Below are 230,686 nucleotides of genomic sequence, written 5' to 3'. Positions count from 1 at the left end.
TAGATGCAGCAATATGGATGAAGCCATCTTTCCCTTCACCTAGCTCATAGTGTTGGTAGGCAATAGCACGTGTTTTAATGGTCGATAATTCGAATAAACCAGAATCGAATACCGCTTGGTGGACTTTTTCAACCAGCACTTGAGGAAGAATAGGGAGATCTTCTGAATGTTCAATAACAATATGCGGCATGAGGCTCTTCCTTAAAAGCGGTAACTAAAACCGATGTTTGTTTGAAATTGGTTTAATACATCACCATCGAAGTGCCAAAGGCATTGTTCGTTTTCGGATGCAGGCAAAGTACATGAGATGTTACTTGCATTATTTACAATAGTCGCCAACCAGCGAGTTTCAACATAAATTCGCGCTTGGTCTGTAAATAGGTACTCAGCGCCACCGTATAAGCCTGAAGTAAAAAAAGTGTCGGAATCAGCAAAATCAGTACTGACGTGATTTGCGCCAATTTGGGCACCAACAAAACCAACTATATGGTCAGCTAATGGCACCTCTATGGCACTTTGAAATAGCAGGTATTGCATCTCGATTTGCTTATTGGCTTGGTCTTTCATATCAAGTTCGGTTGCTGAATAAAAGAATCCATAACGAGCATTATCAATGGTTCTGTCTAGGCTAACCGTAAAGTGACTATCATTTTCTAACTCGATTTTAAGGTTTTCTTCGGTCTGTACTGAGTTAGTAAAGTTTTTGCCGAAACCAGCGCTAATAGAGTAGCCAGCGTGAGCGGTACTACTTAAGAACATTAAACACAGTAAACTGAGCGGTTTTTTCATGGTTTAGGTGCTCGTTGTTGAAGATATTTTGAGATAGTATTGAAACATAGCAAGCAAATAGTTGTAAATGGACAACTATCGCTTTTTAATAAGGATAACGAAGATGAAGACACTAAAACTTGCTGCACTGACAGCCTCAATCATCTTGTTGAATGGTTGTTCGGATGACGCGGCTTCTGTAAGTTTAGGATTGTTTACGACTAAAGATATTAAAGTGGTGTCGCAACAAGACCCAATCATTAGTGGTGTTACCTGTCATATCAGCCATATTGAAGCAAATCTTGATTTTGCAGATCCTTCAGATATGTCAATTGCCTGTCGTCAAACTGGTCCCATTACTGCTGAACAGTTACAAAAAATAGACCGCAGTAAATCCGGTGATGTGGTATTTAAATCATCAAAGAGTATTTTATTTAAATCATTGAAGGTGCGTCGTATTTACGATGCACCAACCCGTACTCTTTTGTATTTATCATACTCGACAAAAGAATCATCAGGCAGTCATCACCATGCTTTATCAACCGTTCCGCTTTATAACACAGATGCATGGCAGTGGGCGCAAGGACAAGAGTAAAATATGTTAACCCTATTTAAATCTGCTCCCTTACTTGACGAGCAGGAGCAACAGTGGCTAATAGACACATTTATATGGGCTGTTGAGCATTTTGATAGCGATTACTTTTTACAGAAGACGCAGATTGTATTACCCAATAGCCAGTTTTTCCCAGACAGTGTCACGAGCGTTGAAGATATGGCTAAAACAGTATTTTCTCGCGTTGTTGGCTATGCGGGGATGAAGGCGTGGCCTGTAAGTTTAGTATCACCCTCACAGCTTGTTCCACAGGTATTTCCGCACTTTGAGTTTCAGGCTTCTCTAAGAGGAGAACACGCTCAGTTAATCGTGCCTGCGAATCACTTAATTAATGTGTCTTTTAACCCAAACCAAATAAATCAGCCACAAGACTTAGTTGCAAGCTTCGCTGGAACACTTGCGACAATACTTATTCATCACGTTGGTGTTTTACCACCTGGAGGTAAAGAGTTTTTACCACAGGCCAGCGACGCACTTGCTTGTTTTTTAGGATTTGGTGTGATGATGAGCAATACTGTGTATCAATTTAAAGGGGGCTGTGGATGTGGTTATAACCCCTATGCCAATCGCCAAGCCGCGTTAACCGAGCCGCAAACCTTATTTATGCATGCTTTGGTATCGCATTTTAAAGGCGATAATCAGTCTAAAAAATACCTAAAGCCTCATTTACGAGGTCAGTATAAGAAAGCGCAAAAGCAAATAAAGTTATTAGTTAATAGTAGTGCTAACCCGCTATTACTTGCGTTGGATGAACAAAAAGTAGGGTAAATAATCAGTGCCGTATTTAGATGAGTTTTTATTAATTGCTGTCGCGCATTTTTTTGCTGTTGCAAGTCCTGGCCCTGACTTTGCTGTTGTGCTTAAACAAAGTATTCAGCATGGCCGTCAAAATGCACTATGGACAAGTGCGGGGGTGGGGGCAGCCATTTTACTTCATGTTGCTTATTGTGTATTGGGTGTTGCCCTTATCCTATCGCAATCGCCGAGCTTATTTATGGCATTAAAATATCTGGCGGGTGCTTATTTAGCGTATTTAGGCGTACACGCTTTACGTAGTGCAAAACCGGCTGATAACACACAGCCAACGCTTGCTCAGGCTGAGCCTGAGTCAGTGTATAAAGCTTTTAGGCGTGGCTTTTTTACCAATGCACTGAACCCAAAAGCAACGCTGTTTTTTATGTCGCTTTTTACGTTAGTTATCAGCCCTGAGACCCCAGTATTAGTGCAAGCAAGCTATGGGGTGTATATGGCTTTGGCAACTTGGGTGTGGTTTTCATGTTTATCACTGGTGTTAACAAAAGCCGCTGTGCGAGAATTTTTCTTAAAAAGTGGTTTTTGGTTTGATAGAGGTATCGGCGTGATCTTAATTGCGTTGGCTATTCGTGTTGTTGTGTAAGGTGAATTATGACTATTTATAATTTTTCGTTTGGTTCAAACATGTCATCAAATCGGTTGTTGGCACGATTACCTCAAGCAAAACGTATCGGTACGGCCATACTCAGAGGCTATGAGCTGACATTTGATATGGTCAGTACCGATGGCTCAGCGAAATGCAGTGTTCGCCAAACTTCTCAGCCAGACGCACTGGTTTATGGGGTCGTCTATGAGCTTAATGAAGATGAAAAAGCGATTCTAGATACGATTGAAGGCCCTCGCTATGACTGCGTTGATGTGTCTGTTGAATTGTTAGATGGAGAGCAATTAACAGCACATTGTTATATCGCCAATACAGTAGACGCTGCACTTTTGCCATTCGACTGGTATCTACAGCATGTTCATCGCGGTGCGCTTGAAGCTGGCCTGCCAAATGATTACAGTGATTCAATACTCGCGCGCGAAAGTTGCGATGATCCAGATAAAACCCGAGCAGCGAGAGAGTTCGCTATTCACAACAATAAAAATGACCAAGGGACATTATGAAACTGTGTAAACTAGCCGTTGCTGCGGCCTTATTATCAAGCTGTTCATTCTTTAGTTACGCTGATATCGACAGTGAAAAAATTGAGCAAGTAATTGAAACATCAATGGCACGTTTTGATGTGCCTGGTATGGCTGTTGCCATTGTTGAAAATGACAAAGTCGTTTTGGCAAAAGGGTTTGGGGTGACCAACCTTGATACGGGGAAAAAGGTTAATAAAGACACTTTATTTGGTATCGCCTCAAATACGAAAGCATTTACTGCAGCCGCTTTAGCGAAGCTGATAGATGAGGGAAAGTTAAACTGGGACGACAAAGTAATTGATCATCTACCTGAGTTTCGCCTGTACGACCCTTATGTAACACGTGAAATGACGATTCGTGATTTATTGAGCCACCGTAGTGGCCTAGGTTTAGGGCAGGGCGACTTAATGATTTGGCCTGACACCGATAAATCGATTGATGAAATCATTGCCGGTCTTAAGTACTTAAAACCAGCCAGTAGTTTTCGTAGTAAATACGCGTATAACAACCTAATGTTTGTGACCGCTGGTGAAGTTGTGGCACGTGTGTCAGGGATGAGCTGGAATGATTACATTGAGAAAAATATTCTAGAGCCACTTGATATGAAAAACTCTCGAGCTGGTTTTTCACGCATTCCAGAAAGTAATAAAAACTGGGCCACAGGGCATATTCCTATGGATGGCCAGTTACACCCGTTTTTTGTTAATTATTTAGAAGACTTTCGTGGTGCCGGTGCTATCGCTTCAAGTGTCAATGATATGAGCCAGTGGCTACGCACGCAACTTGCCCATGGCCAAATGCCAAATGGCGAACAGTTATTTACTGAAAAGCAGCAACAGCAAATGTGGCACCCGCATATTACCTCTTTAGCATCGAAAAGTGCATACGAGGCATACCATCAACAATTTAGAGGCTATGGTTTAGGCTGGAGTATTGAAGATTTTCATGGCATTAAAAAATTAGGTCATGGTGGTGGGATTTTAGGTATGGTCTCTCAGGTGACCTTACTACCAGAAAAAAACCTAGGTATCGTTATTCTAACCAACCAGCAAGCGTTTAGTGCGTTATCTGCAGTTACTTATGAAGTGCTTGAAGATGCGCTGGATTTGGAAGATAAAGATTGGGTCGAAGAGTTAGCTAAAAAGCACTTTGAAGGTAAAGAAAAAGCCTACGCAAATGCTAAACCAGAAACACCGGCAGATTATCAACCAAAGCTACCAAATATAAATTACACAGGCACACTGCATGATAACTGGTATGGTGATGTGGTAATCGAAGAGCTTAATGGGCAGTTACGTATCGACTTTACGCATACTAAACGCTTGAAAGGCCAGCTTGAACATTACACGGGTAATACGTTTATTGTGAAGTGGGATGAAAAGCTACTTGAAGCCGATGCATTTATTGAGTTTCAAATGAGTCCCGAAAACCGCGTTGAAAGTGCCAAAATGCGAGCAGTTTCAACTGCTGTGACAGATTTTAGCTTTGATTTTAGAAACCTAGATCTACAAGCTAAAAAGTAAACCAAAGTCGCAAAGCCGCTCAAAAGCGGCTTTGTTATAATTGGCTGACAATTACTTCAAGGAGCGCGTAATGAGAACGGCCGTTATCTCTCATCCATTTTGTCGAAAACATAAAATGATTGAAGATCACCCTGAGTGTCCTGCGCGTTTAGATATGATCACTGACCGCTTATTGGCAAGCGGTGTTGATATCGCAGTCACTCATTTACAAGCTCCTAAAGCCACACGTGAAGACTTTTTACGTGCCCACGATGAGTCTTTGGTGCGTCACGTAGAGCAAACTATTCCAGAGTCAGGCCTTGCAGAACTTGATGGTGACACATGGCTGTGTCCCGACTCAATGAAAGCAATTGAACGTGCTGTTGGAGCAGGGTTATTAGCTGTTGATGAAATTCTTGCTGATAAGCTAGATGCCGCTTTTTGTTCAGTGAGGCCGCCTGGTCATCATGCAAACAGGACCACCTCTGCTGGTTTTTGTGTGTTTAATAACTTAGCAATTGCCGTGCAGTATGCAAAAAGCAAAGGAGTGAAACGCATTGCCATTGTTGATTTTGATGTTCACCACGGCAACGGCACACAAGACATCTTTTTAAACGATGACAATGTACTGTTTTGCTCTTTGTTTCAGCATCCATTCTATCCTAATACAGCGGTTGAAAATAATCCGACTTTGGTAAATTCACCTTTACCTATTGCCAGCGATGGGACTGATCTAAAAGCGGTTTATTATGAGCAGTGGTTACCTAAACTAACTGAATTTAAACCCGAGCTATTGTTTATTAGTGCGGGGTTTGATGCACACTTAGAAGATGATATGGCAAGTTTGAAGTTTGTTGAAGATGACTACGCTTGGCTTACGTCACAATTAGCGGAGCTATGCCAGCAACAAGGCTGCAAAGGCATTGTATCATTTTTAGAAGGCGGGTATGCCTTGTCAGCACTAGGGCGTAGTGCTGTTGCTCATATCAAAGCGCTGGTGGATACAGTTTAATTATCTAGCATCATAAAAGCTTGTTCCGGCGTTAATTGAGTCACTTTACTCAAGCAGCAGCTCCCCTCTTGTGCAAGTTGTTGCGTCACTCGTTTTGCCAGTTCTGTGCTTGTGATTGGTGTCACGTCGTTGTTATATAAATCAACATACCTTCCAGCTTTATTCAATAGTAAAAGCTCGTTTCGCTGCTCCTTAGTTAAACTATAGAGAAAATCATTTAAGTCGCTCTCACCTTCAAGGTACGCTACTTCTTGCTTACTAAAAATGATCAAAGGAAATGATAATTGCATTTATTGTCCTGTATCAAAGCCCGATATAATGAAATGATTATAATTGCTAATTCCTGTAAGAACTAGGTAAGTCTACTTATGAGTCAACCAAGACGGCATCAAAAGGTCGGGGATGTTATTTCGCAAAAGCTGGTATCGTGCCCTGCACATACCCCTTTGGTTGATGCTGTGCGGTTGATGCATGTTCATAGTGTGACGGCTATTTTTGTTAAACACGACCAATCCATTGTTGGTATATGGACTGAGGCGGACTGCCTAAACATTGATATTACAAGCCCTGAATTTAAAAATGTACCTATTCATGAGGTTATGTCAGCACCGGTGGTGTCCGTACCAAGTCAGTGTTTACTGAGCGATGCGACACTGCGCTTTCAACAGCATGGTATTCGACACTTATTAGTGATGAATAGCGATAAACAGCCTGTTGGTATGTTGAGCTTGTCGGACATTGTGCACAATCAAGGGCTTGATCACTACCTACAATTTCGTCCTATTCATGAACAATATCGCACTGAATTAGACATTGTTGATGCAAATTTGCCAATAGAAAGCGTGGTAGAGATTATGCGCACGAGCCGCCTAGAAAGTGTGCTTGTTTATAATTCAGCCTCAGCTATTCATGGCATTATCACACAGCGAGATATTGTTGGGCTAATTATTCAAACTGAATGGCTTAACCCTTGCTGGCAATACGCAAGTTATCCATTGATAGAGATAGACAGTGACAGCAGCTTGTTTGATGCATATCGTCTTATGTCTGAACATAATGTTCGTCATTTAGCGGTGAGAGAGACTGATATTTGTGGAGTCATTTCGTTTGCAGATTTAATCACAGAAATAGAGTCAGCGTATTGCTGCGAACTGGAACGAGCGATTGAGCAGCGCGATATTGCCTTACAAAAGTCGCAACGAAATTTATTTTTAGCTAATAAAATTATTGATGCGTCATTGGATGGCATCATGCTAACTCGTAAAGATGGCACGATTATTCAAGTTAATCCTGCATTTACTAAACTCACAGGGTTTGAAGAGCATGAAGTGATTGGCAAGCGACCGAGCATTTTAAGCTCGTCTATGCACAGCCGTTCATTTTATCAAAAAATGTGGCATGCCATAGAGTATGAAGGGGTTTGGCAAGGAGAAATTTGCAACCGTAAAAAAAGCGGTGAAGAGTTTGTTGAATGGCTGACGATTATTCAAATTAAAGATCCAAATGTTGATGAAGTACTCTATGCGGCTATTTTTAGTGATATAACAGAGCGTAAGCGAGCGGAAGAAAAAATCTCACAACTGGCGTATTACGATGAACTAACCGGTTTGCCAAATAGACGGTTATTTCACGATAGGTTGTCAATTGCGTTAAGTGCAGCAAAGCGTAATCAAGATTTATTAGCCGTTATGTTTGTTGACTTAGACCGTTTTAAAGAGGTGAATGACAGCCTAGGTCATGATGCGGGTGACAATCTTTTACAACAAATAGCAGAGCGCATTTCATCTGTACTACCTGAGGGGGATACCCTAGCTCGTTTAGGCGGGGATGAGTTTGTACTTTTATGCGAAGTTGAGAGGATTGAAGCATTACTTGGATTTGCAGAGCAGGTCTTGCAACAAGTCAGTATGCCTTTGTTAATTAATGAGCAGGTGGTGGCGATAACCGCTTCCATTGGGGCCGCAGTGTTTCCAGATGATGGTATCGATAGTGCTACCTTGCTTAAACATGCTGATATTGCAATGTATCGGGCAAAAGAGGTGGGTCGAAACTCATTTCAATTGTTTAAGCCGGCCATGAATGCACGCTCTCTTGAGCGTCTTGCAATGATGAGTCGTTTGCAAACAGCCATAGAGAACGATGAGTTTGAATTGTACTACCAGCCGAAGCAATACCTTGAAAGTGGCCGAATATCTGGCGTGGAAGCCTTACTGCGTTGGCAGGAGCCAAGCTTAGGAGTTATCTCGCCAGCTAAATTCATTCCATTGGCAGAGGAACTTGGCTTAATTGTAAAGCTGGATATGTGGGTTATAGAACAAGCCTGTAAAGAGTTAGCTATATGGCAGCGAAATGATATTGAAGCAGGGCGTTTAGCGATTAATATTTCAGCTAATCATTTACGGCAAGGGCAATTGGCTTCTAATGTTGAACGCTTATTGAGAGAGTATGAGGTGGACCCATGCAAACTTGAAGTCGAACTCACTGAGAGCTGCTTCATAAGTCATTTTAGTGAAGCTAAACAAGAGTTGCTGGCACTTAAAAAGCTGGGCGTTCATATTACGCTTGATGACTTTGGGACTGGCTATTCAGCATTGAGTTACCTAACCAAATTACCTATCGATACACTTAAAATTGATGCCAGCTTTATTGCTAAGGTCCCCGATGAATATGGCAATAGTGAGATTGTTTCGGCGATTGTCACACTAGCTAAGAGCTTAAATATACACGTTGTTGCAGAAGGTGTTGAGAAAGTGGAGCAGTTAAACTACTTACAAGGGCTTAACTGCGACACGATTCAAGGTTATTACTTCTGCCGCCCCATTACGAAACAGCAGTGGTATGACTTTTATCTTAATACTCAAACATAGTTTAGCTTAGGGTGATTTCATACGAAGTAAACTTTCGAATATTAATGACGCCAGTGTCAAAAATTAAGTATTGGCCTTTAATGCCTTTTAAAACACCTGAGACTTCTGGAGCCTTATCAAAATTGAATGAGCTGATCTTGGTTGGATATTCGTCGACAGGGTAATCAAGAGTCACAACGTCCTCATCTAGTTTTTCGATGGCTGTTGCACCAAATAACTCGGCAAGTTCATCTAACTTTTCTTCAATTTGTGGCAGTAACTCTGTGGCAGCAGCCTTTAGGTCGAGCACGTCAGATTGCCCTTTTAGCATATTACGCCAATTGGTTTTATCAGCAATAAACTTGGCTAACGCGACTTCAACTAAACCTGATTGCAACCGAGTCTGTACTTTAAAAATAGGTAGGGCTTGAGTTGCCCCTTGATCAATCCAGCGGGTCGGGATTTGTGTATGACGGGTAATCCCCACTTTTAAGCCAGAAGTATTTGCTAAATACACATAGTGCGGGATCATGCAGTTTTCTTCACCCCACTGTGGCTCACGACACGTGCCTTGGTCATAGTGACAAGTTTCGGGTTTCATAATACACATATCGCAACTTGCTAGTTTGCGCATACAGACAAAGCAGTGTCCTTGTGAGTAACTTTTTTTGGTTTTCTTACCACAGTTACAACAAAAGATATTGCCGGTGTGCGTAAGTGTGAGTGTTTTTCCTATATAGTCGTTTAAAGGTACTAGTTCATCACCAACAGGTAGTTGATATTGTACAGGTGTACTGTGAGTCGACTTGAGTTTACGCAATGTACCTTGCATCTTTACTTGGCCCCTAAAGATGTAAAAGGGGTAGTGTAACACGCTCTATTTCGATTGTGTGTCGATAAGCTCAAGATATTCATCAACAGCCAAGGCTTTGCTGTAAAAGTAGCCTTGGCCATGATCAGCGCCCATTTTTATAAGCAATTGCTCTGTTTCTTGATCTTCTATCCCCTCGACCGTGATATTCATGTCAAGGTTATGGGCCATATCAATCGCTGTTTTTACGATCACTTGGTGAGTATCGTTATTGGTTAAATCGAGAATAAACGATTTATCTACTTTAATTGTGCTAAACGAGTAATTAACTAAGTAATTAAGGGAAGAGTAGCCAGTGCCAAAGTCATCTAAAATCACTTGGCTCCCTAATTTATTTAACTCATTAACAAAGCGTATCATATCCTTGTGGTTTTTTATCAATGCATATTCAGTCAGTTCAAATTTTAACTGATTGGCAAAAATACCTCGTTTTAAAATGGTATTTTCAATTTTTTCAACCAGTTTAGGAATGGCTAAGTTTTTGGCACTTAAGTTAACACTAATCGTATGTTCTTTATGCCCGTGCTGATTGAGTTTTGCTATGGTTTGGCATGCTTTCTCAATTACCCATAAGCTCAATTCATTGATAAGTCCCGTTCGCTCAGCAAGCTGGATTAGTTGTTCGATATTTAAATTTTGATCAGCACTTGGCCAGCGTAGTAGGGCTTCAGCTCCTGCAATTTTGCCCGTGCGTAAATCAATGATTGGTTGTAAATATATCGCTAATTGCTCATTACGAATAGCGTGCTGTAATGATGCAGCTAAGCTTAAATCCATATCAACATAGGCAGAGTCGAGAGTTTTAATTGCCTGTTTTTGAGAAATTGCGAGAAACCCCCGTTGTAACCAAGAATCAAAGCCATCATTTTCAATGGGCTCGGTAACACTGAATCGGTAATAAAGCTGCAAATCGAGGCCTGCAATTTTATATTGCTTTGGCAGCTGTTTAGCGATATTACCTAACTCATCGTATAAGTCACTTTTAGGCTGGATTTTGGTTGATATAAAGGCCAGCATACCATTACCTAAATCAGCTATTTTAGGGCTATTATCCAGTGCATATTCAAGGTTAATAAACTGCCTATGCTTGGCTAAGTGGTTTTCTAACGAAAGAGCAACCGTTGTAATAATCTTACTACTTTGGCTCGGGTTTAAGATGCTAAGTAATGCATTGAATTGCTCAATCTTAATTAAACACAAATGTGCGCTGCGTTTTTCATTTATTAAACTCATGTATCCTTGCTTGAGCATGGCTTGGTTTAATAATTTTGTTTGTTGAGTGTGAGTTGCGTGATACAGCGCTTTTTCGCGTTGATAACGCACTCTGTCAGCCAGTGCCATTGCCATTAAAACAATTTCGCAAAGTATAGCCATTAAGAATAAGTGACGAGTTGTAAAACTGTAGGGAATAAAGCCAGTTAATTCCAGTGGCTGTACAGCAGCACCAATAATAAGCGGTATCCATGACATGACATAAAACTTCGCCCATCTGAAACCACTAATTAGTTTCTTATAAATCATGGTAATACATAAAATATAAAGAATGACCATAATGGCAAAAAAGATCTTCGAGGAGTTATATTCCAGCATAAAAAAGCTCATTAAGCCTAAGCTGAAAAGAACAGCCAAGAAGCTAAGGCTGAGTTTATATAGTCGGCAATTATCTTTGTGATAGCGCAAAAACATGGTGCAAAATGCAACCGTAAAAAAGGCAATGGCGTAGTTACTAAACACTATTTTTTCGTTAAAAAATAATTGCCACGACAGTGGCCAAAGATAAAAGCCAAACCCAAGCACAGAACCCATTAGTAACAGGGCAGAAAGAATGTAGCCAATATAAATGAGATAAACACGATCACGGATACCCAAAAAAAGTACAAGGTTATAAAGAGCAGCCATAATCAGCACGCCAATAAATATTCCCCAAATACCAGCTTGTGAACGCAATAAGTCTTGAAATTCTTTTTTACCGTAAATATTGATGGGTGTTTTGCTTATCCCGACAGTATCTACTTTTATGACCAAAGAGACTTTTTCACTGCCCTTTAATGTTAAAGAGGTGTGTGGTGTACTGTACTGAAATAAAGACAGCCCACTGACCTTATCACCTAGTTCAATCGTGCTAATAAGTTGTTGCTGTTCATTGAGTTGATATACAGTGAGGTAGTCAACCATAGGGTTATCAAAATGAATAAACAAATCAATCGGGTGCGGCTGCCTATTTTCTAAATCGAGTTTTAACCAGTAATCTTTTGCGGCTAAACCCCACTCAATGTGCTTAAAAGGCTTTTTTTCAAGTTTGCTCGGTTCACTTAAAAACTGTAAAAGAGTAAGCGACTTAGTCTCATCAATGCGGTAAGCATTTTGAGAGTAAACAGGGGCTGTTTTGTCAATGGTGTAACGAGTTGGGCTCGCCAAGTGAGACGATAAAGTGCAGATAATAAAAAATAAGATCGCAAGAATAAAAAATGACAAAAAATGATATTTTAGCGTTTTACTATTCAAAATGACTTCTTAGCTTAGTTTGGCTCCTCAATAGTGTAGCATTAAAAAAGCGCAGATAAACTGCGCTTTTTCTTAGATTTAACTGGTTTGACCTTACGCTTTTTCGCGCGCTATTGCGCGATAAGCTATGTCAGTGCGGTATTCCATACCTTCCCAGCTAATATCATCAACAAGCTTATAGGCACGTTGTTGTGCTTCAGTGACAGTATTGCCAAGTGCTGTTGCACACAATACGCGACCGCCAGCTGTAACTACATGCTCGCCATCTTGCTTCGTGCCTGCATGGAATACTTTCTCACCTTCAGGGTAGGTTACTTGTAAGCCATTGATCGCATCACCTTTCGGGTAGCTGCCTGGGTAGCCTTTTGCAGCTAAAACAACACCCACTGCTGCACGAGGGTCAAATTCAATATCTGTTTTATCAAGCTCTTCGCGGTTAGCCGCTTCAATTAGCTCAACAAGATCTGATTTAAGACGAAGCATCATAGGTTGCGTTTCAGGGTCACCAAAACGACAATTGTACTCAATAACCTTTGGTGTTCCATCCGCAGCAATCATAAGGCCTGCATACAAGAAACCTGTGTAAGGGTGGCCTTCTTTTGCCATTCCCTCAACGGTAGGGTTAATCACTTCATTCATGATACGTTGGTGAATTTCATCAGTCACAACAGGCGCAGGTGAGTAAGCACCCATACCACCAGTATTTGGACCTTTATCGCCATTGTAAGCACGTTTGTGATCTTGGCTTGTTGCAAACGGCAGTACGTTTTTGCCATCGACCATGACAATAAAAGACGCTTCTTCACCTTCTAAGAACTCTTCGATAACCACACGGCTACCTGCTTCACCAAAGCTGTTGCCAGCAAGCATATCGCGAATAGCTTCTTCAGCTTCAAGCTCTGTCATGGCGACAATAACACCTTTACCCGCTGCTAAACCGTCAGCCTTAACAACAATCGGTGCACCTTTTTCTTTAAGGTATTCAAGGGCAGGGTCGATTTGCTCAAAGGTTTGGTAATCAGCAGTCGGGATCTTATGGCGAGCCAAGAAGTCCTTAGTAAACGATTTAGAGCCTTCTAATTGTGCCGCACCAGCTGTAGGGCCGAAAATAGCTAAACCGTGTTCACGGAATGTATCAACAACACCCAGTACCAGTGGTACTTCAGGACCAACAATGGTGAGTTCAACGTTGTTTGCTTTAGCGAAAGCTAAAAGACCTTCAAGATCTTCAACATTGATTGCAACGTTCTCAAGTTTTGGCTCTAGAGCCGTGCCTGCGTTACCTGGAGCAACGAAAACGGTGTTTACTTTACTGTTTTGGGCAGCCTTAAACGCAAGTGCGTGTTCGCGGCCGCCACTGCCGATGACAAGTACATTCATGGCGAAATAATCCTATTTAAAGCGGTTTTTTAAACTTCAGCGTCATACGGTCACTTTCACCAATCGCTTTATACTTCGCGGCATCTTTTTCGCCTAAACGAAGGCTTGGTGGGAGTGTCCACACCCCTTTAGGGTGATCAGCTGTATCAAGTGAGTTTGCATTAATGTCACTGCTTGCTACCAGTTCAAAGCCAGCTTGTTTGGCAATATCAATTACATAGCTTTGCTTCATATAACCTGATGATTTTTGATCTTCATCGCTACGCTGTTCTGGTAAACGGTGTTCAACAACACCAAGTGTACCGCCTGGTTTTAGGGCTTTATAAAACGATTTGAATGCGCTTAGTGCACCTTCTTTATCTTTGCCCATGTACCAGTTATGAACATTCCTGAAGGTTAAAACCATATCAGCACTGCCAGCAGGAGCAATATCAAGATGCGTGCTAGGTGCAAATTCTGTGAGTTTTACTTCACTGAAACGTGCATCTTCTGCAATTTTCTTTTTAAACCCTGCGAGTGAACGCTGATAGTAACCTACTGAGGAATCAGCTGGGAAATGTGCTGCATAATAAGTCCCTTTACCTTTTAATGCTGGAGCTAAAATCTCAGTATACCAGCCACCACCAGGCGCAATCTCAACGACAGTCATTGATGGCTCAAAACCAAAAAAGTTAAGCGTTTCGATTGGGTGACGATATTCATCACGGGCACTGTTATCACTACGCTCAGCTGCACTGACTGCTTTTGTGAGTGCTGAGTTTAGGTCTTGGCTAAGAGCGTGTGCAGAAGCAAGTGTAAGGCTTGCAACAAGTATAGATTTTAGAGCAAATTTCATCGTCTGTTCCTTCATTAATTAAGCAATTAGTAATCAGAATACGTGAATTTGTAGCAAACAAAAAGGGTTAAACACGCTGTTTAACCCTTTGTGTGATTAGTGGCGGAAATGGCGCATACCTGTGAATACCATTGCCATACCTGCTTCGTCAGCTGCGGCGATAACTTCTTCATCACGCATTGAGCCACCAGGTTGAATAACAGCTGTGATGCCAGCGTCGCGAGCGGCATCAATACCGTCACGGAACGGGAAGAATGCATCAGATGCCATAACAGAGCCTTTTACTTCTAAGTTCTCATCAGCTGCTTTGATACCTGCAATTTTCGCTGAGTAAACACGGCTCATTTGGCCTGCACCTACACCGATAGTCATGCCGTCACGTGCATAAACAATCGCGTTCGACTTAACGAATTTAGCGACTTTCCAGCAGAATAATAAGTCTTTTAACTCTTGCTCAGTTGGCTGGCGCTTAGTGACAACTTTAAGATCGCTCTGCGTTACCATGCCAAGGTCGCGGTCTTGAACTAGGATACCGCCATTAACACGCTTAATATCATGACCTGTTGCATTACCTGTCCACTCGCCGCACTCTAATAAACGTACGTTTTGCTTAGCAGAGACGATTTGTGCTGCTGCTTCAGATACTTTAGGCGCGATGATAACTTCAACAAATTGACGCGCAACAATCGCTTCTGCCGTGTCTGCATCTAATTCTTTGTTGAATGCAATGATGCCACCAAATGCTGATGTAGGGTCTGTTTTGAATGCGCGATCATAGGCTTCAAGAATGTTGTCACCAATTGACACACCACAAGGGTTCGCATGTTTTACAATAACACACGCTGGTACGTCGAATTCTTTTACACACTCTAATGCTGCATCAGTGTCAGCAATGTTGTTGTAAGAAAGTGCTTTACCTTGCAGTTGTACCGCCGTTGCAACAGACGCTTCAGTTAACTCGCTTTCAACATAAAAAGCGGCGTCTTGGTGTGAGTTTTCACCGTAGCGCATATCTTGTTTTTTAGTAAACTGCATGTTGATTGTGCGAGGGAATTTAGTGTCTTCAGCGGCTTCCTCAGTATAATCAGGAACCATTTTACCGAAGTAGTTTGCAATCATGCCATCGTACTGAGCGGTGTGCTCATAGGCTGCAATAGCTAGATCAAAGCGTGTTTTATACGTTGTTGAACCATTATTGCTTTGCATCTCGCTGATTACACGGTCGTAATCTTTTGCATTGACAACAATAGTCACGTCTTTATGGTTTTTCGCCGCTGCGCGAACCATCGTTGGGCCACCGATATCAATGTTTTCAATCGCATCTTCTAGGCTGCAGTCTTCTTTCGCAACAGTGTTTGCGAAGGGGTATAAGTTAACTACAACGATATCGATAGCTGAGATGTTGTTCTCACTCATCACGTCTTCATCTTGACCGCGACGCGCTAGAATGCCGCCATGAATTTTTGGATGAAGTGTTTTAACGCGACCATCCATGATCTCAGGGTGACCAGTATGGTCAGATACTTCAGTGACTTTAATGCCATTATCAGCAAGTAATTTACAAGTACCGCCCGTTGATAAAATATCGACGCCTTGAGCTTCAAGAGCGCGAGCAAATTCAACGATACCGGTTTTATCTGACACACTTAATAGTGCGCGACGAATTGGACGATGTGTATCCATTGTAGTTTTGATTACCTCAGTGTTTGAGCTAGCTTAGAAAGGCGGTATTTTAACTGAATATGGCTCAAAAGACGATGTTTAAAGGATGAGGATTTTGCATAGTTTTTGTTGTTATAAAAAAAGCACCCGAAGGTGCTTTTTTCAAAACTTTTATACCAGTTGTATTGGATTAGTAAACGTTTATTAGCAAAATAAATATGCTGGCTTACTATCAGTCCATTAAAACGGGTATCAGTTCATGCCGTATTTTTTAAGCTTCTTACGTAAAGTACCACGGTTGATACCTAGTAAGATTGCTGCACGAGTTTGGTTACCACGCGTATACGTCATTACTTCTTCAAGTAATGGTGCTTCTAGCTCAGAAAGAACAAGGTCGTATACGTCTTGTACGTCTTGACCATTAAGTTGCTTTAAGTAGTGATGAACCGCTTTTTTCACTGCATCACGCAACGGCTGTGGTTTCTCGTGTGACTGTACATGAGGGTTTGTGATAAATGGAGAAGTCACGTTTTGTTCGAACATCGTTATATGTCTCTTTCTTTCTTAGTTAGCTGCTAGTGTTTTAAAGTATTCTTCTAATGCGTCGATTTGTGCCTGTGGGTTATCTAACGCATTAAATACTCGCCTAAACTGACCGTCACTGTCATGGGTTTGCAAATACCAAGATACATGCTTTCGAGCGATACGCGCTCCCATTGGCTCCCCGTAAAACTGATGAAGATTGTCTAAATGCTCCATCAAAATGCTTCGCACCTCTGCAATTTCAGGTGCTGGCAAATGTTCTCCAGTTCGCAAATAGTGGTCTATCTCCCTAAAAATCCAAGGGCGACCTTGGGCGGCTCGACCAATCATAATGGCATCTGCACCCGTATAATCTAAAACCTGTTTTGCTTTTTCTGGTGATGTAATATCACCATTGGCGACAACAGGTATAGATACTGAACGTTTAATATCCCTAATAGTGGCGTACTCCGCTTCACCTTTATACATACATGCGCGCGTGCGTCCATGTACAGCCAGTGAAGCAATGCCATAGCGTTCAGCTATGCTCGCAATCTCGACACCATTACGGTTATCCTGATCCCATCCAGTGCGGATTTTCAGTGTTACTGGGACATCGACTGCATTAACAACCGCATCGAGTATCTCTTCTACTAATTCAGGAAACTGTAATAAGGCAGAGCCTGCGAGTTTCTTATTCACTTTTTTAGCAGGGCACCCCATATTAATATCTATGATTTGTGCACCATTGCTGACATTGAATTGTGCTGCCTGTGCCATAAGCTCAGGATCGGCTCCGGCAATTTGCACCGAGCGAATACCCGATTCACCGCTGTGATCCATACGGTTCATCGACTTTTCGGTTTTCCACACTTTCGGGTTCGACGAGAGCATTTCAGATACAGCAAGCCCCGCGCCTAAGCGTCGGCAAAGTTGTCGAAATGGTCTGTCTGTAATGCCTGCCATAGGCGCGACAATTACATTGTTCTCAAGTTGGTATGAACCGATACGCACTGTTATTCAATAGGCCTCTTTTCAAGGGGCGCTAAGTTTACGGTTTTTTTTCCAAAAATCAAAGGCTATAAATTGAACAAAAGTGACTTTTTTTTGCCCTTTTTGTATTGACTTTTGATAACAGTTTGACGAGCGGGTCGATTTGTTTGTTATTTAAACAAAAAAAATTTAGCCGTTTTAAAATGGTAAAATTTACGCATGTAAAAATAAGGTAAAGCCTGTTAAATAGTGGCTTTACCTTGCGTGTTATGGATTAAAAGTATTGTGTGTTTTATGCCTTTTTTGTGCCGCTCACGCGTGTCCATTCACCTTCAATGGCGATATCATCAAGGGCTAAAAATGGGGCATAAACGTCGGCAACTGATTGCGCTTGCTCTTCTAAAATACCTGACATGGCAATTTTACCATTGGGTTTCAACAACCCTAAAATGATCTCATGAAGCTCCCTTAATGGTTGCGCAAGAATGTTTGCAACGACGATATCAGCGCTAAATTCAGGCTGATCTTCTGGCAAGTAAACTTCAAGTTTGTCGGCCACGCCATTACGCTCGGCATTATCGCGGCTCGCTTCAATGGCCTGTGGGTCAATATCGATACCGATCATACGCTCAGCACCTAATTTTATGGCCGCTATGCCTAAAATACCCGAGCCACAGCCAAAATCGACCACAGTTTTACCTGTTAGATCTTGGCTTTCTAGCCACTTTAAACATAGTGCAGTCGTTGCGTGTGTACCCGTACCAAATGCAAGGCCTGGGTCAAGCAATACGTTAACAGCGTCAGGATCAGGAATATCTCGCCAACTCGGACAGATCCAAAGGCGTTCACCAAATTGAATCGGGTGGAAGTTGTCCATCCACTCACGTTCCCAGTCTTTGTCTTCAAGTTGTTCAATTTTATATACAAGCTTGTCAGCGAGTGTTGCTTCTGCTTTTAATGTCGCCACTACACTGTCCATATCATGGTTAGCGTCATAGAGGCCAATCACTGTGGTATCAGCCCATAGTTGAACGGTCCCCAGTTTTGGTTCATAAATCGGGGTGTCTTTTGCATCGACATAAGTCACTGATGCACTACCTGTGTCCATCAGTAAATCACTGATCATGTCAGCATTATCAGCGTTTGCATTAATTCGAATTTGGATCCAAGCCATGATAATCTCTCGAATAGAAAAAAGGCCGCAACAGCGGCCTTTTAGTTATTAATAGTGCAGTGTAATTACTTCGCGTCTAAGAAGCTTTTTAGTAAGTCTGAGCGAGAAGGATGACGTAATTTACGTAACGCTTTCGCTTCGATTTGACGAATACGTTCACGTGTTACGTCAAATTGTTTACCTACTTCTTCTAATGTATGGTCTGTGTTCATATCGATACCAAAACGCATACGAAGTACTTTCGCTTCACGGGCCGTTAAGCCAGCTAATACGTCGTTGGTTGCGCCACGTAGCGATTCCATCGTTGCAGAATCAATTGGCGAATCAATGGTCGTATCTTCAATGAAGTCACCTAAGTGCGAATCTTCATCATCACCGATTGGCGTTTCCATTGAAATAGGCTCTTTCGCGATTTTCAATACCTTACGAATTTTATCTTCAGGCATTAACATACGCTCAGCTAATTCTTCTGGATTAGGTTCGCGACCCATTTCTTGTAACATTTGACGAGAAATACGATTCAGCTTGTTGATCGTCTCTATCATGTGCACAGGAATACGGATAGTACGCGCTTGGTCTGCAATTGAACGTGTAATTGCTTGACGGATCCACCATGTTGCATAAGTCGAAAACTTATAACCACGACGATACTCGAACTTATCAACCGCCTTCATTAGACCAATATTACCTTCTTGAATAAGGTCTAGGAATTGTAGTCCACGGTTGGTATATTTTTTCGCAATCGAAATTACAAGACGTAGGTTAGCTTCTACCATTTCCTTTTTCGCACGGCGAGCTTTCGCTTCACCAATGCTCATGCGGCGGTTGATGTCCTTAATACGTTCAATACTTAAACCCGTACTTTCTTCGATAGCGCTTAATTTTTGGATACAGCGAATGATCTCAGGTTTTACTTCTTCAAGCTTAACTGAGTGTTTATCGTTAGCTGCAATTTCAAGGTCGATCCAGCTAGTATCTGTTTCATTATTAGCAAAGTGCTTAACAAACGTTTTCTTTGGAAGCTTAGCAATTTGAACCGCTTGCTTCATGATAAGACGTTCTTGAACACGCACTCTGTCCATCATTTCGCGCATGTTATTTACCATGCGGTCAAACTGTTTTGGAACTAGCTTAAATGTTTTAAATAATTCGCCGATTTCGGTAATAGCAGCTAATGAGTCAGGATGAGAGCGACCTTTTTCTTCAAATGTATCACGCGCTTTATTATAAAGATCACGTAGATTTTCGAAGTGAATGCGTGCTTCTTCAGGATCTGGTCCTGTATCAGCTTCATCATCATCACCGTCGTCATCATCATCACTGTCTTCATCGTCGCTATCATCGTCTTCTTCGTCTAACTGTTCTTCGTTTAACTCAGAACCGATATGCGTTGCCGAAATTTGTGATTCGTCTTCATTATTAGGATCGAAAAAGCCTGAAATAATGTCGCTTAAGCGCATTTCTTCAGCTTCAAATTTATCCCACTGCTCGAGTAGGTAAGTAATTGCTTCAGGGTATTCAGCAACTGAAATCTGAACTTGGTTGATACCTTCTTCGATACGCTTAGCGATTACAATTTCGCCTTCACGCGTAAGTAGTTCAACAGTACCCATTTCACGCATGTACATGCGGACAGGGTCAGTTGTTCGACCGATCTCTTTTTCTACAGTCGCAAGTGCAGCGGCCGCGGCTTCTGCTGCGTCTTCGTCTGTCGTTGTTTCTTGCATCATTAATTCATCGGCATCAGGTGCGTTTTCACTTACCTTGATACCCATATCATTAATCATGCTAATGATATCTTCTACCTGATCTGAGTCGATAATGTCTTGTGGAAGGTGATCATTAACTTCTGCAAAAGTTAAATAACCTTGCTCTTTACCTTTTTGAATCAGAAGCTTTAATTGTGACTGAGGAGTTGGATCCATAGAGATTTATTCTTCCACTCTGAAAGTTGATACAACAGGCGCCAGCTCGCTTTATAAGCGAAACGAAAACTAACTAGACGCAGTGAATAGCACAGTATAACAGCATAATTCAAATCTGACTAGCTGTTGCTGCCTTTTAACGCTTGTGTCAGTAAGTGACACTCAAGACGTTCTTCGCTTGTTAACCCTTGGGTCTTGTCTTTTATTAATAGGGTCTCTAGTCGATAATTTAAACACTGGTCTTCAATAAATTTAAAAGTATTTTTAAAAACAGTTTCTAAACGATCGTCATTTATTTGATGTTGCCAAGTTGCTAATTTAACAAGGGCATCATACTGCGCACTATCACGAAATGACTCAAGAATTTGTGCCGTGGTTATTCCTGGTCGCTCTAGTGCTAAGTGTTGGATATGCAAAAAAAGTTCAATACCGGCAATTTTCATTTCTGCCAACTCTGGCATATAAGCAATGCTGGTCGCTAAGTTTGGATGTTGCAATAAAATACCGATTGCTTGGCGCATTGGCGTGATTTTAAATTTACGTTCAATTGCATGTTGCTGCTTTGGTGATTTTACGCGGTTATTTAACTGTTCTCGCGTTCGACCAATTAAGCGGCCAAGGTGTTCTAAAATATTCTCTTGGTAAAAATCACTGGGAATTTTTTCAATCAGCGGCAGGGCATCACTCAGTAATTTTGCTTTACCTGCATCCTGGGTTAGGTCAACCTCTTGGCTGAGCTTATTAAAGAGCACTTTACTAAAATCATCTGCGTCATTTAATCGTGCTTCAAAAGCGTCTTTGCCTTCTTTTTGTACCAGCGAGTCTGGATCTTCACCGTCAGGTAGAAATACAAATTGTAATGACTTTCCATCTGCAAGGTAAGGAAGTGCATTCTCAAGTGCACGCCAAGCAGCATCGCGACCAGCACGGTCACCATCGTAACAGCAAATCACTTTATCTGTGGTTCTGAATAATGTGTGCATATGCTCTGCGGTGGTTGCTGTACCAAGGGCTGCAACGGCATATTCAATGCCTTGTTCAGCTAAAGCAACCACATCCATATAGCCTTCAACAATTAAAATATGTTCCAGTTTTTTATGAGCTTGCTTAGCTTCGTACAAGCCGTAAAGTTCAAAACCTTTATGGAAAATACGCGTTTCTGGTGAATTGAGGTATTTAGGCCCTTGATCTGCTTGCATTACACGGCCACCAAACGCGATTACCCGACCGCGTTTGTCGCGAATAGGGAACATGAGTCGGTCACGGAAAAAGTCAAATTGGCGACCAGGCGACTTTTCAGAGGCAAGCTTTAACTCTACTAGCTGTTCTTTTTGCTCTTTATTGCGGCCTAGTTGCTGACACAGTGCTTCCCACTCACTCGGGGCATAGCCAATCATGAATTTTTTTGCTGTTTCGCCACTTAAACCACGACCTTTAATATAATCAATCACGGTTTTAGAATTAGCATGATGCTTTAGTTGATGCTGATAAAAGCGTGCAGCATGGAGCATTAAATCGTAATCAGAGCGCTTTTGTTCAGCGGTGCGTTGCGGACCTGAGCTTGTGCCTTGCTCGCGAGGTACGTCTAAATTGAGCATACTCGCTAATTCTTCGATAGCATCAACAAATTCTAGTTTGTCATATTCCATGACAAATGAAATGGCATTACCATTCGCACCACAGCCAAAGCAATGATAAAACTGTTTATCTTGGGAGACGGTAAAAGAAGGGGTTTTTTCGTTATGAAAAGGACAGCAAGCTTGGTAGTCTTTTCCCGCTTTTTTTAGGCCAACTTTTGAATCAATTAACTCAACAATATCGGTACGAGCGAGTAAATCATCAATAAACTGTCGAGGGATTTTTCCGGCCATGGCTGTTGTTTTTTCCTGCACTATTTTTGCATTTAAAGTAAGATTTGAACACAAAAGGTGATTATATAAAAGCTCAAAAGCAAGAAACCGAGCACTAGGCTCGGTTTGCTTGAATCATACATCTGTATGTGGGGGTTAGGCAGTTAATCGTTGCTTGATTAAGCCAGAAATCTTACCTAAATCGGCACGACCTTCAGCTTTGCTTTTGATCACTCCCATTACCTTACCCATGTCTTGCATACCCGCTGCGTTTGTATCAGCAATAGCCGAGTCAATAAGTGCTATGATTTCTTCTTCACTCAATTGTTGAGGTAAGAATTCTTCAAGAGCTTTAATCTCATTGGCTTCAATTTCAGCTAAATCTTCACGACCCGCATCAATATACTGGGTGTAAGAGTCGCGACGTTGTTTTACAAGCTTCACTAAAACAGCGGTAATACCGTCGTCGTCTAGCGTGATTTGCTCGTCAATTTCACGTTGCTTGATTGCAGCAAGTACCATGCGGATAGGCTTAAGACGTTCTTTGTCTTTTGCCTTCATCGCATCTTTTTGCGCATCTTTTAGCGTTAATAAAAGGCTCATTTATACAAGACCAAATACTGATTAGTATAATTTAACGCGACGTGCGTTATCGCGAGAAAGCTTCTTCATGTGACGCTTTACTGCAGCAGCTTTTTTACGCTTACGCTCAGCTGTTGGTTTTTCATAGTGCTCGCGACGACGAACTTCTGAAAGGATACCTGCTTTTTCACATGAACGCTTGAAGCGACGAAGTGCTACGTCAAACGGTTCGTTCTCTCTTACTTTAATTACTGGCATTAAAAATTCACCTACCTAAATAATGAGCGTTGCTCAAGTTGATCGAATAACGATCAAGTGGTTCAAAAATGGTGCGGTATTGTAATCCGAAGCAACACCACATGTAAAGGATAATATTAACAGAAACTGGGATGGCAAAACAGCGTTAATTTGTCGCGCGTTGATACAAGCGACAAATTACTTGCCCAGCAGTTTTTTCTTTTAATAGCAACCAGTTACTAGGAGTCTCTAGGCTTTTTAGTTCGCTTTCAACTTCCACATAAATTAACGCTTGCTCAGTTAACCATTGATTTGATTCGAGTAATAAACAACTTTTTTCGGCCAAATTTTGGCGAAATGGTGGGTCAACAAAAACTAGATCAAACTGTTTATTTTCATCATTATTATCTAATAGCGCTAGGCTATTACCCTGTTTTACAGTGGCATTATCAAGTTGCAAAGTGGCTATGTTGTTGTTTAGCTGTGCCGCTGCGCTTTTATCAAGTTCAAAAAAGACCGTATGTGCAGCAAACCGAGAAAGCGCTTCAAAACCAAGCCCTCCAGAACCAGCATAGCAATCAAGTACGCTTGCACCTCGGGTATCTTGCATTAACCAATTAAACACGGTTTCCTTTATTCGATCCGTTGTTGGGCGTAAGCCTTGTACATCTTTGACCGGAAGTTTTCTACCGCGAAATTGACCACTAATGATACGAATAAAGCCATGGCTTGATTTATTGCTTGTCGCTTTAATTTGGCGATTAGGTGTTGATTTTTTTCTCATTTAACTCACTAATAAATGGTAACTGATACCTAGCTCAGATAATATTGTGCTTTATAGCTAGTGTGTCATTTTTCTACTGCACTAAAAGTGTTACTATTAGTGTCTTAGCGATAGATGGTACCCGTTTTGGTTTGGCTGAAAGTAGCTGAACTATCACCAACCTATTATTCATGTAAGTTTATCAGATTTTTATAAGTGGTTATTAGCAAGTATGGCAAAAAAAAATAAATTCTTGTCTTGGTTTGGTTTTGGCAAATCAGAAAAACAACAAACAGAGCAAGCAGCAAAAGAGGCTGATAACCAGAAGCAATTAGAAGAACAACAGCGTATTGAAGCCGAAAAGGCGGAAACTGAACGCTTAGAGCAAGAGCGCATTGCAGCAGAAAAAGCGGAAGCTGAACGTTTAGCTCAAGAGCAGCAAGCGGCAGAGCAACAACGTCTGGAACAACAAGCTCGTCTCGCTGAGCAAGAAGCAGCAATGAAATTAGAGCAAGAACGCGTTGCCGCTGAAAAAGCAGAGCGTGAAGCTGAGCAAGCTGCTGCTGAAAAGGCGCAGCGTGAAGCCGAGCAAGTTGCAGTAGAGCAGGCAGAAGCAGAGCGTGTAGAGCAAGAGCGTATTGCAGCAGAAAAAGCACAAGCTGAGCGTCTAGAGCAAGAACGCATTGCTGCAGAAAAGGCAGAAGCAGAGCGTTTAGAGCAAGAACGCATTGCTGCAGAAAAGGCAGAAGCAGAGCGTTTAGAGCAAGAACGCATTGCAGCAGAAAAAGCACAAGCGGAACGCGTTGAACAAGAACGCATTGCAGCAGAAAAAGCACAAGCGGAACGTGTTGAACAAGAACGCATTGCTGCTGAAAAGGCGGAAACTGAGCGTGTAGAACAAGAGCGCATTGCTGCAGAAAAAGCACAAGCGGAACGCGTTGAACAAGAACGCATTGCTGCTGAAAAGGCGGAAGCTGAGCGTGTAGAACAAGAGCGCATTGCAGCAGAAAAAGCACAAGCGGAACGTGTTGAACAAGAACGCATTGCTGCTGAAAAGGCGGAAGCTGAGCGTCTAGAACAAGAGCGTATTGCAGCAGAAAAGGCTGAAGCTGAACGTTTAGAGCAAGAGAAAGCTGCACAAGCCGCAGCTGAAAAACCAAAGAAAGAAGGTTTCTTCGCACGCCTTAAAAAAGGTCTATTAAAAACTCGCGTTAATATTGGCTCTGGCTTTGCCTCTATCTTTAGTGGTAAGAAAATAGACGATGAGTTATTCGAAGAACTAGAAACACAGCTATTAACAGCAGATTTAGGTGTTGATACAACAATGAAGTTGATTGATAACCTAACTGATGCAGCGGATCGTAAGCAGTTAAAAGATGGTGATGCTCTTTATGAGTTAATGAAGCAAGAAATGGCTGATATGCTTAAAACTGCTGAGCAGCCGTTGGTTGTTTCAGGTGATAAAAAGCCATTTGTGATCTTAATGGTGGGTGTCAATGGCGTTGGTAAAACAACGACTATCGGTAAACTAGCGAAGCAATTCCAAAGTGAAGGTAAGTCGGTCATGTTAGCCGCAGGTGACACCTTCCGTGCTGCTGCTGTTGAGCAGCTACAAGTATGGGGTGAGCGTAACAGCATTCCGGTCATTGCTCAGCATACTGGCGCAGACAGTGCCTCAGTTGTATTTGATGCTTTTCAAGCGGCAAAAGCACGTAATGTAGATGTGTTAATCGCTGATACAGCAGGGCGTTTGCAAAATAAAGATAACCTTATGCAAGAGCTTGAAAAAATAGCCCGCGTAATGAAAAAAATAGACCCTGATGCGCCGCATGAAGTCATGTTAACAATTGATGCGGGTACGGGTCAGAATGCGATTAGCCAAGTAAAACTTTTTAATGAATGCGTTGGTTTAACTGGTATCACATTGTCTAAGTTAGATGGTACGGCAAAAGGTGGGGTCATCTTTGCTGTAGCAGATAAGTTTAATATTCCAATTCGTTACATAGGTGTTGGTGAGGGTATTGACGACCTGCGCACTTTTAACAGTAATGACTTCATTGATGCGCTGTTTAGCCAAGATGAGGACGATGCATAACTAATTAAAAAGGGAGTTAACTCCCTTTTTAGCTGTAAGATGATTGATAATTAAAATGATAAATTTTCAGCAAGTCAGTAAAACCTATCCGGGGGGCCATCGTGCCCTTGAAAAAGTCAGCTTTCATATTAAGCCTGGCGAGCTTGCTTTTTTAACAGGCCATAGTGGTGCTGGTAAAAGTACTTTGTTAAAGCTCATTAGCCTCATGGAGCGCCCATCAGCAGGGCAGGTACTAATAAATGGTGTGGATTTAAATGCCGTTAAGTCACGCCAGGTGCCGTATATTCGTCGTGATATTGGTATTATTTTTCAGAACCATCGCCTTTTAGAGCGTTATTCTGTATTTGATAATGTTGCCTTACCGCTTGTGATTGAAGGAACGCACCACAAGCAAATTGCTAAACGTGTTCATGGTGCATTAGATAAGGTTGGCTTGCTCGATAAAGCTAAATGTAGCCCTGCTACTTTATCTGGTGGTGAACAACAGCGTGTAGGAATAGCCAGAGCGATTGTTAATTCGCCACCAATTTTATTAGCTGATGAACCAACAGGTAATTTAGATCCTGAGCTTTCAATGGATATCCTGCGCTTATTCGAGGATTTTAATCACCATGGTACAACGGTATTAATTGCAACTCATGATATTGGCTTGATTGCCCGTATGCGTTACCGCAGCCTCACGTTAAAGGATGGTCGAATGATTCAAGATCCGTTAGCGGAGGAAACACTATGAGCTTATTATTCAAAAGTCGTTCAAGCCAAACAGAGGGACAACAAAAATCACTTTTTGCTTCGCCTTACTTTTTTATAATGAACCTTATTCGACAAGGTGTGCACAGCCTCGGTGAAATGTGGCGAACACCTCTTGCATCACTGATGACGATTGCTGTTTTAGGCTTGAGTTTAACCTTACCGGCCACTTTGTATTTAGTGGTTAAAAATGTATCTCAAGTGAGTAGTGGTTTTGAAGACGCGGCAGAAATTTCGTTGTTTGTTAAAGAAAGTATGACTCAGCAACAAACGCAAACCCTAGTGAAACGTTTAGCTCTTTATCCTGAAATCGATAAAGTGGAGTTTATTTCAAAAGGGGATGCACTTACTGAGTTTAAACAGGTATCTGGTTTTGGCCAAGCACTGGAATACCTTGATGCAAATCCACTGCCTGATGTTGTTATCGTTACGCCTACCATTCGTCACCGTCAACCAAATGCAGCAGAGCAATTACTTAAAAAACTAGAGGCTGAGCGTGAGGTTGATTTTGGTAAGCTTGATATCGCGTGGCTTGAACGTTTGAATGCACTATTAAGTTTATTAAAAGAGAGCGTCATCACTATTGCCCTACTATTATTAACCTCTGTTACTTTAATCATTGGTAATACTATCCGTTTATCGATAATGGACAAAAAAGAAGAAATTCAAGTGATGAAGCTTGTCGGTGCGACAAACACCTTTATTCATGCGCCATTTTTATGGACAGGGGTGTGGTACGGTATTATTGGTGGTTTGTTCTCTTTTATTTGTGTTGCTTTAATGATGTGGTGGCTAGGCAGTGCGGTTAGTGAAGTGGCGGGCGTCTATGAAACCAGCTTTGATTTAATCGGTCTGACAATGTCGGAATTCGGCGTTTTAGTTGCACTTGCAACAGCACTCGGCTTTGTCGGGTCTTACTTATCAGTTAGCCGCTATATAAAAGAAATAGAACCCGATAAAGTATAACAATAAAGTGTAACAATTCGTTGTTACACTGCTCTATTAGCGCTAAATAAAGTAGTAATTAATTTATCGCTTTTTCAATCAAAGCTAGAATTCACCGCATATTCAGCGTGTTAGCGTAAACTAAAAATAGATAAAAAAACCACTTGATCTGAGGTTCAAAAAAGTTTTTAATTGAAATTAGCACTCTCGCTTAAAGAGTGCTAAGATGGTTTTAAAATGTTTATCACTGAGGTGAAAAATGAGTAAAGATTTATACGCAATGGCACTTACTGTAGGTCAACAAAGCGCAAGTATGGATGGCTATCTTCAAGCTGTTAGCACCATTCCTATGCTTGATGCTGAGAAAGAAAAACAGTTAGCGACACGTCTTCAGGAAGAAGGTGATCTTGATGCTGCAAAGCAACTCATTATGTCACATCTTCGCTTTGTTGCTCACATTGCAAAAAGCTATTCAGGCTATGGTCTACCGCAAGCCGATTTGATTCAAGAAGGTAACATCGGTCTGATGAAAGCGGTAAAACGTTTCGACCCAAGTGTCGGTGTTCGTTTGGTCTCATTCGCAGTACATTGGATCAAAGCAGAAATTCACGAATACGTATTGAAAAACTGGCGTATCGTGAAAGTTGCAACAACAAAAGCGCAACGTAAGTTATTCTTCAATCTACGTAAAAACAAAAAACGTTTAGGTTGGTTCAACCAAGCTGAGGTTAGCACCGTTGCAAACGAGCTGGGTGTTAGCGAAAAAGAAGTACGTGAGATGGAATCACGTATGAGTGGCCAAGATATGGGCTTCGATTTAACGGGCGACGACAATGATGACGCACCGACAAGCACATACTCGCCAGTACAGTATTTAACAGATGGCAGTGCTGACCTTGCTGATGATATTGAAGAGCAGCAATGGCAAGAGCAATCTCATGCACGTTTATTTAGCGCATTAAAAACCCTAGATGAGCGTTCGCAAGATATCGTTAGTGCGCGCTGGTTAGCGGATGATAAAGCAACACTGCAAGAGCTTGCTGAAAAATACAATGTGTCAGCTGAGCGTGTTCGCCAGCTAGAAAAAACAGCGATGAAAAAGCTGCAATCAGCAATGAGCTAATAGCGATCGCTATAGCAAACCATCTCTAGTAGACTACAGAGCCTCGCAAATGCGGGGCTTTTTGTTTTAAGGACGCGGTATGTCACAGATTGATTATCAACATGTATTAGATGAAATAACCAAAGAAGTTCAGCCATTACTGAGCCAAGGTAAGGTTGCTGACTATATTCCTGCGTTAGCAGAGGTTGAGCCAAATCAGTTCGCTATAGCGATTCATACCGTAGACGGTCAAACTTACTGCGGTGGTGATTGTAGTGCGCGTTTTACTATTCAATCAGTTTCTAAAGTGATGACCCTGACTTTAGCGCTTCAGCGTTATGGGGATGAATTATGGCAGCGAGTAGGTAAAGAGCCTTCTGGTACAGCGTTTAACTCATTGACCCAACTTGAGTTTGAACATGGCATCCCGCGTAACCCATTTATTAATGCTGGTGCCATTGTGACATGTGATGCGCTTTACAGTCGACTGTCTGCACCGATGCATTCTATGCTTGAATCATTTCGGCAGTTATCAGGGAATCCAAGCGTCATAATCGACAAAAAAGTGGCTAACTCTGAATATGAGTTTCGTCATCGCAATGCGGCCATGGCACATTTAATGAAATCATTTGGTAATTTTAATAACGAAGTAGATGATGTCTTATGGGCTTATTTTAATTTCTGTGCCATCGAATTGAACTGCGTTGAATTAGCAAAAGCTTACAATTATCTCGCTAATCAGGGCAAAGATGCCAACGGCAATAAAGTGCTGAGTGCAAGGCAAAATAAACAACTTAACTCGTTACTGTTTACCAGTGGTTTATACGATGCAGCGGGGGACTTTGGTTACCGTGTCGGTATGCCCGGAAAATCAGGAGTATCTGGAACAATCTTAGCAGTACTACCTAATCAGTTTACGGTTGCGGTATGGGCACCACGTTTAAATTCATATGGTAACTCAGTGGCTGGGATAGCGGCCCTTGAGCGCTTATCCCAGAAACTGGATATTTCGATTTTTTAGTCGCGATTACTGCTCCCAGTATACTTGCTCTAAACAATCTTCACGTTCAGGTAAGCCACGCGATAAACGTGGTGAGTGCTGAACAAGCACTTCATAACTTGCACGGTTAGCGTATTTACTAATTTGTGCAAGCGATGAGTACGTCATAGCAGGTTGCTGATGCTTCGCTGAGTTTGCCACATTGAGTTTGTGGTAAACGTTTGCTGATAAATCATGTAATACCGCAGCAAGCGCACAATCACCTGCACCGTTTGTGTTTTTGATGCTATCAGGACCACCCATAAACGGTGCGGTATGGCTATAGGCACGAATAGGGTTTTGGCAGTCATCTTTGCGCATTGCGCGCGAAAACTCGTAACGGTTAAAATCTGCGATTGCACCTGGTAGAAGCGGGTATTCTGTTTCGCGCTTGAATGAATCATCTACATAACCGGCCATAAATAAGCCTTTCTCGCCAGCTGTGCATATCACTAAGTCAGTCCAATCAAGGGCTTTATCTGCTGCAAGAAGCGGATCTTCAAAACCTGTAATGGCGAGACCTTCTTCCTCGTTCATCGCAAGAATATCAACATGTTCTTTAACAAATTCAGCCCACCAAGTAGGGTCTTGTTCAATTAAGAACTTAGTGCCGAGTGTTAATACCACAGGGACACCTGCATCATTGGCATACTTAACAGCCTGCATTGTTGCGTCGGTCATGGTTTCATCGCCTTGTGTACGCATTAAGTAGGCGCTGATCACCAGTGCTGAAGAGTTCTCAATGAGTTCTTTATCAATTGATTCAGGGCGAAGGTGGTTCATAAGGCCTGCACTAATGGCGAAAGTACGTTCACCCGTTTCGTCAATCAAGGTAAAGCAGCGACCGATGGGTCCGTCAACCGGTTGTAAGTAATTAAGATCTACGCGGCTAGAGGTATTACATAAAAAGCGGTATGCATAACTACCAATTTTGATATTTTCACTCATCACACCAAGTAGTACTGAGCGGTCATCAGCAAGTGTTGAGTAATTGTGCATTGTGTTGCCAATAGTGCCACCAGCGAACTCATAATCGACCATATTATTGAGCTTTAGGCGGTCGTATAGGGCATTGGTAATATCGTTATCAATGACTTGCGACATACCACGGCGCAATTGAAATTCATCAAGGAAAGCTTGATCAACTTTAGCTTCAATGTCGACCACAATTTGATCGATACCGGTTATATAACTACGTTGTAGTCGTTCCGTTGAGTTGAGTTGATTAGTAAGTGGATCTTTAGCTTCCACTGGAAAATAATGTTTATGCCTGCGGCGTCCAGGAAATTTCATTTGCTACCCGTGTATTGATATCAATTGCAAATTGTAAATCAACAAATTTACCTAGTTGAATTGCTATTAGCGAAATAAAAAAAGCGCGAGATTATAGCGCAATATGGGTCCGTTGAGCCATGAAAAAGCCACTAAAATTTGCGTTAATTTTTAAGTGTAGCAGTATTTATTGCCCTTTTTATTGACTAACTAGGTATAATTACTCACAGTTTTACAAGTTTTGTGTGATTTATGAGCGAACAATATAGTGACGAGTATTGGATGGAAAAAGCCCTCACTTTTGCAAGTAAAGCAGAAGCGATTGATGAAATTCCTGTTGGTGCAGTACTGGTAAAAGATAATCAACTCATTGCTTATGGTTATAACCGCTCAATTACTGATAATGACCCCTCTGCTCATGCTGAGATGATGGCTATACGTGAAGGGGGTAAAGTACTTAATAACTATCGTTTGATTGATTGTACTTTATATGTGACCTTAGAGCCTTGTTCTATGTGTGCAGGATTGTTAGTGCATAGTCGTATCAAACGTTTGGTATTTGGTGCTAAAGATGCAAAAACAGGATCTGCAGGGTCAATTATGAACCTATTACAAGAACCAAGACTAAATCATCAAGTTGAAGTAACCGGTGACGTAATGAGTGAACAGTGTGGCGCGGTAATTTCAGCGTTTTTTAAACGCCGTAGAAAAGAGAAAAAAGCGGCGAAGCTTGCTGCTCGCAACGCCTAGTTAAACAACCGGCGTTGCTGGGGTTTCTTGTGCTTCCATTAATTGCATGGCAAATAAACGGCGGCGCCAAATAACTTTTTTGTGTGTGTTACGTAGCATGATGCGACGGCGTGTCGCTGTAGAGTAAATCACATTACGTTTAAATTTATGTGTGGTACGTCTTCTTTTTAACATGTGAGCTCCTAAAGTGAGAGAAAGCATGGCATGAATTGGGATATTGTTCTAGAAGATAATGATCATTTGATGACAAGTAAACTGATTTCTGCTGTATTGGTTAGTTATTGTTTAACTTGTTTTGTTCAGTATTAGCAGCTTGTTGCTCATTGTCAGGTTTGCTCTGCTTGTTGTCATTATCCGGCAAGTTAGGGGCTTCTTGTTGCGTTATTGCTTCTTCATCACTCGGGTTTGAAATAGCGTCATTTTCATCAAGCCAAACTAAAGCGTCATAGTAACGACGAATGTTATCAACGTATTTCACGGCAACATCACCACGTGCATAGCCATATTTAGTTTTACGGTAATAGCGTTTTTTAATTAAAAGCGGTAAACGTTTTTTCACATCAGCCCATTTATCCGGGCTTGCACCTTCTTGTTCGGTAATAATACGCGCATCATTTACATGCCCCCAACCTACATTATATGAAGCGAGCGCAAACCATGTACGGTCAGGTTGTGGGATCCGCTCAGGGATCCAAGAGATTAGCTGGGCTAAATATTCAGCGCCACCTTTGATATTTTGCTCTGGTGCTAAACGGTTGGTTACGCCAACTTGTTTGGCAGTGGCTTGAGTTAACATCATGATACCACGGACCCCAGTAGGCGATTTAGCCTTAGGGTTCCACATCGATTCTTGATAGCTCAGTGCAGCAAGTAAGCGCCAGTCAATATTACCAGCATATTGTTCAAACCAAGGCTGGTACTTTGGTAAGGTTTCTTTAATCGCTTCGATATAGGCAAGGGTATTTACATAGTTAAATTGGCGTACATGACCAAAGTACTTTTCTTCAAGTACGTAAAGCTGGTTCGTTTGTTTTATATCGCCAAAAAAAGGCACCATTAAAGCATATAAAGAGTCATCACCATCTTTTCTTAAAACCCATGCAATTGGATCGTTTCGGGTGACCGAAAAGCCAATGCTTAAATTAGGATGGTAACGGCGAAACAGTGACAATGTATGCGAGTCAGCGAGGGTGTAGTCAATCTCACCATCAATCACAGCTTGCAACAACTCTTCTTCATCCATGTCCTCAGTTTCATTCCAGCTCAAAGTCGGGTGAAGTTGTTTTAATTGCTGTAAAGCAAGTGAGTGACTGCTTTTTGCAAGCACAGTTAAGTTGCCAGTTAAATCGTCGAATTCGCGGGGGCGGACACGGCCTTGTTTGTAAACTAGTTTCTGACTAATTGTGCGATAAGTTGGACCGAAGCGGTAATGCTTAGCGCGAATCGTATTGTACGTAAGCCCTGAAGCTATTACGTCTAAGTCGCCATTTTCTAGGCGGGTGAACATATCTGATAAGTTAAAAAAGGGCACCATTTCAAGTTCAACACCGACATAGTTAGCAAACTCTTGAGCAAGCTCATACTCGAAGCCTTGCACACCTTGTGGCGCTTGATAGTAATTACTCGCGCCGGCTAAAGTACCAACTCTAATTTTATTCTGCGCCTTGATATGAGCTAGTTGCGAAGGCTGTTGTTGCATATCGCATGCACATAACATGAGCACTAAACTAAAAATAGCGAGTAACTTTTGCATAGATTATAAATGCCCCTTAAACCATTACCTTACCGTTATAGCAAAACTTCAAAGCTGCGTCACTTGGCGAATAGTTTTATATATCTATTTTAAATTAATAAAGGCATCAAGGTTGCAAATAGATAAGTCATACAGAACAAGAACCTGCGAAAAAATAACGGGTATTAGGGTGCTCGATTGTTGCAAACGTAAAAGCGGTTATGAAGATTATTTAAATAAAAGCGCAATTTTGAGTTAAATCTAGGCGTTATTTGCACTATAATACGCGCCTAAAATATCGTTCAATCCCTAACCCCGGATGAAAATACCTATGTTGATCCTTCGTGGTGCACCAGCACTTTCCGATTTTAGAGTTCAGAAAATTTTAGCGCGTTGCCAACAGGCACAACTTCCAGTCACTGACGTTTATGCCGAGTTTATGCATTTTGCTGATCTTACAGCTGAACTTTCAGCCGATGAGCAAATAAAGCTAGAAAAGCTGCTTACTTATGGTCCAACGATTGCCGAGCATACCCCTGCTGGCACGTTAATTCTTGTAACGCCGCGTCCAGGTACTATCTCGCCTTGGGCATCAAAAGCAACTGACATCGCGCATAACTGTGGCTTAAGCCAAGTTCACCGTGTTGAGCGTGGTATTGCATACTACGTTGAAGGTCAGCTATCAGCTGAACAAACAGCTGAAGTCGCAGCGTTATTACATGACCGTATGACTGAAGCAACGCACGCGGATATGGCTGACGCAGCTAAATTATTCCGTCACGATGAACCGCGTCCAATGTCATCAGTTGACATTTTAGGTGGTGGCCGTGAAGCACTTGCTAAAGCAAACGTTGAGCAAGGTTTTGCACTTGCAGATGACGAAATTGATTACTTGGTAGAAAACTTCCAAAAGTTGGGGCGTAACCCGAACGACATCGAATTATTCATGTTTGCACAAGCAAACTCTGAACATTGTCGTCACAAAATCTTTAACGCTGATTGGACAATTGATGGCATCGAACAGCCAAAATCATTGTTCAAAATGATCAAAAACACCTACGAGCAAAACCCTGAAAACGTGTTATCTGCCTATAAAGATAACGCAGCGGTAATGAAAGGCTCAGTAGCGGGTCGTTTCTTCCCGAACAATGAAGGCGAGTACGCATATCATCAAGAAAACATCGAAATCTTGATGAAAGTTGAAACGCACAACCATCCAACAGCGATTGCGCCATTCTCAGGTGCATCGACTGGTTCGGGTGGTGAAATTCGTGATGAAGGTGCAACTGGCCGTGGTTCTAAACCTAAAGCGGGTTTAGTCGGTTTTACAGTCTCTAACTTACGTATTCCTGGTTACGAGCAACCATGGGAAACTGACTTTGGTAAGCCTGGTCGTATCGTTAATGCACTTGATATCATGACTGAAGGTCCACTAGGCGGTGCGGCATTCAATAACGAATTTGGTCGCCCTAACTTACTTGGTTACTTCCGTACATATGAAGAAAAAGTATCAAGCCATAACGGTATCGAGGTACGTGGTTACCACAAGCCAATCATGCTTGCTGGTGGTTTAGGTAATATTCGCTCTGAGCATGTTCAAAAAGGTGAAATCCCAGTAGGTGCAAAATTAATTGCACTCGGTGGCCCTGCAATGAACATCGGCCTAGGTGGTGGTGCTGCGTCTAGTATGACATCAGGTCAATCAAACGAAGACTTAGACTTTGCATCTGTACAACGTGAAAACCCAGAAATGGAACGTCGTTGTCAGGAAGTTATCGACAAATGTTGGCAGTTAGGTGATGCAAACCCAATCGCTTTCATCCACGATGTGGGTGCAGGTGGTCTTTCAAACGCATTCCCTGAGCTTGTCGACGACGGTGGTCGTGGTGGTAAATTCCAACTTCGTGATATTCCAAACGATGAGCCGGGTATGGCACCACACGAAATTTGGTGTAACGAATCTCAAGAGCGTTACGTATTAGCGGTTGCGGCAGAAGACTTCGCGCGCTTCGAAGCAATCTGTAAACGTGAGCGTGCAGAATATGCGGTAATTGGTGAAGCAACAGAAGAGCGTCACTTAACGGTTGAAGATAGCCACTTCGGTAACAGTCCTGTCGATCTTCCGCTTGATGTATTACTAGGTAAAGCACCAAAAATGCACCGCGAAGTGGAATCGAAAAAAGCACAATCGCAACCATTAGACGTTGCTAACATTGATGCTGCAGATGCAGCACAACGTTTATTACGCTTACCAACGATTGCTGAGAAAACATTCTTAATCACCATTGGTGATCGTACGGTAACGGGTTTAGTTGCGCGTGACCAAATGGTGGGTCCTTGGCAGGTACCAGTCGCCAACTGTGCGGTAACAGCCGCTGCGTTTGATACTTACCACGGTGAAGCAATGTCACTCGGTGAGCGTACACCAGCTGCACTTTTAAACTACGGTGCGTCTGCTCGTTTAGCGGTGGCTGAGTCTCTAACGAACATCGCATGTGCTAACATCGGTGGCCTTGAAAATATTAAGCTATCTGCAAACTGGATGGCTGCAGCAGGTCACCCAGGCGAAGATGCAGGTCTTTTTGAGGCTGTTAAAGCGGTGGGTGAAGAGCTTTGTCCTGCACTTGGTTTAACAATCCCTGTGGGTAAAGACTCAATGTCGATGAAAACTCAATGGGATGAAAACGGTGAACAAAAATCGGTTACTGCACCATTATCACTGATCATCACTGCATTCGGTCGTGTTGAAGATGTGCGTAAAACAGTAACGCCACAGCTACGTACTGATAAAGGTGAGTCATCACTATTATTAGTTGATTTAGGTGCGGGTCAAAACCGACTGGGTGCATCAAGCCTTGCACAGGTTTATAAGCAACTAGGTGATGTAACACCTGATGTTGATAACCCAGCACTATTAAAAGGCTTCTATGAAGCAATGCAAGCGCTTGTTGCTGATAACAAGCTACTTGCTTATCATGATCGTTCAGACGGTGGTTTATTCACTACGGTTGCTGAAATGGCATTTGCTGGTCACACGGGTGTAACAGTGGACCTTGCAGGCCTAACAGGTTCAGACATCGAAGCGCTTTATAATGAAGAGCTAGGTGCGGTGATTCAAGTGGCAAACGCTGATTTAGACGCAGTGAAAGCGGTTCTTGCTGATCACGGTTTAGCAGCTATCAGCCATGAAATTGGTACATTAAACGCTGATGACCGCGTGGTATTCACTCGTGGTGATGATGTGGTTCTTAACCACACCCGTACTGAGCTTCGTACTATTTGGGCTGAAACAACTTATCAAATGCAAGCGCGTCGTGATAACCCTGAGTGTGCTAAGCAAGAGTTTGATGCAAAATTTGATGCAAAAGACCCTGGTCTTAACGTAAAACTAAACTTTGACTTAAACGAAGATGTTGCAGCGCCTTACATTGCAACAGGTGCGAAGCCGAAAATGGCGATTCTTCGTGAGCAAGGTGTTAACTCTCACTTAGAAATGGCGGCGGCATTTAACCGCGCTGGCTTTGCTGCGGTTGACGTGCACATGAGCGATATCCTTGAAGGTCGTTTAACACTTGAGCAATTTAAAGGCTTAGTGGCATGTGGTGGTTTCTCTTACGGTGACGTACTAGGCGCCGGTGAAGGCTGGGCTAAGTCAATCTTATTTAATGAGATGGCGCGTGAGCAGTTCCAAAGCTTCTTCCACCGCGAAGATACATTCAGCTTAGGTGTGTGTAATGGCTGTCAAATGCTTTCAACATTGAAAGAATTGATCCCAGGTACTGAGCACTGGCCACGTTTCGTAACCAATAAGTCAGAGCGTTTTGAAGCTCGCTTTAGCCTTGTTGAAGTGCAAGAAAACCCATCGGTATTCTTTAATGGTATGGCAGGTTCACGTATGCCTATCGCTGTTTCTCACGGTGAAGGTCATGCTGAGTTTGCAAACAGCGATGCAATTAAAGCAGCGCTTGAGTCAGGTACTGTGGCAGTAAAATTTGTTGATAACTACGGTAACCCAACAACGCAATACCCTGCTAACCCGAATGGCTCGCCAGAAGGTATCACGGGTATTACCTCTACTGATGGCCGTGCAACGGTTATGATGCCGCACCCAGAGCGTGTATTCCGTACTGTTGCTAACTCATGGCACCCAGATGAGTGGAAAGAGGATAGCCCATGGATGCGCATGTTCCGCAACGCACGTAAAAACGTTGGCTAGAACTTAGTTATGTGCCTAGCTATACAAGCTAGGTTCATACAAGCTGTTTAAACTAAAAAGGCTGCACTATTATGTGTGGCCTTTTTGTTTATAATAAGTTAGTTGTGACTGAGTATAAGTTCAAAGGCAAGGAGAGTTTTTTGAGTTTTAAGCGAGTAAGTGTTGGGTTGCTAGGGTTCATACTGAGCATTGTGCTCTTGGCGTACCTATTCAGGTTACCACTGACATCCTGGTTCTTAACACCTATGCTTGGTAAAAGTGGCGTTGAGCTTCATTGTATTGACTGGTCATTGAGCAGCAAGCTTGATTTAAATATCGAAAAATTATGCTTAACCTATCAAGGGCAGCAAATTGAGTTAGCAGGCATTATTGCGAATAAGCAGCAGGTGACAATTTCCCGAGCTAATTTGACTGTCAGTAACTTGGCTGGCAAACAAGCACCAAACTCTACGCAAACTGAATTTAAAAAGCTTGCTCTAACATTGCCTGAGCAAAGGCCGCTGATAAGCATTCAACAGCTTGATGTCGTCTCACCGTTTACCGACAACCCTGTTAGGTTGGCAATACATGAAAAACGCCTAAATCAATTTACGGTTTCACGGGACTTTAACGCAGATGTTGCAATATCTAATTATGAAGTGAAAGCCAATATTGCCCTTGATGATAAAATAGCTGAGCGATTCATTGAGTTACCAAAAGGTAGCCATTTTACTAGCGAGTCACAGCTTAGGTTTGATGGCATTACTGTTGCGATTGAAAGCGTAATTAATGCAAGATATCAGCATGCTATAGAGCAATGTGAGCTAAGTTTCACGGCTGAAGGACAAGCAAGTGCAAAGTATCAATTAAATCAGCAGTTTATGTATGCTGATTTATCAGCTTTAAATAATCAGCTTAGCGCTAATCGCGAGTGTTTAAACAACATAGCAAATCAACAACATCAATCATTTATCAAAGCGCAGTTACCGCTTAATTGGCAGTTACAAATTGAACAACCTGTTACTATAGAAGGTGAGCGGCTATCAGCCCCAATGGTAAAACTGCTAACAACTGAAGGGCAAAGTGAGATTACAGTAAGTAATACGGCACTTTCTTTACAAAACCCGCTTACATCACTTAATAGTCAAGTTAGGGTTGATTTTATTAGTAGAGATATTGATGAACTTAAGCTCAATGCTCATTTGAATGAAAAAAGCGTTACTGCAGATTTTCAGCTGTCATTGGATTCACTCCCTACGTTTTTAGATTTTCAGGCTGATAGCATTCAGGTTAGTGGCAATTTGAGGGTTGATGAGTTGCTTTCTAAGCCCGTAGTTAAAAAACTTACCGCTGATATCAGTGCTAAAAATGCGCTTTTAGCAGATCTAAAAATAACTGAGTTTACTAGCCACATTGTTACTCAACTAAGTGATGAGCAGCACTTAAGTGCTAAACTAAGTAGTCAGGCTAAGTCTATAAACTACAATGAGATTCAAGTATTAAAAATCAATAATGAGCTCAGTGTAAATAGCGACTTAAGTGTGGGTGAGTTATTTGCCGATATTGATGCAAAAACCACAGCTGCTAAATTAATAACCCCACAAATTACCTTAAATAAGCTCTCAATAGTGACTAACGCTTTGCAAAGCCGAGCCTTACAAGCAACGCATCATGTGTTTGCCGATGGCTTAGAGGCGCTTGTCAGCCATCATATGTCCAAGGTTGCGCACCCATTTGAGTTAGTGATACCAGAACAAGCTATATCAAAGTTCAACCCTATCATCTCCCAATTCGAACCGCTCGTGACAATTACTGATGGTGTTGTTTCAGGGATCATAAAAGGCGATGTGAATTTACAGCAGGCAAAGGGGGATATTCAGATCGCAAAACTAGGCGTGCTTTATAATGACTACCTTGCTAATGACTTTGCTATAGAGATTGAAGGGGAGTTTAATTCAGGGCAGCTTAATATTGTGCCAACTAAATTTACTCTCAATGAACTGCGTGCAGGTGCCGTGGTCAAAAACATACAGGGTCAATTGCAAGTAACGGCTAATCAGCCTTGCGCAGCTAATTTGACCGGACAGGTTATGGGTGGCGCATTTGTGGTTAATAAGTTTTGTCCACTGAGAGACAACCAAACCGCGACCGTTAAGTTTGAAAATATTGATGCCAGCAAATTGGTCACCCTTGATGCTGAGTCTGGAATTAGCCTAACTGGTCGCTTAGCTGGCACTCTACCTGTCGTAATAAGTAAGCAAGGTATAGAGGTAAAACAAGGGCAGTTAGTTAATCAAGGTGATGGTAAATTACTAATCACCAATAATGCTGGTTTTGAAGCAGTAAAAGCGCAACAACAAGAGCTGAGTACGACACTTAGTTTGTTAGAAAACCTAGATATCAAACAGCTAAAGAGTAGCGTTGACCTTAAATCTGATGGTTGGTTGCATTTAGGTGTAAACTTACAAGGTTATAATGAACAACAGCAACAAGCGGTTAATTTTAATTATAACCACGAAGAGAATATCTTCACCTTATTAAGGGCACTACGCTTAAGTGACGAAATTACTCAAAAAGTTGAAAAAGAGTATGCAAAAAAAGGAAGCAATGATGGCTAAATGGTTAGTAATGCTAACGGCTTTAGGGCTTTTAAGTGCCTGTACTCACCGTGTTGAGGTGGCGGCTAAAGAGCCAATTACAATCAACTTAAACGTAAAAGTTGACCATGAGATCCGCGTTAAAGTGGATAAAGAACTTGATACCCTATTCAGTGATGACAGTGAATTATTCTAAGGAGCAAACATGCGTAAATTACAACTTAAAAAATTGAATGTGATCACTTTAATTAGTGCTGTTTGTTTATCATTTTCTGCTTGGGCAATTAGCCTAGATGATGCAAAGAACCAAGGTTTGGTAGGTGAAGATAGCTCGGGGTATTTAGGGTTAGTGGTAAATAATAGTGAAGCAAAAGCGCTTATTAGCGATATTAATGCTAAGCGTAAAGAGCAGTATTTAAAACTCGCGAAAAAGAACAACCTGTCTTTATCGCAAGTGGAATCCCTTGCTGCAGCAAAAACCATCGAGAAAACAAAGTCTGGCCATTATATTGAAGTAAATGGTGAGTGGGTAAAAAAATAGCCTTTGAACTAACTAAAAAGCCAGCAATGCTGGCTTTATTTTTTATCGATACAGCTTTTTAACAGCTGCTGCCAAAAATCGATGCCTTTGCGCCTTGCAAGTTTAATATTATGCTCAGGAATCGACTCAGGTTCATCGTAGTTTTCTAGCGCTTCGCTCATGCTGGCTTCACGAATTAAATGCAGCGTTGGGTAAGGTGCGCGATTGGTGTAATTAGCAGCATCACTGTCATCACTGTCAGCAAATACATAGTCAGGATGAAAGTTGGCAATTTGATACTTACCTTCATAACCTTGCGCCACTAAAAGCGCATTGGCTAAATCGACTAAATCTAAGAACTCTTCAAAGTCCTTAAAGCCTTGCTCAAACATCAAAAGGGTTGTTTCGCGCTGTGCTTGTTGGTCTAACTCGTTACACTCGTGAAGCATATCCATTACTGCATCATCAATCGTTACTGACTGACTGATTTGATAATGAATGCAATTGCTTTCAACTTCTTTACGAGCAAAGGGGCAAAAATTGTATTTTACAATTACGCTGGATACCCATTCGCGCATTTGTTTTTCTGGGCGATTCATAGTGTGCTTTGAACTCACGTAATTTCTCTATTTATCTATTCTAACTTTCTAAGTAAAGCTCAATTAAATTGACGGTTTTGCTAATAGCACCTTGATTATTAGCAACGCATTTCGCAGCCTGGTGACCGAGCATGATAGTTTGCTCTGCATCATTACTTAAAGCGATAAGTATGTCAGCGAGGTGATTTTCATCTGTGACGGTTTCAGCTCCTTGAGCACTAATTAGCTCAGGATAAATATGGTCAAAGTTATAAGTATGAGGGCCTGCTAATACGCCAACAGAAAATGCAGCAGATTCTAACGGATTATGACCGCCTCGCTTTATTAAACTTCCACCAATAAAACTGATATTCGCTACACCATATAAGCATTGTAACTCGCCTAACGTGTCAGCTAGCACGATCTGTTGGTTACGATAGTTATCCTCACTTCGACGACTAAAGCTCATGGCTGAATTTTTTAATAGCTCAGCAACTTTATCGAATTGTTCAGGGTGACGCGGGGCAATAATTAAAAGAGCGTTGGGCAAGGCTTTTAACAGCTTTTCATGAGCACTCAAAATAAGCTCATGTTCAACAGGGTGAGTGGAGCCTGCCACCCAGATAAAGCGCTCGTTGTGATACTGCTCCTTAAGAGCAGCGACTTTATGTAATTGCTCGTTTGTTGGCGTGATATCAAACTTAATAGAGCCAAATACCCGCACCTTTTCAGGCTTTAAACCAAGCTCAATAAAACGATTAGCATCATCCTGGTTATGACTTGCAAGAGCACTTATTGAATTCATAATCACTTTTGTTAGTGGCATCACCTTTTGATAACCCTGCTGTGATTTAACAGAAAGGCGAGCGTTTAAAATAAGCACTTTAATCCCACGTTTATTGCTTTGTGCCACTAAATTAGGCCACAGCTCTGTTTCCAAAATACACAGTAATTGAGGTTTAACTCGTTTTAAAAAGCGGTGAGTAGCGCAAGGAAAGTCAATAGGTAAATAACAGCAATTAACAGAGTCTTGAAAGTTGTTTTTTATTTGCTCACGGCCAGTAGGGGTATTGCATGTTACTAAAATACTTAACTTGGGATTGTGTTGTTTGATAGCTTTTATGAGCGGCGTTGCTGCAAGCACCTCACCAACCGATGCGCAATGAATAACAATATCTTGCTTTTTAGTTGCTAAAAAACCAAAGCGCTCCGCAAAATGATGACGATAACCGCCATTTTTTTTACCTCTTAGCACGTATAGATAGAAGATAATAAGCGGGCTAAGTAGATATAAAATCAAGGAGTATAAAATACGCGCCATCACTGTGCCTACAACATAGATAAAACGCTATGATAACGTGGAACATAGCTCAGCTGAATATAAAATGTTAAAAACAGTTATCTTTAAGAGTTTTAAGTGTTTCGACGCGTCGAATTTGGTAATATTTCAAATACTTTGTATAGGGACTATGTAGTTATGAAATTAAAAATGATAAAAGCCTCAATTGTAGGTGTGTTACTTAGTTGCTCCTCTCCACTGTTTGCAACACCCACAGCCTACTTACCTATAGGCATGGACGCACAGCTTGATCATCAACTAGATACACTATTTGCACTGACCTCTGGTACGCCGATGGCCAAACCTTATCGGTTGGCCGAAGTCGAGACTGCACTCACTAAACTAAAAAATTCAGAGCCTGCATTGGTCGCTGCTATTCGCGCTAAGATTAAACCTTATCAAAGTGATGATGCTATAACTCGCGTCGGCGTGAAACTTCAGGTTGACTCTGATACAAGCAAACAAATAGCGAACCAGCGAGGCTTGGGCTCTGATGAATGGGGGCAAGGCTTTTTTGAAGGCATATGGCGTGCTAACGATTACACATTAGTGCAAGTTGGTATTGATTATCGTGCTAAAGCAAATAAGTTTGTAAACTACAATACGTTCGTTAGTTTTGCTGGTGAAGATCTACAATTAAATATTGGTTACAAAGAGCATTGGTTCTCACCATTTAAACACGCTGCACAAGTGATTTCTACCAATGCAAAAACAGCACCATCGGTATCGATAGGCATGGTTCAACCGGCGCATAATTGGTGGAATTTCGACTTTGAGCTGTACTATTCAGAATTAGAACATGTTGATAACGGTATCCTTTATCAAAATGAGCTCCATAGTGGTACACCTAAGCTTGCAGGTACTCATTTTAGTATTGAACCAATCGATGGTTGGAAAATTGGCATCAACCGTATGATGCAATTTGGTGGTGGTCCTCGTAAGGTTGATGCAGGTGATGTGTTTGATGCATTTTTTGACCCTGCTGGAAACGACAACTCTGGCCTTACAGGTAGTAAAGATAATGAACTTGGCGATCAATACGCGACGATTACCAGTAGCGTAAACTTTAATTGGGGCATGCCCATTGAACTTTATTTTGAGTATGGCGGTGAGGACACTAAAAACCATAAAAACTATCAATTTGGCAACACAGTAAGCAATGTTGGCTTTTTCTTACCGAAAATGACAGATGCCATGTCATTACGGTATGAATATACCAATATGCATAGCCTATGGTATGTAAATGAAATTTATCCAGTTAACGGCAATACGGTGGGTGGATTTGTGACTGGCCACTATGCAGCTGATCAGCGTTATAGTGATTTTCATGCAGATGGTGTTGCGAAGGTTTATGCAGATGCGCCACCTACTCAAGTACATAGTATGGAACTTACTTACAATGAGAGCCTTAGTTCTTTATGGCGTGGTAAGTTAACCTTAATTGAAAACGAAAGTAATTATTTAAATGAATTTGGGCAAACAAGCGCAGACTATGAAAAAGCAACTGAACTTCAATTGAGTAATACACGTCAATGGAATGAACACACACTCGAGACAACACTGACCTATGGTGAAGATGTGTTTGGAGAGAACTATACTTGGTTATCCGTTGCATTATTTTGGTAAGCGAAGCCGTTATTTATTTTTGAGGAATATCTATGTCTAATCTTGATTCTGTAGCGGCAAGCTACCTAGAGAGTTTAAACCGTCATCAAATGTTGTTTGAAACGATGGAAACCTATCACCCAGAAGTAATGCAGCTTCTTGAAGCATGCCATAGTACATTACAAGCTGGCGGAAAAGTGATTTGGTTTGGTAATGGTGGGAGTGCAGCTGATGCACAACATCTTGCTGCAGAGTTTGTCGTTCGCTATAAATTAGAGCGAGGCCCACTTGCTTCTATTGCGCTTACAACAGACACCTCTATTCTGACAGCACACAGTAATGACTACCACTTTGACACGGTATTTGAACGCCAAGTTCAAGCGCTATGTAAGGCTGATGACTTAGTGATTGGCTTAACGACTTCAGGCACGAGCCCTAATATTAATCTTGCGCTGGCTGCTGCAAATGAAATTGGTGCGTATACTGTGGCTTTAACAGGCCGCGATGGCGGTAAAGTGAAAGATATCGCGAAGTTACCGATTATTATTAAAAATGACGAAACAGCACGTATTCAAGAAGCGCACATGTTTATTGGTCATTGGTTGTGTGAAGCCATTGATATGGTTGTAGCGGAGCAACAGTAATGGATTTAGCGTTACTAAAAAATCTTTCTAAAGCACGTATTTTGGTTGTTGGTGATGTCATGCTAGATAGATACTGGCATGGCGATTCAGGGCGTATTTCACCTGAAGCGCCGGTACCTATTGTTAAAGTTAGTAAGTTTGAAGACAAGGCGGGTGGTGCGGCAAATGTTGCAAAGAATATAGCCCGTTTAGATGGCAAGGTGGGGTTGCTGGGTCTGATCGGTGAAGATGAAAGTGGGCAGATCCTTGAAACAATTTTAAGCTCGGAAAAAATAGATTCTCAGCTAGTCAGTGTTTGTGAGCTACCTACAATTTCTAAAATGCGTGTCATAAGCCGACATCAACAAGTTGTTCGCCTTGATTTAGAAGAAACCTTTACTGAGCAGCACAGCCAATTATTACTTAACCGCTTAGAGCTAGTGCTTGATGATTACGATTTCGTATTGTTTTCAGATTACAACAAAGGTTCACTTAGCTTGATTCAGGCGATGATTCAGGTTGCTAAAAAAGCCGGAAAAACAGTACTTGTCGATCCAAAATCATCGGATCTGAATTTATACCGTGGTGCAGATTACATAACACCTAATTTAAACGAGTTTAAACTTGCTGGTGGACAAACAGGTTCAGAGCAAAGCTTAACAGATAGCGCGCGTAAGCTGATTAGCGAAGCAGGTATTGCGGCTATGTTATTAACACGTTCAGAACAAGGCATGTCCTTAATAAGCGAAGCTGAAAAGTTTGACTTTGCAGCCCAAGAGCTTGAAGTGAGTGATGTTACCGGAGCGGGAGATACGGTTATCGCGACCTTAGCGGTCATGTTAGGCGCTGGAATGACGCCTAAGGATGCTGTTGAAATTGCCAACCTTGCGGCGGGGATTGCTGTTAGTAAGCTTGGTGCCGCAACCGTGTCTCCTGAAGAGCTTAGCCGTAAACTTGGCCAATACTTACAGCAAACAGGTGAGCACTATCAAACGCCGTTTGACGATGTTTTACAACATATTGAGTTTGCAAAACAAAATGGTGAGAAAATAGTCTTCACAAACGGTTGCTTTGATATCCTTCATGCAGGGCATGTGCGTTATTTAGCGCAAGCAAAAGCCAGAGGCGATCGCTTAGTTGTAGGCTTGAATAACGATGAATCAATTTCACGATTAAAAGGCCCTGAGCGACCAATTAACCCATTACAAGAGCGTGCAATGGTATTAAGTGCCCTTGCTTCTGTCGATTGGGTGATCCCATTTGGTAGCGTAGAAGAACATGATACACCAGCCAAACTCATTGAAACGATCAGCCCTGATGTACTCGTAAAAGGAGGGGATTACACCGTTGAGCAAATTGCAGGTGCAGAGCATGTTCTGCGTCATGGTGGCAAAGTTGAAGTGCTTGAGTTTCTTGACGGGTGCTCAACCTCTAACGTGATTAGTAAAATTAAACAACCTTAACCCTAAAGTGCTGGGCTTTTCTCCGCCCTTTACGAAGCAACCAGTCTGTAGCTGATTTTTATAAAGGCTTTTACTTATTAGTTAATAAGTAAAAGCCTGATTTAGATCAAGCAAGGGGGCAATTCAAGCTGAAAAATATGACAGCAGTGATTAGTCTTTATAGTCATATTTTAATCTTACCTTTAAAGTAAGTTCTTACTTCCTAGTAAATTACAACTCGCTATAAAACTAAAGTTCTGTTTTTTTGCTGCCTGCTTATTTTCATATTTAACAGTCGCCTTTAACTTACTGATATTGTGTTCTATTTATTTTTCATTATGAGCTTGTTTTTAATTTTTAAAATTTAAAAATTAAAATTATCATCGTTATTTTTTACTATATATCTGTTTTTAAAATTTTATACCCTGCTTTTATTTCTAGTTGTTTATCATTATTTAATCAAGAAAACAAATTAATATAATCTATAAAATCGATTTTATTTAAACGTATTTTGCATCTAATGTATCTAAAAAGGGTTTGTTGTTGGTTAGGTTTTAGTACGTTGTTAATAATGAGGTTCTTTCATTTTTGCGACATAAAAATTCATAAACGGTATTGCATCGTGTAAGCAAATTTTTAGTTGCAGTAACTAACCACTTTCAGCGCTTTACAAGGTTTAAAACGTACCTACCACAAGTTACACATTAGCAGGTTAGAGGGGTGGTAGGTCGTTTTATATCGTTTTGTCGATATGAAGGAGGTTGGTTTTCATATTAGTTTATTTTTGTGAATTTGAATTCTATTGAGATTAAAATTTTCTAAATTTCTAATATTTTAGTTTTAGATTATTTAGGTGTTTGGCTTAATTTTAAATAGTTAGTTTAAAAATTATATTAGTTTGAGGATTATGTTATGAATAACCGTATTGTTAGCAAGTACACTTTAATAGCCAGTGCGCTGGCGATTATTATTAATTTTGAGGGGATTGCGGCTGAAGCTCAAATGAGCAAGCCTAAAGGCGCTGTTGGCAGCGGCCATGTTGCTCAAAATCAGGCAAAATCAAACCTATTTTGGTGGCCAAATCAGGTTGACCTAGCCCCGCTGCGTGATCATGACTCTCGCTCTAACCCGCTAGGAGAAAACTTTGATTATAAGAAAGCATTTTCTAAGCTCGATATGAATGCATTGAAAAGCGATATTAATAAAACACTCACAGACTCTCAGGACTGGTGGCCCGCAGACTGGGGAAATTATGGTCCTTTCTTTATACGTATGACATGGCATGCCGCGGGGACTTATCGAACGCTTGATGGTCGAGGGGGAGCCGGTGGAGGCCAACAAAGATTTGACCCGCTAAATAGCTGGCCAGATAACGCAAGTTTAGACAAGGCGCGTCGACTACTTTGGCCAGTGAAACAAAAATACGGTGAACTTATTTCTTGGGGTGACCTTATAGTGCTTGCTGGCAATGTGTCTCTTGAGAATATGGGCTTTAAAACATATGGTTTTGCCGCAGGTCGTCAAGACGACTGGGAGCCTGATATGGTTTACTGGGGCCCTGAAGTTGAAATGTTAGCAAGTGACCGCCGAGAGGCTGATGGTAAATTAAAAAGACCACTTGCAGCTGTTCATATGGGGTTGATTTATGTGAACCCTGAAGGGCCAAATGGTGTTCCTGATCCTGTTGGTTCAGCGGCTAACATCAGAGAGTCTTTTGCCCGTATGGCGATGAATGATGAAGAAACGTTAGCACTTATTGCCGGTGGTCACACATTTGGAAAAATGCACGGTGCGCATAAAGCGGCAAAATGTATCGGCCCTGAGCCAGGTGCTGCTGGGCTCGAACAGCAAGGGTTAGGCTGGAAAAATAAATGCGGTAAAGGTCACTCTGAAGACACTGTTACAAGTGGTCTTGAGGGAGCGTGGACGCAATCACCAACTCGCTGGACATCGCTTTATTTATCTAATCTTTTAAACTTTGAGTGGAAAAAAACAAAAAGCCCTGGTGGCGCGATTATTTGGGTACCGACGAATGAGTCTTTACATAAAGTCGTTCCAGATGCGCATGTTAAAGGAAAGTTCAATCCGCCTGTTATGACAACAGCTGACTTGGCATTGAAGTTTGATCCTGCGTATCGAAAAATTGCGGAAAGGTTCTTAGCCGACCCTGAAGAATACCGCTTAGCATTCGCAAAAGCGTGGTACAAACTGACTCACCGTGATATGGGACCTCGAGATAACTATTTAGGTGATGCGTTTCCAAAAGAGAAGCTAATTTGGCAAGACCCAATAGATAAACCAAGTTACAAACTGGTTAATGCAAAAGACATTAAAACTCTGAAAAGTAATATTTTAAATTCGGGTTTAAGCGTTTCTGAGTTAGTAAGAGTTGCGTGGACATCGGCTGCTTCTTATCGAAATTCAGATATGCGAGGAGGCGCTAACGGCGCACGAATTGCGTTACAGCCGCAAAAAGAGTGGGCAGTGAATGCACCAAAAGACACAGCAAAAGTGATCGCTAAGCTGAAAAAAGTGAAAGATGACTTTAACAAAAAGTCGCGAGGAGGCCGTAAGATCTCCCTCGCTGATACAATTGTACTTGCAGGAGCAGCAGGCATTGAAAAAGCGGCTAAAGAGGCTGGATTCAAGGTAACAGTGCCATTTTCACCAGGACGAGGTGATGCAACCCAAGCCCAAACAGACATCAACTCGTTTTCTTTGTTAGAGCCTAAAGCGGATGGATTTCAAAACTATTACCAAAAAGGCTATTACAAGTCTCCCACTGAGGCACTCGTTGATAAGGCTGACCAATTAGCCTTAACGGTACCTGAGATGACAGTATTAGTGGGTGGAATGCGCGTACTTGGTGCGAATAATTCCGGCAAGCACGGTATCTTTACTGATAAACCTGGTGTACTAAGCAATGACTTTTTCGTTAACTTATTAGATATGTCTACTAAGTGGAAACGAAATGGTGATATCTATGAAGGAGTGGATAGAAAAACTGATAAGCTCAAATACACAGCCACACCAGTTGATTTAATATTTGGTTCATCAGCCGAGCTTAGAGCCGTTGCAGAGGTTTATGCTTTCGATACATCAAAAGAACGTTTTGTTAACGATTTTATCAAAGCATGGGTCAAAGTTATGCAGGCTGATCGTTTCGATCTCAAATAATTAAGTAATGAAACAAAGCGGTTTTATTTAAAGCCGCTTTTTTTAACCAGAAGCAATATGAGTATAAATCAGTTGATTGTTATCCTATTTAAGAAGTTAACACTTTTTATTGTGTTATCAGCTTCTTTAACTTTAAATGCACGAGCAAAGCAAGCCGATATAGATGACAAAGTACTTCGTAATAATGCACTATCTGTATTTGGTGTTATTCCTGAAAAAATGCCGCGCAGTGATGCTGATACACCCGCATTAATTCAGTTAGGTAAAAAACTCTATTTTGAAACTCGTTTATCTAGTAACAATAGCCAATCGTGTAATTCATGCCATAACTTGTTAAACGAAGGACAAGGTCACGACGCTAAGGTTGTTTCAGTAGGTGCCTTAGGCATAAAAGGGCGAAGAAATGCCCCATCTACATGGAATGCTGGTTTTCAATTTGCCCAAAACTGGGATGCACGGGCTGAAAACTTAGAGCAGCAAGCCTCTGAACCATTATTAAGTGAACACGAAATGGCGTTATCGAGTAAGCAAGAGGCTGTTGATAAACTTAGTACTTTATATAGTAAAGAGTTTGAATATGCTTTTCCAGATTCAAGCCCTGCGCTCACTTTTGAAAATATAACCAAAGCCTTAGCATCCTTTCAAAGAACATTGATCACACAAGATCGATTTGATCGTTACCTGAGCGGCGATAATAACGCTTTAACAGTACAAGAAAAGCGAGGTCTTTTACAGTTTCAAGAGAATAGTTGCGCAAGTTGTCACAGTGGCCGTCTTTTAGGTGGGCAGTTTACAATGAAAATGGGGATCGTAAACCCATACCCTAATCGAGATGATAGGGGGATGGGGGAGGTGACCAATAGAAAAGATCATGATTACTTATTTAAGGTGCCAAGCTTGCGGAATGTGGCAAACACAGCACCGTATTTTCATGATGGAGCTGCAACAACCTTACAAGAAGCTATTCACTTAACTGGCTGGCATCAATTAGGTAAAAAGCTCAGCGAGGAGGAGGTTGAAAATATAGCCGCTTTCTTAGAAACCTTAAATAATGAAAATACAGTTAACTTCCCATAAGAAGTGCGCATCTTTTAATTAATGTTTTAGTTGTGCTTGGTACTCACAAATGAGTAATTGCCAATCGCTTTGCTGCCAGTGCATTATTTCGTTACGGCCTTGCTCTTTTGCAAATGAACGTGCCAAGCGTTTCATATTTTCTTGTTGCCAACTAACGTCAGGTTGCTTTATTTCGCCACGGTCGAAGTCAATAATGAAGACGTTACCGCTATCGTCAAATAAGATGTTATTGATATTTAAGTCTGCGTGATACACCCCGTGGTTATGAAATTCACTCAGTGTTGTTGCTATTTTTTTTAATTCATCATGACTAAGTGTGCGTGTAATAAGTATATCGAGTAAGCTTTGCGCGCCTGTCACTGCTTGTGTAATTATATCGCCTCGATAAATCAAGCCATGAGTCGTGACTTTCGCAGCTATTGGAGTGGGGACATTTAAACCCAATTCAGATAAGCGCATCATTAGCGAGAACTCTTTATACACACGAGTTTTTTCTAAACCTAAGTAGAGATACTGATCAGTTAAAAGTTTACCAACAAGGCCGCCACGCCAGTAGTGCCTTAACACGGCAGTTAAGTGATCATGTTTAAAAAACCAAGCCGTTGCACGGCCTTTTTTAGCACCAACAATTTTATTTTGCTGTTGCCAAAAGTCAGCATCAAACCACTCGCGCGTGAGTAACTGGGTATAAGCGGGGTGACAAAGTAGCGTGGTATTTTCTTGATGCAGAGTCTCAAACATAACAACTTAACGTATTAACGATCTATGCTTATTATAGTACCGTATTTTTGGTATTTCGTATAAGTACTTGCAATAGCACAAAGTTAATTTAAGATCGCATTTTATTTGCTGTTGCTAAGGGCACATGTGACTCATTCAACCTCGTATTCAGAGATATGTATATTAAGGCTTTCGGCTATTGGTGATGTTTGCCATGCGGTATCGGCTGTGCAAGCTATTCAAAAAGCGCATCCAAAGGCAAAAATTACTTGGGTAATTGGTAAAGTCGAAGCAATGTTACTGGCTGATTTACCGGGTGTTGAATTTGTGGTGTTCGACAAAAAACAAGGTAAGCAAGCCTACAAACAGCTTAAACAGGTTTTTAAAGGGCGACAATTTGATGTGTTACTACATATGCAAGTAGCACTGAGAGCGAACCTTGCAGCACGTTGTATTCCTGCCAAAGTAAAAGTTGGCTTTGATTGGGCGCGTGCAAAAGAATTACATAGCTTGTTTATTAACAAGCGCATTGCACCACAAGCCGAGGCTCATGTACTGGAAGGCTTTAAAGGGTTTGCCAGCGCCATTGGTGTGCCTGATTATCAACCAAGCTGGCAGATGCCAATTACCGAACAGCACCAGCAAGCTGCTGATATATTATTAGGTGAAGAGCGTTTAGCAGGGCGTATTTTTGTGATTTCACCTGCGGCAAGTAAAAAAGAGCGAAATTGGTTGCCTGAGCGCTATGCAGCACTTGCTGACTACGCTCATAATCAAGGTTTCTCGGTAGTGATTACGGGGGGACCAACGCCGCTCGAAGAAACGCTTGCAGAGCAAATAATTAGTCACAGTAAGACGGCTATTTTGAATCTTGTCGGTAAAACTCAGCTAAAAGAGCTGTTATGTGTGCTAAAGCGTGCGTCTTTAGTGCTTGCTCCTGATACAGGCCCTGCCCATATGGCGGTTACGGTTGGCACCCCAGTAATAGGGTTATACGCTCATTCAAACCCTAAACGCACAGGGCCTTATTTGTACCAAGATTACGTGGTTGAGGTTTATCATCAAAACCTTGTTCAGCAAACGGGTAAAACAGCTGAACAATTACCATGGGGGACGCGTGTTAAAGGGGCTGATCTAATGACACAGATTAGTGTGCAAGATGTCACTTTAATGTTTGACCTTGTCGTATTGAAAGAGCAACTGAAATGAAGAAAGTATTATTTTTAGACCGTGATGGTGTCGTGAACATTGATCACGGTTATGTGTATAAACCACAAGAGTTTGAATTTGTTGCCGGTGTGTTTGATGCCTGCAAGAAGTTTACTGATAATGGCTACGAAATTGTGGTGGTTACTAATCAATCGGGGATTGGTCGGGGCTACTATTCTGAGCAGGATTTTCATAATCTAACAGCTTGGATGAAAGACGAGTTTAAACGTCATGACGTGCCTATTCTCGCGGTTTACTTTTGTCCACATCATCCAACAAAAGCACAAGCGAGTTATTTACAAGAGTGTGACTGTCGTAAACCTGCGCCTGGAATGCTTTTACAGGCTATTACTGAGCATGATATTGACCCTAAAAAAAGTATCATGGTTGGTGATAAGTTAGGGGATTTAATTGCAGCTGAAAGGGCAAGTATTGCCACGCGTGTATTGGTGCGTTCAGGGCAAAGTTACGCAGAGTCAACAGAACAACATGCTGATATCGTTTGTGAGTCATTAGCCGACTTACCTGCTCTGGTTTTACACTCATAGCAGGTAAGACCAGTTTTATTTCGCAAATCCGCACCCATTCAAGGCGTGCGACGAACTACAAACAGTGCAATTGTTCGCCTAAGCTTTTACAATAGGCGCAAATTTCACAGTCACAGCTAATCGGCTCTGATTACTTAAAAGATTATTTGGAGATTTCAGATGAGAGCATCTGCGTTTTTTAATCAGCTTCAGCAACAAATAGACGAAGTAAAAGCTGAAGGTCTATACAAAAGCGAACGTGTTATTACCTCACAACAACAGGCTCAAATTGAAGTTGCATCGGGTGATAAAGTTATCAACTTTTGTGCAAATAACTACTTAGGTCTAGCAAATAGCCCAGAGCTAATTAAAGCTGCGCAACAAGGTCTTGATGATCACGGTTTTGGTGTTGCATCAGTCCGTTTTATTTGTGGTACGCAAGATATTCATAAAACATTAGAAGAAAAGATTTCTGCGTTTTTAGAAACAGAAGATACCATTCTTTACTCATCATGTTTTGATGCAAACGCCGGTTTATTCGAAACTATCCTAGGCCCAGATGATGCCATTATCTCAGATGCTTTAAACCATGCTTCGATCATTGATGGTGTACGTCTTTGTAAAGCTAAGCGTTTCCGCTATGCCAATAACGACATGAGCGACCTTGAAAAGCAACTTATTGCAGCTGACGAAGCGGGTGCTAAAACAAAACTCATCGCAACAGACGGCGTTTTCTCAATGGACGGCGTAATTTGTAATCTTGAAGCGGTGTGTGACCTAGCTGATAAATATGATGCCTTAGTGATGGTGGATGACTCTCACGCGGTTGGTTTTGTAGGTGAAAATGGTAAAGGCACACCTGAGTACTGTGGTGTACTTGACCGTGTTGATATCATCACAGGTACCTTGGGTAAAGCACTGGGCGGCGCATCAGGTGGTTACACATCAGGTAAGAAAGAAATCGTTGAATGGTTGCGTCAACGCTCGCGCCCGTATCTTTTCTCAAACTCACTTGCGCCATCAATTGTTACAGCATCAATTAAAGTACTTGAAATGCTGAGCAACGGCGGTGAATTACGCGCTAAGCTTTGGGACAATGCAAAATATTTCCGTGAACAAATGGAAGCGGCTGGCTTTACCTGTGCAGGTAAAGATCATGCGATCATCCCTGTGATGTTAGGCGATGCTAAAGTTGCCTCTATGATGGCAGACAAATTACTTGCTGAGGGTATTTACGTAACGGGTTTCTCATTCCCTGTGGTACCTAAAGGTCAAGCACGTATTCGTACGCAAATTTCTGCGGCGCATACAAAAGAGCAATTAGACACCGCAATAGCGGCCTTTACCCGTATTGGTAAAGAAATGGGTGTTATCTAATTTTATTTCCTAAACCGAAGCCTTTGCTTCGGTTTTGTTTAATTGAGTGTGAATCATGAAAGCATTATCTAAATTAAAAGCAGAACCAGGAATTTGGATGACAGATGCGCCAAAGCCTGAAGTTGGCCATAACGATCTGCTTATTAAAATCCGCAAAACAGCAATTTGTGGAACAGATGTCCATATTTATAAATGGGATGAGTGGGCACAAAATACAATCCCAACGCCAATGGTCGTTGGCCACGAATATGTAGGTGAAGTGGTTGATATGGGCCAAGAAGTACGTGGTTTCCAAGTGGGTGACCGTGTATCGGGCGAAGGGCATATTACCTGTGGTCACTGTCGTAACTGTCGTGCTGGCCGTGTACATTTATGCCGTAACACCACAGGTGTTGGTGTTAATCGCGAAGGTGCATTTGCTGAATACCTTGTGATCCCCGCTTTCAACGCATTTAAAATTCCAGATAACATTCCTGATGAGTTAGCATCAATCTTTGACCCATTCGGTAATGCAGTACACACAGCGTTATCGTTTGATTTAGTTGGTGAAGACGTATTAATCACAGGTGCTGGCCCAATTGGTATCATGGCTGCAGCGGTTGCTAAACACGTTGGTGCACGTCATGTGGTTATCACTGACGTAAATGAATACCGCTTAGATTTAGCGCGTAAAATGGGCGCTACTCGTGCTGTAAATGTGGCAACTGAAAAGCTTGAAGATGTAATGAAAGAGCTTGGCATGACAGAAGGCTTTGATATTGGCCTTGAAATGTCGGGTGTGCCAGTTGCATTTAACAGCATGCTTAATAACATGAATCACGGTGGCAAAATCGCTATGCTAGGTATTCCACCTTCAGATATGGCGGTTGATTGGAACCAAGTTATTTTCAAAGGCTTAATTATCAAAGGTATTTACGGCCGTGAAATGTTTGAAACTTGGTATAAAATGGCAAGCTTAATTCAATCAGGCCTTGATCTGAAACCAATTATTACTCACCAGTTCTCTGTGGATGATTTCCAAGAGGGCTTTGATACAATGATTTCAGGCCAATCTGGTAAAGTAATCCTTAACTGGGATTAGTGCCGTTTATAGTGATAAGGCGGCATATTGCCGCCTTTTTAGTTTAGAGAGTATTATGTCATACAAACATATTTCAGTAAGCGACACGTTTGCGCTTTTAGATAAAGAAGACGTTGTGATTGCCGATATTCGTGATCCTAACTCGTTTAAAACGGGGCACATTCCTGGCTCTGAGCATTTATCAAATGCTAATATTAGCGAATTTATGATGAATAAAGAGTTCGATCAGCCAATCATTATTGTTTGCTATCATGGTGTAAGTTCTCAAGGTGCTGCGAGCTACTTAGTTGAGCAGGGCTTTGAAGATGTTTACAGCATGGATGGAGGCTTTACAGCTTGGCAAACACAACTTCCGGAGCATATTGAACGATGATTGAACTGGGCAGCATAAATAATCCTCGCGCGGCGCAGGGATTTATTGACTATATTAAAAGCAAAGGCTTACAGGGTGAGCTTCGCTCTGAAGATGGTAAAACCGTCATTATTTGTGTTGCTCCAGAGCATTTTCATCAAGCTCAGCCATTATGGCAAGAGTTTGCGGCAAATCCACACGATGAAAAGTATCTGCAAGCCTCTTGGCAAGTGGGGAGCACACAGTCATCACTTTCTTATCAAGGTCAGTCGCTCAACCTAAAAGCGCGTTTTAAAGCATTAAGCTGGCTCAATCGCACTGTTACGTTAGTATCAATAGCGATTTTTGTGGCTTTTTTACTCGGTGGTTTTGATACCATTTATCGGATGCTACAGTTTAATCCTGCGCAACCGCTTAGTTGGTTTACACCAGCAATCGTGCATTTTAGTGCTATCCATTTAATTTTTAATTTAATTTGGTGGATGACACTAGGTAATGACATTGAAAAGCGCAGTGGAAAGTTAACCTTAGTCGGCTTATTTTTAGTGACCGCATTTATCAGTAACTGGGCTCAGTTTTTATTGGTTGGGCCTAATTTTGGTGGCTTGAGTGGCGTTGTCTACGGTTTGCTAGGCTTTTGTTGGATATACAGTGTAATGAGGCCAACAGAGCCGCCTTTAGTCAGCAAGAGTATTGTTGGCTTTATGCTTGTTTGGCTGATCTTAGGCTTTGTTGAAATGTTACCTGTCAATATGGCTAACTGGGCGCATCTTGCGGGGCTTTTATCAGGTATGGCTTATGCTGTATCAGATAAGTTACTTTCGCGCCGTTAAAGTAATCTGTGACGGCGTTTGCCGTCACTTGTTATGGCTAGTGATATAAGTATTTAGTGAACAACACTTCACGCACTATTTCTTGTCCAGTCTCTTGTTTTAAAAGTGTTTTTAACTTTTCAGTACAGCGTTTTCTAATTTCTTCTCGACCGGTAAGCGACTTGATATTCTCTTCTGGCTCTTTAGAAAGAATTTCAACAATCGCATCACGCAGCAAAGGGGTATGATGTTCTACGACACGGATATCTGACATGTCATTGAGCATAAGATCGACCGTAATACGTACATAACCAAGCTTTTTGTTACCTTGGCCAATATAATTGGTAATTATGTCTGGCTCAAAACCAAAATAACCGACTTTTGACTCGGCATGTGCCGAAAAACTAATTGTTGCATTAACTGCTAATAGGCATATCAAATAAATTGATAATAACGATTTTTTCATAGTTAAAAATAGTCCACCCTTTCAATGGTTTTTAGTCTATACCCAAACTTACTAGAGATACAGGTTGTTGTAAGAATTTTAACTGTTATTGAGATTAAATGATGGCTTTTGCCAAACGTTTTGCAGTGATATCATTTGCGCGGTTTCTTAAAATACTGAGTTGTTGTGACTAAATTCCCAATATCATTAGTTGCTGATTGGCAATCGGCATCAGCCTATCCACATTTAACGCAGCAGCAACAAAGCTGGTTGCTTGAAGCGGGCTCATTGACCGCTAAGCTCAAAAGTCATTGCCAACAGTTTTCTGTTCACGTGCTCAATGAAGCACCTTTTGACTTAACCTCAGAGCAGCAAGCACTATTAAATACATCTTTAAGTCACGCATTAAACCGCGAAGTATTATTACTTTGTGATAACAAGCCTATGGTATATGCGCAAAGTTGGCTGCCAGCAGATGATACCCTAAAAAAGCAGCAATTGTTAAGTATGGGTACAAGACCTTTAGGCGATGTTATTTTCCAAGATCCCAGTCTTTTACGCACCGAAATTGAAGTGGCTGAATTTTCAGAGCAACACCAACTAGGTTCTCTTATAAATGAATTAGGTTTAGAACCGCAGATGTTATGGGGTAGACGCAGTGTGTTTTCGCTAGCTCGTGCGCATTTTTTAGTTGCTGAAGTCTTCTTGCCTGGAGCCTATATTTACTTATGAAATTAGCTGCATTACACGTCGCACACATTCCTTACTATAAGCAATTGATGCGTACCGATAAACCAATAGGGACTTTGTTATTGCTTTGGCCAACATATTGGGCACTTTGGCTTGCCAATCAAGGCGCCCCGAGTTTGCTAAATTTTGTCGTATTTAGCTTAGGGGTCTTTGTAATGCGCAGTGCCGGTTGTGTGATTAATGATTACGCAGACCGTAAAATTGATGGCTCAGTAAAACGCACAGCACAGCGCCCATTGGCTGCGGGGTTAGTTTCAAGTGGTGAGGCTCTGAGTTTATTTGTGCTGCTTATCACAGTGGCATTTGGCTTAGTGTTAATGCTCGGATGGTCAACGATATTGCTGTCGTTTGGCGCACTAGCCTTGGCATTTTGCTATCCGTTTATGAAGCGTTATACCCAGTTACCCCAAGTCGTGCTTGGGGCGGCATTTAGTTGGGCCATCCCAATGGCTTATATGGCCTCGATTGGTTCAGTTCCTGTAGAAGCATGGCTTTTATTTATTGCTAACCTTGTTTGGACTGTGGCTTATGACACCATGTATGCCATGGTTGATAGAGATGATGATTTGAAAATAGGTGTTAAATCAACGGCTATTTTGTTTGCGAGTTATGATAGGCACATTATCTTTTTACTTAATGCCTTGTTTATAGCGATTCTTGCTTATATAGGCCTTAGTAACCAACTCGGTCTGTATTATTGGCTTGGATTAGCTGCTGGAGTTGGTTTTTTACTTTATCAACAAAAACTGATTCATAATCGAGAGCGAGATCCTTGTTTTAAAGCTTTTTTAAATAATCACTATGTGGGTTTAGTGATATTTATAGGCTTAATAGCTTCCTTGCCATTGCCATTTTAACGGGGCATTATCTCGGCGGATCTATAATTCCGCTGATCGAGGCATTTTTTCTAAACCAGCCTGCAATCGAGTAGCGAACATCTTCTGCTGGTAATACTTCGTGCATGAAGCGTTCGCTTTCAAACATCACAAGTGTGCCTGCTTGTGGTTTTACAATGACCTCAATATCTTTGCTTTTAGGCTTATATATGATCAGTTCACCACCTGAATCGGGTGTATTTAAATAACAGACGGTTGTAAAAATACGGTTTGAACGACCCTTAAAGGCATCATAATGTTTTTTATAAAAGTCACCTTGTTGATATTTTGCATAATGACATTCATAGTCAAACAGCCCTAAGAAAAAACTGCGGTTTAACTGTGTCTTTATCGCTTCCATGGTCGCAAGATAAGTAATTTGTGCTTGGCTTGAACTATCAAACCAAAAGGTCTTATCTTTACGGATGGTTTTATCAACTTGTTGATCGTTCAAACGGCCAATCCCCGCAGTATGAAAATGCGGATTTATACGATAACAATCTGCAATTAAATCAGTTAGTAAGTTTTCATCAATTGCGTTTTCAACAATAGCATAACCGGTTTGTTCTATTGCGTCTAAATAAGTGTTTGAAATAAGTTGCGCGGTCATTCATGTGCACAATCAAAAAAAGGTGCGTAAGTGTATCTGAAAAAAAGAATCATGCACGCTTTTTATGCAGTATGTTGATGATTAAGTGAAGAAGGGAGCTAGCCTTTGTTTGCAAGGCTAGCTTAAATGTATGCGTTAGTTGTGACTAGATAACGCTGTCTTTTCAATTAAATCTAATAAATGACTAATGTGCGAGTTTTCATTAACCTGCTCATTCGTTTGAATAACTAATTGTTCATGAGCGATCCCTTTATTTGTTTTCAATAAAAGTAGCTCAGGGTCAGAAGAAACACTGTTAGCATGTTCAATGCTTGCAATGGCAATATGATCTGACTTTTTAAGGCCATCCATCACTTGTTCAATGCTACCAACTTTAATGCTTGATGATTTATTGAATGAGTCAACTGCTTCGGTAAGCATCGTCTGAACTTGCTTCGACTGTGCAAAACAACTGTACATTGGGTAGTCAGCCAAATCACGTTTACTAATATCGCTCTTATTAGCAAGCGGGTGATCTTTTGAAACAAATAAGATAAGTTGGTCTGGTAAGTGGATGTCGCTGCCAATACTATTCATTGCCTGCGAGCACACGCTTATGTCTATTTCACCCAGTTGCAATTTACGAATGAGTTCGCCTTGCTCTTGTAGTTGCATTTCAATTTTGACATGTGGGTACTGAGCTAAAAATTGCCCACAGGAAACAGGTACAACAGTACTCGCTTTAGTCGTGTAACCAATGACAAGCTTTTCGTTTACGCAGCCATTTAATGATTCAAATAAACGTTTCTTCGTTTCCTCTAAATTATTAAGCGTTTGTTGCGCGTATTCTAGGAAAAGCTCACCCTCTTTGGTTAGTTTAACCGAACGTGTAGAGCGGGTGACAAGCTCATAGCCGATTTCATCTTCGAGTGTTTGAATACTGCGAGTTAATGCTGAAGTACTAATTTGGGTTTTTTCTGCAGCTTGGCGGAAATGCCTGAGCACGCCTAGTGCAACGAATTGTTCAAGTTGTTCAAATCTCACTTTAAATAGTCCCTTGTTATAAGTAAGCCCTTACATCCAGGCAAAATAATTATACTTTACGATGGCATAGTAAATTATAGTACCTATTTTGGAAAGTGTTGTTTTACCGAAAAGTTACACTAATCAGGGTATCGGTCTTTAATCTCTAGGAAAAGTGTTAAATTTTCAAGTAATATATCGACTAAAGTTGGATCAAAATGTTTCCCGCGTTGCTCTTTTATTAATGTTAATGCGTCTTCTAATGGCCACGCTTTTTTATAGCAGCGATCGCTGCATAGCGCATCGAATACATCGGCAATAGCGGTAATACGGCCGACAATATGAATATTACTCCCAGCTAAACCTTGAGGATAACCTGTACCATCCCACTTTTCATGATGTTGATGAGAGATTGTTGCACCACAATTTAAAATCTCGTTACTTGAATTTTTTAGTATTTCATAGCCGATTTGAGCGTGACTTTTCATTATCTCCCATTCTTGCTCATCTAATTTGCCAGGTTTATTTAGGATATTGTCAGGAATGCTTATTTTTCCTATGTCGTGCAATGGGGAGGCAAGTTTAATAATTTCACACTGAAATGGATCTAACTGAGAGAGTTTTGCTAAGAGTTCACTGTAAAGTGCGACACGCTTTACGTGTGAGCCTGTTTCTTTTGAGCGTTTTTCAACTGCTTCACCCAAGATATACGATAACTCTTTTTGTGAATCTTTTACCATCTCGCGTAGTTTTAGGTTGTCATAAGCCAGTGCTATATTGTTTGCATAAAACTCAAGAAGCTGATGATCTGTTGGCTGAAGCTTTGTGCCTTTGTGCACGTATAGCATGGTTTCAAGGCCAGCTTTAGTTGGAAAATACCCTATATAGTCAGTACTTGTTTTTAATGAAGACTTACGATCATGGGCATCTATAAATAAGCTTTTTACTTCATCAGGAATTGTGCTTTGTTTTGGCGTTGGACCCACGCCAGATGCGGCGAGCAATTGGAAGTCAGTGGCGGGGGATGATTGCAAGTTGACGGCGGCAGCGCAATATATTTGGGCATCATTTATACCCATCACGTTGGTGACATGACTTAAAATTGTTGATGCAAACTCACGAACACTCTCGCATTTTAAAAAGTTTGCCGAAGCATTAATTATTTGCTCAAGACCATGTTTATGACGGTCAATGATCTGAATGTCGCGATGCGCTCTCAGGGCAGAATAAAGTAATGTTTTGATTTTTATTGCAGTGAGCTCTGTTTTGTTCTTATAGTCGTTTATGTCGTAATCACGAATAATAGATTCCTCAGGTGCTTCACCAGGTTGTCCTGTTCTTAATATTAGGCGAATATCGTGATTATCAATGTCATCACGTATATATTGAATTAAATCAAGCCCTGCATGATTGGTTTCCATAACAACATCAACCAAAGCCACTGAGAAGGGGATGTCCTTTTTTAAAAACTCTTTGGCTTCGGCTGCCGAATAGGCATCGTAAAAGCGCAATCCTTTCCCTTCAAAGGTGAAACCTGCAAGCACAAGCTTAGTGACCTGATGGATATCTTCTTCGTCGTCAACAACAAGAATGTGCCAATATTCAGGCTCTTCAGTTTGTATATTACTTTCTTCTAATGGTTCATCAGAAAACAAAAAGTCATCCACGCACGTACCACTTATTGTTATTTCTCGTAACAATAAGTATAGAAGCAGAAATTTACTCTGCCTTATCTGAAAGTGGTTTTTTTTCGATATTCTGAAGTTCGATTTCGATTGCATCGCACGAAATGTGGATTTCATACAAGGACGTTAATAACGATAAAGCGAGACTAGCAAGGCTTATCCCAAATAGCACAATGCCTGTGGTATTAAACTCAATAAATAAAGCAAACATAGAAAGTGTACACATAAAAAATGAAGCTACACCATATACTTGCATCACTCTAATTAATTTAATTCGCTTTCTAAGGTTTTCGATTTGTGCAACAACTAAAGGACGAATGCTGTCACCTTCACGTGCGTTAAGCTCACGAATTAACTGAGCAAGTACTAAAAAGCGATTCGTATATGCTAGCAACAAAAGAGAAATTGCAGGGAAGAGTAGTCCAGGGGTTGTAAGTGTCATTAAGCCGCCTTTAAATATGGGTTGCACAAAGGTCAATAGCTAGAGTAGCTTAGGTTTAAAGTCGTGCAAAGTAAAAGAGAATCAATTTGCAAAAAAATAATTTAAATCAAGATAATACTGGTGATTCATTTACTTGGGTGGGGATTTTTAGGGCTGAGAACGCCTTGCAAGCTAACATAATTAAAGGACTGTTAGAAAGCGCAGGAATTCAATGTGAGCTGCAAGGCGAAATGTTACAAGGCGCTCTCGGCGAGATCCCATTTGAGCAAACGGGAGTCGAAGTACGAGTTTATGCGATAAAAGAGCGCCAGGCGCGCGAAATATTGATAAACTACCAGCAAGTGAAACAATCTGCTCCTGACTGGGTTTGCCCAACATGTAGCGAGCTTAATGGGTCAACGTTTGAAATATGTTGGTCTTGTGGGACTGTAAAGAATGACGAAAGCGAATAATTTTCAACGTATTAGAGAATTAAACTATTTACAAAAGGCGGTTTTAGGTGGCGCATTGCTTGAGCGTATGTTGCCTAACTATGCCCTATTTAGCGAAGCCACGGGGTTTGGTGACGGATCCGTGTTTCGTAGTGCGTTAAGTGTGTGTTGGGAGAAAATTTTACTACCCAAAAGTAAAATTAGTCTTGAGAAGCAAATTGAGAAAATTGAGCCTAATGTACCTGAATTAAATGATTTTGATATGTTTGGCGTATACCCAGCGATTGATACGGCAACTGCATTGCTTGGAATGCTGCATGGTTTAATGGCAAAAGATGAACAAGAATTTCTAAACATCAGTAAAATTTCTCAGGCCTCAGTCGCACGTTATATTGAGTATCAACTGACCGTCGATGGTGAGTTGGCTGATAACAAGGCCGTACGTGAGCACCCTTTAATGCAATATGAAATTGATGTGCTTGCTGAACTTATTGATTTTGTAGAGCAAATGGGCCGAATTACCTCAGAAAACGTTAAAGAGCTTAAGCAGCTTGCAGTATCTGACGGCCAAACCAATATTGGTATTGCAATTTAATGTTCAGTAATGCGTATTTTCGCTGTAAAATGCGCGTTTGTTTTTTATTGGCGGAGTAATTGATGCGAATTTTAGGTATTGAATCATCATGTGATGAAACAGGTATTGCCATTTACGATGATGAACAAGGCTTATTAGCACATCAACTATACAGCCAAGTCAAAGTGCATGCAGACTATGGCGGTGTAGTGCCAGAACTTGCATCACGAGACCATGTACGCAAAACCTTACCGTTAATTGATGCGGCGTTTGCACAAGCGGGTTGCGGCCCAGAAGATTTAGATGGCATTGCTTATACGGCAGGCCCAGGCCTTGTGGGGGCTTTACTTGTGGGCACCTCGATTGGCCGTTCACTAGCCTATGGCTGGAACATCCCCGCTGTGGCTGTTCACCATATGGAGGGTCATTTACTTGCCCCTATGCTTGAAGAAGAGCAGCCTGAATTTCCGTTTATTGCGCTGCTTGTCTCGGGCGGTCATACTATGATGGTTAAAGTGTCAGGTATTGGTGAGTACGAAGTATTAGGTGAGTCGGTGGATGATGCGGCGGGTGAAGCGTTTGACAAAACCGCTAAATTATTAGGTCTTGATTACCCTGGCGGCCCTCGTCTAGCAAAACTTGCGGAGCAAGGTACACCAGAGCGATTTGTATTCCCACGCCCGATGACAGATAAACCAGGTTTAGACTTTAGCTTTAGTGGTTTGAAAACCGCAGCATCAATTGCGATTCGTGATAATGATGATGACGAGCAAACTAAAGCTGACATCGCACATGCATTCCAAACAGCCGTTATTGATACGCTTATCATTAAATGTAAACGTGCATTAAAACAAACAGGCATTAAGCGTTTAGTGATTGCAGGTGGTGTTAGTGCCAATGTTCAACTACGTTCGCAGCTAGAACGTGTAATGCAAGGTATGAAAGGGCGCGTGTATTACCCGCGCACAGAGTTTTGTACAGATAATGGCGCAATGATCGCTTATGCCGGTATGCAGCGCTTAAAAGCAGGGCAATTTGCAAGCCTTGATATGAAAACTAAGCCGCGCTGGCCAATCGATTCACTTGAGCCGTTATAAGGCTTATTCATTTTCTGGGGCTTTTTTCTTAGCCCCAACTTTTGGCTCATCACCACACATTAAACGCGTCATGTTCGCTCTGTGGCGAAAAATAATTAATACCGTTAAAAATGTGACTGGTAATGTATAAAGTGGCTTTATCCACCATGTGTAAAGAGGCGCAAGAGAGACGGTTACTAATGCCGCGAGTGATGAATAACGTGTAATTGCAATAATTAGTAGCCAAGTTGTGATTAGCATCCCACCTAAAGATAAGCCTATAGGAAGCAAGGTACCAAAAGCAGTGGCAACGGCTTTTCCGCCTTTAAAGCCAAAAAATAATGGATACATGTGACCTAGGCATGCTGCAACACCGATGAGACCGAGCATCAGAGGCTCTATGTTTAAAAAGTAAGCGCCCCAAACTGGGATCGTTCCTTTTAATATGTCAAACACAAGCACTAATGCAGCGGGTAACTTTCCACCGAGGCGGTAAACGTTGGTCGCTCCAGGGTTATTCGATCCATGACTGCGTGGGTCTGGTAGCATAAATAGCCGAGAAACAAGGATAGCGGACGAAACCGATCCTAGTAAATAGGCTAAAACTAACATTAAAACTGCTAACACGCGCTTCCTTATTTTTTAATCGGCACTTTTGGGCTATCATTGGCGGCAAAACCGTCTGCCGCTATTTTTCGATTAGATTGTTACAAAAAAATACTAACAATCTATCCGTCATTGTAGGGGTAATTTCAATATATTAAAACATTATGACAGCTTATAAAGCGTATTATTAAGATCAATAGGCGCATAAGGTTGTTTTACCTTACATATTTATGTCATTTGGAGTCTTAATGGACAAGGTATATATATCACAACTGCACGTAGACACCATCATCGGTGTATATGATTTTGAAAAAGAAAGTAAACAAAGCTTATATTTTGACATTGAAATGCTTTGTGATATCTCAGCCGCTGCAGCAACCGATGATATAAACCTTGCGCTTGATTATGCAAAAGTGAGTGAGCGTGTCATTGAACATACAACGGCGAAGCCTGTTGAGTTGCTTGAAACCTTAGTTGAGCAATTAGCTGCACTTATTCTTACTGAATTTGCCACCAACCAAGTGACTATTCGTGTCAGTAAACCAGCCGCTGTGCCACAAGCGCAAACGGTGGGCGTTGAGATCACCCGCCGTAAGGTGAGCTAATAATGGCGCAAATATTTATTAGTCTAGGTTCTAATGTCAATAAAGAGCATTATCTTCGCCAAGCGCTCATAGCCTTGAAACCTTACTTCCCCGATTTTGTACACTCATCAGTTTATGAGAGTGAAGCGGTTGGTTTTGCAGGGAGTAATTTTTATAATTCAGTGGTTGCGGCCAAAACGGATATGCCTCTTGAGAAGTTGTGCAAATTATTGAAACAAATTGAGCTTGATAATGGTCGTACCCGTGCAGATAAAAAGTTTAGCCCGCGTACACTCGATTTAGACTTACTTTTTTATGATGATGTTATATGCGATTATCCTGCACAATTACCGCGAGATGAAATTACAAAAAATGCTTTTGTGCTTCAGCCTTTAGCAGAAATAGCTCCCGATTTTTTTCACCCCGTAGCGAAGCTAACCCTGTCTCAGCTATGGGATAATTATGATAACCCGCAACAAAAACTATGGAAGGTGGAGTTTACTAACCCATGAGTATTATTGAGATAATTGTTTTAGCTTTAATTCAAGGACTGACTGAGTTTTTACCTATTTCTAGCTCAGCGCATTTAATTCTTCCGTCGCAGATTCTCGGGTGGCAAGACCAAGGTTTAGCATTTGATGTGGCTGTTCACGTTGGAACCTTAGGTGCAGTTGTTTTGTACTTTAGAAAAGAAGTGGTCGATATTCTTGGTGCTTGGTTTAAATCGTTTGGCTCACAAGGTGCAACCGATGATAGTAAGCTAGGCTGGTGGATCATAGTAGGCACGATACCTGCCGCTATTCTTGGGCTTATTTTTAAAGATTTAATAGAGCTTTACCTACGTAGTGCATGGGTGATCGCGGTAACGACTATTTTATTTGGCTTATTACTTTGGTATGCCGATGCAAAAGGTAAGCAAACCAAAACGATTTACCAACTGAACTGGAAATCTGCACTGATGATCGGCATGGCACAGGCGATGGCTATGATCCCAGGCACATCACGGTCAGGTATTACTATGACCGCAGGTTTAATGCTGGGTATGAATAAGCAAAGTGCCGCGCGCTTTTCATTTTTATTGGCCATTCCTGTTATTTTAATGATGGGACTATATTATACAATAGAGTTGGCTTTAGGCGATCATATCGTTGAGTGGAATACCTTGATGCTTGGTGCTGGCTTATCTTTTATATCTGCGTATGCCTGTATTTTCTTTTTCTTAAAAGTGATTGAGCGTATGGGGATGATGCCATTTGTTATCTATCGTTTACTACTTGGTGTCGGTTTGTTTGCATTTTTAATGCTGTAGGTAGAGATTCAGCTTGATTAGAAAAGCACCTCAAATTGAGGTGTTTTTTTATGTTGGTTATTTGGCAAAAGTCTATTGCCGTGTAGTAATGGTAAGTAAAGCTTATATTTGGCATTATAACGGCTTATTTTATCTATCATTCATTTTGCTCAGGACAGTAGATGCATATTCATATTCTTGGAATTTGTGGCACCTTTATGGGTGGTATCGCCGCAATCGCTAAATCGTTAGGTCATACAGTGACAGGCTCTGATCAAAATGTGTACCCGCCGATGAGCACACAATTAGAAGAGCTGGGTATTACTCTAACTCAAGGTTATGACGTTGCACAACTTGAGCCAACCCCTGATATGGTGGTGATTGGTAATGCCATGAGCCGTGGCAATCCCTGTGTTGAATATGTGCTTGATAAAGGCTTGCCTTATACCTCAGGCCCAGAATGGTTAAAACATAATTTATTGCAGAATTCGTGGGTTTTAGCTGTTGCGGGTACGCATGGCAAAACAACCACAGCGAGTATGCTGGCATGGCTATTAGAGTATGCCGGTATGAAACCTGGGTTTTTAATTGGTGGCATAGTGCAAAATTTTGGTGTGTCTGCACGTGTTGGCGAAACCCCATTTTTTGTAATTGAAGCCGACGAATACGATACCGCTTTTTTTGATAAACGCAGTAAGTTTGTACATTACTTACCACGCACTTTGATTCTAAATAATCTTGAATTTGATCATGCGGATATTTTTGAAGATTTAAATGCAATAAAGAAACAATTTCACCACCTGATGCGTACACTACCTTGTAGTGGCAAAGTCATTTGGCCAAGCCAAGATGAAGCACTACAAGAGGTGATTGAAAGAGGTCTTTGGAGCGAGAGCGAAACACTGTTGGGTGACTGGGATTACCGTTTACTTAAAGCTGATGGCAGTGAATTTGAAGTGTTATTAGCTGGGGAAGTGCAGGGCGTTGTGTCATGGCAAGCGATGGGCGAGCACAATGTTAAAAATGCTATTATGGCCATTGCAGCCGCTCGTCATGTAGGGATTGCTGTGTCAGTGAGCATTGCTGGTTTAGCAGAGTTTATTTCTCCTAAGCGCCGCATGGAGCTAAAAGCCGATGTGAATGGTATTAAAGTGTATGATGATTTTGCACATCACCCAACGGCAATTAAAACAACTCTTGCAGGTTTACGTGCAAAAGTGGGCGATGAGAAGATTATTGCCATTTTAGAGCCGCGTTCAAACACCATGAAAATGGGTGTGCATCAACAAACCTTGATTGATTCTCTAAAAGCTGCCGATGACGTGTATTTATTTGAACCTGAAAACTTAAGCTGGTCATTAAAAGAATACGCAGATAAAGCAGGTATGCATTGTATGCCAAGCACTGAGGAAATCATTGCCGCAGTTGCTGAAGGAAGTGCGCCGTCACAACATATTTTAATAATGAGTAATGGTGGCTTTGAAGGTATTCATCAGCGTTTAATCAGCACACTTGAACAAAACTAACCAGTATACGGAGCATAACTGTATGCAATTTAAAGATAAAATAACCTTAGCTTTTAGCGGTGCCTCAGGTGCCCCTTATGGCTTACGGTTACTAGAGGTATTACTTGAGCAGCAGTTTCAGGTGTATGTACTGATCTCAAGTGCGGCAAGAGTGGTGCTTGATACTGAATCGAATATAAAACTGTCGGGCAACGAAGATAAAGCAACTGAACAGCTCAGTACGCTCTTTAATGCCGCGCCAGAACAACTAAAAGTATTTGGTAAAGATAACTGGTTTAGTCCTGTTGCCTCTGGCTCAGCTGCGCCGAAGAAAATGGTGGTTTGCCCATGTAGTGCAGGCTCAGTGTCTGCCATTGCAGTTGGGGCATCAGATAACTTACTTGAGCGCGCCGCTGACGTGGTTATAAAAGAACGTGGGCAGCTGATTTTAGTCCCGCGTGAAACGCCATTTAGCGAGATTCATCTTGAAAACATGCTGAAACTAGCAAAGCTTGGCGTCACCATTATGCCTGCGGCACCTGGGTTTTATCACCAGCCTGAGCAGATTTCAGATCTGGTTGATTTTATGGTGGCGCGAATTTTAGATCATTTAAACATTGAACATACTTTGACGAAACGTTGGGGTTATGGAGAGGGCAAACAGTGAGCGAAAAAACGATCGCATTAAATATTGAAGGCCTGAAAAAGGTTTATAAAAATGGTGTTGAAGCTGTAAAAGGCATTGATTTACAAGTTCAGCAAGGCGACTTCTTTGCTTTGCTTGGCCCAAATGGGGCTGGTAAATCAACCACCATTGGTGTTATCTCATCGTTAGTGAACAAAAGCGCTGGTCGCGTAGAGGTATTTGGTCACGACATTGATACTCACCTAGAAGCCGCTAAATCTGAACTTGGTTTAGTGCCGCAAGAATTTAATTTCAGTCAGTTTGAAACGCTTAACCAAATTTTGGTTAACCAAGCGGGTTATTATGGTGTACCCAGAAAGCTGGCGCATGAACGTGCAGAAAAGTATTTAAAGCAGCTCGGTTTATTTGAAAAAAAAGATAAGCAAGCGCGCACCCTTTCAGGTGGTATGAAACGCCGTTTAATGATTGCTCGTGCGCTGATGCATGAACCTAAATTACTTATTTTAGATGAGCCAACTGCAGGTGTGGATATTGAGCTACGCCGCTCAATGTGGGATTTTCTTCGTGAGATAAATAAACAAGGTGTCACCATTATCTTGACCACGCACTACCTCGAAGAAGCAGAGCTGCTATGTAAAAACATCGCGATTATCGACAGCGGCGTGATTGTTGAAAACACCACTATTAAAGCGTTACTTGCCAAGCTTGATAAAGAAACCTTTGTACTTGATTTAAAGCAGCCTGTGCAGCCAATTAGCATTGAAGGCTACAACTATACACAGACTGATGACCATACTTTAGAAGTTGAAGTGGCAAAGTCTCAGGGCTTAAATCACGTATTTAGTGCGCTAACCGAGCAAGGTAACACAGTGCTTAGTATGCGAAATAAAGCAAACCGTTTAGAAGAGCTGTTTGTTGGATTATTAGAACAGGGGCGAGGCGAATAATGTTTAAATATGGTGTAGCGCTAAAAAGTATTTGGATCAAAGAGTGTATTCGCTTTTTACGTATTTGGGTGCAAACATTAGTACCGCCTGCAATCACGATGAGCCTGTATTTTGTGATTTTTGGTAACCTGATTGGTTCTCGTATCGGTGATATGGGCGGCTTTAGTTATATGGAGTTTATTGTACCGGGCCTGATTATGATGTCGGTGATCACCAACTCTTACTCGAATGTGGCCTCAAGCTTCTATTCAACTAAATTCCAAAAAAGCATAGAAGAGCTATTAGTTGCGCCAGTGCCAAATTACATTATTGTACTCGGCTACATGGGCGGTGGTATGACGCGTGGTATGTTAGTTGGTTTGATTGTTACCTGTGTATCTTTGTTGTTTGTTGATATTCAAATTCACAATATTTTTGTGATTATGGCAACGGTTATACTAACCTCGGCTGTGTTTGCGTTAGGCGGACTTATTAACGCAATTTATGCTAATAGCTTTGATGATATTAGTATTATCCCAACCTTCATTTTAACGCCGCTGACTTATCTTGGTGGGGTGTTTTACTCTATCACTTTATTGCCAGAATTTTGGCAAGGCGTATCGCAAGTAAACCCAATTATTTATATGGTAAATGCATTTCGGTATGGTTTCTTAGGTGTGTCTGATGTCGACTTATCGGTGGCATTTGGTGTACTTGGTTTATTTATTGTGGGTTTATTTACGTTAGCATTAACCCTAATCAAACGTGGTGTGGGGCTTAGACACTAATGACGGATGCAAATTCGAGAAGTATTGTATCGAATCAACCTAGTTTACATGAAAAGCTGGATGAAATTGTTTTAAAACACCTAAGTGCCGAATTTAAGAAGCCGATTGCAGAGCATACGCAAGCGGCTTTTGATCAGGTAAACGAAAAGGTGCAGACGTTTGCTGGGCCACTCATTCTTGATTCATGCTGTGGTGTAGGGGAAAGTACCGCTAACTTAGCAAAGCGTCACCCAGATGCGTTAGTGATTGGTATAGATAAATCATCTCATCGCTTGGATAAGCATGACATTGAGTACAAGCAAACCGATGCAGGACAGTACATTTTAGTGCAAGCTGATTTAAACGATTTTTGGCGTTTAGCGGTGGCTGCTAACTGGCAGCCCACGCACCATTACTTGTTGTATCCAAACCCTTGGCCAAAAGCCAAACACCTACAAAGGCGCTGGCACGGTGCTGCTATATTCCCATTTATTATTAAATTAGGTGGGCGTTTAGAGCTTAGAAGCAACTGGGACATTTACGTGAAGGAATTTGCTCGCTCGCTTGAGCTTGCAGGGCATAAGTGCGATGTTGAGTTGTATGAAAGCGATACCGCTATTACACCATTTGAGCGTAAATATTGGGCCAGTGGCCAACAGAGTCATCGCTTAGTAATAAACCTATAACACGCACTGTGTCTTTGCCATTATGACTGAGGCACATAAGGCGTGGGTGGCGCGAAGTGGTTTCCTTGCATTAATGTGATACCTGCTTTGGAAAGTGCTTCAGCCACTTGCTCGCTCTCGACTTGTTCGGCAACGACATCAAGGTTAAGTTGTTTGGCGTACTTCACTAAATGTTCAATAAACATATAGCTGTCATCATTGGTATGTGCTTGGCTAACTAAGCCGCGGTCTAGCTTTAGACCATCAACTTCAAGCTTTAAGATATTTGAGAGGTTTGAATATCCTGCACCAAATTCGTTAATCATAACCTGCGCACCTTTATTTTTAAGTAAGCTAATAAATGCTTTTACTTCACTAAAGTAGGCAATTGCTTCTGTTTCATGAAACTCAAAAATAATATTGTTGGGTTGTGGGTAGCGTCTTAACTGCTGTTCTAAAAACTCACTTAAGCTGGGGTCCAGAATATCTTGCGCTGTAATATTAATGCTCCAGCTAATTGAGGTTTTTCGAAATTGCTCAATACAGCGAGTAAACATGGTACGTGTTAGTAATCCGTCCATTCGAGAGCGTTTCAAAACAGTTAGAAAGTAATCTGGTGTATAGATGCGCCCTTGTGCTGATGCCATTCTTGCTAAGCTTTCGTAATGAGTTACCTGCTTTGTTTGCGTATCATAAATGGGTTGGAAATAGGGAACGATACGATTGTTATCAAACGCTTCTTTTACTTTTTTAGCCAGCTTTACATTGTATCTAAACTGTTCTTCTACTTGTTTAAAGACATTCTCGTAACGAATAATACGTTGATTGTTTAACTTTGCTTGTTGAAGAGCAATATGTGCGTTTTCAATCAGCATTAGCTTATTACCAGAGGCAATGCCTGCATGCAAACTAACATAAATAAACGGCTCGTTAAGTACAGGGATTGATTGATTAAAGGCGTTAATAGTGTCATCAAAATCTTGCTCTGCACCGCGTGTATGTAACAGTGCTATTTTATTGGTAGCAAGACGAAATACCAGCGCATCGTTGGGTAGGCGAGATTGAAAATAGCTCAATAAACTGGCCATTACCTTGTCGCTTACTTCTGTGCCATAAAAGCTACTAATATCCTCAACTTCATTAATTGTAATGACTGCAAGCTCCATGCGGTGCTTGGTGCTTTTTTTAAGGTAATATTCCAGCGCTACGTGGTTAGCAAAGCCTGTACGCGCATCCGTAGAAAGAGAGCGTTTAAGTTGTAAAAAGTAAAGCCCTGCAATTAAGGAGGCAATAAAAAAGAAGAAGCACCCTGTAATAGTCGCGCGTGTTACGCTTAGTTGTAACTGTTGGTTGAGGTCAGTAATTGTTATATCGGCACCAGTAAGATAGGTATGGCCATTCTCATCGATGAAAGTAACAAAAATGCTTTTAAAGTGTCCCCATTGATCTTTTGACACTTCGAAAACTGGCTCTGTAGAAAAAAAGGCGTCTTTATTTATTTTGGTTGCTTCGGTGTAGGGATCCATAAACTGCGTGATACGGCCGCCGTTTTGATCCTTTTGGGTATAACTCGATGCGCTAAAAAAAACGGTATCGTCCCGAAGTACCATAGAATACACATACGCTAAGTCCATTTGCTTGGCGTATTCTGAGAGGGCTCTCATTTTTTGCTTATAAACAGCCGAAGAGATTGGTATGCCAGCGTTGACTTGATTGTGGTAATCCTTACCTAAAATATGGTTAACACTCACAGCCGCATTGAGAAGCTTTGAATCAATGCCAGCCATTATCTCACTACGGGCGGTCTCATAGGTGTAGTAGATATAACCAAATAAGCTGATAAAAAAAGTGGCAAATCCATAAAGCAGCCAACCGGTCTTTTGCATTCCTTTGGACATAATTATTCCTTTATCAGTGGTGTGATGATTATACTTAAAAAATAACTGGCTGATAGTAGAAAATTAGCGCAAATTTCATTGATACATCATTTTTTTGTCACCGAATTCGTGGCTTTTTAGCTTTAAACGAGACATTTTTGTGATATTCCAGTAAAGTTAGCCAATTTCGTAGCAACAGTGCCGCTAAATTCAAACCTTATTGTTTCAGCATTAGGTGCATTTTAGCTGCTTATAATGGGTATTAAGATGGATCAAAAGCGTTGTGCCGTCGCCTCTAAAGAAAGTTTGATTCGTATTTTTACGGTGCCTGAAGCACCGGACTCAACCTTGAGTAGAATAGAATCAGAGATTTCAAGCAATCTTGCAGGATTCTTAAATGAGAATATTGCGGCAATTGAAAAGCCATTGCATGAGATTGAAAAAGATTTTCAGTCGGCAAATATCCCAGAAGAGCCCACTTTTGTCTCTGACTACGCGCAAGACATTATGGAGCAGTTAGTTGCACACTCAGTTCACACAGCTGCGCCAAGCTTTATTGGCCACATGACATCCGCTTTGCCACATTTTGTGTTACCGCTATCAAAATTGATGGTGGGTCTAAACCAAAACCTAGTAAAGATAGAAACGTCAAAAGCATTTACGCCACTAGAACGACAAGTTTTAGGGATGATGCACCATTTAGCCTATGGTGAAGAGGATGCGTTTTATAACAAGTGGATGCATAGTGCAAAAACATCGCTAGGGGCATTTTGTTCTGGGGGAACCGTTGCCAACATTACCGCCTTATGGATTGCTCGCAACCGTTTATTAAAAGCCGATGGTGACTATAAAGGCATTGCAGCACAAGGTTTAATTGCTGGCATGCTGCACTATGGCTATAAAGGACTTGCTGTACTCGTTTCAGAGCGAGGCCACTATTCGCTTGGTAAAACGGTTGATTTACTTGGCATCGGACGCGATAACATTGTTGCTATTAAAACAGGTGAAAACAACAAGGTTGATGTTCAAGCCATGCGTGAAAAAGCCCATGAACTTGAAGCATCTGGCATTAAAGTTATGGCGCTAGTTGGGGTAGCTGGAACGACTGAAACCGGCAGTATAGACCCACTTAACGAAATGGCCGATTTAAGCGAAGAGCTTGGCTGTCACTTTCACGTTGATGCAGCATGGGGCGGGGCAACTTTATTATCTAAAAATTACCGTCATTTATTAAGTGGCATCGAACGCGCTGATTCAATCACCATTGATGCCCATAAGCAAATGTATGTGCCAATGGGCGCAGGCCTTGTGTTATTTAAAGACCCTGCAGCCACAGATGCAATAGAGCATCATGCGGAATATATTCTTCGTAAAGGCTCTAAAGATTTAGGCAGTCATACTTTAGAGGGCAGTCGCCCAGGTATGGCAATGTTAGTGCATGCTTGCTTACGTGTTATTGGCCGTAAAGGCTACGAAATGTTGATTGACCGTAGTATCGTGAAAGCCCGTACTTTCGCCGACATGATTAAGCAGGATGAAGATTTTGAATTAATCTCAGAGCCTGAGCTTTGCCTATTAACCTATCGCTACGTACCAAAAGAAATCCAAGTTAAGCTTAAAGATGCTGACGAAGAAACGAAGTTAGATATTTACGCTTCGTTGAATCGTTTTACCGCAAGTATGCAAAAGCGTCAGCGTGAAGCAGGACGCTCTTTTGTATCGCGTACACGTTTAACACCTGCAAAATATGACCATCAACCAACGGTTGTGTTTAGGGTTGTATTGGCTAATCCATTAACCTCTAAAACAATTCTCAAAGATATTTTAGCAGAGCAAAAAGCCCTAGCGAAAACCGACCCTGTCTTTAAAAAGTACTTAAGTAAATATATGGATTAGTGAGTGAATTAGAAAAGGGAGCATCAAGCCCCCTTTTTACTCATTACGAAAGCAACTTGCTTTAATCATTTTGCTGATGATTTCTTGTGAAGGTTTGACTTTTTCCATCGCTAAAAACTCATCGGGCTGGTGGGCTTGATTTATTGAACCAGGCCCCATGACAATTGTTTCACAGCCAAGCTGTTGAATAAACGGTGCTTCAGTGCAGTAATTTACTGCAACGGCAGGTTGACCTGATACTTGTTCGGCAAGTTTAACAAGCGCAGTATCTGTACTGCCACTAAATGCTGGAATAGGCTCGTGTAAGTCAATAACACTCACCGCATTAGGGTAGTGGGCATTAATTTCTTCAGCAGCAGTTAGCAAAATTGCTTGCAGTTCTTGCACACTTAAACCAGGTAAAGGTCGCATATCTATGTGCATTTCACAGCAGCCGCAAATACGGTTTGCATTATCGCCACCATGAATATGGCCAAGGTTTAAAGTCGGGTGCGGGATTTGAAAATGTTCAATTGAATATTTATTCTTTAATTCTTCTTTAATGATTAACAATTTTGCAATCATTTTATGCATTACTTCAATGGCGTTTAAACCACGTTCTGGATCTGAGCTATGACCTGAGCGACCAATCACACGAATCGCAGTGCTCATGTGGCCTTTGTGAGTGAACACTGGGGTCATATCTGTTGGCTCACCTATAATACAGCGTGCCGGTTTTAAATTAGGATGGCGACAAATTTGTTGCGCACCTGCCATCGTGGTTTCTTCATCAGCAGTGGCTAGGATCAATAGTGGCTCTGTTTGCTTCGTTGCATCAAGCTCGCTAATTGCCTGCAATACAAAGGCAAAAAAGCCTTTCATATCAATACTGCCTAAGCCATAAAGTTTGTTGTCATGCTCACTGAGTTGAAAGGGGTTATAGTTCCAGCGGCTATCATCAAAAGGCACCGTGTCGGTATGACCCGCAAGCATTAAACCGCCATCTCCCTCACCACGTTTCGCTAATAAGTTATAACGGCCTTTACCGTTTTCGAGCTCTGTTATTTCACATGTAAAACCAAGGCTTTCGCACCAAGTAGCGAGCAAGGTGATCACCTCTTTATTGCTCATGCACAGAGAGTCTTCAATCGAACTGATTGAGGGGGCAGCAATTAGCTGCTGATACATAGATAAAAAAGAGGGGAATGACATAAAAAATCCAAAAATAATTATTCAATCTAATTGCATAACAATATAAAAGTATTTATGATGAATATCAATTCACTTTTTAAGCATAAATATATTTTAAAACGGCACTATGAACACTAAACGACGATAACCTGATTTCATTACTTTAGACAGTGTTTTTATTCGCCATTAGGCGAGTAATTTTAGGCGTATCGATAAATAGATTTAATAGGTAAAAGTAAGCAATGAAAGTAGTGATTATTGGCGCAAGTGGTTATAGCGGCGCAGAGCTAGCAAGTTTAGTTGCAAAGCATCCAAAACTGACTCTACAAGCGTGTTATGTGTCTGAAGGGAGCTTAGATAAAGATAAATTATTAAGCGATTTATACCCCGAGCACTTAGGCTTGTTAGCGTACCCGCTGCAACCGCTAACAGCTGAGGCTTTTCAGGAAATAAATAACACTGCTGATTATGTGTGTCTATGTACTGATCACAAAGTGAGTGTTGATCTTGCGCCACAATTTTTAGCCATGGGCAAAAAAGTTTTTGATTTATCGGGCGGCTTCCGTTTAGCTGGGAATGAGGATTACCTAACTTATTATGGTTTCGCGCATGAACATCCTGAGCTTTTAGAGCAAGCGGCTTATGGTTTGGCTGAATGGAATAGCGATGCGATTAGTAAAGCAAACCTTGTTGCTGTAGCAGGGTGTTACCCAACAGCGGCACTTAATTCTTTAAAGCCACTTAAAGAAGCGGGTTTATTAGCTGAGCAAACCATCATTGTTAATGCTGTCTCTGGCGTAACCGGTGCGGGTAGGAAGGCCAGTGTGAATACGCACTTTTGCGAAGTGTCACTTGCTCCTTATGGCTTGTTTAACCACAGACACACACCTGAGATTGAGCAGTACCTTGGTCACCCTGTGTTATTTACCCCACATTTAGGTAATTTTCCTCGCGGAATTTTAGAAACTATTTATGTGCAATTAAAACCAGGTGTGACAGCAGAGCAAGTGAGCGCGGCATATCAAGTGCTAGCGAATGAGCCGTTAATTCGTTTACTCGGAAATAAAATTCCAAGCATCAAAGGCGTGGCTAAACAACCATTTGTTGATATTGCATGGCAACAAAAAGGTGAGCAACTGATTGTTATGTCGGCCATTGATAACTTATTAAAAGGGGCCGCAGGGCAAGCATTGCAATGTATTAATTTAGCGATGGGACTTCCTCATCATACCGGGTTAGTAGGAGCGTTATGATGAAAACATGGGTAATTAAAATAGGCGGTGCAGTATTAAATACAGCTGATGCCGCAAAAGCTTTATTTGACGTCCTTGTAGCACAGCAACAGGCCAACTTTGTGATTGTTCATGGTGGTGGTGCATTAGTTGATGCGTGGCTTAAAGACGCAGGGTTTGCCAGTGCGAAGCACCAAGGTTTACGTATCAGTCCAAAAGAACAAATGCCTTATATTGTTGGGGCACTGGCTGGCTGTGCGAATAAACAGCTAATGAGTCAAGCAATTGTTTCAGGGCATAAGCCTGTGGGGATGAGCCTCTATGAAGCGGGCGTTGTGGTTAAGCAAAAATTAAAAGCACTTGGGCAAGTTGGACAATGCGCTGATAGCACCGACAGTGTTTTACCAAGTTTAATTGCGCAAGGCCGCTTACCCTTAGTGAGCTCTATTGGCTTTGGCGAAGATGGGCTTTGGTACAACGTTAATGCCGATGAAGCAGCAGCGGCGATTGCAAAAGAACTTGATGCAGAACTTATTTTTATGACTGATGTAGAAGCGGTGCTTGATGCAAACAAACAACCGCTACATCAACTTAATACGCAGCAAATAGATGCATTAATTCTTCAAGGAGTTATTCAGGGCGGGATGGAGGTCAAAGTTAAGACCAGCCTTCTTGCTGCCCAACATTTACGACGTGGTGTGTATATCTCAAGCTGGCTAAAGCCAGAAAACTTAGTCGCCTTATTACAAGGCGAGCACGTAGGAACGAAAATTACACCATAGGTATTACATGTTTACTCACTTTTTATCTGGTCTTGAGTTAGACCAAAAAGGCGCGCTTAAACTACTCGATTTAGCGCAAAAAATTAAAGCAAACCCAGTCGATTTTAGCCAAGCTTTAGCGGGCAAGTCAGTGGTTACCTTATTCGAAAAACCAAGCTTACGTACCCGTTTATCATTTGATATTGGTATTAATAAATTAGGTGGTCATGCTGTTTATTTAGATTCACAAAATGGCGCAATGGGTGCGCGTGAGTCAGTAAAAGATTTTGCTTTAAATATTTCAACTTGGGCTGATGGCATTGTTGCTCGCGTATTTGCACATAAAACATTAACCACCCTTGCTGAGTTTTCGTCAGTCCCTGTGGTAAATAGCCTCTGCGATTTATACCACCCATGCCAAGCACTCGCTGACTTTTTAACGCTACAAGAAGTGCATGGTGATGTCAGTAAACTAAAGCTTGCATACTTAGGTGAAGGTAACAACGTCACACACTCTCTAATGCTATTAGCTGCTACTTTAGGGACTGATTTTGTCGCTGTGTGCCCGAAAGGAAGCTCGCCAGATTCGCAAATTCTTAAGCAAGCAGAGCAAATTGCAGCGATGAATGGAGCGACTGTCATGGTTAGCGACAGAATTGAAGCGGCAGTGGGTGCAAATGCAGTCTATGCTGATACGTGGGTATCGATGGGCGATAAAACACCGCTTGAGCAGGTGAAAGCTAAATATATGCCGTACCAGTTAAATCAAGCACTACTTGAGCAAACTGGTGCGCAAACTGTGTTGCATTGCCAGCCGGCTCATCGTGAGTTTGAAATTACCTCTGAGGTAATGGATGGCCCAGCATCAAAAATTATTCAACAAGCAGAGAACCGTATGCACGCGCAAAACGCACTGCTTGTCACATTATTAAATCCAAATTTTGTTTAAGGAACACCAATGAGTTCAATCAAAAAAGTCGTATTAGCCTATTCTGGTGGTCTAGATACATCGGCAATCGTGCCATGGTTAAAAGAAAACTACGGCTGTGAAGTTATCGCATTTGTTGCTGATGTAGGTCAAGGCGCTGAAGAGCTAGAAGGCGTAGAAGAAAAAGCAATCGCTTCAGGCGCATCTGAATGTTATGTGGTTGACTTAAAAGACGAAATGGTCAGTGACTATATTTATCCAACCTTAAAAACGGGTTCTATTTACGAAGGTACTTATTTACTCGGTACGTCTATGGCGCGCCCAATCATTGCAAAAGCCCAAGTAGAGATTGCCCGTAAAGTAGGTGCTGATGCGCTTTCACATGGTTGTACAGGTAAAGGTAACGATCAGGTGCGTTTTGAGTCATGTTTCGCAGCCCTTGCGCCAGATCTTAAAGTAATCGCACCATGGCGTGAGTGGGATTTATCGAGCCGTGAATCACTACTTGATTACTTGGCTGAGCGTGATATTCCGTGTTCAGCGTCTGCTACAAAAATTTATAGCCGTGATGCTAATGCGTGGCATATTTCACACGAAGGTGGTGAGCTTGAAGATCCATGGTGCCAACCAAGTGAGCAAGTATGGACTTGGACTAACTCGCCAGAGCAAGCACCAAACGAACCTGAATATGTGACATTAAATGTTGTCGAAGGTGAAGTGGTTGCGGTAAATGGTGAGACGCTTAAACCTTATGACTGTTTAGTTAAATTAAATGACATTGCTGCGCCACACGGTGTGGGTCGTGTTGATATCGTCGAAAACCGTTTAGTCGGTATGAAGTCGCGTGGCTGTTATGAAACACCAGGGGGCACAGTGATCATGGCCGCATTACAAGCGGTTGATGAACTCGTGCTCGATAAATCAAGCCGTAAATGGAAAGAAGTACTGGGTGGTGAGTTTTCACACCTTGTCTACGACGGTCGTTGGTTTACACCATTGAAAGATTCGATTCTAGCTGGGGCTGAATCTCTGTCTAAACTCGCAACCGGTGAAGTGGTGCTTAAGCTTTATAAAGGTCAAGTCACTGCGGTACAGAAAAAATCACCGAATAGCTTATACAGTGAAGATTTCGCAACCTTCGGCGAAGATGATGTATATGACCAATCACATGCAGAAGGCTTCATTCGTTTATTCTCGCTATCTAGCAGAATCTCAGCACTAACGAAAAAGTAATTTAATTATTGCCTTGCAAAGCGGGGCAATCGCCGAGTTTGGAGGCAGTTCAATGGCATTATGGGGCGGACGTTTTTCTACGGGGCCAGATGAAGCGTTTAAGCAATTTAACGATTCACTTCCTTTTGATTATCAACTTGCAGAGCAAGACATTATTGGTTCGGTTGCTTGGGCGGGAGCGCTTAAGCAAGTTAATGTGTTAAATCAGCAAGAATATGATGACCTCGTTGCAGCACTGAATAAGCTGTTAGATGAAGTTAAAGCAAACCCACAAGCAGTGGCTGGAGCAGGGCATGAAGACATTCATTCTTATGTTGAGTCAGCACTGATTGATAAAGTGGGCGATCTTGCTAAAAAGCTTCATACGGGTCGTAGTCGTAATGACCAAGTAGCGACAGATTTCCGTTTATGGTGTCGTGATACTGCCGAGCATATTCTTGAAGCCATTGCAGAGCTTAAAGGTGAGTTTATTGCCTTAGCTGAGCGTGAGTTAGGCACTATTCTACCGGGTTACACACACTTACAGCGTGCACAACCTGTATTATTTAGCCATTGGTGTATGGCCTATGTTGAAATGCTTGAGCGTGATGAAAGCCGTTTAACCGATGCCAAAAATCGTATGAATTATTGTCCACTCGGTAGCGGTGCTTTAGCGGGTACGGCGTACCCAATAGATAGGCAAACTCTTGCCGAAGGGTTAGGTTTTACCGCAGCAACACGTAACAGTTTAGATGCTGTATCTGACCGTGACTTTGTGGTTGAGCTATTAAGCTGCGCGTCAATTTCAATGATTCATTTATCGCGTATGGCCGAAGACCTGATTTTTTATAACTCAGGCGAAGCGGGCTTTATAGAGCTGTCTGATGGGGTAACATCAGGCTCATCATTAATGCCGCAAAAGAAAAACCCAGATGCACTTGAGTTAATCCGTGGTAAAACGGGCCGTGTATTTGGTGCATTTAGCGCCATGATGATGACACTTAAAGCACTGCCGCTTGCTTATAATAAAGATATGCAAGAGGACAAAGAAGGCTTATTTGATGCGATGCCAACGTGGCTTGCGTGTATTCATATGGCGCAAGCGTGCATCAAAGGTATTAAAGTTAATGCAGATAAAACCCTTGCTGCTGCAAAAGGCGGTCACTCAAATGCGACTGAGCTTGCTGACTATTTAGTGGCTAAAGGCATCCCCTTTAGAGAAGGGCACCACATTGTTGGTACCTTAGTGCAAATGGCTATTTCTAAAGGGAATAACTTAGAAGATTTAAGTTTAGAACAATTTAAATCTGTACATAGCATTTTCGAGTCAGATGTCTATCCTGTATTAGAAATAGACGCATGTATAAAAGCACGTCAGGCATTAGGTGGTACCTCTGTTGAGCAAGTCTCTAATGCAATTGAATATGCAAAAAAAAACGGCAAATAAAAGTACGTGATGCAAATTTAAATGACGTTGAGAGCATTGCCCAACTAATTCAATACTGGGCAATGAATGGGGAAAACCTACCTCGCGCTAAAAGTGACATGATTCATTCAATTAATGAATTTGCAGTCACGGAGGTTGCAGACCAGGTTGCTGGCTGCGCCTCATTGTATATTTACGATACAGGACTTGCAGAGATCCGATCTTTAGGGATTGATCCAAAGATGAGTATCACAGGTCAAGGCAAACAATTAGTTGAGCACTTATTAGTTAAAGCCAAAAAGTTGGCGCTTAGCCGTGTCATTGTATTAACGCGCGTGCCAGATTTTTTTAAAAAACAAGGCTTCAGCTATTGCAGCAAAGATAGTTTACCGGAAAAAGTCATGAAAGATTGTGAGCTTTGCCTTCGCAAAGACAATTGCGATGAAGTCGCAATGGAATTTATTTTAAGGCCTCGTGAGAATGCGGTGATCCCGTGTAAAAACGTAGCTTAATTTCCCTGGATAGTAAAAACGTACGGTTACCCCTGTGCGTTTTTTTATGCCTGAAATTTGCTGAGTTGATCAAAAAGATCTGTTTAAGCGAAAAGTTGGATCGTTAGTTGCTTAGTTTGATATGTAGCAAAAATGCTGCAAAAATGTACAAAAAGCGTCAATAAAACGAGAGCGCTGAGTACGTTTGTGATTCGTCACACGTTAACTACAATTTAAACTTAAAGGATTTAAATCATGCAAATTTCAAATAATAGTCAATTACAGATGCAAGCTTACAGCCAAATGCAACAAACAAAGCCTGCACTAGAACAAACTACTAGTAATAAAACCTTACAATCTGATACAGTAACTCTATCTAGTCAAGCAATGTCACTGTCGGGTGATGCAGAGCTTCAGCGCGGTGGTGGTGCTATGTTCCCACCAAGTAAGAAAGAGCAATAGGTACTGAATGTTTTTTACTGAGCAACTTGGTTTTTTCTCCCTTTCAGCTATGAGTGCTTGGGGATTTTTAATGGCATTTTTTTTTAATATTTTTGTCTACGCAGTAAATGAAAATAAACGAAAAACCACTTTGCTCTTAAGCTCATTTATAATGATGGTCTCCTATATCGCTGGAGATTATTTTTTTAGTTGGCTCTCTTATACTGCAGTAACCTTTCTTGAGTGGGCATTGTACGACATAGCCACTTTAGTCTTCTTAATTTTTGCATTCCTTGTAATAAAACGTACAACTCCTTCCTTTAGCTATTTAGTTTTTGGTTTAATCATTAATACTATTCTGTTTCTGTCTGTTTATTTAGATGTTCAAGTGTATAAAAATACAACACACTGGATCTTGTGGGATATCTATTCGCTAGGTGTTAATGTCGTAGACTTCACCATGATAGTGGCATTAATCGTCGACCGAGACATCCTTGGACTGAATAAGTTGAAAAAGTTAATTGGTCACTCTCTTAAAAATAAAAAATTAGTTTGAAAATAGCAGATGTATATAAATGCCTACCTAGGTAGTTTAATTGGTACGTTTATAGAGTGGGGCTTTTTAATGGCTTTTCTCTTCAACCTTGCTATGAGTATCAATAAGAATGATCGTCGTCCTTTAATTTTAGCTTTTATTATGATGCTCTCATACTTTTTGAGTGGTGTTCTAGAGTTATCTTCTTTTCATTATTTGAATTGGCTTTACTATGACTTGGTAACGATTATTATTATTGTAGCTTGGTTGAAGCTGAAACAGCATCCTATTTTTTATGCGGCAATTTATATTTTAATGGGTTTACTTCTGAATTCATTTCTTATGCTCTCAATCTACATTGATATTTTTGTATACGATAATACAACTCCATGGCTACTGTGGACAATATACTCTCTTGGCGTAAATAGTATCGATATTATGATGATCTTAGCTTTATTATTGAACAAAGATTTCTTGAAGCTTGGAGCACTTGTTAGTCATATTAAAGCCAAAGCCTGCTAGAGGTTTATTGTATGCTTGAATATCTCCAAGAATACTTGGGTGTGTATCTTGCCACTTTTATCATGTGGGGCTTTTTGATGGCCTTTTTGTACAACATGGTAAAAAAGTCTTCATCGGTAGGGGGTGGAGATAAAACAGTGATGTGGATAGCATTGGCAATGTTTTTATCTTATATGGTAAGTGATCCACTCCTTAACGTTACTTTAGGCTACAACATCCTCAATACGACACTTGCATATTTAATTTGGGCTGCGTCAGACTTAATTATGTTGTCTTTCATTTGGTTTGTTACCCGTAAAAAAAACCTAAATGAGGTCCCTGCAAAGTTATATATTTTTACAGGGCTCTCGGTGAATATTTTATTGTTTCTGGCAATGTATTACGACACTAACTATGCCCACTTTACTGGTCATTGGTGGTTTTGGGATGTGTACACCGTGACAGTTAATACGATGGATATAATGATGATAATTGCGCTGCTATGTAACAAAGACTTTCTAGGGCTTGTAAAGTTATATAGATGGGGTCGGGGTCAAGCAAAGCTTACTTGACCCGTGATAGCGGTTTAAAAACGAAATTCCCAGCTTGTTCTTAAGCCAGTATTTGTGTCAGAGTCATTGCCTATTTCATCCCTTGATACAAGTCCGGTTACTTTCCAAAGACCACTAAATAAAGATTGTTGATAACCAAGTTCTAATTGTAATTGCGTCATATCTGCAGGTGTTTCTTCCGCTTCACTGTCAATCCAACGTAGCTTTGCATGACCTCCATAACCATCTAGAGTATGGTAATAAGCACCTAACACAGCCGATTTACTTTGCTTAGGCACAGAGCTGCCAATAAGTCTTTGTTTTTGTGTGTAGCTAGCCGAGCCGTATACACAATCAGCTGTAAGGCTGCATTGTTGCTCTGTATTTGAGTATTCAAAATAGGTTTTCAGTAAACTGTCATTTGAACCAAAGTAGCTTTCAATACCCACAGTATAAAAAGGATCACTTGGTGCAAGGCCACTTTCATTACGCCCCATTACATCAGCATAAAATGCAACAGGTTGCTGTGCTATGGATGTTGAGTATTTAACATCAATACTTGTTAGGCGATGGGTCGATGTTTGGCTTTCGAGTGTAACTGAATCGATATATTCATCAGTAAGATAATCAGAACTTGCCGTATTTACTGCAATTTCAAGCCCTTTTAATGGTGTACTTGCAAACCTTAAAGCCCAATAATCGCCTTCTTCACTGCTATTTAAAAATGGTTTTTGTTTAGCGTAAATACCAGTTAACTGCCAATTACCAATAAATGATAACCAACTAGGGCCAACATATTGACTGTTTGCACGGGAAAAGCGCAGGCCTTTCATCGGAGCTGCGTTATTCGATAGTAACAAGGCGTTGTCGTTACTCGGGCCCCACCAATGACTTACTTGCTCTGCACTGATTGACCAGTTACCCATTAACACGGCTAGATAACTACCATGATAATTTGTGTATTTTCCGTCGAGTGACTCGTCAGCATAGTTCACACTTACTTTGGCACTTACTCGCTTACCGGTTATTGAACCATAGCTGTTAATACCACTTTTTTGCTGATCGCGTGTCGTAAAGCCCTGTTGTGTCTCGGGTTCACTATTGTAATTGAAGCGCACCCCAGAACTGTTTTTTCGTTTGGCGTTATTGAGAGCGTGCTTAACGTGCTGATACGCGAAAAAACTACGTTCCTGTAAATTATTAGGGTCGATAGCTGCTAAATCACCTGCAATACCTTGCCACATAAGCGGGTAACTATTGATAGGTTGTTTTATAATTCCTTGATTAAATAGCATCTCTATAGAAGCCCTTAACAAAGGGTCATCACTTTCTATCCATGGCTCAGCAAAGCTTGGTGCAGAGATCATTAGTAAAGCACTTAAGCTAATGAACTTTTTTAGTTTCATCCGTGTATTTTTTCCTGTAATGCGGTGGCGACAATAGGGTTAACAAATTCGCTCACATCACCATGATGACGGGCAACTTCTTTAACGAGCGTCGAGGAAATAAACGAGTTTTTTTCAGCGGGTGTTAAAAACACACTTTCTAAATCAGGGTTTAGGCGTCGGTTCATATTTGCTAGCTGAAACTCATAGTCGAAGTCAGATACAGCACGAATACCACGAATGAGTACTTCAGCCTTATGCTCACGGGCAAGGTCAGCTAATAAACCAGAAAAGCCGATCACGCTTACATTTTTAAGGTGGGCTAAAATTGTATTTGCTAACTCTACACGTTCTTCTAGTGTAAAACAGGGTTGTTTACTTGGATTATGAGCAATAGCCACAATGACTTTGTCGAACATTTTAGCTGCTCGATGGATGAGGTCTGTGTGCCCATTCGTTAGCGGGTCAAAGGTACCTGGGTAGATTGCAGTAACGTTCATATCTATCAGCTAGTTAAAAATTTGCTTGCTATAGTAACAGTGTTTTCACTCGTATGCAGCTTTGAAGTAAGAGCATCCTATTAGATTTTTTGGTTTTATATAAGGTACTAAGCCGATTGAAGTTAGAATTTTTCAAGGTAGTATTTTATTGCCACGCATTTGTTTATACTGCTTGGCTGAAAATGAACTTCAGATCGTAATAAATATAAAAATAGAGTAAGCAGCATATGAGCACAAAGGATAAAATCATACATACCAGCATTGAGCTATTTAATCTCCATGGAGAGCGTGCTATTACGACCAACCACATTGCTGCACACATGGGTATTAGCCCTGGCAATCTGTATTATCACTTTAAAAATAAAGAAGACATTATTCGTCACATTTTTGCTTTATACAGTGAACATCTCCATACGCACTTTAAGCCATTAAAACCAGAAGATAATGCGCTTGAAAACTTAGCAGGGTATTTAGACTCTTTGTTTGAACTGATGTGGCGATTTCAATTTTTTTACGATAATTTGGGTGATATTTTATCCCGTGATGAAGTATTAAAAAAAGACTATATCGAGTTTCAAGCTGCGCTGTTAGAGCAGGTAAAAGAGGTGTTATTTGCATTACGTTCAGGTGGTATTATTACTATTGATGACGCCGATGTAACAGAGCTTGCCCATATGCTTAAAATGACAGTGAGCTTTTGGACACCTTACATTAAAGCCCGTCGCTTGAGCGGCGAGCTTGCCAGAGAAGATATCTATAACGGTATCTTAAAAGTACTATTGCTATTAAAAGCACATTGTACAGAGCAACATTTGGAACAAGTAAACAACTTAAGAGCAAAGTACTTAGCACTTGCTGCCACTGAGCAAAGCGAACAATAATCCTACAAAGCAGTTTATTTCCTAGACGCTATAATTTTTGTTATAATCGCGCGCCCTTGAGGTTGGTATGCCTCGGGCCGTGTGAATCCCACTGTCTAAGAGTGAACTATGCTTAAATTTATCGTCAAATTACATCCTGAAATCGCTATTAAGAGTAAGTCTGTTCGTAAGCGTTTCACCAAGTTATTAGAAAATAACATTAAGATCGTTTTACGTCGCGTTGACGAAAAAGTGCAGGTTAGAAATAACTGGGACAATATCTCAGTGGTAAGCCTCCTAGACTCTGAGCAAGTTCGCTTAGATATCATTGATGGCTTAAAACGCATTCCTGGTATCGTACAGTTTATTGAAGTAACAGAAACAGGCTTCGACTCAATTGACGATATTTACCAAAAAGCACTTGAGCTAATTGGCCATACTATTGCAGGCAAAACATTCTGCGTGCGTTGTAAGCGTTCAGGTAAGCATGACTTTACATCGAGCGATGTAGAGCGCTACGTAGGTGGTGGTTTAAACCAGCATGTTGAAGGGGCGCGCGTTAAATTATCTCACCCTGAAGTAACAGTACGTTTAGAAGTGCGTGATGATAAAGCCTATATAGTTACTGAAACTCACTTAGGTATGGCGGGCTTCCCGCTGCCAACACAAGAAGATGTATTATCGCTTATGTCGGGCGGTTTTGACTCTGGTGTTGCCAGTTATCAAATGATCCGTAAGGGGGCGCGTACTCACTTCTTGTTCTTTAACTTAGGTGGTGCAGCCCACGAAATCGGTGTTAAGCAGGCGAGCTATTACATCTGGAAGCAATTTAGCTCTACTCATAAAGTTAAGTTCGTGACGGTTGATTTTGAACCTGTTGTTGCTGAAATCCTTGAAAACGTAGAAAACAGCCAAATGGGTGTGGTTCTAAAACGTATGATGATGCGTGCCGGTAGTCAAGTTGCAGAAAAACTAGGTGTGCAAGCACTCGTAACAGGTGAAAGTATTGGGCAGGTTTCAAGTCAAACACTTGCGAATTTGAGTGTCATTGACCGTGTGACTGAAACTTTAATCATTCGTCCGTTAATCCAACACGACAAGCAAGATATTATTAATATTGCGCGTCAAATTGGTACCGCCGAAATGGCAGAAAGCATGCCTGAATACTGTGGTGTGATCTCTAAAAAGCCAACGGTTAAAGCTAAAATCAAAACGATTCTTGCCGAAGAAGCTAAGTTTGATTTCGACGTGCTAAATACGGTCGTTGAAAATGCGCGTGTGATGGATATCCGGGATATCGACACCGAAGCAAAAGAAGAAGTGAAAGAGGCTGAATCTGTATCTGACTTACCAAAGGGGGCGGTTGTTGTAGATATACGTTCACCTGAGGAAGAAGATGCCAATCCACTGGAGCTTGAAGGTATTGATGTTGTGCATTTACCTTTCTTCCGCTTAGCGACTAAATTTGGTGACTTACCAAAAGATAAAGAATATTACCTATATTGTGCGAAAGGGGTAATGAGCCAGTTGCAAGCGCTGATCCTGCACGAAGAAGGCTACAGTAACGTAAAAGTGTATCGCCCATAAGGGATACTGATAAAAGCGCGACACGTTCGCGCTTTTTTTATGGCTGGTGGAATGGCTTGTTTTGCGCAAAACACGTTTGACGCCTGCGCGCCGTTTACTTTTTCCCTCGAAGCGTGCTTACTTTTATGAAAACTCAGCTGATTTGGTTTTTATCAAACAGAGCATTGCTTGATTATGAGGGGTTTTTACACCCAGCTTTGCACCTTGCTCACATACATAACCACAGATAGCATCAATTTCAGACTCTCTATTATGGCTAATGTCTTGCTGCATAGATGAAAAGTTTTCAGCGGTTGCAGTCATCACACAATAGGCCTGATCCAGTGCCTCGTTGAGCTTTACTTTAATACCTTGTTTATTGGCCACAAGGCAGGCTTCGCTGAGCAAATTAATGATGCGTGTACTAAATTGCGGTGCACGTAACTGACCATTTTTAACGTTATGAATGGCTGTTAATGGGTTAATAGCAACATTCACTAACAGTTTTTGCCAGCGCAATGAGTGAATATCATCGCTTACAGAAAAGTGCGGTAGGCTGCTAAATAGGTGTTTAAGCTCATTGAGCTTTTCACTTGCCGCTATATTACATGCGCCCAGCACGCTTTCACCATTTCCAGTATGGTTTACACTATAAGGTGTTACTTTAAACCCAGCTAAACGCGTTGTTAAAAACGCTAACCCCTGAGTAGGTAACAGCTGGGCATTGAGTTCATCGACATTACCCATGCCATTATGAGAAATAACGATCTGGCACTCTTTACTAAGGTAAGGTGTTATTTGCTTAAAAGCCGCTTGCACCTGAAATGCTTTAACAGTGATCACCACCAAGTCGAAGGGGGCTGACCCAGCAAGCTCTTGATGATTAATAAGGCGAGCTTTAATAGGGTGTGATTTACCATTACTCGTTTGATAGAAGCGGGTGGTCAGGGTTGGTTTTCGGGTAAGTAATGTGATGTCATGCTGCGTGGATAAAAAATAGCTAAATAATAAGCCAATTGCGCCATCACCAACAATGAGAGTCTTAGCCATTGCGTTGCTTATTACCTAAATGAAAACCAAGCTTTATAACAAAGTAGCTTACAGCACCAATAAAGTCAGCAACAAAATCACCAACAGAAGCTTGTCGGTAAGGCAGCATATCTTGCATAAATTCAATAGCAGCACCATAGCCTGCAAGTAGCAGAATTTGCACTACAAGAGGGAGTTTAAATGCTTTATCCATTACCATAGCGAGCACGAAGAAAATGCCAAAATGTGCGACTTTATCTATATGTGGAAAAAGGCTACCCACGCCTTTAATTTCTTTGGCGAATAAAAAAGTGAAGCCGATAATGCTTATTAAAAAAAGAACTTGGTAAACGCGCCTTGTCACGAAAAAATCCTAAAAGTCGTTTAAAAATGAACCCGCAGTATATCAAACATAATTATTATCGCACCTGAACGGCGTGCAGAAATATGTAAAGATTTATAAAATTGACGTTATAATCCTTGCCATATTAATTTTGAAAATTTGTTAGGAGAACCCCATGCCTTCATTTGATATTGTTTCTGAAGTAGAAATGAACGAAGCGCAAAATGCAGTAGACAACGCTAAGCGTGAGCTTGAGACGCGTTTTGATTTTCGTGGTGTTGATGCATCAATCGAATTAAGTGATAAAGTAATCAAGCTAAAAGCTGAAGCACCACAACAAGTTATGCAGCTTTTTGATATTCTCGCTGCGAAAATTTCAAAGCGTGGTTTAGATGTATCTAGCCTTGAGCTTAAAGATGAGTCGCGCAGTGGTAAGTACGTTATGCGTGATGTTGCACTTAAGCAAGGTATTGAAAAAGACGTAGCGAAGAAAATCGTTAAGTTAATCAAAGATTCAAAAATCAAAGTGCAAGCAGCCATTCAAGGTGAAGAATTACGTGTTACGGGTAAAAAGCGTGATGATTTACAAGAAGCGATGCAAGTTGTGCGTACTGCTGATTTAGGTCAGCCATTTCAATTTAAGAACTTCCGCGATTAATTCGCTGTTTGCACTATATACATAATCTAGTGCATGAAAAATGAATTAAATTTCACTAAAAAGCCAAGCGGTCTATTCGTTTGGCTTTTTTGTTGATAAAAAAGCCTTTAGCAGTATAGCCGTCCATTGACTTTTATCCCTAAAATCATCACAATAGCGGCCTATTTTCAAGGTGCTTGCTGTACCTTCTAAGGTACCTATACTTCAAAGGTTGAAGTAGCAGCAAGATAATCGGGAAGCTGGTGCGTTTTCATGGAGAAAACAATGCCAACACTGCCCCCGCAACGGTAATGTGTGTGCCCTGCATGCGCAAAGTCCGGAGACCGGCCTTGGAGTAACTTACTATTTGCGTGTGCGGTGGGCACAGGCGAGGGGATATCATGCTAAATAAATCTACCTTAGGCGTAGCGGTTGCTGCTGCGTTGTCTTTTTCTGTGTCTGCGGATGAGCAGTCAATCGAGCATATTACAGTCACGGCGAATAAATTCGAACAATCAATTAATGATGTATTGGCCAGCGTAACTGTCATTAACCGCACTGATATTGAAGCTAGCTATGCGCGAGACCTACCAAGTTTACTTGCCACCCGCGCAGGCTTTCAAATCAATGCCAATGGTGGCTTTGGTCAAAACGCAGGTGTTTCACTGCGTGGTTCAGGCACACGTCATACACTTATCTTAATTGATGGTGTGCGCACAGGGTCTGCAACGCTTGGCTATAAAGGCATTAGCAATATTCCTTTAAACAGTATTGAACGTGTTGAGGTTATTAAAGGTTCTCGCGCTGCTGTGTATGGTTCTGATGCATTAGCGGGTGTGATTAATATTATTACTCGCAAAGCACAAAACACGACCTTAGATGTTACATTTGGTTCTGATTCTTATCAAGAGTACCAAGTGGCTACTGGTGGTCAGTTTGCTGGTGTTGATATTGCTGTTAATGCTGGTTATGAAAAAACAGATGGCTTTGATGTATTGCAAGGCGTAGCACCCGATGAAGATGGCTATGAAAATAAAAACCTTGGCTTTAACCTAGGCTATCAAAATGAGCAACTAGGGGAGCTTTTATTACAAGGTCAGTACTCAGAAGGTGAAGCGCAGTACGATAGTTCTTTTAGTCCTGCGGATAGCAGGGTAGAAAAAGGTGAATTCGAAAATTATCAAGCTTCATTAGGTTGGAAAAAGGCCTTTGAAAAACACAGCCATGCGATTGATATTGCAATCTCAAGCGACAGCTCAGACGATTCACGTATCGACTATACAGGTGCTGCTGTGGTCGATAAGTTTGAAACTGAACGTAAGCAAATCGATTACAACGGTCAATACTTTTTCAATCAAGCGCTGACACTAAGCGGTGGTTTAAATTGGTATAAAGATAAAGTAAATACTAACTCTGGTACTTACTTAAAAGATAGCCGCGAAGTGTTTGCAGCATTTATTGGTGCTTATTATGATGATGAACAAGTACTTGCTAATTTAACGCTACGCCAAGATGATGACCAACAGTTCGGCGACGAAACAACTTATACTGCTGCTGTGGGTTATCACTTAAACGACATCGCAACATTCCGTGTAAGCCAAAGTACTGGCTTTAAATCGCCCACATTTAATGATTTATATTTCCCTGAACCAAGCCCAGGAAACCCCAATTTATTGCCTGAAACATCTGATAACCAAGAGTTAGGCTTATCATTAAATGTGAATGACATTAGCCTGGATATTGCTATTTTCCGTAATGAAATAGATAACAAAATTGCGTGGGCACCAAATGCATCAGGTAATTGGCAGCCAACAAATATCAATGAAGCTCGCCACGAAGGGATAGAGTTTAGTTTCGAAAACCAAGTATTTGGTTTTGATCATAGTGTTAACTTTACTTATCTATCAGCAGAAGATACTGAAACAGGTGAAGCGCTGACTTATGTATCAAAACAAAGCGTGAACTGGTCACTACATAAAGCATGGGGCGACTTTGATGCGGGTATTGATATGCAGTACCGAGGAGACCGCGATGGTAAACTCACGCACTTGCCTTCATATACTCTGTGGAATTTTGTAGGTCACTACCAAGCAACTGATAATTTAACCTTATCACTTCGCGTAGAAAACCTGTTCGATAAACAGTACAACGCCGTTGATGCCTATGGCACTGACTTAGATGGTGACTTCATCAACGACGAGCTTTATTACTACAACACGGCTGAGCGTCGCTTGTTTGTAGGTGCCCGTTATCAGTTCTAATAAAGAAAATTATTAGTTCTGCGTCTAAAAGCTCGCTACCTACTTAGCGGGCTTTTTTTATTTTAGTTTATCTGCGTAATGCTGAGCGAATTTTTCAAGTTTAGGTGCAATAAGAATACTGCAATAGCCTTGGTTAGGGTTTTCGGTATAGTAGTCTTGATGGTATTGCTCTGCAGGGTAAAAGTTAGTGAGTGGGCTTATTTCAGTGACTATTGGCTCGCGAATTTGCTTTTGTAAGTTAGCAATCATTGTCTCAGCCGCCACTTTTTGTTGTTCATCGTGGTAATAAATAACACTGCGATACTGGGTGCCAACATCATTACCTTGACGGTTTAGTTGCGTGGCATCGTGCAAAGTAAAAAACATTTCAAGTAAGCTGTGGTAACTAATAATACTACTGTCAAAATCAAGCTGAACGACTTCGGCGTGACCGGTTAAGCCAGTACAAATTTGCTGATAACTCGGGTTTTCAATGTCACCACCAGCATAACCAGAGCTGACGTTTAGCACACCTTTAACACGTCTAAATGCGGCATCAATACACCAGAAGCAACCACCGCCAAAAGTGGCTATTTGTATGTTGTTTTCCATTTTAATTTCCTCACCTTTTTGCTGACTATAGCTGAAAAAACAAAACGCCGTAAAGACGGCGTTTTATTATCGCTAAAGACTCGTTAAATGTCTTCCAGCGGTTTGTCTTTCGCTTGCTGTTCAAGTTTACCTTGTAAGTATTCGGGTGACTGAGTATTACGGGCAAGCGCTGTGTACGCTGCGGGAACTACATATAATGTTAGTAACGTAGCTACAATAACACCGGTAAATACCACAACACCAATAACCATTCGGCTCTCTGCACCTGGGCCACTTGCAAGTACAAGCGGGACAGAGCTCATCACAGTGGTGAGTGACGTCATGATGATAGGGCGTAAGCGTTGTGTTGCCGCTTGGGTAATGGCTTCGTTAAATTCAACGCCTTTGTCACGTAGTTGGTTAGCAAATTCAACAATTAAGATACCGTTCTTGGCGCTCAAACCAATCAACATCACGATACCTATTTGGCTGTAAATATTTAACGTCAGATCTGTAAACCATAAACCAAAGAGCGCGCCAACTAGGCCAAGTGGCACGGTTAGCATGATCACAAATGGATGTACAAAGCTTTCAAACTGGGCTGCAAGTACTAAGAAGGTCACTGTGAGCGCAAGAATGAACACATAGGTCATCGCTGATGCACCTTCGTAAAACAACTGCGATTCACCTTTGTAATCAATCGCTCCATCAATGTCATTTTCTTCAGCGGCTACTTGGTTTAAGAAATTAAGTGCTTCTTCTAGTGTGTAGCCATCAGCTAAGTTTGCACTTAACGTGATTGCACGCATACGGTTGTAACGGTTTAATCGCGATGCAGTTGCTTCTTCTTTTAAAGTAATAAGGCTGTCCAGTGGAACGAGTTCACCACTGCGCGACTTTAAGTAGATATTCGAGATATCTGTTGGGTTAGCAAAGTCTTCCTTGGTCCCTTTGAGAATTACGTCATACTCTTCACCACGGTCGATAAAGGTTGTGACACGTCGTTGCCCTAACATGGTCTCTAAAGTGCGGCCTACATCGGAAACGGATACGCCTAAATCTGCGGCTTTATTCTTGTTTATATTGATTAAAAACTGTGGAAACGTTTCTTTATAATCATGGTCAATACGCACAAGGCCAGGGTTTTTCTCTGCACGCTCTATGATGCGGTCTCGCCAATCGGCAAGTTGGTCATAATCGTTACCTTGCAACACAAACTCAATTGGGCGCGATGAACCACCGCCACCAATACCGCGGCGCATAATTGCAAATGCTCTAATATCTGTCACTTCGGTCATTTTACCGCTAATTTCGTCCATCACTTCCCATGTTGAACGCTTACGTTTATCCCAGTCGGCCATACCAACGATTGCTACACCACCTTGGCCGCCCCAACCTGGCACACGAATAAGTACGCGGCTTAATTCTCCTGACTCAGAGTAAGGCATTAAACGCTCTTCAATTTTGGCCATGTTTGCTGCGTTATTCTCATAACTTGCGCCTTCAGGGCCGCTCATCATGATAAAGAAAGTGCCGCGGTCTTCTTTTGGAGTGAGCTCTGATGGTACCTGCTTAAATAGCATAAAGCTGACAACACCCATTAAGATCATGGTAAATAATAGACCCCATTTACGGCTCATGTTCGATTGCAATGAGTTGCGATAGGCATTCTCTATTTTGCTAAACGAGCGATCCATCCATTGGCTAAATTTACTTTCTTTCTCTGAGGCTTTAAGTACTTTTGAGCATAAAGCGGGAGACAGTGTTAGTGCTGTGATACTTGAAAAGAACACCGCAGCACTCACCGCCATAGCAAACTCGGTAAATAACGCACCAATTCGGCCATCCATAAATACCAGCGGTACGAATACAGAAATAAGCACAAGTGTGGTGGCAATAATAGCAAACCCCACTTCTCGGGCACCACGAAAAGCCGCAAGTAAAGGCGGCTCGCCAAGCTCAATTCGGCGGTGGATATTTTCAAGCATCACAATGGCGTCATCTACCACTAGGCCGATAGCTAGCACTAAAGCGAGCAGGGTAAGTAAGTTGATTGAGTAGCCCATTGCAAGTAAGAACATAAAGCTACCAACAAGAGCCACAGGTACTGTTACTGCAGGCACTAAGGTTGCGCGAATATTGCCAAGGAATAAGTAAATAACTAAGACAACGAGTGCCATTGAAATTGCGAGGGTACGGTACACCTCATCAATCGATTCTTTGATGAAAACAGACGAGTCATAACTGTCTTCAATGGTGGTACCTTCAGGTAAGTTGCGTTTGATTTTTTCAAGCTCAGCGCGAGCGTTATCAACCACAGTTAAGGTATTCGCTTTGGCTTGCTTTACGATACCCAAACCAATCATATTTCGACCATTACCACGAAATAGGCTTTCGTCGTCGGCCGCTTCTAAGTGAACATCTGCAACTTCGCCAAGGCGAACTAAGTAGCCGTCATTACCACGCTTAATTACAAGGTTTCTAAAATCACGCTGGTCTTTATAACTACGGGCAGTACGAACGGTAAAATCACGGTCAATCGATTCAATTTCACCTGCCGGAAGTTCTACGTTTTCTGTACGAAGGGTATTTTCGATGTCACTGCTGGTGATACCTCGAGCAGCCATGGCTTTGCGGTTTAGCCAAATTTTCATTGCGTATTTACGCTCACCACCTACACGAACGTTTGAAACACCGTCAACAACGGCTAAACGGTCGACAATAAAACGCTGTGCGTAGTCAGATAGCTGTAATGAGTCCATCGTTGTACTGTTTAGCACGAACCAAGCAATCGGGCTCTCATCACTATTCGATTTTGAAACTTCGGGTGGGCGAACTTGTTCCGGTAGGCTATCAAGTGCTCTAGCTACACGCTCACGAACATCGTTTGATGCGGCATCAATATCACGACTGATATTAAACTCAATGGTGATGTTAGAGCGGCCATTGCGGCTTGATGAGTTAATACTTTTTATGCCTTCAATACCCGATATACGGTTTTCGAGTACTTGGGTTATTTTGGTTTCGATAATTTCTGCGCTGGCCCCTGTGTACTCAGTGCTTACACTCACAATTGGCGTTTCAATATCAGGGTATTCACGCAGTGGTAGCATTGAAAATGCAACGAGACCAAAGGTAAGCAGCAATAAGTTTATTACGATCGCAAAGACCGGACGTTTAACGCTAGTATCTGTAATTTTCATGCTTTAGCCCTTGATACTAACTTTACTGCCGGTACGGATTTTAATGATCCCTTCGGTGACAACTTGTTGGCCATTCTCAAGGCCCTTATCAATAGCAACCCAGCCATTGTGACGGCCAGCAACGTGTACTTCAACCTTGTTCACCACGCCGTCTTCAATTTGGAAAACATAGTGTTTATCCTGCTGAGGAATAACCGCTTTTTCTGGCACCATAAGCGCTTGGTTTGAACTAAGCTGCAAGGCGGTATTTAGTAGCATACCTGGGCGTAGTAAACGGCTACTATTTACAAAGCTAGCTGTTACTTCAACACTGCGTGTTACTGAATCAATACGTGAGCTAATATGAGTCACTTTGCCATTAAAGGTTTTTTCTGGGTAGGCATCGTTTTGAGTCATGACTTTCATACCAAGCTGTAATTGTGCTAGGTATTTTTCAGGCACTTTAAAATCAACTTTAATAATGCTGATGTCATCCAAGGTGGTAATATTTGTGGTGCTACTTACATAGGTACCAATAGATATCTCACGTTTACCTAACAATCCCGAGAATGGCGCTGTAATCGTCATTTCAGCAAGTTTTGTTTTTGCACTTTCAAGCTGAGCTTCGGTTGCATCTACACGTGATAATTGCTCTTCAAGTAATGATTTTGCTGTTGCTTGTGAGCGTGAAAGCTCGGTTAAACGCTCTAGTTGGCGTTTTTCTTCTCTGAGGTTAATACTGAGTTCTTTAACGGTCAGTTGTTCTTCTTGTGACTGAAGTTGTACGAGTTTTTGACCTTTACTGACCAAATCGCCATCATTAAAGTAGATATCAGTCACATAATCACTTTGAGCACTACGAATATAAATGGCTTGATTAGCGCGAGCACTACCTATTGCTTCGATAAGTACCGCATTTTCTTCTGAGGTAACGGTGTGTGCGCTGACCTGAGTTGCAGTATCACCAAAGCCAGTTTGTTCACCTTGGCTTGAAGGTAAGTACAAATAAACACATAACCCTAATAACAGGGTAATAATAAAAGGAAAAAGCGCTTTGCCAGATTGTGTAGAATACATCATTGTGTTACCAGAGAATTAGTTGAGTGTAGTGTACAAAATTAGTACGTGTCGAGTATGTCAGGTATCCCGTAAATTTGTGCATTTGGCGTAAAAGTAAAAAAATGGCTGAGTTTGTTCCTGAAATGTAACTAAAAGTGAGTGTTTGCTATGAGTAAAGAGTCAAAATGTAACTACTGCCTGATGTTACGAAAAGTCGTGTTAGTGGGCATTGTTATGTTCGTATTTTATTTTTCTGTGTATGGTTAATATGTCTGATATTTTGAATATTCGTGCTCACGCATCCCGTCATGGTATCGAGTTTTTGCTAGTGGGTGGGATTGGGCTAACATTTATTATGTTATTTAATTTGCTAAGGCCTGGCGAAATTAGCATTATCGAGATTTTTCTCGCGAGTAGCTGTATTGCAGCGATATTCATTGGTTATTTAAAAACGCAGGAACCCTACTTTAGTTTCACATTCTGCGAAGATGCGCTCATTTATCGTCATAAAGTCGGATATTGGCAGTTAAATAGAGAGAATTTTCATCATAGTGGTATACCAAAAGTGGAACAAGGCTTAGAATACCTTGAGTTAAATGCAGTTGGTATTAAACTCAATAACATAGATGAGTTTTTGATGCAGATACAGCCAAGAATCGCAGGGCGATTATTGATTGAGCAGCGTCACCTGTTTATGCAAGTAGTTCAAAAACATTGCAAAAATGGGGATTGCCCATCAGAATGGTTAATTGAGGATACGCAATACACGGCTCCAAGCGGGCAGCGTTACAAAGGATTGATAGCTATGTTTGCCAATCGAACACGGCATCTTGGTCAATTGACAGGGTATGATCTACTGTTACCTGCCAATGTACTCGATACTGATATTTGGCAATTTAGTGCATATTTAAATCGTTGGAAATTAAACCCTAATGAGTTTATAAATACTCAATTACACAAAAATGTGAATCGTTAGGTGGTAGTAAGCAGGATAAGGCTATGAGTCAAGAACGTTCTTTTATTAAAAGTGGTCGAAACACGATAATTCATAAAGATAGAAAGCTCGATCTAGTTATCGTGAATGGCGAAAACCACCCACGAATTAAGGTGACCCAAAACGGGCTTGAACCTTTTAAAGAAGAACTGCCAAAAAATCGTCGTGAAGCGAAAGAGCGCTACCTTGAAATGGTTTATATTACGAGTGCAGATGTTTTCGCAGAAGAAAAGCGGTTGCTCTTTATTCAATCCTTAGATGGACGTGAATATAAGGTGGATTACAGTAAAATAGGCACTAAGCTATTTGTGCGTATTCATCAGGATAGCTATCTCTAAGCCCTTCTTTAATTTGGCACTTTACTTGCTTGCTATTCACTAATTTGACGGCTGGAAATGACTCTGGCTTTGTTTTCTAAGGTGATTAACATGAGACGAGTGCCCCTTCTTGCTATTGTTATAACAACACTAACAGCATGTGGCGGTGGTGGTAGTGATAGCGACAATACCCCTACTGCTGCGACAGTTAACGCAGGCGCAGATCAACAAATAATAGAAAAAAGTGAATTTACTGTCGTGGCAAAAGGCTCGCCAGCGGATGGTACCTTTACTTGGCAGCGGGTGAGTGGCCCCGCTATAGAAGGGTTTCCTGCTGATGGTGCTGAGCAATCTTTAACTGCGCCTGATATTAAGCTCGATTCAGAACTGGTACTTCGTGTGGATTACCAAACAGCTGATGGTCAGTTAGTGAGTGATGAAGTGAGCATTTTTATCAGCTCTAATAATCAGCTTCCACAACCTGTGATCACACAAATCGCCCCTGAAGAACTCCCTTCTCAGTATAATGATGAAATTATTTTAAGTGGTGAAGAGTCGTTCGATCTTGACGAAAATGGTTCAATAAACGGTTATCTTTGGTCACAACTGTCAGGCCCAGATCTCGTTATCAATAGCTATACAGATAAAACAATCAGCTTTAATCATCCTCTGCTTGAAGCGAATACACAAATGACATGGCAGTTGACTGTCACTGATGACGAAGGGGGCTCAGCAAGTATCGAACAAACGTTTACGTTAAATAAAACGAACGAGATTATTGTTGCAAATGCAGGGCAAGATCAGCAGGTTATTGAGTTTGACACCGTAACACTTGATGCGACTAATAGTGAGGTTGTTACCACAACCAAGCAATGTTTTTGGCAGCAGGTAACGGGTGAGGTTGTGACACTTGCAAATCAAAATCAATGTATCACTTCATTCACTGCCCCAGATGTTGATTCAGACACGGAACTCAGTTTTGAAGTCACTGTAACGGATAGTAAGTCACGTAGTGATACCGATACAGTGGTTATTGATATTCGCCCTAAACCACTTGGTTACATTAACGATACGGGCATGAATGATTGTTATAACAATTCGCAAAAAATTAATTGCAACAGTGACGATTTCCCAAATCAAGATGCTGATTTAGGCAGAGACAGTGTTGCTAATCAGCTTGATAAGGTGGGGCAAGGCGACTTGGCATTTGATTTCACAAAATTAAACCAATTTGCAGATGAGTTGCCCGATGATGCCACAAACTTTAGCTGCGTTCGAGATAATGTGACGGGGTTAATTTGGGAAGTAAAAGCGGCAAGTTCAGCTCTACCACCGGCAACGACTGTCCGTGCCTCAACAAATCACTACACTTGGTATTTAGATGAGGGAAATGGAGCACAAACAGGAAGTGTACAAGGTGCGCCAAATTCAACATGTCCAAGTAATACCGCCTGTGGTTTACAAACTTATGTAGAAGAAGTTAATGCCACTGATTTTTGCGGGGGCACAAACTGGCGAGTGCCTACTTATACTGAGTTGCAAGGCTTGCTCGATTACTCTAAACAAGGTGAAGCAAGCTTACTGAGTAGTGAGTTTTTCCCAAATCAACCTGATGCGACCCAGTTAAGCAGTAATAGTGACGCATTTATGCCGTACTGGACATCACAAACTGCTGCTGATGGTACGAGTCTATCGCAGGCCTATATTATTGATATGAGTAGCGCGAACGATTTAGCGTATCCAAAAAACAATACAGCGTTTGTTCGCTTAGTCAGAACACCAGGAGAGTAAAATGCGTCAATTATCTTTGCTAGTATCGGTTGGATTATTTGCAGCATCAGCCGGTGTTGCTCAAGCACAAGTGTGTTACGACGGTGTCGCAGAAACGACGCCAACAACGCGGTTTGTTATTAATGACGATGGCACGGTAAGCGATAGCAAAACAGGGTTAATGTGGCAACGCTGTAGCTTTGGTCAAAGCTATAATACAGAAACATTAAACTGTGAAGGAACGAGCCAACAATTATCATGGGGTGAGGCATTACGCGGCGCAACGATGAGTGATTATGCTCAGTATAGCGACTGGCATGTGCCAAACATAAAAGAATTGGCAAGCATTTTAGAACATCAATGTGTTCAACCGAGCATTAATGAACAAGTTTTCTATGCCACCAAATTACAAAACTACTGGAGCAGTACCTCAGGTAAAGAACGAACTGATCTTGCTTGGGTTTATCAATTTGATAAAGGCGTAAATAGCTTACATGCGAAAACGTCGGATCTGTATTTACGCCTAGTTCGTTACGAAAAGTAACGTTGAATTATTTTTAACCGCGCTTTTTCAAGCGCGGTTTTTATATCAGCCCCTTTTATACCTTGAGCAATAAACTGCTGAGGATTGACAGCGCGTGCTTGCTTGGCTGCTTGTTCAAGTTCATTAGCAAAGTTAAGTGGTTTTTGTTCACTGATCTCAAGCGCTTCTAAAACTTGCTCGAAGCGCTCTGGGCGTCGCCACAAATCAAGCTGATTAAAGCAGCTAAGAACTGCATTGCTATCTAATTGATTAGCACACAGTGTTTGCCTGTGTGCTTGCGCGTTTAATGCTAAATCTCGTACTTCATTGGGTAAACGAATTTTCTGAGCGAGCGTTTTAATTGCCTCTTCACTGAGCGAAAGTGTTACTTGGCTAAACAGTAATGCAGTATTGGTAATTCCACGTTGTTGCGCATAATTAAAACGAGCTTGTAAGGTTCGGTATAAGGCACTGTCCCACTGCTTTTCAAGTGAAGGGATTATTACGTGTAAGCCTTTAATGTCGAATAATACATTCAAAAATTCAGCAAAGGCTCCATCACTTAATGACTTTTCGCATTCTAGCCAAATACGTTCTGCAGTGAGTGTTTCAAGCTCGCCATTGGCCACCATGGACACAAGCAAACGGTTAGTTTCAGGTGCAATGGTAAAGCCTAAGTAATGATAACGGGCTGCAAAGCGAGCAACACGTAGAATGCGTAAAGGATCTTCACTAAAAGCATCAGACACATGGCGTAAAACACGGTTTTTAATATCGTTTTGGCCATTGAAGGGATCGAACAATGTGCCGTCTTTCGCTTGAGCAATCGCATTAACGGTTAGATCACGGCGTATTAAATCTTCTTCTAAGGTGACATCAGGGGTAAAGTCGCAGATAAAGCCAGTATAACCTTCTCCTTGTTTTCGCTCTGTGCGAGCGAGTGCATACTCTTCTTTTGTTTTTGGATGTAAAAAAACAGGAAAATCTTTACCAACTTGTTGATAGCCTTGCTTAAGTAGTTCTTCTGGTGTCGCACCAACCACAACGTAATCACGCTCTTTTATCTGACGACCAAGTAGGGCATCCCTGACTGCGCCACCCACTAAATAAACCTGCATAGTTCACCTGCTATTTTGCCTTTTTGGTATTTTACGTTATTTATCTATTAAAATGCGAACAAGGTTTTAAGTGGCGTTTTTTTTTGCCATTATAGGCCGTGATTTTAAACGCAAGGAATATCACGGTGTATTTAAGCTATTTTGGCTTGTCAGAAAAACCTTTTTCGATTGCTCCGAACCCTGAATATTTATTTCTCAGTGAGCGCCATAAAGAAGCGTTAGCGCATCTAACTTACGGCTTAGGAGAAGCGGGAGGGTTTGTATTGCTGACAGGTGAGGTTGGTACAGGGAAAACAACATTAACAAGAAGCCTGCAAGAACAGCTTCCAGAAAATACACAAGTTGCACAAATTCATAATCCTGCCTTATCGCAACTTGAATTGTTGGCCAGTATTTGTGATGAATTAAATATTACTTACGACAGCAATAATGCGACGTTGAAAACATTAACCGATGTGATCAAAAAGCATTTGGAGTCAAATAATAGCGCGGGTGGCCACACCATTTTAATTATTGATGAAGCGCAATTACTTGCTCCTGATGTACTTGAGCAATTGCGTTTATTGACCAATATAGAAACGGATCATAAAAAGCTATTACAAATCGTTTTAGTGGGACAACCAGAGCTACAAGCATTACTTAAACGCACAGAACTTAGGCAATTGGCACAGCGTATAACAGCACGCTATCACCTATTACCGCTAACAGAAGGGCAAGTATTTGCGTATGTTAAACATCGTTTGTCTAAAGCAGGAACCGAACAAGCGTTGTTCTCCAGGGATGCTCTAAAGGCTATCTATCAAGTGACGCAGGGCGTCCCGAGATTGATTAACCTATTGTGTGAACGCTGTTTAGTGGGTGCTTTTTCTCAACAAAAGTTGAGCATAGATAGTGAACTGGTGATGCGTTCTGCCGAGGAAGCTTTGCCACCAAGTAGCACAGTCATTACAGCAACCGCCAATACACAATCCAATTATGTTTGGCTTTACCCTGTTTCATTTTTAGTCGTCTTAGGTGTGGGTATTGGTTTATCCTACCTAATATAAAGAGTGCTCATTTATGTCATTACTTTTAGATGCAATTAAACAATCTGGTCAGCATGAGCAAACCGCCGCTGAGCATGACCAAGCTGCATTACAATTAAAACAGCAGCAGGAATTAACTCGTTACAGACGCCTTGCCCTGTCATTTGGGCTTTTATTAGCTGCGATTTTGACGCTGATGGCAGGGTTTTCAATTGGCAAATGGCTACAAAATAATAAGTCATTGGATAGCGCAGTTGTTACAAGCACGCAGCAAACGCTTGATAAAAAAGAGACAGTGGAGAATACGGAACAAGCTGCCACTGACGCTGCGCAAACGGCTGCTCAGCCACACGCAATAAATGCGGCTGTAACGTCAACACAACTCCCGCAACCTTCAATGCAGCAAATGCCTGTGCAAGGGCAACAATATCAATGGGTTCAGGTGCCAGTAAATTCAGTTCCTGTGTATGTCAATCAGGGGCAGCCTGTTTATCAACAGCCAATTTATCAAGGTCAACCGGTTTATCAAACACAGCCGCAGTTTTCACAGCCTGTGCAAGTGACGCAAAATAATAGCTCGCGACAGGTAAGCGACCAAGGTCTTGATTTAAGTAAATATAAGGTATTGGGTAAGCCGCTAAATAGCGAGCCATCAGCTCCCCCTCAGCAAACCCTCGACAATGACGAGCTTAAAGATGTGCCCGATACGTTGAAAGATGCATTTGCTAAAGCGGTGCAGGATGTTGATAGTCAGCATTTTTCAGAAGTCACTCACAGTACGAAAAACTCATCCTATGCCGAGCCCATTGAGCTATTACCTGTATCGTTACAAAATCAGTTACCTACGATTAAGTATCAGGCACATATTTATGCGTCAGAAACATCAAAACGTTGGATTAAGCTAAATGGCCGTGAATTATATGAAGGTGACAGTATAGGTGTGCTGTCAGTGGTCGAGATTACGCCAGAGCAAAGTTTGCTCAGTTACGATGGTTACGAGTTTACTTTGAAAGCACTACAAGATTGGCCCGAATAGGTTTTACTAAAACTGATAGCTTAGGGCGACTTTTATATTACGACCAAATATAGGTCGCCCATAAAATAGGGGATCTTGGTGGTTTAAATCATCTCTGGGATTGCCTTCTGTTAAACCAAGCGTGTTGGTGAGGTTTTTAATTTCTAGCTGTAAGCTTAACTGCTCATTCATTGTGAACTCACTGAAAAAATCCCATGTTTGATAAGCTGGCAATGCGAATTGATTGGCGGTATCGGAGTATCGCTCGCCGATGTAAGCCCATGTGATCGCAGCTTGAAAATTGTCTGACTTATACTCCGGTGTCAGTCGAAACTGTAGCTCAGGTGTACGGGTTATTTGGTTACCATTAAACTCGCTTTGAGGAAGGGATGATGGGATCCCGTAGAACCCTGCATCTTGCCATACCCCAACGCCTTTGAATTGCCAAGATGCGTTGTATTGGTAGCTGAATTCAAATTCTAACCCTTGCGTTTGTGTGTTAATTAAAATTGCCTTTTGTGGCCCCGTTGCACCTCTATAAACAGTAAAAGGAAGCGGGTCAAAATTAGTATCAAATAAAGCCCCACTAAATTGCCAATGTGATGTTTGCAGTCGTAAGCCGATTTCACCCAAGGTTAAACGTATTGGTTTGCCAAAGTTTTGCTGGTCTCGCTCAATATTGTTGGAAGCCCAACCACGCGCATTACCAAAATTAATTAATCGAGGCATTTCAAAAGCGTCTGAGTAGCGAGCAAATACGGCAAGGTGTTGCTGTATCTGATAATTCGCGCCAACACTAAACGCTGTTTGGTTAAATGTGTCATGTAGTGAACTTGGGGCAAGGTAATGCGAGTAATAAGGCTTTAGCGAATCGGTTGGTGATATTGCGCCTTCAAATAGGGTGCTGTCTAAGTTGAGGTTTTCATTACGAAGCGCAAGGTCAAACCTAAGGCTGTCTGTGATTTGCCAATCAAAATTAGCATAAAAAGAATGGGACTCAGATAAACCGACTCCTTTTAAATACACAGGACCCGCATACGATAAAAAGCCTTGTTCATTGAAGTTACCAACAACTTCTCCTTGATTATTTATCAGTACAATTTCTAAACGATCAGGTTGATGCTTTACATCAGTGAGTAATTCACCAAGCCATTGGTCAAGGGGTAATGAGCTAAAGTCGCTGCGCGCATAAATATGCCCTAAGCTGAGTGACCAGTGATCATCAAGGTAATTGATTCGAAAATGGTTAATCAACTGTTGTTGTTTGTAGTGTGAGTGCAGTGGGAAACTGGAGGTGACTAAGCCATTTTCATTGAGGCGGCTAGGGTCATCGATTAATTTGTGGTCGCTTACCCGTCGGTACTGTGCGGTTAAATCTGTATCTGCAAAAGAGTGTTTAAAATCGGTTATATCTTGTTGTTGTAAACGGCTTTGGGCATCAACAATGGTTTGGTTGCCTAAGTTCATAAGCGTGTAAAGTTCATTGTTTAGCTTAGCGTAACGAGTGCGGTTAGTGATATTTACTTTGTCACTCAGTGGCGCTTTAAATACTAACGTGTAGCTATTCATTTGTGTATGCTGAGCATCACCCAAATCATGAACAAGCGGGCCTTCAGGAGTGCGAAACGCTAACAATTTTAAATCGTCACTTAATAGCGTGCCATCGTCATAGGCAAGACTATCGAGTTGTTGAATTTTTTGTTTATTTTCTAAAATTAGCGGAGCATAAAAGCTGGTTTTATCATTTAGGTGTTTGTAGCTAAAGTCAAATTCAAAACTGTCAGTTAACCAACTGATTTTTGTACTAAATTGGCCTCCTTTATCCGCTTTATAGCCAGGTTCACGAATACCATCTGAGGTACGGTAAAATCCACCGATTGTATAAAACAGTTCATCAGTTAAAGGGCCCGTAAAGACACCGTCAAAGCGTGTGTAATCATAGCTGATGCCATGACTTAATTTGATTAGGTTAAATGGTATTGCAGAGCCTTGTCTTGTTATATAGTTCACCATAGCCGCAGGGCCATTAAGGGTAAAAATACCGCTGCTACCACCACGTACAGCTTCGATGGTCTGGTGGGTCAGATCGGGTCGTAAGAAAAAATCTCCCCATATTCCATCGTAGGTAATGGGCAAGCCATCTTCCATCAAACTAATAAAACGAAACCCTTCACCGCCTCTTAAGCCTCTTGGTGAGACATTATTGTTTGTTTCGCCGCCTGAGTCTTCAACCCAAAAACCGGTGACATTTTTAAGCACCTCAGCGCTTGAATAAGGTGTTTGTTGCTCAAGCTTAGAGCTGGATAGTTGTGTAATAGAAATGGAAGAATTTAAGATATTACGACTTTTACCACTGACGCCTGTTACGATGATGCGCTCAAAATCATCAGTGGGCGTTTGCTTTGATAACGTGACAAAGATGCGCTGCTCTGTCAAAGCGAGTGTGAACTGATAGCGAGAGCCTTGCAGGACGTCAGTGAGTATTTCACTCAACGTGAAGTCCCCTTGTAAAGGTGGAAGCACGCTATGTTCACTGATTGAGGCAGCACTGAGCTGCCAGCCACTTTGCTCTGCAATATCGAGCAAGCGCTGTTGCAAGGTTGCTTCAGCTAAATCGAATGCATAGTCAGTGCTAGCATGTGCTTTGCTAGTAAATAATATTAACCATATTAGTGTTGTGGTTAATAGTCTTAACAACATAGTTTAATTAGATATTTTTATTATTGTTTAAACTTTGTACCACTTTTAGCTTATTTTCGCTATGACACTTTTAGCTAATCTGCTGTCAATGTAAAAACATGGCCTTTTTGAGTCACTGTAATAGGGTAAATTTTTTCTAAACTACTTAACCAACCTTCGATTTCAGTTGTTAAGAATGTGCCGTTGTAGGTGAGTTCTGTTAGTTTTTTATCGCTTAAATTAACTTGAACTTCACTGTACCTTGCAACATCATTAAGCACATCACCCAAGCGCGCATTTTGGTAGACTAAATAGCCTTTTTGCCAGCCCATAGTCAGCGAGTCACCTTGTGCCTTAGTGTGTGTAACTTTACCTGCCTTTGTCATTTCGACAGCTTGTCCTTGAGTGAGTGTGACAGCGTCTTGTTGAGCCACAGAGACACTGCCTTCTAGCACATCAACACGAATAGAGGCTGGATTTGCTCGTACATTAAAGATGGTGCCTAACGCTGTTACTTCACTGTTTTGATAGCGCACAACAAAGGGTCTTTGCTTATCTTTACTGACATTAAAAAGTGCTTCGCCTTGGTATAAAATTAGTTCACGAGATGCGCGGCTATAACGAACGGCAAGTTGAGTATTCGCACCTAAGTCTATTTGACTGCCATCGTCTAAAGTAAAAGAGCGATGCTCATTAATTGTGGTATGAAAAAATTCATTTGATACTTTGTTATTTGCACTTGCTTGGGGGCTCACAGTGCTCATTGTTTTTATAGGCGACTCTTGATTTACTAAGAAAATAAAACCAAATAGCAAGCAGCTCGCTGCTATGGCTAAATAGCCTGTTATAGCGCGATATTTAGAACGTGTTTTGTTAGACGTAACAGCATCAAGCTCAGCCAATTGCTGTGTCACAAACTCATCACTTAATGCGGTTGATGTCGTCCAAAGCGACTGCATTTTTTCAAACACTTCACGATGGACTGTGCTTTGAGCTAGCCACTCGTTAAGCTCGTCAGGGTAGCGATTTGTTTCGCTTTCAGTAAACTTTTCATCTAATACAAGTAACCACTCAGCAGCTTGCTCTTCGATATTTGCTAAGTCGTTCGGTGATGGGTTCATGCTAAGATCCTTAAAACTCATGACTAAAGCTCATGTTGCAATTGCTGGTAGCAATGACGAACTGCACGTAAAACATATTTTCTTACCATACTGGGTGAAATCTGTAAGGTTAAAGCTATTTCTTCGTAGCTTTGTCCTCGTATTTTATATAACAAGAATGCTAGTCTGCATTTATCTGGCAAACTAATGAGAGATTTTTCCATTTCTTTTAGCAACTCATTATTATGATGTGTTTTCTCTGGGTTTATAGAGCTGACAGGTTGCGTGCTGTTATCTGTATCAGAGATAAACTCATCAAATGGGCTGCGTGCTTTACGTCTCAATTTATCTATTGCTAAATTTGTTGCTATTTTATACAGGTAAGCAGCGATGTAATTGCTTATTTTTTCTTGCTCTAACCCTAGCAGCTTAACAAAGGCTTCTTGCGCAACATCTTCTGCTTCACGTTTGTCTAGTCCTTTACTCATGATATGACGTATCAGTTTTTGCTGTTGCTTTAAAAACAACTGCTCAACTTGCTGGCGGCGACTACGCTGACAGTCTGATTCGGTATCGACTGAATCAATGGATTTGCGTCTAAAAGATAATAACGGTGGCATGAATCCGCATCCTACTCTTCCATTTGTATTGCATGTAGCGAGCCGAACATAGTCGGCTCGTCAGTGTTGACTATTAATTCAAGGTGGCCACTCGGCTCACTTTGCCTGAATCACTCACTGTTCTTAGTTGAACAGCACTTGATGTTGTTAATGTTACGGGTCCTGTATAGTCATGCCATGTCATTCCATTGTCTAATGAGTACTGGGTCTGCATGCCAACAAATCGTGTATTAACGATTAACTGGCCATTATCTATCGTCGCCCCAGGAAGTGGGATACGATAATTTACTCCAAACTGTTTAGGTATTTGAGCATTAATATCGACAACTTGGTAGTAGTCCAATAGTGGTAAGGCATGTTGCCCTAATGTGTTTGTAAATGTATGCCATGCTTGTTCAGTGGCTAAACCTTCGGCTGGCATATCTTGCACCCAAGCTCGCTCTGCTGCGCCGAGTAACTTAGGAAATGTCATGTAGTCTAATATTTCGGGTGATTTTTGGTTTTCACCAAACAGCTGCGCCTGAATACCTTGCACGTTTTGTTTACCCGTTTCACTGAGTAAAACCCACTTAGGATCCCATGGTACAGGGTTGCCAAGTTTGTCTTTTACCGCGTTGGCATAAATATTAAATGGGCGGTACTCAAATGTCTTTTTCGTGTCTGTATAGCCTGCCCAATGATAACCAATTTCATCAGGGTGCTTGTTGTAAGCTAAATCAAGATACAAGTTAGTTGCATGAGCAAGTACTACTTTTTTACCTTGGTTTGCGAACTTATAAGCTTGATGTTCATTTCCCCAGCCCCAGACATTATTCCAAAACACAGGGTAGATATCGCCGTAGTCAACATTGCCTGTGCCGTTGTGAGACAACACGTCTCCCCAACTTGCCATATCGAAGCCGTGTTGATTAATTATTTGTTTCCAACGAAGAAAGAAGTAATCAAAAATTTCAGCATCTGTTTTCCCTGCTGTGGCAGGGTTTTGTTGTATTGCAGGAGATTGTGCCCACCATTCGTTTGGACCTAAGTGAGGCAATTCATCGCCCCCGCCGTGCAGGCGTGTGATGGTTGCATCAGGTACTGCATCATAAATTGCACGTGTTTGCTCAACAACATGATTTAAGAAAGTAAACGTGCTCTCTAAGGATGGATTGATAAAGTTGTCAGTGTAAAACTGTGGTGTGTAATATTGAGACTGGTCGAGTGGGTCGATTAATCTATATTTAGACGCTTCGATTGGGTCTGTATTTTTGTACTTATTGTAGCGATATTCCATTGCTTTAATTGCTGCGCGGGCATGAGCAGGAAAATCATATTCAATAATAACATCAATATGACGGTCGGCTGCGTATTGCAAAATTTCTTTAAAGTCTTCAACAGTGTAAAAACCCCAGCCCTTACCTAGGTAGTTTTGCTGCGCGATTTCGAACCCTTGAAAACTGGGCGGGGTACCTAAATTCGCTGCTGTTTTATCACTTGGTTTATTGTCAATGCCATCACCTTGAGCAAATTCATTGGCTGCGCCCATAAATGTATGCAGCATAGATGTTTCATTGAGGTCATAGCCACGCTTAGCACCAAATTCAGTTAACTCAGGAATACCAGGAATTTCTAATCGCCAGCCTTCGTCGTTGGCGACATTAATTTCAAACTTATTTAGTTTGTAAAAAGCCATTAAATCTAACAGCTTAAACACAGTTTCCTTTGACTGAAAGTTACGAGAAACATCAAGCATCATACCGCGGTACTCAAATCGAGGCGCGTCTAAAATCGTCGTGGCAGGTAGAATGGTGTTGTCGGATAAGGTGCTTGAGTTTTTTGCATTTTTATACACTGATGTGGGGATCATCTGGCGTAGTGTTTGTATTGCGTAAAATACACCTTGCTCATCGCTGCCTGTAATTGTAATACCCGTAAATGGATCTACCTCTAGTTTGTAGGCACTTTTATCAGCTTGATTATCTTGGTTAGCATCTAAATGTGGATCAAGTTGTAACTTGATATGATTTGGGCCATTTTGAGTGGTTGTATTAACTGCAAATGTGCCACTTAATATGTCGCTTAAAGCAGTTTGTAAAAAAGCCGCTTCTTTATTAAGTGATGCTGGTGCAGAAATCGTTGTTAGCTGACTCATCAATGTTAAAAACTCATTGTCGATTGTAACGACTGAATGAGGTTGTGGAACCAGCTGGTTTTTTAATGGCAATGAGAGAATCGATGCATTATTTTCAGCATATCTCAATGCGGTGGTTTGCACGGGCATCACATCATTTGTGGCCTGTGTCGTTTGTTTAGGATCGCTAGGGTCCATAAACACATCAACAAGTACAGCTTGAGGCGTTTGTCCGTTATAGCTGATGTGAAAGCCAGAAGGAGAGTCATTTTTCAGCATTTGCCAGTATTGAGCAATGATCTCAATTTCACGCGACTCCCCAGGTTGAATAGGTGTAAAACCAGCAATAGGTTTTAAAACAAAGTAGTCACCGCTTTTGGCGGCATCTGCATTTTCTAGACTTAGTTTTTGTGCGGCAATATGTTGGCGTGCGTATTGTCCATTTGGGTCAGAGTCTGGCAGAACACTGGCTGGTGGTCTTACTGAGCTAAAAAATAACGACCAGCCCGATTCACCTAATGGTTCTAAGCCATTGTTGGTGATTGTTAAACTACCAAGAAAAATATTCTCACCAATCCCATGGTCAATGACCTGCCAACTTAAAGCAAGGTTATCGGGGTGAGGTTGTGCAATGCTAAATTGGCTTGCTGTGAGTAGTGCTAAGCTCGATAGTGTTGTTGTAATTGTGTGCTTCTTTGCAAACATGGTGGCTCCTAAGACATTGTTATTGTATAGATAGAGCTGGTACCGCAAGTTGACTCTAATGTTATAAACGTCTTAAGAAGAATATTTGGGAATTAAAATTTTAAAAAGAGCCCTAAATACTGCTTTTGTATTAGGGCTAAGCGCATTAATGAACTGCAATTTCATCAATATATAAAGGAAGTTTAGGGATCTGAATATCTTGAGATTTCTTGCTATTGATAGCGATCACTTTTAAAAAGCGTAATCTTGTTGGCTGAAAAGATAACACCGACATAGGACCCTGCGGTGAGGTTACTTTTGCCAGTGTTGTCCATTGCTGCTTATCATCAGAGCCGAGAATGACTATTTCTGTTGGCGGATGCAGCTGGCGGTGACGACCACTGTTATAGCCTAATTGCACTTGTTTAACTAAAGTCGGTGATTCAAAATCAATAATAGCCTCAAGATCGGTGTCATAAAAAATAGCGTAATCTTCGACACTATAAAACTGATCAAATGCAAACTGACCATCTTGCAATTTATGCGCTGATTGCTCAGCTGCAGGGTAAGTTAGGGTGATGCTTTTACCCAGTGCTAGGTGAGGGCTAAGTGTAAGGCGTGCATCGCCAATAAGTTGCCCTTGTGATTTTACATAGCTGCGAGCACGGACTTGGGTGTATGATTTAATCGTGATAGGTGCTTGATACTTATTAGACGCTAAAGTGGGTTCGCTGCCATCAAGCGTATAATAAATAGCGGTACCTTCGATATCAGTGGTTATTGTGACAAGCAGTTTATTGTCTTGAACTGTACTACTGATAATCGGTTTATAGCTACTTTTAGCGGTATTGATATGCATTTTTTGATAGCGTTTTAATAAGCTAGGTAAGCGGTTCTGACTATAATCATGCCATGATTTACCTTCTTTATTTGACCATAAGGTTTCACTTAGCGCACTGAGTCTAGGGAATAGCATGTATTCAGCATGACGCGGTGTTTTAATATACTCAGTCCAGAGTGCGCCTTGAGCACCTATAATATATTCGCGCTGTTGAGAGGTTAAATGGCTAGGCTCAGGGTCGTATTGATACACATTTTTTAAACGCGATAATCCGTGAATTGCCTTGGGTTCATCAAGGTTACGAGATTGATAGGCATCAAAATAGATATACTGGTACGGACTCATAATGACTTGATGTCCCATTTTTGCTGCTTGCACGCCTCCTTCGGTTCCTCGCCAAGACATGATGACAGCATCATCAGCAACTCCACCTTCTAATATTTCATCCCAACCAATGACTGTTTTATCAAGATCCTGCACTATTTTAGCAACTCGCTTAATAAAGTAGCTTTGTACTTGCTCTGGCGTAGTGAGGTCATGTTGCTGCATTAATTTTTTCACAATGGGGCTTTCTAACCATTGTTTTTTTATTACTTCATCACCCCCTATATGAATGTATTTACTAGGGAAAAGTGCTGCGACTTCTTTGTAAACAACAGATAAAAACTCAAACACATCCTCGCGAGGGCATAGCACGTCTTCAAAAATACCAAATTGTGCTTGTACGTCGACTGCCTGCTGGTGGCAAGACAGCTCAGGATAAGCAGCCAGTAATGCCGTGCTGTGTCCTGGAATATCTATCTCAGGGATCACCTCGATGTGACGTGCTTTAGCATACTCTACGACTTCTTTGATTTGTGCTTTTGTATAGAAGCCTGAAACGCTTTGGTTATCAAACAAAGGTTTGTAATCATAAGTATGACCAACGACTGTATGAGGGCGTGTAGCGCCTATTTCAGTAAGTTTAGGGTATGCATCAATGGCGATACGCCAGCCTTGATCATCGGTTAGATGCCATTGAAAAACATTAAACTTATGCATTGCGAGCCAATCAATGTATTGTTTTACAAAACTCACATCAAAGAAATGGCGGCTGACATCTAAATGCATGCCACGATAGGTAAATCGAGGTTCGTCGAGTATTTCTGCACTGGTAATTAGCCAGCTTCGTTGGTTTATTGGCATACGAGATTCTATTTCAATAGGGAGCAGTTGCCTAAGTGATTGCATCGCCCAAAATAACCCCTTTGCTGTGCTGGCCTTTATTTCAATAAAACCACTTCTCACTATTAATTGATAACCTTCCTTAGCCACTACTGAGTCGGTAATGTTAAAAGCGATGGTGTTTTTCATCGTATTTTTTGCGTGTAATACAGGTAATTCATAGCCGGTTGGTGGGCGTAGAAACTCAGCAAGTTGCAGAGCCACTTGTTTTGCATCTTGGTGGTTATAGCTAATTTGTGTGTTGTGCATTAAGTGAAAGTGATCTTCACCATATTGGCTGCTTGTTGGCTTTGGTGTGATGTTAGCGCTGACATAATAAGGAGCTAATAGCAGAATGAATAACACAAAGCTGCTTCGCAAGTACTGGTAAAAAGCATTTTTAATCATTGTTATTTCCTAAGAAAAGCCCGCATTTGCGGGCTTGGATAAACTAATCAGCACTGGGCATAGTGCAAATTAGCAAGGGGTAGGTTAAAAATTAAGGGTTAACGAAGCACTAATGGTTCGGCCTAAAATAGGGCGCGCGTAGTAATAGTCGAAACCAGCTTGGACATCGTTAATGGCACGCGGATTACCTTCAGTTAAGCCTAACTCGTCAGTTAGGTTGGTTGCTTTTAAATGAACGGCAGCGCTGTCATTAAAGCGATAATTAACGCCCATATCGACGGTTGTGTATGCAGGGAGTTCAAACTTATTCTCGCCGTCTGAATAACGTTCACCTAAGTGGTGTACGGTTAAATAAACATCACCATCATCAAAATAATAGGTGGGCGTTAAACGTAGCTGAATTTTTGGTGTACGTTTAACTTGCTTGCCTTCCCAATGTTTAAAAGCACCGGTGAAGCCTTCCATCTTAGGATCTTGTAACACACCCGTTAAATCCAGTTGAATGTTTTCGTGTGCTTGCCAAACGGCTTCAAATTCAATACCGTCGGTGACGGTATCGATAGTTTGATTAGCTACTTCACCATTACTACCGGTAAAGTTACGCTCTACTAGGTCATTGAACTTTGTTCTAAATAAAGTCACTGATGCGCCGAGTGTGTCGCCAGAATAACGTCCACCAAACTCACTGAAGGTAAGGTTTACACTGTCATTAAAGTCTGCATCAATTCCGGCATGTATATTTTGTCCATAGCTCATCAAGCGTGGCATCTCAAACGCATCTGCATAGCGGCCAAACATTGAAACACTGTCAGAGAATTTATAGTTAAAACCAATCGTCCATGCTGTTTCCGTTTCATCGCGGGTTTTTGATAAGTAGTTGTTCGAGGGGGTATCAACATAGTTATTGGCAAGGTTGTTGTCAATGTCATTGCCATTGGCATCGAAAGCACCATCCACTGGCACAGCAAACTGGGTTGCTGATGCGGTACTATCCAATTCTAACCACTCAATACGAATGCCTCCGTCAATACGAAGACTATCAGTGGCTTGAAATTGCTCATTGATAAACAGTGAGTGTGATGTGCTTGTACCAAATGCAGTGGCTTGGCCCCAGCCAGGTGCATAGCCTGTTGAACCGTTGTCGGTTAATTGACCGACTACTTGCTGGTTGTCATCCAGAGCAACAATATCAAGAAGCCGTGCATTATCTTTTACTTCTGTTAAGAACTGTGATTCCCATTTATCAACGGGTAGCGAGTTTGCATCAACGTATGCGAATAGCCAGCCCATTGTGAGCGTGTGGCGATCACCTTCGTAAGTAAAATTGAGTTTATTGACGAATTGCTCGGCATCATATCGTGAATAAAGCGGATAGCTTGTTGTCACTAAACCATTGCCGTTTAAGTTTGTTACATCGTTGAGTATTTCGCCTGTATCAACATATTGATATTTAGCTGCAACAGCGCCGTCAGCTGCAAATTGGTCAAGCATGGAGAGTACATCTTGTCGACCAAGTCTATCGTTGGCATTTACTAAAGTGGAGTTATCGAAATTGAGTAGGATGTACATGTCGTTTTCAAAGCTTGAATAACGGCCTGCTGTATTTAACAGCCAACGATCATTTAGTTCCCAATCAAGGTTATAGCCTAAAGTGGTAAACTTAGTATGCTGCCCATCTTTAAGATCGCGTGTTTTGTAGCTACCATCTTCTTGTAGGTAATTTAAAAGACGTTGACCATTTCCGATTAAGGTTCCGTGCTGTGGATCCACACCAGCGATCCCTTCTGGATTTTTTTGATCTTGTAGAGGGATAGGTACAAAGAATGTGGTGTGGTCGTTTAAGTGCTTGGCAGAGAGTGTAAGTTGACCTTTATCAAACTCACGGACAAGGTTTAATCTCAGTTGTCCGCCGTGATCAGCCGTAAATTCTGTATCCCTTACGCCATCAGAGCGACGATAAAAACCACCGACCGACATTTTCCAGTTTTCACTAATAGGTGTGCCATAGAAAAACTCACTGCGGTATAGGCCATAATCCGCCGTAGTTAGACGAATGGTTGCTTCTTCGACACTATCAGGTTTTCGTGTAATAAAGTTAACCAAGGCCGCAGGCCCATTGGTTGTTAATAGGCCTGATGTACCACCACGCACAGCTTCCATGTGTTCAATAGTGATGTCTTGGCGTTGATAAAAGTCGACCCACACACCGTCATAAACAACCGGTAAGCCGTCTTCTTCAACACCTATATAACGAAAGCCTTCACCGCCACGTAAGCCCCTTGGAGCCACATTGTTGTTGGTTTCACCGCCAGAATCTTCGACCCAAAACCCAGGCACAGTTTCAAGTAAATCGGCGGTGCCTAGCGGGGCCTCTCTAGCAAGTTGCTCGGCATCTAGCGTAGTAATTGATACGGATGATTCAAGCTTGGTTTGGCCGCGGCCACCACTACCTGTTACGACAATTCGCTCAAGATCGAGAAGTTTTTTCTTTTCTGATGCAGGCTTAGTTTCTTGTTCAGTATTTTGAGCTGCTTGTAGGTTTAAGCTCAAGCAGGCACTTCCGATTGCCAATGCTAGTAAGTGCTTTCTATAGCGAGGTGTGTGTGTTTTCATTTTATTCCCTTCATTGTTGTTTTTTATAAAGCAACGAATGGCTGCTTTAAATCTATTAACGAATGAAGGGATATTTTTGGGAATAACTTCTAAGGTAAAATTGAGTGTTTAAAAAACTTAATTAAATCAATGTTAAAATCAGTTGGTTTTATGGCCGCTTCAAGATTTTCATGGCAGCGACTGTTAGCAAGGTCTATGTCATGTATTTCTGTATAGTGAGAATGTTTTGCATTGTAGAACACTTTAACTTGCGGCTTTAAAGGACTTGTTGGGTTGCTACGTGTCACCACTGCTAATTTTTGGCTTTCTAATTTAACTAAAGTACCGACAGGGTGAATACCAATACATTGAATAAATTTAGTGACCAAATCACCATCAAAACTATCAGGGCAGCCATCTTTGAGTATTTTGAATGCTTTAATCGGCTCCATACCTGCTTTGTAGACGCGTTCGGCGGTGAGGGCATCATATACATCGACAATTGAAGCCATGCGTACATATTGGCTTAATTCATCGGCATGCTTGCCAAAAGGGTAGCCGCTGCCGTCTAAACGTTCATGATGAAAAGCTGCAATTTCAACCGCTATTCCGCTTAGCCCAGACTCCTCGAGAATCTCTTTACTAAAACGGGCATGATTTTGGATCACTTGATATTCTTCATCTGTCAATTTCCCAGGCTTATTGAGAATGTGGTCTGGAATATTTATCTTACCAATATCATGCAGCAGGGCACCTGTTGCTATCTCTTGAATGATGTCTCTATCAATACCTAGGTGTTTAGCAAAAATACTAATTAAAATAGACACATTGATTGAATGCTCTAGGAGGTAGGCGTCTTTTTCACGCATACGCGTAATACAGGCAAGGGCATCTTGATTACGAAACACTGAGTCTATAAAGCCACTTGCTAGCTCTTGAAATGGTGCAACATCAATTTTATTGCCGGCTCGAATATCATCGAAGGCTTTGCTCTGCAATGACTTGGCTTCAGTGTATAAGCTGTTGGCTTTTGTCATTTCTGCACTAACGCTGTGTGTTGTGTGCCATGGGTTATGTTGCTCAACTTTTTCAGCCGCAGCAGGAGGGGGGGCTTTTTTCTGCACCACTTTGTTTTCTTTGTTTAAAGTGAGTGTTTTGTCGGGATCAATTTCAACTTCTAGAATACCAGCTTTAATTAGTTTATCTATACTTCCTTGCGTTTTTACCCAACCTTGGTTTTTGATGCGGATCTTACCTGTTTGTTTTGTTACGCTTTGCACAAACATGCCGAGTTTAAGTTGATTAATAGGAAGTGTTTTCAAGGACATTACTTCAAGTTGAATACATTACTATAAAACTAGCAGATATTTCGTATCTGAGTAAATAATAATAAAGGTGAGTTTTTAGGTAATAAGTATGTTTTTTGAATTGAAAACAGAAAAGTTTCAATTGTTTAACCTGATTATACGAAAAAAGCCTCTACAAAAATTGCAGAGGCTTATAAAACTTAACTAAGAAGATATTCTTAAAGCTTACTCGTCATCTTCAACAAGCGTCATAAGTGATGTATTACCACCAGATGCTGTTGTATCGATACTGATAGTTTTCTCAGTGAGTAAACGTTTGATCAGCGTGTCATAATATTCAGAGCTAATTACCGGCAGTATTGCACCTTTACGTTGTGCTAGCTGCTGGCTGAAGTAGCCTAAACGTGATGAACGAGCAGCTACAACCGCACCAGCAAGGTGAGGGTGCGCTAAGATAGCTTGCAACTGGTTAGGCTTGGCAACTTGGAAAACACCTTCAGCAATACCTGTTGAGATAAACTTATCTCTAAACGCAACAGCTTCCTCATAGAACAACTCAGAGGCAACAGTAATTACTGTATTACCCGCGGCAAGTGCTGTGATAATAGAGATTGCCCAGAAGTTAAATGATGTGCTCTTATCAGCATAACAAACCACACAACCACGCGGTTCAAGGTGAAGCGTATTAGATTCACCTGTAGGTCCAGGTAATACAGTGTGTTTACGCATGTGCTTTTCAAGGCGGTTAAGCTGCGCACGTGCGTCTGCAAGTGTTAATGCTAAGTCATCAGCAAGCTCGTCGATAATTTCAACTGTTGCAACTTTGGCTAATAACTGACGAACAGCAGAAACACGGTCATTTAATGGTGTAGCACGCCAGATTTTTTCATCGCGTAGTGAGTTCTCCATTAACTTAGCAACTTGCTCAGCCGCACCTGAATAGTGGTGAGTGTCTAGCTCATCAGGTGATAGGTTCGTCATTTGTACGTTGTCTGGTGACGCTTTCTCTTTCACTAAACGCTGTAAATAGTTAGGACCACCTGCTTTAGGGCCAGTACCTGAAAGGCCACGACCACCGAAAGGTTGCACACCTACGATTGCACCGATCATGTTACGGTTGATGTATACGTTACCTGCACGAGACATCTTTGCTAAGTACTCACAACGCTCTTCAATGCGTGAGTGAACACCCATTGTCAGGCCGTAGCCTGTACCATTGATTTGATCGATAACGCTATCAAGCTCAGTGCCTTTGAAGCGAATGATGTGAACACATGGACCAAATACTTCACGTTTAAGTACAGATAAGTCTTTGATTTCGTATAAACGAGGAGCAAAGAAATAAGCGCCATTCTCGTTGTTATCAGGAATAGCACACTCGTAATGAAGTGTTGCGTTACCTTTCAAGTACTCAACGTGCTCATTTAAGTTTTTCAGTGCTTTTTCATCGATAACAGGACCGATATCGGTTGAAAGTAGCGAAGGGTCACCAACATGAAGCTCTTTTAACGCACCTTTTAGCATTTCAATAATACCGTCAGCAACGTCTTCTTGAATAAACAATACACGTAGCGCAGAACAACGTTGGCCAGCACTTTGGAAACCTGAACTGATCACATCATCAACCACTTGCTCAGGAAGTGCTGTTGAGTCAACGATCATACAGTTTTGACCACCTGTTTCTGCAATTAACGGTACTTGGATATCGTTACGTGCAGCCAGTGTTTGTGAGATTAATGTGCCTGTTTCAGTTGAACCGGTAAACATAACCGCTTGAATACGCTCGTCAGGTACAATTGTTTTACCTACTTCGCTACCACGGGCAATAACAGGTTGCACTACATGCTCAGGTAAGCCGACAGAAAGCATCAGTTCAATCGTACGAAGAGCGATTAAACTTGTTTGCTCAGCTGGTTTTGCAATAACCGTGTTACCAGTCACGATAGCAGCCGCAACTTGACCTAAGAAGATAGCCAGTGGAAAGTTCCATGGGCTGATACATAAGATTACACCACGGGCTTCAAAGCGCTCGTCTTGTGATAATTCTTCTGCACGTGCAGCGTAGTAACGACAGAAGTCAACGGCTTCGCGTACTTCATCAATACCATCTTGTGCGACTTTACCCGCTTCTTTAATACAAATAGCAACTAGCTCATCGTGGTGACGCTCTAAAATGTCAGCAACACGACGAAGTAGGTTTGCACGTTCTTTTACAGGGGTTTGTGACCACGATTCAAATGCTTTTTCGGCATTTTCTAGAAGTGATGTCATGTCTTCTGATGTTTGAAGCTTAACATGACCAATGACTTCTTTGTGGTTTGCCGGATTTTTCACTGGCAATGAACCTTCAGGTACATCGCTTAATTCAATGCGGTGTTCTTCAAACCATGCATCTAAGTTCTCTTTGAATGGAGTAATAACATTAATATCCGTTAAATCCATCCCTTTTGAGTTTGCACGCTCGTCACCGTACAAATCAATTGGCATATTAATTTGTGTATTGAACTTGTTGCGTAAACCTTGCAAAGTTTCAACTGGATCTGGCAGTAGTGACTCAACCGGCTTAGAGGTATCAACAATGGCGTTAACGAATGATGAGTTAGCACCGTTTTCTAATAAACGACGCACTAAGTAAGCAAGTAAGTCTTCGTGTTGGCCTACCGGTGCGTAAACACGACACTGAATTTTTTCTTGTTCAACAATTTGGTCAAACAACGATTCGCCCATGCCATGCAGACGCTGGAATTCAAATCCATCGTGGTCGCCTTTAGCAACTTCTAAAATCGTTGCTGCAGTGTAAGCATTGTGTGTTGCAAATTGCGGGTAAAGTACATCGCGAGCTTCTAGTAGTTTGATAGCACAGGCTTTGTAAGATACGTCTGTTGTTGCTTTACGTGTGAACACAGGGAAGTGGTCTAAACCATCTTGTTGAGTGGTTTTGATTTCGGTATCCCAATAAGCACCTTTTACGAGGCGAACCATTAGCTTACGGCCTACGCGACGCGCAAGGTCAGCAACCCATTCAACTACAAAAATAGCGCGCTTTTGGTATGCTTGCACAGCTAAGCCAAAGCCATTCCAGTTACCTAGTTCATCATCGCTGAATACGGCTTCGATAATATCTAATGAAATATCTAAACGGTCGGCTTCTTCAGCATCAACAGTGAAGCCGATGTCGTAGCTTTTCGCAGCAAGTGCAAGTTCCTTTAGCTTAGGTACGATTTCTGCCATCACACGCTCACGATGAGTGAACTCATAACGTGGGTGTATGGCAGAAATTTTCACAGAGATACCTGGACTTTTGATAGGACCACGGCCGTTTGCTGCTTTACCAATTGCGTGGATAGCAGTCATGTAGCTTTGGAAATAACGCTCAGCATCTTTCATCGTGCGAGCGCCTTCACCTAGCATATCGTACGAATATACGTAGCCTTTTTGTTCTTTATCAGCAGCTCGTTCAATCGCTTCGTCAATGGTACGACCCATTACGAACTGCTTACCCATGATTTTCATCGCGAAGTTCACAGATTTACGAATAACGGGTTCACCTAGGCGGCCAATGGTTTTCTTAAGTACACCAAATTGCTGTTCTTTCGATTTGTCGCTGTAGTTAACCATTTTACCGGTGACTAGTAGGCCCCAAGATGATGCGTTCACAAATAAAGAATCGCTGCTACCTAAATGCGAGCTCCAATCACCTTTTGCCAGTTTGTCACGAATAAGTGAGTCTTGAGTTGCTTTGTCTGGTACACGTAAAAGTGCCTCAGCTAAACACATTAGAACCACACCTTCTTCTGTCGAAAGTGAGAATTCGTTTAACAGTGCGTCAACACCGCTTTGACCATCTTGATCGCGACGGATATTTAAAACCATTTGACGGGCACGTTCCCATGCACGGCTTCGTGCTTTTACGCCTACTTCAGCCAGCGGTAAGATGTGATCAATAACCGCATTTTCGTCAATACGGTAGAAATCACGGATTTTTTGTCTTATTGGACACTCAGTTGTCAAATCGCCATTAAATAGCATATGTAACCCTCTGGTATGTGGAGTCTAGAAACGCCAAAAAAGCATTTCTTACCATTGATATAATTCGTGCATTCTAATTAAATTCCAGCAGAATATGCTGGTTAAATTTTTCAATTTACGATAATTTACAGGGCATACCTTGAACTTAGCCGCATAAAATTCTGTTATGACCAGCCCGAATAGATTACGCATGTTAGATCGCATTGATTTAGCAATTTTAGACGCTCTGCAAAAAAATGGCAGAATCTCAAACGTAAACCTCGCAAAACAGGTTAATTTGAGCCCCAGCCCGTGCCTTGACCGTGTTAAACGGTTAGAGCAAGAAGGCTATATTGAAGGCTATTACGCTAAGCTTAACGAAGCTAAGCTTAATCAGAGCTTATTAGCGCATGTGCAGGTGTCTTTGGTTACTTCTAACACCTCTGTTTTTAAAGTTTTCAGAGAGTATATTTTAAATATTCCTCAGGTCGTTGAATGTGACATGGTTGCAGGAGGCTATGACTATCTATTGAAAGTGCGTGTTTCTGATATGGACGAATATCGCCAAGTCTTAGGGGATTTAGTCGATATACCAGGGGTTGGCACACACCATACTTATATGGTGATTGAAAAAATCAAACAGGACACAGGGCTTCGATTCGATATTTAATATAAGGAAACCTACGTGGTTTCCTTTTTTGTATTTTAAAAAGTGACTTCAGTGTAAAAATAAACAGCGAATGCTGGAGTCTCATAAGTATTTCCATTACCAGCCTAATTGATATTAATTTTAGCGAGTTTTATTTTCAAAGTCGCAAGCATTGAATCGACAGAACTATCAGCGTGATTGAGTCCATCCATCAGCGTCATAAAGTAAAGGTCAATAATGATATCTGCATCTGTAGGGGTTGCGTCATTATCATTTATCAAGCGTTTCTTAAAAGCATTTAGTTGTGGTTCAAGTTCATTTTGTTGCCACATAATTTCTTTGAATAACTCTCGGCTAAACTCTTTTTTTGCCAAGTAAAAAGCATAGAGAAAGCGAGCATAATGGTACATTCTATCTGTGGCTGTTGTACTGGTATCTAAGCTCTCTGCGGTGCTTAGAATGTCTGTCAGTTCATTTTCAAAGCTGTACTTGAGTATCGCAACCTTAGTCGCAAAGTGACTAAATACGGTGCCATTGGCAACATTGGCTGCCTTTGCAATATCTCGCGTACTCGTTTGATGATAACCCTGCTCTGAAAACAACTGCCATGAGGCTGTTAGTATCTGCTGTTTTGTTTGCTCTTTCTTAGTCACTGCACACTCCAATTTTTATGCTATTTAACCAGAAATTTAAAAAATCTCAATCAAGACTATTGTAAATTGAGCGCGCTCAAGTTTAAAATGAGCGCGCTCAATTAATAAAAGGTTAGCACCATGGACATATTAAAACGCTTTATTGGCTATGTATTATTTTTACCCGGTATTTTCTTTTATAGCTTTATTTTAGGCCCCTTACTTATTGCCGTACTAGTACCAGGGGGGCTGATGTTATTGCTACTGATTTTAGGTTATAAAGGGGGCTTTTTAGTGCTAAAACGAGAAGTGCTTAATACACTTAAGCAAAAATCCCCTTAAAGCAATGTTGGTAGTAAAAGTGGTTAAGTCTAAAAAAGGAAACCCTGCTAAGCAGGGTTTCTTGTTAATCTAAAATGGGAAGTTTAGAACTAAGCCCAGCCGTCATAGCGTTTACGGCGAGACAACATAATCGTTAAAATAATACCCAACAATAAGCCGATAAATGCAATTGCGCCGCCATATGTAAGTAATTGGCGCTTTTCTTTAGCACTGGCTGCTTGTTTAGCATTGCGTTCAGACTCGATAGTATTTTTAAGTTTATCGATTTGTGCTGTCAGGGCTTGGTTTTGTTCGTTAAGAGAGCGGTTTTGCTCTTGTAGCTGTGGCAATTCTATTTCTGCTTGACGTAACTGCTCTTGCATTAATGTCATGTCGTTATTCAGCGCTTGAAACTGTTGATGAATACCAGCGTTTTCAGTGATGAACTTTGCTTCTACCCAACCTTCGCGCTCTTTATCATCACGAATTTTAAAGTAGCCATTATCTTCACCTGATAATAATTCTACTTGTGTACCTGCATCCACAGAGCCCAAAATACGGTAGTTTTTGCTCGGACCTGAATGCATAAAAGTGTACAGGTTATCGACTATGTAGGCGGTGTTTTCGTTGTTGCTGCTTGGCGCTTCTTCTGCGTAGCTAATAAAAGAGGTGGCCGCAAGGAGCAACCCAAAAATACACTGTTTTAACATCAATCTACCTTGTTAATGTGATCTTGCCGAGAAGTGGCTAAATTTATAATTTCTTTATGTATAGAGATAGTAGGGATTTCAACTATTAATAGCAAGACTGATATTGTAATCCGTGCATGGGCTTAATCGTAAAAATCAGGAAAAAATTTGCATTAAGTAGCTGCTTTGTTTATTTTGACCACTTATTTATTTTAAATGTACTCCGCAAAGCGAATGGATACTGAGATAGAACTGAAGTTTTTGGTGTCAGATGCCGTTGTTCCACTGATCCCCGCATTAATTACCCAATTTGCAAAAACCGTTACCAACAAACCGTCACGCAGCTTACAAAATGCCTATTACGACACGCCGAGTCGTGAGTTACGTGCACTGGATATAGGCTTGCGTACACGCTGCAGCGATACAGACTGTGAGCAAACTATTAAGTTAGCCGGTGAAGTAGTAGGGGGGTTGCATCAACGCCCTGAATATAATTTGCCTCTTGAAGGGAATCGTCCTGATTTATTGGCCTTTGATGCGTCAATCTGGCCTCACGCAATGCAAGTTAATGCGATAGCCGATAACCTTTACCCTATTTTCAGCACTAACTTTATTCGTCGCACTTGGTTAATTGAAACCGATAGCGGCGCTAAAATCGAAGTGGTGTTAGATAAAGGGGAAATAGCGGCCTCTGGTCAGGTTGAGCTTATTTCTGAGTTGGAAATTGAGTTATTAGAAGGTAGCCGCCAAGAGTTATTTGCTTTAGCAGATAAACTGGTCAGTGAAAGTCATGTGCGCTTAGGACTTTATTCAAAGGCTGCGCGTGGTTACCGCCTTGCCGATAACACGCCTTTGAAAGCGAGCAAATCGATTGGTTTTGTACCGCTTAACAGTGGTGCGACACAAGAGCAGGCATTAGTGGCAAGCATTAACTATGCTATTCGTTTTGTACAAAAACATGAAGCGTGTTATTTCATTAAGCCAAGCTTAAAAACCTTAAAGCGAGTTACGGATGGAATTCGACTTATCCGTCATGCATTTTGGTTATTTGATGATATCGTCAGTAAAGATGATACGGATTCATTGCGAGTTGAACTAAAATGGCTTTTAAGTGAGCTTGCTTGGGTTGAAAATGCTATACAGCTAAAAACCTATACTTCGAAGCGACATGCCTATTACAAAAAGATTAATAGCGCCCCTGAGCTGACTCAAGTCATCAACGATTTAAAAGAATTACAGCCAAGTATTGAAGATGTACAAGAGCTGTTTCACAGCAAGCGATACAACCGTTTGTTGTTGCAACTTACAACATGGTTAATTGAAAAACAGTGGCGTAAATCATGGGGCCAAGCGGAGTTTCAAGCCGCAGAAAAACCGGTTGCTGAAATCGCTAAGCGTTTATTTGCCAAAGATTGGCACGATATGCACGAGCTTATTCCTGAGCAGCAAGTGTTTACGGACAAAGACTATTTATCACTTAGAACCCGTCTTGAAAATTCACTATTAAGTGGTAACTGCTTGGGTGCGCTATTTAATACTGATGACAGAAATGAGTTTCGAATTCCATGGTTAGATATCTCTCATGGTATTTATGAGCTTAGTACACTTGAGTATTTAAAACAGCTATGTGCAGGTCAAGATGATGAAGAGCTTGCTAAAATTCAGGCTTGGTTAGATCAGAAATCTGATTTTTTGGTCAGTGCAATGGAGCAAAGCCGTCACGCGTCTTTCAATACTGATCCATATTGGTTGTAAGCCTGTGCCTGTTTGCCTATGGATAGGGTTAGCGGTGTTGAGTATATCGGCATTTGCTAACTCAAGCGAATGGCAAACTTACAAACAGCAAGATGGCATAAACGTCACTTACAAAACGCATCAAAACGGTATTATAGAAATAAACGCCTCGGTGCTGGTAAAAAATGCGAAAGCCGATGACTTTATGGCGCTATTGAGCGATACCGACAATGCACCTAACTGGCTCGAAAATGTGAAAAGTGTCACCTTAATGGAGCGTTTAAGCCCTTCTGAAACGCTTGTACACACTCACTTTAATTCCCCTTGGCCTGTTTCAGATCGCGATTTGGTTAGCTACTCGTGTTACCACCGCCTGAGTGAGCACAAAACAGAGCTTAAAATTATTAGTCAGCCCTATGCAAAACCGGCAGTAAATGGCGTCGTGCGTATTAAAGATTTAACCGCTTTTTGGCGTTTAACACACCAGCAAAATGACTTACTGGTTAGCCATCAAGCTTATGCAGACCCCGCGGGTTCTATTCCACATTGGTTGAGTAACAAGGTATCATTAAAAAGTGTGTTTAAGACCTTACAGTCACTACGTAAGGAACTCCACTATAATCGGTTTACGCGCCTAAACACATCAAGCGTGCCTGGGAAGTGTGCTTCTTAAAGGCAGATTATTAATACATAAATACCTTTTATTAGTCTATTTAGTCGTAGGAAGAAAATGAAAGAGCCAAAAATTCCCTTGGTAAACAAACCAAATGGTATTGGGGTAGGGCGTGTTTTAAAAGCCACCAAATGCTCAATCAAAGGCTTTAAAGCTGCTTTTAAAGAAGAATCTGCATTTCGCACTGAAACCTATTTAGGTCTGATATTATTTCCGTTATCAGTGTTGCTTGCCCAATCATTAAGCCATTGGCTGATGTTATTTATTCCTTATTTATTATTGTTGATAGTTGAGCTACTCAACTCAGCAATAGAGGCGCTGACTGATAGAGTCGGTATTGAGTACCATGTATTGTCGGGACGAGCTAAAGATATGGCCTCAGCGGCAGTGACGTTGGCATTAATTATTTTGCTACTGGTTTGGGCAGTGGCAATTTATGAAAAGATAATGATGCAGTTTTAAACAAAAAAGCGCCAAATGAAGGCGCTTTTTCATCTTATATAACCTATTACAGGCCAGCAGCTGCGCGAAGTGCGTCTGCTTTGTCTGTGCGCTCCCAAGGGAACTCTTCACGACCGAAGTGACCGTAAGCCGCTGTCGGTTGATAAATAGGACGCTCAAGGTCAAGCATTTGGATTAAGCCATATGGGCGAAGGTCAAAGTGCTCACGTACTAATTCGATTAGACGCGCTTCTTCTAATTTACCTGTACCAAATGTCTCGATGCTGATAGATGTTGGCTCTGCAACACCGATAGCGTAAGAAACTTGTAGCTCACACTTGTCAGCAAGGCCAGCAGCAACCACGTTTTTAGCAACGTAACGTGCAGCGTATGCAGCTGAACGGTCAACTTTTGATGGATCTTTACCAGAGAAAGCACCACCACCGTGACGAGCCATACCACCATAAGTATCAACGATGATTTTACGACCTGTCAGACCACAGTCACCCATTGGGCCACCGATTACGAAACGGCCAGTTGGGTTGATGAAAAACTTAGTCGCGCTTGAGATAAGCTCAGCTGGAAGAACTGGCTTAATAATCGTTTCCATTACCGCTTCAACTAAGTCGTTTTGTGAGATTGAATCACAGTGTTGAGTTGAAAGAACAACGGCATCAATACCAACAGGCTTGCCATTTTCGTATGCAAACGTCACTTGAGATTTTGCATCTGGGCGTAACCAGTTAAGTTCACCGCTTTTACGAACCTCAGCTTGACGCTGAACTAAACGGTGTGAATACGTGATAGGTGCAGGCATTAACACGTCAGTTTCGTTACATGCATAACCAAACATTAAACCTTGGTCACCAGCGCCTTGCTCTTCAGGGCGAGCACGGTCAACACCTTGGTTGATATCTGGAGATTGTTTACCGATTGTGTTTAGGATTGCACACGAGTCAGCATCGAATCCCATGTCTGAGTGTGTGTAACCGATTTCACGTACTGTTTTACGTGTGATTTCTTCGATATCAACCCAAGCGCTAGTCGTGATTTCACCACCCACCATCACCATACCGGTTTTAACGTAAGTCTCACATGCAACACGGGCATGAGAATCTTGCTCTAAAATAGCATCTAGAACCGCGTCAGAGATTTGGTCCGCGATTTTATCCGGATGACCTTCAGAAACTGATTCAGAAGTAAATAAATGTTTTGCCATTGTATTTCTGCTCACAAATATTGCGCTTCACATACGTCGGTAATAGCGCTAAAAAATTAAGGGGCGTATTTTATCTAAAACAAATATGTTTGCATAGTAATTTTACGCCTAGACGTCTATTTAAAATTACTAATAACATTTCGTTCTTAATAAACAGTAATAATAGGTGCATTTAATACGGATTTTTAATTGCACTGTACCCTTACATTAAGTAAGAATGGTGCCTTACACACAACCAGCGCAAATACATAAAGGTAGGAGAATTCATGCCATCACGCAAAGAACTTGCAAATGCTATTCGCGTCTTATCAATGGACGCAGTACAACAGGCCAAATCTGGTCACCCTGGCGCCCCTATGGGCATGGCAGATATCGCAGAAGTACTATGGCGCGATTATCTAAAGCACAACCCAACGAATCCAGAGTGGGCAGACCGCGATCGATTTATTCTTTCAAATGGTCACGGTTCAATGCTGATCTATTCTCTTCTACATTTAAGTGGTTATGATCTGCCGTTAGAAGAAATTAAAAATTTCCGTCAAATGCACTCAAAAACACCAGGCCACCCAGAATATGGGTATGCACCAGGTATTGAGACCACTACGGGCCCATTAGGTCAAGGGATCACAAATGCGGTTGGTATGGCGATTGCCGAAAAAGCACTTGCTGCACAGTTTAACCGTGAAGGTCACGATATTGTTGACCACTTCACCTATGCGTTCATGGGCGACGGCTGTTTAATGGAAGGTATTTCACACGAAGCCTGTTCATTAGCGGGTACATTAGGTCTAGGTAAACTAGTTGCGTTTTGGGATGACAACGGCATCTCAATTGATGGTGAAGTGGAAGGTTGGTTCAGCGATGACACGCCAGCGCGCTTCAAAGCATACGGTTGGCACGTAGTAAGCGATGTAGATGGGCACGATCCTGATGCAATTCGCGCCGCTATCGAAGAAGCGCGTAGTATCACCGATAAACCATCACTTATTTGTTGTAAAACAGTGATTGGCTACGGTTCACCGAATAAATCAGGTAGCCATGACTGTCACGGTGCGCCACTCGGTGAAGATGAAATCACAGCATCTCGTGAGTTCCTAGGTTGGACTGGCGAAGCATTTGAAATCCCAGCTGATATTTACAGCGAATGGGATGGCAAAGAAAAAGGTAAGCAACTAGAAGCAAGCTGGGACGAAAAATTTGCTGCTTACGCAAGTGCACACCCTGAACTTGCTGCTGAGTTTAAACGCCGTACAAAAGGTGAATTACCAGCTGATTGGGCTGAAAAGTCACAAGCTTACATCGAAGAGCTGCAAGCAAACCCAGCAAATCCAGCAACACGTAAAGCATCACAAAATGCATTAAACGCATTTGGTCCGTTATTACCAGAATTCATGGGTGGCTCTGCTGACCTTGCGGGTTCTAACTTAACACTTTGGGATGGCTCAAAAGGCTTAGAAGCAAACGATGCAAGTGGTAACTACATTTTCTACGGTGTACGTGAATTTGGTATGTCGGCAATTATGAACGGTATTGCACTGCACAAAGGCTTTATTCCTTATGGCGCTACATTCTTAATGTTTATGGAATACGCTCGTAACGCAGTACGTATGGCGGCATTGATGAAGCAGCCAAGCATCTTCGTTTATACGCACGATTCAATCGGTCTAGGTGAAGATGGTCCGACGCACCAACCGGTAGAGCAAATTGCTAGCATGCGTTTAACGCCAAACCTTGTTAACTGGCGTCCATGTGACCAAGTTGAGTCTGCGATTGCATGGCAACAAGCGATTGAGCGTAAAGACGGCCCAACATCACTGATTTTCACTCGTCAAGGCCTTGAGCAACAAACGCGTACTGCACAGCAATTAAGCGACGTGAAAAAAGGGGGTTACGTACTTAGCTGTGACGGTGAGCCAGAGCTTATCCTTATCGCAACAGGTTCTGAAGTACAGCTTGCACAAGATGCAGCAACAGAGCTACGTTCACAAGGTAAAAAAGTACGCGTTGTCTCTATGCCTTCAACTGATTTATTTGATGAGCAAGACGCTGCATATAAAGAAAGCGTACTACCAGCAAGCGTAACACGCCGCGTAGCAATCGAAGCGGGCATCGCAGACTACTGGTATAAATATGTAGGCCTAAATGGCGCAGTAGTCGGTATGACCACCTTTGGTGAGTCAGCTCCTGCAGGCGAGCTATTCAAGCACTTTGGTTTCACTGTTGAAAACGTCGTAAACAAAGCAAACGCTTTGTTTTAAGCTTTAGCCGCTAAAATTTAAAAGCCCGCGCTGTATCACCACAGCGCGGGCTTTTTTATGGCGGTTTGGTGAGCGAAGTGAAATCCAAACAGACTCGAAGCTGTCAGTTTTAGCTGCAAGCCTTAAGTTTTAAGCTTTAAGTTAAAAATTACCTCACCTTAGGCGTGAAATTTATTTCGCGCGAAAACTTATGCTTTTTGGTTGAATACCAGAAGTTAGATTTGAGCCTGTTAAATGAGGCGTTATACGCCAAAAATTGGATTCACATCCATACTTTTGTGGAGAATACGGATAACCTCTATATTTTGACTGCCGATTTGACGATAAAAGATTACGTGGCTTCCTTGTGGAAATTTTCTGTAGCCATCGCGAATTTCGTCACAGGTTTTACCAATGTCAGGGTTTTCGGCTAACAGCCAGAATGAGTCATCAAACTGTTTTAGATAAATATTTCGCTGTTCACGACCCCAGCGCAAAGAGGTAAATAAAGCTATATCTCTTAAATCAGATTTCGCCTTGTTAGTTAATTGAAAGGGTCTCATTTTCTCTCTTCGTTATCTAACTCATTGATAAACGAATCAAGATCATAATCCGAAACTCCACTCTCTTCACCTTCAACAAGTAGTTGGCGTAAAGTGTTCATTTTAGTTTCTTGGGTTTCAAGTAAACGTAAAGCGGAGCGAATGACTTCACTTGCCGAGCCATAGCGACCGCTCTGAATTTGATTAGCAATAAAACTGTCAAAATGGTCACCCAAAGTAATGCTAGTGTTCTTAGCCATAATATAGCCCTTAATACCAATATATACCTAATTATGGTATCAGTTAGGCTTGAATTCAAGGTGCGCATAAAGTATTCAGCCATATTTTTTTGAACGCAAATTAAAGTGAGAGATATTCGTGCTAAAGCACGACCTACCATGCTTGCAAGATCGGCTTATAGCTAACTACGGCTAAACGGACTTGATTATTTCTCACTCAGCTCCCCTTGAATACTAAACTAACAACTGGCAATGTCTATACGTTAATAATAAAACATAACAGGAGTGAGTATGACTCAGTTTGACAGTGTAAGTGTTGTAAAAAAAGCCAATGTGTATTTTGATGGTAAAGTGTCAAGCCGTGTTGTGCTTTTTGCCGATGGCAGTACTAAAACACTGGGCTTTATGCAACCAGGTGAGTTTGAGTTTGGCACAAATCAAAAAGAGCACATGGAGCTGCTAGCGGGTGAGTGGCAAGTATTACTGCCTGACGAAACACAGTGGCAAACGATGAAGGCGGGAGATTCATTTAATGTAGATGCGAACGTTACCTTCCGTGTCAAGGTAACTGATTTCGCTGATTACTGTTGCTCGTACACTTAATAAGCAGTTGTTAACCTTTGTGAAAAGCCCGTGTGATGCGGGCTTTTGCATATTTTATCTGCAAAGCATGATCTAAATCATCTGTGGTTACAATCAATTACTAATTATCTGTAATTTTCGCTTGTGTTAATTCAATTCGCCCCCAATACTAACTGTGAGGTAACAAGAAAAAAGGATACCCTATGAAGATTAATATTTCTGGTCATCATGTTGACGTTACTGAGGCTGTTAGAGCTCACATCAACGAGAAATTCTCGAAAATTGCTAGCCATTTTCCATCATTAATATCACTCGATATTATTCTTTCAAAAGAACATCACAAGTATCAAGCTGAGATCAGTACCACTTATGAAGGTACGCGTTTATCAGTTAAAGGAGAAGATGACGTGATGTATCCGGCTATCGCAAGCGCGGCTAAAAAACTCGATGCATCACTTAAACATCGAAAAGGGCAAATGAAAGCCAAATTACATGAAAAACCGGTCAGTACCACGCCGGAAATCGCCCACGAAATCATTCAAGAAATGGATCTGAGCTAATTACAATGCGCTAGCCTGAAGTGGCTAGCCTATACTAAAATTGAAAAGCCATCCGCTTCACAGCGGTTGGCTTTTTTGGTTTTTACTTTCTACCTTATCCAACTTCCAATCTCATCTAAAACGCTGTAAGTTGCTTGTAACTAAGAATAAAACACACAAAACCTATGCAATCAGCAGTATCAAATTGGCAATCTAAATTAAATGCTTTAGGGCCGGGTATTTTAATGGCTACAGCGGCAATTGGTGGCTCGCATTTAGTGGCATCAACACAAGCAGGATCGTTATTCGGTTGGCAGCTATTTTGGCTAATCATTGTAGTAAATATATTAAAGTACCCATTTTTTCGATTTGGTATGGAATACACCTTAGCCACTAAACAAAGTTTAGTTGAGGGTTATAAGCAAAAAGGACCAGGCTACTTTTATAGTTTTATTGCGCTGAATATTGTTGCGGCTGTGGTGAATACCGCAGGAGTATTACTATTAACGGCCAGCTTGTTGCACTATGCGTTACCCATAAGTATCTCGGTTACACTGTTGTGCTGGCTGATTTTGGCTGTGTGTTTGCTTATTTTGTTATTGGGGCACTTTAAGGCGCTCGATAATGTTTCAAAGCTTATTATGGGGCTACTTACTGTAACAACCGTCGCTGCGTTGATTGTAGCTATTAATAATGGTGCTATAAACCATGCAGTAGTGGCACCTGCTGACTATGTGGGCCCATCGCCGTATGAACTTGCCATGCTAGGCTTTATGGTGGCACTTATGGGCTGGATGCCAGCACCTATCGAAATTTCAGCGATTAGCTCGTTATGGCTAAAAGAAAAGCAACATCAACAAGCGGTGACAAAACAACAAGGCTTGTTTGATTTTAATTTGGGTTACTGGCTTACCGCAGCACTTGCGCTCGTGTTTTTTTCATTAGGTGTTTTGGTGCAATATGGTCACGTACAGGCCGTTCAATTAGGTGGCGTGGCGTTTGCCAAACAGTTGATTGATATGTATGCACTCACCATGGGGGAGTGGGCAAGGCCGCTGGTTTCAGGTATCGCTTTTTTATGTATGTTTGGTACCACGCTGACGGTACTTGACGGCTACGCCAGAACATTAAATGAGTCGCATAAATTGCTACCCGTTAAACAGTCAAAACATAGCTTGAATATGTGGCTATTATTACAAGCATTTGCAGGCATGGCAGTGATTTTATTTTTTAAATCAGCCCTTGGGCCAATGCTTACCTTTGCAATGACCCTCGCTTTTGTTACAACTCCCGTATTTGCATGGCTGAACTTTAGTTTAGTACGCTCAGAACCCAGCATTCATCACTCACCTTTATTACGCACCCTAAGCTGGCTAGGTCTGCTTTATTTAGTAGGCTTTGCGCTGGTGTTTTTGGTTTGGAAGATAATGTAAAGGGAGCTGTCAGCTTTCAGCCGTCAGTTTATAGCTGATCGAGAAGGGGCTTAATTATTTGTGTTTATAAACAATTGTAACTTTACATTCATGTCTCGGTTTTTATGCTGTTTGACTGACGACAGATCAGACGACTGACGGCTGACGGCTGACGGCTCTAACTCAACTCCCTAATCGCATTACTAATCCCATCTAGCGTGAGTGGGTACATGCGGTTGTCCATTAACTGTTTTATAAAATCAATTGATTGATAATAGCGCCAGTGTTCAACGGGTTGTGGGTTGAGCCAAGCGACTTTATCAAAATGGTTGGTGATACGGTTTAGCCAAGCACTGCCTGGCTCTTCATTCCAATGCTCGACACTGCCTCCAGGGTAGGCGATTTCATAGGGGCCCATAGTGGCATCGCCAACAAAAATGACCTTGTAATCGCTGGTGAACTTGTTAATCAAGGTCTTGGTATCAATCACGTTTGTGTGACGACGTTCGTTGTCTTGCCAAACATGCTCATACAAACAGTTATGAAAATAGTAAAATTCAAGATGTTTAAACTCGCAGTGGGCGGCGCTAAATAACTCTTCGCAAGTATGGATGTAGTCATCCATTGAACCGCCGATATCAAACAGCATCAACACTTTTACCGCATTGTGGCGCTCTGGTGCCATTTTTACATCGAGCATGCCGCCTTGCTTTGCGGTTGCGCGGATGGTTTCGGTTAAATCCAGTGTATCGCTAGCGCCAGTGCGGGCAAATTTACGCAGTTTTTTAAGGGCAAGCTTAATGGTGCGTGAGCCGATTTCACGGTCACTGTCGAGGTTGCGGTAGCTGCGTTTATCCCATACTTTTACAGCACGGCGATGTCGGTTACCGTCTTGACCAATGCGCACACCTTCAGGGTTATAACCATAGGCGCCAAACGGCGATGTGCCGCCTGTGCCAACCCACTTATTGCCGCCTGCATGGCGCTTTTGCTGTTCTTCAAGGCGCTGCTTGAGGGTTTCCATGAGTTTATCAAGGCCACCCATAGCGTGTAATTGCGCTTTTTCTTCGTCGCTTAAATGCTTTTCGAACTCTTTGCGTAGCCAATCATCAGGCAAGGCATGTTGCTGTTTTAAGCTTTCGAGCAGATCAAGGTCAGCAATCCCACTAAAGTAATCAGCAAAGGCTTTATCAAAGCGGTCAAAATGGGTTTCATCTTTCACCATGATGGTACGCGCTAAGTAATAAAATGCATCAACATCGGCAAAAATAACTCCTTGCTTGAGCGCATTGATCAAATCAAGTAGCTCTCGCAAACTAACCGGTAAGCGGTACTCGCGTAGCTTAAAGAAAAACGCAATTAACATCTTAACGGCGGCTCATAAAGGCAAGTTTTTCAATCAGGCTGATGTCTTGCTCGTTCTTTAATAACGCTCCAAACATGGGCATTAGGCCACCTTTTTGGCTCTTGTCGTGCAGTGTTTTAGCGTCAATATCTTCAGCCATCAGCAATTTTAACCAATCAAGTAATTCACTTGTTGATGGTTTTTTCTTAATGCCGTTAACATCGCGCAGGTTAAAGAACACTTCGAGTGCTTGGCGTACTAAATCTTGTTTAACGTGAGGGTGATGCACATCGATAATTTGTGCCATTTCTTCACTACTTGGAAAATCAATGTAGTGGAAAAAACAACGACGTAAAAAAGCATCTGGCAGCTCTTTTTCGTTATTTGACGTGATGATCACAATCGGACGTTGCTTAGCAATAACACGCTCGCCGGTTTCATAAACATGAAACTCCATTTTATCGAGCTCTAATAACAAGTCGTTGGGAAATTCGATATCGGCTTTGTCTATTTCATCAATTAATAGCACTGGGCGTTTATTATGTTGCTCACCATAGGTAAAGGCTTGCCATAGTTTCCCTTTAACAATGTAATTGCCGATATCGTGAACTCGTTCATCGCCTAACTGACTGTCGCGTAGACGTGATACCGCATCATACTCATAAAGGCCTTGCTGAGCCTTAGTGGTTGATTTTATATGCCATTGAATGAGCGTGGTGTCTAAGCTTTTTGCAAGCTCCTCGGCCAGCATGGTTTTCCCCGTGCCTGGCTCGCCTTTTATCAACAGCGGTTTTTCGAGCAATATGGCCGCGTTAACGGCTTGTTTTAATGCAGAACTTGCAATGTAGTTATCGGTTGAATTAAAAAGCACGATGTCACCTTATCTGGTCTGAGCAGTGATTAATAATGCTATGATGCCATAGTTATTCTGTGTCTGAAAGGTATGCAAAACGCGGCACTGTTTTGCCATCGATTTCAACGGTTTCTAAAAACATGCTAAGTGGGCGTGCCCACATGCCAAACTCACCATACAGTGCTTGGTAAATAACAAGTTGCTCTTCGGTTTCACTGTGGGTGGCAACATACTCAACTTTGTATTTTTGGCCTTTGTAGTGTTGATATATACCTGATTTGAGAGGATGAAGTTTTATTGCTGTAGTCATGTTTTGATCTCTTGTATAATTACGTTTTGCACTTTATTAATGCTAAATAAATCGCCAACACTATGAATTATATTTCGTTAGATGAATACAAGAAAGCGTGGGTTTTTCGCCATAAAGATATGCCTATCAGCGCAGATGATGCGCAGCAAATTAAGCCAATGACAAGTGAACGTGCTGCTGTGCTTTGGAGCACCATGGTCAGCCGCGAGCATGATCACCCTGATTTTTTTGATAAAACAGATTGGTGTGGCAAAGAAGAGAGCTTTATCGAGACACTTAATTGGGAAAATGCATGGGAAGCCGGCGAAGAGCAACTCCCCGAGGCTATTTTGGCGCACCTTGATTGGGAAGCCAACACAACAGTGTATTTTTGCATGGCACGCGACAATATCATCGAAACTAGTTTTGCTGTCTTTAAACGTTGTTGGCAAAACTTTATGTTTTTAGCTGATGGCAGTTTGTTAATGGGCAAAAAACGCGATGCTGTTGTGCAGTTTTTAGAGTCAGGTAATGCCAAACTGGGTAAAAAAGGCGCAGTAAAGTAGCGCTCAATTAACGCTCTATGCTATAAAACAGTCAAGCAATTGTTTTATAAGAGCGCGCATTGTCTACTTCAAACTCTCAGAGCAAATCGTTACAACAAGCCGAAATTTGGCAAACTGATGCCGAGCGGGCTTTGTATGCTCAGTTGTGTAATGCTTTTTATGCGCGTGAAATTCCACGTTTAGTTGAAGAGCCAGATGCGGCAAGATTAAGACGACTATTAGCCAGTTTACCTTTTTATATTGAACGGCTTGCTATACGAATTGTGAGTGGGGATGCGCCTCTACAACTTGATTCACAAAATGGTAGTTGGCTCGAGAAGCAAAAAACGCAGCCTCCTGTGCATAGTAAAAATGAGTCAGCGCGTTTTTTTAGTCAATACGCTAAGCGCGGGTTAATTGTTCCCGTGTTAATTAATGACGGTCAATGTACCACAGTACGCATAGACAGCTTAGATCAAGTAAGCGACAATAAGGTACATTGCAATGAGCTTGGCTGGTTTAATCATTCGGGTGAGTCATTGGAAGGAAGGCACGCTCAATTATTAAAGCCTTCTAAAGCGGTAATGATAGCGGCGTGCTGTGGTCACCAATGGCAGTTTAATAAACGAGTAACACCTAAGCGTTTATCTTTAAGAGAAATGCTATTAGCAAGCAATATAAATTGGCGCAACCTAAAGCGCCCAAAGACTTAATTTAACCGCGAAGGAGTGTTCAATGCGGGTTTTTCAATTCGCCTTGTTATGTTTGGCGCTATTTATTCAGTACCGTTTATGGTTTGGTCATAATGGTGTACAGGATTACACTCGCCTTAAGCAAGCGGTTACGTCTCATCAAGATACCAATGCCAAGCTTTTGAAGCGAAATAAAGTGCTTAAAGCTGATATAAAAGATTTAAAGCTCGGCCAAGAGGGAATTGAAGAACGTGCAAGGAACGAGTTAGGAATGATTAAACCAGGTGAAACATTTATTCGAGTGTTACCTAGACAACAACATAATGAAAGATAAGCAAATAATTACCGCTATCGTCCCTGCCGCAGGGGTTGGTAGCCGCATGCAACACTCCACGCCTAAGCAATATATTGAACTTGCTGGCAAAACGATTTTAGAACATACCCTTAGCAAGCTTGCTGAACTTAACCTCCTTCGCACCATTAAAGTCGCAATCAGCGAGGGGGACGGCTATTTTGCGGATTTACCGCACATTGATAACCGTATAGAGCGAGTAACGGGGGGGAAAGAGCGCGCTGACTCAGTCCTAAATGCCTTATTATCACTTGCTGATAATCCTCCTGATTGGGTTTTGGTGCATGATGCTGCAAGGCCGCTGGTATGTTTAACTGATATCGAGCGCTTGATCGCTGACTGTGTTGCTGTGAATGAAGGCGGTATTTTAGCCTCAAAAGTGAAAGACACCATAAAGCGTGGTGAGACGCATTGTAAGCAAACTGTGCCGCGTGATGATTTATGGCAGGCACTTACCCCCCAGTTTTTCCCTTATCAAGCGCTGACAGATGCTCTTACAAATGCGCTTAAAAATGGTGTAACCATCACGGATGAAGCATCTGCAATGGAGTGGGCTAAGCAGCCCGTTAAATTGGTGCCAGGCCGTAGCGACAATATTAAGATCACCACACCAGAAGACTTAGATTTAGCTGAGTTCCTACTAAATAAACAACAAAATGAGAGTACCCCATGATTCGAATTGGCCATGGCTTTGATGTTCATAAATTTGGCGGCGAAGGCCCGCTGGTTATTTGTGGTGAAAAAATTGATTACCCACAAGGGTTCTTAGCACACTCAGACGGTGATGTGGCTATTCACGCATTATGTGATGCGATATTAGGTTCTTTGGCTATGGGTGACATTGGTAAGCACTTTCCTGATACAGCCAGTGAATACGAAAACATCGACAGTCGTATTTTATTACGCCATGTGATTGGGCTTGCTAAACAGCAAGGGTACGTACTTGGCAATGCTGATGTCACAATTGTTGCACAAGCGCCAAAAATGCTGCCACATATACAAGCAATGCGTGAAAACTTAGCAGCAGATTTAGAAGCTGACATTTCACAGGTTAATGTGAAAGCGACAACCACCGAAAAGTTAGGTTTTGAAGGACGTAAAGAGGGCATCTCAAGCCACGCTGTCGTTATTATGAGTAAACACAATTCATGAGCGAATTAAACTACCTATATGGTAAACCTCTTTCTAAGGCTGACTTTAAAATGTTTGCTGAAGATTTTATGGTTGATGAAGACTTGGGTATTGAGTTTACAGGTTCTGGCGAGCATGTCTGCTTACAGGTGGTGAAAAAAGGCGAAAATACACAGTTTGTTGCTAAACGCATTGCCGAAAAAGCAGGTGTATCACCGCGCGATGTAAGCTACGCGGGTCTAAAAGATCGCCACGGTGTTTGTACCCAGTGGTTTAGTGTGCCAGTACCAATTAAAAAGCATATTGAATTTAGTGAATTAAATAACGAACAGTTCTTTGTGATATCGCAGCAGCGCCATAATCGTAAGCTCAGAACCGGCTGCCATAAAGGCAATCGCTTTACCATTACGTTACGTAATGTGACTAAGCCTTTGGATATTTTGTGTCGTATCAATGCCGTGCGAGCAGGCGTCCCTAATTATTTTGGTGAGCAGCGCTTTGGTCATGGCGGTCATAACCTTGAGATGGCTAAACGGATGTTTGCGGGAGAGCGCATTCGCGATAAAAAACTGCGTGGTTTAGTGATTTCAGCAGCGCGCTCTTATGTGTTTAATGAAATAGTGAGCATGCGGGTTGCTGAGCATGGCCTTGCTAAAACAATGCACCGCGAAGTGTTTATGCTTAGCGGTAGTAATGCTTTTTTTGAAGACAATATAAGTGACGACAATATTGCACGCTTAGCGTCTGGTGATATTGTGATGTCGGCGCCTATGGTAGGCAAAGGTGAAAAAGGCCTGACCGAGACTGAAAAAAAATGGCTTACACCTTATCAGTCGTGGATTGATGGGCTTGCTGAATTAGGTCTAAAGAATGAGCGTAGAATGTTACGCTTAATACCCGATTCATTAGCAGTAGAAACCATAGACGAAACTACTTTAAAGTTAAGCTTTGGTTTACCAAAAGGCTGTTTTGCTACCGCCTTGCTGCGTGAGCTGGTGGACTATCAAGACGCTAGCCCTAGAGAGCAAAAACAAAAGGATGCGTAAATGAAAATCTTATTAAGTAATGATGATGGGGTCAATGCTAAAGGGATTGCAGTTTTGCACCAAGCTTTGATTCAAATTGCAGATGTAACGTTAGTTGCACCTGATCGCAATTGCAGTGGCGCAAGTAACTCACTTACTTTAATGAACCCATTACGAGCGACTAGGCTAGATAACGGGTTTATTTCGATTAATGGTACACCGACAGATTGTGTTCATTTAGGTGTAAACGAGCTCACTGACGAGCTGCCTGACTTAGTTGTAGCAGGTATTAATCATGGTGCTAATTTAGGTGATGATACGCTTTATTCTGGTACGGTAGCAGCAGCAACTGAAGGACGTCATTTAGGATTGCCAGCCATTGCTGTTTCGTTATGTTCTAAAGAAGGCAACCATTTTGAAACTGCAGCGGCCGTTGCCGTGAGCATTATTAAAGAGCTGGCTTCTCATCCATTACCAAAAGATCAAATAATTAATCTAAACGTTCCCGATATTCCTCTAACAGAATTAAAAGGCGTGAAGGTGACGCGTTTGGGTTCTCGCCATAAAGCTGAAACCATGACTAAACAGCAAGACCCTTGGGGTCGTGATATATATTGGTATGGTACGTTAGGCGCTGAAAGCGATGCAGGTGAAGGCACTGACTTTTATGCCATCAACAATGGTTATGCATCGGTGACACCATTAAGTGTTGATATGACAGCGAAAGAAAGCTTGCAAGCGGTTGATAGCTGGTTGGCAAATATGGAGATTAATGGTGCTGACTAATTATAATCGCAGTGCGTTAGCGTTGGCTGAATTATTAAAGCGAGAAGGGGTAGAGGACTCTATCGTACTTGAAGCAATAGCAACAACACCCAGACACTTATTTGTTGATGATGTATTGCAGCACAAAGCGTATCAGAATACCGCATTACCCATTGGCCAAGGGCAGACTATCTCACAACCGTATATTGTTGCACGGATGACTGAGCTTTTACGTTTGGCTGGTGTTAAAGACAAAGTGCTTGAAATAGGCACAGGCTCTGGTTATCAAACAGCGATCCTTGCCAAAACATTTAGCAAAGTTTGTTCTGTTGAGCGAATTAAAGCACTGCAATGGCAAGCTAAACGGCGTTTACATAAACTCGATTTATATAATGTAACAATGAAACATGGTGACGGCTGGCAGGGTTGGCAGTCTCAAGCTCCATTTTCAGGCATCATTGTGACAGCTGCGGCTGCAACAATGCCAAAAGGGTTATTAGCACAGTTAGCTGATGGCGGAGTCATGATTGCCCCTGTGGGCGAGCAAGACCAACAATTAATGATGGTTGTCAGAAATGGCGATACATTTAGTGAACATGTAGTTGCACCAGTACGATTTGTACCTTTGGTACCTGGTGATATTGAATAGGACGTCATACTTTGAAGTTATTTACTAAGTTATATGATATGGCACTTGTGTGGGCAAAGCACCGCCATGCAGAGCGCTATTTAGCAGGGATGAGCTTTGCCGAATCTGTTTTCTTTCCGGTGCCACCCGATGTCATGCTGGCGCCAATGTCGCTTGCACAACCAAGCAAAGCATGGCGTTTTGCAAGCTTTACTACCATTGCATCTGTCATTGGTGGTGTTTTAGGTTATCTGTTAGGTTATTGGCTATTTGAGCCAGTTGTAGAGCCTTTTATTGCTCAAATGGGCTGGCAAGCAAAGTTTGACTTAGCACTTAGTTGGTTTGAAACCTATGGTGTTTGGGTTGTATTTATCGCTGGATTTTCGCCTATCCCCTATAAGGTGTTTACGATAGGGGCAGGGTTAATGCAGATGGCCTTTTTGCCCTTTTTAATTGCCTCAGCCATTGGTCGTGGTGCACGATTCTTCTTGGTTTCCGCTTTAATGAAGTGGGGTGGGGTTAAAATGGAGCAAAAATTACGTCAATATGTTGAAGCACTTGGCTGGGGTTTAGTTATTTTAGTTGTGGTTGCATACTTTTTATTACGATAGCACTTAAAACCTTCAGTTAGCATTTCAAGGAGCATTTTACAGTGAGAAAGCATTTTACAGTCTATGTTGCTTTGTTTCTTAGTATTTTGCTCTTTGGCTGCTCCTCTCGTAATGCACCTGCGCCGGTCAGTAGTTTAGATAATCAAATCAATCCCACCACACGTAAAGTTAATATCACAGGCTCAAGTTATCGAGTACAAAAAGGCGATACGCTCTACTCAATTGCGTTTAGCGCTCAGAAAGATTTCCGTTCTTTGGCAAAAATAAACCGTATTCCAGCACCTTATACAATTTACCCTGGGCAACGCATTTTGCTCAAAAAAGCAGCGGTAAAACCAAAAAAGACGAAAAAATATACGAAATGGAGTAAAAAGTCTACTGTTTCGAAACAAAAAAATAACAAAAAATTAAAAAAAGAGCTTGATCAGCCAAAACAACGAGAGTATGTTCAAAAACAAGCCAACAAAAAAGTTAGTGTAAGAAGTAGTAAATCTAGTACGAAAGTAATATGGAGCTGGCCCGCTCAAGGTAAGGTCACTCGCCGTTTTTCTACTAAAGAAAATGGCTACAAAGGTTTACAAATCGCTAATAAAAAAGGGGCATCTGTTTTAGCTGCTGCACACGGAACGGTGGTTTATGCTGGCAACGCATTAAGGGGGTACGGTAATTTAATTATTTTGAAACATAATGATGATTACCTAAGTGCCTACGCGCACAACTCCAAGTTGCTCGTAAAGGAAAAACAGGAAGTAAAGGCGGGTCAGAAAATAGCAGAAATTGGCAGTTCCGACTCCTCAGTAACGGCTTTGAGATTTGAAATTCGTTATCGAGGAAAAGCAGTCAACCCTGCTAAATATCTACCTTAGCCACGGGTATTGATAAAGTGATTTAGCTCAATCACATATTTGCTCGGGAGGACGCTTATGGGTCACACAGCAAAACTTGAGAAAACAACAGAAACGATTGACGATAAATTTGACGATACAGTAGTCGAAGAAGAATCTTCTGATTTACTAGAGGAAGTGGATAACGAAGAAGATATTTTTGCAAAGGATGAAGTAGCCAAGAATTTAGATGCAACGCAACTATATCTCGGTGAAATAGGTTTCTCTCCTCTGCTCAGTGCAGAAGAAGAAGTATACTTTGCGCGTAAAGCGTTGAAAGGCTGTGAAGCCTCTCGTAAACGGATGATCGAAAGTAATTTACGCTTAGTGGTAAAAATTGCTCGTCGCTATAACAATCGTGGCCTTGCATTACTTGACCTTATTGAAGAAGGTAATCTTGGTCTTATTCGAGCTGTTGAAAAATTTGACCCAGAACGTGGTTTCCGTTTTTCAACTTACGCAACGTGGTGGATTCGTCAAACTATTGAACGTGCCATCATGAATCAAACCCGTACTATTCGCTTACCCATTCATGTTGTTAAAGAGCTGAACGTTTATTTAAGAACCGCCCGAGAATTAACGCAAAAGCTAGACCATGAACCAACAGCAGAAGAAATTGCAGAGTGTTTAGATAAACCTGTTGAAGACGTAACAAAAATGCTGCGTCTAAACGAAAAAATCACCTCAGTTGATACACCAATTGGTGGTGAGAATGATAAAGCCTTACTCGATATTATTGCTGACGAAAAAGGCTCTGGCCCTGAGGGCGAAGTACAAAATAATGATATCAACAAGCATATAGTCGATTGGCTTGGTGAATTAAACCCAAAACAACGCGAAGTATTAGCACGCCGCTTTGGTTTACTTGGCTACGAGCCATCAACGCTTGAAGATGTGGGTCGTGAAATTGGCTTAACACGTGAGCGTGTAAGACAAATTCAAGTGGAAGCGTTACGTCGCTTAAAAGATATTTTGCAACACGAAGGTTTAAGCACTGATAGCCTGTTCGACCAATTCACTTAATTTGACAACAATGCATACCTGATCAAGGGTATAGAACCTACGGGTTCAGAACACACAATAAAGCTGACGTTACGTCAGCTTTTTTATTGTGGTAATTAAAGTAAATCTTTTAACTGATATAATAGCTGATGTGCTTGCCTTGGCGTGAGGCTGTCTGGATCAAGCTGTTTTAAGGTTAATTCAAGCTCTGATGGCTCATTATCAAAAGCCAGTGCTTGCTGTTGCTGCACAGGAGCTGTGACTGGCTGGTGATTTTCGAGCATTTTTAGTTTCTGTTTTGCTTGTTGAATTACTGCTTTTGGCACACCGGCAAGTGCTGCAACTTGCAAGCCAAAGCTCTTACTTGCAGCTCCTTCAAGTACTGTGTGCATAAAGGCAATGGTGTCGTTGTGCTCAATGGCATCTAAATGCACATTAACCAGTCCTTGTTGCTGTTCAGCAAGTTCTGTTAATTCAAAGTAATGAGTTGCAAATAGGGTTTTAGCTGCAATCTTTGAGGCTAAATAGTCTGCAGTAGCATAAGCGAGTGACAAGCCATCATAGGTTGACGTACCACGACCAATTTCATCCATTAGCACCAACGATTGTGCGGTAGCATTATTCAAAATTGTGGCTGTTTCTGTCATCTCAACCATGAAGGTTGAGCGCCCAGATGCCAGATCATCACTTGCGCCAATGCGTGTGAATATACGGTCAATGTTACCGATTTCGGCGCTATCTGCCGGTACGTAAGAGCCTATATGTGCCATTAGGACGATAAGCGCGGTTTGGCGCATATAAGTTGATTTACCACCCATATTTGGACCCGTAATAATTAGCATTTTACGGTCATTATTGAGCTCTACTGGGTTGGCAATAAACGGGTCTTTCATGACCTGTTCAACAACAGGGTGGCGGCCTTGCTTAATGCTGATATTGTCGTTATCGCAAAGTGTTGGTTTAGCGTAATTAAGTGCTTGTGCACGTTCTGCTAGGTTATTTAATACATCTAAATCGGCTAACACTGCTGCCATGGTTTGTAGCTGCTCGATATGCGGAGCAATAAATTCAAATAACTGCTCGTAAAGTTGCTTTTCAAGGGCTAATGCTTTTGATTGGCTACCCAGTACTTTATCTTCGTGCTCTTTTAGCTCAGGAATGATGTAGCGTTCATTATTTTTAAGCGTTTGGCGACGAATATAATCCGCAGGCACTAAATGTGAATTGGCACGGCTAACTTCAATAAAAAAACCATGTACTTTGTTATAGCCAATTTTTAGCGTACTAATACCAGTGCGTTCACGTTCACGCTCTTCGAGTTTTTCAAGAATATCAGTCGCACCTTGGCTCAGTGCACGCCATTCATCAAGTTCACTATTATAACCTGGAGCAATAACGCCACCATCACGAATAAGTACAGGCGGAGTTTCTATAACAGCACGTTCTAGTAAATCTTGCAGTTCAGGCAATTGTTGCGAGTTTGCGATGATCTGACTAATACGTGGATTGTTGGCATCCATTAGCAGTTCGTGCAGTGGTGCCAAAGCTTGCAAAGCGCTACGCAAGCGCGTTAAATCACGGGGTCTTGCGGTGCAAAGTGCTAAGCGAGCAATAACACGTTCAATATCACCAATTTGCTTTAATGATTCTTGTAGCTCACCGCATAGTTGCGCATCAATAATCGCACTTATTGCATTGAGACGAGAGTTAAGCTCAGTTTTGCTGCGCACTGGAGTGTGAATACGGCGTTTTAGTAAGCGAGAACCCATGGCTGTTGCTGTTCTATCAAGCACTTGCGCGAGGGTGTTTTCGTAGCCGCCAGAAAGATTCACCGTGAGCTCTAAATTTTTACGAGTTGCAGCGTCGAGGATCACTGCATGTTCATTTTGTTCAAGAGTGATGGCACGAATATGTGGCAGGGCAATGCGCTGAGTATCCTTAACATATTGCATTAAACACCCAGCAGCAATGAGTGCGTTATGAGCTTTATCGACTCCAAATCCCACTAAATCTTTAGTGCCAAATTGGTCGCACAGTAAGTGCTGGGCAGTATCTAAATCAAATTCCCATTCTGGACGGCGACGCGCGCCTTTTATATGCTCAATTAGGTGCACATTTGCAAATGTTTCACTGTAAAGCAGCTCAGCAGGCGCTAAACGTTGTAATGTTGAGCTAAATGCTTCATCAGTATTGACTTCAAGAATATTAAAGCGCCCTGAATTGATATCAAGATACGCTATTCCGTAAACACCCTTGTTGCTTTGCCACACACTCGTTAATAAGTTGTCTTGACGTTCTTGCAGTAAGGCTTCATCAGAAATTGTGCCAGGCGTAACAATGCGCACGACTTTGCGCTCTACAGGGCCTTTACTCGTCGCAGGGTCGCCTATTTGTTCACAAATAGCAACGGATTCGCCCATTTGCACTAAGCGGGCTAGGTAGTTTTCTACAGCGTGATAAGGGACACCGGCCATTGGGATTGGGTCACCACCGGCTTTGCCGCGGTGAGTTTGAGAAATATCAAGTAATTGTGCGGCACGTTTGGCATCATCAAAAAACAGTTCATAAAAGTCACCCATTCGATAAAACAGCAAAATATCTCGATGCTCTGCTTTTATTTTAAGATACTGCTGCATCATAGGGGTTTGTTGTTTTATAGTGTGCGGTGCATAAAGATCAAACGACATGTACTTACCCAAAGGCTGAATATGGAATTACATCAAGAGATTAAAACACTTGCTGCGAAATTAGGAGCTATTTTAACGGATAAACGCTTATGGATCACTACCGCTGAATCATGCACGGGCGGGGGCGTGAGTTATGCGCTTACTGATACGCCAGGAAGTTCTAATTATATTGACCGTGCTTTTGTCACCTACAGCAATCAGGCAAAGCATGAACTACTTGGTGTTAACGAGCAAACATTAAACACCTACGGTGCCGTAAGTGAACAAACTGTCCTTGAAATGGCACCGGGTGCTGCAAAAGCAGCAAAAGCTGATATTGCGGTTGCGGTTTCTGGTATTGCAGGCCCTGGAGGTGCGACACTGGATAAGCCCGTGGGGTTAGTCTGGTTTTGTATTCATTTTGCAGGGAAAAACTATTCGAGCAAGCAGGTTTTTTCTGGGAATAGAGCAAATGTTAGAGAGCAAGCTATTATTTATTCTATAGAAAAAGTAATTGAATTGATAAAATCAGAAAATTAGCTTGATACTGTGATTTCATACAGTATACTGTCTGCATTAGCCGGATTTGGAGAACAGAATGAACGATAACAAACAAAAAGCGTTGGACGCTGCTTTATCACAAATTGAACGTCAATTTGGTAAAGGTTCAATTATGAAATTGGGTGATAATAAAGCCCTTGATATTGAAGCTATCTCGACAGGTTCACTTGGTATTGATATCGCGTTAGGTATAGGTGGTTTACCGACAGGCCGTATCGTTGAAATATATGGTCCTGAATCATCAGGTAAAACAACGCTTACTTTACAAGTTATCGCTCAAGCTCAAAAGCAAGGTAAAACATGTGCGTTCGTTGACGCTGAGCATGCACTTGACCCTGTGTATGCACAAAAACTAGGTGTAAACATTGATGAGTTACTTGTTTCCCAACCAGATACGGGCGAGCAAGCATTAGAAATTTGTGACATGTTAGTACGTTCAAGCGCTGTAGATGTAGTGATTGTTGACTCGGTTGCTGCACTGACACCAAAAGCTGAAATTGAAGGCGACATGGGTGACTCACATATGGGCCTACAAGCTCGTTTAATGTCGCAAGCACTTCGTAAGTTAACGGGTAACATTAAACGCTCAAATACACTGTGTATTTTCATTAACCAAATCCGTATGAAAATTGGTGTTATGTTTGGTAACCCAGAAACAACTACGGGTGGTAATGCGCTTAAGTTTTACGCTTCTGTACGTTTAGATATTCGTCGCATCGGCTCAGTGAAAGAAGGTGACGAAGTCGTTGGTAATGAAACCCGCGTGAAAATCGTTAAGAATAAAGTTGCGCCGCCATTTAAACAGGCTGAATTCATCATTATGTACGGTGAAGGTATCTCTAAACATGGCGAGCTAATTGATTTAGGTGTTAAGCATAAACTTGTTGAAAAGTCAGGTGCTTGGTACAGCTATAATGGTAATAAAGTCGGCCAAGGTAAAGCTAACTCAATTAAGTTCTTAAAAGATAACCCTGAGATCGCAGATGAAATCGAAGGCAAACTACGCGAGATGCTATTACTGCAAGCCACTGTACAACCAGAAGATGGTGAAGATGCAGGCTTAATCGCAGAAGATGAGCTATAAATCGTTTTAAAGAGTATCGTTAAGCGTGATTTGACCCGCACTTAACAAAAGAAAGCCGCTACCCTATGTAGCGGTTTTTTTATGGCTGAAATAGTCTGTGGCCGCGTGTTGTTTATTTGAATGCTCGCGGGGTAAACCCGTTGCTACAAGGTGGCGTAGTCGCGGTTTTATATCGCGCTTAAGATTTAGTTGTTTTTTGGGCTGTTGCGGGGTAAACCCGTTGTTACAAGGTGGCGTAGTCGCGATTTTATATCGCGCTTTAGTTTAGGTTGTTTTTTTGGGTTATCGCGGGTAAACCCGTTGCTATAAGATGGCGTAGTCGCGATTTTATATCGCGCTTTAACTTGAGTTGTTTTTGGGTTGTTGCGGGGTAAACCCGTTGTTACAAGGTGGCGTAGGCGCGGTTTTATATCGCGTTTTAGGTTAAGTTGTTTTTTGGGCTGTCGCGGGGTAAATCCGCAGCTACGGGGCGTAGCTGCGATTTTATAGCACGTTTAATAGGATTATTAAAAACGCTAAAGCAAGATTATAGCTGCCAGTTTAATGACATAGCATAACCGCGTGGTGCACCGTAGTAACCTTGCTCCCAGAACAAGCTGTGAAGGTATTTCTCATTGGTTACGTTGTTGATATTAAAGTTAACACTCACATTATCATTAATGTCATAGGTTGCCATCAGGTTTAGTAAGCCATAGGCATCTTGTTTTGTGACCGGTACCACACCTGAAGGCTGTGTCGGTTGCACACGTTGCGTGTCATCCTGCCACTGGTAATTTAAACCAAAGGTTAGGCCATCTATTTGAGGTACTTTCTGGGTTAAAGCAAGTTTAACTTGATTCTCTGGTGTGTAATCTTTTACTAACTCATCACCATCGATATTTAAGTTACTATAGCTAAAGCTAGCACTAAGTGTGTCGTTGAGTCGGCCACTCATTTCTATTTCAAAACCGTCACTATTGATGCCATCTGCACCATAGTAGCGTGTGTCATCTGGTTGAGAACCAGCAATAGCGATAGCTAGGCCTTCTTGCTTAGCATCGAAATACGCAAAGGTCACGAATAAGTTGTCATCGAGTAATTGTGCTTTCAAGCCGATTTCGCTGCTTTTACCTGTGATTGGATCTAGGTAATCTCCGTTAATATCACGCTCTGTTTGTGGTACAAAAGTTTCTGTGTAGCTTGCATATGTAGAGAAACGTTCGTTAATGTCATACACTACACCGTAATAAGGTACAGTTTGATCACTGTCTTTATCTTTCGCTTTTCCATATGACTCGCCCTCAGTTTCCCAGTTTACATGGCTAACACCCGCTAAGAAACTCAATGAGTCTGTGGCACGAATTCGTGTAGAAATATAAGCAGAACGCTGACGACTTGTAATATCAGCACCTGTTAAACCATCATCAAATGTCGGTGTGGGTGCTGTGCCATCCCAACCGCCAAGTTCAGGCATGCGAGGGAAGCCATTTTCATTATCATAAAGAGACATATCATCGTTATCCATATCCGCTTGGTTTACACCAAACGATAGGTCGTGCTCCATGCCAAATAAGTCGAACTTACCAGTTGCATAGATATCTAAAATATCGTGCTTATCTTTATGATCATATTCGCTTGCGTAACCTATTAAGCCTAAACCTGTTTCTCTATCAGGTGTTTTATAGACATAAAAAAGCTCTGAATCTTGCTCATTTTCTAAGTGCGCATATCTTGCTTTTAAAAACCAAGTATTCGTAATTGCTTGTTCAATTGATAAGAACAGCTGCTCTGTTGTGTTGTTCCAGTAAGACCAATCAGATGCTGTACTGGTTGATTCATCAAAGTTAGTTGCTGAGCCATCGCTATAATAAAGAGGGAGTGCACCCCATAATGGGCTATCTGCATCTTTTTTCTGGTTAACGTAGTTAGCCGTTACTACCGTGCTATCCGTTAACTGGCCTTCGTAAGCAAGGTAGTAAATTGTTTTATCTTGCTCATAGCGGTCAAGGTAAGACTCTGCTTTATGTTTGGTAAATACAGCACGCACAGCGTGATTTTCATTTAGTGCAGTTGATGCATCAAGCTCTAAGCGTTTGCTATCCCAAGAGCCGTACGATACAGATGCATTGACTTGTGTTTGATAAGTTGGGCGTTTTAAAACCATATTAACAGTTGCAGATGGGTTACCTGCACCTGTCATTAAACCATTGGCGCCGCGGACAATTTCAACGCTATCGAAAATTGAGGTATCTAAAGTTCCCTGGATAGAGCCGTTGTCTTGTGGCATACCCATGCCGTTAACCTGAAAGTTTGTTATCTCAAAACCACGTGCTTTAAAGTAGGTACGATCAGTTTCAATTTGCTCAACAGTGACACCTGGTGTACTTTCAAGGACTGAGTTCAGATCATCAAGTGAAAAGTCATTCATTAATGCACGAGATACAACAGAGATAGACTGGGGTGTTTCTTTTATTGTTAGCCCAAGTTTTGTTGCAGATTGCGCTTCTTCAGTGATGTAGTTTTTATGGTGCTGACCATAAACAGCTATTTTTTCAATAGGTTGTTCTTTTTCTTGTGCAGCGAAAGCGTGGCCACTTAATAGTGCTGAAGTCACTAAGCTTAATTGTGAAAGGCGCAAAAATTTAGTTGATGACATGCAAATTCCCAAATAGTTCAATTCAGATTGTAAATTAATGCGTAATGTAATCTAAATGAAAATGGTTTGCAATTAGGTTTGTCAATGTTGGCTTAAAATAAACAAAAAAAGCGGCCGAAGCCGCTTCAGGAAGTAAAACTGATTAGGGATTAAAAAACGTATTTTGCAGAGAACTGCAAGCGATCCATATCGCCATCTGTGCCACTTTCTAGTTTACGCTCAGCATGTTTATACTCAACACCAAACGTAAGCTTTTTAACAGGTGAGTATAAGATATTTGCACTATAGCTTTGACTGGTTTCTGTAGGATCGCCAGAGATCGCAAATAAGTCACTATTATTGTCAGCAGAGAAGAATGAATAAAGGAATGTTGAACGCCATTGGCTATTCCAATGTTGCTGATAGGCAATAAAGCCTGATGTTGAATCAATGGCATCAAGATCATCACCATCAAGCACGGCACCATGAGCAACATTTAAACCCACGTAGCGACCTAAGCCTGAACCCTGTGTCAGCATAAATTTAAGGTTGTTTTGACCAAAGTTTACTTTACCAGACGCGCTAATACCAAATGAAGACTCATCGGCATCAATACCATTCTTTTTATAGGTTAATTGGCGTGCAAGACCTGTCACAACTAACTCACCCCAATCCGCTTTGTGAGTATAACGGGCTGTAAAATCAGGCATTGCGGCATCATCGGTTGCAACGCGAGCACCACCTTGTGTGGTAATGGTACTTTCAGGGTTTTCGATTGAAAAAGACCAACTACCCGTTGTGTACCTTGCCTGAGCTTGGCGAGCAAACACAGTGCCTTCTGCTGGACCAACAAAATCAAGGGTTTCTGGAAGAGCACCTACGTTTTGGAAGTTCGACCATGCTTGACCGAATAACCAACCGTCATACGTGACATAAGCTTGTCGAATACGTGGTGCATATGAATTAGTAACGCGCTCATTACCACCAGGTGCTGATGCTAGAAAGTCGATCTCAATCTTTGTATTTATGGTTTTTCCGTTATCTAATTTGGTTGCGGTACCAAAATTGAAACGTGATTGACGGGCGTGCATATCAAAGACAGCATCATTGTCTGCGTCAGGTCCAACAGGAGTCGTACTTGGCACGTAAAAATCGCGACCAACGCTTGAACCGTCTGGTATACCTGATGAGTAATCACTCCACATTGCATCGAGTTTTACATAACCGCCATAGGTGATATCAGTATTACCTATGGTGGCTGCGTGTGCTGTGCCTGTCAGCGCACAAAGTACTGCTGATGCAGTTAATGTCTTCAGGGCTGTTACTTTTCTTGTTGTCATAATGTGTATTCCTGTCAAAGCTACTTGTATGTTGTTGTATCACTGTTGTTTAAGAAGTGATTTCTCTCAATTATCTATTGGTCTATTAGACTAAGGTGGTACTAATACTAATGAGCAACAAAGTTTGTTTAAATTAAGGTAGTTAGTCAGATGTATTAGTACATTGGACTTGATTATAGAAGGTGATTACGAAGTTTTTTGTTTATTGGTGAGATATACAACTAAGGTCTAATATTTTAAGTCGCTTTGCTGAGTGATCCTTGAAGTAAGCCTTTGGCAAGTAATTAACATGGAGACGACAACAATGTCACAAAGTATCTATCCAGTTCCAGCGCATATCAAGAATGCAGCACTCGTTGATAACGATAAATATAATACACTGTATAAGCAATCTATTGATGACCCAGAAGGATTCTGGCGAGAGCACGGTAAACGTCTTGATTGGTCGACCCCTTATAATAAAGTAAAGAACACGTCATTCGATAAAGGTCACATTAATATTCGTTGGTATGAAGACGGACAATTGAATGCCTCTTATAACTGTATCGATCGTCACCTTGCTAAAAATGCAAACAAAACGGCCCTGATTTGGGAAGGTGATAACCCTGAACAAAGCGAAAACATTAGCTATCAAAAGCTGCATGATGAAGTCGCAAAACTCGCCAATGGTCTTAAAAAATTAGGTGTTTCTAAAGGCGATCGCGTCGCTATTTATATGCCAATGACTCCACAAGCTATCTATGCAATGCAAGCATGTGCACGTATTGGTGCCATTCACTCTGTTGTATTTGGTGGTTTTTCTCCATCAGCGATTGCTGATCGAATTAACGACTCCGGCGCTAAGGTTGTAATTACTTCTGATGAAGGTCGTCGTGCAGGGAATTGCGTGCCACTTAAGGCAAACGTTGATGAAGCGGTATCACAAGATTCGGTAACCAGTGTGGAACATGTCATCGTGCATCAGTTAACGGGTGGCGATGTTGAGTGGAATAGCCATGATGTTTGGTGGCATGACCTAGTAGCAGATTTACTGGCAGAATGTGAACCTGAGCCAATGAATGCAGAAGATCCGCTTTTCATTCTTTATACTTCCGGTTCAACGGGTCAACCTAAAGGGGTTGTTCATACCACAGGTGGTTACCTTGTGTATGCATCAATGACCCACGAGTACGTATTTGACTTAAAAGAAGATGATATCTTTTGGTGTAGTGCCGATGTGGGCTGGATCACAGGTCATAGCTACATTGCATATGGTCCATTAGTTAATGGTTGCACTCAGGTTGTTTTTGAAGGTGTGCCTACTTACCCAACAGCAGGTCGTATGGGTGAAGTCATTGATAAACATAATGTTACTATCCTATACACTGCACCAACGGCTATCCGTGCTTTGATGGCGAAAGGCGATGAGCCAACGGCCACATCAAAACGTACTAGTTTACGTATTATGGGCTCTGTAGGTGAGCCAATTAATCCTGAAGCATGGGCGTGGTACTACGAGCATATCGGTAATGAAAATTGCCCAATCGTAGATACGTGGTGGCAGACCGAAACTGGCGGCATCATGATCACACCACTACCAGGTGCAACAGATATGAAGCCAGGTTCGGCAACACGTCCATTCTTTGGGATTGCGCCTGCATTGTATGATGCCGAAGGTAATACGCTTGAAGGGGCAGTTGATGGCAACTTAGTTATTTTAGATAGCTGGCCTTCACAAGCGCGAACAGTTTATGGCGATCATGAACGTTTTGAGCAAACCTATTTCTCAGCATACCCAGGTGTGTATTTTACAGGTGATGGTTGTCGTCGTGACGAAGATGGTTACTACTGGATCACTGGTCGTGTAGATGACGTGCTTAACGTATCAGGCCACCGTCTAGGTACAGCTGAAATCGAAAGTGCATTAGTTGCTCACGAAGCAGTTGCCGAAGCGGCTGTTGTTGGCTATCCACATGACATCAAAGGTCAGGGCATTTACGTGTATATTACACCAAATGAAGGCGTGACTGTCAGTGATGAGTTAACGGCAGAGGTACGTAACTGGGTTCGTAAAGAGCTAAGCCCAATTGCATCACCAGATATGATCCAATGGTCGCCAGGCCTACCGAAAACACGTTCTGGTAAAATCATGCGTCGAATTCTACGTAAAATCGCGGCAAATGAGCACCAACAGTTAGGTGATACTTCAACACTGGCCGATCCGAGTGTGGTTGATGAGTTAATCGAGAACAGATTAAATCGTTAAAAATGCGTTAAAAACTTGATTAGAAGTTGATTCTAAACGTAGTATATCGGCTGTCACTTAGAAATAGGTGTCAGCCGAATTTATTAGGAGTGAACCATGAGTCAGTTTTTAATAGCGGACGATCATCCGTTATTTCGTGAAGCGCTGAAAGGGGCATTGAGTGCGAAGTTCGCTGATTTAGAAGTGTTTGAATCGGAAAACTTTGATACCACATTGCAAGTGCTTAGCGAACAAGAAGATCTTGATATTCTACTGCTAGACCTTCACATGCCAGGTAATGGCGATTTATACGGCCTTATTCGTATTCGCGAAGACTATCCAAGCTTACCCATAGCAGTGGTGTCAGGTAGTGAAGACATCAATATTGTTTCTAAAGTGATGGGATATGGTGCGATGGGGTTTATACCTAAATCATCGTCATCAGATGATATTGCCATAGCCATTAACCATATTCTTGAAGGGGATGTATGGTTACCCATTGAGCTTAAAGATAAAGTCGCTGCGGTTGATGGCGAAGACAAAGAAATAGCCGCTCAGGTAGCCTCATTAACACCACAACAATATAAAGTGTTGCAGTACTTACACGAAGGCTTATTGAATAAACAAATCGCTTATGAATTACATATTTCTGAGGCCACGGTAAAAGCGCATATTACCGCTATTTTCAGAAAACTTGGTGTATATAACCGCACTCAAGCGGTCCTTATTGCCTCAAAACTTCAACTTGATCCTATTGAGTCGAACTCGTAATTAGATAATAAAAATAATAAAGAGGCGATTAGCCTCTTCATTAAAATGACTTAAGCAAATACCACGGTGCGATTACCGTTAATAAACAGTTTATGCTCAGAGGCTAACTGTAAGGCTTTGCAAAAAACTGTTTTTTCTACATCTTTCCCCATTTTTGCCATCATTTCTGCGGTATCAGCATGACTAACATGGGTTATATCTTGCAAAATAATTGGCCCTTCATCGAGCTCATTATTAACAAAGTGAGCTGTTGCACCAATGATTTTTACGCCACGTTCAAAAGCCTGATGATAGGGTTTTGCACCGATAAATGCTGGTAAAAATGAGTGGTGGATATTGATTATTTTACCTTCAAAGCGAGCGACAAACTCAGGGCTTAAAATTCGCATATACTTAGCAAGGCCAATAATATCAGGTTGGTAGCTGGCAATTAGGTCACCCACTTGCTGATCGTGCTCTGCACGGCTCAACCCTTCATGAGAAACAACATGAAATGGCACATCAAAGCCGGCTGCCAAAGGGGCTAAGTCTGGATAGTTAGCGATAACGGCTAATACTTCAATATTCAGGGCTTTTTCAAATTGTTTGAGTAAAACCCCCCCCAAACAATGTGCTTCTTTAGTGGCAAGCAACACAACTTTGGTTTTCTCGCTGCTATGCAGTGCAAGCTCAGCACCATCTGGAAGTAAGGTTGCAAGGCTAGGTAAAAAGTTATCTGACACCGTGCCACTTAACTCAGTACGCATAAAAAAGCGCTTAGCGTCTTTGTCAACAAACTCATTATTACGTGTGATATTTAAATTATGCTCATGACAAAGGCCTGTGATTTTGGCAATTAAGCCAACATCATCATCGCATTGCGTGGTTAAAATCGTGTTCATAGTCCTCATTCTAATCCCGTTTTGGTGGCCTTTATTATTTGCTAATTTTTAAGTGCTGCATAGCGCAATTTCAACTATCTAATAATTAATTTCAGAATAGCCTAGTCCAATTCACTGCATTACAAAGGGTACTTGTTATTGGTGGTTTGAATGAAAGTGAGGTTTTTGTGAGTAGGATTTAAGTTTTCATTATAGATCAGGATGACGTAGCAGATTCTGACTTTAACATGACATTAAAGCGAACACTCATCGATCAACCTTAACAGATTTGGTTCCGTACCTTCGTTGCTTTACTTACGCTAAGTGTTTATTGTAGAGATAATTAGGGCGTTTGCTTTATAGACACAAGGATGATGTATGGATGAGGGTATTGCGTTAATAGTGTTACTGGTTGCTGTAATTCTATTTGGTTCAGTGGCAGGTATTGTTGCCCTGTTTCAGCTTTCAAATTTAAGAAAAGAAGTGATAGCATTAAGGAAGACGATTTCGTCAAAGGCGTATCAGCCGCATCTTGCTGATGAAGCTAAAGTATCAGCTCATGTTGAATCGCAATTAAGAGAGCATGTACAGCCTTCACCCACTAACACAGAGCCTGACTCAACCACTCTTGAACAACTTAAAGTTGATTCTCATTCTGTTAAACCTAGCGTTTCAAAACAGCCTAAGCCAGATTATTTCTCGCCAATTATTGCTCAATTTAAAGCCAATTGGTTAACGTGGGTAGGAGCAATAGCGCTGGCGTTTGGTGGGATTTTCCTTGCCCGTTATTCACTCGAAGCTGGTTTATTATCAGAGTCAATGCGGGTTATTTTAGGGGCCGTGTTTGGTGTAAGTTTAATTACGGTCGCCGAGGTGTTACACCGAAAAGGGATTGTTTTTGAAGGATTTAGTAACTACATACCTGCGGCACTTGCTAGTGGCGGCTTTATAAGCTGTTTTGCTTTAACTTTACTTGCTTATTCACATTACGAATTATTACAGCCTTTATCTGCGTTTGGTATTTTGACCTTTGTATCTCTGGCTGCCAGTTGGATGGCATTAAGGTTTGGCCCACTGCTCGCAGTTATCGGCATAATTGGCGCCTATAGTGTGCCGATATGGGTAAGCACAGGAAGCAATGACTTTATTGCCTTACTGACCTATGTTGGTTTTGTTACTGTATCAGCCTCTTTAGTGGCTCATTATGTGAAACGCCATTGGTTATGGTATTTGCTATGGGCTGGCCACTTGGGTTGGTTTTGGTTGGTGGCTGTCACTGCATCAAGCCATTTTTTATGGTTTATTAATCTGTATGCAGCTTTGAGTATTCTACTATTGATTGCGATACCGCGTTTAGGGTTAAAGCTCAGGCAGGTAGAGCATCGCCCTTATCGCTTTACAAAAATGCTAAGGCAACTGCCAGATACTCCTTTACTACTGGCAATTATTTCCCCTGTTCTTTTATTAATGAGCACTACCAATGCACTGCTTGTATGGCAGCTTAGTACTTTATTATTTGTTGTTTTATTACTGTTTTTGATTTTAAAAAATAGTGTATGGGATAACTGGCTACTGCTCGCTTTGGCATGTGTTGTAATATTATTGCTTGCACAAAACAACACAGTTGATTTTTCAGAACAGCTTTTTGTTTTTAGGCAAAACTACGGAGTAGGGCTGTTTTTTAGTGCGTTGTTTTTAAGTTATGGGTGGTACTTTACAGGCAAGTATCCAAAACGTTTAGGGTTTACATTAATCGCTTCACTATCAACCTTTGTGATTGTAGCGAGTTTATATTTAATTACCCCTGACCATGCTTTAATGAGCGCTTATCCGCTATGGTGTGTTGTGTTGTTAGCGGTCAGTGCGCTGCAATTTAAACTCTCAGCAAATAACAACCATCCTTTGCAGGTATTCTGCTACTGGCTTGGTGCTAATGCTAATATTAGTTTAGCACTAACTATGCTACTTGAAGGAAGTAGTTTAACTCTCGCATTAACGGTGCAAGTGCTATTGATTAGTTTTTATGTGAACAAGCACAGCATCACAATGCCAAGTTGGCCACTAAAAGCGTTAGTGGCAGGTTTACTCGCACGCTTGAGTGTAGCCCCTTGGCTAGTGGATTATAATGATACAAACCTGTTTGGTGTTCACTGGAGTCTCATTGTTTACCCTGTCAGCGCATGTTTGTTTTACTGGGCCGCAAGGTTTTGGCATCAACAACCTCTTCGAGTGTGGTTAGAAGGCGCCACTTTACATTGTATTGCTTTGTTTATAACGACTGAAACAAGTTATCAATTGGTGGGACGTTACCCTGATTTTGATAATTTATCGGTGTATGAACACATTCTACTTGCCTGTAACTGGGGCGTGTTAGGCTGTGTGTATTTATTGCGTTCAAGGTTTACTCAACACTTGGTAAGGCTTTATCAGGCTGGGGCGATTGTACTTTTAACACTGGCTGGTTTATTTGCATTAAAACTACTCACTGCGTTGAATCCTTTCTTCGAGCCTATAAATATCGGTCAGTGGCCAATTATTAACTGGTTATTACTGCTCTGGTTGGTGCCTGCATTAATAACCTTATGGGTTGCAAAGTTAATAAAGCCTATTAAGACTAAATTGGTTAAGCCATTAATTTGCCTCGCAGGTGCTTTTCTTGCACTTTATATTAATGCTGAAATACGCCACAGCTGGCAAGGTGAGCTTATTAATTTAGCGCAGTCGACCTCAGACGCCGAACTGTACACATATTCGTTAATATGGTTATTGATAGGTGCATTAGTGGTGATTGCGGGGCACTTGCGCTCTATCGTTGATCTGCAAAAGCTTGGACTAGGGTTACTGGCCTTAGTGGTGTTGAAGGTATTCTTGATTGATATGGCAAATCTAACAGGGCTGCTAAGGGCTGTGTCATTTATTGGCTTAGGTATTTCATTGGTTGCACTAAGTTGGCTGTTTCAAAAATTTAAGGCAAAGCCACACGCTTTGCCTTAAAGAGAGAGTAGGTTATGCACTGTGATTAAGCAGTGCTTTTAACTTCGCTGGTTTTACAGGCTTGCTGAGATAGTGGATGTTCTCAGCTTTTGCTTGTTGTTTAAGCGCTTCATCACGTACAGCGGTAATTAAAATTGCCGGAACAGGGCTTTGCCAAATTTCACGTAATGTTTTGATTAACGTAATGCCGTCACAGTCGTGACCAAGCTGATAATCCATCAGGATTACATCTGGGGCACGATGATCTTTAGCATATGCCATAATCGCATTTACGTTATCGAATAACTGATAATTAGCTTGCCATTTTTGTAGAAGGCTTGCCATTGCATTAAGGTTTTCAGGGTCATCATCTACTGCGACAATATTCATGGCAGAGCGGTTTTCCATGCCTTTTTTCGGCGTTTGTTTTTGTTGTATAAACTGTCTCTCTCCATAAGGGACTTCAATACTAAAGCGGCTTCCTTTACCTAGGTTTGAGCTTACATCTAAGCGTAAAGACAATAAGTCTGCCATTCTTTTTACCACGCCTAAGCCAAGACCGACCCCTTTATTGTCACCTGCTTCAATACGATAAAAGTCGTTGAAAATTTTTGCTTGTTCCAACTGTGATATGCCAGGACCTGTATCCCATACTTCAATACGAAGATGGTGTTTTCGTTTACGACACGCAATTAATACTCTTCCTTTATCAGTGTATTTTACTGCATTAGAAACAAGGTTTTGAATAATTCGGCGCAGATAAGTGATGTCGCTATGTACAATGATCCCTGCAGAGCGCACTGTGAGTTTCAAGCCTTTTTCACTCGACATAATTGCGTATTCATTTTTAAGGGGGGCAAGAATATCGTCAATACTAAAATGGCGTGGAGTTGGCGTCATCGCACCTTGTTCTAGCTTCGCTATTTCAAGTAATGCAGACATTAGGTGGACGGTTGAATCTAAACTTGCACCGAGTTTTTCAAAATTGTTTAAGTTATTACTCGAGAGGGTTTTGTCATCAATGGCTGCTAAATAAAGTCGAGCAGCATTAAGCGGTTGTAAGATATCGTGACTGGCCAGTGCCAAAAAGCGAGTTTTACTGTCATTAGCTTGCTCAGCTTCTTTTTTAGCCAAAGTGAGTGCTTGCTCAGTTTGTACTCGACTGTCAATTTGCGCTTGCAGATCTTTGTTAATCGTTCGTATTTCTTGCGTTCGTGCTTCGATACGGTTTTCAAGATCCATATTGACTTCCTCAAGAGCGTTTTGGGTTTCAATATGCGCTGTTATATCTGAAAAACTGGTCACAAACCCACCATCAGGCAGTGGGTTGCCTATCATCTCAAAGACTTGGCCATTACGACGGTGACGAATAAAGTGGTGTGGGCTGCCATTTTTAAGGTGTTGCACGCGTTTTTCTACATGCCGTTCTATCTCCCCTGGGCCGCACTCTCCGCGTTCTGCGTTGTAACGGATCACCTCTTCAATCGCTTGGCCTACTTCTAAAAAGCCCTCAGGGTAGTGGAACATTTCTGCGTAGCGTTTATTCCAAGCAACCAAGTTGAGTTCTTTATCAACAACTGAAATACCATGACTGAGATTTTCAAGCGAGGTGAACAACAGGTTTTGATTAAATTGCAGTGCTTGCGTTGTTTCGTCAAAGAAATTGACGACTTCTTCAAACGCCATGCGTTTCCCTGAGGCTACGGTATGAATAAGCGCTTGGGCAGACGATGCGCCTAGTACGCCTGTTAAAGCGCGCTCACAATAGGCAATAAACTCAGGCTCTGGGTGAGCATTGTTGTCATCAAGTTTATTGCTTAATGCAAAGTGTGCAAGTACCTGTTGACTGCGCTGAATACCCAAGAAGGTTTGTAATAGTACTTTAAAGTCGTATACCGTGGCTTTAACGTTCTTATTTAAGCGTCTTGCAAATACCGCTTGCTCTTTCGGGTTTACAAATGCAGCGGCTTGAATCTTATCTATTAAGCGCTCATCAGCACCCAGTGAAAAGCTAATATAACAGCCGATATTCGCAAATAATGCGATTAGCGTACCTCGTGTTATAAGTGTTTGCTGTAACTCGGCATCTAGGCTGTTACCCGCATCTAAAATAGGCAGCATTAAAAATAGAATCCAGCAAATAACACCTGCAAGCAAACCAGCATACACACCATAAGCATGGCCTTTACGCCAGTATAGGCCACCGACGATAGCAGGCAGTAATTGTGAAACCAGTGAAAAGGCAACCAAGCCCATGCTTGCCAGCGCTTTACCATGGCCAAACCATTGCTGGTAGAAATAAGATAAGATCAAAATGCCAGCAATAGTGAAGCGTCTCACAAGTAAAATCTGTGATTTATAACTACTTGTTATGAGGTTACGTTTAAACTTACGACGCAACATTAAAGGTAAAACCACATCGTTTGAGATCATGGTACTTAAGGTAAGTGTAGCGACCACAATCATCGCTGTTGCAGCAGATAAACCGCCAATAAAAACAAAGGTGGTTAAAAACGCGTTTTCATGTATTAAAGGCAGTGCTAACACAAAGCTATCGGGTGAAAAGCCACTACCAATACCAGGATGAATAGCCGCTGTCGCAATCGGAAAAATCATTGCCGCCGTTAACAGTAAATAAAGTGGAAATGCCCAACGTGCGGTATAAAGGTGACGTTTGTCTTGGTTATCAACAACGGTCACATGAAATTGCCTTGGCAAACAGATTATAGCGGCTGCGGCCATTAAAGACTGGCCAATAAAATTGAAGCTCAGAAAATCAAAGTTATGCCAATGCTGCCAAATAGAGCCTGTTAATTGCTCAGTTTGCACCGTACTCAAATTAAATAATGTGTATAAAGCAAGTCCCGCAACGGCAACCAAAGCTAGTAATTTCACCATAGATTCGAATGCAACAGCGAGCATCAGCCCTGAGCGATATTCGGTTACATCCACTTTTCGTGTGCCAAAAAAGATAGCAAACATTGCCATGATTAAGGTCGCCGACAGTGCCAGCATAGAACCCGAAATACGGCTATCATTTTGCAATAATAAAAAGCTACTACTAAGTGCTTTGAGTTGTAAGGCGATATAAGGGATAGTCGCAAGTAAGGCTATGATAGTAACCATAATTGCAGTAGTTTGACGTTTGCCATAGCGGGCTGAAATAAAGTCGGCAATAGTGGTGATATTTTGTTTTTTACTGACTAAAACGAGTTTACGTAAAAAGCCCTGACCGAAGAAAAACAGCAGCGCAGGACCGATTAAAATAGGCAGGTAGTTCCAACTACTGGTAGCAGCTGTGCCCACCGAACCATAGTAAGTCCAAGACGTACAGTAAATCCCTAAAGAGAATGAGTATACAAAGGGGTGATGGCTAATACGTTTTGCTAATGGAGTGGTTTTATCCCCCCAGTTAGCTAGCCAGAACAACACGCCAATGTAGGCGAGTGCAACAAAAATAAGCGCAGCTGTCATGTCTAAATTCAGTAATTATTGTAATAACTCTACCTTATCAGAATTATCAATAATTTCGATGTGTTGATTTTTTCTATATACAAAGTTTTATATTTAACTTATTGAAAAACATTGTCTTTAATGTTTTTTTGTATTTTTATTAGACTAATGTCGCAGATCATTCGTTTTTGCTATTTTCAGTATTTCGCAGATTTATAATTACAGGTTAACTCTTTGTTAAATATTGCTTTTTACTGACTGTTTACAAATGCGATTTTACAGTTTACGTAAACGTAAACTGGTTGTTACGACTATGGTATCAATTCCATATTGCTGAACCCTTGCTAACTTAGTTTATGACAACTAATACCACTCATTACATTGGTAATGTATAAGGGGATAAAAATGGCTTTTAAAGATGAAGAACAAGCAAAAGCTTATTGGGCGGAAAATATTTCACTGCTATTTAAACTGTTAGCAGTGTGGTTTGTCGTCTCATTTGGTTTTGGCATTTTATTGGTAGATGTACTGAACGAAGTACGTTTTTTTGGGTTTAAACTCGGCTTCTGGTTCTCCCAGCAAGGCGCAATTTACACCTTTGTTGCTTTGATTTTTGTTTACGTTTTCAAAATGAATACGTTAGATAAAAAATACGGCGTAGACGAATAGGAGCTAAGCAATGGATGTTCAAACACTCACGTTTATTATTGTCGGTTTAAGCTTCGCGCTTTACATCGGCATCGCAATCTGGGCCCGTGCAGGGTCAACAAATGAATTCTATGTTGCTGGTGGCGGTGTTCCACCACTGGCCAATGGTATGGCAACGGCCGCTGACTGGATGAGTGCAGCATCGTTTATCTCAATGGCGGGTATCATCTCGTTTGCGGGTTATGATGGTGGTGTATATCTAATGGGTTGGACAGGCGGTTACGTACTTCTTGCTTTATGTCTTGCGCCTTACCTTCGTAAGTTTGGCAAGTTTACGGTGCCCGATTTCATTGGTGATCGTTATTACTCACAAGCAGCACGTATTGTGGCAATATTATGCGCCATCTTTATTTGTTTTACATACATTGCAGGTCAAATGCGTGGTGTAGGTGTTGTATTCTCTCGCTTTTTAGAAGTTGATATTGAGACCGGTGTTTACATTGGCATGGTGATTGTTTTTTTCTACGCTGTATTAGGCGGGATGAAAGGCATTACATATACGCAAGTAGCGCAGTATTGTGTACTGGTATTTGCTTACCTTGTTCCAGCAATCTTCATTTCAATGATGATGACGGGTCACTTCTTCCCACAAACAGGGTTTGGTGCAACGTTAAGTGATGGCTCAGGACAGTTTGTACTTGATAAACTTGATGGGCTCAGTACTGAACTCGGCTTTGCGCAATATACCGAAGGCTCGAAGAGCATGATTGATGTATTCGCAATCACAGGTGCGTTAATGGTTGGTACTGCGGGTCTGCCTCACGTAATCGTTCGTTTCTTCACTGTTCCTCGTGTTAAAGACACACGTATCTCAGCGGCATGGACGCTTGTTTTCATTGCTATTGTTTATACAACTGCACCTGCTGTTGCATCGTTTGCCCGTGTAAACATGATCGATACAATTAATGGTAAAGATGGAAGCGGTACAGAGTATGCTGAAGCGCCAGCATGGGTTAAGAACTGGGAAAGAACAGGCCTTATTACCTTTAATGATAAAAACGGTGACGGCAAAATGTTCTACTCAGCAGGTAAGATTGATGATCCAAACAGCGCTAATGAAGTGAATGTTGACCGCGACATCATGGTACTTGCAAACCCTGAAATTGCAGACTTACCAGCATGGGTGATTGCATTAGTTGCAGCGGGTGGTATCGCAGCAGCGCTATCAACAACTGCAGGCTTACTATTGGTAATCTCGACCTCGGTATCCCATGACTTATTAAAACGTACCTTAAAACCAGATATTAGTGACAAACAAGAGCTACTTGCAGCGCGATTAGCGGCAATGATAGCGATTGTGATTTCAGCTTACTTTGGTATTAACCCGCCAGGGTTTGTGGCCTCGGTTGTTGCCTTTGCATTCGGCTTAGCAGCGGCGAGCTTCTTCCCAGCTATCATAATGGGTATCTTCTCTAAGAAGATGAATAAAGAAGGTGCAATCGCGGGTATGGTGACAGGTATTACTTTCACTGCGGCTTATATTATCTACTTCAAGTTCGTAAGCCCTGAGCTAAATGCGCCTGCACACTGGTTATTTGGTATCTCTCCTGAGGGGATCGGTCTAGTTGGTATGATTGTTAACTTTGTAGTGGCAGGTATCGTACTTAAACTAACGGCTGAAACGCCAGTTGAAATCCAAGAAATGGTTGAAAGTATTCGTAACCCGAAAGGTTCGAGCGCAGCGCACGCGCACTAAAAATGCCATTTATGAGAACACACTCTTGAAGGTTAAAAGCCCGACTTAAGTCGGGCTTTTTATTTATTTAAAACGGGAGTAGTGTAGATATTGCCCCATCGAATAGCGAGAATGACCATGAATACCGAGCAACAGGAAGTCGCCCAATTTGTGATGCAGCAAACCCCTTTTAATCAGCTTGATATGGCTGCCTGCGAGTACTTTGTTAACCATCTCGATATTATTTACCTTACCCGTGAGAATCAAAATCAGTGGTTAAGCTCAGAAAATCCAAAGTTGTTTTTGATTCGCTCTGGTGATTACGATTTGGTTGATGCAAAAGGCGATGTGATTGCTAAGTTGGCAACTGGCGATTACTTTGGCTTTCCCTCATTGCTAACAGGCGAGGCCATTCAAAATAGTATTTCTGTGCAAAAGGAAGGCATTGTCTACATGTTAGGCCAAGCGGCATTTGACTATTTGCGTCGTGAATACAAAGTATTTGAGCAATACTTTGTGCGAGCTCACAAGAATCGCCTGCTTTCATCTCACTATAAGAGTCAAAATGAGAGTTGGTCTGAAAAGAAAATAGCGGAGTTGATGAACCGAAAAGCAGTCATCTCAGCACCTGATGCGAGCATTCGACAAATCGCTAAGAAAATGAAAAAACAGGGTGTCTCGTCGATTATGCTCACAGAAAATGAGCGTTTAGTGGGGGTCGTTACAGACAGAGACTTGCGCAACCGTGTATTAGCCGATGAGGTTGACCCACAAGAGTCTGTCAGCAGTATTATGACTGCTAAACCAAAGTTTATTTTTGAGAATAATCGGGTGTTTTCAGCGTTGCACTTGATGCTCAAATACAATATTCATCATTTACCTGTACTTGATGAGCACCATAAACCATTGGGTATGCTAACCAGCACTGATTTATTGCGTCAGCAAAAAAGTGACCCTGTGCAATTGATTGGTCGTATTTATAAAGCGCATAGTGTGGTTGACTTAAAACGCTATTCGCAAGAAATCCCGAGCTTATTAAAAGGTTTTTCGAATAATATCGATGATATCTCACTGATTGGTAAATTATTAAGTGGTTTAACCGATGCCTTGACCTCGCGCTTAATTCGTTTGTTTCAAGAAGATAATGGTGCTGCGCCAACCAGCTTTAGCTTTATTTGCTTTGGTTCGCAGGCCCGTGAAGAACAAACCCTGCATTCAGATCAAGACAATGGCTTACTGTTGCCAGATGGGTTAACTGAACAGCAGCAAGATTACTTCAGACGTATGGGCGAGTTTGTATGCGATCAGTTGACTGAATGCGGTATTAAACGTTGCCCAGGTAATATTATGGCGAGCAACCCACAGTGCAGAATGGGTATAAGTGCATGGACTGAAAAATTCTATAAATGGATTACCTCCCCCACGCCAGGGGCCATGCTCAATTGCAAAATATTTTTTGATTTACGGTTTATTGAAGGCTCAACAACCTTATATGCAAGCTTCTGTGAACAATTAAAACGTATTTCTAAAAATGACTTATTCTATGCGGCTATGGCCAGTGATATTAAAAATACACCTGTACCAATCGGATTGTTTAATCAATTTAAGCTAGAAAAAGATGACAAGCAGCATAAGTACCTTGATTTAAAAAAACGTGGTGTGGTGATCATCAACGATATAGTGCGTTTATATTCTCTCAAAGCGGGTATTCAGCGGGCTAATACGCAAGAGCGAATCGATGCCTTAATGAGATTTTCATTACTCAATAAAGATGATTTGTATAACCTAAAAGATTGCTGGCGTTTTTTAACGCAGCTGCGTTTAGGTACGCAAATAAATGAAGAAGGCCTACCGAGTAACTGCATTAATCCAAATGCCTTAAACTCCCTAGAGCGCCACCAATTAAAAGAAGCGTTTTACTTGGTTAAACAAGCACAGCAAGCTGCTGCCTTTAAATTTGCTCGCGGAAGTTTATAGGAGAGCACCATGGTAAAACGCTGGTTAAGTCGGTATTTAGCACGCAAGCAATTATTGGCGTCTAATGCCTATAAAGAACGCTACATTGTGATCGATATGGAATTAACAGGTCTTGATCCTCGCAAGCATGAAATCGTCTCTGTGGCGTGGGTGATGATAGAAGATCAATGTATTAAACTCAGCGGTGCTCAGCACTTAATAAATAAAGACGTGCAAAGTTTAGAGCAAAGCCCGATTTATCACGGTATTGCTAAGCAAGATATAGATGCAGGCGAAAGCTTAGAAACGATCCTTGGCAAGCTGCATGAGCATTTTGATGAGTGTATTTTGGTGTTTCATAATGCGGCGCTGGATTGGGGGTTTTTAAAACAAGCGTGTCGTAAGTTCGGTTTAAAGGCAAAAGCGCGTTTGATTCTTGATACTTTTGTGATTGAAAAAAAGCGCCTCCATAAACAAGGTCATGAAATTGGCCACGATGACTTAACTCTCAGCGAATGTCGCAAACGTTACAATTTACCGCATTACAGCTCGCACCATGCCCTTACTGATGCCATGGCAACTGCCGAGTTATTCTTAGCGCAGTGCCATCAAATCAGCCGGGGTAAACCATTAAAAGTAGGGGAGGTGGTTTGATTAGCAGGCGTTATTTGAAAAGGGTTAATCTCGAGGGAATTTTTGTTTTTGATGTAGAACACGCATGACACGTATTATGTCATCCTCGACCCAATAGGAAATAATCATCGAGATTTCAGGGATAATGAGCAGTCGCCCTTTGATGCATGTACGCTCTACGCCCATCTAAGTAGGTTCTACTTATGCTAGTATTAGCAGCTGTGTTTTGTTTAAAGGAATAATGTATGTTGCATAATATAACCAACACACAAGTGAGTGAGCACTTTGAAAAATACCCAGAACATGCTCGAATTCGTTTAATGGCGCTTCGAAGTTTTGTATTTAACATTGCCGCTGAACTAGAATTAGGTGATGTTCAAGAGTCTCTAAAGTGGGGAGAACCTAGTTATAGTATTAAAACAGGTAGCCCAATAAGGTTAGATTGGAAGTTAAAGTCTCCTACTAATTACTACCTCTTCTTTCATTGCCAAACCAAGTTAATTGATACCTTTCGTCAATTGTATAGTGAAACGTTGGTGTTTCAGGGAAATAGGGCAATTGTGTTATCACTCACTGAGCCTCTACCAGAAGCTGCAATTAAACACTGCTTGGAGATAGCTTTAACGTATCAGCAGCGTAAGAAATTACCTCTTTTAGGTGTATGAGAAAGTAAAACGCGATATAAAATCGCGCCTACGCTATAAATCAACTTCTTTTTCTGCAGACCTCTTATAAAAACTTCAAAGGTCGATTACCAAAACTGCGCCATCTAAAACATGCCAAGCAATTTTTATTTTGGCTGACCTCTTATAAAAATGTGTAAGGTCGATTACCAAAACTGGGCCATCTAAAACACGCTAAGCAATTTTTATTTTGGCTGACCTCTTATAAAAATGTGTCAGGTCGATTACAATACCGCCATCTAAAAGGCAGCTGCCTTTATCTGCAAGCAACTAGAGTGGATTTTCTTCTTCATGGCAATCAAACTTGCAATTAACGGTTTTGGTCGGATTGGGCGCAACATCGTCCGTGCTTTGTACGAATCAGGGCTTGAAGATCAGATTAAAATTGTCGCTATTAATGAACTAGCCGACCCAAAGGGCATTGCCCATCTCCTTAAATACGATACATCTCATGGTCGTTTTTCATTTCCTGTTAATCTAGGTGAAGATACGCTAACAGTCGCTAATGATTCTATAGCACTGTTTGCTGAAGAAAACCCCGCTGAGTTGCCTTGGCAAACCCTTGGCATTGATGTAGTGCTTGAATGCACAGGAGTATATCACTCACGAGAGCATGCTGAGCTACACTTAAATGCCGGTGCAAAAAAAGTATTATTTTCGCAGCCAGCTGATGCCGATGTTGATGCCACCATAGTATATGGTATTAATGACGATGAATTAAAAGCAGAGCACACAATCGTTTCTAATGGCTCATGCACAACTAACTGTATTGTGCCAGTTATCAAAGTATTAGATGACGCATTTTCAATTGAATCTGGGGCAATTACGACCATTCATGCGTCGATGCATGACCAACAAGTGATTGATGCATATCATCATGATTTACGTCGTACTCGCGCAGCTAGCCAGTCCATTATTCCGGTAGATACGAAACTTGCTCGCGGTATTGAGCGTATACTACCTAAGTTTCATAGTCGCTTTGAAGCCATTGCAGTGCGTGTGCCTACAATCAATGTGACGGCCATGGATTTGAGTGTTACCGTTAATTCTGATGTCGATTTAGCGGCGGTTAATCAAGCACTTAAACTGGCAGCTAAAGACCGTCTTGATGGTATTTTAAGTTACACTGAAGAGCCTTTGGTGTCGGTAGATTTTAATCATGACCCACATTCTTGTATCATAGACGGCACACAGACACGTGTTAGTCATAAACGACTGATAAAGTTGTTGGTGTGGTGCGATAATGAATGGGGTTTTGCAAATCGTATGCTCGATACTGCGCGTGCGATGGTGGCTATAAGTCAATAATTTATAAATATAATATTAGTATCGTTAACTAAGGAGAAGTCCATGTCGGTCATTAAAATGGCAGATTTAGATTTAAACGGCAAACGCGTGTTAATTCGTGAAGATTTAAATGTGCCTGTTAAAGAAGGTAAAGTGACCTCTGATGCACGTATTCGTGCAGCATTACCTACTATCAAATTAGCGTTAGAAAAAGGCGCTAAAGTAATGGTGATGTCACACCTTGGCCGCCCTACGGAAGGGGAATATGATGAAGCATTTTCACTTGCCCCAGTCGTTAATTATTTAAATGATGCTCTTGAGCAAACTGTGCGTCTTGAAAAAGACTACTTAGAAGGCGTAGACGTTGCTGATAATGAAGTGGTGGTTTTCGAAAACGTGCGTTTTAACGTTGGCGAAAAGAAAAATGACGAAGCTCTGTCTAAAAAGCTCGCTGCATTATGTGATGTATACGTAATGGATGCATTTGGTACGGCTCACCGTGCGCAAGCATCTACTCACGGTGTGGGTTTATTTGCTGATGTTGCCTGTGCAGGTCCACTACTTGCGGCAGAGCTAGACGCACTAGGCAAAGCGCTTGATAACCCTGCGCGTCCTTTAGTGGCGATTGTAGGTGGTTCTAAAGTATCGACTAAGTTAACTGTACTTGATTCATTATCTACAGTCGTTGACCAGCTTGTAACGGGTGGCGGTATCGCGAATACCTTTATTGCGGCAGCGGGTCACCCTGTAGGTAAATCTTTATTTGAAGCTGATTTAATTGATGAAGCAAACAAATTAAGTGCAGCGGCAAAAGCAAATAACGGTGAAATTCCGGTACCAACCGATGTTGTTGTTGGTAATGAGTTCTCAGAGTCAGCGGTTGCAACATTAAAAGATGTTAATGAAGTAACAGACGAAGATATGATCTTCGATATTGGTCCTGATACAGCAAAGCAGCTTGCAGATATTATTGCTAAAGCTGGTACTGTTGTGTGGAATGGCCCTGTTGGTGTATTTGAATTTGATCAGTTTGGTAACGGCACTCGTGCTATTGCGGATGCGATTGCGAATTCAAATGCGTTCTCAATTGCGGGTGGCGGTGATACGCTTGCGGCAATTGATAAATACGGCATTGCCGATAAAGTATCTTATATTTCAACTGGTGGTGGTGCATTCCTTGAGTTTTTAGAAGGGAAAAAGCTGCCAGCGGTTGCTATGCTTGAAGAACGTGCTAAGTAATTAGTGCGAAGCCAGCATAATCAGTCGTCTGGTTATGCTGGTTAGCTGTTAATAAAATACCTCTCACCTTCATTTTATTTTCAGCTATAACGGTCAGCGATAGTAAATGCTGTGGCTTTTCGTGATGCAGTGATGCATCAAAAACTAACATATCCGTTCAAACTAGATAGTAGGAAACTACTGTCGATACAATTTGGAGAATCCCAAATGGCTTTAATCAGTATGCGACAACTTCTTGATCATGCAGCTGAAAATGGTTACGGCGTTCCTGCGTTTAACGTTAACAACCAAGAGCAAATGCGTGCAATTATGGAAGCGGCTGATAAAACAAACAGCCCAGTAATTGTACAAGGTTCTGCTGGCGCACGTGCTTATGCCGGTGCCCCTTTCATTCGTCATATGATTTTAGCAGCCGTTGAAGAATGGCCTCATATTCCAGTTGTAATGCACCAAGATCACGGTACTTCACCAGGTGTGTGTCAGCGCTCAATCCAGTTAGGTTTTTCATCAGTGATGATGGATGGCTCATTAATGTCTGATGGTAAAACACCTTCAAGCTACGAATACAACGTTGATGTAACGCGTCAAACAGTTGAAATGGCACATGCTTGCGGTGTGTCTGTAGAAGGCGAGCTAGGTGTTTTAGGCTCACTTGAAACAGGTGAAGCAGGTGAAGAAGATGGCGTAGGTGCGGAAGGTAAACTTTCTACAGAGCAAATGCTAACTGATCCTGAAGAAGCGGCTGACTTCGTTCGTAAAACACATGTAGATGCACTTGCTATTGCATGTGGTACATCACATGGTGCGTATAAATTTACTCGTCCGCCTACAGACGATATTTTAGCGATTGATCGTATTAAAGAAATTCACGCGCGTATCCCAAATACTCACTTAGTAATGCATGGATCGTCTTCAGTGCCACAAGAGTGGTTAGAAGTTATTAACCAATACGGTGGCGAAATTCCTGAAACTTATGGCGTACCAGTAGAGCAGATCATCGAAGGGATTAAATACGGTGTTCGTAAAGTTAATATTGATACCGATCTTCGTTTAGCATCAACAGGGGCGATTCGTCGTCATTTAGCTTTAAATCCTGCTAACTTTGATCCACGTAAATACTTAGCTGAAGCAACCAAAGCTATGACAGAGATCTGTGTAGCGCGTTATGAGTCATTCGGTACCGCGGGACAAGCAAGTAAGATCAAAGCTATTTCTTTAGATGATATGCACCTTAAGTATTTATCTGGTGAGCTTGATCCAAAAATTAAGTAATTGATACTAAATCAATAAAACCGGCTTCTATGCCGGTTTTTTATTGTCTAGATCAAATTGGATCAGCGATTTACTTACTCAAGCTTGTTAGGATCAGCGTTTTACTAACCTTAAACTACACAGATCATTATTTTACTAGTTCAATACTGATCTCAGCCTGTTCTCTGCTCAGCTTTTAAACGAAATACTAAGAGCCTTAACATTAAATCAATAAGTTAGCCTGATATGTAAGTATAAAATTGATCTGAAACTGATCAACTTAGTAAAAACCTGATCCTGATCTGTTTCAGTTAGTAGATCAGTGATCTGAAATATTTATATTAAATACTTGCTTATATCTTGACCAATAACAGTTTATGTTCGATTTTTAAGTTACTGCTTAAATTAAGGATCGTCCTATGAACAAACCAGTCATTATGTTGTCGAGCTTTGCTCTATGCTTATTTTCTTTTGATAGTGCAGCCGAGGCAATTGATATTTATGGCCGAGCCCATTTAGGTATTGCAAATAGTGACACAGGGGAGGGGAGTGACACTTCCGTTGAGAGTTACAGCTCTCGCATAGGAATTAAGGGAAGCGGTGATATTAGTGATGGCTTTAAAGCTATCTATAAGTTTGAGTTTGCTGTAAATGCCGCTGATCAAGATAGTGATGGCAAAACAGAAGAAAATATTACAGCACGTAATCAGTATGTCGGCTTGCAAGGGCGTTATGGGCAAATAGTCGCAGGGCGTCACGATACCGCGCTAAAAGTATCACAGGGAAAAATCGATCTAATGAATGATTTTAACGGTGATGTAAAAGCTCTTTTTAATGGTGAAAACCGTCTTGGAGATGTACTTCATTACAACTCGCCTGTTGTTGGCAATATGCAATTTGTGGTCACCTATATTGCCGAAGATAACTCAAAGCAAAAAGATGAAACGGGCGTATCAGCAGCATTCATGTATGGCGACAGTAAATTTAAAAAGACACCTTTTTTCGTTAGTGTAGCCCACGACAGCAAAGTGGCAGGTTATGACACCACACGGTTTACTGCACAAGGTAAGTTAGGTGATTTCACGTTAGGTGGAATGTACCAACAAAGTGAAAAAATATCAGACTCTGATAGTGAAGACGGCTTTCTATTTAGCGCCTCTTATAAGCTAAATAAATATAAGTTATTAGCGCAATATCAAGATGCGGAAGGCGAGTTTGGTAAGTTAAAAGATTCAGGCATCGGTACGTCTATTGGTATTGAACGAAGTTTGTCAAAACAGGCAAGGATGTACATGTGGTATACACAATTCTCACTAGATAATAACGCCGATCAAGACCATCTAGCTGTTACCTTGAGGTATGACTTTTAGTTATTCAAGCTCATTTAAAGTTAAAAAATACAGATTTATACTTTGATTTTTTGGTACTTTTTGAATTACTCGTTAGACTTTCATAAAAATGTCATACTTAGTCATAATAATGAAACCAGTTCGCTAACGAAAGAGATAAATTGGAATGTCACGTAAAGTACTAGTCGTCGATGACGAAGCACCTATCAGAGAGATGCTGGTTTTTGTTTTAGAGCAAAATGGTTTTCAAGCAATTGAAGCAGAAGATTACGACTCTGCCATTGAAGCGATGGTAGAGCCATACCCCGATATGGTTTTATTAGATTGGATGTTACCAGGTGGGAGTGGTATTCAAATTGCTAAAAAATTCAAGCAAAACGAATATACGCGTCAAATCCCTATTATTATGCTGACAGCACGCGGAGAAGAAGAAGATAAAGTGCGTGGTCTTGAAGTTGGTGCTGACGATTATGTAACTAAACCATTTTCTCCGAAAGAGCTCATGGCGCGTATCAAAGCGGTTATTCGCCGAGTGTCTCCTACTTCTTTAGAAGAAGCCATTGAAGTGCATGGTTTACGTCTTGACCCTATTTCACACCGCGTTACATCAGAAGGGAGTGAATTAGATATGGGTCCGACTGAGTTTAGATTACTTCACTTTTTTATGACTCATCCAGAACGTGTTTACAGCCGTGAGCAATTACTTGATCATGTATGGGGAACAAATGTATATGTAGAGGACCGTACTGTTGATGTGCACATTCGTCGTTTACGCAAAGCGATTGCACCACTTGGACATGACCGTTTGGTGCAAACCGTTCGCGGTGCAGGCTATCGTTTTTCTAGTAAATTATAAGTGCCTTAGCCGACAACAGTTAGCTAATTTACATACTTAAGGTTAAGTGAGTGTATGTATCGAGTAGTCAATAAACAGGCGTTAGCAAAACGCCTGTTTATGTATTTCTTACCCTTGTTATTAGTTGGCGTACTCGTTGGTGCGCCTTTTTTGCTTTTATTTTTAGGCTCTTTTGCACTACTAATTTGGCACTATCATCAATTATATCGCCTTAGCGATTGGCTCCTTAATCAACGTAGTTTTAACCCACCCGAAGGGGAGGGAGCGTGGGAGCAGGTCTTTGAGGGGATCTATCGTTTACAACATCGAAATCGTAAAAAACGTAATGAGCTGGCTGATTTAATTCGTCGTTTTCGTGACGGGGCAGAAGCCGTTCCAGATGCGGTGGTGGTGTTACAAAAAGATCTTAGCATTATCTGGTGTAATCAATTGGCACTTAAGGTATTAGGTTTACAGTGGCCAACCGATCACGGACAACGTTTAGATAATCTTATTCGCGATCCTAAATTTGCAAAGTACATGCATAAAGCGTGTTTTGATGAACCGCTCGAACTGGATGGTGGCCATAGCTATGATCAAACGCTAGAGTTTCGTGTTATGCCCTATGCAAGTTCACAGCTGATGATGGTGGTACGTGATGTTACTCGCTTAAAGCAACTTGAGCAGATGCGTAAAGATTTTGTGGCTAATGTGTCTCACGAACTGCGTACACCACTCACCGTTGTGACTGGTTATTTGGAGATGCTTGATGCTGACACATTACCGCCACCGGCTATGTGGGAAAAAGCACAAACAACCATGCTTGAACAATGTAAGCGTATGGATAGTTTGGTCAATCAATTACTTTCACTGTCGCGTATTGAAGGGGCGCGTCGTCAAGATAACGACAAGCCTGTGAATGTGCCGCAGTTACTTACCTATATTCAAACCGAAGCTAAGTCACTTAATCAAGACAAAGGCCATGAGCTCATATTTAATGTGGATGAAACCTTGGATATTAAAGGTGCTGAGGATGAGTTACGCAGCGCATTCTCAAACTTAGTTTTTAATGCTATCCACTATACCAAGCCTGGTGGAAAAATAGTGGTTAATTGGCAGCTTAAAAATAATCTGGCTGCGTTTAGTGTGACGGATAATGGTGATGGTATTGCTAGTGAACACATTAATCGTTTAACCGAACGGTTTTATCGTGTTGATAAGGCGCGTAGTCGTACAACTGGTGGCTCAGGCTTAGGTTTAGCCATTACAAAACACGTGCTTACACGTCACGATAGTCACCTAGATATTAAAAGTAAACTCGGTGAAGGTTCAACGTTTTCGTTTGCATTTGGCAGCGATAAAGTTGTTCGTTTGCTAGGCTCTTCAGAAAATAATTCAAAGTCATAAAAGTGTCATTTTAGGGTAATCTAACTGTCATCTTGTGTAATTAAAGTAGGTGGCAGTTAGGAAATGGGACGAACAAATCGGAGTAACCCCTATGAAATTCAAAAACCTCGTTGCCGCAATGGGTGTGGCTGTAACAACATTTGTATCAGCTCAAGCAGCTGCAGTTGATAAAGATATGCCTGAATACACTAAGACAAGTGGTATTTCGGGTAACTTCTCATCTGTAGGCTCTGACACACTTGCAAACATGATGACGTTCTGGGCTGAAGAGTACAAGCGCTTCTACCCAAACGTAAACATTCAAATTCAGGCTGCGGGTTCTTCAACTGCGCCTCCAGCATTGACTGAAGGTACAGCAAACTTTGGCCCAATGAGCCGTCGTATGAAGTCAAAAGAAATTGAAGCATTCGAAAAGCGTTACGGTTATAAGCCTACTGAAGTACGCGTAGCAATCGATGCTCTTGCTGTTTTTGTACACAAAGATAACCCTATTGAAGGTTTACGTATTGACCAAGTTGATGCGATTTTCTCTTCTACTCGTAAATGTGGTGCTGATACACAAGCAAATCGTTGGAGTGATGTAGGTTTAACGGGTGACTGGGCTGCTAAAGACATCCAGCTTTATGGTCGTAACTCAGTATCAGGTACTTACGGTTACTTTAAAAAGAAAGCACTGTGTAAAGGTGATTTCCGTAACAATGTAAATGAGCAACCAGGTTCTGCCTCTGTAGTACAATCAATTTCATCGTCACTAAACGCGATTGGTTACTCAGGTATCGGTTATAAAACATCAGGTGTACGTACAGTACCACTGGCGAAAAAAGGGTCTAACTTTGTTGATGCAACCCTAGAAAACGTTGCTACTGGTAAATACCCATTATCTCGTTTCTTGTATGTTTATGTGAACAAGCACCCTAACAAGCCACTTGCACCCATTGATGCAGAGTTCTTAAAAATGGTTCTTTCTGTAGATGGTCAAAAAATTGTTGAGAAAGATGGTTATGTGCCACTTTCAGGCAAAATGGCAATGGCTGAACTTAAAAAGCTAGGCCTTCTGTAACAACCAACAGACATAGTAAAAAACCGCTCAGTTTGAGCGGTTTTTTTTCGTCTATAGTTTAGAGCTTAGCAAGTAGTTTTGCTTTCAGCCGCTGTTGTGCACGGCGAACTTGCTTACGCTTTTTCCCTGAAGGTGCTTTAAAGCTTTGAATAGGCATGATCGTTGGTGACTCGTCAGGTAAAGCTGGCACATCAAAACTTGCCTGTGAGTCCTCAGGTAAGGCAATCTCTTGCTGATGAACACGCAGTGCTGCGAGAGTATCATCATCAATTACCTCGCTAGGGCAAAGGAAAATACCCATTTTGCGCATTTTAACACCAAGACCAATACTGCTTGAGTATCGAACAATTGGTGCAGCTAAAATTAGACCGACTAAAATAGGCGATAACCACCAAAAGAAAGTTGGTGTGTAGTAATACGCAACACCACCCCAAATAAACGCCGTAATCGTAGAGAATAATGTATAGCCAATGGCTTCTTTCCACGGAACCATGCGTCCCTCGCGTGGTTGCGCATCCCAGCTCACTTTTTTGCCAAGAAATACACACACTACAAAGTAGCTATGAAACACCATCATAAGTGGCGCAATGATAATGGCAAATACAGTTTCAATGAGTGCGCCAGCAATGAGTTTCATCGTGCCACCAAATGCTTTATTGCGGTGTACGAGTGTGACAATGATACCCAGTAGCTTCGGCAGTAACAGCAAACCAATTGTAATGAATAATAATGAGTCGATTAATTCAGTTTTTGCTATTTGCCATGTTGGGAAAAGCTGGTACGCATGGTTGAAATACACATCACTGTTTACAGCACGTGTTACCGCATCTAAGGTGCTTAATGCCAACATTGAAAGCCAAATTAATGATGAAATATAGGCCGTAGCACCAAATAAAAAGTGCATTTTACTCATCAGCTTCAAGCCCGATTTAGGGAGTAGGCCTAAGTGCTGAATATTACCTTGTACCCAGCGTCTATCACGAATTGCGTAGTCTAAAATATTACTGGGTACTTCTTCGTAACTACCTTCAATGTCGCTCAGTAATAGCACATCCCAGCCACTGCGGTGTAACAGAGATGCTTCCACAAAGTCATGGCTTAAAATCTCACCGCCAAAAGGCGCGTTACCTTTTAATACTGGAAGGCCACAACACTGCGTAAAGGCTTCAACGCGAATAATCGCATTATGTCCCCAGTAATTAGCTTGATTTGTTTGCCAAAAAGCAGACCCCGTCGCTAGCATTGGACTATATAAGATTGATGCAAATTGTAAAAAACGACCGAAAAAAGTATCTTGGCGAACTGGAATCGGAATCGTTTGGATAAGGCCAGTATTAGGGTTATTGATCATGCTTGATGTTAGCTCAAGCATACATTGACCCGTCATGATGCTGTCAGCATCAAGTACTATCATATGTTCGTATTGGCTACCCCAACGCTCACAAAAGTCAGTTAAGTTACCTACTTTACGATGCTTGTTATCTTCACGGCGACGATAAAATGTGTGTTTCGCTAAATCACCCAAGCGTGCTGTAAATGCATTCCATGCTTTTAGCTCATTGCGGGCAATGTCTGGATCTTGCGTATCGCTGAGTAAATAAAAATCGAAATGCGGCATTTGCCCTGTTTTTTCAAGCGAGCGAAGGCTCACTTCAAAGCCTGCAATAACACGCTCTGTATCTTCATTATAAACAGGCATAACAATGGCTGTTTTCGTTTGGGCAATAGCATCAGCATTTACGTCGATTGGTTTTTGACGTTTCAATGTTAATGGGTCAATGCGTAGGAGCTGTAAAATAAAGCCCATACACCCACTACAAAAGGCAGTAACAATCCACGCAAAGGTTACAGAGAATAATGCCAATAATGCGTACTCAAGTAATGTCATGCCGTTTGAATTTAAAATATCGAACATGATCCACACGCCATACGCTGTTATGGCCAGTGCTAGGCACGTAAAAAGCCAAGCACGTGTCTTTTTAAACGGCATTGCAGTTGCAGTTAGTTTTTTACTATTGGACGTCATTTGGATACCAGACATAGCTCCATACCTCGCTAATTTCTTTGTCACGTAGTTTTAGCGATAAGCGCATATCAACGGGCTTATCTCCCTCAGGCGCCACCTTAAATGCCACGCGCCATCCTTGATTATTTGGTAATTGCTGCACTGTTTTATCGCTGATTTGGCCAGCTGAAATATTTAAATCAGCCATCAGTGCGAAGTTTGCAGACAATTGGTTAATATTTTCGCCACTAAAGTCGACGGTAAATTGGCGATGACTTTTTGGCGGTGGATTCTTCTCACCAGGTAATGCCGCGCTACCTATGCGGGTTCTTAACACACTGGCTTTATCTTGCGTTGCAAGGGTTGCATTGAAGGTTGATAGCTTATAGCTGAAGCTTAAATTATCGCCAGCCTTCATAGCTTGCTCTGGTACCCAGTAGCTAACAATGTTGTCGTTAGTTTCGGTGTCTGTCGGAATTTCAACAAGCTCTACACGTCCTTTGCCCCAATCATTGATAGGTTCAATCCACATGCTAGGACGATTGTGGTAGTGCGCTTCTGTGTCTAAGTAATTATTGAAATCACGGTCACGTTGCGCGAGTCCAAAGCCTTTCGGACTATCATAGCTAAATGAAGTAACACTCAGTTTTTTCGGGTTATTGAGTGCACGCCATACCCATTGACCTTGTGCTGATTGCATTAATAAGCCATCTGAATCATGAACTTCTGGACGGTAGTCATCAAAGAACTTGGTACTGTTTTCACCGTGATAAAACATACTTGTAAGCGGTGCAATACCTAACTTTTTAATGTCTTTACGGGCAAAAATTTGCATCTCGGTTTTTACTTCAGTATTGGTTGAAGGAGTCAGCTCAAAGCGATAAGCACCTGCAACTGAAGGACTATCCAAAAGTGCATAAAGTACGATAGTGGTGTCTTCTGGTGCCGGTTTAACTAGCCAGAACTCTTTAAAAACGGGAAACTCTTCGCCTGAACTTAACGCTGTATCAATCGCTAATCCTCGCGCTGAAATACCGTATACCTGATGCGGACCTACTAGACGAAAGTAAGATGCGCCTTGAAAAACCGCGACTTCATCTTTGTACTCATTATTATTCAAAGGAAAGTGTAAGCGAAAACCCGCATGGCCTAACTGCGCATTTTCTGTGGCTTTACTGATTTCTTGCTCTAAAGGGGCTGCCGTTGCGTCGTAGCGATAATAATCCGTTTTAAATGGCAAGCTTTTAACTTCGGCATTTTTCTCTAGGGTATTGATCGCAACAGGTGATTTATATAAAAAACCTGGGTGAAATAATTGGATTTCATAAAGGCTTTCATCTTTCCAAATAGCTTGTTCAGTACGAAAACGAATTGCGCGATAATCTTGATAACCAATACTTGTTAAAGCTTCAAGTTCTAAATCTTTAGGTGCAACATAAGGCTCTGAAGCTAATTTCTTCGCACGCGCAGTGATAACTTCAAATAGCTTTTCTTGTGGAATAGTAATCATCGCAGGCTTTTGCTCAACAACCGCTTCCTCTGCTTTGGTTGCTTGTGGTTGAGTTTGTTCTTCAATAGCGTATGCATTGCCTGCACAGATGGCTAATAATACGCCCAAGTAGGTCTTCTTTTTTAATGCACTGAAGAGCTTAGTCTGGGTTTCTGGTTTCATTCTGTTTTCCTTTAGCCTTAAAATAATCACGTCGAGCTGTTGTAATTGCGTTAACGTTCTCAGCAAAAAGCGGACCTAAAATAAACACTTGTTTATCATGATTTTTTTTGTTGGTACTGCTAATGTAAGAAGTAATTTTGGGATTAGTAAGAAATAATTACACTGTTAGTTAATCAGTTCATCACTAATACGGGTAAGTTTAATGAACGAAAGCTTGCTCTAATATGAATAGCTTAAAGGGTGAGCAAAAATATGAACAAAATTAGCAGACGCTTAATTGAGGTTTGAAAATTGTAATCGAGGGTTCTATTAAGAGTAAGACACTGATTATAAAAATAACCAGTGTCTAGTAAGGGGGGTTATTTTACATCACCAAGCTTTTCTGCATTCGCTTTACATTGATTGTAAGCTTCAATACATTTATTACTACATACTTTGTGAACTAATCCATCTGCGGTACTTTGTTGTTCACAACTGCTTTCACATTGGTAATTCTGTTGAGCGCATTGTTGCATTTCTGGGTTTTCAATTTTGTTTGAGCAAGCTGATAAAAGCGTCAAAGCAAACAATGACGCTGTAATGGCTGGTAGTTTTTTCATGCTGATCCCTAGTATATTGTGTTCTTCTAAATCCATCTTACCCAGATTAAGCGTATTTAATCCAGCTCAACTTGCAAATTATCAATTAAACGCACTGTACCTAAATAGGCTGCTGCTAAAATAACGAGTTGTTTATCCTCGCTTGTTGCAGCTTTTAGCGTTGAGCGCTCGGCAATTGCATAGTAGTCAGGTTTTAACCCCGCTGCTTCAAGCTGTGTTTTTGCTTCTACCTCAAGTGTTGCGATATCTGCGTTGCCTTGTTTAAGTGCCGTTGCTGTATTATTTAGCGTGGCAAACAGGGCTTTTGCAGTGTCTTTTTGCTCATCAGATAAATAGCCATTACGAGAGCTCATAGCAAGGCCTGAAATTTCACGACATGTAGGAACGCCAATAATTTCAACGGGTATAGATAAATCACGCGTCATGGTTTTTATGACTTGCAGTTGTTGGAAGTCTTTTTCACCAAAACAGGCAAAATCAGGTTGAACAAGGTTAAATAATTTAGTGACAACCGTTGCCACACCTTTAAAGTGTCCAGGGCGAGAGCCTCCACAATAGCCCATGGATACGCCAGGCACATCGACAAAACTTTGTTCGCCTAAGCCATTTGGATAGATCGTTTCTACAGATGGGGTGAAAACGATATCAGTATTTAAATCGGCTAACCCTTGCTTATCCGCACTAAGTGTTCTTGGGTAGTTATCAAGATCTTCATTAGCGCCAAACTGCATAGGGTTAACAAAAATACTGACCACAACCTTATCAGCTAATGTTTTTGCTTTTTCAACTAATGAAAAGTGGCCTTGGTGCAAGTTTCCCATAGTCGGGACAAGCGCAATGCTCAAGCCTGCTTGACGCCAAGCCTTGATCTGACTACGTAACGATTTAATTTCGGTGATTGACTGCATTTATTTAAACTCATGTTCGGTACTTGGGAAAGCACCACTTTTTACATCTTCACAATACTTTTGAACAGCTGCAGGCATAGTGCCCGTCTCTAATAAGAAGTTTTTTGAAAACTTAGGAATGTAACCGGCTGAAATGCCTACTAAGTCGTGCATTACTAAGATTTGCCCGTCAGTTTTATTGCCTGCACCTATGCCGATGGTTGGAATGCTTAGCTCATCAGTAATACGCTTAGCCAGTTCGCTCGGAATACACTCTAAAACAAGCAATTGCGCCCCTGCAGCTTCGAGTGCTTTAGCATCACTAACCATTTTATCTGCTTGAGATTGCTCACGACCTTGAATTTTAAAACCACCAAATACATGCACTGATTGTGGTGTTAAGCCTAAGTGACCACATACAGGGATGCCTTGCTGAGTCATGGCGCGAATACTGTCATGCAACCATTCACCACCTTCAAGCTTAATCATATTTGCACCCGCACGCATTAGCTCAGCTGCGTTGTTGCAAGCATCTGTTGGGTTGGCGTATGTCATAAACGGTAAATCAGCAATAACGAATAAGTCGCGGCTGCCTGCGCGCACACAACGGGTGTGGTAGGCTATATCAGTATTGGTGACAGCAAGAGTATCGTCATTACCTTGTAATACCATGCCAAGTGAATCACCCACTAAAATCACCTCGACGCCATTATCATGAAACAGTTTGGCAAAACTGGCGTCGTAGGCTGTCAATGCCGTGATTTTTTGTTGTTCTTGTTTCATTTTATTAAGTGTAGAAACGGTGATTTTAGACATAATTTCCTCTGAGGCTTTGCCTTGGTTAATTACTGCTGAGGGAGTTGTTGTAAATCGTTTAAGGGCAACGTATTTTTTATATCAGCAAGTGCTTGGCTATTTGGTAGTACCAATGTTGGTGCTATTTCGAATAATGGATACACAACAAATTCTCGCTCAGTTAAGCCATAATGTGGCACCGTCAAACGAGGTGTATCAATTATTTGGTCGCCAAATAAAAGAATATCAATATCAAGAGTTCGCGGACCCCAACGCTGCTCTTTTCGTACACGACCATGCTTAAGTTCTATGCTTTGTGTTAAATCGAGTAATTGCTCTGGGGCTAACTCTGTTTTTATGCATACTACAGCATTAACATAATCAGGCTGGTCTTGTGGACCCATAGGTTTACTCGCGTAATCATGAGAGGCACTTATAAACTCGATATCTGAGTGTGCTTTTAACTCAGTAATGGCGCGGTGTATTTGTTCTTGAGGTGCGTTTAAGTTAGCACCCAAACCTAAGTAAACTTGATTCATCATTGCTCTGTTTTTTTCTTACGTGGACGGCGGCGACGTTTTGGACCACCTTGATGACCAAGTGCTTTGACCATTTCTTTTTGGCCATTTATGTCCTGCCCTAAATAGTTTGTCCACCAGTTAGCAAGCTCTTGAAGTTCAGTTTCACCTGCTTGAACACGTAACAGTAAGAAGTCATATGCGGCTTTAAAACGTGGTTGCTGAGTCAGTCGATAAGCGCGTTGTCCACCACGTTTATCAAGGCGTTGTTGAATATGCCAAATATCGCGAGCGCCTAGCGTGAAGCGTTTTGGTACAGCTACATGTTGCGCGTTTTCACTCAGTACTTTGTTCATCGCTTGTGCAAATGCATCGTACTCTGACAGTTGATCGCGTTGTTGTAACTTTTTAGCAATGCTCTGTAATGGAAACCACAACAAGGCTGCAAAAATGAAAGCTGGCGTGACTTTTTTATCTGCATTAATACGCTTATCGGTGTTTTTAAACATTTGCAGGATAAACGCATGTTCAAGGCCATCAGGATTGGCATCTAAGATTTTATCAAGTGCTGGAAATAGTGCTCTAAATAAACCATATTGGCGTAGCATAATGAAGTTTTCTTCAGCTTTTCCATTTAAAAATAGCTTGAGTGATTCTTCAAATAAACGCGCTGCTGGAATGTGGTCTAATAAATTTGCCAGGCCTGCAATAGGTTTTTCGGTTGCAGGCGCAATACTCATACCTAATTTAGTGGCAAAGCGAACAGCGCGCAGCATACGCACAGGATCTTCTCTGTAGCGCGTTTCTGGATCGCCAATTAACTCAATTTGCTTCGCTTTAATTGCGCTAATGCCATTAGCGTAATCATAAATACAAAAATCATTAATTGAGTAGTAAAGGGCATTGATAGAGAAGTCGCGGCGCTCGGCGTCTTCTTCAATACTCCCGTACACATTATCACGTAGCAATTGGCCATGTTCGCTTGATTGACTAATTTGATTTTTAGCTTCGTCGGCTTCGTGGTGTCCACGCATGGTCGCTACTTCGATAATCTCACGACCAAATACAATATGCGCCAAACGAAAGCGTCGACCTATCACTCTGCAATTTCGAAACAGTCTTTTGATCTGTTCAGGTGTTGCGTTAGTTACTACGTCAAAGTCTTTTGGTTGTTGACCTAACAATATATCTCGAATACAACCACCTACAAGGTAAGCATCAAAGCCACCTTCTTTTAAGCGGTACAATACTTTGATTGCATTTGGGCTAAATTGTTTACGTGAAATCCCATGTTCACTACGTTCGATCACCAAAGGCAATTCGCTGGCTTGCACGGCATTGTTTGTGTCAGTGGCATTTGGGCCAATAATTTGCCGACAAAATTGAAAAAGCTTGGAAATAATAATCTGTCTCCTACGACATGGTCTTTGCAACTCATCAAGTATAGCGTTTGTTTTTTCACTTCGTCGGTGTGAGATTGAGTCAGTAAATGTCCATAAAATGTGGCGCTATAATTAGGTGCTGATGAATCGCACACTTTGGGTCGCTATCATATACCAGCGTGGCATAAAAATTAAGTTACTCGACCTTTAAAATTGGCAATTTATTTTGGGATGGATTGAAATTTACTAAAAGATGAATGTGGATCCTCACTTACTTGAATCTCTTTTACTTTGGGAACACATTCAAGATGGTAGGCCACAATAGCCCATTTTAGCATTTCTTCGACCGTTGCAGACAAAAGAGCTGGTTCGGGGTTTAAGCCTAAAAAGCGAAAGGCATCAAAAAGCGCAGGCTTAGGTGCTGTTTTTGAAATCGCAGGGGCATAATTTTGTTTTGATAATTTAAAGCCCGGCTTTGCAACTGCCAAAGGTAGGTGAGCGTATTGTGGGGCTGTTTGGTTAAGTTGTTTAAATAAACTGAGTTGTCGTGCTGTGGGTTCTAATAAGTCAGCACCACGCACAACATGACTAATATTTTGAGCAATATCATCGACCACAACAACTAGCTGATAAGCAAATAAACCGTCACTACGCTTGATAAGGTAATCTTCTTTGGCTAAAGCTTGGTCGACTTCTACCTTTCCCTGAATGAGATCGCTGTAGTGGCTAGTGGCAAATTGTTGGGATAATCGCAGTGCCGAATTTACGAAGGAATGACCTTTTAACTGACACTGGCCTTGGTATATCCCCCCCATTGCTTTAACTTGTTTACGAGTACAATGGCAAGCATAAACTAAACCTTGATCAATAAGTTGATCCAAGACGGATTGATATTCTTGTAGGCGCTTTGTTTGGTAGGTGACACGTTCATCCCAATGCAGGCCATAAGCTTCCAATGTGCGTAAAATATCATCACTAGCACCAGGGACAACACGTGTTGTGTCAATATCTTCAATGCGAACTAACCATTTACCTTGATTAACTTTCGCATCAAGAAAACTTCCCACAGCCGCTATTAATGAGCCAAAGTGTAATGGCCCAGACGGGGATGGCGCAAAACGGCCACGATATATACGCGCTTGCGTATTAACGGCTGTGGTAGACATGGGTTAATTTAAAAAGTAATTAACCGCGGCCTGATTGTTTTTCTTTTATTTCTGCAAGTGTTTTACAGTCAACACATAGATCGGCAGTTGGACGTGCTTCTAAACGACGAATGCCAATCTCGATACCGCATGATTCACAGAAACCAAAGTCATCTTCTTTGATTAATTGAATTGTTTTTTCAATTTTCTTGATCAGTTTACGCTCACGGTCACGAGTACGAAGCTCTAATGAAAATTCTTCTTCTTGTGCAGCGCGATCAACTGGATCTGGAAAGTTAGCAGCTTCATCTTGCATGTGCGATTTAGTACGGTCTACTTCGTTACGTAAATCGTTACGCCAAGCTTCTAAAATTTTTTTGAAATGAGCACGTTGTGCATCATTCATATACTCTTCACCTGGCTGTTCCTGATACGGCTCTAACCCGGCCTGAGCCAATAACCCTAGTCTTTTTTGGTCTGGCATAACTTTCTCCTAAATCCTTAATATATTGCCCAGCATTAGCCGGCGGCTATAAATAGCAGAAACGACAGGTTGAGGCAAATTTATTTTTTAATTAATCTTGTGTGCCTAAACCAAGAAGTGAGTAAAAAGTAATTACTTGGTTTGATTAACGCTTGCTGCTAGTCAATTTTTTATAAACTTGCCTAGTAATATGGGCAAAAAAAAATAATACAACTTAAAAATTATGTTCGTTTAAAAACTTCTTCGGTGTTGTTTGATACCAGCGTTTAAAGGCTCTTTGTAGTGCGCTTTGTTCTGAAAACCCTAACTTATTGCTGACTTCAAGCACAGAAAAACCTTGTAATAGCATTTGTTTTGCGTGCTGCTTCCTTTGTATATCGATTATTTTTGAAAAGCTTAATTGTTGGTCAGTTAAGTAACGTTGTAAGGTGCGCTTTTTAAAGCCAAGTAGCTGTGCTGCTTGTTCGACTGTTGGGATATAGGGCAATTGGCTGGCGATAAATGCATTTAATTCGTTAATGTGATCAGTATGCGGGCTAACGTCGCCTGCTTGAGAGAGTAAGATTTGCTCAAGTTCTGGATTAGGAGACAGTAAAGGGCTGCTAAGAAGTTTCTCATCAAAAATCAGGCAGTTTATGGCAGCATTAAACTCGATAGGGCAATTAAAAGTATCTTGATAAGCTAGCATGCACAAAGGTGAAGGAGGCTTTCTTGTAAGCTGTACCTTCTCGAGTGCAAGCTCTGCGTTTTGCTGGCAGCAATGCTTAGCAAAGGATAACCAGCTACTGAATAATTCATCAACCATGTAGTGATTTATTGTCTCTTTTGCATGCCAGCTAAGTCGGCATTGTTGGTTTTCATGTACTAATTCAATATGGCCTATATTTCTCACTAAAGAATTTAGCTTTTGCGCGTGCTTTAGTGCTTTTTCAAGGTTTTGACTGACAAGTGCAACATGACCAAGTAACCCCCAATTTTGTGCCTTCAGAGATTGGCCAAATAACAGACCAATATGCTCTTTATTAAGCTGAGTATCTGCAAAGCACATTAACGATTCATAGTCAGAAACAGGAAACCGATAGCAAGTGTCATCTAAATAATGAGCACGCTCTGCCAGTAATGAGTTTAGCTTTTCTGATTCAAGTCCTTGACGTTGAAGAAAATAGAATAACGAACGAATTATTTGACTACTGACATAAAACATAGGATTTCATTTTTTATTATTAGAAATATTAAGCTGCATGAGTTGGCGCGCAAAGTCAATATATTGCGTAGAGAGTCAAGATTTAGTGAATTAATTAAGGCAAGCTGGTCAATGGATACAATAACCATAATAAGGATGCACAATGAAACTCCACCCTTTAGTATTCAGTGTTGCCGCAGCACTACTCACTGTGGGCTGTAATTCTGATAGCAATAATGATGTTACTGAACCACCTGTCACGACAACCCCTGAACCTGAAGAGGCCGTAAAGGTGGCTATTCCGAACTTTGCTGAAAATAGTGTACTTGAGGCCAATATCCGTTGGACAAGTTACGGTGTGCCGCATATTACGGCAACAAACCTTGAGAGCTTGGCATTTGGTAGTGGCTATGCATATGCCAAAGATCATGCTTGTTTATTGATGGATCAAATCATTAAAACTCGCGGCGAACGTGCCAAATATTATGGCCCTGACCAAGTCGCTGGTAGTGGTGACTCTAAACACTTAATTTCTGATTTTGGTTATAAAGCATTAGGGGTTAATGAATATGCATTACAGCATTATGATGAACTGGATGAAACCAGCCGTGCTCACTTTGAGGGATTTGTGCAAGGCTTTAATAAATATGTCAATGACACGGGGGCTGCGAATCTAGCGCCTGAATGTGCGTCAGCACCTTGGGTGATAAGCTTAACCGCACAAGATATGCTGGCATATTCAATGGCAACTGTGCAGTTGGCAAGTTCAGCAAACTTTTTAGAGCTCGCATTTTTTGCAAACCCTGGTGACGGTGATGAGTATTTGCCTACGCCAAGTAGCAATGCGACAAGCGCTGTTTCCAGTTTAGTTAAAAATGTCAATCAACAAGCAAAGCAATTTAAATTAGAAAAGAAATTTAAGCATTTAGGTTCTAATGGTTGGGGTTTGGGTAAAGAGATGATGGCCAATGGCAAAGGTGGATTATTAGCAAACCCTCACTTTCCCCATGAAGGAAACCTACGTTTTTGGCAGTCACATTTAACCGTACCCGGTGCAATGAATGTGATGGGAGGGAGTTTGCAAGGTATGCCAGGGGTGATTAATATCGGTTTTAATGAACATGTTGCATGGACACATACCTTCTCAACAGCACGTCACTTTTTAATTTATCAACTTGCATTAAATGAAGATGATCGTATGAGTTATCGTGTTGAAGATGAGCTGCATACGATAACCAGTAAAACAATTTCAGTTGAGGTTGCCATTGGCCCCAATACGACCATTGAGCTTCAAAAACCATTTTATTACAGCCATCATGGTTTGATGTTAGAGACACCCGCCGCTAATGGTTTAGGCTGGAATGATAGCCAAGCATTTACGATTAAAGATGCGAATGAATTTAACATGGATGTGGTTGCCCAGTGGTCTGCGCTTAATCAGGCGGTGAGTCTTGATGATATGAAAGAGTCGTTCGCTAAGTTTGATGGGGTGTCATTCAACAACACCATGGCGGCAGATAAAGCTGGGAATGTATTTTATGTGGATGATAGTACCGTTCTCAAATTAAAGGACACAGCCAATTTAGCCATCCGTCTACAACCTGAACTTGTGGCCTTAAGAGAATCAACTGGATTTGATTTAGTGCCAGGAAATATGAAGCTATTTGAAAGTCAGGGTAAGGTGCCATTTACCGAAGCTCCTCAGCTCACCCGCACCGACTATGTACAAAATTCAAATGATAGTTATTGGGTTACAAACCTAAACGAGCCACTTGTTGGCTTTGCAGCTCAGTATGGTGACGTTCATACACCACTCTCATTACGTACGCGGATGGGTCTAAAATTATTGCAAGATGGCGGTGGCGAAGATGCTAAGTTTACTCTTGATGAATTAGAGCAAGCACTGGTAGGCAACCGTATTTATTTAGGCGAACTTGTATTTGCAGATCTTGCTATGCAGTGTCAGGCACAAGGTGATGTACCTGTACAGGTGACGAGCGATATTGCGGTTGATGTAAGCCCTGCTTGCGGTATTTTTTCGAACTGGAATGGGGCTATGAATTTAGAGACTCAGGGGGCGGCATTAATTCGTGAATTTGCTCACTTGTTTAATCCATCTACTCATTTATACACTAATTTTGATGTTACAGACCCTGCAAATACTCCTCATACTTTGCGCCAAGACAATGTTGCATTAAAAGCGTTGGCGCATGCGATGCTTAATTTACAGTCAAATGGTGTATCGCTGACGAGTAGTTTAGCGGATGTGCAGTTTGTTGAAAAATCATTGGCTGGTGGTCATGCTTCCGGCGAACAATTACCATGGGCGGGGCCGATGCATGTTGAAGGAGGGTTCAACGTCTTTCGGTTTGATAGAAGTAACCTAACGCGTTCTACATTAATTCCTTATGCAGATTATCAAACATTACCTGATGCAATAACAGGTAAGCCTTTGGCTTCTAACTTATCATCACAAGGTTACCCAGTGAACTATGGGTCAAGTTGGATGTTTGTGATGAACTTTACTGAAGATGGGCCGGTTGCAAAAGGGTTACTGACTATGTCGCAAAGTTCAGATTCACGTTCAGAGCACTTTGATGATCAAAGTCGTTATTATTCGCAAACGGCTAAGTTGAGGCCTCTATTTTACAAAGAGGCTGATATTGCACTTAACTTAATTGATGAAATAGATATTTCAATGACTAAACAATAAATGGAACTTGCTCGGTCAGTGCAATAGCACTGGCCGAGATATCAGCTTTATAAGCATACACCTCAACACCGCAATCAATGGCTTGTGTTAATAACGAACAATACGTTTCATCAATATGCTTGGCACCACTGACTTGGCTAATTCCTTCGTGTAGCACAGCAAAAAGTAATACGGCGCGATGCCCTTGTTGCACCATTTCGATAAGTTCTCTGATATGTTTTTGGCCACGAACTGTTTGCGCATCGGGAAAATAGCCTTGTCCTGATTGGGGGTTATCTTCACTTAGTAATGTCACCGACTTTACTTCAACGTAGCAATTTGCTTTGTCATTAGCGGTGAGTAAAAAATCGATACGACTGTTCTCTTGCCCATATTTTACTTCAGCTTGAATTGTGCTGTAGTCGCAAAGCCCTTTTATTACATTATGTGTTAATGCTTCATGCACCACTTGATTGGCTATTGCGGTATTAACGCAAATTAACTGTCCGAAATGATTTTTAGTAAGCTGTAAAGAGTGTGGGTATTTTCGTTTTTTGTTATCACTGGTTGAGTAATAAGCGCTAAACCCAGGCTCAGCACAACCAGTCATCTTTCCTGTATTGGCACAGTGGGCGGTAAATTGCTCGCCAGTTTCTAGCTCAAGATCCGCTAAAAAACGTTTATAGCGTTTGAGCAATTTAGCAGATTGTAAAGGTGGTAAAAAATGCATAATTTTGTTTTGATTAAACGCGTTCGTTCATTGTAAATGAATAGCGACATAGAATGCACCCTTAGTCTGTTTAGTAAAGGTTATTTATCGCAAGCGGTTGGGATGTCGCGTTCGCTGTAGTAAACTCGATAAACAATTTTCAGCGCAAAGAGTATTCTAACATGTCGGAAAAATTTTTAGTTCAACTTAGCGAGCAGGGTGCTGCCGCGCATTGGGGTGAAAAAGCCTCTCTTTCTTTTACTGAACAAGGCGCAACCGTTCATTTAACTGAGCAAGATACACTTAAAAACGTACAAAAAGCAGCGCGTACGTTAGCGAATCAAGGCTTAAAGAATGTTGCTCTAACGGGTGATGTTTGGTGCACTGAAACACAATGGGCTTTTTATCAAGGCTTTGTATCGCCAAAAAATTTAGATGCAGTTGAGTTTGCCGAAAACGCAAAAACAGATAGCAATGAACTGGCTGCATTAACAAAATCAGCGACATGGGCTCGCCAAATGATCAACGGCACTGCCGATGATATTTTTCCTGAAAGCTTAGCAGGCAAAGCGGCTGAATTTATTCAGTCATTAGCGCCTGAGCACGTTAGTTACCAAATCATTAAAGGTGATGCACTTTTAGAACATCAATGGATAGGTATTCACGCTGTAGGCCGTGGTAGTGAGCGTCCACCTGTATTATTAGAGCTAGATTACAACCCAACCGGTGACGACAATGCCCCTGTTGATGCTGCTCTTGTGGGTAAAGGGATCACATTCGATTCGGGTGGTTATTCAATTAAAGCAAGCGAAGGCATGCTTGGTATGAAATGCGATATGGGCGGTGCAGCAACGGTTACTGCTGGTTTAGCGCTTGCTATTAGTCGTGGCGTGAATAAACGCATTAAGCTGTTTTTATGTTGTGCTGAAAATTTAATTTCAGGTCATGCTTATAAACTAGGTGATATTCTTACTTATAAAAATGGCACAACAGTTGAAATTGTTAATACCGATGCTGAGGGCCGCTTAGTACTTGCTGATGGCTTAATGGCTGCGGGTGAAACTGGCGCACCATTAATCATTGATGCGGCAACGCTAACTGGGGCTGCACTTGTGGCTGTAGGTCAAGAGTACAATGCATTATTTGGCCTTGATAAAGACTTTGTGCGTGAAGTACAAGATTTTGCAGAGCAAGAAATGGAGGCAGCATGGCCACTCCCTCTTGAAAAGTGGCACCAACAAAACTGCCCATCACCTTATGCTGATACAGCAAATAGTCGCCCACAAAAAGGCGGCGGTTACGGCGGTGCGTCAAATGCTGCTGGCTTCTTATCGCGCTTTGTTCCTAACGATGGTAAAGGTTGGGTGCACATTGACCTTGCTGCAGCATTCAATATGGGTAGTACGAGTGAGTGGGCCGCGGGTGCTACAACACAAGGTATGCGCACGGTTGCTAGAACGTTGCTTGAAAAAGCTTAATTGAGTACTACACGAAGTATATTACCAAAAGCGCCTTTATTAGGCGCTTTTTTGTTTTTTAATGTGATTTACAAACTGATACAAGATTTTTTTCATCATTTAGTATAAAATCTCGCCCCACATTTTCTCATCAGGTGGTTAGTTTAAATTTCATTAACTACACTTGAATGATCAATTCACACTGGGGTCTCTATTTATGTCAGATAAGTGCTATATCACTGCGCAGCAGTTACTTGAAGATTCGTTTCGCGTTGCTGCTAAAGTTTATGAAGATGGTTTTCGTCCTGATTTCATCATTGGTATTTGGCGTGGTGGTGCTCCTATCGGTATCGCAGTACAAGAGTACTATGATTACAAAGGCATAGAGACAGATCATATTGCTGTGCGTACATCGTCTTATTACGGTATTAATCAGCAGTCAAAAGAAATTAAAGTACATGGTTTGCATTACATCATCGAAAATGCCAACGCAGATGATTCGTTGTTGATTGTTGATGATGTATTTGACTCTGGACGTAGTATTTTCGCTTTAAAAGAAAAACTTTCTGAATTAATGCGCTTGAATCTGCCACGCGATATTCGTGTTGCTTGCCCATATTACAAGCCTAAAAACTCAAAAGTAGACATGGTGCCTGAGTATTATATTCATGAGTCTGATGAGTGGTTAGTTTTCCCTCATGAGCTGTCAGGTTTAACGCCAGATGAAATTATTGAAGGCAAGTCAGACTTAGCAAATATCCAAGACTTATTATTAAATAAGTAAATTGCTACTTAAATAAAGTGAGTATGTAGGCACATACTCACAATTGTGAAAAGCTATCAACATAGTTGCTTAGCTTTTCTATATCAACAACCTTAAGTCCTTGGTTGCTTCTTACTATCAATCCTTTTTCTACCAGCTCTGTCACTACGCGGCGATAAGCGCGTTCAGTGGTTGCGAAACGTTCAGCCTCTGCATTAACCGTAGGGTAGGCGCGTAGCAGTGTTGGGTTATTATTCTCAGCCCTTAATAAACAGTCTTTTGCGATGTTATAACTCAGTGGCAATAGGAGTTTATCGAGATTTATTTTCTGATTCTCTTGAAACTTAGCAGCAATAGTTTGTGCTGTGTACAAGCTGAGTTCTGGCTTTTCTAGCAACAGTGAGCGCCAATGTTTTAGCTCAATTAAGTTATAACTCACATCACTAAAACAGGTCACTGTGTAAATGCAGGGTAAGTTGTTTAGCGCTTCAATCTCGCCAATCAAGGTGTTATTACAATCAAGCTGGCCGAGTAAGAGTCTGCGGCCATTACCCACATCATAACTAAGCGACACAGTTCCGCTTCTAACTAATACAAGTTTAGACAGAGGTTGATCTTGATGGATCAGCACTTCTTTTTTTGCTTGTTGGTAACGACTTCCAGCAAAAGTAAGTAATTGCTCAACGAGATAACTTGAAAAATGATATTGAAACATTAACGCCGCTCTTCGGACAATTGTCCTATTTATTACACCTTAATGACGTTAGCATTAAGATTCTAAGAATTCACGCTAACTTGCTAGCTAGGCTATGCCTTGCTTTTACCTTCATTTCCCGTGTTAATGATTTTAAGCAAAGTATTCACTGTGCTTTATAAGGTTTTCAGTAAGTTAGCTTTTTTATTTTCATTGTTAAAGTAGCAATGAGTAAGTCAAAAAAAATGACAAGCTCTAATGCTAACCTAAAGCCTAGGAGAGAACAATTGAGTTGGGAATATTTAGGCTATTTAGCGTCTGCTTTGTTGGTCGCTTCTTTAACAATGAGTGATGTGATTAAACTACGTTGGTTTAATTTGGCCGGATGTATTGCTTTTACTTGTTACGGTATAGCAATTGACGCCATTCCTGTTGCATTCACTAATGGACTCCTGACGTTTGTGAATATTTACCATATTATTAAATTAAAGCGTCAGTCATCCACTGACGCTAAATAGTGACCATTTAGTGTTCTTGTTGATATTTTAGTTCGCCACCAATCCATGTTTGCTTTACCTTGATATCATGAATTTGTGAAACTGGAACTGTAAAGTAGTCTTTGTTTATTAAAATAAAGTCAGCCCATTTACCTTGCTCTAAACTGCCTAATTTAAACTCTTGGTGAGCAGCATAAGCGCCGCCTAAAGTGAACGCTCGCAAAGCTTCATCTCTCGATAATAGCTCTTTTGGCCGCCAACCACCTTTTGGTAACTGGTTGTGATCCATGCGAGTAATGGCTGAATATAAACCATCGAATGGGTCAGCTAGTTCCACGGGGAAGTCAGAGCCCGCAGCCACAATTGAACCTTGCTCTAAAAATGTTTTCCAAGCATATGCACCGGTAAGTTGTTTATCGGTCAAGCGTTGTTCAGCCATATGCATGTCAGACGTGGCATGCACAGGTTGCATTGAGGGAATAATTTTTAGTGATTTGAAGCGAGGAATATCGTCGGGCGTAACAATCTGCGCATGCTCAATACGGTTACGTAACAAAATCCCCCCAGATTTTTTAAATACTTTTTCATAGGCATCTAATACGATACGGTTCGCTTTATCACCAATAGCATGGGTGTTCGCACTGAAACCATTTTCAAAGCTTAAGGTGAAAAGTTGTTCGAGTTTTTGCTGTGTTTCAAGCATTAAGCCATGGTAATTTTTTCGATCAGCATACTCATCAATTAGCGCAGCACCACGGCTACCCAGCGCACCATCGGCGTATACTTTCACGCTTCTGATTGACATGTAGTCATGCATATCTTTATAGCGACCCGCTTTTAACATGGTGTCTAGTTTTGGGTCGCTTGCGCTTAACATAGCAACAATTCTCAGCGGTAGAGTGCCTTGCTCGGCACGTTCTTTGTAAACTTGCCACGTATCATAATCAATACCCGCATCATGAGTTGATGTAATGCCTAAGCTGAGCAAATGTTTACCTGCATTATCTAAAGCAGTATTAATGCTGGCGTGGCTTGCTTTTGGTACATGTTGGGTTATTAGTGTTTCTGCTTTATCAATGAAGACACCTGAAGCTAGCCCTGAATCCAGTTTTAAAATTTCACCACCAGTAGGAGAGCGAGTGTCTTTTTCGATACCAGCAAGCGCCATGGCTTTCGAATTAACCCACACCGCATGGCCATCAACTCGAGACAGTACCACAGGCTTATCTTTTACATAGCGGTCTAAGTCTGCTGCCGTAGGAAATTGCGCGCCTGGCCATTGCTCTTGGTTCCAGCCACGACCAATGATCCAGCCTTGTTTATCTTTCGCAAATTCTGCGAGCTTTTTTCCTACCTCATCAACTGAACGGGTATTTCTAACATCCAGTTGTGATAGGTTATTACCAAGGCCAATAACATGGCCATGAGCGTCAATAAGCCCAGGTAGTAAAGTCGCCTGTTCACCATCTAGGGCCGTTGCATCAGGATAACTGGCTTTTAAGGAGTCATTGCCTGTTTTGACCACCTTGCCGTCTTTAATAACCAGTGTTGAAAACTGCTTAGTATCCCCTTTATAGGTCGGTGTGTAGCCATTGACGTTATAGATGACCGTTGTGTTTGCAAAACAGGATAGTGATGCTGATGCGAGTAAGCCGATGATGAATTTCATAATTGTCTTGTTTTTATTGATTTATAAAAACAGTATCAGAGTTGTAATAAACTGCAACTACTTGAACAAAAATGGCAGGGGAAGGGTGCTTGGCACACCCTCAATTTATTTGCTAGCGTAAACTTCAAACTCTGCGAGCGATAACTTGTTATCTTTGTCTTTATCGTAACTTTGAAAACGAGACCAAAGTGCTGGGTCTCGTGCTGATTCAGAGCGACTTAAATAGCCGTCATCATTGCGATCAAGTTGTTTAAACTTCTCACCAATACTGCCAGAGGCTAAGCTCATAGTACTAAAAAGAAAACATGAAACTAAGCTGGTGATGGTTAATCTTGTCATTGTTTGTTAGCTCTTACTTGTTAAATAATTTTTAAACTCAAGGAGTGATATGCGCTTGTCATTATCTTGATCCCACTGACTTATACGCTTTTTAAGATGAGGCTGAGGCGTAAGTTCGTCAGGGCTTAAATAGCCATCTTTATCCTTATCGAGATGATTAAAACGTTGTTTTACATCTAATGCAAAGCTATTAAAGCTAAATGTAATAAGGATTAGTGAAATAACTGAGACTATTTTCATACTGCGCTCCTTGTTAGTGAAAGTGCTTGCCATAATTTAATTCCCAAAATTAAATCCGTTTACACACTCCCTCAGGGATTATGGCAAACACTTTAAGTCGTTAAAGTTTGAATTTCTCAAACTCTTGCTCTGATAGAACCTGATCGTCATTTTTATCTAGATCAGCAAACTGCTTCAGTAAGTCCTCATGTTGTGTGGCTTCTGTAAGCGAAATTTCACCATCGGCATTCGTATCAAATTTAGCGAAACGTACATCCATTTGTGATGCTAAAACGGTCGCGCTGATCACTAAAAACATCAGCGAGAAAGCGGCAATAAGTTGTTTCATTACAATCTCCTATTGAACAAACAATTGAAATTCTGAAAAAGAAATTTGGCCATCTTGATTCGTATCAATTTGTGAAAAGTTGTCGTGTAACAGTGCGTCTTCCGATGCCTCTGATTCACTTAAAGTACCGTTACTGTCTTTGTCCAGTTCTTTAAAAGAATCATTTAAATTAAGGGCATAAGTCGCTGTTGAGATACAACACACAGCCATCAGCACAGCAAGGGCTAATTTCTTCATTTTAATTCCTAAGAAAATTAATTATTTACTCTATTACAAAAACAATGCCAAAGTTAAAATCTCTTAATTATCAATGTTTTATGTGTTTTTGAGCGTGTGTCGGTAGAAATTCTTACATGGTTTTGTGTCTTTTTTGCAACGGGAAAATAAACTTTTAAATTTAACCTTTTAAAATCAGTTGTTTAGTTTGTCTCCAAATTGCAACGATATTGATTTTTTAGTGAAAATAGTGCTGAATTTCAGATAAAATTCAGCCAGTGTATAACTTAGCTCATAGATAATTTATACCTGTCACACCTTGAAGGAAACCTATGCAAAGGCAAGCTAGCAGCAAGTTCAAACACCTACTCGATTGGCGTCCCAACTTAATCGGGCAGTTTGTATTTAGTACTCTTTTATCGTTATTGCCTTTATCTTTGGTGGTGATCCTATTTTTAAATGCGCTCAACAAGCAGCTTGCTGTCACTCAAAAAATAGTGAGCGATAACTACTTAGTAACCAAAACATTTAATAGTCTTAAGCAAGATCTAAATAGCCTTGAGCGAGCAACGAGGCAAAACTGGGTGTTGAAAAGTGAATCACTTGATACCTTAATTGCAAATAAATGGCAGTCATCTTTGCAAAGCATTGATGAGCTAATTTTTTTGAGTCCCTCACCAGATTACGTTAACCAATGGCAGCAGCTGGCTGATGTGTTGAGCTTTGCTCAGCAACACTTAGTAGATGAACAAAAGCAAGATGGTGAGCTGTTTGCACCAGCCAGTAAACTAATTGCAGAGCAAACGGTGTGGCTACGTGATCAGAATGAATTACGCATCACGAAAAACCAACAACACTTAAAAACCTTACAAGCGTCATTTATAAATTGGCTATTGGCATTGATCCCTATTACTTTGCTGGTGAGTGGCGGGTTTTTATGGCGGATCAGTGGGCGTTTACGCGAATTGACATCTGTTATCGATAAACTGGGACAAGGACATTGGCAACAAAATATTTCTGTTAAAGGTTCTGCTGAGTTGATTGAGTTGGGCAACAAGTTACAGTGGGTACAAGCGCAACTACATATGCTTGAACAGCAAAAAGATACATTCTTACGTCATGTTACACATGAATTAAAAACCCCATTGGCTTCTATGGTTGAAGGAACAGATCTACTTGTTGATGAAATAGTTGGACCTATTAATGCAGAGCAGCAAGCAGTATTAGAGCTTATTACGCAAAGTATGGCGCGGTTACGCATTATGATTGAAAGCCTTTTAAATTATAATGCAATTCGCACCAGTAAGGAGAGCATCACCGAATTAGACTTTTCGGTGATGATGAGCAAAATAGAGCGACATTTTGAACATCGCCTAATAGCCCGAGACCAATCGTTGCTTTGGTTAAATGAGTTACCTAGCCGCTCTCTTTATATTTCAACGGAATTATTAGAAATGATTTTAGTGCAGCTTATTTCCAACGCATTAAAATTTTCACCAGAAAAAGAAGCAGTTACCATTAAGGTGACATTTAAACACAGTAAGCTTATGGTGTCGGTGAGCGATCTTGGCATTGGTGTCGATGAATCCGAAAAAATGTCTATTTTTGGTGCGTTTTATCAAGGTAAGAATGCCAAAAACCAAGCTGAGATGGGCAGTGGCTTAGGACTTACTATTGTGAAAGAAACAGTTGAACAATTAAACGGTGAACTAAAGCTTGAAGACAACGACCCACATGGCTGCTGTTTTACCGTAATATTACCAATTCAATTAACCCAGGGAGTTAACTGATATGGGCTTAGCTAATAAAGCCAATTTTATGATGATTGCTGCACTAATGCTCTCGGGCTGTTCGTTGCTAGAACCTAAGCCTGTAACAGAGCAAACGCAGCAAGTAGTTAATAAAAAACATGTAACACCCGAAGAGGGAGAGCCAAATCCCAAGCCGCGTCCGAAAAGTGAGCCAATGTATCCGCCTGCAAATATTGTTATTGCTTGGCATGCCCAGCAATGCGGAGGCTATAAAAACACACATAAAAAAGTAAGTTATGTCGGTGAAAAAGAAATCAAAGCGTTGTTTAAATCACTGTGTCTAGAGAGCGAAGCAAATCCAGAAAAAACCTTGGAGTTACTAGACAAAACAGATCAAGCTTACTATTGGCCAGATGATATAAAGCAGTACCTTTGGCTTCAAAAGCAAAGTGTTAAGCAGCATTTAAAAGCGAAACAAGCAAAGCAAGCATTAACCGAAAAAATGGAAAAAACACTGTCGTCACTGGCTACGATTGAGCAGCAACTTCTTCTTCGCGAAGAGACTAAGGAGCAGTAAGTATGAATGAAGTAAGTAAACCTCGCGTGTTACTAGTGGATGATGACGCGAGTTTATTAAAGCTGTTAGCAATAAGAATCGAGTCTAAAGGCTATCAAGTGAGTACTGCTGAAAGTGGCATTGTGGCTCTTCAAGAACTTAAAAATAAAACCTACGACGCGGTAATTACCGATTTAAGAATGGACGAAATGGACGGGATGGCGTTGCATCGTCAGTTGCAAAGCCGCTACCCATCTATGCCTGTCATTATGATGACAGCGCATGGTTCGATTCCAGATGCAGTCGAGGCGACAAAGCAGGGGATTTTTGCATTTATTACAAAACCTGTTGATAAAGATGAGTTATTTGACAGCTTAGCAAAAGCAATAGAGATCCATGGCGTGCACGGGGAGGAAGCGCCCACTCAAACCAATATCGTGACGCGAAGCGGCGCAATGCTACATTTACTTGAACAGGTTAAGCTACTGGGGCCGACACAGGTTAACGTACTCATATCTGGTGCCAGCGGCACAGGTAAAGAACTACTTGCACAAGCAATCCATCAGCATAGCCACGTTAGTGACGGTCCATTCGTAGCGATTAACTGCGGTGCAGTACCTGGTGAGCTATTAGAGTCGGAATTATTCGGGCATAAAAAAGGTGCCTTTACAGGGGCTGTGAAAGATCACCAAGGTTTATTTCAGCAAGCACAAGGCGGCACACTGTTTTTAGATGAAATTGGTGATATGCCACTGAACTTACAAGTGAAGTTACTACGCGTATTACAAGAGAAAACGATTCGCCCTGTTGGTTTCCAAGAAGAAATTCCAATTGATGTCAGAGTTGTATCTGCCACTCATAAAAACCTTCCTGAAGCGATAAATAACCAACAGTTTAGAGAAGATCTTTATTATCGATTGAACGTTGTTAATTTAAAGCTACCACCTCTTTGTGAACGCCGTGAAGATATAAGCTTACTGGCACAGCATTTTGCAGGGCAGATAGCAAAGCGCATGAATCAAGACGAAAAACGTTTTGCAAGCGATGCGATGCATGCGCTAGTGAGGTATGATTGGCCTGGTAATATTCGCCAACTACAAAACGTGATTGAACAAGTTGTAGCCTTGACGCCAGGCGGAGTTATTTCTGCTCAACTGGTGGAATCTGCACTCAATAGTAATGTAAGTATTGCGGAACCACTTTCGCTGAATGATGCGAAAAAAGAGTTTGAGCGCGACTATCTAATCAATACCTTAAAGATGGCAGCCGGCAATGTCGCAGAGGCCGCTAAGCTTGCAAAACGGAACCGTTCAGATTTTTATAAGCTAATAAAAAAACACAACATTAATGTAGAAAACTTAATGTAGAGCTAGCATAAGGAAAATTCATGTCACTTTTTTTAGTCTACCTTGGTGGACGTATTCAAGGTTGCCACATAGAAATGCATGATGTGCGATTTGTGGTGGGAAGTACAATTGAACAAACATACTCAAAATTAAAAGCACAGTGGGTCGGTGATAAAAACAATGTGCACATGGATAGTTACATGCAAATTCAGCACATTGATGGATACAAGGTAGAGGTTGTTGAAGAAGCGCACGGACAACCTGAAAAACTATATTTTGTGAATCTAGGTGCCTATCGTGCTGATAGGTTGGCAGAGCAGCATGATTTTGCACTCTATGTTGCTCGCAGCAGTGAAGAAGCTAAACAACGTGCGAAAGAGTCTTTACTTGCAGGGCTAAGCCATCTCCATAAGGATGATTTACACGATGTCGATGATTGTTTTGCGATTGACTTGCTCGATAGTCACTTATCAATCAAGTTAACTCCAAGCGGGCAATCACAAGCAATGAAACCGGATTGGTTTGGTTATCACGTTTTATAAACTAATCCTGATTATCGCTTTTACTAGCAATTTTAAAGGCGATAATCACTAGGCCAAATAAAGCAAAAGGCAATGCAGCTAGTAAATACTCCACTGTATGATTGTCTTGATAATTTGGCTGAAGTAAGAAGTGTCCTACGACACAAAGCAGAATAGCGACGAATAAAACAGGCAGTAAGATCAGTTCTTTTTTTGGAGAGTGTTTTTTCATAACAAAGCGTCACATTGCAAAGGTGCGCTATTGTAATGAGCTAAGATTGATTAGGTCAAATAACTTGGTGACTTATATTGCGCTGCATCAATTTTTTTATTGGCCGCTTTTTTTACAGGCTTTTTAGGTTTGACTGGTTTGTCAGCTGTATCATTACAGTTATACAGTCCCATAATAAACTCTATTTCCTCGCGTTGTAATCCAGACTGCATGATACCCCCCTTAATGTCGAATTTGCCATTTATACGACAAATACTAAGCAGTTGAAGCTGAATTATCGGTGAATAATGCGTCATTAAACTGTAATCATATGTAACACAAATTCGCTTATTTAATAGGCAGCTCCACAGTAAACACAACACCCGTGCCATCATCTAAATTTTCAGCGGCTACTTTACCGTGATGGTAATCACAAATAAGCCTTACAATATAAAGACCTAAGCCTAAGTGGGGCTGCTGTTGATGTTGCTGACTTCTCACCGAGACCATTGAGTCGAAAATGTGTTCAACTAAACCGTCAGGTAGCAGAGGTCCTTGGTTGCTGATTTTTAATAATGCATGTTGCTCTTGCTTGATTAAGCTGACTGAAATTGTGCTTTGTGAAGTTTTAAACTCAAGTGCATTGTTGATGAGCTTATCAAGCAATTGAGCGATAAACTCGGGTGCGCCACTGACATTTAACGGCTCTTTACAAAGCGACAAGGTAAATAGGCTTTCACCATAGGTTATTTGATAGCCCTGCATGCAGCCTGTGATCACCTTGCTCAGATCAAATTCTTCAGCTTCGGCGCTTTGAATACTTTGTTCAAGACGCGTTGCTTCGCTCATGGTGGTAATAATTTTACCCAACCGCTCAACCCCTTCACTGGCACGGTCGAGATACTTTTGACTCAATTCAGATTGCGGCTGCATCTGTAAGTTTTCAAGTGATGAGCGAACAACAGCCACAGGCGTGCGTAGTTCATGGGAGAGTCGTGATGACATATTTTCTAAGTAATCAGTATAACCACTTAAACGACTAACAATATTGGCAAAGCTACGAGAAAGGTCACCAATTTCATCATTCGAATCGGCATAGGTTATTTTGCCAGTAATACGCCCTTGGGCATCAATGGCTTGTTCGGCATTATCACGCAGGCGGCGAATACGGCTGGAAATTCGTGACGCAAAAAAGAACAGGGTCACAGTGCCCACAAGCATCACCGCTAAAATGACATTAAATAGCTTCTCTAGCGACTTATTACGCAGAGTGCGCACGCCATTGGTGGTTTCTTCTGCGATTACTGCACCAATCACTTTATCTTGGATCCAAATAGGGTAGGCAGCAGATAAAATAACGGCTTTGTTATCTGGGGTTAAGCGCCATGATGATGCGGGTTTACCATTTAAAGCACTGGCTATATGAGTACCTTGCATCGCAGCGACATCATGTAAGGTATCAATAAATTCATTTTCTGGGCGAGTTAATATTTTATAGTAAAGAGGATGCAAATAATCTTGCTCAAAGCGTTGCCACCACGTTGTTGCGGGCGCATCTTTTAGGCCGTCTGCCCAAACGCCATCGGCATGATGAATTGAGCCTGATTGCGCAAGTACACGATGATGGTTATCGACGACCCAAATTCGACTGCCACTGTGGCCCATGCCTTTCAAAATACGGTTAATTTCTGGCGAAGGCACTAAAACAGAGCCGATATCATTGGGATTTTGTAGGTTTGAGGTCGACATAAGCTGAGGCTCAGCTTTGCCTTCATCCCAATCTTCAATCGCAAAACCGAGCTTATTACCTAACATCGAAAGCGGAAAACGCAGCTCTATGTTATACCCCGTGTCGGTGCTTTTAAAATACCCCTGAATTTTAGTGACCGGCTGTTGTGTTGAAGCATCAAAGGCATTGACCCAACCATCTTGACGGGCAGCCACCACATAACGTTTAAATTCACCTGCAGGTGTTTTTAACATGATCTGTAAGTGATCGTTGCGGGTAAAGCTAAGCACATTTTTAGCACGATACACCAAAGAGCTGTCTGTGACTTTAAACGCCGCATAAAGGTAGTTTTCGTATTTGCCCACCATGTGATCAAAACTAAGATCACTCTGTTGATGATCATTGCTTAAACTTTGTAAGTAGCGCTTATCATAATGCCAAAATAAGCTTTGATAAGGCTGCCACTCCGACAGTTTACCATCAAGTTGAATCGGGTTATTTAGGTTGTAAGCGTATAAATCACGGCCTTTTACCACTTGATCTAAAAAGTTGGTTTGCGAGTCAAACAAAGCGGGGCGCTCATGTAATGCGGTGGCGAGTGCACGTGTTGTGCCTACTAAGGTTTTTTCTTGCCCTTGCCTTAAGAACTTTTCCATTTCCCACACATACTCATAGCCAAGCCAAGGTAATAAAAATAAAAAGCAGGATAAGAAAATAAACTTTGTTCTAAGCCCCAAACGCAGCATTAAGCTTGCTCCCAGCGATAACCCATACCGTAAACTGTATCAATGCAGTCAAATGCATCATCTAAAGCAATAAATTTTTTTCGAATGCGTTTTACGTGCGAGGTAATCGTGCTGTCATCAACATAAATTTTCGCATCACTCATTAATTCGTTACGGCTTTTAACATGACCTGGACGCTGCGCAAGTGAATGCACCATCCAAAATTCTGTTACAGTTAAATCAACCAGTTGCTCTTGCCAAAAAACCTGCATGCGTTGGGTATCTAACTTTAACGTGCCGCGATGCAAAAGAGCGGTTTGATCGGCGGGTTGATCAAATGCATCGAGGCGTCTAAATAGTGCGCCAATTCGCGCAGCAAGATGCGCCATGCTGATGTCTTTGGTTAAATAGTCGTCGGCACCCATGCGCAGGCCACACACGGTATCAATTTCGCTATCGCGAGCGGTTAAAAATATAATCGGTAAAGTTTTAGAAAGGCTGCGTAGAGTTTGGCAAAGTAAAAAACCACCATCTACTTCATGGCCAAGACCAATATCAACAATGGCTAAGTCTGGTAAAGATTGACTAAATGCCAGTTCAGCACTTGCTCTGTCAGCAAAACCTACCACCTGATAGCCCTGAGCACTGAGCATTTCTGTGTAGTTTTCGCGGATTGCTGTTTCATCTTCAACGATTGCTATTTTCTTCATTGTTAATACTTACTTAAATTCTTTCTATAGCGAACTATACCTAATTTTTTGTCTTGCGTACTGGCAAAAATGCGATTGCCATTTTTCTGCCACAATTGCTCAGCAGTTTGCCTTTTTTGATCCCCTTTATTGCCATTTCGACTTGTTTTAATAGCTCCATACCAAGTTCGCAACACCAACCAATGTTGCCAAGCAATTAAGTAAAAAAAGGATTAAACCATGAAAAAATTAATTATTGCCGCTGTCATTACCACTGCTTTATCAACAACACCGTATGCGGTTGCTGCAAATCAAACAAAGCAAGATACACCAAAAGAAACAGCGATAGGCCTTAGTGCTGGTGCCGTAGTTGGCGGCTTAGTCGGCGGTCCAATTGGCGCGTTTGTGGGCGCATTTGCAGGCGGCTTAATTGGTGAAAAAGAAGCGGCAGAAAACACCATTGATGAACAAGCTCACGCATTAGTCGTAATGAAAGAGCAAACCGCAGATTACCAACAAGTGATAGCCGATAACGCCGCCCTAAGTGAGCAGCTTGAATTATTAGCGGATGAAAAAGAGCAGTTACTACAAGCCCAGCTTAATACTTTACTGGCCATGACGGTGCAGTTTAAAACGGGCTCTAGTGAAATTGCCCCGCACTTTGCTAATCAACTCGACAAAGTAGCTCAGTTACTGATTGCCCAGCCAAATCTGGCTATCGATTTAAATGGCTTTGCAGATCAGCGCGGTGATGAGTTGGCTAATTTAATGCTCTCGAAACAGCGTGTAAATGCCGTGCAAAGCTACTTAATTAAACAAGGCGTGCCGCATACCCGCTTAACTGCAACCGCCTTTGGTGAGCAGCAAAGTGTTGCCGATTCAAATAACTACGAAGATAACATCTTTGACCGCCGCGTAACATTGACGACGCGCCCTGTGACACAAAGTAGTTTGCGTACAGCGCAAAGTAACCACTAATTCATCGGTCGATGGAGTGACTAATTATGTTGAGTAAACGTACCAAAAGGCTCATGTATATGAGCCTTTTTATCCTGCTGTTAGGTTATGCTGTTAGCCCTGTGTTCGCTGCTAACGCCAGTGCCGAATTGCGTTTTTATGATGACTCAAATAGACAGGTGTCGTCGGGGTTACTAGTGAAAAACGATGTCACTATGACACTCACGGGGCTGATTAATCATGTTGTTGTTAAACAACGTTATCAAAACCCACATCCATTTGCGGTCAATGCCCGCTATGTGTTTCCGTTACCTGATGAAAGTGCTGTGCATGCCATGCAAATGCAAATTGGTGAGCGCATTATCACAGGCAATATTACGCTTAAGCAGCAGGCTGAACAGCAATTTGAGCAAGCTCAAAAGCAGGGTAAACGCGCCGCTTTAGTGCGCCAGCAACGTGCTAATATTTTCTCTACTGATGTGGCAAATCTTGGAGCAGGGGAAGAAATTGAAATTACCTTGCAATACCAAGAGATCATCGGTTTTCGTGATGGTGTATTTTCGTTGCGTTTTCCGACCACTATTACGCCGCGATACGAACCTTTAACGGCAGATCTTCAGCAAACAGTTAATACAGAGAAAAAGTTTGAGCCAACAACTGACACAGAGCAAGTGGCATCAGCTTGGCTAAAACCTGTTTTTCACCATGCTAAAAGCCAAGAGTCTGATGCGAGCCTAAACCTTGCAATTTCGATGGATATTGGCCTAGAGCTTAGTTACATCAACGCCAACTTAGACGGTATGCAAGTCGATAACCCGAGTTTTGGCCGTTATCAATTATCGCTTAATCGTGACATTCCGATGGATAGAGACTTTCAGCTAACATTTAAACCCCTTGATAAAGCTCACTCACAGGCTGCATTTTTTACCGAAACAGTCGCAGGGCAAGAGTATGGCTTATTAATGCTAGTGCCGCCAAGCGATCACTTTACCTCGCAAGCACGGCTTCCCCGTGAGATGGTGTTTGTTGTTGATACCTCAGGTTCAATGCATGGTCAATCTATGGAGCAGGCAAGGCAGGCCTTGTTTTATGCCTTATCGTTACTGGATGAAAATGACAGTTTTAATGTCATAGGTTTTGATAACGAAGTCTCGCTATTAAGTGACACGCCGATGATTGCTAATGATTTTAATATTCGCCGCGCTGAACGCTTTATTTATGGCCTTCAAGCAGATGGTGGCACCGAAATCGCAAAAGCACTGACGCAGGTACTTGATGGCAAACAGCATGATGGCTTTGTACGCCAAGTGGTGTTTTTAACCGATGGCAGTGTGGGTAACGAAACGCAGTTATTTAAGCAAATTCAATCTGACTTGGGTGACAGCAGGCTTTTTACTGTGGGTATTGGCAGTGCGCCTAATAGCTTTTTTATGACCAGAGCGGCTGATATTGGCCGTGGTACCTTTACTTTTATTAGTAGCACCAGTCAAGTACAGCCAAAAATGCAGTTGCTTTTTGATAAGCTGGCACATCCTGCTGTTACAGAGCTTGCGCTTGAAGGCGATAAAGCAGCACTTGAATACTGGCCTTCGCCGTTACCTGACTTGTATTTTTCAGAGCCGGTTTTGGTTGCCATGAAGCTTGATGGCAGTCAGTACTTAACGTTAAAAGGGCAAACAAACACAGGACCCATGACCATTAACTTAGCAACGGCCAATGCTGCAAACGGTGAAGGTATTGCTAGACTCTGGGCAAGACAAAAAATTAAGTCACTGCTGCTTTATAACGAAAAGGATGCGGTGCGCGCAGAAGTTGAAGCATTGGCACTTCAGCACCATTTGCTCAGCCCTTTTACAGCCTTTATTGCGGTTGATAACTATGCGGGTAATGAGATTGCAGAGCGTTCAATGCAAGTAGCCAACAAACTCCCTAACGGCATGACGCTACCGCAAACCGACGGACAAAGCCGCGTATTTATGCTACTTGGGTTACTGTTACTTGCTTTTTCGGGGTTATGGCAATGGCGACGCTAAAAAAAGCGTTGCCAGTTTGCAGCGCCTTACTTGGCATCGCATTACTTGCCAATGGCGGTTATATGCAGGCGAAAGCTTGGCTTGCGCAGACGCTAATTGAGTCGGCTTGGCAGCAAGCTTTGCAAAGACCTAATGAGCAAGTGAGGCCTTGGTTTTACGCCGATGGTTATGTCACCGCGCGCATAAATTGGCCAAGTCAGCAGCAAGAGTTGACGGTACTTGCTGGTGCGTCGGGGCGAAACCTTGCGTTTGCCCCTGGGCACTTTTTACCAAGTGGAGAACTTGGCAGCAAAAATGGGGTAGTGATTGCCGGTCATAACGACACCCACTTTTCATTTCTAAAACATGTCGCTGTAGGTGAGCAATTCTCTATGCAGTTGCAAAATGGCCAGATTGAACACTATCAAGTTCGCAGCATTGATGTTATTCATCAAAGCGAACAGGGCTTTTTAGCGCAATCAGGCCTTTATTTATTAACCTGTTATCCTTTTGATTCGTTAGCGTCAGGAACTGAATTTAGGCTATTGGTATCCGCTGATAAATTATCGTCGTCTACGTCAACTTTGAGCTCTTGATGACGTTGACTAACAATAACACCGGCGAATACCACCGCAATACTCACCCATTGCCACACAGTTAGTACTTCGCCTAGTAGGATGGCTGACAAAATTAACGCAAAAATAGGAATGAGGTTAGAGTAGGCGGCAGCTGTTAATACCGACACTTTACTGATGGCGTAATTGTACATGCCATAGCCACCTAACGTGACACATGAGCCTAAATATAGAATGCTCAATAGGGCACTTAAATCATGCTGATTTTCGCTCGGTAGTTCGATAAAAAATAAAAAAGGCGCAAAGAACAAGCTACCACTAAAACCTTGAATTGCAATTAAGGTAAGGGGTGAATAGCGTGTCACTAAGTGTTTTACGCTTACGGTATAAAAGGCGGCGCACACCATCGCCATCAGTTCTAAAAAGTTACCAAGTAGTGGATTAGGGGCTTGTTCAGTGCTTGGTGATAACAGCGTTAATAAAATACTGCCACCAATACACAAGGTAAAACCAACGACAATAGCTTTACTGATGTACTCTTTTAATATTAAGAACGCCAAAATGGCGACAATAATTGGTAAACAAGAGACGATTACCCCTGCTTGTGATGCTGACGTGTATTCAAGGGCATGCCCTTCAAATAAATAATAAAAACAGGGTTCAGCTAATGACATACCAATTAAATACTTCCAGTCACCTTGTTTAAACTCAAAGCGGATCACATAGCGCCATAAACATAAGCAAATCAGTAATGTGGTTAGCATTCTTAAAAAAATCACTAACACAGGGTCGTAAATATTGATTGCGTGCTTTAACGCAATGTAAGAGCTACCCCATAAAAAGGTCGCGATAATTAAGCATATACTGGCTGGCATAGGTGTCGATATTGAGTAAAAAACGAGAGCGTGATCCTAGCATGAATTTTTTTTACTTGTTCAAAAACTGTTAACTGGTATATATAAATTCTCTATTATTTATTACAGACTTTAAAACACACATGCAAAGGCCACACGTCGTTGTTGTAAAGCTAGGTACGAGTGTATTGACTGGCGGTACAGACAAATTAGATAAAGCACATATGGTTGAACTTGTTCGCCAATGTTGCGAATTAAAAAAACAAGGTTATCAGGTTGTTTTAGTATCAAGTGGCGCGGTTGCTGCTGGACGCGAGCAACTAGTTACCCCCTGTGGCCGTTCTTTGATTGAAAAACAAATGCTGGCCGCAATTGGTCAAGGGCAGCTTATTCATATTTGGCAAAGCTTGTTTGCTTTGTATGGTGTGAATGTTGGGCAAATGCTACTGACTCGCGCCGATGTAGAAGACCGTGAACGTTATTTAAACGCTCGCGATACCTTAAATGCGCTACTTGCTCACAATGTGGTGCCAATTATTAACGAGAATGACGCCGTGGCCACCGCCGAAATTAAAGTCGGTGATAACGATAACTTATCTGCTTTAGTCGCGATTTTAGCAAATGCGGAAAAGCTGTTACTGTTAACTGACCAAGAAGGGCTATTTACTGGCGATCCTCGCTCTGATGCCAATGCAACACTTATCAACGAAGTTGAGCATATTAATGATGAACTCAGAGAGCTTGCTGGTGGCAGTGGTACAACTCTTGGAACCGGTGGTATGGCAACCAAGCTGCAAGCTGCCGATATTGCACGTCGCGCGGGTGTTGAGGTGATTATTGCCAAAGGTGTGGGCAAAAATGTGATTTTAAATTGCATGGCCGACAAGCTTCCTGGTACACGTTTTTTAAAACTTACAGCGCCAAAAGATGGCCGCAAAAAGTGGTTACTTGCAGGGCCTAAAAGTACGGGGCAATTAGTGATTGACGATGGTGCAAGCCTTGCGCTTAAAGAGCGTGGCGCGAGCTTACTAGCAAAAGGTGTAAAGACTGTGCGAGGACAGTTTGAGCGCGGTGATGTGATTGAAGTAGTGTCTAATCAAGGGCAGTGTATTGCTAAAGGTCTTGTTAATTTTAACCACCAAGAAATTGATCAAATTAAAGGCTGCCATTCATCGCAAATAACCGAACTACTTGCATTTGCACCCAGCAGTGAAGTTATCCATCGAGATGATATGATTTTACTGTAGTTTTTTAGTAATTTTTATAAAGTTAACTAGACTAAAGTTATAGTTAGTTTAGGGGGCTTTCTAAATGCCAGCAAACGCTTGCGGACATGACTGGATAATCTCAATAACGCAACAAGAAGAAGAGCCTGAACTTGATCAGGCGCTTATCAATGCGGTGACGGAGCTCGAAGAGTTTTCACGGTTCGCTATTTATGTGAACAAGTTATTCAAACCTGGGCTACCAGCTCGTTTACTTAACAAAGACTCAGTTATTGAAGAGTTAAATGAGCATGAAGTAAGTGAGTTAATAGAGAAAGTCAGTCGCAACAAAATTCGCATTAGCCGCAATTATGGGGTTATTTCTACCTATGTGCCCATTTACCATATAGGAAATGTGATGGGTGTGCTGGTGATAGAGTCTGAAAAAGAGCTTTCAGATCGCTCAAGTATGTTAGCCATTTATATGCTAAATATCTATGCTAACCAATTGTCATTGCTACACAAGTCTAAATTAGATCCCCTTACTGAGCTATTAAATAGACAAACCTTTGATAAAAAAGTGATTGATATCGCAGCAGAAGCGACACTTGAGCCAAAAGATCATCAATACCATCCTCACTGGTATCTGGCGATGGTGGACATTGATCATTTTAAACGTGTTAATGATAATTTTGGTCATGTTATTGGTGATGAAGTTATTTTACTGGTAGCCCAATTGCTTAAAAATAATTTTCGCATTGAAGACTATGTTTTTCGTTACGGTGGTGAGGAATTTACTGTTTTGTTTCAAGCGTCTGATGAAACAGATGCGCGCAATGCACTTAATCGTTTTCGTGCTTGTGTCGCAGAGTATCCTTTTCCTCAAGTTGGAAATCTAACCGTCAGTTGCGGTTTTTTACCTATTTGTGAGTTTGAAATGGTCGCAAGCCTTGTTCAAAAAGCAGATGTTGCACTATATCATTCTAAAAATAATGGTCGTAATCAGGTAACATCGTACGCTGAGCTAGGGATTCAAGAGAGCAAACGCCCTGATGACTCAATAGAGCTTTTTTGAATCTGTTGTCGCGATTATTGCTGTGTTAAAATTGCCCACCATCAATTTTAATCAGTATGAGATTTTACATGAAGTTTGTTCGTTGGTTACTCGGTCGCATTATTTTATTCTTTGATTTTATTTTTACACCACGCAGTAAAAAACGTCCTGCGGCTGAGCAAGCTGCACTTGATTCAGTGACATCGCAATTTAAATTGTACCAATTCAAAGCATGTCCTTTTTGCGTAAAAGTACGTCGTGCTATTAAGCGTCAAGGCTTAGCCATTGAAACCCGTGATGCGAAAGGTAACCAGCAATTTCGTCAAGAGTTACACGAGCAGGGTGGAAAAATTAAAGTACCTTGTTTACGTATTGAAGAAAACGGCCAAGTAACTTGGTTGTACGAATCAAACGATATCATTGCTTATTTAGATAAAGTCGCTGCATAAAGCGGCTTTTCACTTCGATTATAGCCCGTGCTGTGCTAGCATTTGGCAAATTTTTAATTGTCTTTTGAGAGATATAACCATGACAATTCGCACCCGTGTTGCTCCGTCACCAACAGGTGACCCGCACCTAGGTACTGCATACATCGCATTATTTAACTACTGTTTTGCTAAGCAGCAAGGCGGTGAGTTTGTGTTACGTATTGAAGATACAGACCAAGTTCGTAGTACACCAGAATCAGAGCAAGCTATTATGGATAGCTTACAATGGTTAGGCTTAAACTGGGATCATGGTCCAGATGTGGGCGGTGAGTTTGGTCCATACCGTCAATCTGAGCGTAGTGATTTATATAAGAAATTTGCGCATCAGTTAGTTGAACAGGGTAAAGCATTTTACTGTTTTGCAACCAGCGAAGAGCTAGACCAAATGCGTGAAGAGCAAATGGCCGAAGGCCTACGCCCTAAATACGATGGTCGTGGTTTAAATCTTTCAGAAGACGAAATCAAAGCGAACCTTGAAGCAGGTAAGCCATACGTAATACGTATGAAGATCCCAAGCGAGGGCACGTTTAAGTTTAACGACTACCTACGTGGCGAAATTGAGATCCCATGGGAAAACGTAGACATGCAAGTGCTACTTAAAGCAGATGGCTTCCCAACATACTTCCTTGCTAACGTTGTTGATGATCACCACATGCAAATTAGCCATATCTTCCGTGGTGAAGAGTGGATCAACTCAGCGCCTAAGCTATTAAAATTATACGAAGACTTCGGTTGGGAAGCGCCAGTACTTGGCCACTTACCGTTACTACGTAACCCAGATAAGTCAAAATTATCGAAACGTAAAAACCCAACGTCAATCAATTACTATAAAGAAATGGGCTACCTACCAGAGGCGCTATTAAACTATTTAGGCCGTATGGGTTGGTCAATGCCAGATGAGCGTGAAAAGTTCACCTTAGATGAGATGATTGAACACTTTGATATGAAGCGTGTATCACTGGGTGGGCCTATTTTCGACGTGGATAAGCTTAGCTGGTTAAACGGTATGTGGATCCGTGAAAACTTATCTGATGCAGAATTAATGCAACGTTTTGTTAATTGGAAATTTAATTCTGAGCTATTCGCTAAAGTATTACCAGAAGCAAAAACACGTATTAATACGCTTTCTGACATGGTTGACCTTGCGGGCCACTTTGTGGGTGGTATTCCAAGCTACGACCCTGCGCTATTAACGGCAGGTAAAGCGGGTGAAGATGCAACTCGCCAAGCATTACAGTTCTTTATCTGGCAACTAGAAGGCTTACGTAGCTGGGAGAAGTCAGAGATTTTTGCGATTGCAAAAGCGGTTGCAACTTTCCATGAATTGAAGATTAAAGACTTCCTTGAGCCAATTTTTGTGGCTATCACAGGGAAGACTTCATCAACATCGGTTCTTGATGCGATGGAAATTTTAGGTTCTGATCTTTCACGTGCACGTTTACGTGTGGCACTCGCGCATATTGGTGTATCGAAGAAGCAAGCGAAAAATATTGAGCGTGCTTATCGGGATTATCCACAAGCATAGCTTTACTATGTAATCTACAATAAAGCCGAGCTCAGCTCGGCTTTATTGTTTTCGCCTCTAAACCATCTACTTCAGTAGGTGGTTATCACCATTTAAGCTATGCATGAAAAAATACTCATGTTAATGCCTTAGTTGATTTTTTATTAAATGATTTTGTGTGGAAATAGTTCGTCAGTTTTTATTTAGTAACGGTTGTGTACAAAAAGATACAAGATCGCCCAGAGTGTTTTCTAAGCACTCTTATGTTTTTTGTTCTTAAACGTTGAATTGTGAACAGATTCGACCTCTCTCCCCATTTTTTCTGGTAGAATAGTCAGGTTATAAGTAGTTTAAGCAGTGAACAATTATGTTAAGTCCTTATTATCAGCAGCACGCTGATTATGTTTCTATCTCTCGTGAGCAGGGAAGTCGTTTTGCTAAGTCTGTAGCGGATGATTTCAATCCACTTCACGACATCGACGCAAAAAAGTTTTGTGTACCCGGTGATCTTCTTTTTTCACTTGTATTAAACCAATACGGCATCAGTGAGAAAATGGAATTCACTTTTGCAGGCATGGTGGATGAAACATCGCAATTAACTTTTCCTGCTGGGGCTGATGAATTTGCCATTACTGATGGTGATAAAATCATGCTTAAAGTGAAGCGTGAAGGGGCTGTAAGCCAATGCGCTAAACTTACAAATAGTTTGATTAAGAACTATGTTGAGTTTTCAGGTGCCGCATTTCCGCATGTTATTATCCCATTAATGGCGAAACAAGATGTAATGATTAACCCTGCAAGACCTATGGTTATTTATGAATCAATGCTAATTAATCTAGAGCGTCTTGATATTGAAGAGCCAGAGCTTGAGTTTGTTGAACCTGATTTCACTTACACAGGCAAACGCGGAAAAATTATCTTACGATTTAATTTACTAGAAAATGGTGAGAAAGTCGGCTCAGGTGAAAAGCACATGGTTGTTTCTGGCATTCGCGAGTACTGCCAAGCAACGGTTGATGAATTAATTAGTTTTTATAATCAACGTAAAAGTACACTAAACCACGCTTAATTGTACTGTTTTAGATAAAAGGCGCATTAGCGCCTTTTTTGTTTGTGGCCATGTGCGTACAATACTCGCTTTATAGCCAATGTACTTCATATCATGTCAGTAGCGACTTTTTCAGAATTAAACCTTGCCCCCGAACTTTTAGAAGCTCTGCAAGCGGAAAATTATCAAACCCCAACTGCAATTCAAGCGCAGACAATCCCGCTTATTTTATCGGGCGCTGACGTGATGGGCAGTGCACAAACAGGAACAGGTAAAACCGCTGCGTTTGTGTTACCTCTACTGCATAATTTGTTATCTGAAAAGGTACTCCCTGACACGGTTAAAATACTTATTTTAACGCCAACTCGCGAGCTTGCTCAGCAAGTATTTGCAAGTGTAGAGCGCTATGGCGCTAACACCGCAATTAAAGCAGCACTTGCTTATGGCGGTGCCAGTATTGGGCCACAGATCAAAGCCATAAAAGGCGCACAGCTTGTGGTAGCAACACCTGGGCGCTTACTTGATCATGTGATTAAAGGCAGTATTAAGCTTTCAAGCATTAATGCCTTGGTGTTTGATGAGGCTGATCGCATGCTTGATATGGGATTCATCGACGAGATAAAACGTATCTTGCGACATGTGCCAAAAGCGCGTCAAACCTTACTTTTTTCAGCCACATTTGATGACAGCATTTTTAACCTTAGCAAACAGCTCTTAAATGACCCTAAGTTGGTTGAAGTGAATAAACGTAATTCCGCTGCGACAGAAGTAGAGCAAGTTGTTTATGCGGTTGATGAAGATCGCAAGCGTGAGTTGGTGTCACATATGATTGGTATGAAAAACTGGCAACAAGTGCTGATATTTACCCGTACCAAACAAACCGCTGATTTACTTGCTAAAGAAATGTGTAAAGATGGACTAAAAACCGAATCCATCCACGGTGATAAAAGCCAAGGCGCACGTGACAAGGCACTACAAAACTTTAAATCTGGCGCAACGCGTGTACTTGTGGCAACAGATGTTGCTGCGCGTGGTCTTGATATTGCCTCTTTAAGGTACGTGATAAACTATGAACTGCCTTATGTTGCAGAGGATTATGTGCACCGAATAGGCCGTACTGGGCGAGCGGGTGAAAAAGGTTTTGCAATGTCGCTGGTGAGTATTGACGAGCAATACCTGCTTGATGAAATTGATATTCTGCTCGATACACGCCTTACACCGCAGTGGTTACCCGGTTATGAACCTGACTTAAGCAAAGAGCCGAAACAAATCAGAAAAAACACCAATAAAGCACGTCGTTCACGAGATAAAAAACGTATTTTAGGAAAAAAAAGTCCGAGACGTCGTTAAATTTGGCGTATATTTAAACTATCCACTGGTTAATTTGAGTGTGTAGTATGTTTGAAGCCAATAAATGTGCATTTCGTCAACCGGACAACCAGTTTTCGCTACAAAAGTGGCAAAAAACAATCGATTTAATGACTGAGCTATTTTCTGCGCCAGCTGGTTTTATCGTGCAGAAAAGTGATGATGCGTATCGCATCATTGTGTCAAGCCAACAACAAGAAAACCCCTATGATGTTGGTGCAGAATCAAGTGCTGACGATAATATCTTTTGTAAGCAAGTGGTGCGTGATTTAGCACCACTTTATGTCCCGCATGTGAGTGAGGACAGTCAGTGGCATGACAGTCCCTACATTAAAGATGGCATTGAATCATATTTGGGTGTACCAATTTGTTGGCCCAATGGAGAGCCATTTGGCACATTTTGTGTGATGGATTTTGAACAAACCCATTATCAACCAAGCCTAATAGAGCTGATAAAGCAACTTAGAGACATGGTTGAAGATGATTTAGCACTGTTAGATAGTTTCGCACAAATGCGTGAAATTGCGATGCTAGACCCATTAACGAATATCTATAACCGCCGCGCCCTCGATTTACTTTCGCAACATAAATTAAATCTAGCAGCTCGTCTAGGCTTTGAAGTATGCTGCTTATTTATTGATATTAATGACTTTAAACCGCTTAATGATAATTATGGTCATGAGGTAGGAGATCAAGCTCTAATTAGCCTTGCTGACACAATGAAAGGCACCTTACGAGAGGCTGATATTATCGGTCGATTAGGCGGTGATGAGTTTGTTGCGCTTCTTCAAGTTAATAATGGTGATTGTATCGATACGATTATGAAAAAGCTTGAAAGCACGTTTAAGGCAAACCTGCAAAGTCAGGGCTTGCCAGAGCTTAGCCTTAGTATCGGCTATGCCGCACTTGGTCATCGTGCTGAAACATTTGCTGAATTACTAAAACGTGCAGATGAAGATATGTATGAGAAAAAGCAAGCCTCTAAGCGTGTTTAGGCTATTTGCTTTTCTGCTAGGTTTAATTCCATCGTTGCTTTAAGTAAACGGTAAAGATTGATAGATGCATCAATTTCTTCTTTACGGTTAGTTAAACTCTCAATATTTAAGCCAAGCGGTACATTTAAATGCGCACAGCTTTGTAATATTAGGTCTAGATTCTCACGACAAATACGTACAGACTCGCTCAGTGGGTTAGCGGAATCAAGCATGCGCCATTTTGTTGCTTCTGGTACAGATATGCCCAACCACTGCATAAACTCAAGTGTTTTCTCACCACCACAGGGTGTGAAAGTAAGAATAATTCGTTTCGGTGAAATGCTAAGCGCTTTACAGCTACGCGCATAACTGGTGATTAAATCGATTGTGGCTTGTGCGTTATACACAGCTTGGGAGATAAAAAACTGACAACCTTGTTCCGTTTTTTCAAGCAATCGCTCATGCTCATTGCGTTTGCTGGCATGGCGCTCTGCTATAGTAACGCCACCTAAAAATATATCATTATCTTGTTTTTGAAGTGTTTTATAAGCATCTGGCAGGCTCAATTTGATATCGCCATGAGATGATGGGCTACCAACTAACACTAAGTTTTTTAAATCAAAATCATTACGAGTTTCTGCTAGCCATTCGTTAAACTCAGCTTCACCGCGTTGAGCAACGCTTTTGTACGTAATGACATCTTGTTGAGACAAGTTACGTAATAAATGAGAGTACTCTCGTGGATCGACGGTTTCTTTGAATGGAAATGGGCGTGGTTTTGCCGTACGGCTACTTTCATCTTGAATGTCATAGATAATCACACCATCGTATTCAATTTCGTGTAAGCGACCTAATAGCTTTTGCGCAATGGTTTCAAGCTGAGCTTTATCAGTGCCAGATTTAGGCGGTGTGGTACCAATAAGGTAAACACCTTGATTGGTGTCTTCAATTTTCTCTTGTAATGATAAAGCCATAATCCTCATTCCAGCTGTAGTTGCGTCTATGATGATAATATAGCAGCCATTTAGACGTCTAGATAGATTTTTTTCGTGAAAGTTTTTCAATGACTATGAATTTTGCTCAACTTAAGAGGCCGTTGTTCGTAAAAATTGACACACCTGTTTACATTAATTCTGCCTTCAACCCTCATATTTTCTGGTACTTTGGTGCATAATCAACGGTTAATAACTATGAGAAAAATAACTAACAAGGGAACATAATGAAATTTAGATTATTAGCAACAGCTGTTGCTGTCACGCTAGCGCTCGGTGGATGCGCAAGTAATTCACAGTCAACGATGGTTAAAGAAGCCGGCATTGAGCAGTCAGTAAGCCAAGATGATAATCGTGTATTTAGTCAAGATTACCTATTAGAAGAGCTTGAAAACGGCCTTCGCGTGATGGTAGTAAAAACAGATTACCCAGATGTCGTATCACTGCAAATTCCGGTATCGGTTGGTTCACGTAATGAGGTTGAAGCAGGTAAAACCGGTTTTGCACACTTCTTTGAGCATATGATGTTTAAAGGCTCTGAAAAATTCCCGCAAGATGTGTATTCAGATATTCTAAAAAACTCAGGTGTTGATAATCGCGCATACACAACCAACGATTACACTAACTACCACTTAAACTTCTCAAAAGAACATTTAGATAAAGTACTCGAAATCGAAGCGGATATTTTTCAAAATCTGACTTACAGCGAAGAACAGTTCCGCACTGAAGCGCTTACCGTAAAAGGGGAATATCTAAAAAATAATGCCAGCCCAATTCGTAAGTTACTTTCTGCTGTTCGTAACGAAGCATTCGAAAAACATACGTATAAACACACCACCATGGGCTTTTTTGAAGACATTGAAGCTATGCCTGATCAAATGGCGTATGGTAAAGAGTTCTTCGCTAAGTTTTATAAACCTGAATATGTATCTTTAGTTATTGTTGGTGATGTTGATCCACAAGAAACCATGGCAATGGTGAAAAAGCACTGGGGCAACTGGAAAAAAGGTGATTACCAAGCTGATATTCCTGTTGAGCCAAAACAACAAGCAGCAAAATATGTACATGAGAAAAATGATGGTTTACCAGGTCACTGGTTGCTTGTGTCTTACAAAGGCACCGCATGGGATCCAACTCAAAAAGACCGTGCAGCCCTTGATTTGATCTCACAGCTTTATTTCTCTAACAACTCAGCACTTTATCAAGAGCTGGTTGTTGATAAACAAATTGCCAGCCAAATGTTTACCTATAACCCAGATACTAAAGATCCTGGGTTATTACATGTTTTTGTAAAAGTCGAAAACGAAGCGGACCTTGCAAAAGCGCGTGATGCGATTAACCGTACTTATGCACAAGCGCGCACAGAGCTTGTTGATGCACAAAAGTTAGCTGATTTAAAATCTAACTTAAAATACAGCTTTATCAATGGTCTTGATTCATCACAGTCAATTGCCTCAACACTTGCAAGCTACATGCACTTTGAGCGCGACCCTGAGGTGATTAACCAACTTTACGCGACTGCTGATAGCATCACTCCTGAGGATATCAAAGCGGTAGCAAACAAATATTTTGTTGATTCAAGCCGTACTACTGTGACAATGTCGGCGCTTGATAAAGTGGCAGGTTTTGATCAAGAGGTTGACTTAAACGCGGCGGTTGCCAGTATTGAGCAAGCCCCAACAGAGCGTCATTTTAAAGTACTTGATAAAACCAATAGCTCGCCACTGGTTGATGTTAACTGGTTATTTAATACCGGCGCAGCAGCTGATCCACAAGGTAAAAAAGGCTTAGCGGCACTCACTGCTGCAATGCTAGCGCAAGGTGGCTCTGAAACAATGAGCTACAAAGATATTCAAAAAGCGTTATACCCACTGGCAGGAAGCTTTGGCTATCAAATCGATAAAGAGATGATTTCTTTACGTGGTCGTGTGCATAAAGACAATGCTGCCAAGTGGTATGCACTTGTTAGCGATCAATTGTTAAATCCTGGCTTTAGAGAAGATGATTTCAAGCGTCTGAAAAAAGAGCTTATCGATAGCATTAAAGCAGACCTTAAAGCGTCAAATGACGAAGAGTTAGGTAAAGAAGTGCTGTATCATCAGCTTTATAAAGGCCACCCGTATGAAAGCTATAACTATGGTGATTTATCAGATCTCGAAGCATTGACGCTTGACGATGTAAAAGCGTTTTATGCTAACCAGTTTACCCAATCTAAGTTAACTGTAGGTTTAATTGGTGCTATTCCGAGTGATGTTAAATCAACTATGATGAAAGATTTAACATCGCTTGCACAAGGTAAAGAAAGTCGTTTAACGATCCCAGATGCGCCAGCCCTTCAAGGGCATCATGCAACGATTGTTGAAAAATCAGCGCAGTCTACCGCTGTGTCATTTGGATTCCCAATCGATACAATTCGTAGCAGCGATGACTGGACCGCACTTTGGTTAGTGCGCTCTTACTTTGGTGAACACCGTAGCTCAAACAGCTTCTTGTATCAGCGTATTCGTCAAACCCGTGGTATGAACTATGGTGACTATGCCTACATTGAGTACTTCCCGCGTGGTATGTTCCAAACTAAACCTGATGCTAACTTAGGCCGTTCAGAGCAAATTTTCCAAGTGTGGTTACGTCCGCTTCGTTCTAATAACGATGCGCACTTTGCAACGCGTACGGCATTATTTGAGCTTGATAAGCTGATTAAAAATGGCATCAGCAAAGAAGATTTTGAAGCGACGCGTAACTTCTTAATTAACTTTGTGCCACAAATGGTTGCAAGCCAAGATCGCCAATTAGGTTATGCGCTTGATAGTGAGTTCTATAATACAGAGAGCTTTGTTGACTATGTGCGCGGCAAGCTTGAAAAGCTAACCCTTGATGATGTGAATCGTGTTATTCGCGATAACTTGCAAACAGAGAATATCCACTATGTGTTTATTACTGGTGACGGCAAGGACATGCAAAAACGTCTAGCCTCAGAGCAAACATCGCCTATGGTGTACAACGCTGAAAAACCAGCAGAGCTTGTTGCTGAAGATAAAGTGATTGCAGACTATAAACTTGCGATACCGGCGAAAAATATTAAAGTACTTGATGTCGAAAAAGTATTTCAATAATAACTAATCAATGCCCCTGCCTAGGGGCATTTTTTATGTTTAATAGCAAATAACGATGACGCTCTGGTTATTAGATATAACCAGAACAAATAAACAACGGGTTAGTACATCTTGCTACAAATCCGTTAAACTTAAGTAATAGCAGTTAGGTATAACCAGAAAGGCAAAATTATGCGTCATGAAATTTGGCAAAAGCTTCGCGAAGAAGCAAACGAAGTCGTTACTCGTGAACCTCTTTTAGCAAGTCACGTCTATTCGTGTGTGTTAAATCATGAGTGCTTAGGTTCGGCGCTAAGTTTTATTGTTGCTAATAAGTTGGCGGATGCAGTGGTTTCAGCATTCACAATTCGCGAATTGTTTGACCAGGCCTTTGTTAAGTGTGATTTGATGTTGACCCATGTCGCTCATGATATAAAAGCAGTAAAAGATCGTGACCCTGCCGCAGATAGTTACTTAACGGTGATACTTAACTTAAAGGGCTTTCATGCAATACAAGCACACCGACTTGCAAACTGCCTTTGGTTACAGAATCGAAAAGAACTTGCTCGCTTTATTCAAAGTAGAACTTCTGAGGTATTTGGTGTTGATATTCACCCTGCTTGTAAAGTGGGTCATGGTATTATGTTTGACCATGCAACTGGGATTGTAATTGGTGAAACAGCGGTTATTGAAGATAATGTATCGATTCTTCAATCGGTTACTTTAGGTGGTACGGGTAACGAACAAGGTGATCGCCATCCTAAAATTCGCGCGGGTGTGTTGATTGGTGCCGGTGCGAAAGTGTTGGGTAACATCGAAGTAGGAGAGGGCGCACGCATAGGTGCAAACTCTGTGGTATTAAGCCCTGTTCCAGCACATACAACCGTTGTTGGGGTACCTGCTAAAGTGGTGGGTAAACCGAGCTGTCCTTGTCCAGCGGAAAGTATGAATCAAAACTTTCTGGATGACAGCACCACAAGCGCAAGCAATGCATCTCATACCAGTGCAATGCTGTAGTTCTTTACAATAAAGAGCAAAAGAACCTTGTCTAAATTAGCCTTTGGTTTGTCGATTGTAGCGTCATTTATTTGTGGCGCTATCATCATGTTTATGCTTCAAACTAATAACACCGTTGTGCCGATTTCAGAGCGGGCGCAAATAAGTGTTATAGAGCCGGCTATTTCAGAGCAGGCAGCGCCAGTTGCACCTATTAGTGTGAGCGGAGTTTCTAATGTTGGGCATCAAACTTCACCTGAAGAATTAACTCAAGAAGCGCTTAAGCAGCAAATTGCCGAGCTTGAATTACAAGTCGAGAGCCAGCAGGCTGTGATTGCACGTTATCGCACTAACGCACTTACATCCGATGAAATAGACTCCCACCTTGATCAGCTTTATACGCTTTTAGCACAGCAAGAACGCAATGAAACATGGGCCTATCAAGTTGAAACAGCTATGAGTGACTTTTTAATTATGGCTGACTTACCTATACAGCCAAATGTCAGCGTTTCTAAGTGTAAAAGTTCAGTTTGTCAGTTTAAGTTACAACGCCCAGATGACGTTACAGTACTTCCTGAGCATTATTGGCGAAACATAACAGATGATTTAATGCTGCAAAGCTGGTGGAAACAGTTCAAATACACTTCCACCACTTCGAGTGACGATGAGCTAGTCATCGTTGTAAGTACAGATTAATCAAACCACTTTTGATTGCAACTGGCCATCTGCCAATTCGGTGGTGAGCAATTCTCCGCTATTAACCTGTGACACTGATTTCACCACCTGACCTTGTTTGTTTTTAGTAATGCTATAACCACGCGCTAATACACTTAGTGGACTGACTGAATCTAAGCGGCTCGCCTGCAGTGATAGATGATTACGGGATGTTGTAAATTGGTGCTGTATAGCTTGTGTTAAACGACCTTGCAGCTGGGTAAGCAAGTGCTCATAGCGAGTAAGTTGCTTTTCTGGTGAGCTTTGCATTAAACGAGGAGTAAGGTTGCCAAGTACTCGCTCATGGCGCTGAATTGTACTTTGCATAGCACGATGTAAAGCAAGGCCCAATTCATCCAGCTTTTGTGCCTGCTGATTGAGTTGATTTCGTGGGTGACACAGTTGTAAGCGATGCTCAAATTGCGTCGCTGTAGTACGTTTAACTGCCAACGCGTGTTTAAAGGCATGATTTAAATGCCTAACAAGCTGATTTACTCTGCTATGTAACTCTTCACTATTTGGACTGACCAACTCGGCTGCTGCAGAAGGTGTGGCTGCGCGTATATCTGCAACGTAGTCACTGATAGTGGTGTCTACTTCATGACCCACAGCACTGACAATAGGCAGGTTGCTGGCATAAATGGCGCGTGCGAGTAATTCATGGTTAAAACACCATAAATCTTCTAATGAACCACCACCACGACCCAATATCAGTACATCCACTTCGTTACGTTGATTGGCGATGTTTATTTTTTCTATTAATTGGCTGTGAGCATCAGCGCCTTGCACCATGGCCGGATAAATCACCACTTCAAGTTGGGGAGCACGGCGTTTCAAGACGGTTAAAATATCGCGAATGGCCGCACCTGTGGCCGAGGTAATCACGCCAACGCGATTGATATGTGTTGGCAATGGTTTTTTATAAGCTGAGCTAAACAGGCCTTCGGCGGCAAGGCGCATTTTAAGCGCATCGAACTCTTGTTTTAATAAGCCTTCACCAGCTGGTGCCATATGTTCAACAATGAGTTGATAATCACCACGCGGTTCATACAAAGATACACGGGCACGCACAGTGACTTGTGCGCCATTCGTTGGGCGAAATGTTTGGCCACGATTATTACCGCGCCACATAGCTGCTTTTACTTGTGCGCGATCGTCTTTTAATGTGAAATACCAATGCCCTGAAGCAGGCGCAATAAAGTTTGAAATTTCACCACTTAACACTAAAGAAGAAAAGCCGCGTTCTAGCACACTTCGGATCTCTTTATTAAGGCGTGATACGGTATAAATGTCTTGTGAATTACCCATTGCAGCTAAATTTAATCTCTTTGCCATAAACTAAGGCTACTTTATCATAAATAATTGCACAATTTTATTTACTCGGGTTTAGAACGCTGATAAAATTTGGCCGCAATTCCTTATACTCAGATCCACATGTGAGAAGTTGCCAATATGCTTAGAATTGCTAAAGAAGCTCTTACCTTTGACGACGTACTACTAGTACCAGGTCATTCTACTGTTTTGCCACACACGGCAAATATTTCAACTCGCTTAACGCGTGGTATCAATCTTAACTTGCCGCTAGTTTCAGCATCTATGGATACTGTAACAGAAGCTCGTTTAGCGATTGCGCTAGCGCAAGAGGGCGGTTTAGGTTTCATCCACAAAAACATGACAATTGAAGAGCAAGCTAAAAACGTACGTAAAGTTAAAACGTACGAAGCAGGCATTGTTTCTTTCCCTGTTACTGTGACTGCGGATCTAACAATTGCTGATGCCATAGCATTAGCAGAAGATAAAGGTTTTTCAGGTTTCCCTGTGACGGATGGTGATAATAACCTAGTGGGTATTGTTACAAGCCGTGATATGCGCTTTGAAACCAAACTTGAGCAACCTGTTTCTACCGTTATGACGAAAAAAGAATCGTTAGTGACTGTTAAAGAAGGTGCAGACCGTGATGAAATCTTAGGTCTAATGCACGAGCACCGTATCGAAAAAATTCTCGTAGTTGATGATGCTTTTAAACTTAAAGGCATGATCACTGTAAAAGATTATCAAAAAGCACAAGACAAACCAAACGCATGTAAAGACGAGCAAGGTCGTCTACGTGTAGGTGCCGCTGTTGGTGTTGGCGCAGGTACTGACGAGCGTATCGCAGCCCTTGTTGAAGCAGGTGTTGATGTATTACTTATCGATACATCACATGGCCACTCACAAGGTGTTATCGACCGTGTTGCTCAAACACGTCAAGCATACCCAGATCTACAAATCGTAGCAGGTAATGTTGCAACAGCTGAAGGTGCGATTGCCCTTGCTGATGCGGGTGTTGACGCTGTTAAAGTGGGTATTGGTCCTGGTTCTATCTGTACTACTCGTATCGTAACAGGTTGTGGTGTTCCACAAATCACTGCTATTTCTGATGCAGTTGAAGGCTTAAAAGGCCGTGATATCCCTGTTATTGCTGACGGTGGTATTCGTTTCTCAGGTGACATCGTAAAAGCACTTGTTGCAGGTGCATCATGTGTGATGGTGGGTTCAATGTTAGCAGGTACTGAAGAAGCACCGGGTGAAGTTGAGCTATATCAAGGTCGTTACTACAAGTCTTACCGTGGTATGGGTAGCCTTGGCGCTATGGACCAAAAAGAAGGTTCATCAGACCGCTACTTCCAAAAATCGAACGAAGCAGACAAGCTTGTTCCTGAAGGTATCGAAGGCCGTGTTGCTTATAAAGGCCCTATTGCGACAATCATCCATCAACAAGTGGGCGGTCTTCGCAGTGCAATGGGCTTAACTGGCTGTGCAACAATTGAAGAGTTAAATACTAAACCTCAATTTGTTCGTGTTACTTCAGCTGGTATGGGTGAATCACACGTTCACGATGTGCAAATCACTAAAGAAGCGCCAAACTACCGCTTAGGTTAATTACCTTAAGGTATTGAAATTACAATGGGCTAGCATTTGCTAGCCCTAATTTATTTATCATCTCCCTTTGGGAGAGCAGTTCCTGACTAACGAGATACTCCATGAGCAAAGACATTCACGATTCACGAATTCTCATTTTAGATTTTGGTTCGCAATACACACAGTTAATCGCACGTCGTATACGTGAGATTGGTGTTTACTGTGAGCTATGGGCATGGGATGTAACTGAAGAGCAAATCCGCGAATTTAATCCACAAGGTATTATTTTGTCGGGTGGTCCTGAGTCTACAACACTTGAAAACAGCCCACGTGCTCCTGAGTATGTATTTAACGCAGGCGTGCCAGTACTTGGTATTTGTTACGGCATGCAAACAATGGCAACGCAACTAGGTGGTAGCGTACACAGCTCTGATAAGAAAGAGTTTGGTTATGCGCAGGTTGAAAAAGTAGGTGATTGTGCGTTATTCGACGCTATCGAAGACCACATTACTGATGGCGGTGCAGGCGTACTAGACGTTTGGATGAGCCACGGCGATAAAGTAATGGAAGTACCAGAGACTTTCAAAACAACGGCTAAAACGTCTACATGCCCACATGCTGCAATGTCTTGGGAAGAAAAGCGCTTCTACGGCGTGCAGTTCCACCCAGAAGTAACTCACACGCATCAAGGTCAACGTTTACTTGAGCGTTTTGCGATTGATATCTGTGGCTGTGAAAAGCTATGGACTCCGGCTAAAATCATCGACGATGCGATTGAGCGTATCAAACAAACTGTAGGTGATGACGAAGTTATCTTAGGTTTATCAGGTGGTGTTGATTCATCTGTTGTTGCAATGCTTATTCACCGTGCAATTGGCGACAAGCTAACATGTGTATTCGTTGATAACGGGCTACTTCGTCTAAACGAAGGTCAGCAAGTTATGGACATGTTTGGCAACAAGTTTGGCCTAAACATTGTTAAGGTTGATGCTGAAGATCAATTCTTAGCAGACTTAGCAGGTAAGTCAGACCCAGAAGATAAGCGCAAAGCGATTGGTCATACCTTCATTAAAGTATTTGACGAGCAAGCTAAAAAGCTGAAAAGCGCTAAATGGTTAGGTCAAGGTACTATCTACCCAGATGTTATCGAATCTGCTGCATCAGCAACAGGTAAAGCACACGTAATCAAGTCTCACCACAACGTAGGTGGTTTACCAGACGACATGGAAATGGGTCTAGTAGAGCCGTTACGTGAGCTATTCAAAGATGAAGTGCGTAAAATTGGTCTTGAGCTTGGTCTACCTTACGACATGCTTTACCGTCACCCATTCCCAGGTCCTGGTTTAGGTGTTCGTGTACTTGGTGAAATCAAGAAAGAGTACTGTGACTTACTACGTCGCGCAGATGCTATCTTCATTGAAGAGCTACACAAAGCAGAGCTTTACCACAAAGTAAGTCAAGCCTTCACTGTATTCTTACCAGTTAAATCGGTAGGTGTAATGGGTGATGCACGTAAATACGACTGGGTTGTATCGCTACGCTGTGTAGAGACAATCGACTTTATGACGGCACGTTGGTCACACTTACCTTACGAGTTCCTAGGTGTGGTTTCTAACCGTATCATCAACGAAATCGATGGTATTTCACGTGTTGTTTACGATATTTCAGGTAAGCCACCGGCAACAATCGAGTGGGAGTAGACTTGGTTGTAAAAACCTAATCTAGTTTCTGTTAGATAAAAAAGGCCAGTCAGTATTTCTGACTGGCCTTTTTAATGAATTTTTACTTTCCTAAAAAACCTTGCGGAGATATTAGTTTTCGTTGTAGTGCTGGCTTCTATTTTTAGGGCTGTGGCTGCGTAACACTGGGCACTGCCTGAAGATGAAAGTCATTGCTGACAAAATGGAGGTATTCCAAAATAGGTTGAAGATGGTAGGGCGAGTTTATGATGGATCGGTCGATCAAATCGACAAAATAAGACGCTGGCCCTTTGGTCGCCGTACGTAGTCAGTGATGGTGTACCGATCTAACTAGCCGCTCTACAGTTCATCAACCAAGAAAACGCCCTGCAAATTTTACTCGTCTTGAAGAAGGTAATCACCTATATTTTCTCGACCTTCTGCTAACTCACCGAGCGATTTTTAAGAAGCGTTGTATAACAACTTAGAATGGGGTAAGTGATATGGTTAACATGGAAATGATGAAAATTGTTATTTTGAGCGTAAAATATGATTCAAAGCGCGATGGATATTCATAAAATAGGTAAGCTTAAAGCTGTTAGATACGGAAGTACCTTTGAATAGTGTATTGACTAACAATAATTTGAGTGTCACATAAATACAGATTAAATCAGAAGCTGAACTGGAGTTGATATCTCTTGGGAAATTTGACCGTTAGATAGAGTGCAAAAGTGGTAGCTAACAGAAAAGTTTTAAAGTGATAAAGTAATAAAGTAATATAATACTGTCTTTTGTGCTGTAGCATTCTTGATTATTTATAATGTGCTCTACTGATTGGAAATACTTTAATATCAATGAGCTATAAAAAAATCGAATCAAAAGCAAAATGGTAACTAAGCAGAGTAAGTTCAGTTTCACGACCGTTAATTGCTGAAGAAAAAGTGGGCTCAGACGTTAAGCCAAAGCTGAACTAAAACGTCGACGAGTAGTAAGAACTTAGTTGTATAGGCAGCAATTAAAAACAAGGAATTATCAGATAGGGTTTGAACGACTATATATCAGATAGATTAAAATACGCTTATGCGTCATTGGCTTTTTAGGCTGATGTCTATTAATAGCTCCTAGTCTTTGCGAGCTTCGAGCCCTTTCACCTATTAAGCTGTTCTGCTAAGGGTAAAAACTCTAATACATAAAGCGAGTAAGGTAGCGGGTATTTTATGGTGCTGAGTTAAGACAAGATTAAAAATAAATCGAAATGGTTTTAAGCATCACTTTTCTTCAAGGTTACACATATTTAGAACTATTTTCGAAAATAATTACTTTAAATTTAATTATATCTAGTCAGTTTTATTTAACACTTTATAAAGGCTAAAATAATTTTTAATTAGCCTGTAAAGTTCTCTTAGTACTTTACTTATACTCGTTTGGCTAACTAATCATTCCTAAATGTAAAACACAGAGTTTTTAGAATAGTAGGTAACTCGACTCGCTCGTCCTGATCGTCAACGCAACTGACTTAACCAAATCGAGCCTAGGCTATGATTATAACATTACCGATCAGCTCCGAGAGACTTCGAATATAAAAATACATATAAAACCATAGATAAAGATGATCATAGTCGTTTACATACGATTCTTTTTTGACATCTGGATGTACCGTCACTGATATATCAGGTGTGGTAGCGGTGGAACGTTCTTCAATTAATCGGTGTGCCTGTTGGTACACTGAATGTGTGGCTTATAAGTTTGTTGGGCTCAGTCGCTGGCGATTAAATATCCCCAGTGTGGGTAGCTTATGTTACAGGATTTGCTCAAAGGAAAATGCTGGATTCAGAGCTAAAAGCAAGCCTATCGCCTCGACACTGAAGAGGGCGGGTGTGAAGAAACGCAAAGAGCTAAGACAATAGTGTTAAATCAACGTTGGTCTATGGAATTTGTGTCATACCAGCTTAGTAATGGTAGGCACTTTTGGAGGGGATGTGGTGGATAATTACTCGCTGGAATAGTCGGTCAGTTGGTTTCTGTAACCACCAGTGGCAGGCACATCACAAGACTCCAAGGCTAGTTTATCTAAGAGTGTGGCAACCCTAATAAGCTGAACTGCGAGAACAGGACTGAATTTAACAGTAAGATCGTGTTCTTTTGATTCATGAAAAAGGGACAAATTGCAGAGTTTTAATTTTGAGTCTAGTATCAATTTAGGTTATCGAAGTTTTAAGTGTGGTTATGCTTTTTAGGCTTAAATAATCTTAAAACTTTCTATCTTTTTTATGATACGGATACTGTTACTTATGAAATTGCCTAGTCAAGGTTTTGGTTTACTTTTAATGCTATTCTTTCTAGTGGCCTGTGACCGAACCTCAGTGTCATCAGGTACAAGTAAAGAATTTACAATTGAGTTGGTCCGAGCGCCTTTATCCGTAGAAGTGGGTCAATCTGCAGTGATTGAGGTTCAGTTACAACAAAATGGACAAAATATTGATGGCGCGAGTTACCTTTGGATGGAAGAGAGTGTATTACCACTTGGCTTAGTTAGTAATAGTAACCAAGGGTTCTTTGTAGCACCGTCAAATATTGAGCAAGCTAGTATTCGTGTAACAGCTAGGTTCTCAGGTATGTCGCTAAGCAAGGATATCACCATAGACATTACCTCACCGGTTGACGTTATTGGAGATGTTGAGTCATTAGAGGTTACAGGCCCAACGGAAGTTTCTTCTGAACACAAGGTCATTTTAAATGCGGCTTATACGGTTAATGGGTTGGTTGATAGTGACAAAGAGATAAGTTGGGAACTATTAAGTGAACAAACAGTATCTTGGCAACAAATAGATAATCGAGTTGAGGTTACAGCACCTAATGTTTTTCAGGACACAGAGTTATTTTTCTCAGCACAAACTGAAGACACCAGCGGCTTGTTGTTTGATACGATTGTGGTTCTCACGGTTAAGCCAAGGGGCATCAGCTTTGTTAACCAGGTTAATACTGGAACGGGCAAAGTTGATGCAAACTCTCAATCGTCACATACAGTTAAGCAAAGCACTTCAGGGCAAACAGTCCACTTAACAGCAAAAGCCGAAAAGTCTGGTGGCGGTGGAAGCTTCACCTATGAATGGCAGCAAGTGAGCGGTACCACAGTAGACTTAATAGACAGTGCCAGCCAAACCACATCTTTCGTTGCGCCCAAGCAGCCGGGAAAACTTGAATTTAAAGTAACAGCCACTGAAATTAGTAGCGGAAAAAGCACATCACAGACACAGCAAGTAGAAATAAAGCCTGGACCTTTACAGCCTCAGCAAGGTGCTAAGCA

Annotated in this window: 204 protein-coding genes, 1 pseudogene and 1 riboswitch (2 of these 206 running past the window's edge); of the genes and pseudogenes, 122 read left to right on the top strand and 83 right to left on the bottom strand. The window is 41.5% G+C overall.

The window, feature by feature from the left end:
* On the bottom strand, positions 1–190 hold the 5' portion of the coding sequence (locus L3V41_RS04180) for a 5-carboxymethyl-2-hydroxymuconate Delta-isomerase (protein WP_062568669.1). Its footprint begins 140 nt before the window's first position; 190 of the gene's 330 nt are visible here — the first part of the coding sequence; its start codon is at positions 188–190; its stop codon lies beyond the left edge, outside the window.
* Between the two features lie 11 nt (positions 191–201).
* A complete protein-coding gene (locus tag L3V41_RS04175) occupies positions 202–789 on the bottom strand; it encodes an outer membrane beta-barrel protein (RefSeq protein ID WP_193987791.1) in 588 nt (195 codons plus the stop codon).
* Between the two features lie 103 nt (positions 790–892).
* On the opposite strand from L3V41_RS04175, the gene L3V41_RS04170 reads away from it, so the two are divergent.
* The 6 genes from L3V41_RS04170 to L3V41_RS04145 all read left to right on the top strand — a co-directional run bounded on the left by L3V41_RS04170 (position 893) and on the right by L3V41_RS04145 (position 5,836).
* On the top strand, positions 893–1,363 hold the full coding sequence (locus tag L3V41_RS04170; protein WP_062568671.1) for a CreA family protein: 471 nt from the start codon (positions 893–895) through the stop codon (positions 1,361–1,363).
* A gap of 3 nt (positions 1,364–1,366) precedes the next feature.
* The gene (locus L3V41_RS04165) at positions 1,367–2,149 is read left to right on the top strand and encodes a hypothetical protein (protein WP_062568672.1); all 783 of its coding nucleotides are present in this window, start codon (positions 1,367–1,369) and stop codon (positions 2,147–2,149) included.
* 7 nt (positions 2,150–2,156) lie between these two features.
* Complete coding sequence (locus L3V41_RS04160) at positions 2,157–2,777, top strand: LysE family transporter (protein WP_062568673.1); 621 nt, start codon at positions 2,157–2,159, stop codon at positions 2,775–2,777.
* Between the two features lie 8 nt (positions 2,778–2,785).
* On the top strand, positions 2,786–3,301 hold the full coding sequence (locus L3V41_RS04155; RefSeq protein ID WP_237127205.1) for a gamma-glutamylcyclotransferase family protein: 516 nt from the start codon (positions 2,786–2,788) through the stop codon (positions 3,299–3,301).
* Positions 3,298–4,845 carry a serine hydrolase gene (locus L3V41_RS04150; protein WP_237127204.1) on the top strand — a complete coding sequence of 516 codons (1,548 nt, stop codon included), beginning with the start codon at positions 3,298–3,300 and terminating at the stop codon, positions 4,843–4,845. Before L3V41_RS04155 ends, L3V41_RS04150 begins: the two co-directional genes overlap by 4 nt.
* Positions 4,846–4,915: 70 nt before the next feature.
* Positions 4,916–5,836 carry a histone deacetylase family protein gene (locus tag L3V41_RS04145; RefSeq protein ID WP_062568676.1) on the top strand — a complete coding sequence of 307 codons (921 nt, stop codon included), beginning with the start codon at positions 4,916–4,918 and terminating at the stop codon, positions 5,834–5,836.
* Here the strand turns inward: L3V41_RS04145 and L3V41_RS04140 are convergent.
* Positions 5,833–6,126 (bottom strand): hypothetical protein, encoded by a 294-nt coding sequence (locus L3V41_RS04140; RefSeq protein WP_062568677.1) that lies wholly within the window; start codon positions 6,124–6,126, stop codon positions 5,833–5,835. The genes L3V41_RS04145 and L3V41_RS04140 overlap by 4 nt on opposite strands.
* Before the next feature lie 78 nt (positions 6,127–6,204).
* Between L3V41_RS04140 and L3V41_RS04135 the strand changes: the two genes are divergently transcribed.
* Complete coding sequence (locus L3V41_RS04135; protein WP_237127203.1) at positions 6,205–8,703, top strand: EAL domain-containing protein; 2,499 nt, start codon at positions 6,205–6,207, stop codon at positions 8,701–8,703.
* A gap of 1 nt (position 8,704) precedes the next feature.
* Here L3V41_RS04135 and L3V41_RS04130 read toward each other — a convergent pair whose 3' ends face one another.
* The 13 genes from L3V41_RS04130 to rsmD all read right to left on the bottom strand — a co-directional run bounded on the left by L3V41_RS04130 (position 8,705) and on the right by rsmD (position 24,002).
* Positions 8,705–9,514: a DUF2797 domain-containing protein gene (locus tag L3V41_RS04130; protein WP_062568679.1), complete on the bottom strand. Its 810-nt coding sequence runs from the start codon at positions 9,512–9,514 to the stop codon at positions 8,705–8,707.
* A 45-nt stretch (positions 9,515–9,559) separates the two neighbouring features.
* Positions 9,560–12,058 carry an EAL domain-containing protein gene (locus L3V41_RS04125; protein WP_237127202.1) on the bottom strand — a complete coding sequence of 833 codons (2,499 nt, stop codon included), beginning with the start codon at positions 12,056–12,058 and terminating at the stop codon, positions 9,560–9,562.
* Positions 12,059–12,151: 93 nt separating this feature from the next.
* Positions 12,152–13,438, bottom strand: coding sequence for a phosphoribosylamine--glycine ligase (gene purD / locus L3V41_RS04120; RefSeq protein WP_062568681.1), 1,287 nt, complete (start codon positions 13,436–13,438; stop codon positions 12,152–12,154).
* A 16-nt stretch (positions 13,439–13,454) separates the two neighbouring features.
* Positions 13,455–14,273 carry a methyltransferase gene (locus L3V41_RS04115; RefSeq protein WP_237127201.1) on the bottom strand — a complete coding sequence of 273 codons (819 nt, stop codon included), beginning with the start codon at positions 14,271–14,273 and terminating at the stop codon, positions 13,455–13,457.
* 96 nt (positions 14,274–14,369) lie between these two features.
* On the bottom strand, positions 14,370–15,956 hold the full coding sequence (purH, locus tag L3V41_RS04110; protein WP_062568683.1) for a bifunctional phosphoribosylaminoimidazolecarboxamide formyltransferase/IMP cyclohydrolase: 1,587 nt from the start codon (positions 15,954–15,956) through the stop codon (positions 14,370–14,372).
* Positions 15,957–16,187: 231 nt separating this feature from the next.
* Positions 16,188–16,478, bottom strand: coding sequence for a DNA-binding transcriptional regulator Fis (fis, locus tag L3V41_RS04105; RefSeq protein WP_002957804.1), 291 nt, complete (start codon positions 16,476–16,478; stop codon positions 16,188–16,190).
* Between the two features lie 21 nt (positions 16,479–16,499).
* Complete coding sequence (gene dusB / locus L3V41_RS04100) at positions 16,500–17,471, bottom strand: tRNA dihydrouridine synthase DusB (RefSeq protein WP_062568691.1); 972 nt, start codon at positions 17,469–17,471, stop codon at positions 16,500–16,502.
* A gap of 271 nt (positions 17,472–17,742) precedes the next feature.
* Positions 17,743–18,624, bottom strand: a complete 882-nt coding sequence (gene prmA / locus L3V41_RS04095) for a 50S ribosomal protein L11 methyltransferase (RefSeq protein WP_062568692.1) — start codon at positions 18,622–18,624, stop codon at positions 17,743–17,745.
* Positions 18,625–18,689: 65 nt separating this feature from the next.
* Positions 18,690–20,549, bottom strand: a complete 1,860-nt coding sequence (gene rpoD, locus L3V41_RS04090) for an RNA polymerase sigma factor RpoD (RefSeq protein WP_062568693.1) — start codon at positions 20,547–20,549, stop codon at positions 18,690–18,692.
* Between the two features lie 119 nt (positions 20,550–20,668).
* Entirely contained in the window at positions 20,669–22,420 is a 1,752-nt protein-coding gene (gene dnaG, locus L3V41_RS04085) for a DNA primase (RefSeq protein WP_237127273.1), read from the bottom strand.
* Positions 22,421–22,555: 135 nt separating this feature from the next.
* Positions 22,556–23,002, bottom strand: coding sequence for a GatB/YqeY domain-containing protein (locus L3V41_RS04080; RefSeq protein ID WP_062568695.1), 447 nt, complete (start codon positions 23,000–23,002; stop codon positions 22,556–22,558).
* A gap of 21 nt (positions 23,003–23,023) precedes the next feature.
* Positions 23,024–23,239 carry a 30S ribosomal protein S21 gene (rpsU, locus tag L3V41_RS04075; protein WP_002957797.1) on the bottom strand — a complete coding sequence of 72 codons (216 nt, stop codon included), beginning with the start codon at positions 23,237–23,239 and terminating at the stop codon, positions 23,024–23,026.
* A 145-nt stretch (positions 23,240–23,384) separates the two neighbouring features.
* On the bottom strand, positions 23,385–24,002 hold the full coding sequence (gene rsmD, locus L3V41_RS04070) for a 16S rRNA (guanine(966)-N(2))-methyltransferase RsmD (protein ID WP_062568696.1): 618 nt from the start codon (positions 24,000–24,002) through the stop codon (positions 23,385–23,387).
* Between the two features lie 211 nt (positions 24,003–24,213).
* On the opposite strand from rsmD, the gene ftsY reads away from it, so the two are divergent.
* From ftsY to glsB, 5 genes are all read left to right on the top strand, one after another.
* Positions 24,214–26,076: a signal recognition particle-docking protein FtsY gene (gene ftsY, locus L3V41_RS04065; protein WP_237114436.1), complete on the top strand. Its 1,863-nt coding sequence runs from the start codon at positions 24,214–24,216 to the stop codon at positions 26,074–26,076.
* Between the two features lie 55 nt (positions 26,077–26,131).
* Positions 26,132–26,809: a cell division ATP-binding protein FtsE gene (ftsE, locus tag L3V41_RS04060; RefSeq protein WP_062568697.1), complete on the top strand. Its 678-nt coding sequence runs from the start codon at positions 26,132–26,134 to the stop codon at positions 26,807–26,809.
* Positions 26,806–27,792, top strand: coding sequence for a permease-like cell division protein FtsX (gene ftsX / locus L3V41_RS04055; RefSeq protein WP_062568698.1), 987 nt, complete (start codon positions 26,806–26,808; stop codon positions 27,790–27,792). Before ftsE ends, ftsX begins: the two co-directional genes overlap by 4 nt.
* Before the next feature lie 238 nt (positions 27,793–28,030).
* A complete protein-coding gene (rpoH, locus tag L3V41_RS04050; RefSeq protein WP_062568699.1) occupies positions 28,031–28,894 on the top strand; it encodes an RNA polymerase sigma factor RpoH in 864 nt (287 codons plus the stop codon).
* 79 nt (positions 28,895–28,973) lie between these two features.
* Complete coding sequence (gene glsB, locus L3V41_RS04045; RefSeq protein ID WP_062568700.1) at positions 28,974–29,894, top strand: glutaminase B; 921 nt, start codon at positions 28,974–28,976, stop codon at positions 29,892–29,894.
* 6 nt (positions 29,895–29,900) lie between these two features.
* On the opposite strand, the gene L3V41_RS04040 is transcribed toward glsB, so the two are convergent.
* Positions 29,901–31,205 (bottom strand): inosine/guanosine kinase, encoded by a 1,305-nt coding sequence (locus tag L3V41_RS04040; protein ID WP_237127200.1) that lies wholly within the window; start codon positions 31,203–31,205, stop codon positions 29,901–29,903.
* Positions 31,206–31,436: 231 nt separating this feature from the next.
* On the opposite strand from L3V41_RS04040, the gene tadA reads away from it, so the two are divergent.
* Positions 31,437–31,934, top strand: a complete 498-nt coding sequence (gene tadA, locus L3V41_RS04035) for a tRNA adenosine(34) deaminase TadA (RefSeq protein WP_062568702.1) — start codon at positions 31,437–31,439, stop codon at positions 31,932–31,934.
* Here the strand turns inward: tadA and L3V41_RS04030 are convergent, their stop codons facing one another.
* Both L3V41_RS04030 and mltF read right to left on the bottom strand, forming a co-directional pair.
* On the bottom strand, positions 31,935–32,108 hold the full coding sequence (locus L3V41_RS04030) for a hypothetical protein (RefSeq protein WP_162898022.1): 174 nt from the start codon (positions 32,106–32,108) through the stop codon (positions 31,935–31,937).
* 100 nt (positions 32,109–32,208) lie between these two features.
* Positions 32,209–33,687 carry a membrane-bound lytic murein transglycosylase MltF gene (gene mltF, locus L3V41_RS04025; RefSeq protein ID WP_237127199.1) on the bottom strand — a complete coding sequence of 493 codons (1,479 nt, stop codon included), beginning with the start codon at positions 33,685–33,687 and terminating at the stop codon, positions 32,209–32,211.
* Between the two features lie 310 nt (positions 33,688–33,997).
* Here mltF and purL point away from each other — a divergent pair, with 310 nt between their 5' ends.
* The 4 genes from purL (at position 33,998) to L3V41_RS04005 (ending at position 40,999) form a co-directional block, all read left to right on the top strand.
* Positions 33,998–37,882, top strand: a complete 3,885-nt coding sequence (gene purL / locus L3V41_RS04020; RefSeq protein WP_237127198.1) for a phosphoribosylformylglycinamidine synthase — start codon at positions 33,998–34,000, stop codon at positions 37,880–37,882.
* 140 nt (positions 37,883–38,022) lie between these two features.
* The gene (locus L3V41_RS04015; RefSeq protein WP_237127197.1) at positions 38,023–40,479 is read left to right on the top strand and encodes a YdbH domain-containing protein; all 2,457 of its coding nucleotides are present in this window, start codon (positions 38,023–38,025) and stop codon (positions 40,477–40,479) included.
* Positions 40,472–40,654: a YnbE family lipoprotein gene (locus tag L3V41_RS04010; RefSeq protein WP_062568706.1), complete on the top strand. Its 183-nt coding sequence runs from the start codon at positions 40,472–40,474 to the stop codon at positions 40,652–40,654. The genes L3V41_RS04015 and L3V41_RS04010 overlap by 8 nt, the downstream gene beginning before the upstream one ends.
* 9 nt (positions 40,655–40,663) lie before the next feature.
* Positions 40,664–40,999 carry a YdbL family protein gene (locus L3V41_RS04005; protein ID WP_062568707.1) on the top strand — a complete coding sequence of 112 codons (336 nt, stop codon included), beginning with the start codon at positions 40,664–40,666 and terminating at the stop codon, positions 40,997–40,999.
* Between the two features lie 35 nt (positions 41,000–41,034).
* Here the strand turns inward: L3V41_RS04005 and L3V41_RS04000 are convergent, their stop codons facing one another.
* Together L3V41_RS04000 and waaA are read right to left on the bottom strand one after the other, a co-directional pair.
* The gene (locus L3V41_RS04000; protein ID WP_062568708.1) at positions 41,035–41,577 is read right to left on the bottom strand and encodes a DUF1415 domain-containing protein; all 543 of its coding nucleotides are present in this window, start codon (positions 41,575–41,577) and stop codon (positions 41,035–41,037) included.
* Positions 41,578–41,617: 40 nt separating this feature from the next.
* The gene (gene waaA / locus L3V41_RS03995; RefSeq protein WP_237127196.1) at positions 41,618–42,877 is read right to left on the bottom strand and encodes a lipid IV(A) 3-deoxy-D-manno-octulosonic acid transferase; all 1,260 of its coding nucleotides are present in this window, start codon (positions 42,875–42,877) and stop codon (positions 41,618–41,620) included.
* Positions 42,878–43,033: 156 nt separating this feature from the next.
* Between waaA and L3V41_RS03990 the strand changes: the two genes are divergently transcribed.
* The 5 genes from L3V41_RS03990 (at position 43,034) to L3V41_RS03970 (ending at position 50,819) form a co-directional block, all read left to right on the top strand.
* Positions 43,034–44,521 (top strand): capsule assembly Wzi family protein, encoded by a 1,488-nt coding sequence (locus L3V41_RS03990; RefSeq protein WP_237127195.1) that lies wholly within the window; start codon positions 43,034–43,036, stop codon positions 44,519–44,521.
* Between the two features lie 32 nt (positions 44,522–44,553).
* Complete coding sequence (locus tag L3V41_RS03985) at positions 44,554–45,144, top strand: SIS domain-containing protein (protein ID WP_237127194.1); 591 nt, start codon at positions 44,554–44,556, stop codon at positions 45,142–45,144.
* Complete coding sequence (gene hldE, locus L3V41_RS03980; protein WP_062568711.1) at positions 45,144–46,586, top strand: bifunctional D-glycero-beta-D-manno-heptose-7-phosphate kinase/D-glycero-beta-D-manno-heptose 1-phosphate adenylyltransferase HldE; 1,443 nt, start codon at positions 45,144–45,146, stop codon at positions 46,584–46,586. The genes L3V41_RS03985 and hldE overlap by 1 nt, the downstream gene beginning before the upstream one ends.
* Positions 46,587–47,477: 891 nt before the next feature.
* On the top strand, positions 47,478–49,742 hold the full coding sequence (gene katG / locus L3V41_RS03975) for a catalase/peroxidase HPI (protein WP_062568712.1): 2,265 nt from the start codon (positions 47,478–47,480) through the stop codon (positions 49,740–49,742).
* A 57-nt stretch (positions 49,743–49,799) separates the two neighbouring features.
* The gene (locus tag L3V41_RS03970) at positions 49,800–50,819 is read left to right on the top strand and encodes a cytochrome c peroxidase (protein ID WP_062568713.1); all 1,020 of its coding nucleotides are present in this window, start codon (positions 49,800–49,802) and stop codon (positions 50,817–50,819) included.
* A gap of 18 nt (positions 50,820–50,837) precedes the next feature.
* On the opposite strand, the gene L3V41_RS03965 is transcribed toward L3V41_RS03970, so the two are convergent.
* On the bottom strand, positions 50,838–51,560 hold the full coding sequence (locus L3V41_RS03965; protein WP_062568714.1) for a 3-deoxy-D-manno-octulosonic acid kinase: 723 nt from the start codon (positions 51,558–51,560) through the stop codon (positions 50,838–50,840).
* Between the two features lie 126 nt (positions 51,561–51,686).
* On the opposite strand from L3V41_RS03965, the gene L3V41_RS03960 reads away from it, so the two are divergent.
* From L3V41_RS03960 to glpG, 6 genes are all read left to right on the top strand, one after another.
* On the top strand, positions 51,687–52,748 hold the full coding sequence (locus tag L3V41_RS03960) for a glycosyltransferase family 9 protein (RefSeq protein ID WP_237114430.1): 1,062 nt from the start codon (positions 51,687–51,689) through the stop codon (positions 52,746–52,748).
* Positions 52,745–53,296, top strand: coding sequence for a D-glycero-beta-D-manno-heptose 1,7-bisphosphate 7-phosphatase (gene gmhB / locus L3V41_RS03955; RefSeq protein WP_062568716.1), 552 nt, complete (start codon positions 52,745–52,747; stop codon positions 53,294–53,296). Before L3V41_RS03960 ends, gmhB begins: the two co-directional genes overlap by 4 nt.
* A 159-nt stretch (positions 53,297–53,455) precedes the next feature.
* The gene (locus tag L3V41_RS03950) at positions 53,456–54,652 is read left to right on the top strand and encodes a glycine C-acetyltransferase (protein ID WP_237127193.1); all 1,197 of its coding nucleotides are present in this window, start codon (positions 53,456–53,458) and stop codon (positions 54,650–54,652) included.
* 55 nt (positions 54,653–54,707) lie between these two features.
* Entirely contained in the window at positions 54,708–55,733 is a 1,026-nt protein-coding gene (tdh, locus tag L3V41_RS03945; protein WP_062568718.1) for an L-threonine 3-dehydrogenase, read from the top strand.
* A gap of 55 nt (positions 55,734–55,788) precedes the next feature.
* Positions 55,789–56,106, top strand: a complete 318-nt coding sequence (gene glpE / locus L3V41_RS03940) for a thiosulfate sulfurtransferase GlpE (RefSeq protein WP_062568719.1) — start codon at positions 55,789–55,791, stop codon at positions 56,104–56,106.
* Positions 56,103–56,918, top strand: a complete 816-nt coding sequence (gene glpG / locus L3V41_RS03935; RefSeq protein WP_062568720.1) for a rhomboid family intramembrane serine protease GlpG — start codon at positions 56,103–56,105, stop codon at positions 56,916–56,918. Before glpE ends, glpG begins: the two co-directional genes overlap by 4 nt.
* Before the next feature lie 37 nt (positions 56,919–56,955).
* Here glpG and L3V41_RS03930 read toward each other — a convergent pair whose 3' ends face one another.
* Entirely contained in the window at positions 56,956–57,363 is a 408-nt protein-coding gene (locus L3V41_RS03930; RefSeq protein ID WP_062568721.1) for a flagellar basal body-associated protein FliL, read from the bottom strand.
* Between the two features lie 165 nt (positions 57,364–57,528).
* Between L3V41_RS03930 and L3V41_RS03925 the strand changes: the two genes are divergently transcribed.
* Entirely contained in the window at positions 57,529–58,074 is a 546-nt protein-coding gene (locus L3V41_RS03925; RefSeq protein WP_062568722.1) for a chorismate lyase, read from the top strand.
* Positions 58,071–58,949: a 4-hydroxybenzoate octaprenyltransferase gene (gene ubiA / locus L3V41_RS03920; protein ID WP_062568723.1), complete on the top strand. Its 879-nt coding sequence runs from the start codon at positions 58,071–58,073 to the stop codon at positions 58,947–58,949. Before L3V41_RS03925 ends, ubiA begins: the two co-directional genes overlap by 4 nt.
* A gap of 7 nt (positions 58,950–58,956) precedes the next feature.
* Here the strand turns inward: ubiA and L3V41_RS03915 are convergent, their stop codons facing one another.
* The 4 genes from L3V41_RS03915 to L3V41_RS03900 form a co-directional block, all read right to left on the bottom strand.
* Positions 58,957–59,577 carry a 2OG-Fe(II) oxygenase gene (locus L3V41_RS03915; RefSeq protein WP_062568724.1) on the bottom strand — a complete coding sequence of 207 codons (621 nt, stop codon included), beginning with the start codon at positions 59,575–59,577 and terminating at the stop codon, positions 58,957–58,959.
* Positions 59,578–59,712: 135 nt separating this feature from the next.
* On the bottom strand, positions 59,713–60,600 hold the full coding sequence (locus L3V41_RS03910; protein ID WP_062568725.1) for a LysR family transcriptional regulator: 888 nt from the start codon (positions 60,598–60,600) through the stop codon (positions 59,713–59,715).
* A gap of 119 nt (positions 60,601–60,719) precedes the next feature.
* Positions 60,720–62,246, bottom strand: coding sequence for a DUF3369 domain-containing protein (locus L3V41_RS03905; protein WP_237114427.1), 1,527 nt, complete (start codon positions 62,244–62,246; stop codon positions 60,720–60,722).
* Between the two features lie 52 nt (positions 62,247–62,298).
* The gene (locus tag L3V41_RS03900) at positions 62,299–62,706 is read right to left on the bottom strand and encodes a DUF2721 domain-containing protein (RefSeq protein WP_062568727.1); all 408 of its coding nucleotides are present in this window, start codon (positions 62,704–62,706) and stop codon (positions 62,299–62,301) included.
* An 86-nt stretch (positions 62,707–62,792) separates the two neighbouring features.
* Here L3V41_RS03900 and L3V41_RS03895 point away from each other — a divergent pair, with 86 nt between their 5' ends.
* From L3V41_RS03895 to tsaD, 3 genes are all read left to right on the top strand, one after another.
* Entirely contained in the window at positions 62,793–63,158 is a 366-nt protein-coding gene (locus tag L3V41_RS03895) for a DUF2007 domain-containing protein (RefSeq protein ID WP_062568728.1), read from the top strand.
* Positions 63,142–63,732 carry a YjaG family protein gene (locus L3V41_RS03890; RefSeq protein ID WP_062568729.1) on the top strand — a complete coding sequence of 197 codons (591 nt, stop codon included), beginning with the start codon at positions 63,142–63,144 and terminating at the stop codon, positions 63,730–63,732. The genes L3V41_RS03895 and L3V41_RS03890 overlap by 17 nt, the downstream gene beginning before the upstream one ends.
* Positions 63,733–63,794: 62 nt before the next feature.
* Positions 63,795–64,808 carry a tRNA (adenosine(37)-N6)-threonylcarbamoyltransferase complex transferase subunit TsaD gene (tsaD, locus tag L3V41_RS03885; RefSeq protein WP_062568730.1) on the top strand — a complete coding sequence of 338 codons (1,014 nt, stop codon included), beginning with the start codon at positions 63,795–63,797 and terminating at the stop codon, positions 64,806–64,808.
* A 3-nt stretch (positions 64,809–64,811) separates the two neighbouring features.
* Here the strand turns inward: tsaD and plsY are convergent, their stop codons facing one another.
* Positions 64,812–65,414 carry a glycerol-3-phosphate 1-O-acyltransferase PlsY gene (plsY, locus tag L3V41_RS03880; RefSeq protein ID WP_237127192.1) on the bottom strand — a complete coding sequence of 201 codons (603 nt, stop codon included), beginning with the start codon at positions 65,412–65,414 and terminating at the stop codon, positions 64,812–64,814.
* 227 nt (positions 65,415–65,641) lie between these two features.
* Between plsY and folB the strand changes: the two genes are divergently transcribed.
* The 8 genes from folB to L3V41_RS03840 all read left to right on the top strand — a co-directional run bounded on the left by folB (position 65,642) and on the right by L3V41_RS03840 (position 71,795).
* The gene (gene folB / locus L3V41_RS03875) at positions 65,642–65,998 is read left to right on the top strand and encodes a dihydroneopterin aldolase (RefSeq protein WP_062568732.1); all 357 of its coding nucleotides are present in this window, start codon (positions 65,642–65,644) and stop codon (positions 65,996–65,998) included.
* Positions 65,999–66,000: 2 nt separating this feature from the next.
* The gene (folK, locus tag L3V41_RS03870; RefSeq protein WP_062568733.1) at positions 66,001–66,489 is read left to right on the top strand and encodes a 2-amino-4-hydroxy-6-hydroxymethyldihydropteridine diphosphokinase; all 489 of its coding nucleotides are present in this window, start codon (positions 66,001–66,003) and stop codon (positions 66,487–66,489) included.
* Positions 66,486–67,286 carry an undecaprenyl-diphosphate phosphatase gene (locus L3V41_RS03865; RefSeq protein ID WP_062568734.1) on the top strand — a complete coding sequence of 267 codons (801 nt, stop codon included), beginning with the start codon at positions 66,486–66,488 and terminating at the stop codon, positions 67,284–67,286. The genes folK (L3V41_RS03870) and L3V41_RS03865 overlap by 4 nt, the downstream gene beginning before the upstream one ends.
* 161 nt (positions 67,287–67,447) lie before the next feature.
* A complete protein-coding gene (gene mpl, locus L3V41_RS03860) occupies positions 67,448–68,791 on the top strand; it encodes a UDP-N-acetylmuramate:L-alanyl-gamma-D-glutamyl-meso-diaminopimelate ligase (RefSeq protein ID WP_237127191.1) in 1,344 nt (447 codons plus the stop codon).
* Positions 68,792–68,813: 22 nt separating this feature from the next.
* Positions 68,814–69,437, top strand: a complete 624-nt coding sequence (locus tag L3V41_RS03855; protein WP_062568736.1) for a flavin prenyltransferase UbiX — start codon at positions 68,814–68,816, stop codon at positions 69,435–69,437.
* On the top strand, positions 69,434–70,363 hold the full coding sequence (locus L3V41_RS03850) for an ABC transporter ATP-binding protein (protein ID WP_193987779.1): 930 nt from the start codon (positions 69,434–69,436) through the stop codon (positions 70,361–70,363). The genes L3V41_RS03855 and L3V41_RS03850 overlap by 4 nt, the downstream gene beginning before the upstream one ends.
* Positions 70,363–71,130, top strand: coding sequence for an ABC transporter permease (locus tag L3V41_RS03845; RefSeq protein WP_036970898.1), 768 nt, complete (start codon positions 70,363–70,365; stop codon positions 71,128–71,130). Before L3V41_RS03850 ends, L3V41_RS03845 begins: the two co-directional genes overlap by 1 nt.
* Positions 71,130–71,795 carry an SAM-dependent methyltransferase gene (locus L3V41_RS03840; protein ID WP_062568738.1) on the top strand — a complete coding sequence of 222 codons (666 nt, stop codon included), beginning with the start codon at positions 71,130–71,132 and terminating at the stop codon, positions 71,793–71,795. The genes L3V41_RS03845 and L3V41_RS03840 overlap by 1 nt, the downstream gene beginning before the upstream one ends.
* A 20-nt stretch (positions 71,796–71,815) precedes the next feature.
* Here the strand turns inward: L3V41_RS03840 and L3V41_RS03835 are convergent, their stop codons facing one another.
* Positions 71,816–73,300 carry a GGDEF domain-containing protein gene (locus L3V41_RS03835; protein WP_346656313.1) on the bottom strand — a complete coding sequence of 495 codons (1,485 nt, stop codon included), beginning with the start codon at positions 73,298–73,300 and terminating at the stop codon, positions 71,816–71,818.
* Positions 73,301–73,918: 618 nt separating this feature from the next.
* Here L3V41_RS03835 and panP point away from each other — a divergent pair.
* Entirely contained in the window at positions 73,919–75,547 is a 1,629-nt protein-coding gene (gene panP, locus L3V41_RS03830; RefSeq protein ID WP_237127189.1) for a pyridoxal-dependent aspartate 1-decarboxylase PanP, read from the top strand.
* Positions 75,548–75,583: 36 nt separating this feature from the next.
* Here the strand turns inward: panP and argE are convergent, their stop codons facing one another.
* Entirely contained in the window at positions 75,584–76,738 is a 1,155-nt protein-coding gene (argE, locus tag L3V41_RS03825; protein WP_237127188.1) for an acetylornithine deacetylase, read from the bottom strand.
* A 221-nt stretch (positions 76,739–76,959) separates the two neighbouring features.
* Between argE and argC the strand changes: the two genes are divergently transcribed.
* The 9 genes and pseudogenes from argC (at position 76,960) to L3V41_RS03780 (ending at position 84,816) form a co-directional block, all read left to right on the top strand.
* On the top strand, positions 76,960–77,970 hold the full coding sequence (gene argC / locus L3V41_RS03820; RefSeq protein ID WP_062568741.1) for an N-acetyl-gamma-glutamyl-phosphate reductase: 1,011 nt from the start codon (positions 76,960–76,962) through the stop codon (positions 77,968–77,970).
* Positions 77,970–78,731 (top strand): acetylglutamate kinase, encoded by a 762-nt coding sequence (gene argB, locus L3V41_RS03815; protein WP_193988988.1) that lies wholly within the window; start codon positions 77,970–77,972, stop codon positions 78,729–78,731. Before argC ends, argB begins: the two co-directional genes overlap by 1 nt.
* A gap of 7 nt (positions 78,732–78,738) precedes the next feature.
* Complete coding sequence (locus L3V41_RS03810) at positions 78,739–79,659, top strand: ornithine carbamoyltransferase (RefSeq protein ID WP_237127187.1); 921 nt, start codon at positions 78,739–78,741, stop codon at positions 79,657–79,659.
* Positions 79,660–79,668: 9 nt separating this feature from the next.
* Positions 79,669–80,871 carry an argininosuccinate synthase gene (locus L3V41_RS03805; RefSeq protein WP_193987777.1) on the top strand — a complete coding sequence of 401 codons (1,203 nt, stop codon included), beginning with the start codon at positions 79,669–79,671 and terminating at the stop codon, positions 80,869–80,871.
* Positions 80,872–80,923: 52 nt separating this feature from the next.
* A pseudogene (argH, locus tag L3V41_RS03800) lies at positions 80,924–82,788 on the top strand (argininosuccinate lyase).
* A 234-nt stretch (positions 82,789–83,022) separates the two neighbouring features.
* A complete protein-coding gene (locus L3V41_RS03795) occupies positions 83,023–83,229 on the top strand; it encodes a hypothetical protein (RefSeq protein WP_237127186.1) in 207 nt (68 codons plus the stop codon).
* Positions 83,230–83,236: 7 nt separating this feature from the next.
* Positions 83,237–83,764, top strand: a complete 528-nt coding sequence (locus L3V41_RS03790; RefSeq protein WP_237127185.1) for a hypothetical protein — start codon at positions 83,237–83,239, stop codon at positions 83,762–83,764.
* 69 nt (positions 83,765–83,833) lie between these two features.
* Positions 83,834–84,265 (top strand): hypothetical protein, encoded by a 432-nt coding sequence (locus L3V41_RS03785; RefSeq protein WP_237127184.1) that lies wholly within the window; start codon positions 83,834–83,836, stop codon positions 84,263–84,265.
* An 11-nt stretch (positions 84,266–84,276) separates the two neighbouring features.
* Complete coding sequence (locus L3V41_RS03780; RefSeq protein ID WP_237114416.1) at positions 84,277–84,816, top strand: hypothetical protein; 540 nt, start codon at positions 84,277–84,279, stop codon at positions 84,814–84,816.
* A gap of 14 nt (positions 84,817–84,830) precedes the next feature.
* Here the strand turns inward: L3V41_RS03780 and L3V41_RS03775 are convergent, their stop codons facing one another.
* Both L3V41_RS03775 and coaD read right to left on the bottom strand, forming a co-directional pair.
* Positions 84,831–86,201 carry a capsule assembly Wzi family protein gene (locus tag L3V41_RS03775; protein ID WP_237127183.1) on the bottom strand — a complete coding sequence of 457 codons (1,371 nt, stop codon included), beginning with the start codon at positions 86,199–86,201 and terminating at the stop codon, positions 84,831–84,833.
* A complete protein-coding gene (coaD, locus tag L3V41_RS03770; RefSeq protein WP_062568751.1) occupies positions 86,198–86,680 on the bottom strand; it encodes a pantetheine-phosphate adenylyltransferase in 483 nt (160 codons plus the stop codon). The genes L3V41_RS03775 and coaD overlap by 4 nt, the downstream gene beginning before the upstream one ends.
* Positions 86,681–86,907: 227 nt before the next feature.
* Here coaD and L3V41_RS03765 point away from each other — a divergent pair, with 227 nt between their 5' ends.
* Together L3V41_RS03765 and thiI are read left to right on the top strand one after the other, a co-directional pair.
* Positions 86,908–87,561 (top strand): TetR/AcrR family transcriptional regulator, encoded by a 654-nt coding sequence (locus L3V41_RS03765; RefSeq protein ID WP_062568752.1) that lies wholly within the window; start codon positions 86,908–86,910, stop codon positions 87,559–87,561.
* A 108-nt stretch (positions 87,562–87,669) separates the two neighbouring features.
* A complete protein-coding gene (gene thiI / locus L3V41_RS03760; protein ID WP_237127182.1) occupies positions 87,670–89,127 on the top strand; it encodes a tRNA uracil 4-sulfurtransferase ThiI in 1,458 nt (485 codons plus the stop codon).
* A gap of 123 nt (positions 89,128–89,250) precedes the next feature.
* Here the strand turns inward: thiI and L3V41_RS03755 are convergent, their stop codons facing one another.
* Together L3V41_RS03755 and L3V41_RS03750 are read right to left on the bottom strand one after the other, a co-directional pair.
* The gene (locus tag L3V41_RS03755; RefSeq protein WP_237114414.1) at positions 89,251–90,156 is read right to left on the bottom strand and encodes a 2-dehydropantoate 2-reductase; all 906 of its coding nucleotides are present in this window, start codon (positions 90,154–90,156) and stop codon (positions 89,251–89,253) included.
* Positions 90,149–90,499, bottom strand: a complete 351-nt coding sequence (locus L3V41_RS03750) for a VanZ family protein (protein ID WP_130149507.1) — start codon at positions 90,497–90,499, stop codon at positions 90,149–90,151. Before L3V41_RS03750 ends, L3V41_RS03755 begins: the two co-directional genes overlap by 8 nt.
* 154 nt (positions 90,500–90,653) lie before the next feature.
* Between L3V41_RS03750 and L3V41_RS03745 the strand changes: the two genes are divergently transcribed.
* On the top strand, positions 90,654–91,136 hold the full coding sequence (locus tag L3V41_RS03745; protein ID WP_054551104.1) for a YajQ family cyclic di-GMP-binding protein: 483 nt from the start codon (positions 90,654–90,656) through the stop codon (positions 91,134–91,136).
* A 174-nt stretch (positions 91,137–91,310) separates the two neighbouring features.
* Positions 91,311–91,483, top strand: a riboswitch (cobalamin riboswitch).
* 33 nt (positions 91,484–91,516) lie between these two features.
* Positions 91,517–93,376, top strand: coding sequence for a TonB-dependent receptor (locus L3V41_RS03740; RefSeq protein ID WP_062568756.1), 1,860 nt, complete (start codon positions 91,517–91,519; stop codon positions 93,374–93,376).
* 57 nt (positions 93,377–93,433) lie between these two features.
* On the opposite strand, the gene msrA is transcribed toward L3V41_RS03740, so the two are convergent.
* The 3 genes from msrA to L3V41_RS03725 all read right to left on the bottom strand — a co-directional run bounded on the left by msrA (position 93,434) and on the right by L3V41_RS03725 (position 98,205).
* Positions 93,434–93,967: a peptide-methionine (S)-S-oxide reductase MsrA gene (gene msrA / locus L3V41_RS03735; protein WP_130149509.1), complete on the bottom strand. Its 534-nt coding sequence runs from the start codon at positions 93,965–93,967 to the stop codon at positions 93,434–93,436.
* Positions 93,968–94,050: 83 nt separating this feature from the next.
* A complete protein-coding gene (locus L3V41_RS03730; protein ID WP_237127181.1) occupies positions 94,051–97,149 on the bottom strand; it encodes an efflux RND transporter permease subunit in 3,099 nt (1,032 codons plus the stop codon).
* Between the two features lie 3 nt (positions 97,150–97,152).
* Entirely contained in the window at positions 97,153–98,205 is a 1,053-nt protein-coding gene (locus L3V41_RS03725; RefSeq protein WP_062568830.1) for an efflux RND transporter periplasmic adaptor subunit, read from the bottom strand.
* Between the two features lie 241 nt (positions 98,206–98,446).
* Here L3V41_RS03725 and L3V41_RS03720 point away from each other — a divergent pair, with 241 nt between their 5' ends.
* From L3V41_RS03720 to L3V41_RS03705, 4 genes are all read left to right on the top strand, one after another.
* Positions 98,447–99,163, top strand: a complete 717-nt coding sequence (locus L3V41_RS03720) for a DUF2982 domain-containing protein (protein WP_062568759.1) — start codon at positions 98,447–98,449, stop codon at positions 99,161–99,163.
* Positions 99,164–99,186: 23 nt separating this feature from the next.
* The gene (locus L3V41_RS03715) at positions 99,187–99,519 is read left to right on the top strand and encodes a hypothetical protein (protein WP_062568760.1); all 333 of its coding nucleotides are present in this window, start codon (positions 99,187–99,189) and stop codon (positions 99,517–99,519) included.
* 90 nt (positions 99,520–99,609) lie between these two features.
* Positions 99,610–101,289, top strand: coding sequence for a DUF1566 domain-containing protein (locus L3V41_RS03710; protein ID WP_062568761.1), 1,680 nt, complete (start codon positions 99,610–99,612; stop codon positions 101,287–101,289).
* Position 101,290: 1 nt separating this feature from the next.
* Positions 101,291–101,812 (top strand): DUF1566 domain-containing protein, encoded by a 522-nt coding sequence (locus L3V41_RS03705; protein WP_062568762.1) that lies wholly within the window; start codon positions 101,291–101,293, stop codon positions 101,810–101,812.
* Here the strand turns inward: L3V41_RS03705 and L3V41_RS03700 are convergent.
* Positions 101,800–102,909 carry a tRNA nucleotidyltransferase gene (locus L3V41_RS03700; protein WP_237127180.1) on the bottom strand — a complete coding sequence of 370 codons (1,110 nt, stop codon included), beginning with the start codon at positions 102,907–102,909 and terminating at the stop codon, positions 101,800–101,802. The genes L3V41_RS03705 and L3V41_RS03700 overlap by 13 nt on opposite strands.
* A 125-nt stretch (positions 102,910–103,034) precedes the next feature.
* Between L3V41_RS03700 and L3V41_RS03695 the strand changes: the two genes are divergently transcribed.
* The gene (locus L3V41_RS03695) at positions 103,035–103,955 is read left to right on the top strand and encodes an AAA family ATPase (protein WP_062568764.1); all 921 of its coding nucleotides are present in this window, start codon (positions 103,035–103,037) and stop codon (positions 103,953–103,955) included.
* Positions 103,956–103,968: 13 nt separating this feature from the next.
* Positions 103,969–104,970 (top strand): general secretion pathway protein GspB, encoded by a 1,002-nt coding sequence (locus L3V41_RS03690; protein WP_062568765.1) that lies wholly within the window; start codon positions 103,969–103,971, stop codon positions 104,968–104,970.
* Between the two features lie 6 nt (positions 104,971–104,976).
* Here the strand turns inward: L3V41_RS03690 and L3V41_RS03685 are convergent, their stop codons facing one another.
* From L3V41_RS03685 to putA, 8 genes are all read right to left on the bottom strand, one after another.
* The gene (locus L3V41_RS03685) at positions 104,977–107,649 is read right to left on the bottom strand and encodes a TonB-dependent receptor (RefSeq protein WP_237127179.1); all 2,673 of its coding nucleotides are present in this window, start codon (positions 107,647–107,649) and stop codon (positions 104,977–104,979) included.
* A gap of 74 nt (positions 107,650–107,723) precedes the next feature.
* The gene (locus L3V41_RS03680; protein WP_237127178.1) at positions 107,724–108,749 is read right to left on the bottom strand and encodes a FecR domain-containing protein; all 1,026 of its coding nucleotides are present in this window, start codon (positions 108,747–108,749) and stop codon (positions 107,724–107,726) included.
* A 23-nt stretch (positions 108,750–108,772) separates the two neighbouring features.
* Positions 108,773–109,348 carry an RNA polymerase sigma factor gene (locus L3V41_RS03675; RefSeq protein WP_062568768.1) on the bottom strand — a complete coding sequence of 192 codons (576 nt, stop codon included), beginning with the start codon at positions 109,346–109,348 and terminating at the stop codon, positions 108,773–108,775.
* A 73-nt stretch (positions 109,349–109,421) separates the two neighbouring features.
* Positions 109,422–112,166 carry a family 20 glycosylhydrolase gene (locus L3V41_RS03670; protein WP_237127177.1) on the bottom strand — a complete coding sequence of 915 codons (2,745 nt, stop codon included), beginning with the start codon at positions 112,164–112,166 and terminating at the stop codon, positions 109,422–109,424.
* Positions 112,167–112,311: 145 nt separating this feature from the next.
* Positions 112,312–114,597 carry a family 20 glycosylhydrolase gene (locus L3V41_RS03665; RefSeq protein WP_237127176.1) on the bottom strand — a complete coding sequence of 762 codons (2,286 nt, stop codon included), beginning with the start codon at positions 114,595–114,597 and terminating at the stop codon, positions 112,312–112,314.
* A gap of 84 nt (positions 114,598–114,681) precedes the next feature.
* Positions 114,682–117,210, bottom strand: a complete 2,529-nt coding sequence (locus L3V41_RS03660; RefSeq protein ID WP_237127175.1) for a TonB-dependent receptor — start codon at positions 117,208–117,210, stop codon at positions 114,682–114,684.
* Between the two features lie 89 nt (positions 117,211–117,299).
* Entirely contained in the window at positions 117,300–118,511 is a 1,212-nt protein-coding gene (locus L3V41_RS03655; protein WP_062568772.1) for an HD-GYP domain-containing protein, read from the bottom strand.
* Between the two features lie 210 nt (positions 118,512–118,721).
* A complete protein-coding gene (putA, locus tag L3V41_RS03650) occupies positions 118,722–122,525 on the bottom strand; it encodes a bifunctional proline dehydrogenase/L-glutamate gamma-semialdehyde dehydrogenase PutA (RefSeq protein ID WP_062568773.1) in 3,804 nt (1,267 codons plus the stop codon).
* A gap of 166 nt (positions 122,526–122,691) precedes the next feature.
* On the opposite strand from putA, the gene L3V41_RS03645 reads away from it, so the two are divergent.
* Positions 122,692–123,174, top strand: coding sequence for a winged helix-turn-helix transcriptional regulator (locus L3V41_RS03645; RefSeq protein WP_062568774.1), 483 nt, complete (start codon positions 122,692–122,694; stop codon positions 123,172–123,174).
* 104 nt (positions 123,175–123,278) lie between these two features.
* Here the strand turns inward: L3V41_RS03645 and L3V41_RS03640 are convergent, their stop codons facing one another.
* Entirely contained in the window at positions 123,279–123,806 is a 528-nt protein-coding gene (locus L3V41_RS03640; protein WP_237114404.1) for a TetR/AcrR family transcriptional regulator, read from the bottom strand.
* A 120-nt stretch (positions 123,807–123,926) separates the two neighbouring features.
* Here L3V41_RS03640 and L3V41_RS03635 point away from each other — a divergent pair, with 120 nt between their 5' ends.
* Positions 123,927–124,127, top strand: coding sequence for a hypothetical protein (locus L3V41_RS03635; RefSeq protein ID WP_062568776.1), 201 nt, complete (start codon positions 123,927–123,929; stop codon positions 124,125–124,127).
* A gap of 89 nt (positions 124,128–124,216) precedes the next feature.
* Here L3V41_RS03635 and L3V41_RS03630 read toward each other — a convergent pair whose 3' ends face one another.
* Complete coding sequence (locus L3V41_RS03630) at positions 124,217–124,816, bottom strand: TIGR04211 family SH3 domain-containing protein (protein WP_062568777.1); 600 nt, start codon at positions 124,814–124,816, stop codon at positions 124,217–124,219.
* Positions 124,817–125,029: 213 nt separating this feature from the next.
* Between L3V41_RS03630 and L3V41_RS03625 the strand changes: the two genes are divergently transcribed.
* From L3V41_RS03625 to L3V41_RS03615, 3 genes are read left to right on the top strand one after another with little or no spacing between them, the layout of a single operon-like run.
* On the top strand, positions 125,030–126,550 hold the full coding sequence (locus tag L3V41_RS03625; RefSeq protein ID WP_062568778.1) for a CYTH and CHAD domain-containing protein: 1,521 nt from the start codon (positions 125,030–125,032) through the stop codon (positions 126,548–126,550).
* Between the two features lie 34 nt (positions 126,551–126,584).
* Positions 126,585–127,202: an START domain-containing protein gene (locus tag L3V41_RS03620; protein ID WP_062568779.1), complete on the top strand. Its 618-nt coding sequence runs from the start codon at positions 126,585–126,587 to the stop codon at positions 127,200–127,202.
* A 57-nt stretch (positions 127,203–127,259) separates the two neighbouring features.
* Positions 127,260–127,664 carry a diacylglycerol kinase gene (locus tag L3V41_RS03615; RefSeq protein ID WP_062568780.1) on the top strand — a complete coding sequence of 135 codons (405 nt, stop codon included), beginning with the start codon at positions 127,260–127,262 and terminating at the stop codon, positions 127,662–127,664.
* Between the two features lie 46 nt (positions 127,665–127,710).
* Here L3V41_RS03615 and metK read toward each other — a convergent pair whose 3' ends face one another.
* Complete coding sequence (gene metK / locus L3V41_RS03610; protein WP_062568781.1) at positions 127,711–128,862, bottom strand: methionine adenosyltransferase; 1,152 nt, start codon at positions 128,860–128,862, stop codon at positions 127,711–127,713.
* 266 nt (positions 128,863–129,128) lie between these two features.
* On the opposite strand from metK, the gene tkt reads away from it, so the two are divergent.
* Positions 129,129–131,120, top strand: a complete 1,992-nt coding sequence (gene tkt, locus L3V41_RS03605; protein ID WP_062568782.1) for a transketolase — start codon at positions 129,129–129,131, stop codon at positions 131,118–131,120.
* Between the two features lie 242 nt (positions 131,121–131,362).
* On the opposite strand, the gene L3V41_RS03600 is transcribed toward tkt, so the two are convergent.
* Both L3V41_RS03600 and L3V41_RS03595 read right to left on the bottom strand, forming a co-directional pair.
* Positions 131,363–131,662, bottom strand: a complete 300-nt coding sequence (locus tag L3V41_RS03600; RefSeq protein ID WP_062568783.1) for a type II toxin-antitoxin system RelE/ParE family toxin — start codon at positions 131,660–131,662, stop codon at positions 131,363–131,365.
* On the bottom strand, positions 131,659–131,901 hold the full coding sequence (locus tag L3V41_RS03595) for a type II toxin-antitoxin system ParD family antitoxin (protein WP_062568784.1): 243 nt from the start codon (positions 131,899–131,901) through the stop codon (positions 131,659–131,661). Before L3V41_RS03595 ends, L3V41_RS03600 begins: the two co-directional genes overlap by 4 nt.
* A 270-nt stretch (positions 131,902–132,171) precedes the next feature.
* On the opposite strand from L3V41_RS03595, the gene L3V41_RS03590 reads away from it, so the two are divergent.
* From L3V41_RS03590 to L3V41_RS03580, 3 genes are all read left to right on the top strand, one after another.
* Positions 132,172–132,483 carry a pyrimidine/purine nucleoside phosphorylase gene (locus tag L3V41_RS03590; protein ID WP_193987757.1) on the top strand — a complete coding sequence of 104 codons (312 nt, stop codon included), beginning with the start codon at positions 132,172–132,174 and terminating at the stop codon, positions 132,481–132,483.
* 182 nt (positions 132,484–132,665) lie between these two features.
* Positions 132,666–133,022: a ribosome-associated translation inhibitor RaiA gene (gene raiA / locus L3V41_RS03585; RefSeq protein WP_062568786.1), complete on the top strand. Its 357-nt coding sequence runs from the start codon at positions 132,666–132,668 to the stop codon at positions 133,020–133,022.
* A gap of 164 nt (positions 133,023–133,186) precedes the next feature.
* Positions 133,187–134,434 (top strand): divalent metal cation transporter, encoded by a 1,248-nt coding sequence (locus L3V41_RS03580; protein ID WP_193987756.1) that lies wholly within the window; start codon positions 133,187–133,189, stop codon positions 134,432–134,434.
* 157 nt (positions 134,435–134,591) lie between these two features.
* On the opposite strand, the gene L3V41_RS03575 is transcribed toward L3V41_RS03580, so the two are convergent.
* The 3 genes from L3V41_RS03575 to L3V41_RS03565 are packed head-to-tail and all read right to left on the bottom strand — an operon-like array spanning position 134,592 to position 136,921.
* Positions 134,592–135,779: a VWA domain-containing protein gene (locus L3V41_RS03575; RefSeq protein ID WP_237127174.1), complete on the bottom strand. Its 1,188-nt coding sequence runs from the start codon at positions 135,777–135,779 to the stop codon at positions 134,592–134,594.
* A gap of 1 nt (position 135,780) precedes the next feature.
* Entirely contained in the window at positions 135,781–136,629 is an 849-nt protein-coding gene (locus L3V41_RS03570) for a MoxR family ATPase (RefSeq protein WP_062568790.1), read from the bottom strand.
* Between the two features lie 52 nt (positions 136,630–136,681).
* Complete coding sequence (locus L3V41_RS03565; RefSeq protein ID WP_193987754.1) at positions 136,682–136,921, bottom strand: DUF1653 domain-containing protein; 240 nt, start codon at positions 136,919–136,921, stop codon at positions 136,682–136,684.
* A gap of 62 nt (positions 136,922–136,983) precedes the next feature.
* On the opposite strand from L3V41_RS03565, the gene L3V41_RS03560 reads away from it, so the two are divergent.
* From L3V41_RS03560 to rpoS, 11 genes are read left to right on the top strand one after another with little or no spacing between them, the layout of a single operon-like run.
* Complete coding sequence (locus L3V41_RS03560; protein ID WP_062568792.1) at positions 136,984–137,466, top strand: DUF2947 domain-containing protein; 483 nt, start codon at positions 136,984–136,986, stop codon at positions 137,464–137,466.
* A gap of 59 nt (positions 137,467–137,525) precedes the next feature.
* Positions 137,526–138,158, top strand: a complete 633-nt coding sequence (locus tag L3V41_RS03555) for a hypothetical protein (protein ID WP_062568793.1) — start codon at positions 137,526–137,528, stop codon at positions 138,156–138,158.
* 22 nt (positions 138,159–138,180) lie between these two features.
* The gene (ftsB, locus tag L3V41_RS03550; RefSeq protein ID WP_062568794.1) at positions 138,181–138,471 is read left to right on the top strand and encodes a cell division protein FtsB; all 291 of its coding nucleotides are present in this window, start codon (positions 138,181–138,183) and stop codon (positions 138,469–138,471) included.
* Positions 138,461–139,162 carry a 2-C-methyl-D-erythritol 4-phosphate cytidylyltransferase gene (ispD, locus tag L3V41_RS03545; RefSeq protein WP_237127173.1) on the top strand — a complete coding sequence of 234 codons (702 nt, stop codon included), beginning with the start codon at positions 138,461–138,463 and terminating at the stop codon, positions 139,160–139,162. Before ftsB ends, ispD begins: the two co-directional genes overlap by 11 nt.
* Positions 139,159–139,641: a 2-C-methyl-D-erythritol 2,4-cyclodiphosphate synthase gene (ispF, locus tag L3V41_RS03540; RefSeq protein WP_237127172.1), complete on the top strand. Its 483-nt coding sequence runs from the start codon at positions 139,159–139,161 to the stop codon at positions 139,639–139,641. Before ispD ends, ispF begins: the two co-directional genes overlap by 4 nt.
* Positions 139,638–140,666 carry a tRNA pseudouridine(13) synthase TruD gene (locus L3V41_RS03535; RefSeq protein WP_237127171.1) on the top strand — a complete coding sequence of 343 codons (1,029 nt, stop codon included), beginning with the start codon at positions 139,638–139,640 and terminating at the stop codon, positions 140,664–140,666. The genes ispF and L3V41_RS03535 overlap by 4 nt, the downstream gene beginning before the upstream one ends.
* Positions 140,667–141,431, top strand: coding sequence for a 5'/3'-nucleotidase SurE (surE, locus tag L3V41_RS03530; RefSeq protein ID WP_193987752.1), 765 nt, complete (start codon positions 140,667–140,669; stop codon positions 141,429–141,431).
* Positions 141,421–142,059, top strand: coding sequence for a protein-L-isoaspartate(D-aspartate) O-methyltransferase (locus L3V41_RS03525; RefSeq protein WP_062568831.1), 639 nt, complete (start codon positions 141,421–141,423; stop codon positions 142,057–142,059). Before surE ends, L3V41_RS03525 begins: the two co-directional genes overlap by 11 nt.
* 11 nt (positions 142,060–142,070) lie before the next feature.
* Positions 142,071–142,649, top strand: coding sequence for a YqaA family protein (locus L3V41_RS03520; protein ID WP_062568799.1), 579 nt, complete (start codon positions 142,071–142,073; stop codon positions 142,647–142,649).
* A gap of 41 nt (positions 142,650–142,690) precedes the next feature.
* Complete coding sequence (locus L3V41_RS03515) at positions 142,691–143,515, top strand: peptidoglycan DD-metalloendopeptidase family protein (protein ID WP_193987751.1); 825 nt, start codon at positions 142,691–142,693, stop codon at positions 143,513–143,515.
* Between the two features lie 57 nt (positions 143,516–143,572).
* Entirely contained in the window at positions 143,573–144,556 is a 984-nt protein-coding gene (rpoS, locus tag L3V41_RS03510; RefSeq protein WP_062568801.1) for an RNA polymerase sigma factor RpoS, read from the top strand.
* A 95-nt stretch (positions 144,557–144,651) separates the two neighbouring features.
* Here the strand turns inward: rpoS and mutS are convergent, their stop codons facing one another.
* Positions 144,652–147,222 carry a DNA mismatch repair protein MutS gene (gene mutS, locus L3V41_RS03505; protein ID WP_062568802.1) on the bottom strand — a complete coding sequence of 857 codons (2,571 nt, stop codon included), beginning with the start codon at positions 147,220–147,222 and terminating at the stop codon, positions 144,652–144,654.
* A 21-nt stretch (positions 147,223–147,243) separates the two neighbouring features.
* On the opposite strand from mutS, the gene L3V41_RS03500 reads away from it, so the two are divergent.
* Together L3V41_RS03500 and recA are read left to right on the top strand one after the other, a co-directional pair.
* The gene (locus L3V41_RS03500) at positions 147,244–147,741 is read left to right on the top strand and encodes a CinA family protein (RefSeq protein WP_237127170.1); all 498 of its coding nucleotides are present in this window, start codon (positions 147,244–147,246) and stop codon (positions 147,739–147,741) included.
* A 58-nt stretch (positions 147,742–147,799) separates the two neighbouring features.
* Positions 147,800–148,846: a recombinase RecA gene (recA, locus tag L3V41_RS03495; protein WP_193987749.1), complete on the top strand. Its 1,047-nt coding sequence runs from the start codon at positions 147,800–147,802 to the stop codon at positions 148,844–148,846.
* 526 nt (positions 148,847–149,372) lie between these two features.
* Here recA and L3V41_RS03490 read toward each other — a convergent pair.
* The gene (locus L3V41_RS03490; RefSeq protein WP_237127169.1) at positions 149,373–151,481 is read right to left on the bottom strand and encodes a TonB-dependent siderophore receptor; all 2,109 of its coding nucleotides are present in this window, start codon (positions 151,479–151,481) and stop codon (positions 149,373–149,375) included.
* A 149-nt stretch (positions 151,482–151,630) separates the two neighbouring features.
* Positions 151,631–152,800: a DcaP family trimeric outer membrane transporter gene (locus L3V41_RS03485; RefSeq protein WP_237127168.1), complete on the bottom strand. Its 1,170-nt coding sequence runs from the start codon at positions 152,798–152,800 to the stop codon at positions 151,631–151,633.
* Between the two features lie 304 nt (positions 152,801–153,104).
* Here L3V41_RS03485 and acs point away from each other — a divergent pair, with 304 nt between their 5' ends.
* A complete protein-coding gene (gene acs, locus L3V41_RS03480; protein ID WP_237127167.1) occupies positions 153,105–155,045 on the top strand; it encodes an acetate--CoA ligase in 1,941 nt (646 codons plus the stop codon).
* A gap of 96 nt (positions 155,046–155,141) precedes the next feature.
* Positions 155,142–155,795: a response regulator transcription factor gene (locus tag L3V41_RS03475; protein ID WP_062568808.1), complete on the top strand. Its 654-nt coding sequence runs from the start codon at positions 155,142–155,144 to the stop codon at positions 155,793–155,795.
* 50 nt (positions 155,796–155,845) lie between these two features.
* Here L3V41_RS03475 and purU read toward each other — a convergent pair whose 3' ends face one another.
* Entirely contained in the window at positions 155,846–156,676 is an 831-nt protein-coding gene (gene purU / locus L3V41_RS03470; RefSeq protein ID WP_062568809.1) for a formyltetrahydrofolate deformylase, read from the bottom strand.
* A gap of 357 nt (positions 156,677–157,033) precedes the next feature.
* On the opposite strand from purU, the gene L3V41_RS03465 reads away from it, so the two are divergent.
* Positions 157,034–159,649, top strand: a complete 2,616-nt coding sequence (locus tag L3V41_RS03465; protein WP_062568810.1) for a DUF2339 domain-containing protein — start codon at positions 157,034–157,036, stop codon at positions 159,647–159,649.
* Positions 159,650–159,661: 12 nt separating this feature from the next.
* Here L3V41_RS03465 and L3V41_RS03460 read toward each other — a convergent pair whose 3' ends face one another.
* The gene (locus L3V41_RS03460; RefSeq protein WP_062568811.1) at positions 159,662–163,102 is read right to left on the bottom strand and encodes a PAS-domain containing protein; all 3,441 of its coding nucleotides are present in this window, start codon (positions 163,100–163,102) and stop codon (positions 159,662–159,664) included.
* A 384-nt stretch (positions 163,103–163,486) separates the two neighbouring features.
* Between L3V41_RS03460 and L3V41_RS03455 the strand changes: the two genes are divergently transcribed.
* The 12 genes from L3V41_RS03455 (at position 163,487) to L3V41_RS03400 (ending at position 177,164) form a co-directional block, all read left to right on the top strand.
* Positions 163,487–163,750: a DUF4212 domain-containing protein gene (locus L3V41_RS03455; protein WP_004586074.1), complete on the top strand. Its 264-nt coding sequence runs from the start codon at positions 163,487–163,489 to the stop codon at positions 163,748–163,750.
* Positions 163,751–163,760: 10 nt separating this feature from the next.
* Positions 163,761–165,485, top strand: a complete 1,725-nt coding sequence (locus L3V41_RS03450) for a sodium:solute symporter family protein (protein ID WP_062568812.1) — start codon at positions 163,761–163,763, stop codon at positions 165,483–165,485.
* Between the two features lie 117 nt (positions 165,486–165,602).
* Positions 165,603–167,441: a DUF294 nucleotidyltransferase-like domain-containing protein gene (locus L3V41_RS03445; protein ID WP_237114399.1), complete on the top strand. Its 1,839-nt coding sequence runs from the start codon at positions 165,603–165,605 to the stop codon at positions 167,439–167,441.
* A gap of 9 nt (positions 167,442–167,450) precedes the next feature.
* Complete coding sequence (locus tag L3V41_RS03440; RefSeq protein WP_062569507.1) at positions 167,451–168,074, top strand: 3'-5' exonuclease; 624 nt, start codon at positions 167,451–167,453, stop codon at positions 168,072–168,074.
* A gap of 224 nt (positions 168,075–168,298) precedes the next feature.
* Positions 168,299–168,718: a DUF1801 domain-containing protein gene (locus L3V41_RS03435; RefSeq protein ID WP_237114398.1), complete on the top strand. Its 420-nt coding sequence runs from the start codon at positions 168,299–168,301 to the stop codon at positions 168,716–168,718.
* A gap of 309 nt (positions 168,719–169,027) precedes the next feature.
* Positions 169,028–170,044, top strand: a complete 1,017-nt coding sequence (gene epd, locus L3V41_RS03430; protein ID WP_062569510.1) for an erythrose-4-phosphate dehydrogenase — start codon at positions 169,028–169,030, stop codon at positions 170,042–170,044.
* A 42-nt stretch (positions 170,045–170,086) separates the two neighbouring features.
* A complete protein-coding gene (locus L3V41_RS03425) occupies positions 170,087–171,262 on the top strand; it encodes a phosphoglycerate kinase (protein WP_062569511.1) in 1,176 nt (391 codons plus the stop codon).
* A 207-nt stretch (positions 171,263–171,469) separates the two neighbouring features.
* Positions 171,470–172,534, top strand: coding sequence for a class II fructose-bisphosphate aldolase (gene fba / locus L3V41_RS03420; RefSeq protein ID WP_062569512.1), 1,065 nt, complete (start codon positions 171,470–171,472; stop codon positions 172,532–172,534).
* 398 nt (positions 172,535–172,932) lie between these two features.
* Complete coding sequence (locus tag L3V41_RS03415; RefSeq protein WP_237127166.1) at positions 172,933–173,883, top strand: porin; 951 nt, start codon at positions 172,933–172,935, stop codon at positions 173,881–173,883.
* Positions 173,884–174,028: 145 nt separating this feature from the next.
* A complete protein-coding gene (gene phoB / locus L3V41_RS03410; protein WP_054551169.1) occupies positions 174,029–174,718 on the top strand; it encodes a phosphate regulon transcriptional regulator PhoB in 690 nt (229 codons plus the stop codon).
* 54 nt (positions 174,719–174,772) lie between these two features.
* The gene (phoR, locus tag L3V41_RS03405) at positions 174,773–176,104 is read left to right on the top strand and encodes a phosphate regulon sensor histidine kinase PhoR (RefSeq protein ID WP_237127165.1); all 1,332 of its coding nucleotides are present in this window, start codon (positions 174,773–174,775) and stop codon (positions 176,102–176,104) included.
* A 91-nt stretch (positions 176,105–176,195) separates the two neighbouring features.
* Positions 176,196–177,164: a phosphate ABC transporter substrate-binding protein PstS family protein gene (locus L3V41_RS03400; RefSeq protein WP_062569515.1), complete on the top strand. Its 969-nt coding sequence runs from the start codon at positions 176,196–176,198 to the stop codon at positions 177,162–177,164.
* Positions 177,165–177,222: 58 nt separating this feature from the next.
* Here the strand turns inward: L3V41_RS03400 and mdoH are convergent, their stop codons facing one another.
* The 10 genes from mdoH to L3V41_RS03350 all read right to left on the bottom strand — a co-directional run bounded on the left by mdoH (position 177,223) and on the right by L3V41_RS03350 (position 187,855).
* The gene (gene mdoH, locus L3V41_RS03395) at positions 177,223–179,205 is read right to left on the bottom strand and encodes a glucans biosynthesis glucosyltransferase MdoH (RefSeq protein WP_237114394.1); all 1,983 of its coding nucleotides are present in this window, start codon (positions 179,203–179,205) and stop codon (positions 177,223–177,225) included.
* Positions 179,177–180,841, bottom strand: coding sequence for a glucan biosynthesis protein G (locus L3V41_RS03390; protein WP_237114393.1), 1,665 nt, complete (start codon positions 180,839–180,841; stop codon positions 179,177–179,179). The genes mdoH and L3V41_RS03390 overlap by 29 nt, the downstream gene beginning before the upstream one ends.
* Before the next feature lie 359 nt (positions 180,842–181,200).
* Positions 181,201–181,440: a hypothetical protein gene (locus tag L3V41_RS03385; protein WP_062569517.1), complete on the bottom strand. Its 240-nt coding sequence runs from the start codon at positions 181,438–181,440 to the stop codon at positions 181,201–181,203.
* A gap of 56 nt (positions 181,441–181,496) precedes the next feature.
* Entirely contained in the window at positions 181,497–182,348 is an 852-nt protein-coding gene (gene panC, locus L3V41_RS03380) for a pantoate--beta-alanine ligase (protein ID WP_237127164.1), read from the bottom strand.
* On the bottom strand, positions 182,349–183,143 hold the full coding sequence (gene panB, locus L3V41_RS03375; RefSeq protein ID WP_062569519.1) for a 3-methyl-2-oxobutanoate hydroxymethyltransferase: 795 nt from the start codon (positions 183,141–183,143) through the stop codon (positions 182,349–182,351). It abuts the gene before it with no gap.
* Positions 183,144–183,172: 29 nt separating this feature from the next.
* Entirely contained in the window at positions 183,173–183,661 is a 489-nt protein-coding gene (folK, locus tag L3V41_RS03370) for a 2-amino-4-hydroxy-6-hydroxymethyldihydropteridine diphosphokinase (protein WP_193988985.1), read from the bottom strand.
* The gene (gene pcnB / locus L3V41_RS03365; RefSeq protein ID WP_237127272.1) at positions 183,661–185,007 is read right to left on the bottom strand and encodes a polynucleotide adenylyltransferase PcnB; all 1,347 of its coding nucleotides are present in this window, start codon (positions 185,005–185,007) and stop codon (positions 183,661–183,663) included. The genes folK (L3V41_RS03370) and pcnB overlap by 1 nt, the downstream gene beginning before the upstream one ends.
* 236 nt (positions 185,008–185,243) lie before the next feature.
* The gene (gluQRS, locus tag L3V41_RS03360; protein WP_237127163.1) at positions 185,244–186,188 is read right to left on the bottom strand and encodes a tRNA glutamyl-Q(34) synthetase GluQRS; all 945 of its coding nucleotides are present in this window, start codon (positions 186,186–186,188) and stop codon (positions 185,244–185,246) included.
* 19 nt (positions 186,189–186,207) lie between these two features.
* Entirely contained in the window at positions 186,208–186,651 is a 444-nt protein-coding gene (gene dksA, locus L3V41_RS03355) for an RNA polymerase-binding protein DksA (RefSeq protein ID WP_062569522.1), read from the bottom strand.
* 214 nt (positions 186,652–186,865) lie between these two features.
* Positions 186,866–187,855 (bottom strand): AraC family transcriptional regulator, encoded by a 990-nt coding sequence (locus L3V41_RS03350; RefSeq protein ID WP_237127162.1) that lies wholly within the window; start codon positions 187,853–187,855, stop codon positions 186,866–186,868.
* A gap of 142 nt (positions 187,856–187,997) precedes the next feature.
* On the opposite strand from L3V41_RS03350, the gene L3V41_RS03345 reads away from it, so the two are divergent.
* Positions 187,998–190,547, top strand: coding sequence for a penicillin acylase family protein (locus L3V41_RS03345; RefSeq protein ID WP_237127161.1), 2,550 nt, complete (start codon positions 187,998–188,000; stop codon positions 190,545–190,547).
* Here L3V41_RS03345 and sfsA read toward each other — a convergent pair.
* Positions 190,537–191,256: a DNA/RNA nuclease SfsA gene (gene sfsA / locus L3V41_RS03340; RefSeq protein WP_237127160.1), complete on the bottom strand. Its 720-nt coding sequence runs from the start codon at positions 191,254–191,256 to the stop codon at positions 190,537–190,539. The genes L3V41_RS03345 and sfsA overlap by 11 nt on opposite strands.
* A 161-nt stretch (positions 191,257–191,417) precedes the next feature.
* On the opposite strand from sfsA, the gene pepB reads away from it, so the two are divergent.
* Both pepB and L3V41_RS03330 read left to right on the top strand, forming a co-directional pair.
* A complete protein-coding gene (gene pepB / locus L3V41_RS03335; protein ID WP_193987735.1) occupies positions 191,418–192,713 on the top strand; it encodes an aminopeptidase PepB in 1,296 nt (431 codons plus the stop codon).
* 196 nt (positions 192,714–192,909) lie between these two features.
* Positions 192,910–193,476 carry a phosphoribosyltransferase family protein gene (locus tag L3V41_RS03330; protein WP_130149573.1) on the top strand — a complete coding sequence of 189 codons (567 nt, stop codon included), beginning with the start codon at positions 192,910–192,912 and terminating at the stop codon, positions 193,474–193,476.
* A gap of 37 nt (positions 193,477–193,513) precedes the next feature.
* On the opposite strand, the gene L3V41_RS03325 is transcribed toward L3V41_RS03330, so the two are convergent.
* Positions 193,514–194,170, bottom strand: coding sequence for a Crp/Fnr family transcriptional regulator (locus L3V41_RS03325; RefSeq protein ID WP_062569528.1), 657 nt, complete (start codon positions 194,168–194,170; stop codon positions 193,514–193,516).
* A gap of 266 nt (positions 194,171–194,436) precedes the next feature.
* Here L3V41_RS03325 and L3V41_RS03320 point away from each other — a divergent pair, with 266 nt between their 5' ends.
* Positions 194,437–194,667 carry a YgjV family protein gene (locus L3V41_RS03320; RefSeq protein WP_193987734.1) on the top strand — a complete coding sequence of 77 codons (231 nt, stop codon included), beginning with the start codon at positions 194,437–194,439 and terminating at the stop codon, positions 194,665–194,667.
* A gap of 7 nt (positions 194,668–194,674) precedes the next feature.
* On the opposite strand, the gene L3V41_RS03315 is transcribed toward L3V41_RS03320, so the two are convergent.
* The 5 genes from L3V41_RS03315 to L3V41_RS03295 form a co-directional block, all read right to left on the bottom strand.
* A complete protein-coding gene (locus L3V41_RS03315; RefSeq protein ID WP_237127159.1) occupies positions 194,675–196,315 on the bottom strand; it encodes an amidohydrolase in 1,641 nt (546 codons plus the stop codon).
* Positions 196,316–196,420: 105 nt separating this feature from the next.
* Entirely contained in the window at positions 196,421–196,654 is a 234-nt protein-coding gene (locus L3V41_RS03310) for an EF-hand domain-containing protein (RefSeq protein ID WP_062569530.1), read from the bottom strand.
* Positions 196,655–196,660: 6 nt separating this feature from the next.
* Positions 196,661–196,894, bottom strand: coding sequence for an EF-hand domain-containing protein (locus L3V41_RS03305; RefSeq protein WP_062569531.1), 234 nt, complete (start codon positions 196,892–196,894; stop codon positions 196,661–196,663).
* A 100-nt stretch (positions 196,895–196,994) separates the two neighbouring features.
* On the bottom strand, positions 196,995–197,222 hold the full coding sequence (locus L3V41_RS03300) for a hypothetical protein (protein WP_062569532.1): 228 nt from the start codon (positions 197,220–197,222) through the stop codon (positions 196,995–196,997).
* A gap of 9 nt (positions 197,223–197,231) precedes the next feature.
* Positions 197,232–197,459 (bottom strand): EF-hand domain-containing protein, encoded by a 228-nt coding sequence (locus L3V41_RS03295; RefSeq protein WP_237127158.1) that lies wholly within the window; start codon positions 197,457–197,459, stop codon positions 197,232–197,234.
* Between the two features lie 311 nt (positions 197,460–197,770).
* Here L3V41_RS03295 and L3V41_RS03290 point away from each other — a divergent pair, with 311 nt between their 5' ends.
* The 4 genes from L3V41_RS03290 to L3V41_RS03275 are packed head-to-tail and all read left to right on the top strand — an operon-like array spanning position 197,771 to position 201,633.
* Positions 197,771–199,228 carry a HAMP domain-containing sensor histidine kinase gene (locus L3V41_RS03290; protein ID WP_062569534.1) on the top strand — a complete coding sequence of 486 codons (1,458 nt, stop codon included), beginning with the start codon at positions 197,771–197,773 and terminating at the stop codon, positions 199,226–199,228.
* Between the two features lies 1 nt (position 199,229).
* Positions 199,230–199,766: a hypothetical protein gene (locus tag L3V41_RS03285; RefSeq protein WP_193987731.1), complete on the top strand. Its 537-nt coding sequence runs from the start codon at positions 199,230–199,232 to the stop codon at positions 199,764–199,766.
* A 2-nt stretch (positions 199,767–199,768) separates the two neighbouring features.
* Positions 199,769–201,112: a sigma 54-interacting transcriptional regulator gene (locus tag L3V41_RS03280; protein ID WP_193987730.1), complete on the top strand. Its 1,344-nt coding sequence runs from the start codon at positions 199,769–199,771 to the stop codon at positions 201,110–201,112.
* A 20-nt stretch (positions 201,113–201,132) separates the two neighbouring features.
* A complete protein-coding gene (locus tag L3V41_RS03275) occupies positions 201,133–201,633 on the top strand; it encodes a DUF1543 domain-containing protein (protein ID WP_193987729.1) in 501 nt (166 codons plus the stop codon).
* Position 201,634: 1 nt separating this feature from the next.
* On the opposite strand, the gene L3V41_RS03270 is transcribed toward L3V41_RS03275, so the two are convergent.
* The 4 genes from L3V41_RS03270 to pdsR all read right to left on the bottom strand — a co-directional run bounded on the left by L3V41_RS03270 (position 201,635) and on the right by pdsR (position 204,987).
* Positions 201,635–201,844: a hypothetical protein gene (locus L3V41_RS03270; protein ID WP_062569538.1), complete on the bottom strand. Its 210-nt coding sequence runs from the start codon at positions 201,842–201,844 to the stop codon at positions 201,635–201,637.
* Between the two features lie 50 nt (positions 201,845–201,894).
* Positions 201,895–202,056, bottom strand: coding sequence for a hypothetical protein (locus L3V41_RS03265; protein ID WP_157066206.1), 162 nt, complete (start codon positions 202,054–202,056; stop codon positions 201,895–201,897).
* Between the two features lie 115 nt (positions 202,057–202,171).
* Complete coding sequence (gene pdsS, locus L3V41_RS03260; protein ID WP_237114383.1) at positions 202,172–204,298, bottom strand: proteobacterial dedicated sortase system histidine kinase; 2,127 nt, start codon at positions 204,296–204,298, stop codon at positions 202,172–202,174.
* On the bottom strand, positions 204,298–204,987 hold the full coding sequence (gene pdsR / locus L3V41_RS03255; protein ID WP_237127157.1) for a proteobacterial dedicated sortase system response regulator: 690 nt from the start codon (positions 204,985–204,987) through the stop codon (positions 204,298–204,300). The genes pdsS and pdsR overlap by 1 nt, the downstream gene beginning before the upstream one ends.
* Positions 204,988–205,206: 219 nt before the next feature.
* Between pdsR and pdsO the strand changes: the two genes are divergently transcribed.
* From pdsO to L3V41_RS03240, 3 genes are read left to right on the top strand one after another with little or no spacing between them, the layout of a single operon-like run.
* Positions 205,207–205,944 (top strand): sortase-associated OmpA-like protein PdsO, encoded by a 738-nt coding sequence (gene pdsO, locus L3V41_RS03250; RefSeq protein WP_237127156.1) that lies wholly within the window; start codon positions 205,207–205,209, stop codon positions 205,942–205,944.
* A gap of 26 nt (positions 205,945–205,970) precedes the next feature.
* Positions 205,971–207,956, top strand: a complete 1,986-nt coding sequence (locus L3V41_RS03245; RefSeq protein WP_237127155.1) for a marine proteobacterial sortase target protein — start codon at positions 205,971–205,973, stop codon at positions 207,954–207,956.
* Positions 207,944–208,531 carry a class GN sortase gene (locus L3V41_RS03240; protein WP_237127154.1) on the top strand — a complete coding sequence of 196 codons (588 nt, stop codon included), beginning with the start codon at positions 207,944–207,946 and terminating at the stop codon, positions 208,529–208,531. The genes L3V41_RS03245 and L3V41_RS03240 overlap by 13 nt, the downstream gene beginning before the upstream one ends.
* Here L3V41_RS03240 and L3V41_RS03235 read toward each other — a convergent pair.
* Positions 208,438–209,385 carry a DMT family transporter gene (locus tag L3V41_RS03235; protein WP_237114379.1) on the bottom strand — a complete coding sequence of 316 codons (948 nt, stop codon included), beginning with the start codon at positions 209,383–209,385 and terminating at the stop codon, positions 208,438–208,440. The genes L3V41_RS03240 and L3V41_RS03235 overlap by 94 nt on opposite strands.
* 122 nt (positions 209,386–209,507) lie before the next feature.
* Here L3V41_RS03235 and proB point away from each other — a divergent pair, with 122 nt between their 5' ends.
* From proB to L3V41_RS03200, 7 genes are all read left to right on the top strand, one after another.
* Positions 209,508–210,611 (top strand): glutamate 5-kinase, encoded by a 1,104-nt coding sequence (proB, locus tag L3V41_RS03230; RefSeq protein ID WP_062569545.1) that lies wholly within the window; start codon positions 209,508–209,510, stop codon positions 210,609–210,611.
* A 64-nt stretch (positions 210,612–210,675) separates the two neighbouring features.
* On the top strand, positions 210,676–211,644 hold the full coding sequence (locus L3V41_RS03225) for a GGDEF domain-containing protein (protein ID WP_062569546.1): 969 nt from the start codon (positions 210,676–210,678) through the stop codon (positions 211,642–211,644).
* A gap of 68 nt (positions 211,645–211,712) precedes the next feature.
* Complete coding sequence (locus L3V41_RS03220; RefSeq protein WP_062569547.1) at positions 211,713–212,072, top strand: glutathione S-transferase N-terminal domain-containing protein; 360 nt, start codon at positions 211,713–211,715, stop codon at positions 212,070–212,072.
* Between the two features lie 79 nt (positions 212,073–212,151).
* The gene (gene gltX, locus L3V41_RS03215) at positions 212,152–213,636 is read left to right on the top strand and encodes a glutamate--tRNA ligase (RefSeq protein ID WP_193987722.1); all 1,485 of its coding nucleotides are present in this window, start codon (positions 212,152–212,154) and stop codon (positions 213,634–213,636) included.
* Between the two features lie 346 nt (positions 213,637–213,982).
* Entirely contained in the window at positions 213,983–214,684 is a 702-nt protein-coding gene (locus tag L3V41_RS03210; RefSeq protein WP_062569549.1) for a DUF3581 domain-containing protein, read from the top strand.
* 93 nt (positions 214,685–214,777) lie between these two features.
* Positions 214,778–216,013, top strand: a complete 1,236-nt coding sequence (locus L3V41_RS03205; RefSeq protein ID WP_062569550.1) for a DEAD/DEAH box helicase — start codon at positions 214,778–214,780, stop codon at positions 216,011–216,013.
* A 47-nt stretch (positions 216,014–216,060) separates the two neighbouring features.
* The gene (locus tag L3V41_RS03200; protein ID WP_237127153.1) at positions 216,061–217,026 is read left to right on the top strand and encodes a sensor domain-containing diguanylate cyclase; all 966 of its coding nucleotides are present in this window, start codon (positions 216,061–216,063) and stop codon (positions 217,024–217,026) included.
* On the opposite strand, the gene L3V41_RS03195 is transcribed toward L3V41_RS03200, so the two are convergent.
* Positions 217,023–217,979: a hypothetical protein gene (locus tag L3V41_RS03195; RefSeq protein ID WP_062569552.1), complete on the bottom strand. Its 957-nt coding sequence runs from the start codon at positions 217,977–217,979 to the stop codon at positions 217,023–217,025. The two genes, L3V41_RS03200 and L3V41_RS03195, sit on opposite strands and share 4 nt — an antisense overlap.
* A gap of 245 nt (positions 217,980–218,224) precedes the next feature.
* Between L3V41_RS03195 and L3V41_RS03190 the strand changes: the two genes are divergently transcribed.
* The 3 genes from L3V41_RS03190 (at position 218,225) to L3V41_RS03180 (ending at position 222,781) form a co-directional block, all read left to right on the top strand.
* A complete protein-coding gene (locus L3V41_RS03190) occupies positions 218,225–221,110 on the top strand; it encodes a M16 family metallopeptidase (protein WP_237127152.1) in 2,886 nt (961 codons plus the stop codon).
* A gap of 171 nt (positions 221,111–221,281) precedes the next feature.
* Positions 221,282–222,106 carry a serine O-acetyltransferase gene (gene cysE, locus L3V41_RS03185; protein WP_062569554.1) on the top strand — a complete coding sequence of 275 codons (825 nt, stop codon included), beginning with the start codon at positions 221,282–221,284 and terminating at the stop codon, positions 222,104–222,106.
* A gap of 27 nt (positions 222,107–222,133) precedes the next feature.
* Positions 222,134–222,781 carry a hypothetical protein gene (locus tag L3V41_RS03180; protein WP_237127151.1) on the top strand — a complete coding sequence of 216 codons (648 nt, stop codon included), beginning with the start codon at positions 222,134–222,136 and terminating at the stop codon, positions 222,779–222,781.
* Here L3V41_RS03180 and xseA read toward each other — a convergent pair whose 3' ends face one another.
* Positions 222,782–224,134: an exodeoxyribonuclease VII large subunit gene (gene xseA, locus L3V41_RS03175; protein ID WP_237114374.1), complete on the bottom strand. Its 1,353-nt coding sequence runs from the start codon at positions 224,132–224,134 to the stop codon at positions 222,782–222,784.
* Between the two features lie 117 nt (positions 224,135–224,251).
* Here xseA and guaB point away from each other — a divergent pair, with 117 nt between their 5' ends.
* The 3 genes from guaB to L3V41_RS03160 all read left to right on the top strand — a co-directional run.
* A complete protein-coding gene (gene guaB / locus L3V41_RS03170) occupies positions 224,252–225,721 on the top strand; it encodes an IMP dehydrogenase (protein ID WP_062569556.1) in 1,470 nt (489 codons plus the stop codon).
* A gap of 101 nt (positions 225,722–225,822) precedes the next feature.
* Complete coding sequence (gene guaA, locus L3V41_RS03165) at positions 225,823–227,400, top strand: glutamine-hydrolyzing GMP synthase (protein WP_062569557.1); 1,578 nt, start codon at positions 225,823–225,825, stop codon at positions 227,398–227,400.
* A gap of 2,270 nt (positions 227,401–229,670) precedes the next feature.
* A protein-coding gene (locus L3V41_RS03160; RefSeq protein WP_237127150.1) for a hypothetical protein crosses the window boundary here: on the top strand, positions 229,671–230,686 show its 5' end (the start). The gene runs 4,072 nt beyond the window's last position; the window shows 1,016 of its 5,088 coding nt (coding positions 1–1,016); it begins with the start codon at positions 229,671–229,673; its stop codon lies beyond the right edge, outside the window.

Origin of the sequence: Pseudoalteromonas sp. L21 (genome assembly GCF_021728035.1) — a bacterium.
In the GTDB taxonomy this organism is placed as follows: Bacteria; Pseudomonadota; Gammaproteobacteria; order Enterobacterales; family Alteromonadaceae; genus Pseudoalteromonas; species Pseudoalteromonas arabiensis.
The sequence above is the reverse complement of the archived record's forward strand: the minus strand, read 5'-3'. Positions and strand labels throughout refer to the sequence as shown.

Coding starts and splice junctions, on each gene's coding strand:
- L3V41_RS04175 (WP_193987791.1), bottom strand. CDS start 789: ATGAAAAAACCGCTCAGTTTACTGTGTTTAATGTTCTTAAGTAGTACC.
- L3V41_RS04170 (WP_062568671.1), top strand. CDS start 893: ATGAAGACACTAAAACTTGCTGCACTGACAGCCTCAATCATCTTGTTG.
- L3V41_RS04165 (WP_062568672.1), top strand. CDS start 1,367: ATGTTAACCCTATTTAAATCTGCTCCCTTACTTGACGAGCAGGAGCAA.
- L3V41_RS04155 (WP_237127205.1), top strand. CDS start 2,786: ATGACTATTTATAATTTTTCGTTTGGTTCAAACATGTCATCAAATCGG.
- L3V41_RS04150 (WP_237127204.1), top strand. CDS start 3,298: ATGAAACTGTGTAAACTAGCCGTTGCTGCGGCCTTATTATCAAGCTGT.
- L3V41_RS04145 (WP_062568676.1), top strand. CDS start 4,916: ATGAGAACGGCCGTTATCTCTCATCCATTTTGTCGAAAACATAAAATG.
- L3V41_RS04140 (WP_062568677.1), bottom strand. CDS start 6,126: ATGCAATTATCATTTCCTTTGATCATTTTTAGTAAGCAAGAAGTAGCG.
- L3V41_RS04135 (WP_237127203.1), top strand. CDS start 6,205: ATGAGTCAACCAAGACGGCATCAAAAGGTCGGGGATGTTATTTCGCAA.
- L3V41_RS04130 (WP_062568679.1), bottom strand. CDS start 9,514: ATGCAAGGTACATTGCGTAAACTCAAGTCGACTCACAGTACACCTGTA.
- purD (WP_062568681.1), bottom strand. CDS start 13,438: ATGAATGTACTTGTCATCGGCAGTGGCGGCCGCGAACACGCACTTGCG.
- L3V41_RS04115 (WP_237127201.1), bottom strand. CDS start 14,273: ATGAAATTTGCTCTAAAATCTATACTTGTTGCAAGCCTTACACTTGCT.
- purH (WP_062568683.1), bottom strand. CDS start 15,956: ATGGATACACATCGTCCAATTCGTCGCGCACTATTAAGTGTGTCAGAT.
- fis (WP_002957804.1), bottom strand. CDS start 16,478: ATGTTCGAACAAAACGTGACTTCTCCATTTATCACAAACCCTCATGTA.
- prmA (WP_062568692.1), bottom strand. CDS start 18,624: ATGGCTTGGATCCAAATTCGAATTAATGCAAACGCTGATAATGCTGAC.
- rpoD (WP_062568693.1), bottom strand. CDS start 20,549: ATGGATCCAACTCCTCAGTCACAATTAAAGCTTCTGATTCAAAAAGGT.
- dnaG (WP_237127273.1), bottom strand. CDS start 22,420: ATGGCCGGAAAAATCCCTCGACAGTTTATTGATGATTTACTCGCTCGT.
- L3V41_RS04080 (WP_062568695.1), bottom strand. CDS start 23,002: ATGAGCCTTTTATTAACGCTAAAAGATGCGCAAAAAGATGCGATGAAG.
- rpsU (WP_002957797.1), bottom strand. CDS start 23,239: ATGCCAGTAATTAAAGTAAGAGAGAACGAACCGTTTGACGTAGCACTT.
- rsmD (WP_062568696.1), bottom strand. CDS start 24,002: ATGAGAAAAAAATCAACACCTAATCGCCAAATTAAAGCGACAAGCAAT.
- ftsY (WP_237114436.1), top strand. CDS start 24,214: ATGGCAAAAAAAAATAAATTCTTGTCTTGGTTTGGTTTTGGCAAATCA.
- ftsE (WP_062568697.1), top strand. CDS start 26,132: ATGATAAATTTTCAGCAAGTCAGTAAAACCTATCCGGGGGGCCATCGT.
- ftsX (WP_062568698.1), top strand. CDS start 26,806: ATGAGCTTATTATTCAAAAGTCGTTCAAGCCAAACAGAGGGACAACAA.
- rpoH (WP_062568699.1), top strand. CDS start 28,031: ATGAGTAAAGATTTATACGCAATGGCACTTACTGTAGGTCAACAAAGC.
- glsB (WP_062568700.1), top strand. CDS start 28,974: ATGTCACAGATTGATTATCAACATGTATTAGATGAAATAACCAAAGAA.
- L3V41_RS04040 (WP_237127200.1), bottom strand. CDS start 31,205: ATGAAATTTCCTGGACGCCGCAGGCATAAACATTATTTTCCAGTGGAA.
- tadA (WP_062568702.1), top strand. CDS start 31,437: ATGAGCGAACAATATAGTGACGAGTATTGGATGGAAAAAGCCCTCACT.
- L3V41_RS04030 (WP_162898022.1), bottom strand. CDS start 32,108: ATGTTAAAAAGAAGACGTACCACACATAAATTTAAACGTAATGTGATT.
- mltF (WP_237127199.1), bottom strand. CDS start 33,687: ATGCAAAAGTTACTCGCTATTTTTAGTTTAGTGCTCATGTTATGTGCA.
- purL (WP_237127198.1), top strand. CDS start 33,998: ATGTTGATCCTTCGTGGTGCACCAGCACTTTCCGATTTTAGAGTTCAG.
- L3V41_RS04010 (WP_062568706.1), top strand. CDS start 40,472: ATGGCTAAATGGTTAGTAATGCTAACGGCTTTAGGGCTTTTAAGTGCC.
- L3V41_RS04005 (WP_062568707.1), top strand. CDS start 40,664: ATGCGTAAATTACAACTTAAAAAATTGAATGTGATCACTTTAATTAGT.
- L3V41_RS04000 (WP_062568708.1), bottom strand. CDS start 41,577: ATGAATCGCCCAGAAAAACAAATGCGCGAATGGGTATCCAGCGTAATT.
- waaA (WP_237127196.1), bottom strand. CDS start 42,877: ATGGCGCGTATTTTATACTCCTTGATTTTATATCTACTTAGCCCGCTT.
- L3V41_RS03990 (WP_237127195.1), top strand. CDS start 43,034: ATGAAATTAAAAATGATAAAAGCCTCAATTGTAGGTGTGTTACTTAGT.
- L3V41_RS03985 (WP_237127194.1), top strand. CDS start 44,554: ATGTCTAATCTTGATTCTGTAGCGGCAAGCTACCTAGAGAGTTTAAAC.
- hldE (WP_062568711.1), top strand. CDS start 45,144: ATGGATTTAGCGTTACTAAAAAATCTTTCTAAAGCACGTATTTTGGTT.
- katG (WP_062568712.1), top strand. CDS start 47,478: ATGAATAACCGTATTGTTAGCAAGTACACTTTAATAGCCAGTGCGCTG.
- L3V41_RS03970 (WP_062568713.1), top strand. CDS start 49,800: ATGAGTATAAATCAGTTGATTGTTATCCTATTTAAGAAGTTAACACTT.
- L3V41_RS03965 (WP_062568714.1), bottom strand. CDS start 51,560: ATGTTTGAGACTCTGCATCAAGAAAATACCACGCTACTTTGTCACCCC.
- gmhB (WP_062568716.1), top strand. CDS start 52,745: ATGAAGAAAGTATTATTTTTAGACCGTGATGGTGTCGTGAACATTGAT.
- L3V41_RS03950 (WP_237127193.1), top strand. CDS start 53,456: ATGAGAGCATCTGCGTTTTTTAATCAGCTTCAGCAACAAATAGACGAA.
- tdh (WP_062568718.1), top strand. CDS start 54,708: ATGAAAGCATTATCTAAATTAAAAGCAGAACCAGGAATTTGGATGACA.
- glpE (WP_062568719.1), top strand. CDS start 55,789: ATGTCATACAAACATATTTCAGTAAGCGACACGTTTGCGCTTTTAGAT.
- glpG (WP_062568720.1), top strand. CDS start 56,103: ATGATTGAACTGGGCAGCATAAATAATCCTCGCGCGGCGCAGGGATTT.
- L3V41_RS03930 (WP_062568721.1), bottom strand. CDS start 57,363: ATGAAAAAATCGTTATTATCAATTTATTTGATATGCCTATTAGCAGTT.
- ubiA (WP_062568723.1), top strand. CDS start 58,071: ATGAAATTAGCTGCATTACACGTCGCACACATTCCTTACTATAAGCAA.
- L3V41_RS03915 (WP_062568724.1), bottom strand. CDS start 59,577: ATGACCGCGCAACTTATTTCAAACACTTATTTAGACGCAATAGAACAA.
- L3V41_RS03900 (WP_062568727.1), bottom strand. CDS start 62,706: ATGACACTTACAACCCCTGGACTACTCTTCCCTGCAATTTCTCTTTTG.
- L3V41_RS03890 (WP_062568729.1), top strand. CDS start 63,142: ATGACGAAAGCGAATAATTTTCAACGTATTAGAGAATTAAACTATTTA.
- tsaD (WP_062568730.1), top strand. CDS start 63,795: ATGCGAATTTTAGGTATTGAATCATCATGTGATGAAACAGGTATTGCC.
- folB (WP_062568732.1), top strand. CDS start 65,642: ATGGACAAGGTATATATATCACAACTGCACGTAGACACCATCATCGGT.
- folK (WP_062568733.1), top strand. CDS start 66,001: ATGGCGCAAATATTTATTAGTCTAGGTTCTAATGTCAATAAAGAGCAT.
- L3V41_RS03865 (WP_062568734.1), top strand. CDS start 66,486: ATGAGTATTATTGAGATAATTGTTTTAGCTTTAATTCAAGGACTGACT.
- mpl (WP_237127191.1), top strand. CDS start 67,448: ATGCATATTCATATTCTTGGAATTTGTGGCACCTTTATGGGTGGTATC.
- L3V41_RS03855 (WP_062568736.1), top strand. CDS start 68,814: ATGCAATTTAAAGATAAAATAACCTTAGCTTTTAGCGGTGCCTCAGGT.
- L3V41_RS03845 (WP_036970898.1), top strand. CDS start 70,363: ATGTTTAAATATGGTGTAGCGCTAAAAAGTATTTGGATCAAAGAGTGT.
- L3V41_RS03840 (WP_062568738.1), top strand. CDS start 71,130: ATGACGGATGCAAATTCGAGAAGTATTGTATCGAATCAACCTAGTTTA.
- L3V41_RS03835 (WP_346656313.1), bottom strand. CDS start 73,300: ATGGATCCCTACACCGAAGCAACCAAAATAAATAAAGACGCCTTTTTT.
- panP (WP_237127189.1), top strand. CDS start 73,919: ATGGATCAAAAGCGTTGTGCCGTCGCCTCTAAAGAAAGTTTGATTCGT.
- argE (WP_237127188.1), bottom strand. CDS start 76,738: ATGTCATTCCCCTCTTTTTTATCTATGTATCAGCAGCTAATTGCTGCC.
- argC (WP_062568741.1), top strand. CDS start 76,960: ATGAAAGTAGTGATTATTGGCGCAAGTGGTTATAGCGGCGCAGAGCTA.
- argB (WP_193988988.1), top strand. CDS start 77,970: ATGAAAACATGGGTAATTAAAATAGGCGGTGCAGTATTAAATACAGCT.
- L3V41_RS03810 (WP_237127187.1), top strand. CDS start 78,739: ATGTTTACTCACTTTTTATCTGGTCTTGAGTTAGACCAAAAAGGCGCG.
- L3V41_RS03805 (WP_193987777.1), top strand. CDS start 79,669: ATGAGTTCAATCAAAAAAGTCGTATTAGCCTATTCTGGTGGTCTAGAT.
- L3V41_RS03795 (WP_237127186.1), top strand. CDS start 83,023: ATGCAAATTTCAAATAATAGTCAATTACAGATGCAAGCTTACAGCCAA.
- L3V41_RS03790 (WP_237127185.1), top strand. CDS start 83,237: ATGTTTTTTACTGAGCAACTTGGTTTTTTCTCCCTTTCAGCTATGAGT.
- L3V41_RS03785 (WP_237127184.1), top strand. CDS start 83,834: ATGGCTTTTCTCTTCAACCTTGCTATGAGTATCAATAAGAATGATCGT.
- L3V41_RS03780 (WP_237114416.1), top strand. CDS start 84,277: ATGCTTGAATATCTCCAAGAATACTTGGGTGTGTATCTTGCCACTTTT.
- L3V41_RS03775 (WP_237127183.1), bottom strand. CDS start 86,201: ATGAAACTAAAAAAGTTCATTAGCTTAAGTGCTTTACTAATGATCTCT.
- coaD (WP_062568751.1), bottom strand. CDS start 86,680: ATGAACGTTACTGCAATCTACCCAGGTACCTTTGACCCGCTAACGAAT.
- L3V41_RS03765 (WP_062568752.1), top strand. CDS start 86,908: ATGAGCACAAAGGATAAAATCATACATACCAGCATTGAGCTATTTAAT.
- thiI (WP_237127182.1), top strand. CDS start 87,670: ATGCTTAAATTTATCGTCAAATTACATCCTGAAATCGCTATTAAGAGT.
- L3V41_RS03755 (WP_237114414.1), bottom strand. CDS start 90,156: ATGGCTAAGACTCTCATTGTTGGTGATGGCGCAATTGGCTTATTATTT.
- L3V41_RS03745 (WP_054551104.1), top strand. CDS start 90,654: ATGCCTTCATTTGATATTGTTTCTGAAGTAGAAATGAACGAAGCGCAA.
- L3V41_RS03740 (WP_062568756.1), top strand. CDS start 91,517: ATGCTAAATAAATCTACCTTAGGCGTAGCGGTTGCTGCTGCGTTGTCT.
- msrA (WP_130149509.1), bottom strand. CDS start 93,967: ATGGAAAACAACATACAAATAGCCACTTTTGGCGGTGGTTGCTTCTGG.
- L3V41_RS03730 (WP_237127181.1), bottom strand. CDS start 97,149: ATGAAAATTACAGATACTAGCGTTAAACGTCCGGTCTTTGCGATCGTA.
- L3V41_RS03725 (WP_062568830.1), bottom strand. CDS start 98,205: ATGTATTCTACACAATCTGGCAAAGCGCTTTTTCCTTTTATTATTACC.
- L3V41_RS03720 (WP_062568759.1), top strand. CDS start 98,447: ATGGTTAATATGTCTGATATTTTGAATATTCGTGCTCACGCATCCCGT.
- L3V41_RS03715 (WP_062568760.1), top strand. CDS start 99,187: ATGAGTCAAGAACGTTCTTTTATTAAAAGTGGTCGAAACACGATAATT.
- L3V41_RS03710 (WP_062568761.1), top strand. CDS start 99,610: ATGAGACGAGTGCCCCTTCTTGCTATTGTTATAACAACACTAACAGCA.
- L3V41_RS03705 (WP_062568762.1), top strand. CDS start 101,291: ATGCGTCAATTATCTTTGCTAGTATCGGTTGGATTATTTGCAGCATCA.
- L3V41_RS03700 (WP_237127180.1), bottom strand. CDS start 102,909: ATGCAGGTTTATTTAGTGGGTGGCGCAGTCAGGGATGCCCTACTTGGT.
- L3V41_RS03690 (WP_062568765.1), top strand. CDS start 103,969: ATGTCATTACTTTTAGATGCAATTAAACAATCTGGTCAGCATGAGCAA.
- L3V41_RS03685 (WP_237127179.1), bottom strand. CDS start 107,649: ATGTTGTTAAGACTATTAACCACAACACTAATATGGTTAATATTATTT.
- L3V41_RS03680 (WP_237127178.1), bottom strand. CDS start 108,749: ATGAACCCATCACCGAACGACTTAGCAAATATCGAAGAGCAAGCTGCT.
- L3V41_RS03675 (WP_062568768.1), bottom strand. CDS start 109,348: ATGCCACCGTTATTATCTTTTAGACGCAAATCCATTGATTCAGTCGAT.
- L3V41_RS03670 (WP_237127177.1), bottom strand. CDS start 112,166: ATGTTTGCAAAGAAGCACACAATTACAACAACACTATCGAGCTTAGCA.
- L3V41_RS03665 (WP_237127176.1), bottom strand. CDS start 114,597: ATGATTAAAAATGCTTTTTACCAGTACTTGCGAAGCAGCTTTGTGTTA.
- L3V41_RS03660 (WP_237127175.1), bottom strand. CDS start 117,210: ATGAAAACACACACACCTCGCTATAGAAAGCACTTACTAGCATTGGCA.
- putA (WP_062568773.1), bottom strand. CDS start 122,525: ATGCTATTTAATGGCGATTTGACAACTGAGTGTCCAATAAGACAAAAA.
- L3V41_RS03645 (WP_062568774.1), top strand. CDS start 122,692: ATGACCAGCCCGAATAGATTACGCATGTTAGATCGCATTGATTTAGCA.
- L3V41_RS03635 (WP_062568776.1), top strand. CDS start 123,927: ATGGACATATTAAAACGCTTTATTGGCTATGTATTATTTTTACCCGGT.
- L3V41_RS03630 (WP_062568777.1), bottom strand. CDS start 124,816: ATGTTAAAACAGTGTATTTTTGGGTTGCTCCTTGCGGCCACCTCTTTT.
- L3V41_RS03625 (WP_062568778.1), top strand. CDS start 125,030: ATGGATACTGAGATAGAACTGAAGTTTTTGGTGTCAGATGCCGTTGTT.
- L3V41_RS03615 (WP_062568780.1), top strand. CDS start 127,260: ATGAAAGAGCCAAAAATTCCCTTGGTAAACAAACCAAATGGTATTGGG.
- metK (WP_062568781.1), bottom strand. CDS start 128,862: ATGGCAAAACATTTATTTACTTCTGAATCAGTTTCTGAAGGTCATCCG.
- tkt (WP_062568782.1), top strand. CDS start 129,129: ATGCCATCACGCAAAGAACTTGCAAATGCTATTCGCGTCTTATCAATG.
- L3V41_RS03600 (WP_062568783.1), bottom strand. CDS start 131,662: ATGAGACCCTTTCAATTAACTAACAAGGCGAAATCTGATTTAAGAGAT.
- L3V41_RS03595 (WP_062568784.1), bottom strand. CDS start 131,901: ATGGCTAAGAACACTAGCATTACTTTGGGTGACCATTTTGACAGTTTT.
- L3V41_RS03590 (WP_193987757.1), top strand. CDS start 132,172: ATGACTCAGTTTGACAGTGTAAGTGTTGTAAAAAAAGCCAATGTGTAT.
- raiA (WP_062568786.1), top strand. CDS start 132,666: ATGAAGATTAATATTTCTGGTCATCATGTTGACGTTACTGAGGCTGTT.
- L3V41_RS03580 (WP_193987756.1), top strand. CDS start 133,187: ATGCAATCAGCAGTATCAAATTGGCAATCTAAATTAAATGCTTTAGGG.
- L3V41_RS03575 (WP_237127174.1), bottom strand. CDS start 135,779: ATGTTAATTGCGTTTTTCTTTAAGCTACGCGAGTACCGCTTACCGGTT.
- L3V41_RS03565 (WP_193987754.1), bottom strand. CDS start 136,921: ATGACTACAGCAATAAAACTTCATCCTCTCAAATCAGGTATATATCAA.
- L3V41_RS03560 (WP_062568792.1), top strand. CDS start 136,984: ATGAATTATATTTCGTTAGATGAATACAAGAAAGCGTGGGTTTTTCGC.
- ftsB (WP_062568794.1), top strand. CDS start 138,181: ATGCGGGTTTTTCAATTCGCCTTGTTATGTTTGGCGCTATTTATTCAG.
- ispD (WP_237127173.1), top strand. CDS start 138,461: ATGAAAGATAAGCAAATAATTACCGCTATCGTCCCTGCCGCAGGGGTT.
- ispF (WP_237127172.1), top strand. CDS start 139,159: ATGATTCGAATTGGCCATGGCTTTGATGTTCATAAATTTGGCGGCGAA.
- L3V41_RS03535 (WP_237127171.1), top strand. CDS start 139,638: ATGAGCGAATTAAACTACCTATATGGTAAACCTCTTTCTAAGGCTGAC.
- surE (WP_193987752.1), top strand. CDS start 140,667: ATGAAAATCTTATTAAGTAATGATGATGGGGTCAATGCTAAAGGGATT.
- rpoS (WP_062568801.1), top strand. CDS start 143,573: ATGGGTCACACAGCAAAACTTGAGAAAACAACAGAAACGATTGACGAT.
- mutS (WP_062568802.1), bottom strand. CDS start 147,222: ATGTCGTTTGATCTTTATGCACCGCACACTATAAAACAACAAACCCCT.
- L3V41_RS03500 (WP_237127170.1), top strand. CDS start 147,244: ATGGAATTACATCAAGAGATTAAAACACTTGCTGCGAAATTAGGAGCT.
- recA (WP_193987749.1), top strand. CDS start 147,800: ATGAACGATAACAAACAAAAAGCGTTGGACGCTGCTTTATCACAAATT.
- L3V41_RS03490 (WP_237127169.1), bottom strand. CDS start 151,481: ATGTCATCAACTAAATTTTTGCGCCTTTCACAATTAAGCTTAGTGACT.
- L3V41_RS03485 (WP_237127168.1), bottom strand. CDS start 152,800: ATGACAACAAGAAAAGTAACAGCCCTGAAGACATTAACTGCATCAGCA.
- acs (WP_237127167.1), top strand. CDS start 153,105: ATGTCACAAAGTATCTATCCAGTTCCAGCGCATATCAAGAATGCAGCA.
- L3V41_RS03475 (WP_062568808.1), top strand. CDS start 155,142: ATGAGTCAGTTTTTAATAGCGGACGATCATCCGTTATTTCGTGAAGCG.
- purU (WP_062568809.1), bottom strand. CDS start 156,676: ATGAACACGATTTTAACCACGCAATGCGATGATGATGTTGGCTTAATT.
- L3V41_RS03465 (WP_062568810.1), top strand. CDS start 157,034: ATGGATGAGGGTATTGCGTTAATAGTGTTACTGGTTGCTGTAATTCTA.
- L3V41_RS03460 (WP_062568811.1), bottom strand. CDS start 163,102: ATGACAGCTGCGCTTATTTTTGTTGCACTCGCCTACATTGGCGTGTTG.
- L3V41_RS03455 (WP_004586074.1), top strand. CDS start 163,487: ATGGCTTTTAAAGATGAAGAACAAGCAAAAGCTTATTGGGCGGAAAAT.
- L3V41_RS03450 (WP_062568812.1), top strand. CDS start 163,761: ATGGATGTTCAAACACTCACGTTTATTATTGTCGGTTTAAGCTTCGCG.
- L3V41_RS03445 (WP_237114399.1), top strand. CDS start 165,603: ATGAATACCGAGCAACAGGAAGTCGCCCAATTTGTGATGCAGCAAACC.
- L3V41_RS03440 (WP_062569507.1), top strand. CDS start 167,451: ATGGTAAAACGCTGGTTAAGTCGGTATTTAGCACGCAAGCAATTATTG.
- L3V41_RS03435 (WP_237114398.1), top strand. CDS start 168,299: ATGTTGCATAATATAACCAACACACAAGTGAGTGAGCACTTTGAAAAA.
- epd (WP_062569510.1), top strand. CDS start 169,028: ATGGCAATCAAACTTGCAATTAACGGTTTTGGTCGGATTGGGCGCAAC.
- L3V41_RS03425 (WP_062569511.1), top strand. CDS start 170,087: ATGTCGGTCATTAAAATGGCAGATTTAGATTTAAACGGCAAACGCGTG.
- fba (WP_062569512.1), top strand. CDS start 171,470: ATGGCTTTAATCAGTATGCGACAACTTCTTGATCATGCAGCTGAAAAT.
- L3V41_RS03415 (WP_237127166.1), top strand. CDS start 172,933: ATGAACAAACCAGTCATTATGTTGTCGAGCTTTGCTCTATGCTTATTT.
- phoB (WP_054551169.1), top strand. CDS start 174,029: ATGTCACGTAAAGTACTAGTCGTCGATGACGAAGCACCTATCAGAGAG.
- phoR (WP_237127165.1), top strand. CDS start 174,773: ATGTATCGAGTAGTCAATAAACAGGCGTTAGCAAAACGCCTGTTTATG.
- L3V41_RS03400 (WP_062569515.1), top strand. CDS start 176,196: ATGAAATTCAAAAACCTCGTTGCCGCAATGGGTGTGGCTGTAACAACA.
- mdoH (WP_237114394.1), bottom strand. CDS start 179,205: ATGTCTGGTATCCAAATGACGTCCAATAGTAAAAAACTAACTGCAACT.
- L3V41_RS03390 (WP_237114393.1), bottom strand. CDS start 180,841: ATGAAACCAGAAACCCAGACTAAGCTCTTCAGTGCATTAAAAAAGAAG.
- L3V41_RS03385 (WP_062569517.1), bottom strand. CDS start 181,440: ATGAAAAAACTACCAGCCATTACAGCGTCATTGTTTGCTTTGACGCTT.
- panC (WP_237127164.1), bottom strand. CDS start 182,348: ATGCAGTCAATCACCGAAATTAAATCGTTACGTAGTCAGATCAAGGCT.
- panB (WP_062569519.1), bottom strand. CDS start 183,143: ATGTCTAAAATCACCGTTTCTACACTTAATAAAATGAAACAAGAACAA.
- folK (WP_193988985.1), bottom strand. CDS start 183,661: ATGAATCAAGTTTACTTAGGTTTGGGTGCTAACTTAAACGCACCTCAA.
- gluQRS (WP_237127163.1), bottom strand. CDS start 186,188: ATGTCTACCACAGCCGTTAATACGCAAGCGCGTATATATCGTGGCCGT.
- dksA (WP_062569522.1), bottom strand. CDS start 186,651: ATGCCAGACCAAAAAAGACTAGGGTTATTGGCTCAGGCCGGGTTAGAG.
- L3V41_RS03350 (WP_237127162.1), bottom strand. CDS start 187,855: ATGTTTTATGTCAGTAGTCAAATAATTCGTTCGTTATTCTATTTTCTT.
- L3V41_RS03345 (WP_237127161.1), top strand. CDS start 187,998: ATGAAACTCCACCCTTTAGTATTCAGTGTTGCCGCAGCACTACTCACT.
- sfsA (WP_237127160.1), bottom strand. CDS start 191,256: ATGCATTTTTTACCACCTTTACAATCTGCTAAATTGCTCAAACGCTAT.
- pepB (WP_193987735.1), top strand. CDS start 191,418: ATGTCGGAAAAATTTTTAGTTCAACTTAGCGAGCAGGGTGCTGCCGCG.
- L3V41_RS03330 (WP_130149573.1), top strand. CDS start 192,910: ATGTCAGATAAGTGCTATATCACTGCGCAGCAGTTACTTGAAGATTCG.
- L3V41_RS03325 (WP_062569528.1), bottom strand. CDS start 194,170: ATGTTTCAATATCATTTTTCAAGTTATCTCGTTGAGCAATTACTTACT.
- L3V41_RS03315 (WP_237127159.1), bottom strand. CDS start 196,315: ATGAAATTCATCATCGGCTTACTCGCATCAGCATCACTATCCTGTTTT.
- L3V41_RS03310 (WP_062569530.1), bottom strand. CDS start 196,654: ATGACAAGATTAACCATCACCAGCTTAGTTTCATGTTTTCTTTTTAGT.
- L3V41_RS03305 (WP_062569531.1), bottom strand. CDS start 196,894: ATGAAAATAGTCTCAGTTATTTCACTAATCCTTATTACATTTAGCTTT.
- L3V41_RS03300 (WP_062569532.1), bottom strand. CDS start 197,222: ATGAAACAACTTATTGCCGCTTTCTCGCTGATGTTTTTAGTGATCAGC.
- L3V41_RS03295 (WP_237127158.1), bottom strand. CDS start 197,459: ATGAAGAAATTAGCCCTTGCTGTGCTGATGGCTGTGTGTTGTATCTCA.
- L3V41_RS03290 (WP_062569534.1), top strand. CDS start 197,771: ATGCAAAGGCAAGCTAGCAGCAAGTTCAAACACCTACTCGATTGGCGT.
- L3V41_RS03285 (WP_193987731.1), top strand. CDS start 199,230: ATGGGCTTAGCTAATAAAGCCAATTTTATGATGATTGCTGCACTAATG.
- L3V41_RS03280 (WP_193987730.1), top strand. CDS start 199,769: ATGAATGAAGTAAGTAAACCTCGCGTGTTACTAGTGGATGATGACGCG.
- L3V41_RS03275 (WP_193987729.1), top strand. CDS start 201,133: ATGTCACTTTTTTTAGTCTACCTTGGTGGACGTATTCAAGGTTGCCAC.
- L3V41_RS03270 (WP_062569538.1), bottom strand. CDS start 201,844: ATGAAAAAACACTCTCCAAAAAAAGAACTGATCTTACTGCCTGTTTTA.
- L3V41_RS03265 (WP_157066206.1), bottom strand. CDS start 202,056: ATGCAGTCTGGATTACAACGCGAGGAAATAGAGTTTATTATGGGACTG.
- pdsS (WP_237114383.1), bottom strand. CDS start 204,298: ATGCTGCGTTTGGGGCTTAGAACAAAGTTTATTTTCTTATCCTGCTTT.
- pdsR (WP_237127157.1), bottom strand. CDS start 204,987: ATGAAGAAAATAGCAATCGTTGAAGATGAAACAGCAATCCGCGAAAAC.
- pdsO (WP_237127156.1), top strand. CDS start 205,207: ATGAAAAAATTAATTATTGCCGCTGTCATTACCACTGCTTTATCAACA.
- L3V41_RS03245 (WP_237127155.1), top strand. CDS start 205,971: ATGTTGAGTAAACGTACCAAAAGGCTCATGTATATGAGCCTTTTTATC.
- L3V41_RS03240 (WP_237127154.1), top strand. CDS start 207,944: ATGGCGACGCTAAAAAAAGCGTTGCCAGTTTGCAGCGCCTTACTTGGC.
- L3V41_RS03235 (WP_237114379.1), bottom strand. CDS start 209,385: ATGCCAGCCAGTATATGCTTAATTATCGCGACCTTTTTATGGGGTAGC.
- proB (WP_062569545.1), top strand. CDS start 209,508: ATGCAAAGGCCACACGTCGTTGTTGTAAAGCTAGGTACGAGTGTATTG.
- L3V41_RS03225 (WP_062569546.1), top strand. CDS start 210,676: ATGCCAGCAAACGCTTGCGGACATGACTGGATAATCTCAATAACGCAA.
- L3V41_RS03220 (WP_062569547.1), top strand. CDS start 211,713: ATGAAGTTTGTTCGTTGGTTACTCGGTCGCATTATTTTATTCTTTGAT.
- gltX (WP_193987722.1), top strand. CDS start 212,152: ATGACAATTCGCACCCGTGTTGCTCCGTCACCAACAGGTGACCCGCAC.
- L3V41_RS03210 (WP_062569549.1), top strand. CDS start 213,983: ATGTTAAGTCCTTATTATCAGCAGCACGCTGATTATGTTTCTATCTCT.
- L3V41_RS03205 (WP_062569550.1), top strand. CDS start 214,778: ATGTCAGTAGCGACTTTTTCAGAATTAAACCTTGCCCCCGAACTTTTA.
- L3V41_RS03200 (WP_237127153.1), top strand. CDS start 216,061: ATGTTTGAAGCCAATAAATGTGCATTTCGTCAACCGGACAACCAGTTT.
- L3V41_RS03195 (WP_062569552.1), bottom strand. CDS start 217,979: ATGGCTTTATCATTACAAGAGAAAATTGAAGACACCAATCAAGGTGTT.
- L3V41_RS03190 (WP_237127152.1), top strand. CDS start 218,225: ATGAAATTTAGATTATTAGCAACAGCTGTTGCTGTCACGCTAGCGCTC.
- cysE (WP_062569554.1), top strand. CDS start 221,282: ATGCGTCATGAAATTTGGCAAAAGCTTCGCGAAGAAGCAAACGAAGTC.
- xseA (WP_237114374.1), bottom strand. CDS start 224,134: ATGGCAAAGAGATTAAATTTAGCTGCAATGGGTAATTCACAAGACATT.
- guaB (WP_062569556.1), top strand. CDS start 224,252: ATGCTTAGAATTGCTAAAGAAGCTCTTACCTTTGACGACGTACTACTA.
- guaA (WP_062569557.1), top strand. CDS start 225,823: ATGAGCAAAGACATTCACGATTCACGAATTCTCATTTTAGATTTTGGT.